Below are 229,341 nucleotides of genomic sequence, written 5' to 3'. Positions count from 1 at the left end.
TATGGCGCTGGTCGCGTCGTCGATCGCGAACAACGGATTGCTCCCGCCGACGGTCGTCTCGGGTAAGCCCGGCGTGGGAAACATGCAGCCGGCAGCGGTGAACCCACAGGTCACCGAGCAGATCAAGGCCATGATGCGCGAGACCATCACCGGTGGTACGGCTACGGCACTGAACGACATTCCTGGGCTGCTCGGCAAGACCGGAACCGCCGAATTCGGGCCGAACAACGAAGGAGCGCACGGCTGGTTCGTCGGAATCTCCGATGATCTCGCGTTCGCGGTCTTCGTGAACAACGCGGGAAGTTCGGCACCCGCCATCGAGGCTGCAGGACGCTTTCTGAGGTAACAGCCCGAGGTAAACGGACCACTCCGTATCTCAATCGTGACCGGCTCGTATGAATCCCGTGCTTGTTACTCGTGTGACTACAGTGAATATTGTGACTCATGAGTTCTATGAGTCGTGTCCGTCGTGGCCCGCGCAAGGTCCGCGGTCGCTACCTCGTCGCAGTTGCAGCATCGGCGACGCTGTCGGTCTCGGCCGTGTTCTGGATGGTCGACCGCCCACCGAGCGAGGCCGAGGTATTGGTCTCCAAATTTGTCGACGCGCTGGACAACCGCGATGTCGCGGCGGCGGCCGCACTGACGACGTACCCGAACGCCGCGACGGCAGCTCTGAATCAGATGTTCGACGGTTTGTCGGCCGACGGCAGATCGACGGGCGACTTCGACCTGACGCAGTACATGGATCTCTCCGACGAGAGCGGATTCTTCACGCTCGCGTCCGCCTGGAATTTCGGCGAGGGCAAGGACTGGAAGTACAGCGCTCAGGGCGCAACCAAGAAGCTCAGTGTCGGCTGGCGTATCGCGTGGGATCCGGCCACGCTCGTTCCGGATCTGACCTCGGGCGGGTCGGTTCGCTACACCCGCACCGACGCCGCTCCGCCGTTGATCTTCGATTCCGCGAACAACGTGCTGATGAGTGAGCGGACCATCAACGCCATCTCTCTCGACCCCGCCCAGATGAGTGATCCGGCGGCGTCGACTCAGCAACTCGCCGATGTCATCGACGTCGTCGCGCCGCTGATCACCTCCGAATCGCTACTGAAGGAACTCGATTCGGCCCACGGAGCTCCGATCACCGCAGTGACACTGCGCGACGACGACTTCGCCGTGCTCGAGGACGATCTGCGAGCGGTGCCGGGAGTGGTGGTCGCCCCGCAGCCGAAGCTCATCGTCGACGACCGTCGAATCACCTCCCCGGTGCTCGACTCCCTGCGCGCCGCATGGCAATCCGGCCGCGACGCCACGGCAGGCTGGGCCGTCGACACCTACACCGTCGACGGAACCGGTGAACGACGCGTGGGATTCCAGGGACCGGGCGGGCCGGACCTGCACGCAACACTCGATCCGCGCGTCCAACTCGCGGCCGAAAACGCTGTGGTGATGGCAGGTACATCCGCGTCGATCGTGGCGGTGTCCACGTCGACCGGTGCGATACTCGGTGCGGCACAGAACAGTTACGCCAACGAGCAGGGCGACGTGGTGTTCGCCGGCTCCTATCCGGCCGGCACCGCGTCGGAATTGATCAAAGCCGTGCAGGCCGACCGAGGCGACGACAGTGCCGAAGACGCGGCGGCACGCCTGGGTCTGGGAATTCACTATGCGATGCCCGGTCTCGACGCCTACACCGGCACCCCCGCCGACAGCCGGAGCGCGATCGACGGTATTCGGAACGTCTCCACCGCATCCGGAGCCGAGGCGACGGTGACACCGTTCGGGCTTGCCCAGATGGCAGCAGCGATCTCCCGCGGAAGCGCGCCCACGCCGGCCATCGTTGCCGGGCAGACTGCAGTGGCAGACCGCGCAGCCGAGCCCATGGGCCCCGACGCTGCAGCCCGCTTGCGTGAGATCGTGGCCGCATCGTCGAACAGCAGTGGTCTCGATACGTTCGACGGCGTCCAGGGATTTGCCGGGGAGAGCGGCGATGATCGCTTCGTGCTCGCCACCAGTGGCGATGTTGCCTTCGCCGTCTACATCGAGGACGCCGACGGTGGAGATCAGGCAGTGCGGATGACGAGCCGCTTGCTGCAGGAGATGGCGAACCCCGTCGAATAGGGGCTCGATCGTTAGGCACGGTAGTTTTGTTCGGTGACTGTGCTCGATTTCGGACTACTGGTGGTGGCCGGGTTCTTCGCCGGCCTCATCGGGTTCGTCACCGGGCTCGCATCCCTCGTGTCCTATCCGGCGCTGTTGGCGGTAGGGCTTCCCGCGGTCTCGGCGAACGTCACCAACACCGTCGCGCTGGTCGCTGCCGGAGTGGGTGCGACTACGAGCTCGTCGGCCGAACTCGCCAAGGACGGCAAACAGCTGATTCGCTACGCCGTCTACTCGGCGCTCGGCGGGACCACCGGAGCCATCCTGTTACTCGTCACTCCGGAGGGATCGTTCGAGGTCATCGTGCCGTTCCTGGTCGCGATGGCTGCGATTGCACTGCTGCTGCAGCCGAAAATCCGAACGTTGTCCGGCGGCAGGCAATTTCCGACGCTGTACCCGCTGGCGCTGTTCGCCGTCGCCATCTACGGGGGCTACTTCGGAGCCGGAGCCGGGGTCATCTTCCTGGCTCTGGCGCTGATCTGTACGTCCGATACGTTTTGGCGCGCAAGCATTCTGAAGAGCTTCTTCCTCGGCATCGCCAATCTCATTGCGGCGATCATCTTCTCGTTCTCCGGCCACGTGAACTGGTGGGCCGCTCTGGCTCTCGCAATCGGCTGCTTCGTCGGCGGTGCCTGCGGGCCACCGACCGTCAAGGTGATCTCACCGATCGTGCTCCGCGTCGGCGTCGGCATTCTGGGACTCGGCCTCGCCTGCTGGTTGGGGTACCAGGCATTCGGCTGACGTCGTAGGTGATCTGAGTGTCCACCATTTCAGCCGGGAGGCGCGATCCCGCTTCCGGAACGAAATAGTGGACACTCAGATCAGTTGTGCCTCAGCTTCTGGGGAGACACCGCAGCATCCACCGGTCGTGGGGGCGTCGGGCTCGTCGAACAGGCCGGCTCCACCGCAGACGCCCGTGTCGGGCAACGTCAGCTCCACCTTTCGCGCGCCCTCGTGGTCGCCTGCCAGTTCGGCGGCGATGCTGCGCACCTGTTCGTATCCGGTCATCGCCAGGAATGTCGGCGCGCGGCCGTAGCTCTTCATGCCAACCAGGTACAGGCCGGGCTCGGGCTGAGTGAGCTCCTCGACTCCGTGTGGTGACACCGAGCCGCAGGAATGGATGTTCGGATCCACCAGCTCGGCGACGAACTTCGGTGCCTGCAGAGTGGGATCGAGATCGAGGCGCACTTCGGACAACCACGAAAGATCCGGACGGAACCCGGTCAGTGCGACGACGCGGTCGACGTTCTCGATACGGGTGCCGCCGTCGCCCACGAGGGTGAGCCGATCACCCTGCACAGCAACGGCTTCGGTGCGAAATCCGGAGACCACGGTGAGGTAACCGTCGTCGACGGCCTTCTTCGCGCGCTGGCCGAGTGCGCCTCGCGCCGCGAGTTCGTCGGCCGCACCGCCGCCGAAGACCTCCGCGGTGACGCCTCGACGCACGGCCCAGGTGAGCGTCGTGCCGGGCTCGTCGGCGGCGAGCTCTGCAAAGGTGATGATGGCGGTCAGCGCGGAGTGGCCGCTACCGGCGATGACGGTGTGCTTGCCCGCGAACTGGGAGCGAATCGCCGGATCGGTCAAATCGGGGACTCGGTAGTCGATGCGGTCGGCGGCGGCCTTCTCGCCGATGGCCGGAAGTCCCTCGCTCCCCAGTGGATTCGGCGATCCCCAGGTGCCCGACGCGTCGACCACGGCGCGAGCGAGAATGCGTTCCTCGCTGCCGTCGGAGTGGCGAACATGCACCGACAGTGGTTCGGTGTCGCGTCCGGCGTCGACGACGCGGTCGCGTCCCCGGCGGGCGACCCCGACCACTTCGCAGTCGACTCGGACGGTATCGCCGAGCACAGCAGCGAGGGGCGCGAGATAGTGCTCCACCCATTCGCGTCCGGTGGCGTAGGTGTCGCCGTCGGGCGGAGTCCAACCGGTGGGTTCGAGCAGTCGGGCGGCAGCCGGGTCGACGACCTCGGACCACGGAGAGAACAGCCGCACGTGATTCCATTCGGACACCGCCGATCCGGCCGACGGTCCACGTTCGAGAACGATGACGGCATAACCGGTTTCGGTCAGGTGCGCCGCGGCAGCGAGACCGATGGGGCCTGCGCCGACCACCACTACGGGGTATTCGTTCATGACTGATCTACCTTTCCTCGTCGAACGAGAGTGTCCACTGCTGCGCGTGCGGTCCGGCCGACGCCGATGAGCGTCGCCGAGGCCGGGCCGGTCCAGTCGCCGTAACCCAGGAACACCAGCGTCGGTTCACCGCGAACGTGATTGCCGTCCAACACTATTCCCGATCCTTCGGTGTGCAGGTGCAGGTGCAGCGGCTGCAGATGCCGCAGTGGGGGTCGGAATCCGGTGCACCAGAGGATTACATCCAGCTTCTCCGTCGTATGTCCGTCGGTGACGCCGTCGGTGGTGATCGCGGTGAACATCGGCCGGGCGTGCAGCACTCCGCGATCCCTGGCCTCCCGCACCGGCGAGACCATGACGATGTCGCCCAGACCGGCGACCCCTCCGGTATCGGGCCCGCCTGCCGCCAGAGTGCGGGACCGATCGCTGGCGACATCGAACAGCACCCGACCGTCGACGTCATCGGGCAGAAACCTCGGCTCGCGGTTGGTGAACCACAGGGTCTGCGCGACCGTGGATATCTCGGCGAGTATCTGCGCCGCCGAGTTTCCGCCGCCGACGATTCCTACTCGCTTGCCCACGAACTGATCCGGCGTTCGGTAGTCAGCGGCATGCAGCTGGGTCCCACCGAACTCACGCATGCCCGGGTAGCTCGGCCAGAACGGCCGAGACCACGTTCCCGTCGCACTGACGACTGCTGCGGCACCGTACGACTCGCCGTCGGTGTCGACTCGATAGCCCTCGGTCGTACGATGCACGGACTTCACGTCGACGGGCCTCTGCACCGGCAAGTCGTACTTCTTCTCGTACGCCCGCAGGTAGTCCACCACATGCGATGCCGGCGGAAAACCACTGTGCCACGCCGGCATCGGCCAACCGGGTAGTCGCAAGTACTCGGCCGGCGAGAACAGATGCAGGGACGGCCAGTAGTCCTGCCAGGACCCGCCGGCGTGCGTCTGGTTGTCGAGGATGACGAAGTCCAGACCGGCTCGTCGCAGGTAGTAGCCGGCGGCCAGTCCTGCCTGACCGCCGCCGATCACCACCACCTCGGTGTTCATTCGAATCAGGTTTCCGCGCTGCGCAATCGGGATGCCAGTTCTCCGACGCGGCCTGCGATGTCGTCACGCACCAGACGCATCCGCTCGATGCCGTCGATACCGCGTTCGGAGGGTTCGTCGGTGTCCCAGTTCTCGAATCCGGGGCCGTCGACCACGTCTACCTTCGCCTCACCGCCGAGGGTGACGACGTAGTCCATCCGGGCGAGCAGAGCGGGGTCGATCGGTTTCGGTACTTCACCCGACAGATCGACGCCGACTTCGAGGAGCGCCTCGGCCGAGAGTGCATTGACCGTTCCGCTCGGCTTCGTTCCGGCAGAGTGGACTTCGACCGAATCGCCGACGGCCTTGCGCATCAGGCCGGCCGCCATCTGTGATTTGCCGCCGTTCTTGACGCAGACGAACAGCACGCTGGGTGTCGTCATGACGCCGAACTCTGCTTCGCTGGAACCAGTTCGGCGATCAGGTCTTCGATTCGACGCTTGATCTCGTCGCGAATCGGGCGGACTGCCTCGACGCCTTTTCCTGCCGGATCGGCCAGCGCCCAGTCGCGGTAGCTCACGCCGGGGAACACCGGGCACGCGTCGCCACAGCCCATGGTGATGACGACGTCGGACGTCTCGACGGCCTCGGTGGTCAGGATCTTCGGCGACTGCGACGAGATGTCGATACCGACCTCGGCCATGGCCTCGACCGCTGCCGAGTTGATGGTGTCCGCGGGAGCGCTACCGGCAGAACGTACCTCGACGGTATCGCCGGCGAGATGAGTCAGAAATCCGGCGGCCATCTGAGAGCGGCCGGCGTTGTGGACGCAGACGAACAGGACGCTGGGTGTCTCGGACATCAGGAATCCTTCGATGACGTGGTCGTGGAAAGGCTGGGGGAGAACCGCTTCCGTAAGGCGAGGGAGACATAGACGAGGCCGACCAGGACCGGCACCTCGATGAGCGGGCCGACGACTCCGGCGAGTGCCTGCCCGGACGTTGCGCCGTAGGTGGCGATGGCGACGGCGATGGCGAGCTCGAAGTTGTTGCCCGCTGCGGTGAATGCGAGGGTGGTAGTGCGTTCGTAGCCCAGGCCCATGGCGGCACCGAGTGCGTAACCGCCGCCCCACATCACCGCGAAGTAGACCAGCAGAGGCAGCGCGATGCGCACCACGTTCCAGGGCTGTGAGGTGATCCGATCACCCTGCAGCGCAAAGAGAACGACGATGGTGAACAACAGCCCGTAGAGAGCCCACGGGGCGATCCTCGGGATGAATTTCTCCTCGTACCATGTGCGGCCCTTGGCGCGTTCACCGAAGAAGCGCGATGCAAATCCGGCTATCAGCGGGATTCCGAGGAAGATCAGCACCGATTTCGCGATCTGCCACGGCGACGCTTCGATCGTGGTCTGCTCGAGGCCGAGCCAGCCGGGCAGTACCGAGAGGTAGAACCATCCGAGGACGGCGAACATGAAGACCTGGAACACGGAGTTGATCGCCACGAGCACGGCCGCGGCCTCACGGTCTCCGCAGGCGAGGTCGTTCCAGATGATGACCATCGCGATGCATCGAGCGAGGCCGACGATGATCAGGCCGGTCCGGTACTCGGGCAGGTCCGGCAGGAAAAGCCATGCGAGAGCGAACATCAGCGCCGGTCCGAGGACCCAGTTGAGAACGAGCGATCCGATCAGCAGTCGCCTGTCGCCGGTGACGGTGTCGAGGCGGTCGTAGCGGACCTTGGCCAGTACCGGATACATCATGACGAGCAGGCCGACGGCGATCGGGAGCGACACCCCGTCGACGGAGATGGAGGACAGCGCGTCGTTCAGCTCGGGGATCATGCGTCCCAGGATCAGGCCGACGACCATGGCGACACCGATCCACACCGGGAGGAACCGATCGAGTGTGGAGAGTTTGCCGACGACGGCGGTGTCCGTGGTGGTGCTCATACCGTGACCACCGTGGGGTCCGCTGCGGTGAGTACCGACGACAGTTGTTGTAAGGCAGCTGGAACCACCCAGTAGTAGACCCAGGTTCCGCGTCGCTCACAGTCGAGCAGCCCGGCTTCGCGGAGCACCTTGAGGTGGTGGGAGATCGTCGGTTGCGACAGGTCGAAAGCAGGGGAGATGTCACACACGCACGCTTCGCCGCCGGCATGGCTGGCGACGAGGCTGAGCAACCGCAGGCGCACAGGATCGCCCAACGCCTTGAACATGCGGGCCAGATCCCCGGCCCAGTCCACTGTCAGCGGTTCGTGGACGAGCGGCGAACAGCATGCGCCGGCCGATGAAGTCCGGTCTTGATTCGACATTGGTCTATATTGACCCCTGTCGAATCAGCCGTCAAGTGAACAGTCGCCGAACCCGGACCAGACGGTAGAGGACGCCGAGCAGTACGACAACGGTGCCGATCGCGATCGACGACAAGGGCAGCGTGGCAATGAGAACCAGGCACCCGAGCGCTCCGAGCGCCTGAAGGGGGCGCGGATAGCGTCGGTGTTCGGTGCCCTGGGTGTACGCGCTGACGTTGGCGACGAGGTAGTACAGCAGCACCCCGAAGGACGAGAAGCCGATGGCGTCACGAAGATCCACGACGAGAATTGCGGCACAGACGATCGCCGCCAGAGTGATCTCGGCCCGGTGCGGCACCGAGTAGCGAGGGTGGACCGCAGTCAGATACGACGGCAGATCATGGTGGCGGGCCATCGCCAACGACGTGCGCCCGATACCGGCGATCAAGGCCAGTAACGCTCCGAGCGCGGCCAGTCCGGCACCGATGCGCATGACGGGTGATGCCCACGAATACCCCGACGTCACAACGAGATCGACCAGCGGAGCCGACGACGAGGCCAGCAGGTCCGGGCCCAATACCGTCAACAATGTCACGGCAACCGCTGCATAGATCAGCAACGCGATGCCGAGTGCAGAGACGATGGCCCGTGGAATGGTGCGCTCGGGCCGCACCACTTCCTCGCCGAGGGTGGCGATGCGCGCGTAGCCGGCGAAGGCGAAGAACAGCAATCCCGCGGACTGCAGAATTCCGTACCAGCCGTCCCCGGTGAGGGATCCCGACGTGCCCATGCCGTTGCCCGGCGAGCCGGCGAAGCCCAGAACCACCCCGACGACGAGGATGGCGAGCACCGCGGTGACGAGGATCTTCGTCAGCAGCGCCGTACGGGTGATGCCGAAGTAGTTCACCACCGTCAACGCGACAATGGCAAGGATCGCAACGGCTTTCGCATAGCCGGAAGGGGCGACGTAGGCCGCGAACACCATCGCCATGGCCGCCGAGCTTGCGGTCTTGCCGATGACGAAGGTCCAGCCGGCGAGGAAGCCGGGCCACTCACCGAGTTGTTCGCGACCGTAGATGTACGTCCCGCCCGACGTCGGATACTGGGCGGCGAGTTGCGCGGACGACGTCGCGTTGCAGAACGCGACGACAGCCGCGATGGCGAGGCCGATCAGCAAGCCGGCACCCGCTGCGGCCGAAGCGGGAGCGAACGATGCGAACACTCCCGCCCCGACCATCGAGCCGACACCAATGACGACTGCATCGACAAGGCCCAGTCGACGGACCAGCGGCTGTGGGTCGGTCATGCCTGGACCCGGATGTCGATCACGGCGACAACTGTAGAGGCCCTACACCAGTGGCAACAGACCAGATGTCGGCCGCGGTCTACTTCTTCTGCTGATAGACGTCCGGAATTCCGTCGTGGTCGTCGTCCCGCGTCTCTTCGATGTAGAAGTCGCGGTACGCCTTGTTGCGGGTACGCAGAATGATCGACGCGATGGTTGCGGCGATGATCGAACCGGTCAGCACACCGACCTTCACGTGATCGTCGCGCTCTGTTCCTTCACCGAATGCCAGATCGCCGATCAGCAGCGACACCGTGAAACCGATACCGGCGAGCATCGCGACGCCGAAGACGTCGAGCCATTTCAAGCCGGCATCGAGGGTGGCCCGGGTGAAGCGCGAGACCAGGTAGGTGGTGCCGAAGATGCCGATGGCCTTGCCGATGACGAGGCCGGCGATGATGCCGATGGCAATCGGGTCGGTCAGGGCGCTGGCCAGGCCGGAGAAGCCGCCGACAGTCACACCGGCTGCGCAGAAGGCGAACAGCGGCACAGCGATACCCGCGGAGATCGGCCGGATCTTGTGCTCGAAATGCTCGGCGAGACCGGGGCCCGCATCGGGGCCGCCGTTCGCCTTGCTCCGGATCACCGGGACGGCGAAGCCGAGCAGAACGCCTGCGACGGTGGCGTGGACACCCGACTCGTGCATGAGCACCCACGTCACCACGGCCAGCGGGATGAGCACCCACCACGAGCGGACGCGCATCTGCACGGCGACCGCGAACAGCGCGAGCGGGATCAGCGTCAGGCCGAGCGCAATGAAGTTGATGTCGTCGGTGTAGAAGATCGCGATGACGCTGACGGCCAAAAGGTCGTCGACCACGGCCAGAGTCAGCAGGAAGGTTCGCAGCGCTGTCGGCAGATGCGTGCTGATCACAGCGAGAACGGCCACGGCGAACGCGATATCGGTCGCGGTGGGAATGGCCCAGCCGAGCAGAGCGCCATCCCCGGTGCCGAGGTTGAACAGCACGAAAATGACTGCGGGAACGACCATTCCGCCGACGGCCGCGGCCACCGGCAATGCGGCGCGTGCCGGATCGCGCAGATCACCGGCAACGAACTCGCGTTTGAGTTCGAGTCCGACGACGAAGAAGAAGATGGCCAACAGCCCGTCGGCGGCCCACGTCGACAGAGTCAGATCGAGATGCAGGGCCGACGGCCCGACGCGAGTGCTCATCAATGTGTCGTAGGCGGCGGACCACGGTGAGTTGGCCCACACGAGCGCGACCACGGTGGCAACGAGAAGCAATGCGCCGCCGACGGTCTCTTTGCGCAAGACCTGTGCAATGCGGTCGGCCTCGGACCAGGAACCGCGAGAGAACAGCGGCAATCTCTCTCTGGGAATCGGTGAATCAGACACGGGGACAACGCCTTTCGGTAGCAACGTCGTGCTGAGCGCGTCCGCCGAGTCGACGGGCATGTGCGCAGCACAGAACAATTGCCGACCAGACTTCCCGGCGCACCGTGGATGATCCTATCGCGAAAAGGTCCCTGTCACCGAACCGAGGGAATGAATCTGGCGATCGCGCGCCAACCGAGCAGCAGAACCGCGGTCGAAATCGTCGCAACGACGATGAACGCGGTTGCGGTTCCCTGATCTGTCGCCGTGCGCAGGATCATGCCTCCGACGACCGTGGTGACCCACACCAGAATGCCCGTCGGAACAACGAGGAACGCGTCGAACTTGTTGCGGTACAGAGCGAACGTAGCGATCCAGCCGACAGCGGCACCGACGACGAACGGCCACGCGGTGTGGAAGAGGCCGGACAGCGCGGTGGCTTCGTCGTGACTACGACGGCCGATCGCGGCGAACAGCACGATCATGACGAGATCGAGGACGGCAGCGACGGCCGGGGAACGAAACTTCACGGGCCCACTGTAGGACACCGACGCGAACGGCCCGCGCCTACGAGTGCAGGTGCGGGCCGTTCGATGCCACTGGATCCCGGCCCCAGGACCGGATCAATGTGGGTTTCAGTCGGTTGGACTGCAACAAAGGCGCATTGATCCGGAAGGCGGGGGGGTGGATCCGGAAGGGGAGGGGTGAATCCGGAAGGCGGGGGCGGGAGGCGGGGGTGAAACTTACGCCTGGAGGCCGGCCTCGATGTCGAGGTTCAGGACAATCTTGTCGCCGACCACTGCGCCGCCGCCTTCGAGGGGCATGTCGATGCTGATGCCGAAGTCCTTGCGGTTGATGGTGGTGCTGGCTTCGAAGCCTGCGACCGGTCCGTTGCCCATGCCGGCGTTGACGCCGTTGAACTCGAGCTTGAGGTCGATGGACTTGGTGACGCCGTGGAGGGTGAAGTCTCCGGTGACGACGAAGTCTCCGCCGTCGGCCTTGACCGAGGTGGACTTGAACGTCGCGGTCGGGAACTTCTCGACCTCGAAGAAGTCGGCGGTCTTGAGGTGGCCGTCGCGCTGCTCGTTGTCGGTGGTGATCGAGGTGACGTCGATCTCGGCGTCGACGGACGGGGTGCCGTCGGCGGCGACGGTGACGGTGCCGCTGAAGTTCTGGAAACGGCCGCGGACCTTGCTGACCACCAGGTGGCGGACGGTGAATCCGACGGTGGAGTGGGTGGGATCGATGGCCCAGGTGCCTGCGGTGAGCTCGGGAAGCGCGATGGCGGTGGTCATGAGGACTCCTTGTTGGGTTGAAGTTTCAAACTCATAGTACACAAGCGGACCGGGGTCCGTATATATTCCGGGTGAACGAACAGTGACGGATGCCATACCGAACGGCACGGGGCTACGCGGTCTCCGGATCGCCTTTGGAGCCGCGATCGTGCTCGGCGGCTCGGCCGAGATCGGAGGTCTCTTGCCGCTCGAGGGCAATGTCGAATTCGAGATCGGCGTGCTGGTGCTTACGGAACAGGACGAGGAACACGATCCACCCGACGATGGCGACCAAGATGAAGCTGACCCCGCGATAGACCAGGGCCGACGCCACTGCCTGCGACGCGGTGATGGACGCGGCGCTGGTCAGGAACGCGATGAGGGTGGCGTCGACGACCACGAGGCCACCGGGTGCGAGCGGAACGGATCCGACGGCCTTGCCCGCCGCGAATGCGATGAACAGCCCGGACAGTCGTGGATCTGCGCCGACGGCGAAGCACGCGAACGCCAGGCACGCGACGTCCGCGAGCCGGTGCACGGCCGACCAGGACAGTGTGAGCGCGCCGTCCCGCTTGCCGAGCTGTACGGATTGGATCTGGCCGATGACCTTGTCGATGGCCTCGGCTCCGGCGTCGAGATCGTGGTTGCGGAACGCGTTGTACTTGCGCAGACCCCAGCGGGCGAACTGTTTGATGGACTCCGGGTGGTTCGAGATGTATCGGACAGCGGCCACGATCGCGATGACGCCGATGATCGGGAGCACCACGGTGAAGGTATTGAACGAACTACCGACAACCAGTCCGCCGGCAACGCCGAGCACCGCCAACCCGGCCGCGGCGATGACGCCGGAGATGGCGAGCTGCCAGGAGGCGACAACCGGACTCGCACCCCAGCGTCGGGTCTCGCGGTAGGTGAAGGCCGTCGAGAACACCTGGCCGGCGGGCAGAGTGAGCGACATTGCGGTGCTGCCGTAGATGACGGCCACGGACTTGCGTTGACGCACCTGTACGCCGCCCGCGTCGAGCAGCTGCTTCTGGACTCGGCCGAACGCGCTGAGCGACACGGATTGGGCAAATACGCACGCAGCCAGCCAGCCCCAATGGATTTCTCGTACTGCTGTCCAGGATTCGTGCAGCCGTGGCCACAGGTAGATTGCCTCGCCCACCAGCAGAGCGACCAGGGCAATGGCGGCGATCCACTTGACCCATCTCAGCCGGTTTCGCGGGCGCCGCGCTGCGGGTCCGCTGGTCGAGCTGGGGTCGGGCATTCTGTCAGACTAACCGTCACTCGAGGAGGAGTCGGGATACTCCACCGGCCAGGCCAGGTGGGTTGCCCGTCGTCGGCCACGCAGTTGCACCTGGTCGCCCAACTCCCACTGTTCCTGCTCCTCGTCGTCGGCGAAGTACAGGGCCGAGGTGGATGCCAGAACGCGTCCGGGCCGCAGTTTCGCCAGTTCGGTGAGCCGCGACGCCTCGTTGACCGGGTCTCCGATGACCGTGTACTCGAATCGCTCGGACGCGCCGATGTTGCCGGCGACGGCCAGTCCCGCCGACACCCCGATGCCGATGTCGAGTCCGGTGATCTCGTCCAGAGCGAAACGCAGTTCACGCGCCGCGGCCAAGGCCGCGGTGGGAGCGTCGGGACGGTCGAGTGGTGCCCCGAAGATCGCCAGCGCCGCGTCGCCCATGAACTTGTTGACGAAGCCGTGGTGGCGTCCGACGACGTCGACGACCACCCGGAAGAACTCGTTGAGCAACACCACGACCTCACTCGGCGGGCGTTCCGACGCGGTGGCGGTGGATCCGACCATGTCGACGAACAGCACGGCGACGAATCGTGTCTCGCCACCCAGCTCGGTACCGAACTGCAGTGCTCGACGCGCCACGTCCTCGCCGACGTGCTGGCCGAACAGCTGACGCAGGACGCGTCGCTCGGCGGATTCCTCCATCATGCGGTTGAAGCCGACCTGGAGGCGACCGATCTCGCTGCCGTCGAACACGTCGACCTCGACGTCGGTCTCGCCGCGCTGCACGCGTTCGATGGCGTTGTGCAGTTGGCTGATCGGGTCGGAGATCTGGCTCGCCGTGAGCATCGACAGGACGAAGGCCTGCACGATGGCCAGCACGCTGAGCAGGATGATGGCCACGGCCAGTGCGTTCGGCGAGAACACCAGGTCGGTCGTCAGCTGGGTGGCACACAGCAAGATGATGCCGATGACGGGCATCAACGTGCCCAGGCCCCACGTCATGGCCATGCGGGTACCGACGCCGGGCGTCATCGTGCGGTCGAAGCGGCCTTCGCTCAGTGCCAGTGCTGCGACCGGGCGCAGAATGCGTTCGCCGAGCATGTAGGTGAAACCGAAGGTGACGGTGGCGGCCATGCCGACGGTGACGATGACGGCGATGGACAGCGACGGCATCTCCGCGATGGTCAGCAGCACGAAGATGATGCCGCCGATGATCCACAGAATCAGGTGCACGATGGCCTGACGCAGCGGCGCGTGCAGCGTCGTCATCTGTTCCTTGCGGGTGGGCGGGCCGCCGCGGAGCTGCCACCTGATGACCGAGCGCAGCAGTGTGTACGCGTAGATCAGGCTGACCACCAGGGCAACACCCAGATACGCACCGAAGATGTACACGTTGCGGACGCGATCGGCGACGATCGATTGCGACTCCGGAATGGGCAGACCGTAGCGAACGAAGGCGAACACGAGCACGGCACCGAACACATTGGCGATGAGCATCGAAAGCATATAGAGCGGCCAGCGACTCTTCAGGGTGAGCGAGACCGCTCGGAAAGATGCCAGCACAGGTTAAATTTAGCGGGTGAGCACCGACGAGTTGCGGGCGCAAGGTACGGGGGCGTCCCCGCGCCTCACTTCGGCCGCAGATTCGGTGCATCCGCTGGTACGGGTTGGGGCGGAATGGACGTGGCGACTGCTTGTCCTGTTTGCCGGATTCATCACTTTTGCCTATGTGATCGCGAAATTGAGCACGGTGGTCATCCCGCTGGGTCTGGCGCTGCTGGCGGCCGCTCTGCTGGTGCCGATCGTCGACTGGATGCAGCGCCGAGGAGTGCCGCGTGTCGCCGCGGTGATCATCGTGATCATCGCCAGCATCGGCGTCGTCGCCGGAATCATGACGTTCATCGTCGAGCAGTTCATCGAGGGGCTGCCGCAGGTGGGCGATCAGTTCACCCAATCGATCAACAGCGTCGAGGAGTGGCTCAGCAACGGGCCGCTGCACATCAGCGAAGACCAGATTCGGCAAGCGACCGACAATCTGGTCAAGGTCATCCAGGACAACCAGGAGGCCGTCACCAGTGGGGCGTTGACCACGGCGACGGTGATCGGCGAAATTCTGACCGGGGCGTTGCTGACGCTGTTCACGCTGATCTTCTTCCTGTACGGCGGTGATCAGATCTGGCAGTTCGTCACCCGGCTCGCACCGACGAAGGCGCGCAGAAAGATTCGCACAGCCGGCATCCAAGGTTTCGGATCGCTCGTGGGATACGTTCGCGCGACGGTGGCCGTCGCCGCAGCCGACGCGGTGGGCATCGGAGCCGGACTAGCCATTCTCGGTGTACCGCTGGCACTTCCGTTGGCCTCGCTGGTGTTCATCGGCGCATTCATTCCGATCATCGGTGCCGTGCTGACCGGATTCGTCGCAGTGTTCATCGCCCTGGTGACGAAGGGGCTCATCACCGCCGTCATCACCCTGGGCATCGTGATAGCGGTCATGCAGCTCGAAGGCCATGTGTTGCAGCCACTTCTGCTCGGCCGCGCCGTTCGGCTGCACCCACTGGCCGTCGTGCTGTCCATCACCGTCGGCATTCTGCTCGCGGGCATCGTGGGCGGCTTGCTGGCGGTCCCGATCGTCGCGGTGCTCAACACCGCCGTCCGGTCGCTGCTCGCCGACGACCCCGACGAGGTGTACGAGGAACTCGATGTCAGCGACACGCTGTACTCGGCCGAACCCAGCGACCCGGACACCCCTCCCGGTTCGTCCGAGCCCGATCGACTTGCCAAGGGGGAGCTGAACACTGCAGACCCGAAGACCGATGCGGACGACTGACCGAGTGCGGCCGACGCTGAATTCGGCCGATCCCGACAGCCCGCTGTGGCGGGCCTCGCAGGCCTTCCGTCTGGTCACTCTCGTGTACGCCGTCAGTTATCAGGCCGCGACCGTCGACAACTACACCAACCCGCGGCTGAGTTGGGCGTTGGTCGCCCTGATGGCCGTATGGTCCGGGGCTTCGGCAATCCTGCTCTCGCGGGCCACCCTGCCGCGCTGGCAGGTGGTGCTCGCAGATCAGATCATCGTGATCGCTCTGATGGCGTCGACGCGGTTGGTGGCCGACTACGACTGGTACAGCACCCGCCAGACCCTGCCCACCACCCTGTGGGCCACCAACGCCGTCATCTCCGCCGCAATTCTGTTGGGGCCCACGGGTGGTATCGCCTCGGGCGTGGTGATGTCGTTGGTCAGTGCCCTGGTACGTGACCGGTTCGACACCGACCTGTGGTCGGACGCCACCGCCCCGGTGCTGCTGTCGGCCGGGCTCGCGTTGGGATTGGCGTCGAACACCGCCCGGCGCGCCCACGAGGAATTGCGCAGTGCGGCACGGTTGGCCGCGATCACGGAGGAGCGTGAGCGGCTGGCCCGACAGGTGCACGACGGGGTTCTGCAGGTGCTGGCCCTCGTCCGCCGTCGAGGTCTCGAAATAGGCGGGCCGGCAGCCGAACTCGCGGAGCTCGCCGGTGAGCAGGAAGTCGCTCTGCGCGTGCTGATCTCCGAACAGTCGGCTCCGCGCGACGATCACACCGGATCGATCGTCGACGTGCGCGCCCTGCTGCGTACTCAGGCCGGCACGTCGATCTCGGTGTCGACTCCCGCCGACCCGGTGCTCGTCGAATCCGACGTCGCCGAGGAACTCGCTGCCGTCGTGGCCACTGCCCTGTCCAACGTCGAGCTTCACGCAGGTGCCGATGCGAAGGCCTACGTACTGCTCGAAGACGTCGACGGAGAGCTGATCCTGAGCATTCGTGACGACGGCCTCGGAATACCCGCCGGACGGCTCGCCGCCGCCGAGGCCGAGGGCCGGATGGGCGTCTCGAAGTCCATCCTCGGCCGGGTCGAATCTCTCGGCGGTACTGCGATACTCGACACCGGAGAGGGCGAGGGCACCGAATGGGAAATTCGGGTTCCGCGAACGAGAGGAGCGAGATGACCGGCGACGAGAATCCGAACGCCGAGATCGCGGTGATGGTCGTCGACGATCACCCCATGTGGCGAGACGGTGTCGCCCGGGATCTCGAGGCCGCCGGATTTCGGGTGGTCGCCACCGCGGACGGAGTAGCCGCGGCCGGACGCCGCGCCCGAGCGACCACTCCCGACGTCGTCCTCATGGACATGCATCTGCCCGACGGGAACGGTGCCGATGCCACCGTCGCAGTGCTGGACGCGTCCCCGAAATCCACGATTCTGGTGCTCTCGGCGTCGGCGGAACGCAGCGACGTGCTCGACGCGATCAAAGCTGGTGCGACGGGTTACCTGGTCAAGAGCGCATCGGCGGAGGAGCTGTTCGACGCCGTCCGCGCCACCGCAGCCGGACAAGCGGTGTTCACCCCGGGTCTGGCTGGTTTGGTTCTCGGCGAATTCCGGCGGATGTCGTCGTCACCGGAGCAGGAGTCCGATACCCGCCCCACGTTGACCGAGCGCGAGACCGAGGTGCTCAGACTGGTCGCAAAGGGGCTCAGCGCCAAGCAGATTGCGACCCGTTTGACGCTCAGCCACCGGACGGTCGAGAACCACGTGCAGGCGACACTGCGAAAACTGCAGCTGGCCAACCGCGTCGAATTGACCCGGTACGCCATCGAAAAGGGTCTGTAGGGGTTTGCGACCCGGCCCGACGGGCACTCTTGACCCCATGACCGACAACGAAGCAGTGGACACGACAGTCGATCCGGCCGAGCACACGAAGGGCGTCGACGCCGACCAGGATCAGACCGGTGACGAGCGCGCCGAGGCCATCGACGAATTCGACGGCCATCTGGACGGGTCGGGCGAGGAGTCCGAGCTTCCGACGCCCGAGCCGACCGAAGTGGCCGACAAGAGCGACGAGAAGACCGTCACCCGGTCCGAGTAGCCCCTACTGGGCACACAGCCTGCCGAGCGCGAACTTGGCGATCGGCAGGTAGGGCAGCACCAGCGGCAGCGGGCCGTCGATGGTGATCCACGCCCTGGTTCCACTGGGTCGTGAGACGACTCCGTGTGTCAGATCCACGCCGATGGCCCTGTTCTGGAACCACGCCGACCACGCCCACGTCCACGAGTGTTCGTCCACCGAGTGCACCTCGAAGTCGATCGGCACCCCCAACGGCCCCAGCACTCGGCCGGAGGTATCGGAGTCGAGGCGTTCACCGCGGTATTCGACGCCCATGATCTGCGGAGCCCAGGTCTTCCAGACCGTCGGGTCCATGTAACGCTCCCAGACCTCGGGTGCCGGGGCGTCGCCGGTGGATTGCAGTGTCACTCGCATAGCCCTCACCTACCCGCTGGTAGCCGTCTCCACACGGATATTCGCCGAACGTTCGGTCACCATCCACCACCGTGGCATCGGGTGGACGTCCGGCTGGAGAGACTGAGCAGGTGCGCATCGTTCAACTGGCGAACTTCTACGGGCCGCGGTCCGGCGGTTTGCGGACGGCCGTCGATCAGCTGGGATCGGGCTACGTGGCCGCTGGTCACGACGTCACGTTGATCGTGCCGGGTGCCCGGTGGAGTGAGACGACGCTGCAGTCGGGAGTGACGCGCGTCGAGGTGCCGGCGCCGAAAGTTCCGTTCACCGGCGGCTACCGTGTGGCCGATCCGCGACGAGTGGCCTCGATCGCGTCGGGTCTACGTCCGGACGTGATCGAAGTGTCGGACCGGCTGACCCTGCGCGGAATGGGCAGGTGGGCGTCGCGGCGCGACATCCGCAGCGTGATGATCTCCCACGAGCGCCTCGACCGGCTGCTGGCTCAGACGATGCCGATGCGATACGCCCGGCCCCTCGCCGACGCGGCCAACCGACGCACTGCCGAGTCGTACGACGCCGTCGTCTGCACCACCGAGTTCGCACAGCAGGAATTCGATCGAATCGGAACGCCCAACGTCCATCGAGTCCCGCTCGGCGTCGATCTCGAGCTGTTCCATCCCCGACGACGCCGAGCCGGCGCGCGCTCGGCATGGCTGGGTAGCGCCGACCGGCTGCTGGTCCACTGCGGCCGACTGTCGGTGGAAAAGCATGTCGAGACCAGCATCGATTCGCTTGCCGCGCTCTGCGATTCGGGTATGCGGGCTCGGTTGGTCATCGCCGGCGACGGCCCCCGACGAGCGGGCCTCGAACGACGCGCCCGCGGACTGCCTGTCGACTTCCTCGGCTTCGTCGACGGCAGGTCGGCCGTCGCCGAGCTGCTCGCCTCGGCAGACATCGCTCTCGCGCCGGGGCCGCACGAGACATTCGGCCTCGCGGCATTGGAATCGCTCGCCGCGGGCACGCCCGTCGTCGTCTCCGAAACCTCGGCACTGGCCCAGATCGTCACCCCGCAATGCGGTGGATCCTCGATCAACACCGCCGACGGCTTCGCAGCGGAAATCCAACGGCTGCTTCGACTTCCGGCCGACGGACGCCGGATCGCGGCGAGAGTACGCGCCGAAGAGTTCGGCTGGCCCGCATCGGTACACGGAATGTTGTCGGTTCTCCGCGGGCACGCCGCCTGAGAACTTCGCTACCCTGGGCCCATGGAGGCAAGGGATCTGCGAGTGTCCGATGCCGAACGCGAGCACGTCGGGCAGCTGCTGCAACGAGCAGTCGGCCAAGGCATGTTGTCGCTCGGTGAGTTCACCGAAAGGATGGACACCGCTCTGGCGTCGAAGACCCGGGGCGAGCTGAACTCGGTGCTCGCCGATCTACCGGGCATGCAGATCGCCGGCGAGCACCTCCCGTCGCCGAAACCCTTCGCCGATCCCACCCCACAACCGACGCCGCGCCGCGTCGTGCAGGAGCACTGGGGACACGGCGGCGGTACCCCGGACACGGTGCGCGGCAGCATGTCCACCATCACCCGCAAAGGCCCGTGGAACGTACCGCGCCGGTTGAACGTGGTGACGCGGCTGTCGTCGGTGACACTCGACTTCACGCAGGCCGTCATGGTCAGCCAGGTCGTCGACATCCACGTCGACGACTACTGCAGCTCGGTCACTTTGATTCTCCCGACCGAAGCCACCGCCGACGTCAACGGTGCCGAGGCCGTCGCAGGTACCGTCACCAACAAGGTGCGCACCGGCCCGCCGTACGGACCGCTGCACGTGGTGCTCACCGGGAAGGTCCGCTTCGGTTCCCTCACCGTCAAGCACCCCTTCGGTAGCTCGTTCCGTAAAATTTTCGGATAGTCGGGCTGGACTACTCGAGGGATCCGGGTAGCACTACTCAGGCTATCGAGCCGCCCGGCCCGCAGGATCTATCCCATGACTTCTTCCCAGAACTCCGGGCTGGACCCGCAACTCGTCGCGCGCCTGTCCAGCCGCTTCGATTCCTTGGGCGACCACATGCGTCAGGTGGCCGTCGACCTGCAGACATTGCAGTCGCAGCTCGGTACTGCACCCACTTCCGTGCCCGTTTCGGCTCCCGCCAGGCAACAGCCGGTGCCGCGGTCGTATGTGCCGACCGTCCCTCCGCAGACGTTCTCGGCGCCCCAGATGCCTGCACCGCAGCAGCCCTATGCCGCGCGCGGCCCGGTGTCGGCACCTCCGGTCACGCCGCCTCCTGCGGTCGGCCGGTCCATGGCAGCCCCGCCGTTGCGAGGGCCGGTGGTCGCGCCGCGGCCCCCCGCTCCGACCCGTGAGCCGTGGTGGCAACGAGACGGCGTCATCAGTCGCCTGCTCGCCGTCGCAGGCGCGGGTGTCACGCTCGTCGGCGTCGTGATGCTGCTGGTTCTGGCCGCACAGGCCGGCTGGTTCGGGCCGCCCCTGCGCGTCGCCGCAGGCGGGGTGTTCTCCCTCGCCCTGATCGGTGCCGGTGTGCGGGTGTTCGGCCGGTCCGGAGGACGCGTCGGCGGAATTTCGCTGGCCGCCACAGGTATTGCGGGTCTGTACCTCGACGTTCTGGCAACGTCCGTCCTGTACGGCTGGCTCGATCCGGTGATCGGCCTGATCGCTGCATTCGGAATCGCCGCTGCGGGAACAGCTCTCGCAGTGCAGTGGAAGTCGCAGCCGATGGCGGTATTGATTCTCGCCGGAGTCGCGGCGTGTGGCCCCATCCTGACCGACGGTCCGACCCTGGCCCTGATCGCGTTCTTCATCGCCACGTACATTGCGAGCTTCCCGGCCCAGATCGGCCGTGATTGGCCGCTGCTGCAGATCGTCCGAACCCTTCCCCTCGTCGGCACGGTCCTGATAGCGCTGGTCGGCACCGACCTGTCCGAACCGACCGACTATCGACTGCTTCTCGTCGTCCTGCTGGTGGCTGCGTCCGGGATGAGCATGTCTCTGGAACTGCTGCGCCGCAACGTCTCCGACGTGGTGGCCACCGTCATGACGGCTCTGGCTGCGCTGCCGCTATTGATCTCGGCGAGCGTGTTCGATCGGTGGACCACCGTGACCGTGCAGTTGGTTCTGGTGGCCGCGGCACTGGCGATCGTGCTGCTGGTGCACTGGCTGCCGGCGCATGCCCGCATCACGGTTTCGATCATCGGTGCTGTGGCAATGCTGCAGGCCGCAGTCGAATCGACGACGGTCGACGTGCGTCCGGTCGTGCTGTTCGCGGTTGCCCTGGCGCTGTTCGCCGCGGCCCACCGCACTCGCTCGTCGTTGGCGTACCTGATCGGAAGCGCGTTCGGTGTGATCGGCGCGTTGACCTTCGTCTCGATCTCCCCGCCGGAGGCTCTCCTGGACTCCGATCACGCTGCCGGGAACGCGGGCATCATCATCGGCGGAATACTGCTCGCTGCAACAGCATTCGCGTTCGCCTATGTCCTGACCGAACTGAAACTCATCGACGACGGATTGCAGACCCTCGCCATCGTCTCCGGAATGCTCGCCCTGTACGGCCTCACCTCGGCCACCGTGAGCCTGGGAACCTCGATCGGCGGTAACACCACCGGATTCACCGCCGGGCACACCGCCGCCACGATCGAGTGGATGATCACAGCATTCGCCCTGCTGGCCTTCGGCTTACGGAGTATTGCCCACGCTCACCTGGCACTGCTGGCCGGACTGTCTCTGACCGCAGCCTCCATCGCCAAACTGTTCCTGTTCGACCTCGTCGCCCTGGACGGCCTCTTCCGCGTCATCGCCTTCATCGCAGTCGGCTTGTTGCTGCTGATCGCGGGGACCCGATACGCCAAGGTATTCGCGGACCGAGAGGGAGCGGTCACCTCCTGACCACCGCTGCCTCCTGACCCCCGCTGCGTGAATGGACCACTGCGCACGTCTCGACGGTGTGCAGTGGTCCATTCACGCGTTGCCGGGGAGGGGTGCCTCCCAGCTGTGACGACTCGCGTCAGCGTGAGCGGTTGCGCTCCCGAGCCAACAGTTCGCTGACACTGAGCACCTGGCCGTTGTCGCCGCCGCGATGGCGGCCACTGTCGCCGCCCTCGGTGGACGGAGCGGCACGACGACCGGACGGCTTCTCCTCGCGGTCCGATTCCGAACTGGCCCCGACACCGTTGCCGTTGCTTTCGGTGTCATGTCGTTCCGAGGTGCGGTGGTCGGTACCACTGCTGTTGGAACCACTGCTGGCGGAACCACTGCTGTTGGAACCACTGCTGTCCGAACCGTTGCGGTCGATGCCGTTTCCGTTCGAGCCACGGCGTTCGGACCCGTTGTCGGCGTTGCCGTTTCGCCCGGAACCGTTGCGTCCGGCAGCTGTGCCGCCGTGGGCACCGGTACTCGAGCCGTTGGTGCCGTGCTTGTCGGCACCGTTCGTAGCAGACCCGTTGGTAGCGGCCCCGTTGGTAGCAGCCCCGTTGGTGGTCGAGCCGTTGGACGACGACCCGTTGGCACCGGTGCCGTGACCGTTCGAGCCGTGACCATTCGAGGTGTGGCTGTCAGAACCGTGGGAGCCGTTGGTGAGCGACTCGCTTCGCGGAGTGCTCGGCCGTGGTGCCTGCGATGCGCTCGGGGCTCGCAGATCGGCCAGCCAACTTTCGATGGATCGCGAATCCGGCTCCTCGGCCCGTCCCGCTCGCGTGCTGCGGGTGCGGCTCGGGGGTGCACTCGGCGGTGGAGGCGACTGTGCTGGTGCCGGTGCGGGTGCGGCACTCGGGGGAGCGGGTCGAACCACGTCCGCTGCCTGAGTCGGTTCGGGTTCGACGTGCGGACGCGGCGGAACCTGCTGCGCCCGAGTCGGCCCGGATACGGGTGGGCGCGGTTCGGCAGGACGCGGCGGAGTGGGACGCGCCGCGGGTGCCTGCGGCGAGTAAGCCTGCGACGGGCGAGCCTGGGGCGAGTAGGCCTGCGACGAGTACGGCTGCACCGAATCGGGCTGGGGCTCAGCCTGCTTCGGGGGAGTGGTCGGTGCCGCGCGGGTCGGCTCGGGTGGCGTCGCCGGCCGGCCGGTCACACTTCGACGCGACTCTTCCTTCGCGGCGTGCGTGGCACGGATCGGTCCGCCTCCGTGCGGTGCCACCACCGGGATGGGTTCGGTGAGGGGCTCACCGCGGCGCGGTGTCGGACGCATCGGGGGTGCCACGGTCGACGAGGGCGCGCCGCCCGCGAGGGCGAGTTCGGGCACGTCTCCGGTGGGCAGCAGCTCGTCTTCGAGGATGGTCTCGCCGAGGCCGAGCTTGCGCTGAATGCGCTTCATCCACTGCGGAGCCCACCAGCAGTCGTCGCCGAGCAGCTTCATCGTGGCGGGCACGAGGAACATGCGAATCAGCGTCGCGTCGATGATGAGAGCGGCGATCATGCCGTAGGCGATGTACTTCATCATCACCAGATCGGAGAACGCGAACGCGCCGGTGACGACGATGAGGATCAGTGCCGCCGCGGTGATGATGCGTCCGGTATGCGAGGTTCCGATGCGGATGGCTTCGCTTGTGCTGGCACCCTTTTCGCGTGCCTCGACCATTCTGGAGAGTAGGAACACCTCGTAGTCCGTGGACAGGCCGAACACAATCGAGATGATCAGCACCAGCACCGGAGCCATGATCGGCCCCGGGGTGAAGTTCATCAGCCCCGCCCCGTGACCTTCGATGAAGATCCACGTCAGGATGCCCATGGTGGCACCGAGGCCGAGGACGGTCATCAGCACCGCCTTGATCGGCAGCACCAGCGATCCGAACGTCAGGAACATCAGCATCGTCACGATGAACACCACCAGCACGGCCATCAGCGGCAGCTTGTCGATGAGTGCGCTGATCGAGTCCTGCTCGATTGCCGGGGTACCTCCGATCATGACCGTCGCGCCGTCCGGCACGTCGATGCTGCGGAGGAAGTCGATGGCCGGTTTCGAGTCGTTGCGATCGGTCAACCCGGCCTTGAAGACGATGACGCCGTCCTTGCTGGCACCGACGGGAGTGAACTTCTCGATCAACCCGGGAGCGTTGTTCGCCTGCGTGGTGATCGCGCCGAGCGTCGGACCCTGCGCGCCTTCGATGACCATCTTGATGGGTTCGGTGCGCTGGCCGGGGAACAGGCTGTCGAACTCTCCCTGCGCGACGCGGGTGACGTTGTCCGGCGGTAGGTAGGTCTCGTTGATGCCACCGAATTTGATGTTGCCGACGGGCAGCGTCAGAAGGACCAATCCGAGCACGATGGGCACGGTGACCTTGACGGGGTTGCGCATCACCCAGCGGGTGAGCTTGCCCCACATGCCGTTCTCGATCTCTTCGCTCGACTTGGTCTTGCGCATGAACTTCAGACCGAGGGCGTCGACGCGTGGGCCGAGGATGGCCAGCATCGCGGGCAGGATCGTGATGGCCGTCAGCGCTGCGAGCGCGACGGTGGCGATGGATCCGTATGCGACGGATTTCAGAAAGCCCTGCGGAAACAGCAGCAGGCCACCGAGGGAAGCGACGATCATCGTCGCGGAGAACACGACAGTGCGACCCGCCGTCATGACGGTACGGCGCACGGCCTGTGGCGTCGTATGTCCGTCACCGAGTTCCTCGCGGAATCTCGAGACGATGAAGAGTCCGTAGTCGATGGCCAACCCGAGTCCGACGAGCGAGACCACGGGCGCGACGAACGAGTTGACCTCGGTGAAGTTGGTGAACACCTTGACGATGCCGTTGGCTCCGACGACCGTCAGACCGCCGATGATCAGCGGGAGTGCCGCGGCGACGACGCCGCCGAAGATGAAGAACAGCAGGACCGCGACGGCGGGAATCGCGAGCAGTTCCATGCGGTGAATGTCGCCGGCCATCGTCGACTGCAGTGCGCCGGCCACGGCCTGAAGACCGGTCACCTGCACGTCGACGCCGTCGATGTAGAAGGCGTCCTTGACGGCCTGGAAATTGTTGGTCAGTTCGGTGTCGTCGGCACCCTTCATTGCGATGCTGGCGATGGCATGTTGCTTGTCGTTGGTACCGAGAGCTGCGAGGTTGGGTGCGCCGGGCACCTTGAAGTAGGTGCCGTTGACCTTCTCGATCTGGTCGGGATGGTCGACGGGGAGCGATTCGAGGCTCGAGACGACCTTCGACTGGAATTCCGGATCGTCGATCGACGACCCTTCGGGCGCGGTGTAGAGGACGATGACGTCACCCTGCTTGTCGCGTCCGAACGTCGTGTCCGCCAGACGGGCAGCCTGGGCCGATTCCGAGGTCGGATCGTCCCAACCGCTCTGACTGAGATGGCTGTTGAGATCGAGACCGTAGGCAGCGAAGCCCAACAGCCCGGCCACCATGACACCGATAACGGTGTACCGCAGGCGGTAGACGATGTCTCCCCATCTGGCGAACACTTAAGAAACTCCTTGGCGCCCGACGAGCAGGGCGGACAGCGGTCGGAAGGGCTGCAGCCACGCGCCCTCGTCGGGGAGCGAATCGAGACTCACCCGAGGCAGTGGCTCACGGAAGACGCCGGGAATGTCCTCGAGGTCGAGGAATTCCAGGATGTCCGACGTGACAGCCCAGCTTGCGTGCTCCCGGAATCCCAGTACCTGAACGGGTACTCCGGTTGCTGCGATGGCCTCCAACGGCCCCTTGAACGCCTGACCGTCGGCGGACGCGACCATGACACCGGCGAGGCCGCCGTCACGGTTGCGGAAGTCGATGTGGTCGAGCATGTCGGCGTCGACATCACTGTCTTCGTCGACCTTGGGCTTGGCGAACACCGCGAAGCCCACGTTACGCAATGCTTCGACCCAGGGGCGGACGACGTCGGCGCTGCCGGGTGCAATGTTGGTGAACACCGTTGCCTCGGGCTCGAGCGTCGCGGTGCCCGAGGTGGACAGTTCAGCGGTGCGACTGAGCAGCCATCGGCCCAGCGCATCGAATCGTGGGCGGTAGGCAGCGGTGGGCCGGCCACCCAGGATCGCGCCGAGACCCATGTCCAGGTTGGGTGCATCCCACACGAGCAGGACTCGCTTGCTGTGGCGGGACTCACTGATCGCCCCGAGCTCGGCGGGATCGATCACGGTGTCGGGCATGTCCGTACTGACGCTCATGCTGTCTTCTTTCCCCAGATCAATTCCGTCACCGAGCTGCCCACCTGCTGGGCCTTGCCCTCGAACTTGGTCACCGGCCGCTCGTGCGTCATGGGCGACTCCCAATCGAGAACGGTCAGGCCGGGCTCGGCGTTCCCGGCCTCGGCAATCCACTCAGCGTATTCGGCGTGATCGGTGGCCACGTGCAGAACGCCGCCCGGCTTCAGGCGATCCGCGATCATCGCAAACGTCGGGCCCTGCAGGAGACGACGCTTGTGGTGGCGCACCTTGGGCCACGGGTCGGGGAAGAAGACGCGAACGCCGGTCAAGGACTCCGAGGTCAGCATGTTCTCGAGGACGTCCATCGCGTCGCCGCGGAACAACCTGACGTTCTCGATGTTCTCGCGCTCGATCTGCTGCAGAGTCTGCGCGAGCCCGGGTCGGTAGACCTCGACGGCCATGAGGTTGACGTGCGGCTCGGCCATCGCCATCGCCGTGGTGGCCGTGCCCGTGCCCGACCCGATCTCGAGAATCGCCGGACCGCTGCGCCCGAACCAGGCGTCGATGTCGATCTGCTCGTCGGCGACATCGCGGCCGATGCGTGGCCACAGGTTGTCCCAGGTGCTCTGCTGAGCGTCGGTCAGCGCTCCGCGGCGGGAGCGGAAACTGGTCACTCTGGGGTACAGCCGCGAGCCCCGTTCCTGGGTCTGCACCGAGTTGTCTCCGGTGTCGGCAGAGGTGTCCTGTGGCTCGTTCACCGGTCCATTGTCGCGCATCGGCGGAGTGTGTGACAGGTGGGTCTCGAGTTGAAGTTGAGACTTGCTGTTCCATCGCTGATCAGCGCTAGGGCCGCGTCCTATAAATACAACGGTGTAATTCTCGACGGCCCGTCCGGAACGGCCGTCGTGTGCCAGAATCGGTGCCGCAGCAGGGGGCTGCGGGCCACGTGGCCGATCGTGCTCGACGAGCCGATCGCACATCTCGATGTGGCCGTTCGGTGGGTCGTTTCCGGGGGGGGATCGATGATGGACGGTGCCGAGGCAGGTCTGGGTCGATTGCGTGTGCGCTCGGAAGAGGTGGACGCGGCCGGGGCCGGCGCAGGCCGGAAGGCTGTCGAGAATGCTGTCGAGCGGCGTCTGCGGCCGCTGGAGGTGCACGTTTCCGGCCGCGTCGGAGTCGGGAAGTCGGTGATTGTCTCGGTGCTCGATGCCGCGCGACTGCATACCGACGGGTTCGAGGTCCGGTTGCACGAGAGCGGATGGGCCGATATCCCGCGTGCAGCGGAGGTGCAGCAGAGCCGCACCGCATCCGATATCGACGTTCTCGTCCACGTGCTGGCCGGTGCCGTGTCCCCGGACGACATCACCTTCCTGTCCGCTCGACCCGGCGGACCGCCGGCACACACCGTGATCCTGCTGAACAAGGCCGACACTCTCGACGAACCCGCGGCGACAGCCGCAGCGGCATCCGAGCAACTGGGGCGAAAAGTGCTGCCGGTGATGGGATCTGTTGCAGCGGGCCTGGGCGGCGCGGACCGAGGCTCCGCTGTGGACATGGCCGATGTGCGGGCCGTCGCGGCCGGTGCGCTGCGTACTGGGGATCTGATGACGGTCGATCGGTTTGGGAGTGCTGATATTCCGCTCTCGACGCCGCGCCGAGAGGCACTGCTGGACCGGGTGGAATTACGCGGTCTCGCCCTACTCGTCGATGCGCTCCGGCGGCGTAGCGAAGTGTCCGACGCGGATGTATTGCGTGAGCTGTGGGAGGCCACCGGGGTCGACGCCGTGACGACGGTCGTGTCCGATGCTGTCTCGGCTGCTGCGACGGCCCGCGACGACGACCTGCACGAACAACTGCTGCAGATATCCGCCCGTCACCGAGACGTTCGAGGTGCCGTCGAATCGTATCTGGCTTCGGACGAGGCGGTGGCTGCCGATATGCGCTGTGCTGCAGCGCGATTGGGGGTACCGATCGAGACGGGCTCGGAGCGGGCCCTGCTGGAGCAGGCATTGGTGTGGAAGCGGTGTGCCGCCACCTCGGAGGACGACGCCGTCCGGCGCTCCGCCCTGGCCCTGTGCCGCGGTTATGTGCGGATGCTCCGACCGTGACCGATCCGAACCGGTTCCCGCTGCCGGACGATCTGAAAGGCGTTCTGCGTCGACGGAACTCGGAATCCCTTGTACGCATCGATCGTGCACGCAGCAGCCGACCTGCAGGCATTCACGTCACCGGCACCGCAGCATCCGGAAAGACCGAGATGTGGCATCTGCTCACCCGGCGCGACGGCGCGGAGATCGGGTTCGCCGACTCGATCGAGGAGGCCGCGGTGGTCGTGATCGTCGTCGACGCGTCGGCTCCGGTCGGCCGTGCCGACGTCGAGCGCTGGCGTCCTGCCTTCGAGTCGACACCGGTTATGTTGGTGGTCAACAAGATCGATGTGCATCGCCGGTGGCGCGAAGTGGTCGACGCCGATATCGAGATCGTCGCCGAGCGTGTTCCGCGTGCGGTGGAACACTCCGTCCATCCGGTCTCGGCACGGTTGGCACGAGCCGGTAGGGAGAGCGGCGATGCTGCCGTGTTCGCGGAGTCGGGTTTCGGGGCGATCGCCGACAGAATCGACGCGTTGCTGATGCAGGCCGCGGCGGTAGGGGCACAGCGCAAGTACGTTGCTGCAGTGCAGGAATCTGCCGCAGAGGCGAAGGTCGCCATCGTCGCCGAAGCTCGCGCAGTGACCGGAGGTGGTGACACCGCCCCTCTGCGTGCCCGGCGGGCGCGGCTGCTCGGTGAACGCGAACATCTCGGTGGTGACCGACGGGCATTGCTGCACAACCGTATTCAACGTGTTCGGGTCGACTGTATTCACGCTGCGGCCGAGGACGTTCGGATGCTCGGCGCGCGGGTACGGCAGACGATAGAGGGATCGCGGCGGGCCGAACTCGGCCATCTGCCCGGGCACCTCGCCGAATCCGTACAGGCAGTTCGAGCACGCGCCGACGCTGCATTGTCCACCGGTCTCCGCGCCGTGGAAGTCGAACTCGGGCTCGTCGACACGGTGCCCGAATCCGGTACTGCAGGCGGTGAGATCGACATCGGCGAACCGACCAGGCGACGCGGGATCGAGGACGTCCTGATGGTCGCACTGGGGGCCTCGGCAGGGGTGGGACTGGGTCGGCTCGTCGTTTCGCCCCTGGCTCTGATTCCTACCTTGGCCGTCGCCAACACGATCGTCTCACTGGCCATCGGTGCCGCGATCGCGTGGTGGTTGACCCGCTCACGCGCACTCGTCGCCGACCGTGCGCACCTTCGCGGCTGGACCCAGGAAAGTCTGGCTCGCGTGAAATCGGAAGTGGAACAGCGGCTGCTCTCTCGCATTCTCGATGCCGAGTCCGCACTCGCGTCGGCGTTGACCTCGGCGGACCGGGAGGCGGCGGCACGTATCGATCTGTCGCTGGCCGAGATCGATGCCGAACTTCGCACGCTCGCCGATCACAGATCGGCGCTGCTCTCGGCCTGCGATCGGGATCTGGCTGCACTCGAGCGCGGGCTGGAGCGATTTCGCGGGTCCGGGCGCGACTCGGTCGTGCCGTCGAAGCCCGTCGAATTCTCTCCCGGCGATCCGGAACCGATCGGCGCGCAGATGCGTCGAAGCGGGTAGGTGCACGTCCGAACAGGTTCGCAGGCGGCGAACAGGGACCCGACAGTGAGGAGCGTCGATGATCGCGGTGGATGGCTTCGCAGTGGGCGGTTTCGAGACGAACGAGCCGGCCGAGGACGCGTCGGACAACGGTGGCGGGTACGTCTCGACGGACTGGTTCGATCTCGACGGCGACGGTCGTCACGAGACTTCCGTTCGGACGACGGAGGCCGGAACGACGGTGGGAACGGATGTCGATGGAGACGGTGTGACAGACAAGTTCACCGCCTTCGACCGTGACGGGCACTACGAATCCTGGGAGATTTTTCGGGAAGCGAACGGTTTCGGGCAGGGCAGATCGTCCGAATCCGGCCGACTGTAGGCCATTCGGTCTGATTTGCATCGGCGCTGGTGGACGGCTTCTTGCGTCGGTCTTTCCCTATCTGAATCGGTCTTGTGACCAATCGGACAACACCCTGTTTCTGGAATCACGTCGCTCGGCGTTAACCTGATGAACAGGACATCCGGCGCTCGGTCCTCGGCTTGCTGTATCCAGTAACATGGTGTACTGCAGCTCGAACGGCCGAGCAGCGCCCCGCCGAGAGGGGAAAACCGAGATCTACTCGTGCGTGCTTGCCCACAGCGATCGTGCGAATTCTTCCCGGTTCCGGCTAACCCCAGGAGAGTTAGATGACCTCAGCGACCATTCCCGGTTTGAGCGGCACCGACAGCGTGCCGACTCGACACAAAGAACTGCTTGCCTGGGTTGCTCAGGTAGCCGAACTGACCGAACCGGACTCCGTGGTGTTCGCTGACGGATCCGACGCCGAATGGGAGCGCCTGACCGACAAGCTGGTCGAGGCAGGAACCTTCACCCGTCTCAACGACGAGAAGAAGCCCAACTCGTTCCTCGGCAACTCCGATCCGTCGGACGTGGCCCGCGTCGAGTCGCGCACGTACATCTGTTCCAAGGACGAGATCGACGCCGGTCCCACCAACAACTGGATGGACCCGTCGGAGATGCGGTCGTTGATGACCGAGCTGTACCGCGGTTGCATGCGCGGACGGACCATGTACGTCGTTCCGTTCTGCATGGGACCGTTGGACGCTGCCGATCCCAAGTTGGGCGTCGAGCTCACCGATTCGGAGTACGTCGTCATCTCCATGCGTGTGATGACCCGCATGGGTCAGGCCGCTCTGGACAAGATCGGCGACGACGGGTTCTACGTGAAGGCGCTGCACTCGCTCGGTGCTCCGCTGGCCGAGGGTCAGGCCGACGTGCCGTGGCCCTGCAACGACACCAAATACATCACCCACTTCCCCGAGGACCGCGAGATCTGGAGCTACGGATCCGGTTACGGCGGCAACGCGCTGCTGGGCAAGAAGTGCTACTCGCTGCGTATCGCGTCGGCCATGGCCCACGACGAGGGCTGGCTCGCCGAGCACATGCTGATCCTCAAGCTGATCTCCCCCGAGGACAAGGCGTACTACATCGCGGCGGCATTCCCGTCCGCGTGTGGTAAGACCAACCTCGCGATGATTCAGCCGACCATTCCGGGCTGGCGTGCCGAGACCATCGGTGACGACATCGCGTGGATGCGCTTCGGTGAGGACGGTCGTCTCTACGCCGTCAACCCGGAGTTCGGTTTCTTCGGTGTCGCTCCGGGCACCAACTGGGATTCCAACCCGAACGCGATGAAGACCATCGATCAGGGCAACTCGGTGTTCACCAACGTCGGCCTGACCGACGACGGCGACGTGTGGTGGGAAGGCCTCGAAGGCAAGCCCGATCACCTGATCGACTGGAAGGGCAACGACTGGACGCCCGAGTCCGGAACCGATGCCGCACATCCGAACTCGCGGTACTGCGTGCCGATGGCTCAGTGCCCGTCGATGGCTCCCGAGTGGGACGACCCGCAGGGTGTGCCGATCTCCGCAATCCTGTTCGGCGGACGACGCAAGACCACCGTTCCGTTGGTGACCGAGGCCCGCGACTGGCAGCACGGAGTGTTCATGGGAGCCACCGTCGGCTCCGAGCAGACCGCTGCCGCCGAGGGCACCGTCGGTACCGTCCGACGCGACCCGATGGCCATGCTGCCGTTCCTCGGTTACAACGTGGGCGATTACTTCCAGCACTGGATCGACCTCGGCAAGAACGCCGACGAGTCCAAGCTACCGAAGGTGTTCTACGTCAACTGGTTCCGTCGCGGCGACGACAAGCGCTTCCTGTGGCCCGGATTCGGTGAGAACTCGCGTGTGCTCAAGTGGATCGTCGAGCGCATCGAGCACAAGGCCGCGGGCGTCGAGACCCCGATCGGTGTCGTCCCCACGGCCGAGGCACTCGACATCGACGGCCTCGACACCACCGTCGACGACGTCGCGGAGGCACTCGCGGTGAACACCGACGAGTGGAAGGCCGAGATCCCGCTGATCCAGGAGTGGTTCGACTTCGTCGGCGAGAAACTGCCCACCGGAATTCAGGACGAATTCGACGCCCTCAAGCAGCGCCTGGGCGCGTAGTATTCACGAGACAGAACGGGGCTCACCGAGGGGTGGGCCCCGTTCTGGCTTTCGAAGTGTGCGAGATCAGGCGGTGAGAGCGGCCGCGCCGTGCAGTGTGCCGAGGCCGCCCAACGCAGCCGGCACCACCTGCAGCCCGTCGAGGAATTTCAGGCGCGCGTGCAAGGCGATCGACTCCCGGATCGGATCCCACAGCGGCGGGCCGGCCTGAGCGAAGCCGCCGCCGATCACCACCATCCGGACGTCCACCAGTGCGACCGCCGATGCGATGGCCTGACCGAGAGCCACTCCGGCGCGTTGCAATGCGGTGACGGCGAGCGGTTCGCCCGCGGCGGCATCCGTAGCCAGTTCGACACCGGTGTTCCCCGGCCAGCCCTGCTCCCGAGCCCACCGCACCGCCGAGGGGCCGCTGGAGACGGTCTCGACGCACCCGATTCCGCCGCACGCGCAGGGCGTCGTCGAACCGGGGACGACGATGTGGCCGATGTGCCCGGCATTGCCACTGGCTCCGGCGACAATCTTCCCGCCCAGCACCAGACCTCCGCCGATGCCGGTGGACACCACGAGGCTGAGCACGTCCGGTATCCCGACAGCGGCACCGAATCGATGCTCACCCAATGCCGCTGCGCTGCCGTCCATGGCCAGAAGTACCTCGGCGTCGGGCAGTGCGGCGGCGATGTGCTCGCGCAGACCGAATCCGTTCTTCCACTCGTCGACGTTGATCGGCGCGACCGACCCGGTGACGAGGTCGACCGGACCGGAGCACGCGACCCCGACCTGTGTCACGTCGACGCTTCCGACGACCCCGTGCAGCAGTGCGGCACAGGCCTCCCACACGCCGGTGGCCGGTGTCGGAACTGTCTCCGGGTGCTGCGGACGTCCGTCGTCGCCGACGAGTGCCGCTGTCATCTTGGTGCCGCCGATGTCGAGCGCGAGTGCCGTCATCGATCCAGGTTATGCGGGAGTGGAGCCTGCGGAATGACCCATTGGGTATGAGTTCGGTTTCAGGACCAGGACGAGGTTGCTCCCGAGGAACTCGCGGAGTATCGGAACGCGCATCATCCACCATGCCCAGCGCGGGTGGTAGCGCGGAAACGCGGCCAGTAGCGTTGCGTTGGGAGTGCTTCGCGCCCAACGCAATCCGTCTGCCGCGCTGATGTCGAACAGAGATTCGCCGAATCGGTTCTTGGGTTCGTGTCCGGTGGTGCGGGCGTAGCGTCGGGCCGCGTATTCGCCGCCGAGATAGTGCCACGGCCGGGTCTCGTGGCCGCCGAACGGGCCGAACCAGATGGTGTACGAGAGCACCGTGAGGCCGCCGGGTTTGGTGACGCGCAACATTTCCTCGGCCATGGTCCACGGCTCGCGGACGTGCTCGGCGACGTTCGACGAGAAGCAGATGTCGACGCTGTCGTCGCGGAAGGGCAACGCCATGCCGGAGCCGCGCACCGAACCGGGGATCTGCAGTCCGGCGGCGTGCATTTCCGAGGCGTCGGGTTCGACGGGCAGATAGCGCGCGCAACTCGCGCCGAAGACGTCGGCGAAGTATCCGGGTCCGCCGCCGACGTCGAGCACCGTCGCCGCGGACATGTCGGTGCCGGTCAGGCCGCGGTAGAGGTCTCCGATCAGTTCGACGGAATCACGGGCCAGGGCGCCGTAGAAGATGTCCGGAGAACTCTGCTCGTGCCCGAAGTCCTTCAGGAGTTTCACCGAGCGACGCAGTGTCGCGCGAGAGGCGAACAGTCGTGTCACGGCGGAAGTCACGAAAACGAACCCTAGCGGTTAGTGTGGCAGCGGTATTCGACGACGGTCGAGAAGCGAGCACGGTGGATGGGGTGAAGCGAGCGGTGCGCGAGGTTCTGTTGCTGTGCTGGCGCGATACCGGGCATCCGCAGGGCGGCGGCAGCGAGCGGTACCTCGAGCAAGTAGGTGCCGGCCTGGCTCGACGCGGTGTCCGCGTCACGCTGCGGACGGCGTCCTATCCCGGTGCTCCGGCCGAGGAGATCGTCGACGGCATCCGGATCAGTCGCGGTGGTGGTCGCCTGTCGGTGTATCCCCGCGCTCTGGCCGCCATCGCCGCCGGTCGGCTCGGTTTCGGGCCGCTCAAGGGGATCTCCCCGGATGCCGTGATCGACACCCAGAACGGCATTCCGTTCTTCTCCCGCGCAGTACTCGGTGTGCCGGTCACGCTGCTGGTGCATCACTGTCACCGCGAGCAGTGGCCGGTGGCGGGCCCGATGATGGCCAAGCTGGGCTGGTGGCTCGAGTCGACGATCTCGCCGAGGGTGCACCGCCGCAATCAGTACCTGACGGTGTCGTTGCCTTCTGCAGACGAGCTGATCGCTCTCGGTGTCGACCGGGAGCGCATCGCCGTGGTCCGCAACGGTGCCGACGACATCCCACTGTCTGTACCGGAAGGCGGCGAGGACACCCGGACGCCGCACCCGTCCTTGTCCGTGCTGTCGAGGCTGGTTCCACACAAGCAGATCGAGGACGCGATCGACGTCGTGGCTGCACTGCGCGGCAGCATTCCCGACATCCATCTCGACGTCATCGGCGGCGGGTGGTGGGAACGGAATCTTCGCGAGTACGTCACGAGCCTGGGCGTCGATCGATACGTCACCTTCCACGGTCACGTCGACGAGGAGCGCAAGCATGCACTGCTCGGTCGGTCGTGGGTGCATGTGATGCCCTCCCGAAAGGAGGGCTGGGGCCTCGCCGTCGTCGAAGCTGCCCAGCACGGTGTTCCCACGGTGGGCTATCGCAGCTCCAAGGGACTCACCGATTCGATCATCGACGGTGTCACCGGTGTTCTCGTGGGTGGTTCGACGTCCGGAGCCGAGGACCGCGATGTGTCCGCGCTGACCGGTGCCGTCGCCGAACTGCTGCAGGACGCGGAGGCCCGCACTCGCCTCGGTGAGAAGGCACGAGTCCGCGCGGGTGAGTTCTCCTGGGGCCAGTGCGCCGACGGCGTGTTCTCGGTGCTCGACGGGACGACGCGCGGCACCTGGTCGTCAGGCCTGGTGGGGGCGGCCGACGCGCACACGCCTGCCGAATCGGCTCAGAAGTCCTACCGCTAGTCCGCCGAGCAACAGCAGTGCCCACGTCAGATGTGCGAGCACAACGGCTGTTGCCGAACGACTTTCGAGCATCGCCGGATCCGGCACCCGATAGAGGGTCAGTTCCTCGTCGGAGTACACGGCGTCGAGTCGGTCCAACGTCTGCTGTGCATTGCCGAGCTCGCCGGGAGTCGTGTTCTCCACCAGTACCCAGCCGACACCCAGGGCCGCGAGAGTGTCCGCGGAGTCGCCTGCGAGCAGAGCGTTCTGCACGTCCGTCGCCCGTTTCCCTTCCCCGCGGACCGTGCCGCCTGCGACGAGGAGTTCACCGGTCTGCAGTACGTCGAGCGGCAGCATGCGGGGTGCGGGATCGAGAACGGGTGCTGAGCCGCTGTAGGGAAAGCGGCGAAACATTCCGGCGGGAAGGACGGCCACGTCGCCGTCCTGGTCGGCGAGTTCCGCCGACACCGCTTGCCACGACTGCGGGTACGTCACCGGCTTCAGTGCGCTGCCGACGCCCCAGCCGAGGTCGGGGAGCGCAACGAGCAACGCCAGCACGGCAACGCCCCCCGGCAGCCATGCATTGCCGAATCGGCTGCGCCGGGACGCCAACCAGCTGACACCGGCCGCAGCGGCGAGAGCGTACATCGGCATGGCCAGCGCGACCCACTTCTGCGAATCGCGGAGCAGACCGGCCCCGGGGACGGTGTCGCCCAGTACGCGAGCCGCCGCCAACCCCGGTCCGGTTGCTGCCAGCGCAGGAAGCACGATGGCAGCGAGTGCAACGACACCCAGGCCAACGATCACCGGATTGTGTCGACGCCGATACAGCGGCCGTATCCCGAGAGCGATGACGGTCAGCAACAGGACCGTCCCCACGACAGCGAAAAGTCCTGTCCGAGAACCGGGTACGGCATCGGAGTTCCAGATGCCGCCGAGACCGGCCAGGCTACCCACCGTGCCCAGACCTGGTTCGGCGCGTGCTGCGAATGCGGCCCAACCCGCCGGATCCGCCGGTTCGACGCCACCGCCCGACACCATCGTCGCCGCCAGCCACGGCGCCGACGCGACGGCTGCGATCGCGAGGATGGCGACCACGCGCATGCCGCGTCGGGCACCCCCGGGGAGGGCGACGACGAGTAGCGCGACGGTTGCCGCCAGCAGCGCGCCGGTGGGGGTGAGCCCGGCCGCGGCCTGGCAGACGGCGAGGGCCCACCAGGAGCGACCGGACCTGACCGCGAGTGCGGCGACCACCGTCCACGGGAGGGCGGCGTAGCCGACGAGCAGACTCCAATGTCCTTGCAGCAGGCGTTCGGCGACGTAGGGGTTCCACACGGCCACCGTCGACGCGACGAGCAGGGCAGGCAGTGGTGCGGTGGGCAGCATCTTCTGCGCCATCACCGCCGCGCCCCAGCCGGCCGTCCACAACGCCAGCAGCAGAACGGCCTTGACCACAAGGCCGCCGTCGAACACCGTGGTCAGGGCCGCGATCGCGGCATCCTGCGGCACTGCCCGCGCGGCCGCGTCGGCGATTCCCCAGGCGGAGTCGGTGAAGTAGGAACGGGGGGTGCTGACGGCGTCGCGAAGCAGGAGATATCCAGGGCCGAGCAGTGGTCCGAGAACGACGAGCGAGAGCAGCAGGCTGTAGAGCGGCGGCGTCCACCTCGACCTCGACCACGCCATGATCGGCACCCTATACCGTGGACGCATGTCGTTTCGCGCCTCGTCCGAGGCAGACCACCCGGCGGGTGCGTCCGTCGCCGGGATGGGGATGGTGACGGCCGGCTCGATGTTCGCCAATGTCGTGGCGTATCTGCTACAGGTGCTCGCGAGTCGCATGCTCGGCGTCGAGGGTTACGGCGAGTTCGCGAGTCTTCTTGCGGTGCAATTGGTTCTGGCGGTCCCGGCGTTGGCGTTGCAGTCCGTCGTCGCGCGCGAGGTGGTGCGCGGCCGCAGTTCGCGCGAGCTGCGTGGCGTCGGCTACCGCTGTGCGGCGGTCGTGGGTGTGCTGGCTCTCGCTGTGTCCCCGGCTTTGTCGGCGGCCATGGACGTCTCGGCAGCGGCGACGGTGTCGGCCGTGATCGCTGCGCCGGTGCTGGTGTTGTTGGCCGCGGAGCAGGGGCTGCTGCAAGGACGCGGCCGGTTCGGCGCACTCAGCGTGGTGTTGGCGGCGGCCGGTTTCGGCAAGGTGGCGCCGGCGGTGGTCGTGTTGCTGCTCGGCGGCGGCCCGGGTTCGGTGCTGCTGGCCACGGCGGCCGGTATCGGCGTGGTGGCCGTCGGCGCGCGGTCGGCCGCCGGAGCGCCGGTGAACGCGGTGTCGGAAACCAGGGTGACCGTTCTGACGGTGCTGCAGGCCTCGCAGGTGCAGTTGGTGCTGATCGCGATGTCCGCATTGGATCTGGTGCTGGCTCGGTCGTTGCTCAGCAGTACCGAGGCCGGGCTGTACGCGGTCGGTGCTGTCGCGTCCAAAGCAGCGTTCTGGCTGCCGCAGGCGGTCGGGGTGGTGTTGTATCCGCGCATGGCGAACCCGTTGCACTCGGCTGCCGCAGTGCGCTCGGCGCTGACCGTCGTCGCCGGACTCGGCACGGTACTGGTACTGGGGGGCGCGCTGGCGTCGCCGTTACTGCCGTTGGTTGTCGGCGACACGTATTCCGGTGTGCAGCAATACGTGTGGCTGTTCGTGCTGCAGGGGGCGTTCCTGGCGGTGCTGCAGAGCGCGCTGCTGTGGGCGATAGCGGGTGAGCGTACCCGCCTGGCCCTCGTCGCCTGGTTCGCCCTCGCGGTCGAGGTGCTGCTGTTGCTGTTCGTGGCGTCCACCCTGGCCCAGTTCGTCACCGTCGCAGCCGTTACCGCCGCAGTCACGATGGCCGTCGTGTGCGGCGTTGTCCTGTTCGGCGACAGAATCACTCGCGCGCGGGCCGGATCTCGCCGATGATCTCGAAGTCGACAGCACCCGCCAACGCCAGATAGATCGGTTGCGAGACGTGGCCGTCGGACAGAAACAGGTGCCCACGGGCACCGGTGAACGACACCGAATCGGATACGGATTCGATGATGCGAACATCTGCTGTGCCTGCCCTGTTCACCAGCGCGCCCAGCAGTTTGATGCCCTCGTAGCACGACTGTCCCAGTGCGCCGACGATCGGCGCATCGACCCCGAAGGAACGAGCGAAACGAGCCGAGAATCCCAAACTTGCTTCGGTGGCGAGGGTTTCGAAATAGCCGGACGCGACGTACAGCCCGTGGGTGTTCTCGCCGCCGGCCGCCAGCAACATGTTCTCGTCCATCAGTGGACTGAGGCGGATGCAGTGCGCGTCCAGCCCCGCACCGGCGAATTGCTGATGGAAATGGACTGCGTCGTCGCCGATGAGGAGGACCACGGTCGCGTCGGCACCCGACCGCTCGATCGCGGTGACTGTCCTTGCGAAGTCGCTCGTGCCGACCGGTGCGAACTCCGCGTGCACCACCGATGCGCCCAGCCCACGGAGCCGAGTTACCGTGATGGAAGCGCTCTTTCGGGGCCAGACGTAGTCGTTTCCGACGATCGCCCAGCGGCGTCGTCCGAATTCGCGAACGAGGAACTCCAGCGCCGGGACCAGTTGGTTGGCAGGGGTCTCACCGGTGATGAACAGTCCCGGGTAGCGGTCGCCGCCCTCGTACATGGAGGTGTACACGTACGGAATCCGTCCGAGCGTCACCGGAATGACGGCTCGCCGTACCGCCGAGGTGTGCATCCCCGCCACCGCATCGAGGGCACCGGCATCGAGCAGCGTCGCGACCTCGTGGGCCACCGTCACCGGATCGCGGCCGCCGTCGATGGACATCAACTCGACGCGGCGGCCCAACACGCCGGCCGAGGCGTTGAGTTCGTCCCTGGCCAGCTGGGCCGACAGCTCGCTCGACGGTCCGATGATGCCGAACGGTCCGGACATCGGAAAGATCAGGCCGACGCGAAACGTGTCGAACCGATCGCTGTTCATCGTGCCGTCCGTCCGCTCGGTGTCTCTTCGCGGTTCGCTTCACCATAGAATCGCTGAGAGAGACTGTAGCGCCGACGCAGTAACCGAGCAGGGGGACGATCACGTGGATCACCAGGATGCTGCGTCGGCAGCGCGTTTGCTCACCGTGGTCGAGCGGGCCGTGTCGGATCGATTGCGCGCCACCCTCGTGCCGTGGGAATTGGACCTCGAAGAATGGCGAGTGCTGTCGCTGTTGTCCGACGGTGAGGGACACACGATGGCCGAGACAGCGGAGTTCGCATTGCTCTCCCCGCCGACGTTGACCAAGGCGGTCAACCGGCTGGTGTCCAACAATCTGGTGCACCGCCGTACCGGCACCGTCGATCGTCGGCAGGTGCTGATCCGCTTGACTGCCCGTGGGAAAGAGAAGCACGACGCGGCCGCCCCGATGATGAACGACGCCGCGGCGATGGTCTTCCCGTCGGAGTCGGATCGTGAGCTGTTGCAGTCTCTGCTCCGGGCCCTCGAGACCAACGCGAAGACGGCCTCGATCACCCACTGACCTTTCTCGGCGTCCGGTCTCGGACGCGGTCTCCGCCGTAACCTGCCAGGTCGGCCGCTTTCGTGATCTCTTTTTAACATGTTTCACATTGCAATAGTGTCCACGGAAAGTATTGTTCCGATGCAGCGCAGCCAGCGCTCTCGCCGCGAACCGAAGTGGACACCCGTTCATGAACATGAAGAAATACTTCGAGGGGCCAGCGACCAGCCTCGACGATCAGATCGAAAGCTACGCAACCTCCCGAGTGCCCGACGACCAACGCTGGCGGCGGCCGGCGATCCTGCTGGTCCTCACCGGCAACGTGACCGCGATGTTCTGGTTCGCCCTCGGCGGCCAGATCGGGTTTCTGGTGGGATGGCCGATGTTCCTGATCCCCGTGGCGTACATGGTGATCGGTGCGACGCTCGTCGGCAGCCTCATCATGCGTATCGCCAGCCAAGAGGGTCTGTCGCTGCCACTGCTCACCCGCGGGCTCGGGTTCGGAACCAAGGGTTCTGCCGTCGCCTCGCTCGTCTACGCGGTCAACTACGTGTTCTACTTCGTCTTCGAGGGCAGCATCGTCTCGCACGGGCTCAGTGAGCTCGCGGGGATCGAGATCGACTCCGCCTGGGCCACAGTGGTATTCGCGCTGGTCGCACTCGTGGCACTGTTCTTCTCCTGGCGCGGTATGCACTCGATGAACATTCTGCAGCGCTTCGGGATGCCGATCTTCCTGATCCTGTTCGCCGTCGGTATGTACATGCTCGCCAGCGGTTACGTACTCGTCGGGCCCGGCGAATGGGAAGCGACCGGTGGATTCACCGCCACCGCACTGTGGCAGGCGTTCAGCCTCGCGAACGGGCAGGTCGTGTTCCAAGCACTCATCGCCACCGACTACGGACGGTTCGTCAAGAAGAGCGTCAGCTATGTCGGAACGGCCGGACTGATGCTGGCAGAACTGCTGATGATCGTCGTCGTGATGATTCTCGGTGTGTTCCTCGGTTTCACGATGCTGCGTCATTTCACCGGAACCACTGCAACACCGGAACTCTCGGCCACCGACCCGGGACTGTACTTCGCCATCGTCATGGGTCTGCTCGGCGTGATCTTCGCGGTGGTCACCCAGGTTCGCATCAACGTCATGAACCTGTATTCAGGATCCCTCGCCCTGTCCAACGCGTGGGATGTGCTCTCGCCCAGGAAGGTCGGGCGTCAATGGTGGATGGTGGCGCTACTGGTGGTGGGCGTGCTGTGCTACCCCGTCAACATTCTGCAGTACACCGACAAGTTCCTGGCCGTCACCGGCATCATGACCAACACCTGGATCTTCATTCTGCTCGCGGACTACTTCGTGTGCAGAAGACTGCTCGGCCTGGCTCCCCGCGACAACATCGAGTTCCGCGAAGGGCGAGTGCGCAATTGGAACCCCTGCGGCATCATCGCCATGGCAGCGGGCGTCGCGGTGGGCGGACTCGGCGTGTTCGGCCTCTACCCGTCGTATTACGCGTCGTTCATCGCCATGCTTCTCGGTCCTCTTCTCTACGTTCCGCTCACGATGGCAACCCGCGGACAGTTCTACGAACCACCGAAATCGAACGACCCCCTCATCACCGAAAGGATTGTGGCGTAATGACATTCACTGCAGCGGCCGTCCAATTCGAGCCCACGCTGTTCGCCAAGGAATCGAACGTCGCCGCTCTGACTGACCTCGTGGAGAAGGCGGCCTCGGACGGAGCGCGCCTGATCACGACACCCGAGATGGCAACCACCGGCTACTGCTTCCACGACACCGAGGAAGCGGCAACCGTCGTCGAACAGATCCCCGGCCCCACCACCGAGACGTTCGCCGAGATCGCGTCCCGTCGTAACTGCTACATCGTCGTGGGCATGCCCGAAGTCGATGCGACGAGCGGATTGTTCTACAACAGTGCAGTTCTCATCGGTCCCGAGGGAATCGTCGGCACACACCGCAAGACGCATCCGTACATCGCCGAGCCCAAATGGGCGGCCCCGGGCGATCTCGGGCACCAGGTGTTCGAGACCCCGCTCGGTCGCATCGCACTGCTCATCTGTATGGATCTGCACTTTCTGGAGACGGCGCGAGTGGTTGCGCTTCAGGGTGCCGACGTGATCTGCCACATCAGCAACTGGCTCGCCGAACGCACTCCTGCCCCCTACTGGATCAGTCGGGCCTTCGAGAACAACTGCTACGTCATCGAGAGCAATCGCTGGGGTCTCGAACGAACCGTTCAGTTCAGCGGCGGCACCTGCATCATCGAACCCGACGGAAACGTGGCCGGTCGCCTCGACGTCGGTGACGGTATTGTCCTCGGCGACATCGACATTCGTCGCACGCGAGAGGCTGGGCCGGTGCGCAGGCCGAATCTGTACCGTGAACTGCAGACCAACACGTACGCGTGGAACCCGCTCGATTTCTTCACCCTCTACGGCCACTCGCCCTTACCGGCCGGGCGGACTTCGTCGGTGAGCGTCGTGCAATGCACTCCGGGGACGTCGATCGACGGCAATCTCGACGACATCGAGCAGTGGGCCGCCGGCCTTGCAGGCGCGAGCGATCTCATCGTGTTTCCCGAACTGTCCGTCACCGGGCCGGTCTCCGCGGATCGCCCGCCGCGCGAGGTCGGGGAGTCGATCGACGGGCCGTCGCTCTCACGCGTCGTTGATATCGCTGCTCGACATGGTGTTTCGATGGTCGTCGGTGTGGCCGAGCGCGACATCGGATCCGATCGGGTGTACAACTCCGCAGTGCTGGTACAGCCGAACGGAACCTGCACGGCGTACCGCCAGATCCATCTGTCCGTCGAACATGCCTCGCTGTTCGATGCGGGCGACCGCTGGACCGTCGTCGACCTTCCCGTCGGGAGAGTGGGAATGCTCGTCGGTCACGATGCACTGTTGCCGGAGGCCGGCCGAATTCTGGCGCTACGTGGCTGTGATCTGATCGTTTGCCCGGCCGCACTCGCAGGCACCTTCGTCGGCTCCCACCCGGGAACCGACATCCCTCATGCAGCAGAGATTCCCACCGGAGCCGATCCCACGCACTGGCATCACATGCGCGTCCGGGCAGGCGAGAACAACGTGTACTTCGCGTTCGCCAACACGATCGACACCGACCGCGGAATTGCCGGACACAGCGGAGTATTCGGGCCGGACACCTTCGCCTTCCCCCGAACCGAAGCCCTCGTGGACGGCGACGCACCGGGCCACGCGACCTGCGTCGTGGACACCTCGAGCCTGGGTGGGGCGTACCCCACCAACGTCGTGCGCCGCAAAGACCTCGTGCTGATGCGCCAACCACACCAGTACGGAATCCTCTCGACAGCCTGAGTGGCCGAAAACGCCAGTGGCGTGGTCATGTCCCCGCTGGGGCACACAACCACGCCACTGGCTATCTGGTCGTTCCGCAGGCTCTACTCCTGCATAGGCACTTACTCCTTGGAGAGGTTCGTCCTCGGAATCTCTTCCGTGCGATCGGTCGTCCAGTCGCGGTTCGGTGCGGTGCCGCCACTGGGGGTCGGGCGAGGACCGGTGTCGGTGCGGGCCGGCTGACGGTGTCCACCGTTGCCGCCGCCGCGCAGCAGCAGAACGACTCCGGCGATCAGCGAGATGACACCGAGGATGCCGGCGACGATCGGAACGGTGCGGCCGAAGAGCGACAGCTTGTCCTGGCCGTCCTTCGCCTGCTGGATCTGGTACTCGACGGTGTTCTCGTCGAACGTGATCGGGGCCTTCAGCACGTCGACCTCGGGACGGCCTGCCTCACGGCCGTAGTACTGGTGGATCTGCTCTTCGCCCTTGACGACGACGCCGGTCTCGGGCTCGACCCACAGGGTGCGGGTGTTCTCGTACCAGCGGGTCATCGTCACCGGTGCGGTTCCACCTTCGACGCCCCAGGTGTCGGCGGGCAGCGTGACCTTGTTGGTCGGCAGGTTCACCACGGTCGACAGGTCGACCGGTCCGACGGTCTGCTGGTACTGGTACACCGGCGTGCCGTTGATCTCGGTTTCCTCGACGAAGTCGATGTCCTTCGAGGCGCGCGCGTTGACGTCGAAGTACGGGTAGCTCTTCTGCTCGGCGTTGAACGGGAACTTGTACTGCAGACCGGTGTGGGCCACTTCCTCGGCCGGCTTGTCGCCTGCCACCTGAATGGTGCCGATCGGGCTTTCGACGGGCATCGAGGTCTTGCGATCGATGGTCACGCGGTCGACCGTGGCGGTCAGCAGTCCGGTGTCGGCCTGCTTGTCGGTGCGGCGCAACGTCTGTCCGGCCTGAAGAGTCATGATGTCGGCGTCGGAGGGATCCTCGACGGTGACGAATCGCTGTGAGGTCAGCGGAACGTTCTGATCGACCACGGCGCGACCGGCTGCCAGCGACCGCGCGTCGAGGACGCTTCCGGTGCCGGTGGAGACGGTGGTGACCTCGAGGTCGAGCGGAGTCTTCTCGAGCGCCGAGACGGTGTAGGTGGGGATGAGGATGGCGGCAACCACCAGAAATGCGCCCAAGCCGATGAGGAAAAGGGCCAATATCCGGCTCGGCCCTGAGCGCTCCGCCATGCTGAATCTCCTTAGTCGACCGCTTCACTGGAAGACACCGCAGGCGGGATCGTACGAATTCCCCGATGCGCTGCCCGATTTCTTACGACACGTCGCAGGTGACAGTAACAGTCGACAGTGGCACCGGTCTCGTCCATGCCGGTTCGACACGGCACACTTGAGCCACCATGAGCACTCGAGTCCACTCGGCGTCCGTCGTACCGTTGCGTGCCTTCGTGCCCGCTCTGGAGGGGATGCGGGCAGTTGCCGCGCTCGGCATCGTCGTCACCCACGTCGCATTCCAGACCGGGGCCGCCAATTCCCCGCTGATGGGCCGAGTCTGGGGCCGGTTCGATCTCACGGTGGCGATCTTCTTCGCGCTGTCGGGATTTCTGCTGTGGCGCCCGCATGCCGCGCAGGCCCGCGGACTCACGCAGGCGCAGCCCACTCGCCGCTACTTCTGGTCACGCGCAGTGCGCATCCTGCCCGCCTACTGGGTGGTCACGGTGCTCGTCCTGCTGTTTCTGCCGCACGCAGGCGGGGACTATCGGGTGTGGCTGGCCAACCTGTCGCTGACCCAGGTGTTCGTACCGTTGACACTGACCGAGGGCATGACGCAGATGTGGTCGTTGTCGGTCGAAGTGGCGTTCTATCTGTTGCTGCCGCTGTTCGCCTGGCTGACGATCCGGCTTCGGGGATCGTCGGCGAGGTACCGAGTGTGGGTTCTGCTCGCTGCGTCCGCGGTGACGCTCTCCTGGGCGTTCATTCCGATCGCGACACCGGAAGCCATCCATCACGACAACTGGTTGCCCGGCTACTTCCCGTGGTTCGCCGCGGGCATGGTGCTCGCCGAAGTATCGGTCGGTCCGCAGATGTGGGTGCATCGTTGGGCGCGTCGCACATGGGTGATGCCCGCGATCGCGGTGACGGCATTCGTTCTGTCGGCGACGCCGCTGGCGGGCCCACAAGGATTGGTGCGGCCCGAGCCGTGGCAGTTCGAGCTCAAGATCGTCCTCGGTGCCGTGCTGGCGTTCGCGATGCTCTCGCCGTTGGTGCTGGCCGATTCCGGCCGCAGGCATCGGGTGTTCGAGCATCCGGTGATGCTGACCCTCGGCCGCTGGTCGTACGGGATCTTCATCTGGCACCTGGCCGTGCTCGCCGTCGTGTTCCCGGTGTTCGGCATCGTCCCCTTCTCCGGCGGCATGTGGTTCGTGCTGACGGTGACCTTGGCGCTGTCGATTCCGGTCGCTGCCGCGAGCTATGCGCTGGTGGAAGAGCCGGCCCGGCGCAGGTTCGCGCCGAAGAAGGCGGTCACGGCTTCCGCATCGCGCTGACGGCCAACGCGACGATGCCGATCAACGAGGCCAGCTGCACCGCGTAGGACCCGCCCACATATCCGTCGGCCGACCGCCACGGCCCGAGTGAGAGCAGCGCTGCTCCCAGCAGGGCGAATCCTCCTGCTGCGCACACCGATACGCGAGACGTGAGCTCCGACCCGTAACGGCGGTTCAGCAGCGCCGAGCCGGCACCGAGAACCAGCACCGAGATCGCTCCGACGACGCCTGCCAGCACGATCGCCGCGCCGAGCAGCGCCGCGAACGCCACCGGGGTGCTACGCCAGGGTCTGGGCGCGGGGCCTGGATCGACGACGCCGCGAGGCCGCCGCAGCGCGAAGATCAGCAGCGGAATCAACAGCAGTAGTCCGCCGAAGATCCCGAGTCGGTACCAGCGGTCGGTGGTGAAATCCAACGACACCGTGCCCGACGCCCCGGCCGGGACGATCCAGGCCTGCTGCCAGCCGTCGACGACCACCGGGGTCAGTTCGGTCCCTCCGGGTGTCGTTGCCCGCCAGCCACTGTTGTTGCTTTCGGGGATGACGAGCAGGCGATCCGAGGTGCTCGAGGTGAGGGTCACTTCGCGGTGATCGGGGCTCCATGCTGTGGTGCGCGCCGCCTGCGGTGCAGACGTGTCCGGCCACAACGCCGGAATGGGCATGGTGCGCAGTCGAAGCCCGTCGACGAAGAACGACGCTCCGGGTTCGACGACGATGTCCTGGCGTCCCTCGGGGAGCGACACGGGATTGACGAACTTTTCGTTGACCGGGATGTCCGCGTCGCAGACCGATGCGGGTAGAGCTGCGCCGGAACGGAATTGGTCTGCGGTCGCCGTCACCGAGGTGCGCACCGTCTGCCCCGCGATGGACACCAGGGGCCCGTCGAAGCAGTCGACCGTGATCTGCCGGTCACCGTCGTACGGCGGCCCGATCGGCTCACCGGCGGACAACGGTGTGACCTCGGCAAATCCGGGCGGTTGAGATTGGATGAAGCCCAACGAGTTTCGGTCGAGTACGCCGTCCCAGTCCACGATGGACAGCACGATCCTGTCGGTCACGTACGGTGCCAACGCGAGTGTCGTCGAACCGTCGGTATCCACATCGCGCACCATCGGACCGTTGCCCAGATTCACTGCTACCCGCGTGGGGTGGGCAGGCAGCGCGCCGAGGCTGGGGCTCAGCTCGAGCCCGTCCACCAGTGTCGGAGCGGGCAATTGGATGGTGAGAGTGGGGTCGGTGCCGGCTCGATCGGTGATCGACTTCTCCGGTGCCGTCCACGACGTACGCGGGTCGCCGTCGGTGGCGGCGAAGGCCGAACCGTCGAGGTCCGCGACGTCGGACGCCCCACTCGCCAACGGCCGGCCGGGCTGGGCCAGCAGGGCCTCGAGCTCGGGGGACTGCCGCGTGCGTACCGTCAGCTCGGGGATCACCGCGGTGCCCATCGGGACGTCGATCGTGCGCGAGAAGCGGCCCAGTTCCTCCGGCGACTTGGACAGTCCACTGCTGCACCGGATTCGATCGTCGGTGTCCAGGCAACCGGAGCGGCCCGGAAATTCTTGGCCCAGCTCCCACGCGTCGACGCTCGCGCCCGCAGGAGTGGGCGGCAACACCGCGCGATGCACGATGGAGACCGGCTTCGGGTTGTCCCGGTCGGAGTAGTCGTCCACCGACACCTCGCTGATGCCGAACTGACTGCCCCGGGTGCCGTCGACCGTCGACTTCGCGGTGATGCGCAGCCACGGAGTTTCCCCACCGGGCAGCGACACCGTCATCGGGTCTCCCGGCTTGTCCACCCGGGCCGCCGTCGAGCCGTTCGGAGTGGTGACCTCGACCCACTTGACCGGGTCTCCGATCGTTCCCGGGCTGGTCCGCATGTGCAGCAGCCCGCCGCGCACCGGAGTATCGAAATCGAGTTGAAGCCATTGCCCCACAGCGCGTTCGATGCCGTTGCTGATCCAACCGGTGGCCAGGTCACCGTCCACTGCGGCCGCGACCCCGCTGCCGGGCACACTGCCCCCGATCTGAGTCGCGTCCGACGCCGAACTCGACGCGGTCAACGTCGCGCCTTCCCACTCCGCGTCCACGGTCTGCGCCCCGTACACCGGATAATCGGGCACCTCGTTGAGCGAACGGCGGGGCTCGTCGGCGGCCCGCAACGCGGAGTTGTGATTGTCCACCTGACCGAAGTCGGTCTCGCGATTCATCGGTGTGTCGGTCACCGTCACCGAATCGACGGGCAGGCCCGCAGCAGCTGCATCCGACGCCAACAGCGTCGGCCCGGCCGGAACGGGCAGGCGAACACCGTTGTTGCGCAACTCGTTCGATCGAAGAATCGACTCGGGCCCGCCCTGCACCACCGGCACCCGATCCACATCGACCGTGTACGGACCGGAGGCAGGTACGTCCGCTGCGGCATCGACCGCGTAGATCTCGACGGCCGGATACGGAGGCCGTAGATCGCCGTCCAGAACCACCCCGTCCACCTGACCGGGTGCCACGTCCTCGCCGAACTCTGCCACCTTCTCGAGCCCCGGCGAACCGTCGAGCACGCGGTGGACGGACGCCGGCCGGGTGGACCGCGAATCCTCCGGATCCAGGTCGTTGCGCACGACGACGTAGCTGATGCCCTGTCCCACAAGGGTGTCGGCCAAGCCGGTCGACGGCCTGCCGTCGGCGAAGAGTCGTTGCACCGAGTCGAGGGCGCGAATGGCACCGGGCGGCGTGAGCGGCACCGCATCTCGGACGGCCCAGGGCGTGGTCGCGAGAGCCTGCAACGGCTCGTCGCGCGTCAGGCCCCAGGTCTGCAGAGCGAACGGTGCGCCGGGCACGATCAGTGCACGCTGCGCGTCGGAACCGTCGGGACTCGAGCCGGAGGCATGGTCGGTGAGCCAATCCGCGGCGTCGTGCCAGTACTGCGGCACGGCCTCGTACGCACCGCGCGGCGCGAGCTTGCCCGTCCATGCCAGCGCCGTCGAGAGCGTCAGCGCCACCAGGACCAGCGCGGTCACCGCCATCATCGGGTGCTTCTCGGGATGCGCGACGGCCGCTCGCCACGTCGGGCGTGGAACCGAACCCGGCAATAGAACCCGGGCCAGCAGATGAGCGAGGCCGAGTACCAATGGGATTCGAATGACCGGCTCTAGTTTGTGAATGTTGCGCAGAGGTGCGCCCGCGGAATCGAGGAACACTCGCACGGTTGCCGCGAACGGACCGTCGAGATCGCCGACGAACCCCGCGCCCAGGCCGACGAGGCCGACGAACAACATGATCGTCAATCGGCCACGGGCCGGCATCGAGCGCATCGCCAGACCCGCAATGCCTGCGGCCGCGATCAAGCCGGTCGCGATCACGGCAGCAGGCTGAGTCACCAGCACGGCGCCCGCCACCCGCTCGGGAGAGACGAACGGGGTCCAGCTGCCGGTACCGCGCAGCACCTCGGTCAGCGACGTCCATTGGGTCGTCGTGCCGGACGACTCGATGTAGTCGAGAAACGGTGGAGAGACCTTGCCCAGCAACAGCAGTGGGACGATCCACCACAGTGTCGCCAGCACCAGAAAGCCGGTCCACCAGGCCGCGAACACCAGCCAGCGGCGGTTCGGCCGGTGGCACAGCAGCCAGATGACGGCCACCAAAACGGCGGCGGCCGTCGCGACGGCATTGACCGCGCCCATCAACGCCACGGCCAGCGCCGATTGTGCCGCCGCACGCCGAACCGTATTTGTTGCGGACCGACTGTTCAGGCAACGAACGATGGGAACGAGCACCCACGGCGCGAGCATCATCGGCATTGTCTCCGAGGAGATCGACGCCAGAGTGGTGATCACCCTGGGGGACAGCACGAATGCTGTCGCTGCGATCAGACGGGAAGTGCGGCTGCCGACACCGAGTGCCTCGGCGAGCCGGACGATTCCCCAGAAGCCGGCGACGAGTAGCAGCGCCCACCAGATGCGCTGCGTGATCCACGGTGGGATCGACAGCAGATCACCGCCGGCGAAGAACGCCCCGTGCGGGAAGAAGTAGCCGTAGGCCTGATTCTGCACCTGGCCCAGCGGAGCGGCGCTGTTCCACTGATGCGAGGCGCGTTCGAGAAATCCGAGAGGGTTCTGCGCCAGGTCGTACTTGGTATCGGCGACGGTGAAGCCCGGGACCTGCAGAAACGTGAGCAGGAATGCGAGAGCGGAGACTCCGAAGAGCCAAATCCGACCGAGCGGCTCGGCCGAGATCAACGATCCACGTGAGCGACCAGCGTCAGCGGCTGCCGTACTCAACCTGGTTCAGCAAGGACGAGTCGGCGTTTCCGGTGCGATCGATGTCCGGCCGAGAGTTGTCTGCTGCACCGGCGGTGACTCCGAATACGACGCCGGCACCCAGTACGGCTCCGACGACGGCGGCAATGACACCCGGGACAGCGAACTTCATCTCGGTTCTCCAGTCAGTCGGCTCAGTGAAGCAGTGGGCGAGGTTGTCCCCCACGCGGGCATCACGGTATCACCTGCACCCTGTGAACCGGCCGGTGGACGCGTTACTTTCCGGGAGGAACGATCAGCACGGGTCGATGGCTGTGCCGCAGCACGTGCTCGGCCACCGAGCTCTGCAGTAGGGCCCGCAGCCCCGTGGTGCCCCTGGTGCCGGTGACGATGATGTCGACGTTCATCTCGTCGGCCTTCTCCACGATCGCGCTCCAGATGGCGGTGGTGCATTCGGTGCACTGGCCTTCCACCTTCAGGCCTGCGGCCTCGGCCAGGGCGACGCCCTCGCTGTTGGTCACCTTCGCATCGGTGAGAGCGACGTCCTCGGCCTCGTCGTCCGGCACCCATTCGGGCTGCATGACACCCGACAGACCCGACATCCGCGCTGCTTGACGCACCATCGGTTCCCAGGCCGTGACGACGATCGCGCGAGAGGTGGTGAGAAACCGTCCCGCATAGTCGATGGCTCGTTTGGCGTTGTCGGAACCGTCGTAGGCAATGAGTATGAGGTCAGCAGTCATGGTGGTGATTCTCCTCATGTCGCTTTCGTCCAGATTACCCCGCCCCCGCCCCGGATCAATGTGGGTTTCGGTCGCTCGGAGTGCAACAAAGTCGCATTGATCCCAACCGGAGGGCGGTCAGCAACACGCAACTTCTCGGCTACCGTCGTATTCCATGCGACTTCGGTTTTCGGTTCGGTCCGCTGCAGCAGTGACGGTCGGGGTGGGGTTGCTCGTCTCGTGTTCCAGTGAATCGTCGCAGGTGGCCTCGACGCAGTCGGCTCCGTCCTCGACGACGACCGCTCCGCAGACGACGGTCCCGCAGTCGACGCCTCCGCCGGCCGACGCGTGTGTCACCTTCGTCGACGGTCTGACCGAGCGGCAACGTCTCGCTCAATTGCTCACCGTGGGCGTCACCGGAACGCAGGACGCGATTCGGATCATGTCCACCGAGCAGGTGGGCGGGATCTTCGTCGGCAGCTGGACCGACGAGTCGATGCTCGGTAACCGTGAGGTTCCGCAGGTGCTCGACGCGTCCGCGGTGGCACCGATGGTGACGATCGACGAAGAAGGCGGACGCGTGTCGCGGGTTGCCGATCTGTTGGGTGCGGCACCGTCGGCGCGGGAACTGGCGCAGACGATGTCGGTGGACGAGGCGTATCAGGAGGCCTTGACGCGAGGCCGGGGACTGAAGGATCTCGGCGTCACCGTCGACTTCGCGCCGGTTGTCGACGTCAGTGCTCAGCCCGATGATTCCGTCATCGGCGACCGCTCGTTCTCCGACGATCCGCAGGTCGTCATCGAGTACGCGGGGGCGTACGCGAAGGGGTTGAAGGATGCGGGTGTCGAGCCGGTCATCAAGCACTTTCCCGGGCACGGCTCGGGTTCGGGTGACTCGCACACCGGGGCCGTCACCACGCCGCCGCTCGACGAGCTGAAAGCCAAGGATCTGCTGCCGTTCGCCGCGCTCGACACCACCGGAGTGGGCGTCATGGTCGGCCACCTCGACGTGCCAGGACTGACCGACCCCGGTGTTCCCGCCAGCATCAGCCCTGCGGCCATGGCGTTGCTTCGTGACGGCGCCGGATACGGAGCGAAGCCCTTCGACGGGCCGATCTTCACCGACGACCTCAGTGGCATGGCAGCGATCACGGCGCGGCTCGGGATCGTCGACGCGGTCGAGTCGGCGTTGGTTGCCGGAGCCGACGTGGCGTTGTGGCTGACCACCGATCAGGTGCCGGCGGTGTTGGACAATCTGGAGGACGCAGTGGCGACGGGGCGCCTTCCCGCAGCCCAGGTGGACGAGGCGGCGGCGACGGTTGCCCGGTTCAAAGGGGCGTGCGGAGCCTGATCGGTCGTCGCTCGACCTTACTGTGGAGTAACGTCTAGTGCTTCGTACGTATTGGAGGATCCATGGCTGGCGGCACCAAGAGACTGCCCCGCGCCGTCCGCGAGCAGCAGATGCTCGATGCGGCAGTGGATGTGTTCTCCGACAACGGGTTTCACGAGACATCGATGGATTCGATCGCCAAGAAGGCGGCCATCTCCAAGCCGATGCTCTATCTGTACTACGGCTCGAAGGACGAGCTGTTCGCTGCGTGCATCCATCGTGAGGGCCTCAAGTTCGTCGAGGCCCTGACGCCCGCTGCAGACCCGACCCTGACGCCGCGCGAACAACTGCGCCGCGCGCTGGTCGGTTTCCTCGGCTTCGTCGGCGAGAACCGGAAGTCGTGGATGGTGCTCTACCGCCAGGCGATCGGTCAGCAGGCTTTTGCCTCGCAGGTGCAGAGCAGCCGAGACCGGTTGATCGAGCTGACCGCAGGTCTGCTGGCGATGAGTACCCGAGACCCGGAACAGTCACAGAACTTCGGCCTGATGGCCGTGGCGCTGGTCGGGGCCGGTGAGGCCGTGGCCGACCGCGTGGCAGGCGGAGAAATCGAGGTCGACGCCGCAGCGGACCTCCTGGAAAACCTGGCGTGGCGCGGACTCGCCGGCAAGAAAACTGCCACTACCTAGCTGGCCGCCCGGGTCGTTCCGCAGGCTCCACTCCTGCCGCCACCTACACAGCCGAACTCGAAGTTATGGACGGAAATCCGGGGAAATCCGTCCATAACTTCGAGTTCGAGCTAACTCAGCGCAGGGTTCCCGTCAGATGCGGGTAGCCCTTCTTCGGGTTCTTCAGTGACAGGTCCCAGCCGGTGCCGACGGCATCGGCGTAAGCGTTGATCGTCGCGGGCAGGAGGATCGGCTTGCCGAATCGGATGCTGTACTTCACGGCCTCCGGGATACGACCTTCGACCGTCTGCAGTACCGCTGCAGCACTCCACATTCCGTGTGCGATGGTCTTCGGGAAGCCGAAAGCCTTTGCACCGAGCGAGGATACGTGGATCGGGTTGCGGTCTCCGGAGATGGCCGCGTACCGGCTGATGATCCGCTGATCGACGCGCAGGGTGCGGGTCGGGGGCGGCGGTACCTCGTCTGCAGGCGGTGTTTCACGGGGTCCACCCGAGAGCGAGGTCTTCTGCAGGCTCAGGAAGCTCGAGGTCTGCTTCCAGACCAGTTCGCGTCCCACCTTGACCTCGCTGATCAGGTCGACCAGCAAGCCCTTGCGGTGCTCGCGCAGATTCTCCGCGTGCACTCGGATGTCCAGCGGCTCCGATGCCGAGATGCCGCGGAACTGCTCGATGACGTTCTCGGCGTGCACCGAACCGATGGCGGCGAACGGAAAGCCCTTGGACACCATCAGTTTCATCACTGTCGGGAACACGAGCGTGAACGGGTAGGTGATCGGGAGTTGATCGCCGAATCGCAGCCCCGTCGCGCGGCAGTAGCCGGCCAGGTTGTCCTGGTCCACTCGCAGGCCCTTGAGCTCGAACACGGTGCTGGGCACCGTCTTCGACTTGGACCCGAGGAAGGGCAAGGCACCCAGTGCAGCCGAGGTGTAGATCTGGGACGTCTTCGGCTGCTCGGTGAGCGTGACGGTGCTCATGCGCCGAGGAGGCTCTGGCCGCACACGCGCACGACCTGCCCGGTGACGGCGTTGGATGCGGGAGAAGCGAAGTAGGAGACCAACTCCGCGACGTCGACGGTCTCGCCGCCCTGCAGCAGCGAGCTCATGCGCCGTCCGGCCTCGCGGGTGGCGAACGGGATGGCCGCCGTCATCGCGGTTTCGATGAAGCCGGGGGCTACGGCGTTGATGGTGATGTTCTTCTTCGCGAGCACCGGTGCGGATGCGTGCACCAGGCCGATGACGCCGGCCTTGGAGGTGCCGTAGTTGGTCTGGCCGCGGTTGCCCGCGATACCGGCGATGGACGAGACGTCGACGACGCGTCCGCCGTCCTTGAGTGCGCCCGAGGCCACCAGTTCGTCGGTGATGCGCTGCGGCGCAGCGAGATTGACGCCGATGACGGAGTTCCAGCGGGCGTCGTCCATGTTCGCGAGGGTCTTGTCGCGGGTGATGCCGGCGTTGTGCACGATGATGTCGGCACCGCCGTGGCGCTCGAGCAGGTGCTTCGAGAGGACCTGGCCGGCGTCGGGCGAGGTGACGTCGAGGGCCAGCGAGGTACCGCCGACCTTGTTGGCCGTCTGCGAGAGTGCTTCTCCCGCTGCGGGAATGTCTGCGGCGATGACGGTGGCTCCGTCACGGGCGAGAACCTCGGCGATGGTGGCACCGATGCCGCGGGCAGCGCCGGTGACGACGGCGACCTTGCCGGCGAGCGGCTTGTCCCACGAGGCCGGTGCCTGCGAGTCGGCGTCGCCGACGGCGATGACCTGGCCGTCGACGAAGGCGGACTTGGCCGACAGCAGGAAGCGCAGGGTGGATTCGAGGCCGGAGAGTCCGGTCGACGCGTTGGGGGAGATGTAGACGAGCTGAGCCGTCGCGCCGCGCTTGACCTCTTTGCCCACGCTGCGGGTGAAGCCTTCGAGGGCGCGCTGCGCGATGTGCTCGTCGACGCTCGACGTTTCTTCGGGGGTGGTGCCGATGACGACGACGCGAGCGGACGGTGCCAGGTTGCGGATGACCGGCTGGAAGAACTTGAAGAGCTGCTCGAGCTCGGCGACGTTACCGATGCCGGTGGCGTCGAACACCAGTCCGCCGTGCTTGTCGTCGTGCGGCTGCGACTGCGGGTAGTCCGAGAGCAGCTCACGCAGCGGCTCGACGAGGCGGCCGTTGCCGCCGATCAGGACCGGTCCGGCCAGTGGCGGCTCGCCTGCCTTGTAGCGGCGCAGCTTCTCGGGCTGCGGCAGGCCGGCCTGCTTGGCGATGAAGGCTCCCGGCGCGGACGCGAGGAACGTTGAGTAGAGATCTGGGGCTCCCTTGGAGGCTGCCACTGTCGTACCTTTCATTCAGCGCTGCTCGCTCTGAGGGCGAGGCGCACGACCGGGTGTCGACAACCAACTTACTCGCCAGTAAGATGAAACTCCACCAGGGCCATTCCCCACATGCTGGGGACGATGTTTGGAGACGTCAGTGACAAGCAAGCAGCTACGACCGGTCGCAATCGTCGGTGGCAACCGCATTCCGTTCGCGCGTTCGGACAAGAAGTACGCGCTGGCGTCCAACCAGGACATGCTCACCGCCACCATCGACGGTCTCGTCGCCCGTTTCGGTCTGCAGGGCGAGCGTCTCGGTCTCGTCGCAGCCGGTGCCGTGCTCAAGCATTCGCGGGACTTCAACCTCACCCGTGAGGTCGTGCTCGGCAGCGCGCTGAGCCCGTACACCCCGGCATTCGATATCCAGCAGGCCTGCGGTACCGGTCTGCAGTCGATCATCGCCGTCGGCGACGCCATCGCCTCGGGCCGGATCGACGCCGGTATCGGCGGCGGCGTGGACACGACGTCCGACGCTCCGATCGGCGTCAACGACGAACTGCGCGAGTTCCTGCTCTCGCTGAACCGGGCGAAGAGCACCACCGCTCGCCTCAAGCTTCTCGGCAACGTTCGTCCCGGCATGCTCGGCATCGAGATCCCCCGCAACGGTGAGCCGCGTACCGGCCTGTCGATGGGTGATCACGCCGCCATCACCGCGAAGGAATTCGGCATCCGCCGCGAGGACCAGGACGAACTGGCCGCAGCGAGCCACCACAACATGGCGGCGGCCTACGACCGTGGATTCTTCGACGACCTGGTGACGCCGTTCCTCGGCCTGACCCGCGACGACAACCTGCGTCCGGGATCGACCGTCGAGAAGCTGGCCACCCTCAAGCCGGTCTTCGGAACCAAGCTGGGCGACGCCACCATGACGGCCGGCAACTCGACTCCGCTGACCGACGGCGCGTCGGCTGCGCTGCTGTCGAGCGACGAATGGGCTGCCGAGCGCAACCTGCCGGTGCTGGCGCACCTCGTAGATTCCGAGACCGCCGCCGTCGATTACATCCACGGCAACGGATCGTTCAAGGACGGCCTGTTGATGGCCCCGACGTACGCGATTCCGCGTCTGCTCGCCCGCAACGGTCTGACGTTGCAGGACTTCGACTACTACGAGATCCACGAGGCGTTCGCTTCGGTGGTGCTCGCGACGCTGCAGGCGTTCGAGAGCGACGCGTACTGCAAGGAGCGTCTGGGACTCGACGGTGCGCTCGGTTCCATCGACCGCAGCAAGCTCAACGTCAACGGATCCTCGCTCGCCGCGGGCCATCCGTTCGCCGCGACCGGTGGACGCATCGTCGCATCGCTGGCGAAGATGCTGGCCGAGAAGGGTTCGGGCCGCGGCCTGATCTCGATCTGCGCGGCCGGTGGCCAGGGCGTCACCGCCATCATCGAGCGCTGATCACCGCAGCTTCGGCTGCTCCCCGATACGGGGACACGATCTGGGGGTCACAGGGTCGGCGGATCCGGCAAACGAGGGGTTTTCGGATCTGCTGATCACAACGTCGAAAAGGCACGCAGAGCTCGCTCTGCGTGCCTTTTCGTATCCGGTCAGCCGGGTATGCCGCTTTCCGGCGGGGTCGATTCGTCCCCGGTGTATTCCTTCACTGCCGAGTCTCCGATGTCGGTCTGCAACACGGGAGTCAGGTACTCGGGTACACCTCCGCGGATCTGGAAGACACTGGCTCCGGAAATTCCGAGGTGACTTTCTTCGGAGTATCGGAACGGGGCCAGCTGCGGGCCCTGGAAGTCCATTCCGCCGTCCTGGATCGCGGAGACGATGCCCTCACGGGTGGGATTTTCGCCGGCCGCCTGAAGTGCCTGCACGAACGCGTACGCCTGGCTGAGTCCGTAGATGCGGTAGTTGGTCAGTGGGTCACCTGTTCCGTTCTGAGCCCAGACCTTCTGCCACAGTTGCGTCCACGGATTCTCGGGGGAGTCGACGCCGGGGATGTATTCGAGCGAAATCATGCCTTCGAGGGACTGGGCACCGTTGGTGACCGCGCCCTGGGAGAAGCGTCCGAGCAGAGAACCGACCAGGTCGACGTCGGAGCCGATCGAACTGTAGAACCACTCGGGATCGTAGTTGAGCCGCATCGCGGTCAGTTGGCTCAGTGCGGTGTACGACGGGACGTTGAAGCCGAGCACGAGGTCGGCTCCGGCACCCTGTAGAGCGGCGATCTGTGGTGCGACATCGGTGTTGCCGGAGGTGTAGCGCACGACCTCGACGATCTGGTCGTCGAGATACTGGCGTACCGCGGCTTCGCTGTCCCTGCCGAGATCGTCGTCCTGGAGGAACAGCCCGACCTTGGCGTCGGGCCGGTTCTTCGTCACCCAGTCGCCGATGATCTTGCCCTCGACCTGGTAGTCGGGCTGCCAGCCGAAGGTATTCGGGTACTTCTCGGGGTCGTTGCCCCACATGATCGCGCCGGAGGAGACGAAGAGATCCGGCACACCCTCCTCGTTCAGGAAGTCGATGACTGCGCTGTGCGTCGCTGTGCCGAGTCCACCGACGACGGCGAACACTTCGTCCTGGAGGACGAGTTCGTTGACGACCTGGGTGGTGGTCGTCGGATCGTAGGAGTCGTCACGAACGACGTACTCGATCTGCCTGCCGTTGACGCCGCCCGCGGCATTGACGTAGTCGAAGTAAGCCTTTGCGCCCGTGGGTATTTCGCTGTAGCCCGGTGCTGCGACCCCGGTCAGGGGGAAGTGGGCTCCGATCTTCACCGAGGTGTCGGTGATGCCGATCGTCGAGCCTTCCGAGGATTCTGTTGCCTCGTCTCTACCGCCTGCACCGCACGCTGCGGCCAACGAGACGACGGCGACGAGTGCGGTCGTTCTGACCGCCACCGATCCGAACTTCTTCATTTCATCTCTTTTCTGGTTGAACGCAACCTTCGAAACGTGCCCACCAGACCCAGTGGGGCGAACAGGATGACCAGGACGGTGAAGATGCCGGTCACCAGTGGTGCGAGTTCGGCGGATTGCAGACTGCTCAGCCCCAGATCGAGCCCGAGGTTGGTGACCACCGGTGGGATGTAGGTGAGCAGCAGCGCCCCGATCAATGCCCCGGACAGAGTGCCGAGCCCGCCGATGACGACGGCGGAGAGCAATGTCAGGGAGAGCGTCAGAGTGAACCCGCTCGGGGCCGCGATCCGCGCCGACATCGCGAGGACGGCACCTCCCGCGCCCGCACAGGCCGCGCTGACGACGAACGCCAGGATGCGTGCCCGCCCGAGATCGATCCCGGACAGCTCGGCGGCTACTTCGTCGTCCCGAACGGCCCGCCAGCGACGGCCGATCCGGCTCGACGAGACGTTCGCCAACAGGAAGAACACGACGACGAGCAGCACCCAGCTGACGTAGGCGACGAATTTGGTTCCGCTGAGCTCGTTTCCGGTGACGAAGAACATCATGTCGTCGATCAGGTCCGGCACTTTCGGGGCCGGGACGACGAGACCCTGTTCACCGCCGAGGTAGTCCGAGAAGTACAGGGCCAGTCCCGGTACGGCGACGGCCAGCGCCAGCGTCGCACCGGCCAGGTACGGGCCGTGCAGTCGGGCGGCGGCCACTCCCACGACCACGCCCACCAGGGCAGAGATCACGGTGGCGGCCAGCAGTACGAGGGGCACCGACCATCCGGAATCGTTGGCCCGCAGCATCAATGCCGCGGTGTACGCACCGACGGCCATGAACGCACCGTGCCCGAGTGAGAGTTGCCCGCTCAGACCGGTCAGCACGGTCAATCCGCCGGCTGCGATCGCCAGGTACGCGACCGACGTCAGCTGACTCTGACGGAAGGTGCTCAGTGATTCGAGCGCCAGCACGATGACGACGAGTCCGATGACAGCGCAAAGGAAGTGGCGTCGTACCGGGGTGGCCGTGATTCGAGTGAGAGTTGCGTTCACGTCATACCCTCCTGGCTGCTGCGCTGGCGAACAACCCGCTCGGGCGGACGAGGAGAACGACGATCAGAATGATCAACGCCGCGCTCGACACGAGGTCCTGGCCGAGGTAGCCGCTGACGAAACTGAGCCCGACGCCCATCAGCAGGCCTCCGACCACTGCGCCTGCCGGGCTGTCGAGACCGCCGAGAACGGCTGCGACGAAACCGAAGACGACGATCGAGTCCATGTACCCGGGGTGCACCAGAGAGCCGCCGGCAATGAGCAGCCCGGCCAGCGATCCGACGACTGCGGCCAAAGCCCAACCGAGCGTGAGCATCCGACTCACCCGGACTCCGAGCAGCTTGGCCACCTCCTGCTCGAATGCGCTGGCGCGCATCTTCAGTCCCAGATCGGTGAACCGGAACAGCAGAATCAGCAAGCCCAGGACCACGAGAACGGCGACGATCTTGAACACGTCGTATCCGGTCAGGGCCACGTTGATGTCCCCGACCTTCTGGCCGGTGAGACCGAACGGTGCTGGGAACGAACGAAATTGGTTCCCGAAGATGATGGCCGCAACCGCATGAATGATGATGAACAACCCGAGCGTCAGAATCACCGGGTTGATGTGCGAGGAGCTGTCGACGAACCGGATGACGAGTCGTTCGATCAACGCTCCCAACAACAGTCCGCTGAGCAGCGCGACTCCGAAGCCCAACCAGTACGAGTAACCGGCGTCGATGACGACCAGTGCGACGTACGTGGTGATCATGGCCATCGGTGCCTGGGCGAAGTTGACGATGCGGGTCGATCGCCAGATGAGGACGAGAGCGAGGGCGAACGCGGCATAGACCATGCCTGTCGTCACGCCGTTGATGAGGATGGTGAGCAGTTGTTGCACTGTGGCTGGCGTCCTTTCGGCTTGCTCTAGAACCCGAGATAGGCGTGTCGGAGGGCGTCGTCCCCGGCCAAGGTGTCGGCCGGTCCTTCCACCGCGACCTTGCCCAGGTCGAGGACGACGGCATGTTCGGCGATGGACAGTGCACTTCGCGCGTTCTGTTCGACGAGCACGACGGTCATCGATTCGGAATCGACGAGTGCGCGCAGCGTTTCGAAAATCTGAGCGGCGACTTTCGGAGCCAACCCGAGCGACGGTTCGTCGAGGAGAAGAACCGACGGTGTTGCCATCAGTGCTCGACCGATCACCAGCATCTGCCGTTCTCCGCCCGACAGCGTGTGCGCCGACGAGGTTCGGCGTCCGGTCAGCGGCGGGAACATGTCGTAGATCCGATCGAGGGTCACGGCGTCGTGACTTCTGTTGCGTCCCAACGCACCGAGGCGAAGATTCTCGTCGACGGTCAATTCGGCTATCACGCCCCGGCCTTCGGGCACGTGTGCAAGCCCTTTGCGGGACATGCGATCCGGAGGTATGCCGACGATGTCGACGCCGGCGAGCTCGATACGTCCTGACGTCGGTTTCAGGAGTCCGGAGACAGTGCGCAGCAGCGTGGTCTTTCCGGCACCGTTCGCTCCGAGTACGGCGGTGATCGTGCCCGCGGTGACGGTCATCGACACCGAATCGAGGGCGGTGACCGGCCCGTAGTGCACGGTGAGGTCGGTGATCTTCAGGTGTGTCGCGTCAGTTGTCATGTGCCACCTCGTTTCCGAGATATGCGGCCAGTACGGCCGGATCCTCGCGAATCCGATCCGGTGTGCCCTGGGCGATGACCTTGCCGAAGTCGAGGACGTAGATCCGGTCGCACACGGTCATGACGAGGTCCATGTGGTGTTCGACGAGCATGACCGATGTTGCCGGTCGGTCCGGCTGGGAATCCTTGTTTGCTGATGTGAGAGAGCGGATTTCGTCACCGAGTTCGCTCATTTCGTCGTTGGACAGGCCCGAGGCGGGTTCGTCGAGCAGGATCAACGACGGTTCGCTCACCAGCGCGCGCGCGAGGGCCACGCGCTTGCGCACCGCGTAGGGCAGGCTCGGTGGCAGCCGGTGCGCGTAGCCGTCGATGCGCAGTCGTTCCAGGGTGTTCATCGCGGTCGAGCGGACCGCCGCGTCGTCGGCCGCGCTCGAGGGAAGGCCCAGGAGGCCGCTGAGGATTCCGGTGCGTGCCGTTCGGTCGGCCCCGACCATGACGTTGTCCAGCACGGTCATTCGATCGAACAGTCCCAGTCCCTGCAGCGTTCGGCTCATGCCGAGCCGGGGCAGGTCGTGTGGGCGCAGGCGGCTCAAGGTTTCGCCGTGTCGGCCGAGGGTTCCCGATTGGGGTCGAACGAGACCGCACGCAACGTTGAACAGTGTGGTTTTGCCTGCCCCATTGGGTCCGATGACGCCGAGGACTTCGCCGGGTCGTACCTCGATGGTCACTCCGGAGAGCGCGACGATGCCGCCGAAGGACACGTCGACGTCCGTCATGGTGAGGACCGGATCCATCGTGTCGAGAGAGTTCAAGTGATGCACCTCACAATCTGTTGGGTCCACTATGGGGCGTCCAGCACAACGCGCGGTATGGGCGCTCCGCACAGAATGTTTGGGTGTCTGGGCACCAGTAACGGTCAAATCACCCTGTGATGTGGGCTCTGTGCGCAAAAATGGGCGGATGGCTTCTCCCGGGGTGCGTCGCGCTACGTCGCGATCCGCTGCGCGCGGCGCTGTGAAGCCCTCCGACCAGGAGAAGATTCGCGGTGCGTGGGCCGCGCTGTTACCGCGGGCGGATGCGATTGCCGACTCGATCACGCTGGCGCTGATAGAGCAGGAACCCGCGTACCTGGCAAGCACCACTCCTGACATCGCCGGCGAAATTCGTCGCAGTACTCGCGCGCACATCAGCCAGGGCCTACGCACGCTGTCCGGTCTTGCGGCCGCGGGCGACAACGCCCGAGAGGTATGGCGTCGCACCGGGAGAGAGCGTGCGCGCCAAGGCATTCCGATGGAGTTGGTGCTGAAGGCGTACACGCTCGGGAGTCGGACGCTGTGGGAAGAGTTGATGCTCGAGCGTGAACAATGCAGGTCCGTGATCGACGAGCATCTCCTGCTCGTCGCCGGCCAGCAGTTGTGGAGAGCGCTGGACAGTCAGTACGAAACTCTCGTCGAGGCGTACCGCCAGGAGAGCGCGCGTATGCAGCAGCGTGATCTCGCCAATGTGCTGGTGATCTTGGACGGTCTCCGGTCGGGCCGAGGCGGCGATCCGGCTTTCGTGATCGAGGCCCGCGCGACCCTCGGCCTGTCGGCCTCACAGCAGATCGCCTGCGTGGTCGGCCCGCTCGACGATCAGGGGTCGCCTCCGCTCCCCGCACCCGAGGACGCGATGGACCAGATCGGCGCAGTGTCCCACTGGAACACTCGGGACGGGCACCAATTCGCGCTCGTGGCACTCGGGACCGGATCGTGGAGATCGGTCATAGACGCCCTAGCCGCGCGGGCGGTCGGCCCGGTCGGTGTCGCGCATTCGCCCGAGGGCGTGGCGTCGTTCGCTGCGGCGTATCGCCTGGCGGCACTGACGGCCGAGACCATCACCGAAGACAGTGGCGTCGCGTTGGCGACGGACCGACTGCCGAGGGTGATCATGGCCGCCGACGATCAGTCGTCGGAACTGTTGGTTCGCCATGCGCTCGGCGCTCTGTTCACGCATCCGGAGCCGCACCGAGAAACGTTGCTCGACACGTTGGCGCACATGCTCGCTTCGGACGGTTCGCCCACCAACGCTGCGAAGGCGCTCTACTGCCATCGCAACACCGTCATCTACAGGGTGCGTCGAATCGAGGAGTTGACCGGGCGTGACTTGACCGATGCCCGCGACCGGCTTCTGCTCACTCTTGCGCTGGTCAGGACGGGACATTGGGCGCGGGCCGTGGAGCAGGACGACGGTTCGACGACCCACGGTTCATTCAATCGAATGAAATGACGATGGCAATTCCGAACTCGCTGTAACGAGTGGTTGAAGTCTGCATATATTCCGTGTGGCTCCGTACTGCTGCCTGACCCCCGACCCGGCAGCAGTGCGGGGCCTTTTGCGTGCGGCGCGTGCGAGGGTCTCAGAACGAGCGGTGCTGTGCGGTTTGCGTAAGCTCGTCCGCGGGGTACGCCGCGCAGCAGGCCGGAATATGAATCGACGGTCCTGGAAGGGTCGAATGTGAGCGAGGGCAACAGTAGGTCGGGTGACGCGCCGAAGGGTGCCGAGCCCCGCCCCGACGTACCGCCGTACGACACGCCGACCGAGGTGTTCGGGGCCATTCGCGACGACGCCGAGGAGCCGAAGCACGCAGAGCAGCCGGTACCCGAGGGCCAGGACGCCACGGAATCCGACGCGAACGAATCCGATGCGAACGAATCCGATGCGAACGAAGCAGACGCGAACGATGCCGAGCTGACGCAGGCCGAGGGAACCGAAGCCGATGGCACCGCCGAGGTCGACCGATCCGAGTCGGTTGCCGACCTCGATACCGCCAGTGATCCGGACGTCGAGCAGTTCGAACAAGGCGAATCTGCTGTACCCGGCGCGGACGCGCAGCCCGCACCGGTGGCAGACGAATCGCCGACGGTGGCGCAGCCCTTTGTTCTACCGTCCTCTTCTGACGCCGGGCAACCTCAGCCACCCGCCGAACCCCCCTTTACTCCCCCTGAGAACGGCTCGGCGGAGCACGACGGAGCCGGGTCCACGCCGCCGTGGAAGAAGATTGCCATTGGTACCGGCGCGGTGGTTGCCGTCCTCGGGTTGCTGTACGCGGCGGACTGGATTGCCTCCAGCGATCGGGTTCCGCGCGGTGTGACCGTTGCCGGTATCGAGGTAGGCGGCAAGAGTCATTCCGACGCCGAGGCCGTACTGCGTGCCGAATTGGGACCTCGGGCGGAGGAGCCGATTCAGGTGGGCATCGACGACCGGCAGGTCGAGGTGTTGCCTGCCGCGGCCGGGCTGGGAGTCGATTGGAACGCGACGCTCGATCGCGCGGGTACGCAGCCCATCAACCCGATCACGCGTCTGACATCGCTGTTCGGAAGCCGGGAGATCGGCGTCGTCTCGACCACCGACGAGCAGGCACTCTCGGTCGCCATCGACGGCCTGCGAGCGGAGACGGACCGTGCGCCCGTCGAAGGCGACGTCGTCTTCGAAGGTGCCACCCCGGTAGCCGTCGAACCGCTGGCCGGGCGAGTTCTGGACGCCGACGGGACGCGTCGAAACCTGCAGACCGAGTGGTCGACGGGTGCGACCGAGGTCGTCTACGAATCCACGCCTGTCACCGTGACGCAGGATGCGGTCGATCAGGCTCTGTCCAACGTCGCGGTCCCCGCAGTGTCGGCACCGGTGGTCATCGAAGGCCGACAGAACGTGGATGCGACGTTGCCGGTGGACCGTGTGGGTGAGGTCCTGCGCTTCGATCCGGACGGGCAGGGCGGCCTCACGCCGATCTACGACACCGGTATCGCCACCGGCATTCTCGCTCCGCAACTGGTCCGCACCGAAGTTCCGCCCAAGGACGCGTCGTTCACGTTCTCCGGCGGAGCTCCCACCGTCGTTCCCGGGGTGATGGGTGAGCTGGTCGAGTGGAACAAGACCCTCGAGCAGCTTCCCGCCCTGCTGGCTGCGGACGGTCCGCGCTCGACCGAGGCCGTCTACGAACCGGCGCCGCCTGCCCTCACCACTGAGGCGGCTGAGAATCTCGGCGTGCGAGAGGTGGTCGCGGAGTACACGACCGGAGGTTTCGAGTACGCGTCGGGCGTGAACATCGGGCTCACCGCGCAGATCGTCAACGGCGCGCTGGTCAAGCCGAAGGAGACGTTCTCGCTCAACGGGTACACCGGTCCGCGCGGGACCGCTCAGGGCTTCGTCGAATCGGGAATCATCGACAACGGTCGACCCGATCGTGCCGTCGGCGGCGGCATCAGCCAATTCGCGACGACTCTGTACAACGCGTCGTACTTCGCGGGCATGGAAGACACCGATCACACCGAGCACAGCTACTACATCAGTCGATACCCCGAGGCCCGGGAGGCGACGGTCTTCGAAGGTGCCATCGACCTGAAGTTCACCAACCCCAACGACACCGGCGTGGTGATCGAGTCGTTCGCGGATTCGTCCAGCGTCACCGTCCGGCTGTGGGGCACCAAAACCGTCGACGTCGAATCGATCACCGGGCCCCGGACGCGGCCCACCTCGCCCAATACCGTGACATTGCCGGCCGGTGCCGGCTGCGTCGCATCCGGCGGGGGACCGGGATTCACCGCCAGCGACACCCGGGTGATCAGCGACGCCGCGTCGGGCAGGGAGATCTCGCGCAACACCAGAACCGTGAAATACGACCCCATCCCGATCGTCAAATGCGTCCAGCCCGATCGTCCGGCTCCGACCCCCGAACCCGACGACCCCCCGCGCCCGAACGACGACGAGTGACGTCCTGTGCTCGACGTGTCACTTCGAATCACGCGGATTCGGACTGTGGCGTCGACGCTCGATCGGGTGTTTGCTGGATGTAGACGTATGCCCGGAACGAATGCCGCCGCGACGAGGTTGCAACAGTAGAGGTGCGCTCGGCACCGCACGATCGAAAGGGAGCATCCTCCATGACGCTCACACGCACCGTCCTCGATCAACAGACACTTCGTGAGGCGTACGCGCAGTTCCCCAGTGGCGTCGTGGCAATCGCTGCGAAAATCGACGGTGTCCTGGTGGGCTTGGCGGCCAGTAGCTTCGTGTCGGTGTCGATCGATCCGCCGTTGGTAGCGGTGTGCATCCAGAACACGTCGACCACGTGGCCGAAGCTGGAAGTTGCGCCGAACATCGGCGTCAGCGTGCTCGGGGAAGCACACAACGATGCCGTCCGCACTCTGGCTGCGAAGACCGGTGACCGCTTCGCCGGTCTCGACCTCACCGTCACCGACGGAGGCGCGGCCTTCATCGTCGGTGCCACCGCCTGGCTCGACACCACCGTCGAGCAACAAATCCCAGCGGGCGATCACGCAATAGTGTTGCTACGCATCCATTCCCTCGAAGTACAGAGTGAAGTGAATCCAATCGTGTTCCACGGCAGCAAGTTCCGCAAACTTCAGCAGTAACCGCTGTTCGACTTGGTTCGGCCCCCTTCAGCCTGTTCGGCCCGCCCACCGGTTCGGCCCTGTCCGCCCACCTTCGGCCTGTTCGGTTCGCCCACCGGTTCGGCCCTGTCCGCCCACCTTCGGCCTGTTCGGCCCGCCCACCGGTTCGGCCCTGTCCGCCCACCTTCGGCCTGTTCGGTTCGCCCTCCGGTTCGGCCCTGTCCGCCCACCTTCGGCCTGTTCGGTTCGCCCTCCGGTTTTCGCAAACGCGCGCGCACTTGCTGAACGCGCGCGAAATAGTGGCCCAATCGTGGGCAATTCTGCGCGCATCTGACAAATGCGCGCGCGTTTGTCGGATCGGTCTCGTGAAGTCGGCCGGCGACGCTTTGCCGAGCCGGTTCTCCTGGTGGTGCAGCTGCGCTTCGCTCGGTGCGGCCTCGTTTGCTCGTCCACCTGTTTCGGCTCCGTCTGCTTCGCAAACGCGCGCGCACGTGCTGAACGCGCGCGAAATAGTGGCCGAATAGTCGACAATTCTGCGCGCACCTGACAAATACGCGCGCGTTTGCGGGACTGACAGTTAGGCGAACTGGTACGCCGGTACCGGTATTCATCCACAAGCCCGGAGTTGTGCACAGTCGTCAACTTTCGAGCTCGACTCCGTCGACGCATGGCCGAGACTCGGAGCATGAAGGACGACCGAATGATTCGACGCTCCGAGGCGCTGGCAGACGGGAGCGCCGATCACGAGTTGCGCGCAATGTATGAGCGGGGTGGCTGGGAGCGTTTTGTGAATGGCGTCTACGTTCCGTCGTCGAGATTGGCCGGGCTGACAGAACAGGAGCGGCACAGACTGTTGATCGATGCGATTTTGCCGATCTTGTCCGGTGGTTACGTCGTCAGTCACCGTTCGGCTGCACTACTGCACGGATTACCCTTACCTACTGGCGGATTGGGCAAGGTTCACATCACCCGACACCGCCGCGGCGGCGGTCGTACGGATACGACTGTGACCGTGCACTGTGCACCGTCCTTATCGAGCGTAACGGTCGACGGTGTCTCGGTGACCTCGCTGGCTCGGACAGTGGTCGACCTTGCTCGAACCGAGACGCTGCTGTCTGCGGTAATCGCAGGTGACGTGGCGTTGAAGTGCTGTGACGAGAGTGAGCTCGACGCGGAGTTGCAGCGGGCTCGGGGCTGGAAAGGTGTGGCGCAGGCGCGACGAGCCGTGAACCTCATGGACGGGCGCAGTGAAAACCCCGGGGAATCGCAGAGTCGAATCATATTGCGCGAGGCTGGATTCGACGTCGAGTCTCAGGTGGAGATCCTGGATCCAAGTGGGCGATCGGTGGCACGGATCGATTGGATGGTCAATGGCCTCGTCGTGTGCGAGTTCGACGGTAAAGCCAAGTACACCAAGTACTTACGACAGGATGAGAACCCCGGCGACGTGGTGTTCAGGGAGAAGATACGGGAGGACGCGGTGCGCGATCTCGGCTATCCGGTGGTGCGCTGGACCTGGGCGGACCTGGCGAATCCAGCAGAGTTGGTGGCGCGCGTTGCCCGAGCTGTAGAACGGGCCGCTGCCCTGCCGGCACCGCGAGGGAGCGTGCGAATTACATCGAGTGGCGAGCAAACGCGCGCGCATTTGCCGAACGCGCGCGAAATCGCCTAACTATTCGGCAGAATCCGCGCGCATCTGACAAACGCGCGCGCGTTTGCGCCGCTACGCAGGCCGTCAACCAACCCACACCCGGCGCACAAACAACAACGGCCGCACCCGTGAACAGGTGCGGCCGTCGAAGGTTTCAGGGAATCAGAATGCTGCTTCGTCCAGTTCCATGATGTCGTTGTCGATGTTGGTGAGGATGGCGCGCGTGGCGGTGAGCTGCGGCAGGATGTTCTTGGCGAAGAACGAGGCCACTGCGATCTTGCCCTCGTAGAACGCCTTGTCCTTGCCCTCTGCGCCGTTGTCCAGTGCGGTGATGGCGATTTCGGACTGACGCAGCAGCAGCCAGCCGATGAGCAGGTCGCCGAAGCCCATGAGGAAGCGCACCGATGCCAGGCCGACCTTGTACAGCTCGGTGGGCTGGTCCTGGGCGCCCATGAGGTGCTGGGTCATCGAGGTGACGATGGCCTGGACGTCCTCGAGGGCGGTGGCGAGCAGTGCGCGCTCGGCCTTGAGGCGTCCGTTGCCTGCTTCGCTGTCGATGAACGACTTGATCTGTCCGGCAACGTGAGCCAGTGCTACGCCGCGGTCGCGGGCGATCTTGCGGAAGAAGAAGTCCTGCGCCTGGATGGCGGTGGTGCCCTCGTACAGCGAGTCGATCTTGGCGTCGCGGATGTACTGCTCGACGGGGTAGTCCTGCAGGAAGCCGGAGCCACCGAAGGTCTGCAGCGATTCGGCGAGCACCTGGTAGGCGATCTCCGAGCCGACGCCCTTGACGATGGGCAGCAGCAGGTCGTTGACGCGGTAGGCGATGTCTTCGTCGGCGTCCGAGACCTGCTTGGCGGTGATCGGGTCCTGGTGTGCGGCGGTGTAGAGGTACACCGCGCGCAGGCCCTCGGAGTACGCCTTCTGCATCATGAGGCTGCGGCGCACGTCGGGGTGGTGCGTGATGGTGACGCGCGGTGCGGTCTTGTCGGTCATCTGCGTCAGGTCGGCGCCCTGGACGCGTTCCTTGGCGTACTCGAGTGCGTTGAGGTAGCCGGTGGAGAGGGTACCGATTGCCTTGGTGCCCACCATCATTCGAGCGTGCTCGATGACGTCGAACATCTGCGCGATGCCCTTGTGGACCTCGCCGACGAGCCAGCCCTTGGCGGGGACGCCGTGGCCACCGAAGGTGAGCTCACAGGTGGCGGAGGCCTTGAGGCCCATCTTGTGCTCGACGCCGGTGACGAAGGCGCCGTTGCGCTCTCCCAGTTCACCCTTCTCGAAGTCGAAGAGGATGGATGGAACGAAGAACAGGCTCAGACCCTTGGTGCCCGGTCCGGCACCTTCGGGGCGTGCGAGCACGAGGTGGAAGATGTTCTCGAAGAGGTCGTCGGAGACGGCCGAGGTGATGAAGCGCTTGACGCCCTCGATGTGCCAGGAGCCGTCGTCCTGCTTGATCGCCTTTGTGCGTCCTGCGCCGACGTCGGATCCGGCGTCGGGCTCGGTGAGGACCATGGTGGCACCCCACTGGCGCTCGACGGCGACCTTGGCCCATTCCTTCTGCTCGTCGGTTCCGTTGTGGTACAGGATGTTTGCGAAGCCGGGGCCTGCGGAGTACATGAAGGCGGCGGGCTGCGAGCCGAGGAGCATCTCGTTGATGCCCCACAGGAGGTTACGAGGCGCTGCCATGCCGCCGACCTCTTCGTCGAGGCCGACGCGCCACCACTCACCGTCGGCGAGGGCCTTGTAGGACTTCTTGAAGGATTCGGGCAGCTTCAGGCTGTGGGTCTCGGGATCGAAGACCGGGGGGTTGCGGTCGGCGTCCGCGAAGGATTCCGCCAGGGGGCCCTCGGCCAGGCGTACTACCTCGCGCAGCATGTCACGGGCTACTTCACCGTCCATGTCGCCGAAGTTGTCGCCCTCGAGGGTCTCGTCGAGTCCGAACAGCTCGAAGAGATTGAATTCGAGGTCCCGGAGGTTGCTCTTGTAATGGCCCATTGCTCGTTCGCTCTCCAGTCGGTGGTGCGGTCTCGTGAGTACCGCCCAAGTTAGCTACTCGTCGGTAACTTAACGGATATTACCCCCGATCGGTTCCGCTGCCAAGGGCGGACCTACTCGCCAGTAATAGAGCGTCGATCGCTGTGCCGCCGGTCACGTCTCGATACCGGTTCTCGGCCGTGGTGACAGTGAGTCGGTCCCCGACGTCCGACGCCAGATCCTCTGGCGTGTACAGGATCTCGGGCTCCTGTGGACCGCCGACACCGTCGGTGATGTTCGACGAGTGATGGCCGAGAATCATGAGGATTCCATCAGGTTTCAACGCGGACATCGCAGCCGACACGGCTCGGCGTCGCTCGTCCGGGGGCAAATGGAGGTAGAACATGAGCACCAGGTCATAGTTGGGCTCGGTTGCCAGCTTCGTCACATCGGCGTGTATCCAGGTCAGGCGCTCGCGCACCGACCGCGGGGCCGACTCGGCCACTCGACTCGCCCGCGTCAATGCCACCGACGAGAAGTCGACGGCGTCCACGGTCCAGCCGCGCGTCGCGAGCCAGATGGCGTTGCGCCCTTGGCCGGCCGCCAGATCGAGGGCTCGACCGCGCGGGATTGTCGTCGCGACTTCGACCAACGTCGCGTTCGGAGCCTCGCCGTAGACGAGTTCTCGGCGTTCGTATTTGCGATCCCATTCGGCAGCGTCCACGCCGGAAGCCTAATGGGAACTGCTACAGCGTGGCCCGCAGCAACAGCACGTTGTAGTTCTGGAACACCGTCGCCAAGAAGTAGAGGTCGCGGCCCGTCGAGAACGGGTGGATGTACGGGGCGTAGATCGAGCTGATCTCGCGAGTGTCGACCAGTACCTCGGGTGGGCTGCACGGTCCGACGGGCGATGAGGAACGCCGCAGCACAATGGAATTGGCGTTGTCGGTGGTCATCATCAGGTACTGGCCCACAGCGGCGTTGTATGCAACCGACAGTTCGCCGACGCCGTCGACGATGGGTGCGGCCGCAGCGGGATCGCCCTTCTTCCACTCCTTACCCGTCCAATATTCGTATTCGCCGAGCCTTCTGATGTCCGCATCTCTGACGCGAGCGACGTGGCCGAGTGTGGAGCGACCCGGCGGTGTGCCGTACTGGTAGACGTATCCGTTGTCCTTCAGGTAGGCGCTTTGCTGGAAGTTTCGATCTCCGCCGGCGCTCGGCCTGTGGGTCTCGGGTAGTGCGGCCCAGTTTTCTCCGTTGTCGGTCGAGGCGGCGAGGCCGGAGAAGTTGGTGTCCCAGGTACCTGCGGGCCCCCAGTTCTTGACCGACATGAGGTTGAGGTACTGGGTGTCGCCCACGGCGACTCCGGCGGTGGGGATTCGGCTGATTTCGACGAAGGGGATCTTGGGGCTGGGGACGACTTCTTTGGTTTGTCCGACGGCGTCCTTGACGACACTGTCGAAGTTCATGCCGTCGGCGAGGTTTCGGTCGTTGCTGCGGACGATGGCGTTGCTGCGCCAGGACCAGAGGCTGCCTTGCAGGAGGTTGGGGACGCCGACGCCTGCGGTGTCGCCGAAGGCGGTCAGGACCTCGCCTCGGCCGTTGTCCCACATGATGCCGAGGTCGGTGCCGATCATGTTGACGTTCTGGGTCATGTTCGGGCTCGACATTCCGGTCACCTGGGCGACGGCCTGTGCGCGGCCGTGCAGTTGCGGTAATCCAAATGTTCCGTTGAGACCGGCGATGGGGTTGATCGCGTTGGGGTCGGCGAGGGCCGTTGGTCCTGTGACCAGCACCGATGCGGTCACCGTCAGTGCTGCGACTGTCAGGACTCTGGATCCCACGCGTGGCAAAATTGCCCCGTTTCATGGTGTTTCCCCGATAACACCTCGGAACCATAGCAGCGGTTTGTTATAGGTGGGGTAAATCGACTCGAGCCTGGTTTCGCGAATCGGGCGAATGCACCTCCGTGTCGTAATCTGGACACCGTGAGTGATCTACCCGATTCCCAACTGGCGCGGGATCTGTCCGTCAGTGCGATGCGGCTGAATCGGAGACTGCGTCTGCGGCATTCGAGCGACCGGTTGCCGGTGGCTCAGTTGTCGATTCTGACGACGTTGCTTCGTGAGGGTCCGATGACGACCGGTGAACTGGCTTCCCGGGAGCGAATCAAGCCGCCGTCGGTGTCGCGGTCGTCGCATCAGTTGGTCGAGGCCGGCCTGATTGTCCGTGAGCCGCACCCGACCGACGGCAGGCAGGTGGTGCTGCAGTTGACCGAGGCGGGCGTTGCGACTGCTCGCGACGAAGTGGCGTCTCGCGAAATCGCTCTCGCCGAACAGTTGGACGAGTTGTCGGCTCGGCAGCGGGAAACGTTGGCCGCAGCGTCGGCAATCCTGATCGAATTGGTCGATCGAGTCGACTGAGACCGTCAGTTCTCGTGTTGAACTTCGCGATCGAGACCGTCGATATTCCACTCGATGGTGGATCCGAGTTCCTCGGAATCTCCTCGGTGCGCGACGCGGCCGAGGACGGTGGCGACTATTGCAGCGCACACCATCCAGACGACTACGCCTATCAGCAACCCGGTCATGGACACTTTGTAGCACTGATGTCTGAGAAATCGCCGTGAAACGGTGGTTATGAAGTGTTGCTGTTCGATATACATCGCGTGCGGTCCGGCAAATGCGACAAAGTGAAGCTTCTTGTTCCCCAACAGATGTAGAGACCCGACGGATTGTTTTCGTGTCCTTCTCGAAAACAAAAATCAATGAGTTTTGCGTAATTGTTCGACGACTCGGCGAAAGCGACTGTTCGGTGTGCACATATTCGACACCACATCGAGATCGGACTCGAAATCCACATCTCGCAATTGCGACACCATGGTGACCTCGGCACCCGCAGCGGTCAGTGCCACCAGAGTGTCGTCGCCCGTCGACGGTGCTGACATCGGTACGTTCAGCAATGCCCGGGCCTGAGCAGGATTCCGTAGACCCAGGATCCACCAACCGCCGTCCTCGGCGGCACCGAGTAGATCGGTGTCGGCCAGCAGCGCGGCTGCGTCGCTGAGCAGTCGCCCGGTGACCTGCGGGGTGTCCATTCCGATCTGAAGTACCGCACCCGCGGGTGCGGCGTCGGCGTGCGCATTCGCCAGCCGTTCGCCCAGTCCGTCGCCGCGCTGCGGGATCACGGTGAACGACGCGAGGGCTCGGGTGAGTTCCTCGGCGCGGGCCGCGTCGTGAAGATGGCCGGTGAGGGCCACGACGCGGTGGTCGACGTCCGCTGCCGCGACGGCGTCGAGGGTGTCCAGCAGTGCGGCAGCTGCCACCTCGGCGGCGGCCGCGTCGCCGATCGTGGCGGCGAGACGAGTCTTGGCAAGTCCTGGAACGGGCGCTTTGGCCACGACGAGGGCGGTGACGGTCACGAGAGCACCTTCCAGAAGTCGCGCACGGCCACGATGGTGCCGCGGACCGAGCCCGAGACCTTGGACGTGCCTGCGGTTCGTGGTCGGTAGTCCACGTCGTGTTCGACGACGGTCCAGCCGGCCTCGGCCGCGAGCACGAGCAGCTGCAGCGGGTAGCCGGAGCGTCGGTCGGTGACATCGAGGTCGAGTAGTGCTTGTCGGCGGACCGCTCGGATGGCACCGAGGTCATGTACGGGCAAGTTGTACTTGGTCCGAAGTCGAAGAGACAGAACGGCATTGCCTATTTTTGCGTGCAGCGGGGAACTTCCCTTGGCGGGCCGGCGACGGCCGACGGCCAGGTCTGCGCTGTCCAGTGCAGCCACCAGGATGGGTAGGTCGCGTGGGTCCATCGAGCCGTCTCCGTCGAGCACGCAGACGATATCGGTGTCGGCGGCGAGGACGCCCGCGTGCACGGCGGCTCCGTATCCAGGCACGGTTTCCGCTACCACTGCCGCGCCGTGGGCGGCTGCCACCGCGGCGGTGGCGTCGGTCGAATTGTTGTCCACGACGATCGTTCGATATCCCGGCGGGATCGAATCCAGCACGGCCGGAAGCGATTCGGCTTCGTTCATGCAGGGAATGACGACGGTGACCGATCCGGGCTCAGACACGGGGTGGGCCCGTTCCCTCGGCGTCGCGCAACGGTGCATCGGCGAACGCGGTGAGACCGTCCTGCGGCAGGATCTGCGCGCGAAATCCCAGAACCTCTTCTGCCAACTGCGGACTGGCGACGATGTGCCGTACGTCCCCGGCTCGGTACTGGCCGGTGACCTCGGGGGCTGGTCCACCCCTGGCGTCGGCGAGAACGGACGCCACCTCCCCGATGGTGATCGGATGACCCGAGCACACGTTGAGCGCGGTGAAGCCGTCCAGTTCGGCGGAGATGGACGCGATGTTCGCTGCTGCCACGTCGTGCACGTGGACGAAATCGCGGGCTTGCTTGCCGTCCTCGTAGACCGTGGGCGGCTTCCCGAGTTCGAGCGAGGACCGGAACATTGCCGCCACACCGGAATACGGGGTGTTGCGCGGCATGTGCGGGCCGTACACGTTGTGGTAGCGCAGCGCGACGACGGAACCACCGGTCGACAGTGCCCACGCCGAGGCGTAGTTCTCCTGCGCCAGTTTGCTCGCTGCGTAGGTGCTGCGCGGTTGCAGCGGTGAATCCTCCTCGACCAGTAGCCAATCGAGTGGCTCGCCGGACGCAGGGTCTCGGTTGTCGAACAGTCCGGCGTCCAGATCGGCTCGGGTACGCGGTCGCGGGACGACGGTCTCGCCGGAGGAATTGAGGTAGCGCCCTTCGCCGTAGACCACCATCGACGATGCCAGTACCAGGCGGGAACACCCTGCCTCGTACATCGCCGCGAGCAGGACTGCGGTTCCGAAGTCGTTGTGGCTGGCGTATGCCGGCGCGTCCGCGGCGTCGACGCCTGCGCCGACGACAGCAGCCTGATGGCACACGACATCCACACCGCGTAGCGCTTCGACGAGTGAATCCTTGTCTCGCACATCCAGATCGGTGATGCCCTCGGCTGTCGCGCCGGGTCCGTGGGCCGAACCCAACATGGCGTCGACGGCGACCATCTCGAAATCGGTGTCGCGCGCTGCGTCGAGGATGTGGCCCCCGATGAATCCGGCTGCGCCGGTGAGCAGTACGCGAGTCATGGCAGCTCGACCGGCAGTGTGACTCCGGCGTGCACCCGACAGTGGGGGCACTCGCCGGTCGGCGCGTCGCGCACTGCGGATCGGACGAGCGCCTTGAGCGGTTCGATGTTCTTCTGGAATTCGGCGAACACGTCCACTGCTTTGACTCCCTGACCGGATTCGATCCCGGCGTCGAGGTCGGTCACCAACGCTATCGGCGCGTAACAGAGTTCGAGTTCGCGGGCCAGGACGGCTTCGGGATGACCGGTCATGTTCACCAGTGTCCAACCTTGGCGCGCGAACCACTTGCTCTCGGCGCGAGTGGAGAACCGGGGACCCTCGACGACCACCATGACACCGCCGTCGACCGCGGACCCCTGGACGGCCGCGCTGCGCAGCTCCCCGCAGTAGGGATCGGCGAATTCGACGTGGATGCCGCCGTTGTCGAAGTAGGTCTGGGTACGGCCGGACGTCCGATCGACGAGTTGATCCGGAATCACGACGGTTCCCGGACCGTATTCGGCCACCAACGATCCCACGGCACACGGGGCGAACACGCGGCTGACACCGAGCATGCGCAGCGCCCACATGTTGGCCCGATACGGCAGGGTGTGCGGCGAGTATTCGTGAGCGCGGCCGTGTCGAGGTAGAAAGGCAACTCGTCGTCCTTCCACCTCGCCGACGGTGATCGGTGCGCTCGGTGATCCGTAGGGCGTGTCCAGCTCGATCTCTTCGGCGTCGTCGGCGAAGAACGAGTAGAAGCCACTGCCGCCGATCACCGCGATCTCGGCCTGTAACCCCGCTTGCGTGTTCATCTACCCATCCTCCATCACCGTCGGTCGATATGCTGGTCCGAAACCGTGTTCGTCTTCAAGTCCGCAGGGAGAAAACACTATCCGTTACTGGAGAGAAGCCGTCGCCGGTGCGCTGGCCGTCGTGCTCGTTGCCGTCGCGTTCGTCGTTCCGTATCTGGGCAACGAGATCGTCACCCCGATCATCAACAGAACACCGCAGCAGGTGCGCGATTTCGCCGACGCCGCACCGCTGTTCGGTTTTCGTGAGGTTCATGTCGGATGGGGAACGCCGTTCGCCGTCCTCATCGCGGTGGCGACCGTGCTGTGGGGACCGACCGTGGCTCGACGCCTGTCCTGGACGCGGCTGTTGTTCGTCGTCTGGGGTGCGTCGGCGGCGTGGACGATGGCGCTGGCGATGGTCGACGGTTGGAAGCGTGGGTTCGTCGACCGGTTGGCCTCGACGGACGAGTACCTGCACGAGGTGCCCGGCATCACCGACATCCCCGCGACACTGCGCGGATTCTCCGAGCGCATTCTGGATTACCAGGCGGATTCGTGGACCACTCACGTCTCGGGCCATCCGCCCGGTGCGCTGCTGACGTTCGTCTGGCTCGACCGTCTCGGTTTGAGCGGCGGGGCCTGGGCGGCAACGCTGTGCGTGTTGGTGGGAACCAGTGCCGCAGTTGCTGTGGTTCTCACGCTGGGTGTTCTGGGCGACGAGGACATGGCCAGGCGCGCAGCACCGTTCGTGGCGATCGCACCGGCAGCGATCTGGATCGCCGTCTCCGCCGACGCGTTCTATGCCGGGGTCGCGGCGTGGGGTATCGCGCTGCTGGCGGTCTCGACGAAGCGCTGGCTGTGGCCCGCATCCATCGGTGCGGGAGTGCTTCTCGGGTTCGGAATCTATTTGAACTACGGCCTGGTGTTGATGGGTCTGCCGGCGGTCGCGGTGCTGATAGCGGGCCGAAAGGTTCTGCCGTTCCTCGGCGCGGTGATCGGTGCCCTGCTCGTTGCTGGGATCTTCACGGCGTACGGATTCTGGTGGTACGACGGGTACGAGCTGGTGCAGGAGCGGTACTACCAGGGCATCGCCAAGGATCGTCCGTTCGAGTACTGGGGCTGGGCGAACTTCGCTGCACTGTTCTGCGCGCTCGGCATCGCTGTGCCCGCGGCGTTCCCACGCATCGCCGCGCGGGTGCAGCCGATCAACCTGTTGGTGCTCGGCGGCCTCGCGGCGGTGGTGATGGCCGATCTGAGTCAGCTGAGCAAAGCGGAGACGGAGCGAATCTGGCTGCCGTTCGCGATGTGGATGTTGATCGCCCCGGCGGTGCTGCCGCGTCGAACACATCGATTCTGGTTGGCGCTGCAGGTGATCGGGGCCTTGGCCGTCAATCATCTGCTGTTCACGAATTGGTGAGCGGAGCCGGAGTCATCTGCGCGAACCAGCGGCCGTCGATCGGAGCCACGTCCACCATCTGCAAGCCGGCGGCGCGGGCGAGGTCGGCGGTGGCGTCGGCGCTGACACTCGACCAGGCGAACCAGTCGCCGACCATGGTGTCGGTTTCCCAGCGGACGGTGCGGTGCCGAATCCCGGAGTCACTCGGTTCGTCCACCTCGGCGATGATGGCTCCGTGTGGTGCCAGCAGATCGGCGGCTCGGCGTAGCAGGCGCACCGGATCCCCGCCGATGCCGATGTTGCCGTCGGCGAGCAGCACACACGACCACGTGCCGGTGCCGGGCAGAGGCTCGAAGAGGTCACGGAGAACGGCGTTTCCGCCGCGGCCGATGGTCAGGTCGACGGCAGCCTTCGACGTGTCGACGCCGAGCGCCGAGAGTCCTCGTCGGGCAAGAGCTTCGGTCAGCCGGCCGGGTCCGCATCCGAGATCGATGGTGGACCCGGTACATCGGCTGATCATGGCGTGGTCGGCTCGGCGATCCTCTTCCGAGGATGCGCTTCCGCCCATCCAGCGGGCCGTGGGCAGACGTTCTCTCGAGCCGTCGGAATCGCCGATCCAGCAAGGCAATCCAGCGGCGGCGCGGTGGAAAAGGGTGTCTGCGGTGACGCTCATGTTCGGCTCCGTACCACGGTGAAGCGAATGAAGTAGACGACGGCGCTGGCGGCGAACAACACCGTTGTCAGAACCAGCCATCGTTCCAAGAAGGGGTCTTGGGTCAAACCTGTTGCCGCACGATAGGTCTCCGCGCCCTGGGACAGTATTCCGGGGAAGAACATCAAGAACGTCAGCGCTGTGCCGAGGGCCGGGACGCGAATGTAGTTGATGGGCGAGACGGTCAGCTGTAGTCGTCCGAGCCCGGTGAGAAGGCGATCGGCCGCCGAGTACAGCGGGAACAGGACCGCGTCGTGCAGCAGTACCGATCCGAAGAACCAGACGGCGATGGAATGCCACCAGATGTCGCTGTTCCACAACGTTTTCGGCCCGGCGATGTGGACGACGTAGCCGACCAGCGCGAAAGAGAGCAGCAGGCCGACGGCATGCAGAGGGTGGCCACCGTATATCCGTCGGAAGGCTCTCATTCCCGGTCCCCTGTCGCGTTTTACGAAACGTCTGTGAAAGCACCAGAGCGCGAGCAGCACCGACGTCGTCGGTGACTGCCCGCGCACGGGTTCAGGAGCTGATTATGCGGCGGTCTTGACCGTGATGGTCGCAACGCCGACGAGCAGTCCCGGGGTGACAGCGTCGGTCTTGAACGTGTCGTTGAGCAGTCCGGCTGCGGTCTCCGAGATCTTCACCTGCGTGCCCTGCAGGATGGCGGTGTTCTCGGGGCCGGTTGCCAACGGCTGCAGGGTGCGGCCGTCGAGGTCGAACAGCACGGCGTCGGCAGCAGCCTCTTCGCCGTTGACCGTGACGTCACCGGTGAGCAGCGACGTGCCCGGGTCGATGTCGAAGTTGGTCAGCTCGACCACGGTCTCGCCTGCGGTCAGCGACAATCCGCTGCCGTCGTGGTTGATCTCGCCCTGCACGTAGGGGTCGACCGTGCCGGGCTCCCAGTACTTGACGTCGCCACCGGTGATCGGGAAGCGAATGGAACCGTCTGCGAGAGTTGCGGTTCCGACTACGCCCGGCGTGAGGCCGAGGGTGGTCAGTGCGCCCAGGAAGCCGGGGTCGAGAGCAACTGCGGTGTCGACGCCGTTGCTGAGGTCGGCGACCTCGGCTGCGGGCTCGGGGGTGCTCTCGGTGGTCTCCATGGCCGACGATTCCGAGGAGGTGGCTGCGTCGGTGGTGCTGGATGCGTCGTCGCTGGAGCACGCGGCGAGCGGGACGATGGTGAGTGCACCGATTGCGGTGGCGGCCAAAGCTTTACGAACAGTGAACATGTCGGTCAACCTTCCGTGCTCGTCTCTCGAGCGTTGTGGGTTATTCGGCGCTGCTTGCCGATCGGATGGGTCTTCATCGCGATGCCTGCATTGAAGCGGTGCCGACCTGTTACCCCACGGTGTGAACGGTCAAACCAGACATGTTCACGTTCGGCTCAGCCCAGGATCAGATCCGCGGCTCGTTCGCCGATGATCACCGACGGTGCATGGGTGTGGCCGCGGATGATGCTGGGCATGATCGATGCGTCGGCGACCCGGAGTCGGTCGACACCCCGAACCCGCAGCGCGGCATCGACGACGCTGCCGGCATCGTTGCCCATCCGCGCGGTGCCCACCGGGTGGTACAGAGTGTGCGCGTTCTGCTCCAGGGCCTCGGTGAGTAGATCCGCCGGGGAGATGTTCGACGCCACCCTGGGGCGTACGACGTCCCCGAGCTGGCCCTTCAGGGACGGGGTCTCCGACAGCGCGACGCATACGCGCAGTCCCTCGATCATGGCCTTGCGGTCCATGCCGTCGGGGTCGCTGAGGTAACGCGGCTCGACGATGGGCTTGGCCAGGGGGTCGGCGGACCGGAGCGTGATCTCGCCTCGGCTCTTGGGTTGCAGCAGGACTGTGCCGATGACCGCGGCGTGCGCGTCGGCGGCGATCAGGCCTTCGTCGAAGAACGGGGCCGGGCCGAAGATGAGTTCGAGGTCCGGCAGCGGCAGATCTTCGCGGCTCCGGATGAAGCCGTATGCCTCCGCGACGTTGGAGGTGAGCATGCCGCGTCGGCGCGCGAGATAGTTGATGAGCTCGGGAATCTTCTCGGCATGGAACAGGGAGTCCTTCTCGGTCTTCCATCCGATGAGGGCAGCCAGGTGGTCGAGAAGGTTCTGCCCGACGTCCGGCGAGTGGTGCCGGACGGCGATGCCGTGGGCTGCGAGCTGCTCCTTGTCTCCGATGCCGGAGAGCATCAGCAGCTGCGGTGTGTTGATGGCTCCGCCGGACAGAACGACTTCCTTGTGTGCGCGCACCGTATGGGTGACGCCGTCGGAGGTGTATTCGACGCCGACGGCGGCGCTGCCCTCGAAGAGAACCCGGGTGGCCTGTGCCTCGGTGAGGACGGTGAGGTTGGTGCGCTTCTTCGCCGGGCGAAGGTAGGCGTCGGCGGTGCTCCAGCGGGCGCCGCGTTTCTGGTTGACCATGGTGCGGCTGAAGCCCGTGGGTTCGGGCAGGTTGGGGGTTTCCACCGAGTAGCCGGCTTCCTCGACGGCGGAGAGGAAGGACGAGGTGAGCGGGCGTGAGCTGCGCTGGTGGGACACGATCAGTGGCCCGCCGGTTCCGGCGTCCAGTTCTGTTGTGCCCTCGATGTTCTCGATCTTGCGGAAGTATCCGACGAGGTTGCGGAATGACCACGAGTCGTCGGAGTTGGCCGCCCACTCGTCGTAGTCGGCGGCGAATCCGCGTACCCACATCATGGCGTTCATCGACGAGGAGCCGCCGAGCATCTTGCCGCGCGGCCAGTAGATGCTGCGGTCGCGTAGCCCCGGCTGCGGTTCGGTGAGGTAGTCCCAATCGACCTCGGTACGAAAGAGTTTGGAGAAGGCCGCGGGGATGTGGGCGAACTTGTTCTTGTCTTCCGGGCCTGCCTCGAGCAGGATCACGCTGTTGCGGGGATCGGCGCTGAGCCGGTTGGCCACCACTGCGCCGGCCGAGCCCGCGCCCACGACGATGTAGTCGGCGGTTGTGTTCCGTGTGCTCATGATTGTCCTCAGGGTTCGTCGGCAGCTGTCGTTGGACGCTGCTCAGCCGCGCAGGGCGGAGGCGAATATTGCCGGGAGTTTGGTCCAGGACGGTGCTCCGGCGAATGCGGTGAGCAGTTTCCCGGTCGATGCTGCGGTTTTGTTGGTGACGAACCACGGCGGCTTGGGGGAGATGGACATCTCTCCGCTGATCAGCGACCTCGACAGTGGGCGGAAGGGTCCGCGTACCACGGTTCGTTCGGCACCGTCGATCAGTAATGCGTTGTGCACGATGCCGATTCCGCTCTGCACATCGTCGACGGTATGGCCGGGGAACGCGCCCCAGGTTGCCGATGCGGTGAGGAATCCGAGGGCGGTCCAGGCATTGACGGCGATGGTGCCGTACCGCAGGTCTGCAAGCATGGAGTCGAACTTCTCACCGAGTTCCTTGATGGTGCTCGGCGTGCCGATGATGTTGATGCCGAGGGTGCCGGTGAACTCCTCGTTGGCCGTCTGGACGGCCTTGGCGGCGAATGCTGCTCCGCTGTAGGGCAACTCGATGACGCCCATCACGGGTGCGAAGTACTCGGTCTGCAGGAGCGGTGCGTACTCGCCCGGATCGAGGTCGGTGATGAGCACACGGCCACCGCCGTCGCCGAGCCGTTCGGCCGACGGGTACGTGGCGGTGGCGTCGGACACGCGTCTGTCGCTGCCCGGGTAGTAGGGGGCGCGGGCCGGTGCCCGGTCGAGTGCGGCGCGCAGGGCTGCGATGAACTCGTCGCGCTGCTTCCATTCCGAGGACAGCACGACGACCTGCGAAGCGACACAGTTGTATCCGCTGTTGTGCAGTCGCTGGGTGGCTACGTGTTCGGCTTGGAACTCGATGTCCGCGCGGCTCCACTCGCCCGGCAACACGATGGTGGGCGAGACGCCACCGAGTTCACTGGAGATCTCCTTGGTCAGGATCGGCCGGTTCGCCGCCTTACGGGCGGCACCGTCGGGTCCCGGGCCGAAGACGATGGCGTCGTGGGTGATTGCGCTGCCCGTCATATGGACGTGGTCGACGCGATCGTGGTTGACCAGGTAGGTGCCGACGTCGGCTCCACCGGTGAGCAGACGCAGCGCGCCGATGTCCACCAGTGGGGCGAGGATCTTCTCGAAGACCGGCAGCAGTGGGTCCATGATGGGGTTGAGCTTGAGCGCGACGACGCGGTTGAAGGCGATCAGTTCGTACAGGGCGTCGAGCGGGGCGATCGAGGTGATGTTGCCCGCGCCCAGGACGACGCCGACGCCCGCGGTGCGCGTCGGGTCGAGTTGGGCGAGGCCTGCGGTGCGCTGTGCGGTGGCACGGTCGATTCCCGGCCGGAGCCATACCTCGGCACTGAAGCCGTTGAGCAGTAGCTTCTCGAAGTTGTTGAGCGGCAACACCGATACGGTCGTTCGTCCGCCCGGGGCTGTTCCGAACTTCGCTCCGGCCAGCGGGCTGCCGCCTGCCTCGAGCGCGGAGAGGGTGTGCGCGAGCGTGCCGAGACCGCCGAGAAGCGAGTACGGGCCGGAGAGCCATTCCTCACCGAGCAGGTTGGACGAGGGGTCGAGGCCCTTGACCGACGCGGCGGCGGTGACCCACTCCTGCGCATGCGTCGTGGTGAGGGCGTGCATGCGCTCGAGCAGCGCCCGGCGGTCGGCCAGGCCGAGCCTGCCCCAGGTCTGTTCGCCTGCGTCGAGGTCGGCAAGAGCGGTATCGACCGCCTGGGAGGCGTCCGGTCCGTTCGTCGGTACAGGCTGCAGATGCGGGGTGACTTCGCTGGTCAACTTTTCGTCTCCACTCGTCGTTCGGATACACGGCTTCGAGTGTGATTCTGGTCGCATTCGGGGCGGCAGGCTATGGGCCGCCGCTGTCAATCGAGCGCAGCGGATTGTGCCGTCGCACAGTTTGGGTGTGGTGTGGCTTACATCGGCCGGGCTATGGTTCAGTCATGACCACCACCGAGTCCGTTCTGCATCCGTCACCGACCGAGCTGGCGGCGGCGATGCTCGACGACGTCGACGAGCTGGCGAGCGAACTGGTCCGGCGCATCCTGGGAGCCGAGCACGCGTATCTGGAGGCGACGCTGCTCACCGCGGATCAACTCCACGAAGCATCTCGCAGCAATCTGGCCTCGATGTTGGGCAAGCTGTCCGGGCGCGCGCCGGTTCGGCTCGAGTCGGCGCAGCAGGCGGGCAGGCTCAAGGCCGAGCAAGGTGTACCGCTGGCGGCATTGCTGCACGCGTTCCGGCTCGGTGGTCGGCTGGTCTGGGACGAGTTGATGGTGCGTTCGCACGGCCGGGCCAGCCACGCGCTGCTGGACATGGCGGCGCAGGTGTGGGCATTGGTCGACGTGTATTCCGACGAGGCGGCCGAGGCGTATCGAGAGAGCGCCGATATGCGAGCCCGCGAGAGCGCCGAAGCCCGCGGCCGGCTGATTCGGGTGCTGTTCGCCGATCACGCCGCGAATCCGGCCGCGGCGGCGGATGCCCTGCGTGCGTTCCGAATTCCGGATCGCGGCTTTTTTGCGGTGGTATCCCAGGAACCCTCGTCGACGGGACTCGGTATCGAAGGCGTCGTCGCTCGGTTGCGGGCCGCGGGAACCGAGTCGGTGTGGGATGCCGAGGTGGACGGCAGCATCGGATTGTTCTGTGCCGCTCGGGAATCCGACATCGATACGGCACTGGCCACTTTCGGAGAACTGTGCCCGGGGCGGATCGGTGTCAGTTCGGTGTTCCGGTCGCCGTCGGGAATCGGTGACGCCGTGGGGCAGGCCCGTCTGGCCCGGTCGTGCAGCTTTCCCGATTCTGTGCCGTCGACGCCGGTGCGCTACGACTCGGTCCCGGTGCCGTTACTGCTCGCGCGCGACCCGAAATCCGGCCGTATCGCGGCTCGTCAGATCCTCGGCGATCTGTTGGCGTTGCCCCGCGCCGAGCGGACGAGTCTGCTCGCCACTCTCGATGCGTGGTTCTCGTGCGGTGGCTCCACCAAGGACGCCGCGGAACAGCTGCACTACCACCGCAATACGGTGTTGTACCGATTGCGACGTATCGCCGAACTCACCGGTCGCGACTTCCGTGATCCCGTGCAGGCCGCCGAACTCTATGTCGGGCTTCGAGCCCATCAGCTACTGACCTGACGGGTCAGTGGCTGGCCAGCACGACGTCGAGGATTCCCGTTCCCAGCGGTACCGGAACGCAGGACGGCTGACGCGCATTCGCGGGGTCGAGTGCGTTGAGCGCCAGACGCAGCGCAGTCGGGTCGTAGGTGAAGGTGAAGTGGGCGACCTCGGTGTCGGGGCACACGTCCTGGATCACGATGTTGTGCGCTCCCGGATCTCGCAGCAGCGCATTGGTATATGGCTGAATGACCTCGTCTACCTTGGTGGCGATCGAGGTGTAGTCGACGCCGGGGACGGTGTCGCCGCCGGCGTTGAGGTTTTCGAGAAAGTCCGATCCGGCCATCAACTGGGCGAGGCCAGGGCCGAATTCGTCGGCTACCAGACCGGTCGCGCCGGGCACGGCTTGTACGACGGGGGCGACTCCGTACATGGTGCCGCCGTAGGTCGGTGACGCGATTCCCACCCATCGGTCGACGACATCGGCCCCGCCGAGCCGGTTGACGAAGTATCGGGCGACGGCAGCACCCTGCGAGTAGCCCACCACGTCCAACGCCGCGGCGCCGGTCGCGTCGAGGATGGTCGCCGTCATCGATTTCAGTTGTGCTGCACTGTCTTCGATGACGCCGTAGCCGTTGGACTTACCGTCCGGTGAAGTGCCGTAATTGATCGCGAAGACACAGAAGCCTGCGGCGCGCAGGATGGGTGAGAAGCCGGCCCAATCGGAGTAGGCGGTGGCGTCGGTGCCGTGGACGAGAACGACAGGATTGGGGTGCTCGGCAGAGGGCACGCAGCTCATGTCGTTGGCCCCGGGCGGGGCGGCGTCGCGGTTGGTCGACGCGTACCGAATGGCATCGGCGTGGTCGGGTTGCGGCGGTGCAGCGGCGATGGGCATGAGTGGGCCGGCATGTGCGAGTGGTGCCGCTTGGGTCGACAAGGCCGACAGTGCAGCGGTGAGTGCGACGACGAGAAGAATCAGACTTCGGCGTGGTCCGCGCATGATCACACGGTATTCCTGCAGTTGTGAAATGTCCCTACGAATTCGGACATGAACGCATAAAAGTCACAACAATAGTTCTGTAGCGATTTTTGTGTCGCATGCCGATTGCCGACCGAGCTACCGGTGACGGCGAGGGTGCAGACGCAGGGATCGATCGAAAGACGGGTTTACCGCCGACAAGGGGAACGTGGAGCCGGTGACGGGAATCGAACCCGCCTCTCAACCTTGGGAAGGTCGCGTTCTACCAATGAACTACACCGGCGTGTGGTGCGGCGTCCAGATTAGCAGGGTGGCCCGACGTCGATGCGTACACCGTGCAGCAGGGCCTGGGCGTCCTCGGCCGGCACCGGTTCGGAGAAGAGGTAGCCCTGAGCGCGGGTGCAGCCCAAGGCCACCAATGTGCTCCTGGCACTCTCGGTTTCGACGCCTTCGGCGATGATGCTCAGGCCGAACGCGTGCGCGAGCCCGATGATCGACTGGACGATCGCGAGGTCGTCGGTCGCTCCCGATCCCAGGTCGGTGACGAACGCGCGGTCGATCTTGAGCGCGTCGACGGGCAGCTCCTTGAGGTGTGACAGCGAGCTGTATCCGGTACCGAAGTCGTCGATGGCCACCTGCACACCGAGGTCCCGCAGTTCTCGGAGCGTCACTCGAGTACGCGAAAGATCCTGTACGACGGCCACTTCGGTGATCTCCAGGCACAGGTTGCAACCCGCGATCGAGAATTCGTCGAGGGCGCTCGCCACGGTGGCCGCAAAGCCGGTGGTGACCAGCTGTACGGGCGAGATGTTCACGCGCATCACGATGTCGAGGCCGGGGATGTCCCGTTGCCACGCCGCCAAGGTCCGGCACGCGTGGTCGAGAACCCACCGACCGAGCTCGCCGGCGAGGTTCGTCTCCTCCGCCACCGGAATGAAGGCCGACGGTGGTAGCAGCCCGCGGGTGGGGTGACGCCACCGAACCAGTGCCTCCACCGCAGTGATGCGCCCGGTGACGAGGTCGACCTCGGGTTGGAAGTGCAACGTCAGCGAGTCGCCTGCAATGGCGTCACGCAGATGGATCTCGACGTCGTTGCGGAGTTCGGATTGCGCGTGCATCTCGTCGGTGAACAGCGAGATGTGATGTCCACCAGCACGCTTGGCCACCAGAGCGGCTTGCCCTGCTTGTCGGAGCAGGGAGTCGGCGGTGTGGGTGCCGGGCACGCCGAAGGCGATTCCGATGCTCGCGCTGCGACCGATTCTCTCGACACCGAGAGTGACCGGTGCCTGTATCGACTCGGCGATCGTGCGGGCACGGTCGGTGGCGACGCGGTGCGAGCACGGGCCCGCCAGGACCACGACGAACTCGTCGCCGCTCAGGCGGGCCGCGAGACTCGCCGATTCGTCGACGAACGCCTGCAGGCGTTCGGCGACAGCCTGGAGATACTGGTCGCCGGCGAGGTGTCCGAGAAAGTCGTTCAGCGCCTTGGTGCGGTCCAGGTCGATGTGCAACACCGCCACCGGACCGGGCATCGACGGATCGAGTCGGTCACGGAGGTGCTGCGTGAGTGCGGTGCGGTTCGGGAGTGAGGTGAGACCGTCGTGCAAGGCCGAGAACCTGATCTGTTCCTCGGCACTGACTCGCGCCTGCAACTGCGACAGCAGAGCAGCAATTGCTTTGAGGGCGTTCAGTTCTGCCTCGGACCAACTTCGGTCTCCCACTTTGATGAAGCCCAGAATCCCGGTGGTGCGTTCGGAGTGCAGCAGCGGCACGACGGCCATCGAGGTGGCGCTCAATCCCGAGGCGGTCTCGACGCGTCGGCGATAGTCCTCCTGCTCCGGGTCGGGCCGAAACACTGCCGGTTCGGACAGTGTTTCGGCCATCGCGAAGACCGAGTCGGCCTCGTCGAAGTAGACGACGGCCAGGGGGTCGGGATCGGGCACGCTCAGGCGCGGTGGCCATTCCGCGGTGAGTCTGGTTGCCCGGGCATCGAAATCGTGGTGCCGGAGAAAGCTGAAATCGATGCCGAGGTAGTCCACGAGCTGACGCAGTACCGACAGGTATGCTTCTCGCACCGTCGCCGCGTCGACGCCCATGAGTTCGGTGGCGACGCCGGTGACGAGGACCTCGAGTGTCCGACTGTTCTCCAGGGCCCTACTCCCGCCTCTCGTCGACGCGGTCTCGTGAACCGCTCCTGTAGACGCAGTGCAGGACTGTTCCCCCTGGTCTATGCCGGACTCTACCCCGGTAAGGACGCCGAAACCGCGACTCTGCGACTGTATATCGCGCCTCGTGGCGCAGTGCCGAGCCGCAACACCAGAGCGATCGACTCGGCCTCGTCCAGTTCCGCCAACGTCCGCAGCTCGAAGTTCAACTGCTGCAACGTCTCTGCGTGGGTCGGAGACAATTCTCGGTGCTCGTCCATCGTGCGCGCGTAGAGGAACGGTGGTGAGACGGGTTGAACTGCCAGTGCGTGCAGATGTGAAGTCACCCAAACGTTCTCCGTTGCAAATCCACCCCGGATGTAATGCGCCGGAGTCGATCCGGGCACCACGATCACCGCGAGCGCGGAGCTCGCCGATACCCGATCGCGCATGTCGGTGGCCAGAGCAGCGCCTGCGTTCCAGGCAGACACGAGCGCCATGACGTCGGGCCGCCCGATGATGTCCAGCGTGGACAGGTCTGCGGCGTCGATGCCGAGGCTGGCGACGTCGATGCCCCGATCCGGGTCCGGATCGCCTGCCCAGCGCAGTTCGGAGAACATCTCGCGGTGCAGATGCGGCGTGAGATACCGAATCCGGTCGGCGGCCGCGAGAATGTCCGCTGCCGCGGTGATGGACTCGCGCGTCGTCAACAGCACGGCACGTCCGCCTTCGGCGGCTGCGGCCGCAACGAGATCGGCGACCACCGCATCGTCCAGCGTCGACGGTGACCCGAGCTCGCGGTCCGTGGATCGGGTGAGCACGGCGTCGAGGAGGCATCGATCGGTGATCGGTCCGGCGGTACCGTCGCGCAACGACAGCTCGACCGCCTCGTCGGTGATCTCGATGCCGGCGAGCATGCCCTGTGCGGTGGCGGCCACGCGCGCGTTGAATCCGGCTGCGCCCACAGCGACGAAGCTGCCGCGGTACGCGATATCGAGGGTGGACGTTCGGGATCGATCGACGTCGACCCGGAAGGTCCGGCCGTTCGAGAAGAAGGTCCACGGCTGACTGTTTCCGCCGGAAGGCGCTCGTCGTGCCGCTTCGAGTATCGAGTCTCGGGAATCCACGCTCTGCGGACCGGCCGCATCACCCGAGACCTGTCTGCGGGTGGGGGCCGGCGTGTTCAGCCCGTCGAGGTGCACCTCGAGATCGATGCGGATACGGCCGGACGGTAGGTGCGCTCCGGTCCCGAAGCGTCGGACCGCCGCGGCGATGGTGGCACCCCCGAGTTGGACGTCGCCGCCCAGCTGGGGCCACGTCTCGATCGTTTCGCCCACCTCCACCATCGAGGCCGCCATCCGAGCCGAGAGCAGGGAGGCGTCGAGCTGATCGAGCACGATGGGAATCTTGTCGCGGGTTCCGAGTCCGTGCAGACCGGCGGACTCGATGTCGCCGAGTACGCCGTGAAACACCGGCCGCTGTGGTTCGAGGTCGAATCGCTCGACGTCCAGCAGACCTCGATCGGAGGTCTCCATCAGTACGGGGATTCGACGCGACCTGGCCGCCTCTCGTGCGCGGACCTTGATGTCGAGGGAGTCGCATTCCTCGACGAGCAGGTCGAGTCCGTCGAAGAACTCGTCGATCGTGGTCTCGTCGATCCCGTTCCGAAAGACCTCCACCGTCAGATACGGATCTATTTCGGCGATTCGCCGGGCGGCGACGATCGCTTTGTTGACACCCAGATCGATGATCGACGCCGGAATCCTGTTGAGGTTCGACAGTTCTATCTCGTCGAAATCCGCGAGGCGAAGAGTTCCGCAGATTCCCTCGAGTGCGAGAGTGTGCGCAATGGCGTGTCCGACGCTCAATCCGATGACGCCGATCGTGAGATCTCCCAATTTCTGCTGTTCCTCGAGGGTTATCTTGTTTCTGTTTCGGTCCAGTCGGAGGTGCCGATACGAATTCGGACCGAGAACGGCGACGACGGTATTGCGCCACGGGAAATAGACCCACCTGTCGCTTTCGTCGAGAAGGCTCTGCTCAGGGCTCGGCAACAATGCATGCAGTCCGGCTCGCTGGGTGGCGCGTTCGTCGAGAACGGTGATCGAGGTGTCACCCCGTAGCTCGTCCAGGGCGGCCCGCTGTGTGGCGACCGTCTCGTCGAATATCACAGGCTGCCAGCTGTATTCGGCAGTGATAGGAATCGTCACGACGCCACCGCCGAGTGCAGGTTCTTCGACGTGCCGTGCTGTGCGAGCAGCGAGACCGTGTTGCGTTTCATGCGCCGCCACGTCTCGAGTTCGGCATCGAACGCGAGAGTCGTTCGGTCCCACCAGAACACCTCGGTTCGGTATCGGTCGTCGGGGTAGGGCACCGGTTCGATGTGCGTTGCGATCGCTGCTCCGGTGCGCAGCCACGCGGCGCGGACGTGGGAGGCGGCAGTGGCCAGCGCGTAACGAGCGCCCAGCAGTGCTGTGCTGTACGCCGGTGACTGCGCGATCATGGTGGTGACGGCGCGGCCTCGGGGTGCTCCCGGGGCAACCCACGCCGACTTGATCTCGACGACCCCGTCCTCGATGCGGCTGTCGAGCATCGCGCGAACGCGGTGTCGGCCCTCGGGATGCGCGGCGAATTCGACGAGTGCGTGTGATTGATCGGCCGAAGAATACGGCCCTTGAACGCGAACTCCGCCGAGGATCGTTCCGGTTCGGTCGAGAGCGGCGAAGAACAATGCGGTGGTCCCGCCGTCGCGAATTGCCGATATCTCGAGCGCTGGTGTCACGTCGTGGCGTCGATAGCTTTCTTCGGCACCGTCGAGAAATTGCGTCCACAAAGCGGGACTTCGGGTGGGAGTCGTGGCCAGAATGTGGCACTGGGAGGGATGATCGAAGTACGAAGGAACGTCGATTCGAATGCGCTTGGGTCGAATGTACATAGGGGCTCTTCCTGAGGGAGTGTCACCGAATGTGAGAGGTGTGACCGATCGATTGTCCGACTGTTCGGTCCGCCCGTACCTGTGGAAGTGGTCACTCGGGTGCTTCGCGTAAGGCCCGTGAGGACCAGTAGCCTGCAGTGGTGCTGCTCTCCGACCGTGACATTCGTGCCGAAGTGACCCTGGGCAACCTGGCGATCGATCCCTTCGATCCGTCGATGGTGCAGCCGTCGAGCGTCGATGTGCGACTCGACAAGCTGTTCCGGGTGTTCAACAACACCCGGTACACCCACATCGATCCGTCCCAGCAGCAGGACGAGCTGACGACGTTGGTGGAGCCACGAGCGGGTGAGCCGTTCGTTCTTCATCCGGGGGAATTCGTCCTCGGTTCCACTCTCGAACTGACGACGTTGCCGGATTATCTGGCGGGTCGACTCGAGGGGAAGAGCTCTCTGGGCCGGCTGGGACTGCTCACCCACTCGACGGCAGGATTCATCGACCCGGGATTCAGCGGTCACATCACGTTGGAGCTGTCCAACGTCGCCAACCTGCCGATCACGCTGTGGCCGGGAATGAAGATCGGGCAGCTGTGCCTGTTCCGGCTGTCGTCACCCTCGGAGAATCCGTACGGCAGCGCCGCGGTCGGCTCCAAGTATCAGGGGCAGCGTGGTCCCACTCCGTCGAAGGCGTATCTGAACTTCATCCAGTCGGACGTGACATAGACCAACGTTCGGTCTGTTTTCTTGGACGAAACCTGGTGAGTTCCCGGTTGTAGCGGTATTCTGGTGCTCGAACGTGGGTTGGGGCCTACCAGAATGAGGTTTCTCGTGTCCGCGGTACCCGATCCGACCGTGCTCGGCGCTTCCCTGGGGTCGAGTGGCGTCCGCAGTGTGATCAGCGACAGCTCGGGTGTCGACACGGTGCTCCACGTCCTCGAACCGGTTGCCACCGGGCCCGCGCCCAACGGTCTCGCCCCGGATCCTTGGGATGCCGTCGTCGCATCGGTGCACAGCACGGCAGACGAATACGCGTCCGCTCGCTACTACCCGGTGCTCGCCCTCCGCGAGAGCGATCCCGACACGGCCTTCCGCGAGGACTTCTCCGACGGCATCGTGCTCGTATCCGAACTGGGTGCGCAGCTGGGCGCGTTACGAGAAACCGGAGTGCTCGCCGGTGAGCGTTGCGTCGCGCTGTTCGACGTCGGCGCATCCGGCACCAGCGTGTCGGTGGTCGACGTCGAGTCCGGTCGCGTCCTGGCCTCGCATCGCACCGAAGAACTCCGCGGCGACGACTGCGACCGTGTGCTCAGCGACCACCTGATCGAGACGTTCGGCGCGGCGGAGGCGTTGACGGTGGCAGCTCGTCGACAGCTCGTGCACGACGTGCAAGACGGCAAACACCAGCTGTCGATCCTGCGCAGCGTCTCTGTCGTCGGGCCGTTCGTCGGCGGTCGCGCGTCGTTGTGGCGACACGACCTCGACGAGCTCATCGGCGACGCCGTTCGTGCGGCAGTCTTCACAGCCGTCGACGTGCTCGAGTCCGTCGCCGCGAGCGGCGTTCACGTGGAGGCGATCGTCGCAGTCGGCGGCGGTGCCAACATGCAGATCGTTCGGCAGACACTGTTCGACGCCGTGTCGGTGCCCGTCTACGTTCCGGAACGACCGGAATTGTTGGCCGCCCGTGGGGCGGCCGGGATCGCGCGGACCGTGGGAGCCAGGCCTGCACCGGCCCCTGCCGTGACCGCCGTGACCGCCGTGACCGCCGTGCCCTCCCGTCGTCCGCGGCACAGCGGCAGCCCGTCGAGGCGAATGGCCAGGGCAGCGAAGTCCCGCCGCGTCGGGGGCGCACTCGCCGCGCTCGTTGCGGTGTGCGTGGCCGGAACCGTGGTCGCGGCAGCGGCCCGGACCACCGACGACACCCCCGAACCGTCGATCGCGACCTCGCAGAACGCGTCGCCCTCCGCCCGATCGCAGGCTGTGATGCCGGCGGTGGACGGCTCACCGTCCGTGTCGACGCCGCCCTCGGTGTCGGCCACGGACGGGGCCGCGTCGTCCTCGACGTCTCCGACATCCGGAGTCTCGACGTCCTCTCCTGCACCCACCTCGCCGAACAGTGGCGAGTCACCGCCTCCAAGCCACACGATTCCTGACGTCACTGTCCTTCGGCCCGCGCGTGAGGGCACTCGAGTTCCGACGACGACCACGGCTCCGACCACCACGACGGCTCCGGCTCACCCCACGACCTCCACTGCGCCGACCACCACTGCGCCGACCACCACTGCGCCGAGCACCACTGCACCGACCACAACGACGGTGCCGCACACCACCACTCGCGCCTCGACCCCGACGAAACCCACGATCACCACGCCTCGGCGACCGTAGACACCGCCGTTCGTTTCGCCGTGGCGGCGATAGATCTACGGTTTCGACCGCCACGGGGCAGCGTCCTCGAGGCAGGATGGTCGGTATGGAGTCACAGACCGAGCGCGAAGACAAGTTCGATGTCGATGCAGACTTCGAGTTCCCCTCCCTCACCTCGCTCGTTCCTGCCGACGGCGCGGCGGTGGAGACCGACACCGAACTGGTCAGCGAGTATTTCGACACCACCGGTCACGATCTGCTGCGTCGGGGAATCACCCTTCGGCGACGCACCGGAGACTCCGACAACGGTTGGCACGCAAAGGTTCCTGCGGAGAAGGCACGAACCGAGATCAGGCTTCCACTCGGTCACGGCGACCCGCAGGTCGTGCCCGACGAGCTGGCCGACGTACTGCGCGGGGCGGTCATGGGCAAGCAGTTGTCGGCTGTCGCCACCCTGACGACGCGTCGGAAGATTCGTACCGTCACCGATGCATCCGGAGCCGTCGTGGCCGAATTCGCCGACGACGCGGTGTCGGTCGTCCTGATCGGCGGCGCGACCGGGCCGCAGTGGCGTGAGGTGGAGGTCGAGCTCGGGCCCGCCGGCTCGGAATCGTTCCTGAAGAAGGCGAGCAAGGTGCTTCGCGCGTCGGGTGCGACGCCGTCGGCACATCCGTCCAAGTTGAATCGTGCGCTGTCGGTGGTTCGGGAGGAGCCGGCGCACGACGGGCTTCGGTTGCTCGTCGATTATCTCGACGAGCAAGCGCAGGCCATCGTGGCCGGCGACGTGTATCTGCGCCGCGGACTGGATCCGATTCACTCCACGCGGGTGGCCATCAGGCGCTATCGGAGTACGCTTCGCGTCTTCGGCAGCGTGTTCGAGGACGAGCCCGCAGCCGCACTCGAAGCCGAATTGTCTTGGTATGCAAGCCTGCTCGGCGAGGTGCGAGATCGGCAGGTGCAGCGGGCGCGGTTTGCAGCGGCGCTGCGAGACCTTCCGTCGGAACTGGTTCTGGGCCCGGTGGCGTCGCGCATCGAGAACGACCTGCTGGCCGAGCAGATCCGCCACCGCGAAGCTGCGATGGCGGAGCTCGACGGCGAACGGTATCGAGAGTTGCTCACGACCGTGGCTGCCTGGTCGAGGGGATTGCCGATCGACGGCGAGGTGAGCGAGCGGTTGCTGATCAAGCTGGCGCGCAAGGCCGGTAAGAAGGCCGTAGACCGCACCGAGAAGGCTGTGCGAGGCACCGACGACGAGCAACTGCACCGCGCGAGGAAGGCCTCGAAGCGGGCTCGGTATGCGGCCGAGTTGGTGGCACCCGTCGTGGACAAGAAGGTGTCCAAGTCGAATATCAAGAGATACAAGCAGATTCAAGAAGTTCTGGGCGAGCATCAGGATGCCGTCATCGCGGCGGAGATTCTGCGCACCCTCGGGGCTCGAGCGGGAACCACCTCCGGCGAGAACGGGTTCACGTTCGGACTCCTCTTCGAGCGTGAGCGCCGTGCAGCCGAACTGGCTCGTGACGAGGCGAGCAAGCTGGAGTTCTGACCCCGCACACAAACCGTCGTTTTCCCCGTTTAGGCCCTCGAAGTGTACTGTGAGGCCGAATCGAGTAGGGGGGTCGACGGGTATGTCCGTTGCGTTGGGCGTTCACGTCGGAACCGACGAGATCTCGGCCGTCTTGGTCGAAACCGATCTCCCCGGTCTGGGCCCGGTCACCTCGCGACCCGTGTCGATCGCCGCTGCCCCCGGCGGAATCGGTGACGCCGTTGCGACGGTTCTCGGAATCATGCGTGTACAGGCAGCTCAACGAGACCTGATCGTCGACGGTGCCGCCGTGGTCTGCGACAACCTTCTGCACGGCGAGATCGTTCGGGCCGCGCTGGCCGACCACCGCGTCGTCGACGTCGAGGTATTGGCGATGGACGATCCGCGGTTGCCCGACGAGTACCCGTTGGACGTGGCCGCCGCCGTCGTCGGTGCCGCGTCCAGGACGGGCCGTCCGCCGGGTGACGAGATCGCTGCGGGGCAACCCGGCTTGGACGATCGGGCCGGAGAATTCGATGCTGCGTCGCGGGGATCTCGATGGACCATGGTCGGATTGGGTGTGGCCGTGCTGGCTGCTCTGAGTGGCGCAACCGTGTGGGCGTTCTCCTCACCCGCGCCGACTCAGGACGCAGTACTCGATACCGCAGATTCCAGCATCGCCCCATCGGCGCCCGGTCGGCCGGCGTCGAGCGCCGGGCCGGTTGTTCCTGTGGCTGGGCCGTCCGCGGTTCCACCGATCGGCGCGGGTGTTCTGGATGTGTCGACCGTCGGCTCCGGGTCGGGCGACATCTGGATCGACGCGGTCTCGGCGGCGGCCCCGAGTGCGACGTCGAACGCACCGAGTTCGTCGTCGACGGGACGGGAGAACTCGGGTGGCGGCTATTCCGCCCCCGGTGGTCGGGATACGAAAACAGAGAACTCGAAGCCCGAGACCGAGACTCCGCCGACCGACGACGAAACCACAGCTCCCACCGATACGGACGTCCCCGATCCCACGGAACCGGGTCCGTCGGAGCCGACGGAGCCCACGGAGCCGACGGAGCCCACGGGGCCGACCGAGCCCGTGGAGCCCACGGAGCCTTCGGGGCCGACGGATCCCGAGCCCGCGCCTCGGACGGAGGAACCACCTGTCACCGAACCGGCCGAGTGACGATTTCATCGATAATCCGTTGTGAGCGAGCGGGTTCGCTACTTCGAAAAGTCCGTGGTGTGACAGGTGTGTGAATTCGACTCGGACACCTGAACTTCTGCTCGAGCCTGGCTACCATCGGGTGATCGACCAGTAGACGGTGAGTTCTCGATGACCGACAAATCCGCAGTAGAACCGGTGACGCGCACGACCATCGACAGGGCGGTGGGTGTCCTCATTGCCTTGCGCGGCTGCAGTCCGGATGAGGCGTTCGCCGAATTGGCAGCGCACAGTTTCCGTTTCGATGTTTCTCTCGTGCAGTCGGCTCGGTCCATCGTCACTGCGGCACGAGGAATGGACTCCGACAACGGCGTGGGCTGTGCCGCGATGTCGTCGGCGCAGGAGGAGTGGGGCTCGTTGCTCGCCGACCGTCGGGACGGGTTCGGGCACGTCGCCTGACCCAATTCGTCGCCCGAGTTGTTGTAACGAATCCCAAAACAAACCGAAAGTTGAATAGAACAGGGCATTTACCGACTCCTCGACGGTTCGAGGCGCTACGATCGCCAGGTCGGAGTAGCTAGGCGAGTCGAGGGAACATGAGATCTGTCCTTGGTGTCTCGGTGGGTTCAGCCATTGCCCGGGGTGTAGCCCTGGATACGTCGGACGAGTCGGTACGTTCTGCGCACGTCGTGCGATCGTTCGATCCCGACGACCATCTGCAGGTCGCGCTCGATCTGTTGGATTCGATGTCGCGGGATCAGATGGTGGATCGACCGGACATCGTTCTCGCCGTCCCGGACGATCCCGGTGCGCGCGGACGCACGTCGGCATATTCGACGTACGAGGCCGATCGTCTGCTGGTGGCGTCGGAGCTCGGGGCACAACTTCGGTATCTACGCGGCACGGGGATGCTCGAGGGTGCGCGCACCGTGGCCGTGTGCGACATCGGAGCGTCGGGAACCACCGTGTCCATCGCCGACCCTGCCACGGGAGCGGTGCACAGTTCGGTCCGCACCACGTTGTTCGGCGGGATCGGGTGTGACGCCCAGATCTCGCGTTACCTCCTGTCCGTCTACGGGGCAGACGAATTGGCCTCGGAACGGGCGCGCGCGGAGTTGCTGGTGTCCGTTCGCACGGCACGCGAACAGCTGTCACGCCTGCGGGTGGCCGAGGTCGCCGGGCCGTTCGTCGGCGGGCCGGTCCGCTTGTGGCGCAACACGTTCGACGATGTCCTCGAGCGCAGTATCCGATCGCTGGAAGATTGGGTGGCCAGCATCATCGTCGACGCACCCTGCGCCGTGAATGCGTTGGTGATGGTGGGCGGATGCGCCAACCTGCCGTCGCTTCGTCGGATGTTTCGCCGCGATCTGATGTTGCCCGTCGTCGCGCCTGCCAATCCCGAGTCCCTCACTGCGCACGGGGCGGCCCTGATGGCGATCGATGCGGTCGCGTCGCGCCAACACCGTCCGCGCGGCGCGATGAGCAGTGCGTCGGTGCTGACTGAGCCGGCCGCGATGGTGGGCATGGTGGGGTACCGGGACGCCCCGCGGCACCGTTCTGCCTGAGCCCCTTCCTGGCCAACGTGCGTCGTCGTTGGGTAGGTTGCTCGGGTAATGATGAACAGTAGGGACGAGACGGTGGGGCAACAGTGGCAGAGCAGGTAGCGGAGTCCGGCGCAGCAGCATCCGATGCGGGAGCATTCGACCCGGCGGAGCACGCGCGCAGCATGGTCGGGTATCACTACCGCACCGAGGACTACTACGAGGTGGGCCGCGAGAAGGTTCGCGAGTACGCCCGTGCCGTTCAGGATTTCCACCCCGCCCACTGGGACGGCGATGCCGCAGCAGCGCTGGGCCACAGCGCTCTGGTGGCCCCGCTGACGTTCATGTCGTTGGTCGGCACTCTGGCGCAGAAGAAGCTGTTGCAGTCCATCGCCGAGGGATACGACCTCAGCCAGATTCTGCAGACCGATCAGGTACTGGTGTTCCAGAAGCCGATTCTGGCCGGTGACCAGTTGACCTGCGATGTTTCCCTCGACGCGTTCAAGACGGTCATGGGTCGAGACATGATGATCACCAAGAACGTCGTGTCCAACCAGAAGAACGAACTGGTGCAGACCACGTACACCACGCTGCTCGTGGGGCGATCCGGCGAGATCGATCCGGCCATCTCCGAGGCGGCTCGCAACATCGTGATGTTCGGTGCGACGACCGACACCAGCAGTGCCGAGGCGAGTGAGCACGACACCCTGTCCACTCCGCAGCAACACGAGCCGCTCATCGTCGAGGAGTACCGGGGTCAGCCCACTCGGAAGTTCGACGAGGTCAATGTCGGAGACGAGTTGCCCACGCGCACTGTGCGTTTGACTCGCGGAGATCTGGTGAACTACGCCGGTGTCGCCGGTGACGCGAACCCGATCCACTGGGACGAGAAGTTCGCCAAGATGATCGATCTCGAGAACGTCCTGGCGCACGGCATGCTCACCATGGGTGTCGGCGGCGGATTCATCAGCGAGTGGCTCGGCGATCCAGGCGCGGTGAAGGACTACACCGTTCGATTCACCACCCCGATCCCGGTGGACACACACAAGCCGGCCGAAATCGTCTTCGGCGGCAAGATCAAGTCGAAGGACGAGGAGTCCCGTACGGCCGTCATCTCGATCGGCGCGACCTTCGAGGGCAAGCGAATCTTCGGCCACCGCGCTACTGCGACAGTGCAATTGGGCTGAGCCTGTTGCCGCGTATCGGCTCCCCAGTTTCGGATTTCTGACTCCGATCGGCGTCGGGTTTCCGAATGTGGGGAGCTGATGTGTCGGTGGGGGCGTGGATGTGTGGGTGGGGGTGGGGGTTGCAATCTACGCCCCCGTTAGGAATTTACGCCCCGTGTGGGGGGTGTGGATTGCTGCTGGGGGCGTAAATGTGTGGGCTGAGCTTGTTGCCGCGTATCGGCTCCACGGTTTCGGATTTCTGACTCCGATCGGCGTCGGGTTTCCGAATGTGGGGAGCTGATGTGTGGGTGGGGGCGTGGATGTGTGGGTGGGGTCGCAATCTACGCCCCTGTTCGGAATTTACGCCCCGTGTGGGGGGTGTGGATTGCTGCTGGGGGCGTAGATGTGTCGGCTGCGCCACCTGGCGTACTGAACTGTTCATGATCCGCGCTTCTCCTTTGCGTGGTGTCGTGCCGCACGTGCTCGATTTCCGCATGCGCTGCAACACCATTGCTGATTGGGTCGATCCTGCAGAAACAGTTGACCGCATCGCGGAGCGTCGCAGAGTGACAATCGTGCGCGATCCGGTCCGTTCAGTAGATCGATGACCGCTGACGCTGCACGGGCGCGTATCACGTCGACCGGATCCGACGTCCCCACAACATGTCCGACGCCACCGCCGCCCCCAAGATCGAGCCGACGGGTCACCGGATGGCGTCGGGCAATGTCGTCGATGTGATCGACGCTGTCTCCCGGAACTTCCATGTCCGACGCCACCGCCCGCAGTAGCGCCAGCATGTGATCTCGCGTCAGCCGGAACGTGTCGATGTCGGCATCGTCGGGGATTGTTTCGGGCACCCGGGCACCCTGTAGCTCGGCCCATTCCCAGAGATCGGCGGCGGAGGCGATCAATTCGACGTAGGTGCCGCGTTGCAACTGCACGGTGTTGACCACGTCGAGCGCGAAGTGGTCGCCGAGCCAGTTCCAGTCCATTCGCTGATTCTAACGGTTTACCTATCGAAAAGCATCAGATACCGTCGAGACGATGACGGACATCCAATGGTTACCGTTCCTCGGTGTTGTGCTGTTGGCCTACGCGATACCCGGTCCGGACTTCGCGGTGGTGGCCCGGGCGGCAGCGAGCAGCCGTAGTGCCGGGTGGCGAGCGGGCCTCGGCGCGCAGACCGGACTGTGCGTGCACATGATCGCTGCGGTGGTGGGGCTGTCACTGCTCATCTCACGATCACCGATGGCGCTGAGCATCATTCAGATTCTCGGGGGTCTGTACCTGGTGTGGCTCGGTACTGCCGCACTGCGACAGTCGTCGTCGGAGAGGGGTGCGACGTCCGACGTGCGCTGGTTTCGCATGGGTCTGGTGACGAACGTGCTCAATCCCAAAGCCATTCTGTTCTTCGTCGCGCTGCTGCCGCAGTTCGTCGATGCCGACGGACCGCTTCCCCTGCAGATCGGGTTACTCGGAATCGTGGATGTGGCAATCGGTTTGGTGGTCTGGGCGGTGGTCACCGCGGCTGTGGGCCGTCTGACCGGTGGTTCGTCGAAGTCGACATCCTGGAACCGAGTGATCGGAGTCCTGTTCATCGGTATCGGAGTCGCACTCGCCGTCGAGGCGCTGTGACCCGAAGAAGGCACTTGCGCAAGTCAGCGAACGATGTCCATGCTCGGGTCGTTCTTGGGTTTGTGGTCCCAAATGGAAGTGTCGGACTCAAGCGTCTGGCCCTCATGGGTGGGTTCCACCGGCTCCGGTAGTTGTCGCCACTGTGCCCGCGGGTCGTCCTCGGTTTCGATGCACGATTCATCGTCCATCGCGGACACGCTACGCGTCGGCCCGGCAATCATCCGGCAACGCGTACTCGCAGCTCGTTCATCGGCACTTCGGAACCGTCGCCATCGGTGACGCGTACGCGCACGGGCTCGCCTCGGGAATCGACGACGTCGAGCGGTCCGTCGTCTTGTTGCAGGTACTGGTCGCCCCACTGCATCAATCCGAGTACGACGGGCAGCAGATCCTCGCCCATTCTCGTCAGAACGTATTCGTAGCGCGTTCTGCCCTTTTCGGGGCGGTAGGGCTTCTTGACGAAGATTCCGACGTCGACCAGTTCTTTGAGTCGGGCCGCACTGCTGGCGTCGGTGATGCCGACGCGTCGGCTGAAGTCATCGAAGCGGGTGGTTCCGTAGAACGCCTCGCGCAGGATCAGCATCGTCGATCGGATGCCGACCACCGACAGCGCGCGTGCGATGGAGCAACGGTCACCTGCTGTCCAGCTGTCGAGATCGGACAGTGGGCCGTCCATGTGGAGGGGCATGCCACGATCCTACTGACTTTACAAAACTATAGCCAGCTCGTACCGTGGTGTCAGCGATCCGATAGGACCGGATCGATCGGACAAGGAGCCGTCATGAGAGACGCAGTCATCGTCGAGGCAGTCAGAACCCCGGTCGGGCGGGGCAAAGCGAACGGCACGTTGCATCCCGAGCATCCAGTCGACCTGATGGCCCACAGCCTGCGGGAAGTAGCGCAGCGCAGTGGGATAGACCCGATCCAGATCGACGACGTCATCGGCGGAGTTGTCACCGCGGTAGGGGATCAGGCGTCGAACATGACTCGGCGCGCGGCGCTGGCGGCGGGCTATCCGGAATCCGTACCCGCAACCACCGTCGATCGGCAATGCGGAAGTAGCCAGCAGGCAATACATTTCGCCGCACAGGGCGTGATCTCCGGTGCTTACGATCTGGCCGTGGCTACCGGTTCGGAGTCGATGAGCCGCATTCCGATGGGGTCGAACCTGGTGGGAACCGAGGATCCGGCAGGTGTCCGTTTCATCGAGAGGTATCCGGAAGGGTTGGTGCCGCAGGGCATCAGTGCCGAATTGATCGCGGCGAGATGGGGTATCAGCCGTACCGAGATGGACGAGTTCGCTCTGTCGAGTCATGCGAAAGCTGCCGCAGCCACCGAAGAGGGGCGTTTCAAGCGGGAGATCACCGCAATCCGCGGGCTCGACCGCGACGAGGGAATCCGCACCGGATCCACACTCGATGCGCTGGCGGGACTGCGACCGGCCTACTACAGCGACGCCATGGCGCAGCGGTTCCCGGAAATCGGTTGGAACATCACCGCAGGCAACGCAAGTCAGGTCAACGACGGTAGTGCGGCCGTCATGATCACGACCAGTGAGAAAGCGAAGGAACTCGGCCTGACTCCGATGGCGAGGCTGCACAGCTTCGCGGTGGTCGGCGACGATCCGTTGATGATGCTCACCGCAGTCATTCCGGCGACGAAGAAGGTGCTCGCCAAAGCCGGGCTGACGATGAACGATATCGACCTGTTCGAGGTGAACGAGGCCTTTGCGTCGGTTGTGCTCGCCTGGGCGAAGGAAACCGGCGCAGACATGAACAAGGTCAACGTCAACGGCGGGGCCATCGCCATCGGCCATCCGCTCGGCGGCAGCGGTGCCCGAATCATGACGACCATGGTCCACGCGCTCGCCGAGCGCGAGCAGCGTTACGGCCTACAGGTGATGTGCGAGGCCGGCGGGCTCTCGAACGCCACCATCATCGAACGCCTGTAATGCCTGCGGCAGTGGCGCGGATATGTGCTCTCGAGGGCACATAATCGCACCACTGCGGCGCAGCCGCACTCATTCCCAGCTGGAGACGACTTTGCGCGTCGGGCGTTCGTTGCTGTTGGAGAACAGGTGTGGGCTCTTGCTCTTGATGTATTCGACGTCGGCGAACACGGCGCGCAGGTGCTCGCGCATCGACTGGGCCGCGGCCTCGAAGTCTCGGGCTTCGAGGCCGTCGACTATTGCGGTGTGCTGTTCGATGAGGTCGGGGATGGGACGGGTGTCGCGCAGACCGAGTCGTCGGGCTCGGTCCAGATGAGCTTTCGCGGATTCGACGGATCGCCATGCGGCGGAATGTCCTCCGGCTGCGAGGAGTAGCTGGTGGAATTGCTCGTCCAACTCGAAGAATTGGTCCATGTCGATTCCAGGCTCGGCCTGCGCTGCCAGATTGGCGCGCAACGCAGAGAGGTCCTGGTCCGAGCGAGACGTGACTGCGTCTTTCAATGACGCGGTTTCGATTGCCTCCCGGACGAATTGGGCATCGGCAACACGGTCGGTGTCGACCCGCGAGACGAAGGTGCCGAGTTGTGGGAAGACCTGAACCAGACCCTCTTCGGCCAGCAGGATCAGGCTTTCGCGGACGGGTGTGCGGCTCACGGACATTTGCTCGGCGAGGTCGTTCTCCGACAGCGGGCTACCCGGGGGGAGCGTCAGCGACACGATGCGCAGGCGCAATTCTCGGTACGCCCGCTCTCGTGCGGTGACTTTCCTGCTGCTCTGTGTGCTCACCGGTCAAGACTAACGTGACCTCGTGGGTGACCCACAGGGCCGAAGCCTTGACGAAGTGCTGCCCGTCACTAGTATGGTAGTACTGATATTCAAGGCACTACGGCGGAGGCTCTACAGCGATGGCAGTGATCAGCGGCAACGACGAGGCAGCCGTCCTGCACGGTCCACGTGACCTGCGGATCGAGAAAATCGACCGTATGCAGGTCGGCGACGGCCAGGTCAGGGTGGAGGTGCACGGCGTGAGCCTGTGTGGCTCGGACCTGCACTACTACGCCGACGGCCGCAACGGCTCCAACTCGCTGACGCAGCCCACCGTCTTGGGCCACGAGGGATTCGGGGTCGTCACCGAGGTCGGCGCGGGCGTGTCCCAGGACCGGATCGGCCAGCGAGTGGCCATCGAACCCGCGATTCCGAACGGCACCTCACCGCTGAGCCTGAGCGGTCACTACAACGTCTGCCCCAGCGTCGTCTGCTTCGGATCCCCACCGAACCACGGACTGCTGCGGCAATCCGTCGTTCTCGCAGCCGAATTCGCGCACCCACTTCCGGATTCGATCGGCGATGACGTCGCTGCGCTGATCGAGCCCCTGGCCGTCGCAGCGTGGGCTGCCGCACGGGTCGGGTCGGTGCTGGGCAAGCGCATCGCGATCACCGGTGCCGGGCCCATCGGTCTGTTGGTTCTGCAGACGGTCATTGCCCTGGGCGCGTCGGAGACAACCATCACCGACGTCGCACCCGCTCGGCTCGAGGTCGCGGCAGCGCTGGGTGCCACCACGACGTTGCGTTCCGGCGAAGACGCACTGCCGGAAGGCGCTTTCGACATCGCCTTCGACTGCTCGGGACATCCCGGAGCCATTGCCGACGCGGCACGCTCACTCGGCCCGGCAGGAATTCTGGCGCTCGTCGGCGTGCCCGGACGCGCGTCTGCCGAATTCCCGATCGGGGCAGTGCAACGCTGGGAGCTCGACATCCGCGGGTGCTTCCGTTACGGCCCTTCGGCATTCGCCGACGCGATCGCACTCGCCGGATCGGCTCGAGTGGACCTCGCGGCGCTCGTCACATCGACGTACCCGTTGGCCGCATCTGCCTCAGCGCTCGAGGCCGCGCTCACCGACCCCACCCAGCTCAAGATCGTCATCGACACCACTTCGCAAGGACCGCAATGAAAATCATCGACGCCACCGTCATCGTGACGGCTCCGGGCCGCAACTACGTCACGCTCAAGATCACCACCGACGAGGGCATCGTCGGGTGGGGTGATGCGACGCTGAACGGACGCGAGCTCGCAGTCGAGTCGTACTTGAAGGACCACATTGCGCCACTCCTGATCGGACGCGATCCCCATCGGATCGAAGACATCTGGCAGTACCTGTACAAGGGTGCCTACTGGCGACGTGGGCCGGTGACCATGACGGCCATCGCAGCCGTCGACGTCGCACTGTGGGACATCAAGGGCAAGGCCGCCGATATGCCGGTCTACCAGCTCCTCGGTGGTGCTGCACGAGACGGGATCATGGTCTACGGGCACGCCAGCGGCGGTAGCATCGAAGAGATGCTCGACGACGTCCAAGCGCATCTCGACAAGGGCTACAAAGCAATTCGTGCCCAGTCGGCCATTCCCGGTCTCAAGAAGACCTACGGAATTCCGGTCGACGGCTTCTACGAACCCGCATCCGGCGCTGCGCCGCAGGAAGATTCGTGGGATACCGCCCCGTACATGCGGTTCGCACCGCAGATGCTCGGTGCCGTGCGCGAACGTCACGGGTTCGACTTCCATCTCCTGCACGACGTGCATCACCGTCTGAGTCCGATCGAGGCCGGACGCCTGGGTCGCGACCTCGAAGAGATGCGGATGTTCTGGATCGAGGATCCCACTCCAGCCGAGGATCAGAGTGCCTTCGCCACCATTCGCCAACACACGACCACCCCCATCGCCGTCGGCGAGATCTTCAACTCGATCTGGGACTGCCAGGATCTGATCACCAACCGGTGGATCGACTACATCCGAGCGTCGGTCTCACACGCCGGCGGCATCACCCATCTGCGCAGAATCTTCTCGTTGGCGGATCTCTACGGCGTTCGGTCCGGATCTCATGGTGCGGGCGATCTTTCGCCCGTCTCCCTCGCAGCCGCATTGCATGTCGATCTGTCGATCCCGAACTTCGGCGTGCAGGAGTACATGGGTCACGTCGACCCGACCGGCGATGTGTTCCAGACCAGCTACACCTTCACCGACGGTTTCATGCACCCGGGAAACAAGCCGGGCATCGGCGTCGAGGTGAACGAAGAGGCCGCCGCGAAGTACCCGTACAACCCCAAGTATCTGCCCGTCAATCGCCGTCTCGACGGCAGCATGCACGATTGGTGAAGCGCCACATGACCACAACGCAATTCGATGTCGTCCTGCTCGGCGAGCCCCTCGTGGAGGTTTCGACCACCGAGGCCTTCCGGCACGGAGTAGGTGCTGCGCTCGGGGTGTCGGGAGACGTCGTCAACGCAGGTGCCGCGGCCGCTGCTGCAGGTGCTTCGGTAGCGCTGATCGCGCGGGTATCCGACGACGAACTCGGTGATGCCGTCTGTCGGCGTATTCGTGAACTCGGTATCGACGACACCTACATTCGGCGAGTTCCCGGACAGCAGGGTGTCTATTTCCTGCACATCGATCCGGAGGGGAATCGCCAGTTCTCCTATGCCCGATCCGGATCGGTGGGCAGTCAGCTCGATGTGGCGGACCTGCCCGAGGGTGTGATCGAGCAGGCGGGTGCCGTGCTGGGCGGCGGAATCGCTGCGGCACTGTCGCCGACGCTCGCCCGCACGATGCTGCACGCGGCGCAGCGCTCGGGCAGATTCGTCTACGACCCCAACTTTCGCCCCAGGTTGACCACGGCCGACGAGGCCCGCGCATTCCTGCAGAGCGTTGCTCCCTGTACCGAGGTGATGGTGCCATCGGCACCGAGCGAGATCGAATTGCTCCTGGGCACAACCGAACCGGAGGCTGCTGCAGCTTTCCTGATGAGCTGGGGTGCACGTTCCGTGGTGGTCACGCGAGGGTCCGAAGGGTCCAGCATCTTCACCGCTGCGGGGACGTCGCACCAGCCGGTGATCCCCGCGCTCGAGGTCATCGATCAGACCGGTGCCGGTGATGTGTTCGCCGGCACCCTGACGGCGCGTCTCGCTCTCGGCGACGATCTTCGCGAGGCGGCGGCCATGGCAGCTGCTGCGGCATCGCTGAGCGTCGGCGGGCGGGGCGGCACTGGTCTCATCGCACCGCTGTCCGAAATCCGACGTCACAGAGAACGAGTGACGACATGACGGTGGCCACGCGATTGTCCGATGCGACCGCCGAGGTCGTTCGTCCCACCGCCAGCGGAATCGTGCATCTCGGCGTCGGGGCATTCCATCGGGCGCATCAGGCCGCGTTCACCTCCGAGGCGGCGCTGCTGACCGGTGAGACCAATTGGGGCATCACCGGTTTCACCCAGCGCAGTAACACCGTGGTGGAACAGCTTGCCCCACAGGACGGGTTGTTCACCCTGGTGCAGAAGGGAACCGAGGAGACGACGGCGACCGTCGTCGGTTCGATGCTCGCCGTACGGAACGCAGCCGCGAACCCCGACGCGGTGGTCGAGGCCATCGCCGATCCCGCAACGCACATCGTCACGCTGACGGTGACCGAGAAGGGCTATCGACTCGACCCCGCGTCGGGTCGATTGCGCCTGGACGATCCGGAGATCGCGGCGGATCTGGCCGGCAGGCCGCCGCGCACCGTTGCCGGACAGTTGGTGGCGGGCCTGGCTCGACGCATGGCGGGCGATGCGCCTCTCACGGTGTTGTGTTGCGACAACCTACCGTCGAACGGGCGGATTCTGTCCGAACTCGTCAGTGCTTTCGTCGAGGCCCGCGGCATGAACGACGGCCTGGCCGAATGGATCTCGCGTCGAGTCACATTCCCCAGCAGCATGGTCGATCGAATCGTGCCGGCTACCACTGATGAGGACAGGGCGGACAACGAACGAAGAACGGGACTGCGCGACGATGCCCTGGTGGTGTGCGAGCCCTTCCGGCAATGGGTGATCGAGGACAATTTCGCTGGTCCGCGTCCGGCCTGGGATCGAGTGGGCGTGCAGTTCGTCGACGACGTGGAGCCGTGGGAGACCATGAAGTTGCGCGTCCTCAATGCCACTCACTCGGTGTTGGCCTACCTCGGAATTCTGCTTGGACACAACACCATCGCGGAGGCGGTCCAGGATCCGGAGCTCGACGAGATCTGCCGGGCCATGGTTCTCCGAGACGTGGCACCGACGACGACCGGCGGAATGGACGCTGTCGGCTACGGCAACGAGGTCCGCGCACGATTCGCCAATCCGGCGCTGAAACACACCACCCGGCAGGTGGCGATGGACGGATCGCAGAAGCTCGGACCGCGCCTACTCGGAACCGTGCGGGACGCCACAGACGCCGGTGGTTCGACGGACATGCTCGCCCTTGCCGTCGCAGCCTGGTGCGCCTTCGTTCTGGCCGAGACGGAAGCCGGACGTGCACTGGACGATCCGTTGTCGGCGCAGTTGACCCGGGCCGGGTCGGCGTCGGACCTGCTCGCTGTCGAGTCCATCTTCGGGTCCGATCTCGGGCCCACGTCACCGTTCGGCACGCAGGTCGTTGCGTGGACCGACTTCCTACGGACCAACTCGCTCGGCGAGTGGAAACGAGTACTCGTATGACCTTCGAACCCACTGTTTCTGGCGAAAGCCTTACCGCTCGCGACGTATTGCGCGTGAGCCCGGTGATTCCTGTGGTGGTCATCGATCGGGTCGAGGACGCAGTGCCGCTGGCGCGTGCACTCTATGCGGGCGGCATCGGCATCATCGAGATGACGTTGCGGTCCGAGGCCGGGCTCGGTGCCATTGCGGCGATCGCTGCGGACGTGCCGGAAGTGGTCATCGGCGCGGGAACGGTGTTGAACCGCGACGATGCCATGAGATCGGTGGATGCCGGCTCGAGGTTCCTGGTCTCACCCGGATCGTCGAAGGGTCTGCTCGACGCGGTTCGCACGCTACCGGTGCCTGTTCTGTCGGGCGTGTCGACTGCAACCGAGGCGATGACCGTTGCCGAGGCCGGATCGACCGAGATGAAGTTCTTCCCGGCCGAGTTCTCGGGTGGCGCAGCGGCACTGGGCGCGCTGGCAGGCCCGTTGCCGCACTTGACGTTCTGCCCCACCGGCGGGATCACTCCGCAGAACGCTGTCGACTACCTGGCATTGCCGAATGTGGTGTGCGTCGGCGGTAGCTGGCTCACGCCGCGCTCATTGGTGCAGGCGGGGGACTGGGCCGCGATAGAGGAACTGGCCCGTTCTGCGAGTGCGCTCGGCACCGCGTAGTTCGGTTCGCGAAGGGTCATTGACGTATTGGTATAACAGTGCTTGTATATCACTGTGGCGAGCGCCACCAACCCTCCTCGATGAGGCACAGGTCTCGCGGAGGCCGCGGCGAACTCGCATCATGAACTCATCGATCATCACCAGCAATGGAGCTTCGGATGTCACAGGACACCAACGAGTCGACGGACGATCGCGGTAACACCGCCGTCCCGACTCGCAGCACTAAAGACCTCACCAAGGCGGCGATGTCCGGTTGGCTGGGTACGGCAATGGAGTTCATGGACTTCCAGCTGTATTCGCTCGCCGCCGCGATCGTTTTCAATCGCATCTTCTTCCCCGACGTGAGCCCGGCGATCGGCTTGATCGCCGCCATGGCCACTTATGGAGTCGGCTACGTGGCCCGCCTGGTCGGTGCCATCTACTTCGGCCGGATGGGCGATCGGATCGGTCGAAAGAAGGTCCTGTTCATCACCATTGCGATGATGGGCGCATCCACCACCCTTATCGGTGCACTGCCGACGTACGACGCGATCGGCATCATGGCACCGATCCTGCTCGTCGCCCTTCGCCTCATCCAGGGATTCGGCGCCGGAGCCGAGATCGCCGGGGCGACGGTCATGTTGGTCGAATACGCACCGGACAAGCGTCGAGGCCTCATCGCATCGCTGGTCTCTCTGGGAACCAACTCCGGAACCCTTGCGGCGTCGGCTATCTGGGCCCTGCTGCTCGCTGTCCTGTCCGAGGATCAGTTGCTGAGCTGGGGCTGGCGAGTGCCGTTCCTCGCGAGCTTCTTCCTGATGATCTTCGCGGTGTGGTTGCGCTCGAACCTGAAGGAAAGCCCGGTCTTCGAGGAGCGTGCCGACGTGGTCGACGGTGTGGCTCTCTCGCGCGACGAGATCGAGAAGACCGACGAGGACGTGAAGGTCAGCGTTCTCGAGTCCGGTCTCAAGCAGAAGAAGGGGCGCGCGTTCTTCATCGCGCTGGGTCTGCGTTTCGGTCAGGCGGGCAACTCCGGACTGATTCAGACGTTCCTGGTCGGTTACATCGCGTCGACGCTGCTGATCGATCGTTCCATCGCCACCAGCGCGATCGTCTACGGCTCGCTCATCGGGTTCGCCACCATTCCGATCATCGGAATCCTGGGCGACAAGTTCGGCCGCCGTCCGATGTACATGGTGCTCAGTGCGCTCACCATGATCCTGGCGTTCCCGCTGATGCTGATGGTCACCAGCGGCAACACCGTAGCCCTCGTCGTCGCAATGGTTCTTGCTCTGAACCTCGGTGTGCTGGGCCTGTTCTCGCTCGAAAGCGTGACGATGGCGGAGCTGTTCGGCGCACGTACCCGATTCACGCAGCTCGCGCTGTCCAAGGAGATCGGCGGCATTCTCGCCACCGCCATCGGACCGCTGCTCGCGGCCAGTCTCACCGCGTGGACCGGTAGCTGGTGGCCCATCGCGGCGATGCTCGTGATCTACTCCGCGATCACGCTGGTGTCGGCCTACCTGGCACCGGAAACCAAGGGGCGCGATCTCGTCAGACTGGCCGACGCAGCCTGAGATGTCCGCAGTGGTGCAGTTGAGCCCACAGCTGCACCACTGCAACACAATTGGACACAAAAAATCGAACTACCCTATTGGCACTCTCCGGTGGAGAGTGCTAATTTGGGTTCTGCACAGTGAAGGGCGGCCCGCCACAGGGGCGGACGCTTCGTCGTACAGGAGGTGGTTGCTGTGCTTCGCTTCGATCCGTTCCGTGACCTCGACTCCATTGCTGCCGGCATGCTCGGCGCGACCAGTGGTTCGGACCGTGCGCCCAGATTCATGCCGATGGATCTGTACAAGCTCGACGACCATTACGTACTCAACGCAGACCTACCCGGCGTCGATCCCGGCTCCATCGACGTCGACATCGACCGCGGCACACTCACTCTGACGGCGCATCGCACCGCTCCGAGTAGTGATGGTGTGCAGTGGCTTTCGTCGGAGCGGTTCGCCGGAACGTACCGTCGGCAACTCTCCCTGGGAGACGGCGTCGACGCGGAGAAGATCTCTGCCTCCTACGACAACGGCGTCCTGACGGTCACCATCCCGCTGGCGGAGCGGGCGAAGCCGCGCAAGATCGAGATCGCTCACGACAACACGCAGAAGACCATCGAGCCGCAGAAGAGCTGAGTGCGCTTCGCGCAGTGGTGCGGCAATGCGCCGCCCAGGGCACATAACCGCACCACTGCCGCAGGCACTCACACTGCGTTGTGAAATTCGTTTTCGGCGGCCAGCATCCCCTCGAACCACCTGTCGAGCGTCTCGTCGTCCACGGCGTCCATGCGGTCGACTTCATGGGCCAGTGCGTCGACCTGAGCGACGAAGGTCGACCGGGTGTGCATGGCAATCCATTCTTGAAGTGCCGGTTCGCGTTCGGTGGAGAACGTCAGCGCAGTTCGGCACCACGACAAGTACAGAGTCTCGGCAGCGAACATCGCTACCAGAGCGGCACTTCTACCTTCTCGCTGCGCGAGTCCGAGGGCATAGTCCGACAACACCGAGGAGCTCGCGATCAACTCTTCGGTATTGCCGTCGAACGGAAACTTCTCGCGGAGACCGGCGAAGTACGCTCGCTGTTCTCCGACGAGGTTGGACATCGACATCACATGATCCGACGCGTCGTCCAATGACGTCGACTCCGCGACGACCAGCCCCAGAATGCGGACTGCAGTGAGTACGAACGCCTCCTCGATCACCAGGTACCTTCGAAAGTCCTCGTCGGAGAGTGATCCGTCCGTCGATTGCACGATGAACCGAACTTGCTGAGCAGCAGCGAGGTTGGGCTGTTGACGCTCGACGAGTTGCTGCGAGCGGGTCACGCGCCGGCAACCCACGTGATCAAGCCGTCGAACAGGTCGGTGTAACCGGGCCATTGTTCGCAGAACTCGGGCGGGGCCCAGTGCGGCGAGCAATCGGAGGTGAAGACCGCGGATCGGCCCGAGCCGTATTCGCCGACCGCGACGAGCGGATCTCCATTGATGGTGGCGGGCACGGTAACGCCCTCCTTCGGCACCACTCGGTTGTAACCGAGCAAGGCGGGCCACTGTGTTCCGCTGGCACCCAGTGCGGCGTGCGTGCTGTCGACGACATCGGGAACCATTCCGCCGGGAGCCTCGACTCGGTCGTCTTCGGCCAGCAGTGTCACCGGCAATACGTCGGCGAGCACAGTCTGCCGATACGCGGCGCGCGCTTGGAAACCGGAGAACGACAGGTACCCGCCGATCATGATCAGTCCTCCTCCGCTGCTCACCCACTCACGCAGTGCGGCAAGCCTGTCGTCGCCGGCCTGGAAGCGGTCGAACACGTTGGGCGCGAGTTGAATCGAATTGGCTCCGATGTCCGAGAGCACAATGACGTCGAACTCGGACAGGGTCTCGGCCGTGCCGGGGAATTGTGTGGGAACGAGGTGCGCGGGCATGTGAACCACTTCGTGCCCGCGCGAGGTGAGTGCGTCACGCAGGGGTCCGACCCCTTCGACGTAGGAATGGACGGTGAATTCGTCGACGCCTTTGACGTGGGTGGACGAGGTCATCCAGCTTTCGCCGGCGATCAGAACTTTCTTACCCATGGTGGTTCTCTATCCTTTTCCGGCGCTCTCGAAGAGCGACCTGGGGTTGTCCTGCATGAGCGTGGAGACGTGGTGTGCGTCCATTCCGCTGCGGACCAGCCGCGCTGCGAAAGAGACTGGAACGTAGGCCAATCCGTTGCCACCGAACTTGCGGAGCATCGACTTGAGAAACAGATCGTGGCTGAGCAGCAACTGGGATCGATAGCCGCCGCCGACGAGGCCGCAGATCGCGAACGCGGTATCGGCGGGCGACGGCGACTGGCCCTCGCCTGCGAACTCGAAGGGCATGCCGATCATGTCGAACTCGAGGAAGACTCCGCGATCGGCGAGGGCGCACTGATAGTCGGGGTCGTCGCCCGAGGGGTCCATGTGGCAGAGCACCACAGCTGCCGGGTCGACACCCATCTCGTCCACGACGATGTCGAGGACTTGATGTCCTCTGCGTTGCCAGCCCGGGAGATGGACGAACAAGGGGACGTAGGTTTCTTTTTGGGCGATGCAGGCGGCTCTCAGTGCTTTGGCCTCGGCGTCGGTGAAGGACGGCGAAACGCCGATCTCACCGATCACCCCCGGCCGCGGCCCGTCGCCGGTGAATTCGGCGATGAGCCGGGCCGCGAGGTTGTCGATACCGAGCGCGGTAACCTCGGGCGGGTGCGTGGGTTCGAGATACCAGCCCGAACCCATGACGACGCGTACTCCGGACTCGCGTGAGTAGTGCTCGAGGATCTCGGGTCGCCGCCCGATGCCCGGCGGCGTGAGGTCGACGACCGTGGTACCGCCGTTGTCCGCGAACACTTTCAGGTCGTCGAGTACGGCCGCCGCGTCGTCCACTCGGCAGTTGTCTGCGCTGTGGTACGGGTTGTCGTGCAGCAGCCAGGCGCGGTCCGCCGATACCGGACCGGACAGCAACTGCGCCAGAGCCGGGTCGGCAGCTTCGGAATACGCGGTCGAGGCGTCGTTGTGCAGATGCTCGTGCGGTAGCACCAGTCCCAGTTCGCTGGAGTCGATCGGCCCGGTGACGGTCTGGACGATCATTGCTTACCCGGTGCGCTCTGCAGGTGCTTGAACAGCGAAGCCAGAGAGTGCCCGCGCATGTTGATCCAGATGGCAACGAGCAGAACGACACCGGTGATGATCGGTGTCAGGAACGGGCTCACACCGAGTAGCGTCAGACCGTTGGCGATGATGCCGGTCAACACTGCACCGATGACGGTGCCGATGACCGTTCCCCGGCCGCCGAACAGGTTGGTGCCTCCCAACACCACTGCGGTGATGACGGTGAGCTCGAAACCATTGGCGGAGTTGGCCGATCCCGAACCGAGTCGTGCAGCGATCAATAGGCCCGCGATGCCCGCGGCGAGCCCGGTGAAGACCAGGGTCATCATCAGCACGCGACGGGTGTTGACGCCGGAGCGTCGGACGGATTCGACGTTCGAGCCGATTCCGGTGACGTAGCGGCCGAATCGTGTGCGATTGAGCGCAACAGCGCCGACGATCACGACGGCCAGAGCGATCCAAGCGCTTGCCGAAAAGCCCAGCCACGACGCCGTACCCAGTTTCGCGAAGGCGGTACCGGGAGTGATCGGCACCGAGAAGCCCTCGGTCCTGTACAACGCGATGCCGCGGATGATGGACAGGGTTGCCAGGGTGACGATGAACGGCGGAATGCCCTGATACGCGGCGAGCCAGCCGTTGACCAGGCCCCATGCTGCGCCCATCAGTGGTGCCGCGACGAACACCACCGAGGAGTCGACGCCGGCTTGGATGAGTTCGGCACTCATCGCGGCGACGAAGGCAACGGTCGCTCCGACCGACAGATCGATCTGACCGGTGGTGATCACGAACGTCATGGCAACGGCGATGATGAGCACCGGAGCAATCTGCGTCGCGAGATTCGAGATGTTGGTGAAGGTCAAGAACGAGGACGTCGTCACCGAGAACACCAGGGCCACTGCGACGGTGACCGCCAGCATGGCCAGGGTGGGTTTGTTGGTCTGCTGCCACAGAGTCGGGCGAGCCGCGAGTTTCTCCACGGTCGGCTGGGCTTTCTTGTCCACGGTGATCATGGGCGGCCTTCCGGCGAGGAGGGTGAACGCTGGGGAACCGGCGTGCGCGTGATCAATCCGACGAGCGACTCGATGTTCAGATCGCCGATCGGAACATCGTCGACGCTCTGCCCCTCGTACATGACGGTGATGCGGTCGCAGACCCGGAACAGGTCCTGTAGGCGGTGCGTCACCAGGATGACTCCGACGCCTTGGGCTGCGACGTCGGTGATGAGCTTCAGAACCGATTCCACCTCTGCCACAGCAAGAGCGGCGGTGGGTTCGTCCAGAATCAACACGTCCGGTCGAAACGAGACCGCGCGTGCGATGGCTACCGTCTGGCGTTGCCCACCGGAGAGTTGCCCGATCTCCTGGTAGGTCGACTTCACCTTCACGTGCAGGTCCGCCAGAATCTTGGCGGAACGTTCGTGCATCCCGTGGCGATCGAGGAACGGCCCCTTGCGTGGCTCGCGGCCGAGGAACAGATTGCTTGCGACGTCCAGGGTGTCGCACAGGGCGAGGTCTTGGTAGACGATGCCGATTTTCTTCTGTTGTGCGTCCAGCGGTGTCGAGAAGCGCACGGGTTCTCCGTTGACGCGCATCTCGCCACCGTCGTGTTGGACGGCACCGGCAAGGATTTTCATGAGCGTCGACTTGCCGGCGCCGTTGTCTCCGACGACGCCGAGTACTTCGCCGCGGGCGAGTCGAAGGTCGACTCCGCGAAGCGATTTCACCGGGCCGTACGATTTGGTGATTCCCGAGAGTTCGATCAGTGGCGCGACCGTCAGGTCTTGTTGTGCCATAGGGCTACTTCTCCAGGTAGTACATGTAGTCGCCGACGTTCTCCGGAGTGACGATCTGGGTCGGTACCGGGATGTCAGCGGGTGCGGTCCGTCCGCAGCCGAGGTCGATGGCGGCATTCATGGCCTCGTAGCCGAACTCGAAGGTGTTCTGCTGCACGACGCCTTTCAGCCACCCTGCGTTGAGAGCGGAGACGGCCTGATCGGACAGATCCCAGCCGACGGCCTGAATTCGGTCCTGGGCGTTCTGGCTGTTCACCGCGGCGACCAATCCGATCAGAGCAGGCTCCCCGGTGGCGTACACGTACTGCATGTCCGGGTTGCCGGTGAGCAGGTTCTCGGCTGCGGTCTGCGCGTTCTCCTGGATGTTGCGGCCGTCGACCACGGTGCCGACGGTCATCCCGGCCGCCGAGACGGTATCGGTGAAGCCCTTCTGACGTTCGAGCTGGATGGTGCTGTTGAGTGCGCCGACGATTCCCACGGTGCCGGTGTTGTCCGCCAACGCAGTGAGAGTGTCGCCGATCTGAACGCCGCCTTCGGCATTGGCGGTGCCGACCTGCGTGTCCACGGCAGGATCGTCGACGGTGGCGTCGACGGCGACGACCGGAATGCCCGCAGCATCGGCCTTGACGATCGAGGGCTTGATGCCGTCCGTGTCGATGGCATCGACGATGATCGCGTCGACGCCCGAGGCGATGAGGTTGTCGAAAGCGTTGGCCTGGCTGACCGAGTCGTCGTTGCCGCTGATGATCTGCAGTTCGACGCCGGTCTGGTCGGCGATCTTCTGGGCTGCGTTGTTGATCTGGTTGAAGAACAGGGCCTGCAGGTTGATGGTGACGAGACCGACCTTGAGGGTGCCGTTCTTGCCGTCGCACGAATTGGCGACGCGGCTCGGATCCGGGATGCTCGACGCGGCTGCGTCGGTTCCGCCCGCGGTGTCGCTGCTGGATGCGGAGTCACACGAGGTGAGGGTGAGCGCGAGTGCGGCACCGAGAACGAGGGGGAGTGCGCGTTTGATCATCGGGTCTCCTGAAGGTCGACAGTGGCGAGCGTGGTCGTGAAGTCGGTGAGTTCGGTCGGCGTGGGGCATCCGCGTGGTCCGGCTGTGGCGCAGGCGAGTGCTGCCGAGATTCCCGCCATTCGGGCTGCGTGGATCGGGGGTTCGCCCGCGTCGATGAAGGCGATGTAGGTGCCGCAGAAGCAGTCTCCGGCTCCGACGGCATCTATGACGTCGACCGGTACTGCCGGTTCGGCGATGGTCTCACCCGAGGGTGTGACCAGGGTCCACCCGCGTTCGCCGTCGGTGACGACGAGGTGGGTGTCGTGCTCGGCGGTCAGTATCGGCCACCGTTCGGCTGGGATGCCGAAGCTGTTCTGCCACAGACTGCGTCCGACGATGACGTGGTCGGCAAGGGCGAATGCGTGCAGTGCGGCGTCGAGGTCGTCACAGCCGTCGAGGTCGATGGCGAGGCCTACGTTGTCGGGGAGCGTGGGTGGGAGCATCGATGCGCGGTAGCCGTCGAGGAACACGCGTCCGCCGTCGACAGAGAGCTTGTCGAGGACCGTGCGTAGTCTGCCTGCGTCGTTGGCGTCGTCCTGGCTGATGATCGATCGGTCCCCGCCGTCGGCGATGAGAACCACTGCGGTGGAGAGGAATGCGTCGCGCGGTGCCCAGCTGGTGTCGACTCCGTCGCGTTCGAGGGCCGCGAGGAATTCGGAGGATCGGATGTCCGGGCCCACCGCTCCGGCGAACGCGACGCGGGCTCCCATGCGGGCTGCCGACACTGCGGCGTTGGCATTCATGCCGCCGTCGATCGACTCGATCGTCGTGGCCTGCACCCTCTCTCCGAGGGTCGGAACATGCGGAACATGAACCGTCACATCGTTGTTGGCGTAGCCGAAAAATACGATCATCGTCTACTTCCCGGCTGCGCGGGACACGTCGCGAACCTTCTCGCCGGAGACCCGGCCCCACCAGCGTGCGTTCTCCTTCACCGAAGAAGCGATGATGGCACCGTCGCATTCGTTCATCAGGTCGGCGACGTTGGCCGCCGTGATTCCCGATCCGATGATGACGGGGAGGACCGTGTTGTTCTTGATGACCGACACCTCGTCGACCGAGGCGGCGTCACCGGTTCTCGAGCCGGTTGCGATGAGCACGTCTGCGTCGAAGAATTCTGCGTCCTCGGTCTGTTCGGCGATCGTGCGATCGGCAACGATGGCGTGGGCACCGTGCTTGACGTGCACGTCGGCGAAGATCTTGACCGGGTCGGCACCGATGCGGTGGCGAAAGCGGGTGGTCTTGGCTGCCTGGCCTTCGATGAATCCCTCGTTGGCGATGTAGGCGTTTGCCCACTGGTTGACCCGCACGAAGCTTGCTCCGGCGGCCCACGCCGCGGCCACGCCGCATTCGCCCGCGTTGGACAGGATTGATACTCCGACTCTGCTGCCGAACTCACCGACGACGGAGGCGGTGACGACGCCCATGCTGGCCGCTGTTTCGTATCCGTGCTCTCCGGGCTTGAGGAAGGGTATGTCCCAATGATTTTCGACGATGACGCCATCGAATCCGTTGTCGATGTACGCGTGCGCCTCCTCCACGGCGAAGCCTGCGATCTCGGAGACGGGCTGGCCCTTGTAGTGCGGGCTGCCCGGCAGTGCGGGTAGGTGGATCGCGCCGATGAGTGCGGGTGCGGAGGTGAACATCTCGGCCAGCGCCGACGGCTTTGTCGGAAATACCCCCAGCGAAGCTGAGGGGTTCGGATCCGACGGGGACGTACTCACGTAAGGAGCTCCTCTGGTGTGGGCGTCGACCAAGGCGATGTAATCGATTGCCTCGTATGTATGCACCGTAGGCGATCGGCACCGGGTCGTGTCAAGGAATTCTTGAGTCGTTTATGTAAACGATTACCTCTACTGTGTAAACAGCATCGCAAGCGACCGTGCGGTTCGCTAGCCTCGGTTCACACGCGAGAGTAGGAGTTGGATGCGCAAAGCAACCATTCGTGACGTCGCGGAGCGCGCGGGCGTCTCGACAGCCACGGTGTCTCGGGCGCTCTCGGGGTCACGTCCGGTGTCGGACGACGTTGCCGCGAGTATTCGGCAGGCGGCGGCCGAACTCGGCTATTCGGGCAACATCATCGCCAGCTCTCTGCGCCGCAACCGCACGGACACGGTCGGGATGGTGGTGCCCAGTATTGCCAACCCGTTCTTTACCTCGCTCGTCGTCAACGTCGAACACGTTCTCTCGCAGCGTGGACTGCAGCTGTTCCTGTGCGATTCGCGATCGGATCCGGAAGTCGAGGCGCAACGGCTACGTAGTCTGGTCTCGCGTCAGGTCGACGGCATCATCATCAGCCCGTGCCATGGAGAACGTTCCGCCGAGGCCGTTCGTGCGTCGGCCCGTGCGATCCCTGTGGTTCAGCTCGACCGCTTCGCTCTCGATACTCATACCGATTGGGTCGGCGTCGACGATGATGCCGCTCAGGGTCTGATCATGGATCACCTTGCTGCACAGGGGGTTCGGAGTGCCGCATTCATCAGTTCCGAGCTGACCAATTCGTCGACGGAGTTGCGGCGGGCGGGCTTCTTCCGCCATGCCGAGCGCGTGGGGATTCGGACGCGGGACGAGTGGACGTTGTTGGGTGATTATTCGATCGACTGGGGGCGTGAGGCGTCGCGCTCGATCCTCGCTGCCTCCACGCGGCCCGATGCGGTGGTGGGCGCGGACGACCTGATCGCCCTCGGGGTGCTGCAGAGTTGTCAGGCTCTCGGGTTGTCGGTTCCGGGCGATGTGATGGTCACTGGGTTCGACGACATTCCGTTCTCTGCATTGAGCAATCCGCCGCTGACCACCATCCGGCAACCGCAGGAACGAATCGCTGCGGAGGCCACTCGCCTGCTGGATCAGGCCATGAACAGCGATCACACCGGCACTGCGCATATCGCGTTGCAGCCGGAGTTGGTGGTCCGTCAGTCGACGGTCGGCCACGCACGCGTCGCGGCGGTGTAGGCCACGATCGCCGCATCGAGTTCGGCGAGCGTGACGGTTTCGTCGGCGGCGTGCATCAGTGCCGGCGTCCCCGGCCCCCACACGACAATAGGGGCACCGGGGGCAGCGGATCCGATGATGGACGCGTCGGTGAAGTACGTGACCGGTTCTGTAGCAACGGTATGCGGAAGGCCATCCACCCATCGGTCGCCTTGGGGTGTGCGAACTCCTGGCAGATCGATGCGAGCGTCGGCGTGATCGACCTCGGGTTGATCGCGCCACCAGGACAGCAGTGCCGAGCCGTCCCCGACGGTGCGATGGTCGACGACGACGTGTGCGGTGTCGGGAACGATGTTGGGTGCCGAGCCGCCGTCGATCAATCCCACGTTGAACGTTTCGGCGCCGAGGAACTGATCCGTAGACAGCGGGAGCTCGGTGCGGGCTCGTGCCAACACGTCGACCAGTTTCATGATTGCACTCTCACCCCGATGCGGAGTACTTCCGTGTGCTGCAATGCCTTTGGTGGTCACATCGACCCACAGTGCTCCTCGATGCCCCAGGTGTACCTGGTTCCCTGTCGCCTCGGGAACCACGACCGCTCCTACGGCGCACTTGGCGACGGCGTGGCGAGCGGCACGCGCACCGAGTGACCCGATCTCTTCGTCGCTGGTGAGCAACAGGGCGGCGGGAACCCCGTTGTCGAAGGCGTCCATCACCGCAGCGGTGGCGGCAACAAGCCCGGCCTTCATGTCCGAGGTGCCGCGGCCACGGAGAACACCGTGTTCGATATCTGCAGCGAAGGGATCGAACTGCCAATTCGACAGATCACCCGCCGGCACGGTGTCCACGTGGCACGCGAACATCAACCGCGTCGACGTCGGCGGGGAGGGATTGGTGATCAACAGCCATGGGTGGGGACCATCCGGATCGCCGTCGATGGCAAGGTCACCGACGCGGGCCCTGAGGACGGACACGATTGCGTCCATCGACGAGCGCTGGGGACGAGGATCACCCGACACAGTGGGCTGGGTGACCAGTTCGGTGAGAAGTCCGACGGAATCCATGACTCCAGTATGCCCGTGGTGCCTGCGGCAGTGGTGCGGCAGAGCGCCGCAGAGGGCACATAACCGCACCACTGCCGCAGGCATCTATGAGGCGTTGGCGATGATTGCCTGCGCGGCTTCGGTCGGTGCCTGAGTCGGGATCCAATGTGTCACTCCGGCAAGCACAGTCAGGGTGTAGCGGGCATCGACGTACTGTTGTGCGCGTTCGATGGCCGAGCGGCCGATGAAGGTGTCGCCGTCACTCCACACCATCGATGTCGGGACTGTGATGCGCAGACGGCCGATACCAGGGTTGGAGAACGGCAGTCCGCGATACCAAGTGACAGCGAAGGGAAGTGCGCCGTAGTCGACGACGTCCGTGCGCGTGCGCTCCAGGTCGTCCGCATTCATACCGCTTTTCTCATACCGCTTTTCGGCCCTCTGGCCAGGCCGTGTCATCCATTTCTCGGGGAGCACCGGCAGTTGGAAGAATGCGAAGTACCAGGAGTGCAGAATTTGTCGTGAGGTGAGCAGAGCCGTCATGAACGACCCGGGATGCGGGACGGAGAATGCCGTCAGCGACGACACCAGATCGGGGCGTCGGCCTGCGGTGACCCACGCGATCATCGCTCCCCAGTCGTGGCCGACCACATGCACCGGGGCACCGATTTCGTCGATGAGGGCCACGACGTCGTTGACGAGCGCACCGACGCGATAGTCGCGTCGGCGTTTGGGTCGGGCACCCGGCGAGTACCCGCGTTGATCGGGCGCGATTGTTCGGAACCCCGCCTCGTTCAGCTCGTTCATCACGGCGGACCACGACGCGGCACGTTCGGGAAAGCCGTGCAGCAGCAACACAATCGGTCCGTCCAGAGGTCCCTGGTCGAGGACGTCGAACTCTAGTCCGTCATGGGTGTAGCGTGCGATCCTCCCGCTCACCGAAGAATCCTTTCGTTGGTCAGCACGTGCTGGGAACCGATGCACCGGCGAATTCGGCGGCGAGGAATTGCATGGCCGAGTCGTCGCTCACGTTGTGTCCCTGCTCTGTTTGTTCCTGAGCGACGACCCGATCGCCGAGCGCACACGCTGCGCGGACGGCGTCGGCCGTCCACTGCGGTAGCACGATGTCGTCGCGCGCACCGTAGGCGACGAACATCGGCACGGTGGTTCGTACCTGAGGGAGGGTGTAGCGGCCGATCAGATCGAACAGCTTCTGTTCTGCGTCGGGGGATCTCGGTGCGAACTCCGTCGGTGCCATCTCGCTGACCGCGCGCTCCTTGGTTGCGGTGTTCGTGCCCTGACACGCGAGTAGTAGTTCTGTGTTGGTCTGGGCCACCGTGCCGCTGTAGTCCCGAGGGTCGAGGGTGGGATCGACCTGTTGCGCCCCGTAGAGCAGGTACGGCAGCAGCCCTTTCTGCGGTGTGGTCAGGGTGCCGTCCCTGGCGGCACGCGCAAGCGGTGCCAGATCCGTGGGCGGGGACAATGAGACCGAGGCGATCAGTTCCAGCCCTTGCCCATAGCTGGAGTTCAATTCGTTTGCGGCCCAGGCGGCTTGCCCGCCCTGTGACAGTCCGACGGCCGCCCACCGAGCAGAGGTCTCGGGCAGGGCGTTGTGGACGGCGCGAGCCGCGTCGATCATGTTGTGCCCCGCAGTGCGCGGCTCCAGGTACGGGTGGGTGCCGTCTCCGCTGCCGAGTCCTTGGTAGTCGGGTAGCACCGTGACGTAGCCGAGTTCGGTGAAAGCCTCGACCGTGGAGTCCAATCCGAGTAGGTCGGGGTAGAGGGAGGGCCCGCAGTCGGCTTGTACGCCGGTGGTGCCGTGGCCGTAGACGACGATCGGCCATCCACCTGCCGGAGGTGTACCGGGCGGAACAGCGGCGACGCCGGAGACCGCCGTCGCAGAATCATCGACACCGGACGTCGACTCGTACACGAAGCGATAGACGGTCGCACCCGTCGCAGTGAGTGTGGCTGACCGGGACCCGAAATCCTCCGATTCGAGCAGGGTCCCCGCAGTACCCGTGAGCTCGTACTGCGACTGTGCTGCGGACGTCGTTGCGGGCGCGGGTGACTCGGGCGCAGCGGGCGACGAACTGCATCCGACGGCCGTCACCAGCGTGAGCCCGCACGCAGCAGCGAAGACTCGACGAGACGGCAGGGCAATGGATGCGGGCATGCCGCGTGTCTACCAGACGTCGGTCGACATCAGGACAATGCCAACATCGAATCACCGGCATCGCAGTTCAGGGTTTGTCGCTTCTGATTTTCGGGGACTAACGCAGCCATGAGGATTGGCGTCGTTGTCAGTGCGGTCGTAGCGGTTGTGGTGTCGTTTCTCGGCTCCGGCGCGTGGATAGGGACGCCCATTGCCGAGGCGGCCGGCGGGGCGCTCAGTGCCACGTCGACGCTGGTGGCTCCCGCTGGTCCCGCGTTCTCGATCTGGTCGGTGATCTACACCGGTCTCGTCGTCTATGCCGTCTGGCAGTTCCTACCCGGTCGAACTGCACGTCACGACGCCTTGCGGGCACCGGTCATCGCGTCGATGTTGCTCAATCCGGCATGGGTTCTCGCGATTCAGTTCGGGCAGGTGTGGCTCAGCGTGGTGGTCATCGTCGCGCTGTTGGCCGCTCTCGTGCGCGTGTTCGTACTCCTGCAACAGCAGCGGCCGGAATCCGTGGTCGACGCGGTGATCACCGACGGCACGATGGGTCTCTATCTCGGGTGGGTGTGCGTGGCCACCATCGCCAACATCTCGGCGTGGCTGGTTGATCTCGGAGTCACCGGTGGCGCGACGGTCTGGGCGGTCGTCGTACTCGCCGTCGCAGCACTGGTCGGGGTGACTCTGGCGCGTTACTCGAACGGAGCGATTGCTCCGATGCTCGCCATCGTGTGGGGACTGGGATGGCTGGCGCAGGGGCGTCTCGGCGGCGAGCTGACGAACGCCACGGTCGGATGGACGGCTGTATTTGCCGCAGCGATCGTCGCCGTCGTGACGGTGGGAATCAGGCTCCGATCACGGCGGTCGACGGTCCATCGCCGCGTCAGGGCTGTGTGACATAGGTCGAGAGTCCGTCGAGGGTTTCTCCGAGCCGCTTCTTGAATGTCCCCTGTAGCGCTTTGCCGATGGGCCCGACCAGCAACGGGCTGGACACGACGAGGTCGATGGTGACGGTCGTATTCTCGCCTGACGCTTGGCATTCCACGCGCATGTGAATTTTCGAGCCGGTCGATCCTTTGCCGTCGAAGATGATTTCGTGCGGCGGGTCGAATGCTTTCACCTCGAAGGTGATGGTGTCGACCAATGCCGCAACCTTGATCTTTTCGACCATCACCGCTCCGACCGCGATGGTCTGCGGTGGTAGTTCCTCCCACCCGACGTGCAAGGCATGCCAGTGCTCGAACGTGGTGACGTCCGAGACGGTGTTCCAGACCTTCTCGGGCGAGGCGGCGATGTCTCGGTTCATGGTGGTCGTCGTAGTCATCACGGTCCTTTCGATGGCGGATGTTCCTGACGATTACGCACCATTGTTGACTTGATGTCAACGTTGACTTCGAGTCAATCGGCTCGTACGGTCGGGTGACTCAGATCTCCTGCCGCCTCGGTGACTCGGGGCCGAATCGAAGGGAACACCATGACTGCCGCCACAAATCCGCCCGTTCTCGAGAACCACCCCATCGACAGCGGCGCAGCCGTGTTGGCCAATGTGGGCGCGTTGCTGCCCGAGCTGAAGAAGGGTGCCTCCGAGAACGAGCGGGCCCGTCGGCTCTCCGACGACACCGTCGACGCGCTCCGGCGAGCGGGCGCCTTTCGGGTCGCGGCACCGACCCGGTTCGGTGGACTCGAATCCGGCCTACGCACGATGCTCGACGTCTCTGCCGCTGTTGCCGAAGGTGATGGTGGCGCGTCTTGGGTCACCACGTTGTCGAATGTCAACCATTGGGCGCTGGGTTTGTTCTCCGAGCGGGCGCAGGCGGAGGTGTATGCCGACGGGCCCGACGTCATCATTTCGGGCGTCGTGTCGCCCACGGCCGTCGCGAAGCCGGTGGAGGGTGGGTATCGGGTCAGTGGTCAGTGGCCGTACGCGTCGGCGAGCCTGCACTCGACGTGGTGCACGGGCGGTGTGGTGATCGAGGACGAAGACGGATCGGTGATGGATCAGGGCATGGCGCTGATCCCTCGTAGCGACTATCGCGTCGACGACACCTGGTACGTGGCGGGCATGCGAGCCTCCGGCAGCAACACCGTCGTGGCCGAAGATGTGTTCGTGCCCGAGCATCGGATGCTGTCGATGATGGGGGCTTTCAGCGGATCGTATGTCGCCGAACGCACGGATTCGGCCTTCGCGCGGTCCGCGTTCGGGCCGATGCTGGTGATGGTTCTGGTGGGTCCACAGCTCGGAATGGGCCGAGCTGCTTTGGAATTGGTACGAACCAAAGCGGCAGAGAAGTCCTTGGCCTACACGGTGTTCGACCGCCAAGCCGATTCGGTCGCCTTCCAGATGATGGTTGCCGAGGCCGCGCTGAAGATAGACACCGCCCATCTGCACGCTTATCGCGCCGCCGACGACGTGATGCGGTGGGCCGACGCAGCCGAATATCCGAATCTGCTCTCCCGCGCACGGGTGCGCGGGGACGCGGCAACAGCACTGCGCAGCATCAACGAGGCGTTGAACATTCTGTTGGACGCCACCGGAGCGGGAGCATTCGCAGATGTCAATGCGCTGCAACGTATCTGGCGTGACTCGAATGTCGGAGCACGACATGCGGTGATGCTGCCGCGAGTGTCGATCGAGACCTACGGCAAGGCGCTGCTGGGGGTCGAACTGCACGACCACATCACCCCGATCATCTGAATCGAGACCGCCCATGATGAAGCCCTATACGTCGACGCGCGTCGTGCCCGGGCCGATGGCCTAAGCTCGTCAGTGTTTCACGGAGGTGCCGTGAGCCGACGCGATGAGATGGGATCTACAGTGCCGGAGGCCTCGTCGAGAAAGCAGGCGCGCTCTGCGCAGGCGGCGGAGACTCGTCGACGGTTGATCGACACCGCGGTTGCCCTCTTCGCCGAGAACCCTTACGACAAGGTCGGTGTCACCGAGATAGTCGAGGCCGCCGATGTCGCGCACGGCCTCTTGTTTCATTACTTCGGTAACAAGCGGGGCATCTATCTCGAGGCCATGCGTGCGACGGCCGACGGGTTGTCCCAGTCGTTCGTCGATCTCCCGGATGCGGAACCCGACGTGCAGTTGCGTGCGGCTTTGAAAGCTCATCTCACGTATCTCCGCACTCATCGGGGCCTGGCGCTACGCATGGTGCTGGGCGGCCGAGGGGCCGATCCGGAGGCGTGGCAGGTATTCGAGGAAGCTCGGGCCGGCGTTCTCACAGCCGGGGCGATGCTGCTCGGTCTCGATCCGCACAATGCTGCGATCGCTATGGCCGGGCGGACCGCCGTCGCTGCCATCGACGAGACCACCGTCAGGTGGCTGGAAGACGAGAGCGCCTTCGAGATCGACACGGTCGTCGAGATGCTGATCCACCTTGTCGCGGGGTGCCTCGAATCGGTGTCGATACTGGACTCCAGTGTCTCGGTGGACGCCGCAGTGGCCACGATCCTCGGTAACGGGAATCGATCCGGCATCGATTCCCGGTCCTGACAACTCCTTCCCTGTCACACGGTCTCGGCGTAGTACTTCCTCCAGTGCGTTTCGAGGAAGTCGGACAGCGAACTCCCCGAAACGTTGGTACGCCAGGCGACATGACCGTCGGGTCTGACGAGTACCGCTCCGGTCTCACCTACCTCGTACAGCGATATCAGTTCGTTCCGATCGACGCCGACGGGTGCGTCCAGTACGACCAGCTCGATTCCGGGCTTGGAAGAACTGAGTCCCTCCACCACCGCTGACCACGCAGAACCGTCGAAGGTGAACAGGGTCAACATGTTCGGGTCCAACACGTCGTGCGGCGAGACCAGTTGCCCGTCGACCGAGACGAGCGCGTGCGGCAATCGCGCACCGGGGTACGTGGTGGGCACGTAATCGACAACGTCTTCCAGGGGCTTCGCCGACGCGTCCTGAGCGATCAGTGGACTGTCGTAGAGGTAGCCGAATTGCAGGCCGGTGGAGACGAAATGCTCCAACTGCAGTGGAATCGCCGCTGCGATTTCGGCGCGCAGTTCCGCCGACCCGGGGACGTCCGGGCGCAGGCTTCGTGATCGGCTCATCTGCTTGCGGGTTGCTGCAGCCGCGATGGGCGCGATCAGTCGGCCCGGAAGTTTGTTCAGTGGTGCCCGCCCCATGGCCTGAGTTGCCTTGGCCAGCATGGCGTTGGTGATCCCGACGCGCTTGCCGATGTCGTCCATGCGGAAGTGGTTGGCCACACTCTGTTCGGCGAATTTCTCCACCACGGGCCGACGCTCGGTGTCGTAGGTGTCCAGCAGCTCCGGGCCTGCCGCACCAGAGAGCACGGCATCGAGCTTCCACGCGAGGTTGTGGGCATCCTGCACTCCCGAATTGAGCCCGAAGCCGCCGGTGTGCGGAAAGCGGTGAGCGGCATCGCCCAGCAACAGCAGCCGATCGTGGCGGAAGGTGTCGGCCGTCTGTGACGTCATCAACCACGTGCCCGTCGATTCGAGCGTGAAGTCGTTCGTACCCAACGCCTTCGGTAGCGTCTTCTCCCAGAATCGGCGGCCATTCCTGGCGATCTCCTGCGCTGGGTGCAGATAGGCCGTCATCAGGATGTAGCGGTGGTCGGCGTGCGAGATGAGCACTCCGCACAGGTCCGGGGTGTAGATCCAACTCAAAAGCGGACGCGCGTCGTCGGGAAACAGCGTTGTCGACGTGAAGAACGCACTGCCCATGTTGGCCAGTACCGGTCCGGTCAGCGATATCCCGGCCGCGTCGCGGGTCGCGCTGTTGGCACCGTCGCAGGCAAGGACGTACGGCGCACCGAGTTCGTCGACGTCACCCGTCAGGGTGCGGAAGGCGATGCGCGCGTCACCGGAGTTCGATTCGACCGATTCGACGGAGACTCCGCGGCGAAATTCGATCAGCGGTTCGGCGTCCACGGCGTCCCACAGCACGGGCATCAGAATGTGCTGGCCGATGTGCGACACCATGTACGGGCTCTGGCTTTCCACGATGGCTTTGCGTTCGGGATCGGACAGCAGATCGATCGACCCGATCGCGTCTCCGGCCAGGTCACCGTACCAGCTGATCAGATTGACCTGTTCGTGCGGAGGCGACATCGCCGCTATGGACTTGGCCAGTTCGGGGCTGTACTCGTTCCATATCTCCAGCGTCCGAGCATTGATGACGTGAGCCGCCGGATGGAACAGGGGACTGGTTCGACGCTCGAGCAATACCGTTCGAATACCCCTGCGCGCCAGCAGAAGCGCTGCAGTGGTACCCGCCGGCCCGGCACCGATGATGACGACAGGAGTGCTCATCGGACGACGGTTTCCTGGGTCCCCAGGTCGATCGACCCGTCCGGAGTGCGGATGGTGGCAGTGATGACGTCGTCGACCGAGAGGTACTTCGGGTTCTTGGCTTGGCGTGCGAAGAAGAACTTCCACTTCAGCGCAGGCGGGATGAGTTCGCCGATCTTCTGGATCGCTTTGGGCGGCGCGGAGATTGCCGTGCCGATCGGAGTTCCGGTCAACAGGACGTCGCCTGCGGTCATGTTCTGAAAACGGGCCAGTCTGGTGAAGGCCTCGGCGGGAGGAGTGATGAGGTCGTCGCCGATGGTCTGGTCCTGACGGATCTCCCCGTTGACCGCCAACGTCATCCGTAGCTCGGGCAGTCGTCGCAGCTCGTCGTTGTCGAGCAGCACCAGTCGAGGGCCGAGTGGGGTGAAGGTGGGATACGACTTGCTCTCGTACACTTGCACTTTCGTCAACTGGATCTCCCGAGCCGACACGTCGTTGGCCACGACGAAGCCCGCCACGTAGGACGCGAGGTTGTCGTCGGTGACGGTTGTCCCGATGGGGATATCGGCACCGACCACCACGCCCAGCTCGATCTCGTAGTCGAGCAGCGCTACCTCCGGCGGTTGCCGAATGGGATCGTTCGGGCCACTGATCGACGCGGACGACTTACGAAAGAACGTCGGCTGCAGGGTCTTCGGGTCCGAGCCGGCGTCGATCGCATGGGATCGGTAATTGAGCAACTGCGCCACCACTCGGCACGGTGCGGTGATGGGTGAGAGGAGTTCGAGCTCGGCGACATTCGTGCCTGTCCCCGATGCGGCGTCGATGGCCGGCCGGTCGGCCAGTAGCTCACGGGTGGTCTGCGCGGTGGTGTCGATCCTGACGGCCTGGTCGCCGTCGAGACGCCACCAGCCGTCCTCGGTTCGAATGATGTTGATGGGCATAGCTTTCGATCCCCCCTAGCAATCGGTCACAAAGTTTTCGGTGTGATGGTCTTCTTGTTGGCGATCACCGGCCGGCCGGGCCTGGTTCCGGCCTCACGCTGCCGCAGTTCCTCGTGGGTCGCTCCGTTGCGGAGTCGGCTGAGGAGGTAGTCGGGGTCGATGTTGACGCCGATGGGATTGCGCGCGAATTCCTCGGTGAAGAAGAAGGCCGCAGTGTGGTCGGAATCGAAGTTCTCCACTTGGAACTCGAGCCGAATACCGTCCGGGTCCTCGTAGTACAGCGAGATCGTCGGCCCGTGGTTGATGGACCACACCGGAAGGATGCCCTGGCGCTTGAGCCGCACGTAGTTCTCCAGCAGTCGTTCCAGCGATCGGAACGTCAGGGCGATGTGATCGATGCCGTAGGCCTTGCGGCGCAGCTTGGCGAAGGGGAACAGGAACTTCACCGGCTTGGGCACGGCGATGATCGCGAGTCGATGCGACTCGTCGTCCCAGGTCAAGAACGTGATCTCGTCGTCCTGGTAGGCGATCTCGGCCCCGAATACCGTGCCGTACCAGCGGACCATCTCCTCGGTTCGCGCAGATTTGACGACCCAATGCGCGATGTAGTCGGGTGCGACCCGTTGCGTCTCGATCGTCGGTGCATCGTGCGTTGCGCTCATGAATCGACCTTTCTTCGCGATCGCGGATTGTGATCCAGGTTAAGTGCACTTTGACTAACAGTCAATAAATTGACTGATGGTCAGTCGAAAATCCGGAATGGGTGCGGTGCCGAGCGTGTCGTTGTAACAGAGCATTGCTCTGTTACGGTCACGTCATGCCCCGCCCACGCGTGCACGATCTCGACCACCTACTGGATGTGGCCGAGGCGTTGGCCATCGAGTCGGGCCCGGCCGCGGTCACCATTCGCGCGTTGTCTGAGCTGACCTCGGTGTCCAACGGGGCGATCTACCACGCGTTCGGGTCGCGGGCCGGACTCCTCGGCCGAGTGTGGTTGCGCGGCGCGCAGCGCATGCTCACCGTGCAGCGAGGGTCCGTGGACGACGCATTGGCGACGGGCACCGCGGTGGACGCAATAGTGGCTGCTGCGGATGCGCCGGCGCGCTTTCTACTCGATCATCCGACGGCCGGGCAGTTTCTCATGATTGTGTCGCGTCGAGAGTTGTTGGGCTCGAACGATATTCCGGACGCGCTTGCCGACGACCTTCGTATGCTCGATTCGACGCTCGTCGAGTTGTTCGTGCGGTTGTCGACCGAGATGTGGAACCGAGCGGATCGCACGGCCGTAGCCGTGATCAAGGATTGCACCGTCGAGCTCCCTGCCGCGTTGCTCCTGCGGGGTCGCCGTGCGCCAGACGCATCGGTGCGCGAACGACTCGCTGCCGCCGTGCGCGGCGTCCTCACTCTTCCTCCGCCCCCTCCACCGCCGAAGTCTTCATAGCCTCGGCACCCTCGAAAGGTAGCTCACGATGACTCCTACGCTAGAAATTCGCAGTGACATAGCGATTTTGACGCTCGGCTCGGACGAGAATCGATTCTCACCGGACTGGCTCGATGCGGTCGACGCCCACTTGGACCAGATAGAGCGGTCGGCGCGCGGGCTGATCACGGTAGGAGCGGGCAAGTTCTACTCCAACGGACTGGACCTCGACTGGCTGATGGCCCATGGTGATCGCGCCGATTGGTACGTCGATCGAGTGCAGACGCTGTTCGCCCGAATACTCACGTTTTCGATACCCACCGCCGCGGCGGTCAACGGGCACAGTTTCGGTGCCGGAGCGATGTTCGCCATTGCCCATGACTACCGCTTCATGCGCGAGGATCGTGGCTACTACTGCTTTCCGGAAGCGGATATCAACATCCCTTTCACTCCCGGCATGTCCGCTCTGATTCAGGCGAAGCTCTCTCCGCAGACGGCCATGGTCGCAATGACCACGGGACATCGGTACGGGAGCGCGGAGGCCCTCACTGCAGGTCTCGTCGACGGCGTAGCGGCCGAGGACTCGGTGATCGATGCTGCGCTGGAGCGGCTCTCGGCAATTGCCGGTAAGGACAAAGCCACCATCGGAGCCATCAAGACGACCATGTTCGCGTCGGTCACCGCTGCGCTGCGTCAGGGCCGACAGTGACGTCGTAGTCGGTCGCGTCGCGCCGCGCAGGCGGGATCAGAAGGTGAACGCGGCCGACGAGGGTCAGAGCCGTGTCGGCGTCGGCACCGTCGAACACCGCTGTGTGGATGCCGCGCATGGCACCCGTGAGCAGTCGGGCTGAGGCAGGGAGGTCTGTGGCACTGTCGATCTGCCCTGCTTCGGCAGCGGCGCGGAGTAGTTCGGTGATGGCATCGACGAAGCTGTCGTGCCAACGCTCGGCTGTGCCTTCGAATTTGGGGACTCCGAGATTGCGGAACAGCACGTGCGTGCGCGGTGTCTCGTAGATGCTCTCGGCAGCTATTCGCAGAAATGTCTGCAGCTGCTCGAGTGGGGTGCTCGGCCAGCCGGCGTCCGCAGACCGTTCACGGATGCGTTCGATCAGAACGGTGGCGGCGTCGTCGACGGCGGCCTGAAAGAGTTGGCGTTTGTTGGGGAAGTGGTGGAAGGCCGTTCGGGGTGCCAGACCGCATTGCGCAGCGACACTTTCGATCGTGATGTCTGCATAGTCGGCGTGCCGAAGCAGCTCCTGGGTGGCCTCGATGAGGCGTATCGGTGCGGGCCCGGGTTCGTCAGTGGTGGACGACCCGGCCCAGCGGTACAGCGTGGTGGTGTGGATGCCCAAGTCCGTGGCTACGGCTGTCGGGCTTTCGGAACCCCCGAATGCCCGTGCCACCGCCTCTCGGCGATCGGCGAGTGTGAATCTCGAGACCCTGGCCATGATCGTGACAGTCTAGTGCAGCATTCGTGCGAGGGCCGGGAGTAGAACTCGTGCGGGGACGATACCCGCCGTCGCCGCCTGCAGAGCATTGCGGCGACCCGAAACAACATGTGGCCGTGACCGTTTGGCGTCGAGTGCCTTCATGGCGGTGGCGACGACGTCGGCCGGTGTCTGGTACGTGCCGGTGGCTGTGGCCGAATCGCCTATGACGTCGAAGAATTCGGTGTGGGTGGGGCCGGGGTTGAGAGCGAATACTCTGACTCCGTGTTGCGCTGATTCGTACCACAGCGACTGGCTGAAGCTCAGCACGAAGGCTTTGGCGGCCGCATACACGGCAAGAGTCGGGACAGGTTGGAATGCCGTCGTGCTGGCCACATTGACGATGGTGCCCGCCGAGCGGGCGATCATGTCCGGCAGGAACGCCGAGCAGATGTCCACGACCGCGCGGATGTCGACGGCGACAAGCCGCTCGAAATCGTCGGCGTCGCCGTCGACGAACGGTCCCTGGACCGCAAATCCTGCGTTGTTGACGATGAGGTCGATGCGCTCGGGAACGATGGCGCGGAGCCGCCGACCACTGGCCTCCTCCGACAAGTCCCAGGGCACTGTTCGGCAGCGCGCACCGTAGGTCGATTCGAGCTCGTCCGCCAGCGCTGTCAGACGATCTTCCCGTCGGGCGACGAGCAGGAGATCGGAGCCGCGGGCGGCCAGCACTCGCGCGAACTCGGCGCCGATTCCGGAACTCGCGCCGGTGACCAGCGAGCGGCCCGGACTGTAGCGAAAAGCCCTGCGGCTCATCGTTCCGTGCGTCCGAGTTCAGCGGCCGAGCGCCGGGCGAACTCCTCGTACGAGGTGGGTTCTCGTCCGAGCAGGGTCGGAAGAACCGTCAGGTCTCCCGCGGGCAGACCATGGCCGTCGTAATGGGTCATCATCGTGCGGTACGCCTGACGTGCGTCTTCCGGCCAATTCTTCATGTCGCGGGGGTTCGAAGCGGCCTGCGCGCCGCGAACGAGGTGCCCGAGCGCATTCAGTTTCGTCGATCGCACAGCGTGACCGATGACAGTGGGGAGTGCGGGTAGTACATCGAGCGAGTTGGTCAGCGACGAGGGCGGGATTCGGATGGCGGTAACCGGATGCCCCAGCACGCGCGACCAGATCTCGGCCATCTGGTGTCGGGTGAGTTCGACCGTGGACAGGTCGTAGGTGCGGCCGGTGTGCGGCGGCGGGTCGATCAGTACGTTCGCCGCGGCCTCGGCGACGTCGGCGAGATCGACGACCCCCATGACGCTGTCCGGCGACACCGGGTACGGCATGACGCCTGCCTGCAGGAACTCCCACACTTCCAGATAGTTCTGCATGTAGTGCGACGGCCTGAGCGCCGTGGTGGGGATTCCGCTGTCGCGGAGCAGACCCTCGGCGATGTCCTTCTGGTGATGGTGTGTCAGCTGATGCAGGTCTGGATGGATGACGGAGTGAAACACGATGTGCTGCAACCCAGTTGCCGGCGTCGTCGCGATCAGGTGCTCGATGATCGGTCTTTCGTCGATGACCTGGGTCGGAGCCGCGTGATAGAGCGCGTCGGCCCCGGCCAGGGCTCTGTCGAGCGTGTCGGGCGACCTCAGATCGCCCACGACGATCTCGGTTGCCCCGTCTCGACGGGTGGTCGCAGCCTGGCTGTCGTTCTTCACGACAGCGCGGACGGGCATCTTCTGCGCAGTTAGCTGCCGGACGAGCAACCGTCCGATCCCGCCTGCGGCACTGGTCACTGTGATCATCGCACCTCCTCGATGGTGAGCGCGGCAACTCCGGCTCGGTTGCATATATTGCAGAGGATCTGCACATAACGCAAGGGGCCGACGCAAAAGCCGCCTCGATCTGCATTAGTCTCGGACGGTGCCTTCGAACGACGTCGACGATGCAGAGCAGTCGCGGCGCGCCCGCCCACGTCGCGATCGCCGTCAGGCGTTGATCGACGCCGCGATCGAGATGATCTCCGAAGGTGCCAGCGCAGACATCAGCGCGGCGGCGATCTCGCGCAGAGCGGGTGTGGCGCACGGGTTGCTCTTTTACTACTTCACCGACAAGCAGGGCCTGGTGCAGGCCGCACTGGCCGACGTTCTGGGCAAATTGTCCGACGCGCAGGGGCCGCAGTCCGAGGAGCGGACCGTCCGAGCTCGGCTGGAAGGATTCGTCCGACGGCACATCGAGTTTCTGCGGGATCACCGCGCGCTCTACCTGCGGGTGGTGCGCGAGGAGGAATTCGGCGAGGCAGGCGTCGAGAGCGCCCTCTGGCAGGCTCGGGCCGAGGGCGAGCGTCAGGTCGCAGCCCTGGCCGAACTCCCGGATCCGTTGCCACCACTGGTCGCTGTCGCGATTTCGGGGTGGACCGGCTTTCTCGATCGAACCGCCGATGCCTTCTTCGAGACGGCGGATCTCGATCTGGACGAGTCGGTCGCGCTGATCGTCGACGCATTCGAGGCCGTGGTCGATTCCGCGACTCGCCGAGGGGCCGGGCCGCGGTGATCAGGTCGACCAGAAACTGCAAAGGCCGATTCCGAAAATTGCGCAGATTGCTCAATACCGAAGGCTACTATTGCGCAGCCCGCCGGGTTCTGGTCGACTGACGCCGGTTGCATCACAGACGCGACTGACTCGGCGCTTCGCAATCCGAACGCTTGCCTCATGGAGTGACGGGACCTATCCGGTCCCGCCACGTCCACTCGATGCAATCTTTCGTCGCCTATTTCAGGAGTGCTCGCCATGACCAGCCTCAGCTCGACCTCCGGCAATTCGACCGACGGTGATTCGGTCACCGGAGGGCGCGAAACCCTGCACGACATTTCCGAGCGGGTGCTGTGGCTGTCGACGTCGATGATCCATCACGCCAACCGAATCCGACCCAATCCGACGGGTCTCAAGGTGGGCGGTCATCAGGCGTCGTGCGCGTCGATGGTCACCATCATGACCTCGCTGTGGTTCGAGCAGCTCGAAGCGGGCGACCGAGTGTCGGTCAAGCCGCACGCGTCGCCGGTGCTGCACGCCATCAACTACCTTCTCGGTGAGTTGGACGAGAAGTATTTGACGACGCTGCGCTCGTACGGTGGGCTGCAGTCCTACCCGTCGCGCGCCAAGGATCCCGATACCGTCGACTACTCCACGGGGTCGGTGGGTATCGGTGCGACGGCACCTATCTGGGGCGCAATGTCGCGCCGCTTCGTCGACTCCGCATTTTCCGCGGACACCCCGAGTGGGTTTCGCGGACGGCAGTATTCGCTCGTCGGAGACGCCGAGCTCGACGAGGGTGCCGTGTGGGAAGCCGTCATCGATCCGGGCATCGGTGAGTTGGGCGAGATCGTTTGGATCGTCGACCTCAACCGGCAGTCCCTCGACCGAGTGGTGCCGAACATCGCCGCGCGTCGCCTCGAGAAGATGTTCGACGCGGCAGGCTGGCAGGTCATCACCGTGCGGTTCGGTCGGCTGCTCGAGAACCTGTTCGCGCGTACCGGGGGCGACGCCCTGCGGCGTCGCATCCTCGACATGCCCAATCCCGAGTATCAGCGGCTGTTGCGGTGCTCGGCGTCCGAATTGCGTGATCGACTGCCCGGCAACGGTTCCGATGCCGCGGCGATCACCGCGCTCATCGGTGACCTCGACGATCTGATTCTCACCGAGTCCATTCGCAATCTCGGCGGCCATGATCTCGACGCGCTGCGCGAGGCCTACGCGCAGATCGACGACACCCGGCCCACAGTCATCATCGCCTACACGGTCAAAGGCTTCGGCCTCCCCACTCAGGGGCATCCGCAGAACCATTCGTCTCTGCTGACTGTCGACGAATATGCAGCTCTGGCAGACACTCTCGGCACCGACGTCGGTTCGCCGTGGGGCCGCTTCGACGACGCCACAGTGGCCGGGCAGTTGTGCGCCGATGTTGCCGAACGGCTGCGCCGCGAACCGGTGCCCGTCTCGGCACCGCCTGCAGTTCCCACCGACATCGGCCGTACTCCCAAGGGCACGGCCACGACGCAGGCCGCGCTCGGCCGCACCCTCATCGACCTGACGCGTGAGGCTCCGGATGCGGCGCGGCGCGTGGTCACGGTCAGTCCCGATGTCAGCTCGACCACCAATCTCGGCGGTTGGGTCAACAAGGTCGGTGTCTGGTCGTCGTCGGAGCGGCACGACTGGTTCGGCGACGATGCCGAAACCATCATGCACTGGCGTGAGGGTCCCACCGGTCAACACATGGAACTCGGTATCGCAGAGACCAATCTGGTCGGATTGATGGGCGAGCTGGGTGCAACGTGGAGTCGGTGGGGAGAGCCGTTGTTCCCCATCGGGGTGATGTACGACCCGTTCGTCGAACGCGCCCTCGAACCGTGGTCGTACGGCATCTACGCGGGTGGTCAGTCGATTCTGGTCGGTACGCCGTCGGGTGTCACGTTGGCCGCGGAAGGTGGTGCGCACCAGTCGATCAAGACTCCGTCGATCGGTCTGGAGCAGCCCGGGTGCATCTCGTACGAGCCGGCTTTCGCCATCGACGTCGAGTGGACGTTGCTCGCCAGTATCGCCAAGTTGGGTCGCCCCGACGGCACCTCGGCGTACCTGCGCCTGTCGACCCGTCCGGTCGATCAGACGTTGGCCGACGTGCCCAGCGATCCGGCGGCCCGCGAACGCAGGCGCAAGCAGGTGGTGGCCGGCGGCTACCCGCTCGTCCGACGAGACGGTGCCACCGTCACGATCGCGGCGATGGGTGCGCTCATGCCCGAAGCTCTCGATGCCGCAGCACGTTTGGAGCGCATCGGCATTCTCGCGGACGTCCTGTGCATCACGAGCCCGGGCCAGCTCTACCGAGCTGTCCAGGCGCGGCAGGGGCACGGCGACGCGGAGTCGTGGATTCTCGATCAGCTGTTGCCGGCCGATCGGGCGACACCGATGGTGACCGTCCTCGACGGCCATCCGCACACGCTGGCGTTCCTGGCCACGGTGAACCGTGTGGCGTCGACGTCGTTGGGTGTCAGCAACTTCGGTCAGGTGGGCTCTCTGGACGAGGTGTACAAGCATCATCACATCGACACCGATTCGATCGTCGGTGCCGCTCTGGATGTCACCGGTCAGTAGTGCCGCGGGTGCTCATTCGTCCACCCATTCCAAGAGGTCTCCGGGTTGGCAGTGCAGCACCCGGCACATGGCGTCGAGGGTGCTCAGGCGCACGGCTTTAGCCCGTCCGTTCTTGAGGACTGCGATGTTGGCGGGCGTCAGCCCCACGCGTTCGGCGAACTCGCCGACGCTCATCTTCTGCTTGGCCAACTGAACATCGATGCGCACCACGATGGCCATCAGATGACCGCATCCATGTCGCTGCGCAGTTCCGTGGCCTGCCTGAGCAGTGTCCTCATGACGACCATCAACAGTGCGGCGACGGCGACGATGACGACGAGCAGGAAGAGCAGTAGCGGCAGGCCTGGGTCGTCGGCCCCGAATCCGACGTAGAGGAACACCGCGACCAGCACCACCCAGGCCGCGACGATCGACCACGTGATCGTGTCGACCCACACCAACGAGGCGCGGGTGAAGATGGCATTGCGGTTCACCATCGTCAGCAGCTTCCACGTCGCGACCACGACCACCTGAATGCACAGCACCCAGAAGATGGACACGATGGTCAGCGGCCATCGCAGGTATGCGGATTCGGGAGATTCCTGCGCCATGTGGGCGAACTGGCCGGGCAACGACATGACTTGCATCAGCACCAGCACCGCGAACAACGCGGCGAGAAACAGGCGAAGCAACAGGACTACCGCTCGATATCCACTCAGCATGTAGCGAGTATCGACAGGAATCTATCGAAAGTCAATCGATTGAAGTAGTGTCCGTTTCATCCAGTTCGAGTTGACAGCGGGCGTACGGTTGTAACATTCGGTGAAGGTCATCACCGCTGACAGGCCTCGTGCACGCCAACAGGTGTAATGACTGCACCATCTGGGACGCGATCTACTTGACCGATTCCACATCCAACGGCCCCAAACGAAGTGCCGCTACCGAAGCCACGGCTGCAGCCGCATTCGACGAAGAAATTTCGGCTGCTCTGCCTGTCCGGCGACGTCGGTATGCAGGCGAAGACTATTTTGCCGAGGACACCTTCGATGCTCTCGACATATTTCGCGGAATACTGCTCGAACACAAACGTTTTGACACCCTCTTGCAGGGCCTGTGTGAACAGGTGGTCGCTGCCATTCCGTGGGCTGACATGGCGGGAGTGACTTTGCTCCGACATGATTCCGACAATCCCGCGACGGCGGCATGTTCGGATGCGCGTGTGATCGATGTCGACACCGATCAGTACGCCGCAGACGAGGGCCCGTGTCTCGAAGCGGCGAGAACCAACCAGATCGTCAGTGTTCGGATCGACGAGGTCGTAACCCGCTGGCCGACTTTCGCGTCTGCAGCCGCCGCGATCGGAGTGAAAAGTTATCTGTCTGCTCCGCTGGCTGTCGACTCGGGTCATGCCGGTTCGCTGAATCTGTACGGATTCGACTGCGAGGGCTTCAGCGATGTCGACGAGGTTCTCGTCAAGATGTTCGTCACGTCGGTCGAAGCTGCGGTGTGGAATTCGCGACATGCAGCAGAAGCGAGAACGGAAGCGGCCGGTCTTCGTGAGGCGATGAAGACCCGTGGAACAATCGAGCAGGCCAAAGGAATCTTGATAGCCTTGCGCGGCATCTCGCCCGAAGCGGCATTCGCGGTTCTGGCGGAGCAGTCGCAGCGTGAGAACGTCCGTGTTGCCGTACTGGCAGCTCGGGTGGTGAACTCGGCGGTCTCGCAGGCCGTAGGGTCGCATTGACGCCGTCAACTCCTCTCCCACTATGGTTCAGCGAAGCCGAACCGACCTGCGTTATCGAAGGTCGAGAAGGTCAAGGCCTATGACGGACACACCGATTCACGACGAACTTCAGCATTTTCTCGACATCGATACCGGCGGCGGGAGCCGGAAGGCTGCGGCCGTCGATCGGGCGGTCCCGGCCCCGGTACCCACGCATGTCCGGCCCCGGCATCACAGGGCCTGACGACGTGGCCACAGCCCGAGAGAAACAAGACGTAGCCCTCGCCGACTATCGACGCGCGAAGGAACACGAGCAAGGGCTCGCGGATGTGCGTGGGCAGACCGACGCCGATGTTCCCCTGGTTGTCGACGTCGACGATGCCGAATTGCAGGTCGCGGTCGATGCCGACGTGTCGGCACAGGAGGCTCTCAGCGTGGCCCTCAGGGCCGTCGACGACTAGAGCTGTACGCGATCAGCTTTCGTTGCCGTCCCGCACGGACGCAGTGGGTGCGACGGCCGCGTGGACGTCGCCGCTGTAGGACGCAGGCAAGGGACTACTGCACAGTGTGCGAGCCTCGTCGGTCGAAATGCCGAGTGCGCGGAGCACTCGCTCGGTCGTGCCGTCGACCGTCGCCGCCTCGTCGCGGTCGGGTTGCGCCAGGAGCAGGCGGCCCATGGAAAGCAGTGAACCGGCGACGATCGCGAGGGCAAGATCCGGGTCGTCGACGTCGAATCTCCCTTGCGCTGCGGCCGATTCGATATCGCGACGTGACCGTGGTGCCAGGCCGCCGGCCGCGGCGAACGCGGCGGCCTCGGAGTTGAGCAGTACGCGGCTCAGTTGCGGTTCGAGGCGGAACAGGCGCCCGGACAGTCTGAACGATTGGGTGAACTTCTCGACCGGGTCCTCGAAACCGACGGTGAGCGAATCGAGGTAGTCGCCGACGGACTCGAGAGCGGCGTCGATGGCGGCCTGCCACAGTTCTTCTTTGCTCTCGAAATAGTTGTAGAACGATCCGTTGCTGACGTCGGCGGCCTGCGTTATTTCGAGCACGGGTGCGTTGGTGTTCCCGTTGGCGAGTAACCCTTGCGCGGCCTGGATCAGCGCGGCTCTGGTGCGTGCCTTGCGGCGCTCGACGCGGTTGCCTTCGGTCACGATCTGCTCCTGCTCTGCGGTGTCGATGCAGCCTATCGCGAATCAATGATGACGAATTCGTCAAAAACCCTTGACGTACGGCCGTGCCGTGAGTGACGATATCGTCAACACCTTGCGAAGGCAGGGGTATCGACTTCCGGCGGCACCGAAGGACCTCATGACGACGAACGCGACGATCCCGCAGTACCGCACCGATCTGTACTCCACCGATGCGATTCTCGATCCGTACCCCCACTACGTTCGGCTACGCGCCCTCGGCCCGGTGGTGTGGCTGCCGCGCCAGCAGGTGTTCGCCGTCTCGCGCTACGCGGACTGCAAGGCGGTGCTGCTCGACGACGAGACCTTCATCTCGGGGGACGGGGTGGCACTCAATTCCGTCGCCAATCGGCTCGGCCGCGGAACGACACTGAACAGTGACGGCGACGAGCATGCAACCAAGCGATCGGTGCTGGCGCATCGACTCACTCCGAAGGCCGTCCGCAAGATGAAAGCGGCGGTGCAGGAGAAGGCCGAGAGCATCGTCGACGCGGCACTGAAGAAACAATTCGTCGACGGCGTGGACGATCTCGCGACAGCGCTGCCGATGTCGATCGTGCCCGATCTCGTCGGGTGGCCGGAGGACGGCCGCGAGGATCTACTCCGCTGGGCCGGTGCGACATTCGATTCCCTCGGCCCCGTGAATCGACACTCGATCACCGCCGTCAAGGGTGCCGCAGAGATGCTTGCCTTCTCGCGGCGCGTGGTGCGAGATCGATCGGTGATTCCGGGAAGCATGGGCGACGACGTTCTGAAGGCCGCCGACGACAACAAGATTCAGAAGTCGGCATGTCCCGCGTTGATGATCGACTACCTCGGTCCCTCGCTCGATACCACCATCGGAGCGATTTCCGGTGCCCTCGACCTGTTCGCGCGGCACCCCGAGCAGTGGCAGGCGATCAGACAGGACCCGGACCTGATCCCCAATGCGATCAACGAGGTCGTTCGATACGAGTCGCCGATCAGAGCGTTCTCGCGTCGAGCGATCCGTGACGTCGAGATCGACGGATCACGAATCCCGAAAGGTGCTCGCGTACTGGTGGTCTACGCGTCGGCGAACCGCGACGAGCGTGAATGGGACAACCCCGACGCCTTCGACATCACCCGTGACGCCGCGCGGCAACTCGGCTTCGGCTCCGGAGTGCACGGGTGTGCCGGCCAGGGGCTTGCCCGTCTGGAAGCCCAGACCATGCTCCGGGTGCTGGCGCAGCGGGTCGAGAAGTTTGTTCCCGCAGGAACACCCGTACGAGCTGTCAACAACGTCATTCATCGATACGAACGGTTGCCGCTGAAATTGGTGGCAGCAGAAGGGACACAGCCATGAGGATCGACGTCGATTGGGATCGCTGCGAGGGCCACGGCATCTGTGCCGAACAGGCACCCAAGGTGTTCAGCCTCGATGACGAGGGCGAACTGCACTACGCCTTCGATGGCAACGACATTCCCGACGACCTCGCGGCCTCGGCCCGGTCTGCGGTCGGCGTGTGTCCGGTGGCGGCACTGCGAGAACAGGTGTGAGCTCTCTCGAGAGCAGGATCGTCGTCGTCGGAGACTCCATAGCCGCGTGCACCGCTGTCCGCGAACTGAGGGCCCGCGGACTCGAAGGTCCACTGACGATGATCGGGGCCGATGCCGACGGTTGCTACGCGCGGCCGCCGTTGTCCAAGCACGTGCTCAAAGGCGAAGCAGCCGAGGCGGAAACGTGGGATCTGTCGGACCTCGGGATCGAGGCGATCGGTGATCGGGCCGTGTCGGTGAATCCCGAGGCCCACACAGTCACGACCGCCGCCGGTACCGATGTTCCGTACGATCGGTTGATCGTCGCCACCGGAGCGGCTGCACGTCGCATTGCGGCTCCCGGGCAAAGGGGCGAGACGGTGCTGCGGACCTTCGACGATGTTCGGGCACTACGCCCGAAACTCGATGCGGCGCAGACGGCGATCGTCGTCGGTGCCGGATTCCTCGGCATGGAGGTCGCCAGTGCGTGCGTTTCTCGCGGAATCGCAGTCACCGTCGTGGACGTCGACCCTCCGTTGACACGGCTACTGGGTACCTATCTGTCCGACGCGATTACCGCGCGTGCCGAGGCCGCGTCGGTCGAGTTTCTCCGCGCGGACAGCCCGGTTACGTTGACGGGCAACCCCGTTACCGGGATCGAGTTCGCGGGCCGCATCCTCGACGCCAATGTGGTGGTCACCTGCGCCGGTGATGTGCCCGAGACGGAGTGGTTGAACGGCACCGGAATTGCCGACGATCGAGGTGTTGCCATCGACGAGCGCTGCGCCACAGCAGTTCCCGACGTGTTCGCCGCAGGCGACGTCGCGTATTCACGTGCTGGTTCCGGTCGAGCCCCGTTCTGGTCCAATGCCGTCGCGCAGGGCAAGGTCGCAGCGGCCTCCGCACTCGGCCTCGAACCCACGTGTGCGCCCACCGACAACTACTTCTGGACCGAGATTCTGGGACTGTCCATCAAGGTCGTCGGTCCTCTTCCGCTACTGGGTAATCCGACCGTGCTAGAGGGTTCCGTCGACGACGGATCGGCGCTGCTGCAGTGGAACCACGAGGACGGCCGCACGACCATCGTTGCCTACGGCATGAAGAAGGCTGTCGGCCTGCTCCGACGGCTTGCTCGCGAATCCGCTGTTCCCACTACGTAAGGAATTTCATGGCTATCGGCTCTGCGTCCGGTCTGGTTCGTCGTCTTCCCGAGGCGGTCGGGCTCGCCCGAGCAGCGATCGGCATCGCCCACATGGTTGCGCCCACTCGCGCCAACGAACTCCTCGCCGGGCCCGACGCGGCGGTGGCGACGACGCGAGCTGCGGCTCGCACCTTCGGAATTCGTGAAATATACATCGGCGGCGGGCTCTACGCGGCAACTCGGTACGCGCCGAAGGCCGTGCGCACTCTGCTGCGAGCAGGTGTGGCCGTCGACGTCTGGGACACCGCGGCGTTCGCGCTCACCGCTCACCTGCCGCAACGAACGAGAACGGCCGGCTGTGCAATCGCCGGAGGTTTCGTGATCGCCGGCGCGCTGGCAGACCTGCAACTGGACCGGTAGTCGGCGGTGGACAACATCGCTCGAGTCGTTCGCGCGGCGAGCATCAGTGCTGTTCGCCTCTACAACCGATTGGAAGTGACCGTAGCGCAACCGGTTCCGGATACCCCCGTGCTGTTCGTCGCCAACCACGGGTTCGGCGGAGTCATCGATCTCAATGTGTTCGCATTCGCGGCCGCATACGACGAGCTCGGTATCGACCGCGAGTTGATCACGCTGACCCACCAGATCGCGTGGACTCTGCATGCCGAGAAACTGATCGAACCGTTCGGTGCCAGGCCCGCCGGGCGACAAACGGCCCTGGACGCTTTTGCGGAGGGCAGCAGTGTCCTGGTCTTCCCGGGCGGTGACGTCGATGCTTTGAAGTCGTGGCGGCATCGCAACGACATAATGTTCTCGGGTCGGACCGGGTTCGCCCGTTTGGCAATCGAGGCGGGGGTGCCGGTCGTCCCCGTCGTCACAGCAGGAGCGGGGGAGTCCCTGCTGGTACTCAGCAGTGGTAAGCGGTTGGCGAAGGTGCTGAGGTTGGACAAGGTGCTGCGGCTCAAAACGTTTCCGTTGTCGGTGTCCATTCCGTGGGGCGTCAATCTCGGTCTGGTTGGGCTTCTTCCGTACCTGCCGCTTCCCACCAAACTCGAGACCTCGGTGCTCGCGCCCATGCACCCCGACGCCGACGAGTCGGCGGAAAAGTTCGCGGGGCGGGTACACGGGGCGATGCAAGCCGAACTCGACAGATTGACGAAAGATCGGCGACCCGTCATCGGATGATGTCGAGTAAGGCGCTCTCCGATGACAGGCCGGCTCACGCGTAGGTCGCGAACTTTGCCCCGCCGACTACCGACGCCACTCGTTGGTAATCGTCCGCGGTGATGTCGCGATCACTGCAGTAGATGAACCTGTCGGGGCGAACCAGAAATCCGCTTGCGCGAGATTCACGCATCTGACGCGCCACGACGCCTTCGCTGTCGACGTAGTGTCCTGGTTCGAGGGTGTGAGTGGCTACGGCAGAGGCGTATTCGAGTTTCACCTCGCGTACGCCGGCCTCGGCGAGCGCGCGGGGGATGGGCGCGGAGGGAAATCCGATCCAGGTCCAGCTGTTGTCCAGGATCGTGTCCAATCTGACCGGGGCCAGATCGGAGCCCACCACCCATGGCTGGCGGATGAAGGTGCCACGAGGGCTGCGTAGTCGGGTGTTCGTGGCGAAGAATCCGCCCTTCGTGCCCAGTTCGTAGCGGGGCTTGAGTCCATTCGTCGTGATGACCCTCCCCAGGCCCGGGGCTTTCATTGCTGCTCGAATCACGCTGTCGCGCAGACGCGCCGCAGTAGGGTTACTGAGCATGACCAGCTTGCCGATGCGCAGCGAGAATGCGGTCAGTTTCGTGACGTTCGGTCGGCGTTCCGGCTCGTAGGTGTCCAACAGGCTCGGGTCGGCCTGCGCGTTGAGCACTGCGTCGAGCTTCCAGCACAGATTGGCAACGTCACGTACCCCGGACGAGACTCCCTGCCCGGCGAAGGGCGGCATGATGTGCGCGGCGTCGCCCGCGAGGAATACCCGTCCCTTGCTCCACTGCTCGGCCTGCCGGATGTGGAAGGTGTATCCCCAGCTCCGGTATATCTCGACCTGGTCGTAGTCGATCCCGCGCTCTGCGAGCAGGCCGCGTAGACCCTCTTCGGTCTGCAACTGCTCGACGGTCTCGCCCTTGTTGACCCTGAACTCGACGCGGTGGTAGCCCATGGGGCACGGGCAGTCGACGCCGGGGCGATGCGGGTTGGAAATGAAGGTGAAGTCCAGTGGGGCGTCTACGGGTAGGTCGTACCAGGCGCGGAGCTGGATGTCGAACCAGGGTTCTTCGATGTGTTTGCCGGGCAACGCAATTCCGAGAAGTTTGCGGATGGAGCTCGAACCGCCGTCGCATGCGATCACGTAACGTCCGGTGATCTGCCGATCCGGTCCGCCCTCGGCAGGGCGAAGGGTGACGGTGACGGATTTCTCGTCCTGCGACAGATCGATCGCGTCGTATCCCGGCATGACGGTGACGGTGGGGAAGCGTTCGATCCCTTGGCGCAGAACACGTTCGAGCTCGGGCTGATGGTAGTAACACATTCCGGGCACGCCCTGCCCATGGCTCTGCGACGACGTCATCGACAGGAACGTTCGATCGCCGTTCTTGAAATGCACCCGGACGTCCGACGACATCGTGGCCAGCATCTCGTCGAACAGGCCGAGCCCCTGCCACACCCGGTGCGCATCCTCGTCCGACGCGATCGCGCGTTGGCGCGGATAGATGGAGATATCGCGCTCCACGATGGCAGTCCGGATGCCTCGTTGCCCCAGAAGGTTGGCGGCGGTGGCACCGGTGGGTCCGAACCCGATGATGACGACATCCACGTCGAGAGCAGGGCTGGTGCCACCGTTGTTGCTGGTCATGTGGTTCCTCGGTGTAGGCGGGAGCGTGAAGCTCGGGGGCGACGACACTTGACTGACGGTACCGCCATGCGTGACGATACCGTCAATCGCAAAGGAGTATGGCATGAATCACTCAGACCGCACCACCTCGTCATGATCGAGTCACGCCGGCGCACGACGACCGTTCCACTCGGTGCCGTGTTCTTCGTTCTGCTGGCCGTGTTCTTCGGTTGGTCCGTCACCAGGTACGACGGAACATTCGACGATGCTGTGGACGTCGAGGTGGTGTTGAACTCCGCAGGCAATTCGTTGCCGCTCCGCGCAGACGTCAAGGTGCGTGGGGTTTTGGTGGGGCATGTCGATTCGACCTCGGTTCGCGATGGAGCTGTCGTCGCGCATCTGGCCATCACACCGTCGTTCGCTCCAATGATCTCCACGAACACCACCGCGCGTCTGCTGCCGAAAACCTTGTTCGGTGAGCGCTACGTCGCCTTGAATGTTCCTGTCGGCCCGGTGGACCCGGTTGTGGACGGATCAGTGCTCGCCCAGGACGTCAGCGGCAACGCCATCGAGGTGGGAGTACTCCTCGACGGACTGCAGCCTTTGCTCGAAGCGATCCCTCCGCAGGACCTGGCCAGCACCCTCGGTGCGCTCGCCCAAGGTCTGTCGGGGAAGGGTGAGCAGATCGGATCCACGATCGACCGCCTCAAGAACATCTTCGATGAGGTGAACGCGAATATGCCTGCCCTGCAGGAGGATATCCGCGGTGTCGCCGAACTGGCCGACACCTACTCCGACGCGCTTCCGTCCTTGGTGAACGCGTTGGACAAGTTCCGCGTCACTGGCAACACGGTCGTCCAACGACGTCCCGCTGTCGACACGCTGATCGCGTCACTGACCTCGAGCAGTGCGACCACAGCAGACTTCGTGGCTGTGAACTCCGACGACGTCATCAGCCTGGCAGCGGATTCGCGGGAAACGCTCGAAATTCTCCAGGAGTACATCCCCACCGTGGAGTGCTTCCTCGATCAGATCGTCGCAGTGGTGCCGCAGATCCCCGAAGTCCTCGAAACGGACGGCGACTTTCCGGGCATCCAGGGAACAGCTGAGTTCGTCAATCCCAAGGGGCGATACCTACCCAACCAGGACGAGCCGCGATTCTTGGACGATCGACCACCCAGGTGCCTGCCGAGCCCTCCGGTAGGAGAGAACATGCCACAGTATTCCGGCGGCTCCTTCAACGACGGTGCGTACCAGGTGCCCTCGCGTAATCCCGGTCTCCAGGGAGACGGCGAACCCGCTGCTCAGAACGCACCGTTTCCCGCCGCGCCCGCGTCGTACGCCGGGTCGGATCTGGAACGGGCGACGCTTGCAGTCGTCTACGCCGATCGGGTTGGAGTTGCTCCAGAGGACATTTCGTCCTGGACCACCATGCTCGGCGCGCCTGCGATAAGGGGGAGCCAGGTAGTCCTTCGTTAAGCTGCGATCATTGGGTGAGGGCTGATCCGTCGACTACCGGCTCTCACGATCTACGGCGCGATCCCGCGGTGCTTTCTGTTCTTGTGAGCGGATGCGTTTTCTCGGCAGGAGCCAGGGACGGCAGACCAGGATGATCAGTGCTACTTCGACCGGCGCACCGCCGTAGTACATGATCTCGGAGCCCACCCGGGCTTGTTCAGCCGTCACATCCGCCGGAGGGTGGGCGTACAGGGTTTTGGCGAGAACGTTGTGCGCTGCGATGGTGGAGATCAGTGCCGTGACACGCCAGGGGGCAGACACGCGATGCGGCGCTGGGTCGGGACCTCCCAACACGGCGAAGGTGAACAGGTATCCGGCAGCCAGGACGTGCACGTGAACGACAACGTGCACAACAGAATTGGTATGCATCATGCCGAACAGGTCGCTTCGGTACAGCACCCAGAGGCCTCCTACGTTCAGAGCCCCGGCGACGAACGGGTTGGTCGGAACGGCGGCCGGCGAGGACGCCAGCAACCTGGCGAGTCGACGGGCGGTCGACACCGGGAGCACGCGCAGAACCAAGGTGACGGGAGCTGCGAGGACGAGCAGGAGGGGGCCGAGCATACCCAGGAGGAGATGGGCGACCATGTGGGCGGCGAAGTCGTGGTGGGCGCGCTCGGCCAAGGGGCCGATCAACGCCAGGGCCACCGACAGGACACCGAATAACCATGCCGTGGTGCGCAGCATCGGCCAGTAGATCCGGCGTGCCTCCAACTTCGTGGTCGCGAAGACGTAGACGGCTACTGCCGCAACGAGCATCGCGATCAACCACGACGTTCCCGGACCGAGCGCGGTGGCGTCGGCACCGCCGTGGTCGTGGTTCATCGGTCAGCTGCCCGTAGTCAGACGATCATGGCTGCGTTTGGCGCGCCGGGCGGTGATGATCCACAGGGCTATGCCACTCGCAAGTAGCACGGCCGCGATGATATTCCACGTGATGTCGTAGGGAGCAAGGTCCACGTCGTACCGAATCTGATGCAGCCCAAGCGCTTTGTGTTGAACCAGGCCGTCGTAGAGCTGAAAGAACCCTGCTCCGGTCAGCCATCCCCCGGCGAACGTCAGTCCTTGGAACGCTGAATCGCGTATCAGGCGAACGACGAGGAGCAGTGAGGCCACGGTGGCGAACCAGCTGAAAGCGTGAAAGAGGCCGTCCGACACGAGCCCGATGTCGGAAGTCGACTTGTCGTAGAAGTGATGCCAATGCAGAAGCTGGTGGAAGATCACTTCGTCGATGAAGGCAACCGTCCCCAGCCCGAGTAGAAGGCCGGCGATGAGATTGCGCCGGTGGGTGACGGATTTCGGTGTAGTCATACGCATTCCTGGGTCGTCGACAGCGACTGTCTCTGACCGCTCGCCTACCCGGATCCAACCTGGACAAACGAATCGGGTGACTCGACCTGTTCGTCGGACCCTGGCTGTTCGGCCCGTCCGACGCGGAGCAGTCATACTCGGACAATGCGCTCGAAGCAGAAAATTCTCGACGCCACGCTCGGGCTCATTGCCGAGGGTGGTTTCGAGGACGTCACCATCGCCGCGGCGGCGCGGGCTGCGGGCGTGACGCGCCAGACGGTGTATTCGATCTTCACCACCCGTGAGGACATGATCTCCGAGGCCATGGTGGGTCTTGTCGTCGACGTGATCGGCGGCATCAGGGCCAAGGCGGATCAGGCCGAAACGCCGGCGGAGTTCGTCGTCGAGACGATCGTGGCTGCGCGCGATCTCATTCGCCGGGAACCGGTGCTGAACTCGCTGCTGCGTTCGGGCAATGCGAATCCGTTGTTCGACCCGGACATGATGGATCGAGCCACGCCCGTCGTGCGTCAATTTCTCGACGGTTACATCGAACGCCATCCCGATTTCGATTCCACTCGATTCGACGGGATCGACGCCACGCTCGCGCGTAACGGGCTATCGGTAGTTCTCTTCGACGACGCGGAGATTCGCGACGACGACGGCTTGCGCGCGTACCTGCGGCGCTGGTTGGTTCCGCTCATCCCTCTGAGCTGACCCGTAAAACTTGACACCGAAAGCCACTTCTGTCTAGTTTTGCTTCGCACGTGCACGTGACACAGGTCTCGGTGCGCGCTGCTGCACACCATTGGGGGGTACGTGTCGAATTTGAATCGCCGGTCGTTTCTCGGCGCGACTGCTGTTGCTGGATTGGCCGCACTGTCGGGCGCGGGGGTGGCGCGAGCAGCGGGCGGGCGACGCGTCCAGATCCCGCTGACCCGCGAGGATCATCGTGTGGTGATCATCGGATCGGGGTTCGGCGGCGGCGTCGCCGCATTGCGCCTGGCCGAAGCCGGGGTTTCGGTTCTGGTGCTCGAGCGCGGAAGGCGTTGGAACACAGGCCCGAATGCGGACACGTTTCCCGATGCCACGTCACCGGACAAGCGGATGTTGTGGCACGGTTCGAGTCCTAACCTGTTCGGAAGGCCAGTTCCTTTCGATCCGTACGTCGGCCTCCTCGAGGCGGTGCCCGGAGACAACATGACTGCGCTGTGCGCGGCCGGTGTCGGAGGCGGATCCCTGATCTACCAGGGAATGACACTGCAGCCATCGCAGCCGGTGTTCGAGGAACACTTTCCGGCCGGACTGGATTGGCCGACTCTGAATCGGGTGCACTACCCACGCGTGGCACGGATGTTGCAGCTCCAGCAGGCCCCCGACGAGTTGATCGGTACGCCCAATTATCAAGCAGCACGGGTGTTTGCGGCCAATGCTCGTCGAGCGGGTCTGCCGGTGTCCAAGATCCCGATGCCGATCGACTGGAACTTCGCCCTCGACGAGACGCGCGGGGTGATGGCACCGTCGTACACCGATGGGTCCGGTGCATTCGGAGTCAACAACGGCGGCAAGCACTCCGTGGACGTCACCTACATCGCCGCCGCCGAGGCGACGGGGCTGGCCACGGTCGCGACGCAGCACGATGTCACGAGTGTCGAGCGGCGTGCCGACGGCCGTTGGACGGTCTATGTCGATCGAATCGATTCCGACGGAACGGTTCTGGAGAACAAGGTTCTCACCGCCGGCACGCTGATCATGGCAGCCGGAAGCCTGAACACCACCAAACTGCTCGTCCGCGCCGGAGCGACCGGAGGCATTCCCGATCTCCCGAACGAGTTGGGGCAGGGCTGGGGCACCAATGCCGATCGCATCTACGTGTGGTCGAGCATCGAGCAGCAATTCGGTGCACCCCAAGGCGGACCGGTGGTGTTCGGCAGCCTCAACTGGGACGACCCGAACACTGCGCACACCGTCATCCAGGCCTCGATACCGCCGTTGTCGTTCGATGCCCACAGCACGATGCTCGTCGGGTACGGAGTCAGCAGCGGCCGCGGCCATTTCGGCTACGACTCCTCCATGGACCAGGTGCGACTACATTGGCCGGCCAACGGCGACAGCCTGATTCAGGACGGTTCGATCGATCCGACGGTGCGTCGTATCGCCGGATCGGGCAGTGTTCTCACCGATACCAATGCACTGTTCCCGTCCACCTGGCATCCGTTGGGTGGGGCCAACATGGGCGCAGTATGTGATCTTGACGGTCGTGTCCACGGCCAGCGAGGACTGTATGTCCTCGACGGGGCACTCATGCCCGGCACCACCGCAGCGTGCAACCCATCCATGACCATCGCCGCACTGGCCGAACGTGCGCTGGACAACATCGTTGCCGACGACATCGGCACCGTTATCTGACCCCCACCAGAAAGAGACCGATGCATCTGTACCGCAACATGATCGGCGTCGCAGTCACCGCCGTGCTCGCGTCTTCCCTGACCGTGCTTGGAGGCTCGGCAGCGAATGCCGACCCCGTCGACGAATTCTACGTCCCTCCGGCTCAGGTCGTCGACGACCCGGGGGCCGTGTTGCGGACGCAGCCGATGTCACTGTTCGCGGCTCTGCCCGGTGCGGACGGTGCCTACCCCGTTCAGGCGCAGCGGGTGCTGTACACGTCACGGACGCAGGACGATACGCCGGTGGGCGTGTCGGGCACGTTCATCGAGACCGAGGTGCCCTGGCGTGGTGCAGGCCCGCGGCCGACCATCGTCGTCGCGCCCGGCACGGTGGGTCAAGCCGATCAGTGCGCTCCTTCTCGTGCGTTTCCGACGACTGTCAACGCTGTGACACAACCATTGTCCATCTCGTTCAATCAGGAGTTGTTGTCTTCCACTCTGTGGGGATCGATGGGTGCCAACGTGTTCGTGACCGACTACATCGGGTTGGGAACGCCCGGTGTGCACACCTATGTCAATCGTGTCGAGCAGGCTCATGCGGTGCTCGACGGTGCTCGTGCCGCGAACGAGCTTCTCGGTGATACCGATGCACCCGTTGGTATCTGGGGGTACTCCCAGGGCGGTGGGGCGGCAGCCGCGGCGGCCGAACTCGCCTCGGAGTACGCACCAGGTCTGAATGTGAAGGGTACGTGGGCCGGAGCTCCCACAGCGGACTTGCTCGAGGTGTTGAAGACCGTCGACGGGACGCTGATCGGAGGGGTGATCGGCTATGCCCTCAACGGGTTCGTAGAGCGGGATCCGAGCTTGCTGCCGCTCGTCGAAGAGCGACTCACCGATCACGGCAAGGCAGTGCTGAACGATCTGTCGACGCAGTGCATCGGCGACACCATTCTGAAGTACCCGTTCCTGCGAACCGAATCGTTGACCGCGGACGGCAAGTCGATGCTCGAGAACTTGGGCACCATTCCGCAGGCGGGTCGCATCCTCGAGGCTCAGCGGATCGGTCGCAGTACTCCGAACGCACCGGTGATGATCACCAGCGGACTCAACGACGACACCGTGCCGTACGGTCAGGCCCGGCAGTTGGCTCAGGATTGGTGTGGGCGAGGTGCCACGGTCGAGTTCCGAACCAACCCGTTGCCGCCGATCCTGCAGGGTGCTGTGTTGCCCAACCACTTCGGGCCACAGCTGATCGACGGGTACGGCGGCGCCGCTGCAGCGTTCCTGATGGATCGGTTCGCCGACGTCCCCATGGCACCATGCTCCATCGACTGATCGGCGGCCGCAGGCGCTGGCGGCTGGTGCGAGAATTCGTACTCCGCCACCGCTGTCCCGCACGCCTGAGCGCCGAGCAACGCGCCGCTGACTATGTCGCGATAGCCGAATCTTTCGGCGCCTTTTGGCCTCGCGACACACGACGAGTTCGGGTGCTGATCAGCAGCTTCGGCGATCGGGATCCTGATGCAGTCGTTGCCGCGATGCGCCCGGTTGCAGCTCCGGTTCAGCTTCACCCGGTGGTGCGGGTGTGGAATCGTGCCGTCGACTAGGGCAGCGTCGACACCGCTACGCTCGACCCTGTTGCGGTCACGGCGTCGGGTGGAGGCTGCGATTGCAGGCGGTGGCCCGGACATCGTCTTTCAGCCGATCGTCCGTGCACGTGATGGGGTGATCGAGGGATACGAGGCCCTGTCGCGTTTCCCGGCGGGCGGCGGTGACACCGAGGCGTGGTTCGCCGATGCAGCGCAGTGCGGCCTCGGTCCTGCTCTGGACAGATCTGCGGCCGTCAAGGCATTGGGAGAATCAGCGCGTCTGCCGGATGGTTGCTTCGTTGCCGTGAACCTGAGTGCTGCAACGCTACTGGTCGATGCTGCCCTCGTGGATGTGCTGCTCGACTTCGGCCGACGACGGTCACTGGTAATCGAGCTCACCGAACATGCCGCCCAGGACGACGAGGATGCGGTGATCGCAGTGTTGGCCGAACTTCGACGCGGCGGCGTCGCTGTCGCAGTGGACGATGTGGGATCCGGATACGCAGGTATGCGGCAGCTCGTCGTGCTCGAGCCGCAGATCATCAAACTCGACGCGTTCGTCGTTCACGGCATGAAAGGCAATCGAGTCAAGTCTGCCTTGGCTGAACTGGTGCTCGAGTTCGCGCGAAAAACGGAGGCGAGGTGCGTGTTCGAGGGCATCGAGACCGACGACGACCTCGAAGCGGCCGCGTCGATCGGGGCAGACCTGCTGCAGGGCTTCCGAGTGGGCCGCCCTGCTGCGCTGTGATCGGATCTGACCAGCAGGTTGAGTACCGCCCAACTGTGGGTATGGCAGGAACAAGACAAGTTCAGAAAGGCCGATGCGGTCGAACGGGAGACACGCGGCACCACCACTGAGGGTGAATCGAAGGAGACGGATCGATGGCCGATGACGACAGTGACATCAAGACGGAGTTCGATGACCTCGTCAACATGACGGCGAAGGAACTCGACGAGTTTCTCGGCACCGACGACTCGAAGGACGTCGGGCAAAAGAAGGACGGCGGCGAGTCGACGGGCCACGAGAGCGGCCGCCGCATCGTCGAAATCCTGAAGACGAAGAAGGCGGACCTGTCCGACGACGACTACGAGCACATGCGAAAGGTCGTCGGCTACTGCAAACGACACCTTGCGCAGCGGCCCGACGGGGACATCACCGACACCAAATGGCGCTACTCACTGATGAACTGGGGCCACGACCCGAAGAAGAAATGATCTCGCTTCGCTGGCGGGAGGTCTGCTCCACTCGGGGCCCCGGCTGCGGGAATCCCGCCACCGGGGCTCAGGAGTGGAGCAGACATTGCTCACGCCGTGGAGGACCCGGCTAGCGCATCTACGACGAGAAGCTCGCTCGCTTCGAGGCCTCGCGCGCCACCACTTCCTCGGCCGCGACGATGACGTCGTCCACATCGGCACTCTTGACGACGACCACTCCGTCGGCGTCGGCGACGATGAGGTCACCGGGTGAGACGACGACTCCTCCGAGCGCGACCGGCTCGTTCAGTCGGCCCGGCCCGTTCTTGTAGGGACCCGCCGGTGTGACACCGCGTGCGAATACGGGCAGACCCAACTCGGCCAAGGCGTCGGCATCGCGCACGGCACCGTCGATGACGAAGCCGGCGATGCCGAGCGATTTGGCGCGAATACCGATGAGATCGCCGATGAGGGCGCGTGTGTCGTCACCTGAGCCGTTGACCACGATGACGTCGCCGGGGCGGGCGTCGTCGAGAGCCTTGTGAATGTAGAGGTTGTCGCCCGATCGAGTCCAGACGGTGTACGCCCGGCCGGTGACTGCTGCTCCGGCCCAGATGGGCCGCAGTCCGGCGATTATGCCGAAGCGCTCCTGGGCATCGCCTACGTTGGCTGCGGGCACTCGAGAGAAGCGTTCGATCATGTCGTCGGATACGGCAGTGGCGGAATAGGTTTCGGTACTCATGAGATCAATGCCTTTCGGGTGACTTATTGCTGGTCGGCGAGCAGTTCGGCGATGATCGGTTCGATCTCGGTTTCACGCTGTTCCCACAAGGTCGCGACGTCTGCACCGGAGACCCAATCGGGCTGCGTCGCTGCGCCGGTCAGCTTCTCGGCGACCGCCGGATCGGCCAGTGCAGTCTCGAGGGCATTCTGCAGCGTGGTCATCGTCGCGTCCGGGGTGCCCGCGGGAGCGCTGATGGCGAAGTTGTTGGTCATGAACGGGGCGTCGTATCCCTCGCTCGCCAGCGTCGGTACCTCGGGGATGAGCTTGTTCTGCTCCTCGGTGAGTACCGAGAGGATGTTCACCTCCCCCGATGCGAACTGGCCGTAGAAGCTCGAGACTCCGCCGAGGGCGAAGTCGGTCTCACCCGAGACCAGGGCCGAGATCTTGTCGGCACCACTGTTGTAGTGGACGATGTTGAAGTCCAGGCCGAGGGTGTCTTCGAGGGTGCGGAGGTTGACGTGGTCGTCGCCGGCCCTGGAATCGGTGCCCACGGTGATGGACCCCGGGTTGGCCTTGACGGCGTCGAAGAGCTCGGCAATGTTTTTGTACGGGCTGGACTTGTTGACCCCGATCACGATGTCGTTGGAAGCGAACGAACCGATGGGCGAGAAGCTTTCGCGATCGAACCCGGCTTTCTTGCTCGGGTCGAGGTATCGCCCGAGGATCGACGGGATGTTGGTGAAGCCGATGGTCTCACCGTCCGGCTTGGCGTTGGCCAGGTAGTTCAGTCCGACGACCTGGCTGCCGCCCTCCTTGTTGACGACCTTGACCGGTACACCCAGTTCGGTCTCCATGGCGGGGGCCATGATTCGGGCCAGGATGTCGTTGCCTGCGCCTGCGGCGGACGGGACGACCCATTCGACGGTGGCACCGTTCCGTGGGAACGGCGCTCCGGAATCGGTTGTGCTCGAGCCGCATCCGGCAATCAGGGCGGCAGCGGAGATGGCCGCGACCAGGGTGGGCAGTGTTCTCATGAGACGGGCTCCTTGATGGGCTGGGTTTGGGTGGCGCGGCGGGAGAGGATGCGAGCGAGGACGGGGCGCAGCATTCCGAACAGAACGGCTGCGATGAAGACGAGCAGGAGAACCTTGTTGATGGGACCTTCGACGAAGACGCCGTAGTCCCCGCGAGAGAGCGAGAGTGAACGCTGAAAGTTCTCCTCGAGCAGAGGCCCGAGGATCAGGGCCAGCACCAGTGGAGTCAGAGGAATCTTGGTGAGGTGGAACAGGTATCCGATGACGCCTGCGCCGAGCATGATGAAGATGTCGAAGACGCTGCCGTTGATGCTGTAGACGCCCAGGAACATGAAGGCCAGGATCATCGCCATCAGGTAGTGGAACGGGATCTTCAGTACGGCAATCCACAGGCGAACCAGTGGCACGTTGAGAATCAGCAGAATGATGTTGCCGACGAGGAAGCTGGCGATGATGGTCCAGGCCACTTCAGGGTTGTCGCGGAACAACAGTGGGCCGGGGATCAGACCGTTGATGGTGAAGGCGCTGGCCATGATGGCTACGGTCGCGGAGGTGGGGATGCCGAGGGTGAAGAGCGGAATCATCGACGACAGTGCGAGTGCGTTGTTGGCCGATTCCGGTCCGGCGACACCCTCGACGGCACCCTTACCGAATTGCCCGGGACGCTTGGTGAGCTTCTTCTCCATCGCATAGGACGCCAATGAGGTTGCAGCACCCGGAGATCCGGGGAGCAGGCCCATCAAGAAGCCGATGACGGAGCCGCGCATCGTGGGGCCTGCAGACCTGGTGATGTCCGTCTTGGTGGGCAGCAGCTTTCCGACGGCGAGTGGTCGTCGGCCGGCACCGCCCGCCGAGCGGGCTTGGATGAGAATTTCGGTGAGACCGAAGCAGCCCATCACAACGGCCACGAGTGCGACGCCGTCGAACAGTTCCGGCATGCCGAACGTGAACCGCTGGATGCCTTGGCCGGAGTCGATGCCCACCGACGCGATGGCCAGGCCGAGCCCCACACTGATCAGCGCTTTCGCGGGGTTGTTGCCCGAGAAGCTGGTGATCAGGGCCATGCCGAGTAGTGCGACGAGAAACAGTTCGGGAGCACCGAATTCAAGTGCGAATCGGCTGAACGGGGCGACGACGACGAATCCGACGACGCCGACCAGTCCGCCGACGAACGACGCGAGTGCGGCAACGACGAGGGCGGGACCGCCGCGTCCGCTCTTGGCCATCTCGTAGCCGTCGAGTGTCGTTGCGATGGACGACGCCTCACCGGGAATGCGCAGTAGGACCGCGGTGACAGTGCCGCCGAATGCTGCGCCGTAGAGGATGGCGGCGAGCATGATCAGCGCCGTGGTGGCGTCGAGGCCGAAGGTGATCGGGATCAGCAGCGACACCGCGGCGGCGGGGCCGAACCCAGGGAGGACGCCGACGAGCATGCCCAGTACGCAGCCGAGGAGTGCGAAGAGCAGATGCGTCGGAGTGAGGACGTTGACGAAGCCTGCCATCAGATCGGGAAATCCCATGACTCACAACCCCCAATCGGCGAGGAACGGAATGGAGGAAGCCGGCAGTGCGGTGCCGAGCCAGACGTCGAACACCAGTCGGGTGGCGAGTGTGGTGGCCACTGCGACGCCGATGGCAACCACTGGGGTGCGCTTCCCGACGAACGTCAACACGACGGCGAGCATCAGCGCCATCGAGAGCGTGTAGCCGAGGGTGGGGAGTACCAGTGCCGCGCCGGCAATCGCGGCGACGACCACTCCGATTCTGGTCCAGCCGGCGCGGTCGGGGAGTTCGGTCTCGTCGGCGTCTTCCTCGTTGTCGCTGGAGAGGAACGCGACGGCCGCAGAGGTGGCGGGTTCGAATTCGAGTTCCGGTTCGGGTGCCGTCACCCGCGGCGCTCGGACGAGCTGTATCGCCCACATCGCGCCGCCGAGGATCATTCCGAGGCCGCCCACCAGGGGCAGGAAGCCCGCGCCGACGCCGGGTTCGGCGGCGATGCCGTACCCGGTTGCCATGGTGACGGTCGCCAAGCCGACGACCAGCGTCGCGCCGAGCACGATCCATTCGATCGTGTGTTGTGTGCCGAGCAGTATCTTCACGGCCGGCTGCCTTTCTGACGATATGTTCGGATGTGGCCTGGAGGGGTCGGCCGGATTGCTGTGCTTCACGTCACTTGCAATCTTGCACAGGTTTACAGGATTGTGGTTGAGTGTGTCAACAGACACAGTGGAAAGTGGAGGGTATGAGCTTCCGAACAGTGGTTGCCAGTAGCGGGAAATCGCTCAGCGCGTCCGAAAAACGTGTCATCGCAGTACTTCTCGGAGAGCCTGAACCGTCGAGTCTGCGGGCGGCCCCGGTCGCAGCCCGTGCACAGACGCATGAGTCGACGGTAGTGCGTCTTGCGCAGAAGCTCGGCTACAGCGGCTTCCCCGACCTTCGTGCCGACCTGGAGCGCGACAGCCTCGAACCGGTTGCGGCATCGGCACTGATGAGGAGCGACACCGGTCACGAGCTTGCCGTGTTCGCTCGCGACGAGGCGCGTGCTCTCGAACGATTGTCGAGTTTCATCCCACAGGAGCAGTTGGTGGAGGTGGCTACAGCCATTCACCGTTCGCGGGTGGTCTACCTGTTTTCCAAGGCCGACGAGCGGCCCGCGTTGGACATGCTGGCACGACGGCTCCGCAGACTCGGCCTGGTGGTCGTCGAGCTCGGGCTCGGAGGGAAGGACCTCGCCGAGCGGTTCGTCAGCTTCACTGAGGGCTCCGTTCTTATCGCATTCGCACTGCGCGAGGCACCGTCTCAGCTGCCCGCGTTGGTCCGTGAAGCGGAACGACGCGGCGGCACGTCGATCCTGATCAGCGACGCGCCGGGATATCACTTCAGGCCCGCGCCGACGCATCTGCTCGTCGCCCAACGTGGTGACGATTCGGAATACAACACCCTCATCATTCCCATCGCCATTGCGTACGCGCTGCAGTTGGCCATCTTCCACCTGGATCCCGATCGATACGGGGCGGTGCGCGACGACATCAACGACGTGTCGAGGTTGGTCGGAGGAACCGACGAAATTCCCTTGCGCTGATGCCTTCTCGTGACTCCATTGCTCTGACCGTTCAGGCGACGACTGCGCAGGCCGGGTGGGTCGGGGTGCGGTTGATGATCGGCTATCGGGCGATCGCCGAGGGTGCCGACACTCGAACGCTTGCGGTGATTGCGGCACTCTTCGCTGCGCCCGCAGTATTGGCGGCCCTGCCGATCGGGCGCATCGCCGACAGGTTCGGCGGGCCGGTGGTGATCGTTTCGGGAATCGTGTTGTGCTCGATCGCAACCGGTGTACTCGTCACGTTTTCGGCAATGTGGGCGTTGCTCGTGTGCACGGCTGCGTTCGGACTGGGCAATCTGCTCATCATGATCGGGCAGCAGGCGTTCGTTGCACACGCCCACGTCGACGGCAAGAACGAAAGTGCCTTCGGCGCACTGACTGCCGCCGCGTCGATGGGTCAGTTGGTGGGGCCGCTCGCCGTGACGGCCGTCGCGTCGAGATTCGGCGGCGCGAGCATCGAGAGCCCGAACACGACGGCAGGCATCCTCACTGCCGGTGCCTTCACCGCGGTCGCGCTCCCCACCGCACTGTTCTTGATGGTCGGCCGCAACCACATTCGTGCCGAGAAGCCTGCCGAAGGGGAAGCGTCGGGGCTGAAATTGCTGAAGCTGCCGGGTATGTGGCAATCGTTGACGGTCAGCGGCGCGGTGCTCGTGACGGTCGATCTGCTCTATGCCTTCGTGCCCGCGTGGGCCGTCGAGCGTGGGGTGTCGGTGACGACGGTGGGGTGGCTGCTGGCGTTGCGTGCCGGGGTGTCGGTGGTCAGCCGAGTGGGGCTGGGCAGACTCGACGCGAAGTTCGGTCGCACTGTGCTGCTGAATGTTTCGCTGGCGGCGGGCGCGACCGCTCTCGCCGTGCTGCCGTTCGTACAGGCCGTCGGAGCCATCGGAGTCATGATTGCACTCGGCATCGCGTTGGGTATTCCGCAGCCACTGACCATGTCGTGGGTGGTGTCGATCGTGCCGAAATCCACGCAGGGGGAGGCGCTGGGATTGCGCATGTCGGCCAACAGATCTGCGCAGATCCTCATCCCACTGACGGTCGGCGCGCTTGCCGGCCCGTTCGGGGTGACGGGCATTCTGCTCGGCAATGCACTCGTGCTCGGGGGATCGATCGTTGCAGCCTCGCATCCGCGGAGCCGACCCTGAGCAATTGACGCTCCACTCGACGCCTCGGTCGCGAGGATTCTCCGACTCGGGGCGCAGAGTGGAGCACAAGTTGCACACGCACCGACACTGGGCTGATTCAGCTGGGATGGGTGGACATCTTCACGTGCGGGATTCCCGCTTCCAGGTATTGCTCTCCCACTCGAGTGAATCCGAATCGGCCGTACCATTTTTCGAGGTGTGCTTGCGCGGACATCTCGACCACCCCGGGGTATGCCTCGAGGGCGGCCTCGACGAGCTGTCCGGCATATCCGCGGCCACGGCCGGCAGTCGCGGTCGCGACGCGGCCGATGTGGACCGTGTCGTCGACGAGCACTCGGAGAGTGGCCAACACCTCGCTGTTCTCGTCCTGGATCCAGAACAGTTCGGTCGTCGGTAGTAGGTCCGCGCCATCGAGTTCGGCCTCGTCGACGATCTTCTGTTCGTGTACGAATACCGCGACTCGAAGGGCCAAGATGCGGTACAGAGTGCTCGGATCGACGCGTGAGAGCGGTGCGTGATGGAGGGTGGTCATCGGGTCCTTTTCGTGGTTTCGGTTTCGCGATTCACACCGCGAGCGGCACAACGGTTCCCGGCGGTACGTCGTTGTATCGGGCCGTGATCTTGTTCAGTTCCAGCTGGTAGTACAGGGACTGCAGGCCGAAGACGAACGTGAGCAGAAGTCCGACGACCGAGCTGCACGTCGGCTGAAGGCCGGCCGCGCGTTGGGCGTCGGCGATGCGGTTTCCTGTGTTGTAGTAGCTGATCAACGGCGCGATGATGGTCCAGCCGAGGAGGAGCAGAACCAGCAGTGGTCCGACGACCGGCGGGTCGACCTTGCGTCGGTCGAAGTCCGCCATCTCACGGTGGATGAGGTAGTACCAGACGAAGTGGTAGATGCCGAGAGTGATGAGCGGCAACAGGATCCACACGACAACGGGGTTTCGCCGCTTCATCGCACTACCTTGAGCAACCGGACCGGTCATGATGCTCCCCCCAACCTTGTCGGACGCGACAGACGCCGCATGTCCGTGGACCACACGATTCTCCCACGTCGTTGGGTCCGTACGCGAGGTCTCGCTCCGTGCACGGCACTCACGCAGTCGCTGGTAGCACGTCGAACCCCATCCCGCACAACACCGTCCGGAGGTGTGAGTCGTAGAGCGCGTCCACACTCGAGACCAGGCGTGGCAAATTGCCGAACTGTTCGGAGACGAGAAAACCCAAGATCGACGCCCAGGCGTTGAGTCCTACCGCCGCTATGCGCAGAAGATGTTGGCGATCGATATCTTTCGCCAGAGCGGTCTCCTGCAAATCGAGTAAGTAGGCCCCGAGATCTCCGGGCGCGAGCAGTTCGGGGATCTGACACCGAGTCAGGTCTGCCGATCCGTTCTCGACCGCAGCGAGATAGACCACCATCGGTGAAAGTAGTGCGCGGCTTGCTGCCGGGCCGGTCACTGCGGCGTCGGCGTGAAAGCCGGCGATGGGGGTGCCGAAGATCAGCGCGAAATCGTGGGGGTGTGCGAGCGTCCACTGTCTGATTGCGTGGCCCATGGCCCACCACTGGGCCTGCAGATCATGTGAGTCTACGTCGGTTCGAGCGGCGTCGATGGCGTCGCCCAGCGCGGTGTATGCGTCGATGCAGAGCGCTCCGATCAAGGCCGATTGGTTGTCGAAGTACCGGTAGATCGCCGCCGAGGACATTCCCATTTCCCGTGCGACAGCACGTAGGGACAACCCGCCTGGCCCGTGTTCGGCCAGATGCGTACGAGCCCGCGTCTTGATCTCGTCGACGGTCTCCCGACGCCGTGCTTCTCGACGCGATGGTGCAGCTGCTCCGCCCACTGTGACCACTCCTCCCGATCCTGTCTTCCCGTGCCCCGTTGACAGTCTAGGCAGGCAGCGCCTACTGTGCGATCACCGATCAAAATGTTATCGGTGATTACATTTCGCTTCACATCGATCGAAGGAAGTGGCGAACATGGAAGCTCAACCCGGTCGGCACACCGATGCAGTGCCCCCTTTCCGTAAACGCACGTTCACTGCGGCCGCCATGACGCGTGATGTCGGCACTCTGCTCAGGCGCGGACGCAGCCTTGTCACCGTCTGGACACCGACCCGCGTCGATCCGCTGCTGCGTGAGCAGGTCATGTTCGCCGTTGCGATGGTCAACGACTGCAAGTTCTGCGCTTTCATGCACGACGACGCCGCGATCACCTCCGGTGCCGACCGCGACGGATTGGCGCGGCTGGTCGGCTTGGATCCGGCCGACGCGACCGACGATGTCTTGATCGCGGTGGTGTGGGCGCAGAGCAGAGCGGCGAACGGTCTCGGTCGTGCCGACGAGGTGCTCGAACGTCGGATGGAAAACCGGTACAGCCCACAGCAAATCCGTGACCTCGATACCGTCGTTCGATTCATGACGCTGCTGAACGTATCCGGCAACACCGCAGAAGCGCTGATTCGCCGGATGCGCGGGCACTCGGTACCGGGAAGTCGCGTGGTCGACGAACTGATTGTCGGGGGAACCTACTTGGTCGGGGCCGTTGTCTCGGCGTTGTCGTTGGCACTGCGACGGCGGGTGTCCCCGAAGAAGGTGTGGCACGAGTTCGATCGATTCGACGGTCGTGCTCTCACCGCGCAGGGCAGCGTGAACGGTCGTGTGGGTTCATGACGAAGCCCACGTGGGACGCCATAGTCGTCGGGTCTGGATTCGGCGGTGCGGTCACTGCAGCACGACTGGCAGAAGGCGGCCACCGGGTTCTGATTCTCGAACGTGGGGCATGGTGGGATGGCGACCGGGTTCCCACATCGGGTCGGACGGGCCCATTGCATATGGTGCGAGGGATCCGATATTCCACTCGGTCACGCAGTATGTCTGTCGGAGTCCGCCGTCACGGACTGTACGAGCTACATCAGTTCGACCGGTTGACCTGTGTGGTGTCCAGCGGGGTCGGCGGCGGATCTCTCGTCTACACCGACATGCAGGTGCCACCACCGGACGCCTACCTCGACGCTTTCCCCGACTGCATCGACGCAGCCGAGATGCGGCCACATATCGACGCGGTCCGAACAATGCTCGCCCCACGTCCGGTTGCGCCGATTCCGCAGAAGGCGCGCGCATTCGACCGCGCCGTGACCGCAGCGGGACTGGGCCCGGTGCATTTTCCCGATCTGGCTCTCACGAGCCATCCCCATGGCAAACCGAGTAGGGCGACGATGGGAACGACCTATCTGCCGATGGCGCTGCGTCACGGAGCCGAGTTGCGGGCCATGAGTGAGGTCGTCGCCATGTCGCAGACACCCGACGGCGGATGGCAGGTGCGGTACCGAGACCACGAACGCGGTCGCAGCTATGTCGAATCTGCACCTCGATTGATCCTGTCGGCGGGAACGCTGGGAACGATGCGGCTCCTGTTCGACGCTCGCGACCGGCTCGGAACGCTGCCCCTTGTCAGCTCCGCCCTGGGACGTGGCTTCACCCCCAACGGGGACATGGTGACCGTGGTTCATCGGACCGCGCAGCGAGTCGATTCCGTTGCAGGACCGCCGATCACTGCGTATCTGACCGCGGAGGGCCGACGTGATTTCCTCACTGCCGAGGTGGGGCTTCGCCTGCACCACATGGCCCCGTCCGCCGCGGTGGCGAGATTGCTGCCACGAACTGCCCTGCTGATCGGTATGGGCGCGGACCGTATCGCGTCGGAGGCCACCTACGACGGGCGCAATCTTCACCTCGGCACCAACCGCGACGACGATTCCGAATTGTTCGAGAGACTCGCCGAGCACGCCACGGCGATCGCGTCGGGCTACCGGGCGAAACGCACGATCGTCAATGCGCCTTTCGGTCGCGGCAGCACGCGTCTGGCTTCGGTCCACCCACTCGGTGGAGTACCGATGGCCGAGTCGCCGACGAACGGCGTGGTCGACACCTCCGGGCAGGTTCACAACTATCCCGGACTTTTCGTCGCCGACGGGTCGATACTGCCGTCCGCGCCGGGCATTCCGCCCGCCATGACCATCGCCGCAATGGCCGAACGCATCAGCCACCAGATCCACCGATGCCCAGAAACCTCTGGGCTCTAGAACACCTGTCAGGAGAATCCGATGAAAGACAACACAATTCGCTTGCACAGCCTCGTCGACGCCACTGCTCCGATACCGACATCTCGTGACGGTCTCGGCTTCGCCGATCTGGCGTCGCTGATGAACGCCTCGCCGTCACCCGTCGTCCTTGCCGGCGACTACACCGGAAGAATAGTGTCTTTGATTGCTCTGCAACGACTTCCGGGCATGCTGCGCACTCCGATCACCTCCATCGTCGCGATGCTCGCGCGCCCGATATGGCGCGGCAAGAGATTCGACGGCAACACTGGAACCAACCTGTGGATCGGTCGCCGACGACCCCGCACATTCGGTGACTTCGCGATCACGACCGCCCAGGACGGGCACCACGCAGCACTGGACTACGACCAGCGTACGAACCCTCGGCCGGTTCGGCTCATCACCGGCGAAGCAGCTGCGATGGGGCCCGGGGTGTTCATTGCCGCGATGTACCTCACTGTCATGCGGCGACGCATCACGCTGATGTACTTCACTTTGGACCGGTGACCACGATGCGTGCCGTTCACCGTCGACTTGGATCGGACGATGCCTCGGTTGAATCTCGTCGCTCGGGGAATCATGTGTTGGTGGACGACGACGATGTTCTGGACGACGATGTTCTGGCTGTGTTTCGGCATGCATTCGACTGCGCGCGCAGCGGTGATGCCTCGTGGTTGCAGTCGTTTTTCGAGGCCGGAGGGTCCGTCGACCTGACCAACGACAAGGGCGACACACTGTTGATTCTGGCGGCGTATCACGTACAACCAGGTGCGGTGAGCATGCTTCTGACGCTGGGGGCTGCGGTGGATCGCGTGAACGACAACGGTCAAACAGCGTTGGCGGCCGCGGTGTTTCGTCGGTCGACGCCCATTGTGAGGATGTTGCTGAAGGCAGGCGCGGACCCCGCAGCCGGGGCTCGATCGGCGCACGCAATCGCCCAGTACTTCGAGTTGGACGACATGGCAGCGATGCTGACCGAGCCCCAGTCGGGGTAGCCCTACTTCCTGGCCTTGGCCTTGGCTGCCCGCTTACGAGCAGGCTTGTCGGGGACTGCAGGCGGGATGTTCGACGCCATCACCGCGGGGGCACGATCCCAGGCTCGGTGCAATCCGACCGCAGCGAGCAACGCGTCGTTGAACGCTTTCACCGCTGTCTCGCCGATGACGACGCCTGCGTCGTCGGCACCGATTCCGGCCTGCTCGAGCAGTGCCGCTCCGTCGCCCCAGGCACCCATCGCTTTGCAATGACGGAATGCTTCCTGCAGCAGCAGGATCAGCTTGATGTCGTTCGTCGGTGTTGTTCCGCCCGCGACGACGAAAGCGTCGAACTCGATCGAACGAACTGTGAGGAATGTTCGCTCGACCACCTGAGTGCGCACGCCTTTACCGAGGATGCCGCCGGCCGCAGCGATGACGTGCACTGTGGCACCGCGGCGCGCGGCTGCCGTCCGTAGCTTGCCGATTCCGGACAGGTCCGATCCGGCGTCGGCGATGACGCCGATCTTGCGTCCGGCAATCGGTCCTGGAGCCTCGACGATCTGAGACAGTGCGGGGGAGAGCAGCACGTCCTCAGCGGGTGTGCCGACTGGTGCAGGCAGGCCGAGGCCGGCGGCGACGCGCTCGCACAGATCGGCGTCGACATTCGAGAGAACCTCGAGCTCGCGTTCCTTGATCGATTGCTCGAACACTTTGCCCAACTCGAACGTGAATGCCTCGACGAGGTGATCCTGCTCGACGGCACTGAGGCTGCGATAGAACATGGTGGGCTGGGTGAAGTGGTCGTCGAAGGATGCGGGGTTCGCTCGTACTGCGCGTCCTTCGATGAGGCGTTCGGTCTGCACGTAACCGTGGTCCTTCTCACCTGCTACCGCTGTTTCTCCGTCGTCGACGGAGTTGCTGAGGTACGGGGCCAGGCCGGTGTGGACGGCGGTCTGGTGCATGCCGTCTCGCAGCATGTCGTTGACAGGTGCATGCGGCCGGTTGATCGGCAGTTGCGAGAAATTGGGGCCGCCGAGACGCGTGATCTGGGTGTCCAGGTAGGAGAACAGACGCGCCTGCATCAGTGGATCGTTGGTGACTTCGATGCCCGGCACCAGGTGGCCCGTGTGGAACGCGACCTGCTCGGTTTCGGCGAAGTAGTTCGTGGGGTTAGCGTCGAGGGTGAGCTTGCCGATGGGTTGCACCGGAACCAGTTCTTCAGGAACGATTTTCGTGGGATCGAGCAGATCGATGCCCTCGTAGGTCTCGGTGCCATCGTCGGGCATGACCTGGATTCCGAACTCGTATTCCAGTGGGGCACCGGCCTTGATGCCGTCGGACATGTCGCGTCGATGGAAGTCAGGATCGACGCCCGCTGCGATCTGGGCTTCCTCCCATACCAGCGAATGCACTCCGGCAAGCGGCTTCCAATGGAATTTGACCAGCCTGGTCTCGCCGTTCTCGGCGACGAGGCGGAACGTGTGGACGCCGAAGCCTTCCATCGTGCGATACGAGCGCGGGATACCTCGATCGCTCATGTTCCACATGACGTGGTGAGTTGCCTCGGTGTGCAGCGAGACGAAGTCCCAGAAGGAGTCGTGTGCCGACTGAGCTTGCGGCAGTTCGATATCGGGCTGCGGTTTGCCGGCATGAATGATGTCGGGGAACTTGATGCCGTCCTGGATGAAGAAGACGGGCATGTTGTTTCCGACCAGGTCGAAGGTTCCTTCGTCGGTGTAGAACTTGACCGCGAAACCGCGGGTGTCGCGGACGGTGTCGGCGGAACCACGCGATCCGAGAACGGTCGAGAAGCGGACGAAAACCGGTGTCCGCTTGCCCTTCTGGGCGAGGAATCCTGCCTTGGTCACGGTCTTCGCCGACCCGTAGGACTCGAACGTTCCATGTGCGGCGGCACCGCGTGCGTGCACGACGCGCTCCGGAATTCGCTCGTGATCGAAGTGGGTGATCTTCTCGCGGAGGTGGAAGTCCTCGAGCAACGTCGGGCCGCGATCGCCCGCCTTGAGCGAATGATCGGTGTCGGGGAGACGTACGCCTTGCGCAGTCGTCAGGAAATCACCGGTCTGGGCTCTCGTATCGCGAGCTCCGGTCGGGCCGTTGGGTGCCGGCGACGATTGATCCGGGCGAGGGATGGGTGGCATGTTCGGCCTTCTTTCGTTGTTGGAGCTGTCAACTCGGACGTTCGTGGTCGATGGACGGTGGGCTTCGATGTCACGCGCTCCCCGGGTCGTCGTAGAACAAGCCGTCCCCGCGGACGATGTCGAACGCGAGGGCGGAGATCGAGCGGGCGTCGGCGTAGGCACGGGCACGCAGCCGCGCGGTTGCCTCGTCGAGCGACACATGCAGACGTTCGGCCAACACACCGACTGCGATGTTGATGTCGGACCGAGCGAAGCGGAATGGGCCGTCGGGTGGGCGAAGTGTCGACTCGTCGAAGAAGTCCGGTCGGGCTGCGACTTCACTGACGACGATGTCACCGAGGGTCGAGGCTGCGGCCTGGGCAGCAGTGATCTGTTGTGCCGTCATAGTTCCGGACTTCTGGGTGTAGAGCTCGAGGACCCCGAGTCGAGCACCGCCACTGAGCAATGGGAACGCATACACCCCGTGCACGCCGAGCTCCTGAAGAACTTCCGACGCGAACGATGGCCATCCCGTGGTATCGGGCCGATTACCGATGTCCGGGTGCAGTTGCGGCACCCCGGTGACGAAGGCATCGATACAGGGGCCCTCGCCGGTGGTGAATTGGAGCTCGTCGATGCGGGCAGCTTCGGAGTTCGTGGCGTACAGCAGATCCCGAGCATCGGCATCGTCGGTGAGGATGGCGACCGCGGCTCCGTCCACGCCGGCGTCGGTGACACACCTCTTGCTGACTCGTGCAACCCCCTCCAGATGGTGTCCGTACATCGATGCGCCGAAGCTATCCGAGTCCGGGGCGTGCACGCGTCGGGACTCTTCCGTATTTTCTTCCTCGGCCACGTTGCCCTGCCTCTCTGCGTCATTCGCACCGCCACACCGGATCAGCGCACCACGCGGATCTGTTTCATCGATCGGTCGGTGGCGTCCGGGATGTTCACGGAGTCCGGTTGTGTTCCTCCCGCAATTTGCGACCCTCTTCGACAGCCTGCGCATCCTTTTCGTCGTTCTTGTCCGATACCCGGGTATCGCGGGGCGGCAGTTGCAGGCGTTCTTCGGCGACGATCCCGGCCTGGAGTTGGCGGCCGCGTTCGAGTTCGGAGTCCAGTTCGGCACCGAACAGCAAGGCCAAGTTGGTGATCCACAGCCACAGCAAGAACACGATGGCTCCGGCAAGGGAGCCGTAGGTCTTGTTGTAGCTGGAGAAGTTGGCGACGTAGAAGCCGAACGCGACGGTGGCGAGAATCCATACGATGATGCCGACCGCGGCACCGGAACTGATCCATTTGAACTTGGGCTGCTGCACATTCGGTGTTGCGTAGTACAGAATCGCGACCGCGAGTACCACCACGATCAGGACCAGCGGCCAGCGTGCGATGTTCCAGATCGTCAGTGCGGTGTCGCCCAGTCCGACGGCGTCGCCCACAGCTTTGGCCACGGGGCCACTGATGGCCAGCATGACGGCGGCGAGCGCAATCAGGGTCAAGGCGATGAGCGTGACCAGAAGCATCACGGGGCGCAGCTTCCAGATGGGCCGTCCCTCGTCCACCTCGTACATGCGGTTCATCGCGCGGCCGAATGCGCCGACGTAGCCGGATGCAGACCACAGTGCGCCTGCGATACCGATGATCAACGCGAATCCGGCAGTGGGCGCTTGGACGAGCTGTTCGATGGTGGGACGCAACGTGTCGACAGCGGATTGCGGGCCGAGATCGCCGACGATCTGCAGCACGCCGTCGACCGTGGCCTGTCCCTGGCCGAACACACCCAGCAACGACACGATGGCCAGGATGGCGGGGAAGAGCGAGAGCACGGCGTAGTAGGTCAAAGCAGCTGCAAGGTCGGTGCACTGATCCCGGGAGAACTCACGGGCGGTTTTCTTCAGTACATAGATCCACGACGGCTTGGTCAGATCGGCGGGTGAATCCGCTTTGCGCGGATCGTCCGGATCTGCCTCGGTGGGTGCGGGTGATGCTGCTGAATCGGCCATGGCGATCGCATACCCGGGGTTTTTCGGTGGAAACCGGGAAATGCGACCGCCATGACGGTCGTTCGATTCGGCCGTCAGTTCACTTCGTTGCGCTCGTGCTCGGTACGCGCGTCGAGGTCGCTGTCGTCGAGATGCTTCGGCGTCTTGGCGTGCTCTTTGTGGTCGGGGTGAGCTTCCTCGGTGGGGATCATGACGTCGTCGAGGGTCGGTTCGTTGTTTTCACTCATGGTGATTCGATGCCCGGGAGGATGGCGGCTCAAACTCCTGAGCCAGTGTGGTTTCGATCGATGTGCAGGGGGCACTTCGACTGTGGTCGATTTTCGGAGGTAGAGATGCGAACTGTAGTGATCGGCGCGACCGGCAATGTCGGCACCGCCCTGCTGCGAAGGCTCACCGACGAGCATCCGGGCAACTCCATTGTCGCCGTAGCGCGGCGTCCGCCGAGCCTCAATCCTTTTGCCGAGCAAGTCGACTGGGTTCCGCTGGATCTCACCGGCGAACACGCAACGTACGAGCTACGCGCGTTGTGCCGCGGCGCAGACGCAGTGGTTCATCTGGCCATCGCCTTCCAGCCGATGCGTGATCGCGATTATCTGCGGGCAGTCAATGTCGACGCAGTGCGCACGGTGGCAACTGCCTGTGCGGACGCCGGAGTTCCTCATCTGGTGCACATGTCTTCCGGCGGGGTGTACGCACCAGGGTCGTACGGCGAGAAGGTCGACGAGTCGTGGCCGAGAACGGGGGTGTCCTCGTCGACCTACAGCATGGACAAGGCTGCCGCCGAGGATGTGCACGACGAGTTCGAGGCAGCACATCCCGACGTCGCGGTCGCTCGAATCAGGCCGGGTCTGATCGGCCAGTACGAGTTCGGGAGTGCGCTGTTGCGTTACGCCCTGCCCGATCTCGTGCCGTCGGCAATCGTCGATCATCTGCCGATCCTGCCCATCGACAGGTCGTTCGCCGTTCCGGCCGCACACAGCGACGATGTCGCCGATGCCATTGTGCGAGTGCTGGATAGGCGTGCAACCGGGCCCTACAACCTCGGCGGCCCGACGCCCGTGCGAGCCCACGACGTGGCCGACGCGTTCGGTGCGCGCATCGTGCCTGTGCCCTCTCGGGTGTTGTCTGCTGCTGCGCGCCTCGGCTTCGAGACCCACGTGTCCGCAGTCCATCACGGTTGGGTCGATCTCGCGTTCGCCACCCCGATGTTGAACACCGACCGCGCTCGACGGGACCTGGACTGGACTCCGCGAATCGATGGTCCGGACGTGGCCCGAGAGGTCATTCAGGGTATGCGCGACAACGCGGGTGCGTCCACCACGTCCCTGCGCTCGCGTACTGCGAAGGACCGCCTGCGAGCCTTCGGACGACGGGGATTCATTTCTCGCGCGAAAAGGCCGTGAACACGGCATGTCCGACGCCGGGGCAGGTGTAAATTCCCGCCCATGGCATGTCGAATCAGCGAATTGGTACTCGAAGGTCGCGATCCCGAGGCCTTGGCATCGTTCTGGTGTGAGGTGTTGGACTTCGTCGTATTGGACAGGGAGGGTGACGGTTCCGTCGAGATCGGTGCGCGCGACGGTTTCGGCGGCTCGCAGCCGACCATCATCTTCATCCCTAGCGAGAATCCCGAGCCGGCGAAACCTCGGCTGCACATCGACGTCAATGCAACCGATCGAGATCAGGACGCCGAGCTCGAACGACTGCTCACCCTCGGTGCCCGACGAGTGGATATCGGCCAGACCGGCCAGGAGTCGTGGCACGTGCTGGCGGATCCGGAAGGCAACGAATTCTGTTTGCTGCGTCCAAGACTCAGTCCCGTGTGACGGTACTGTCCTGGCGGTGATCGGCACCCGTCGACCGTCTGGACCAGTAGCTGGCCAGCAGCGATCCGGATACGTTGTGCCACACCGAGAAGATCGCCGCGGGGAGTGCTGCAGCGGGTGAGAAGTGGACCGAGGCCAGTGCCGCTGCCAAGCCGGAGTTCTGCATACCGACTTCGACGCTGATCGCACGGCGGCTGGCGACATCGAGTCCGCATGCCCTACCGATTCCGTAGCCCACCGCGAGGCCCAGCGAGTTGTGCAGCACGACGGCAAGGACGATGAGGGCACCGATCGACAGCAGGGTCGGCGCGCTGGCGGACACCACGAGGACAACCACGCAACGGTGAAAATCCGGTGCAGCTGACCGCGGTGAGCGCGGTCAGCTGCACCGGATTCTGTACTCGGACGGTGTTAGTAGCTGACAAGGCTTGACCGGCCGGTGCTCACGTCGGAGGGGCGATGGTCGTCGACAACTCCAGTAGATGTGTGCGGGTGAGCGCGTGAGCGCGGTGCTCTTCGCGTGCGGCGATTGCCTCGACGACGTCGGCGTGGGTGTCGTGGTCCGAGTCCTCTCCGAACGCGCCCCTGATCTTCAGCATGTCGATCATCGCGGTCCGTAACCGTGGGGCCATGGAGTCGAAGAGTTCGAGCAGGATGTCGTTGTGCGACGCGACCACGATGGAGCGGTGAAAAGCCATGTCCGCCTCCACCAGATCGACCGCGTCGGCGCGAGCGGTGTTGCGTAGCTCGAGTGAGCGACGGATGGCGTCGAGGTCGGTGGGAGTGCGTCGGACCGCGGCGAGAGCTGCCGCCTCACCTTCGATGGCGAGGCGGGCCTCGAGGACGACGGTGATGTGTGAGCGCTGGAGAACTTTGTCCCAGTCCGTCCGCGCCTCGTCGACCGATTCGACGAAGACTCCGGATCCCTGCCGGGTGACGAGAATTCCGCGCCCCGCCAGTTGTCTGATGGCCTCGCGCATCGTCGATCGGCCGACGTCGAACATGGGGGCAAGGGTGGTTTCACCTGGCAGTTTGGTGCCGACCGGCCACTCACCGGACTGAATTTTGGCATGCAACAGTTCGGCGGCCTGATCGGCCAGCGAGGTTCGGCGTATCGCGGTCACAGTCGAATAATACTCCTCAGCTTGTCTGAGGAGTGGTGCTACATTGCTCGTATGCGCACAGATTTCCCCACTCTGTCCACTCCCGCCGGACCCGTTCCCGCCGGCGCGCCCACCTGGAATCGGCAGCGGCACTCCCAGATGCCGTCGCATCGTTACCGTGACGTCTACGCCAAGGTCGACATTCTGCTGACCAAGCGTCGCTGGCCGGAGCGACGGTTGACCGAGGCACCGCTGTGGGTGCCGGTCGATCTGCGCGACGGCAACCAAGCGTTGCCGGAGCCGATGGATCCTGCCCGCAAGAAGCAGTTCTTCGAGTTGATGGTTGCGATGGGCTACAAGGAAATCGAAGTCGGGTATCCCTCGGCATCGCAGACCGATTTCGATTTCGTGCGGCTGCTGGCACACACCGATCTGGCACCCGACGACGTCACCGTGGTCGTCTTCACCCCGGCTCGACGCGACCTGATCGAGCGAACCGTGGAGTCGATCCGCGGAATCACCAACGACGTCGTGATCCACATGTACACCGCCACGGCTCCTACGTGGCGCGAGGTCGTGCTCGGCCGGGAGGCCAACGAGCTTCGCTCACTCATACTTTCGGGCGCGGCCGACGTTCTCGAACTTGCCGGCGACTTGCCCAACGTGCGATTCGAGTTCTCACCCGAGGTCTTCAATCTCACCGAACCCGACTACGTCCTCGATGTCTGCGATGCAGTGACGACTCTGTGGGACGCGACGCAGCAGCGGCCGGTCATCCTGAATTTGCCTGCCACAGTGGAGGTCGCGACGCCGAATGTCTATGCAGACCAGATCGAGTACATGAACGACAACCTTGCGCGACGAGACAGCGTGATCCTGTCGGTGCATCCACACAACGACCGCGGGACGGGCATTGCCTGCGCCGAGCTGGCCGTCCTGGCCGGAGCGCAGCGGGTGGAGGGCTGCGTATTCGGCAACGGCGAGCGCACCGGAAACGTCGACATCGCCACTCTCGCGTTGAATTTGCACGCTCAGGGTGTCGATCCGATGATCGACTTCTCCGACATCGATCAGATTCGACGCACCGTCGAATACTGCAACCAGCTCGAGATTCACCCGCGGCATCCGTATGTCGGCGACCTCGTGCACACCGCCTTCAGCGGTACGCACCAGGACGCCATCAAGAAGGGTTTCGTCGAGCATCGCGGTCGGGCGCTGAGCGAAGGCCGTTCCGAGCGCGATATCGAATGGCGGGTGCCGTACTTGCCGATCGACCCCGACGACATCGGTCGCTCGTACGACGCGGTCATTCGCGTCAATTCGCAATCGGGTAAGGGAGGAATCGCGTATCTCCTCGAAACCAACTACGGCATCGAACTTCCGCGTCGCCTGCAAATCGACCTCGCCCGGCACGTGCAGGCCCGCACGGATTCGATCGGCACCGAACTGTCGGCAGAGCAACTCTGGGACGTCTTCCAGGAGGTGTACATCGGTGTCGCCGAACCCGGCGTGACCCTGATCGGTTTCGACTCTCACGACGACGACGGGTCCGCCGACACCTGCATCACGTTGAAGATCGACGGCACGTCCTTCGAGACTTCACACACGGGAGTCGGACCCGTCGAGGCACTCGTCGACGCGTTGTCTGCTCATGGCAGGCACGTGGACATCCTCGGTCTGACGCAGACGAGTGTGCGAGCCGGCAACGACAGTGATGCGGTCTCGATGCTCGAATATCGCACTGCCACTGGCCCTCGATGGGCGGCAGGGATCGATCGCTCCGTTCTGTCCGCCACTCTCGACGCGGTCCTTCGTGCGGCCAATGCGTCGACCTAACGGGATGGCCACTCACCGCCGTTGACGGCGAATGTCTGGGCGGTGATCTGACGGGCGCGATCGGATGTCAGGAATTCCACCATCTCGGCTATGTCCCGTGGTGCTCCGGCGCGTCCGGTCATGGCGGATGCGGCCATACCGTCCTTCGCGTCGTCGGTCAGGACGTCGCGGAAGAATTCGGTGTCGGCAATGTAGCCGGGTGCAACAACATTCGCGGTGATGGATCGCGAACCGAGTTGCCGTGCGAGGTCGATGTTCCATGACGCAATGGCGGCCTTGGCCGCGCCGTACGAGCCCGATCCTTTGTCTGCGGCGATCGACCCGATGGTGACAATGGCACCGCCGTCGTTCATTCGCGGAAGCAGGCCGGTGGTCATCAGGACGGCCGTGAGCACGTTGGACTCGAAGTTCGCTCGCCACGAATCGGCAATGTCGCTCAGGCCGTTCGGCGATGTGCGGTCGAAGTCGGTGTTGCCGCCGGCGTTGTTGACCAGTACGTCGACCGGCCCGACTGCTGCTGCGAACTCCGTCACGGCCTCTGCATCGGTTGCATCGACCGAAGCCGCTTCGACGTTTCCGGCAATGTCTCGGGCGGCGTGTTCGAGAGCGGTCAGCCGTCGGCCTGTAATGATCACGCGCGCACCGTCTTCTGCGAAGCGGGTTGCTATCGCGCGTCCGATGCCGGTGCCGCCTCCGGTTACCACGACTGTTCGTGTCACTTCGATCTCCTCGACGTTGTAGACTTCGTTTAGACCTAAACGAAGCTACAGCACATGACAGCGGGGAGCGAACAGTGACCGATCTCGATCCGGATGATCCCATCGACGCGATAGCGATGGCGTGGACGAGGGAGCGCCCGGATACGCCGGTCGACTCGATTGCCATCGTGACTCGTATTGCTCACGTAGCCAAGCTGTTCGGTGACGATCGGTCGCGTCTGCTGAGGCAGTCCGGAGCCGACTCGGCCATCCTCGATCTGTTGTCGACGCTTCGCCGAGCCGGGCCTCCGTACCGTCTCAGCACCAGGGATCTCGCCGGCGCGGCGCTCGTCACGGCTGGGGCGATCACCCAACGCGTCGATCGTGCGGAGCAGCAGGGTCTGGTCGTCCGTCATCCCCGTTCCGATGGAACACGGCAGGTCGACGTCGAATTGACCGAATCCGGCCATCGCACAGTCGAACGCCTCGTGGACGAGGTACTGGGACGGGAGGCGGAGCTGCTCGAGAACCTCACTGCTCGGGAGAAAGAGCAGTTGGAATCGCTACTGCGACGACTGCTCGGGGAAATGCACGACGTGCTCGGCAGTGATCGTCGTCCACCGCATGTCGGTGGCTGATCAGCGCAACATGTCGAGTATGCGGGGCAGGGCGTCGTCGACGGTTGCGGCAATGACGTCGTAATGAGTGGCACCGGGCACGGGCAGGTAGGTCACGTCGCGGATGCCCTGTGCCGCCAGTTCCGCAGCGAGGGCGGTCGTCAGAGCCGGCGGCACGACGGTATCGGCAAGCCCCTGCTCGATGGTCACCGGCCGTGTGTAACCGGTGGTCGGCACGGATAGGTAGTCGCGGATAGCCGAGGTCATGGCGGGGTCGGAGAGCGATCGAGCGAGGAGCTGTTGTGGTGCAACGGCACTGGCCTTCTGTCGTAGGTCGCTGATGCAATTGTCCTCTGCATGCGCCAGGTAGTCGCGCCCAAGTTCGCTGAGATAGCTGTTCACGTCGAGATCCGGCCGAGAGTCCCTGAGCCCGTACAGGACGTAGATCATGGTGGCCGTGATGTTGTCGAGAGGTGCGATTCGGGGAGTGGTGGGTGAGAGCAGTGGAAGGACGGCTTCGAGGTTCGACGACGGTGCGAACGACATCACTCCGCGAAAATCCGACCGTTCTCCGTAGATGTCGGCGCGAACCCCGGTGGTGAGTGCTGCTGCGCCGCCCTGAGAGTGTCCGGCGGCAACCCAGGTGCGCGACAGCTCGGGAAGTTCGTCTGCGGCAGCGCTGACGATGTCGGTGACGGCGTTCGCCTCCGAAATGCTGTTCAGGTAGTGGTGGGCGTCGGCGGTTCCGAGCCCGATGTAGTCCGTCGAGACAACGGCCGTGCCGCTTCGTAGCAGCTGGGTGAGCAGGGGCTTGGACAGCTCGACGGCCAGGGGGTCCTCGGCAGCACCGTCGTCGAGTGCTGTGCTCATGGCGCATGAATCACCCACGCCGACGGTCCCTTTGGCCCACGACACGACCGGCCATCCTCCCGGTGGTGGTGTGCCGGAGGGGAGGTAGACCTGTCCGTGGGCAATCGCGGGACGGCCGTGCTCGTCGGTGGTTGTGTAGGACAGTGCGTAACCCGCTGCGGCACCGTCGATCAGCCGCGGAAGCACATCGATGGACGTTGCCGGTGCCGCGTCGGCGATGGGCGTGAGAATGCTTGTGGCAGCGAGCAATCCGGCAGCCAGCGTCGTAATCGCAGCGGATCGAGTCGTCATGTCTTCCTGAAGGTGCTCGGTGAGTGTTGTGGTGAGTCTGCCGGTCGAGGGGTGCCGAATGGAGTCAGCGCGATTCGGTATTGATCGAGGCGATCAACGTGGCGGCGATGTCGGTGACTTTGATGTTGCGGTTCTGGGATTGTTCGGAGAGGAACGCGAAGGCTTCGTCCGCGCCGATACCGCGCATCGCCATGATGATTCCTTTGGCCTGTTCGATTCGTGCACGGGTCTTCATCGCGGTCAGGAGCCCGTCGACTTCCACTTCTGCATGTCGCGCTCGTCGAGATATCGTCACGGCGGTTTCGATCGAGCTGACGAACAGCCCTACCAGGGCCTCGTCTATTTCGCTGAAGCCGTGCGGGTCGTAACTGTAGATGTTCAGGGCCCCGAGGTGGCGGTCGTCGACAGTCAGAGGGGCCGACAGATAGCTCTCGACGCCGAGACCGGACACGTTGTTCGCAAACCGCGGCCAGCGATCTTCGACATCGCTGACCAACAGCCGGACCATTTGCTGAGTTCGTGCCGACTCCAGGCACGGACCTTCGTTGCTGCGGTACTGATCGGCGTCGACGTCGTTGACGCGGGGATCTGTGGACGCGACTGTCTCCGGATGGCCGCCGTCCTCGTCGACCAGTGTGATTCCGGCGAGGTCCGCCGTGGTCAGGGCCTGAACCACTTCGGTGCACATGGCCTGCAGGATCACGGACAGGTCCATCCGGGCCATCAGCTTCGATCTCAAATTCTCCAGCGCGTGTGCGTAGCCTGCGACCTCGGACGAGACGGCCGCTGCGTCGCGCAAGTGTGCGGGCTCGCTGCTGCTACCTCGATCTACCGATTCGGTTGTCATCACGCACCACTCACTTCCGTAGACCGACGCCACCGATGGTGATCGCACGGCCAAACGCGGCGCGGGCTCGGCCGTTCCCGCAAATTTACTTCGATACAAACCCAGCGGCAATCACGCAGCGATAACCGTGCACAGCGGCATTGCGTCGATCAACGGACCCGGTAGCCGTGGGCTGCAGTTGAAGAACAAGACCGATCGGCCCGATTCTGGCAGAATCAACGGTCATGCGTGCGGGCCCGTCACAACTCGGGTCGACGCTGCTCCCGCGACCGAAGGACGACGAACGATGACGTCACCGTGAACAAGCTCTCGACGGTGGCACTGCTGATCCTGTTGGGTGCAGCCGGAACGTTCAATGGAATGTCGTTGACCTCCGACCCCACCGGGCGGTCACTGGGCTTGGATGTCGACATGCTCCCTGCGTGGCATACCTGGGACTACCGCATCTCCGGGCTGTTCGTGTTGATTTTTCTCGGACTCGGATCGTTGATCTCGGTTGCTGCTGTGCTCGTCGATGCGTACGACGCTCCGACGTGTGTCGTGTTCGTGGGGTTGGTGACCATCGGGTGGGTGGTGTGGCAGATCCTCGTACTCGATATCGACGCGCCCCGCGCCCAAATCCCGCTCACCCTGCTGGGGGTCGCGTTGACCATCCTCGCCATCGGACAATTCCGCGCGCGTGCCCGCGATCGCAGCCGGCAGTAGTCACAAGCCGACTGATCCGAGGAGCGCTTCTCCCGGATCGACGACGGCCACGACGGCCGCGATGAACAGCAGTGCCATCCCGATCGTCATCAGTGCGCCCAGTGACCCGAGGGTGGCGAACATCCGACGGTGGGGGCGATCTTCCGAGTCCGTCTTCACATACCGACGGAACGCGATCACGGTTCCGGTAGCGACAACGGCGATCACCACGGCCGTCGCGACAACGACCGCCCAGTTGTAGTGCTCGACCTGTGTGAGCAGCTCGAGCAGAGGCGGCCGCGTATCTCCGCTCCGCACACCGCTTTCGATCAGTGATTGAGCCGTCTTCCCGTCCGCGTCGTCATCGGAGAGCATCGGAAGCAGGGCGACGACGGGAGCGACCGTCGACTGGATGTTGATCACGGCCACGAACGCCGACAACAGCGACAGCACCGTTGCGCTGGTCGCAGCGATCACGTGACCCAGTCCGGCAGTCAGGGATCGCCTCCACAGCGTCGCTGCCAAAAGACCCAGAACGACGGTCAATAGCATCGAGATGACGATCTTGATGGCGTGCCAGGCGAACCAGTAGTCCACCATCTCCGCCAAGCCGGGAGGGAAGGTGCGAACACCGCTGCCCCAGTACTCGACCAATCCACGGCCGAGCAGTGGGCCCATGGCGGACTGATCCTGGAACTGCGGGTAGCTTCCGCGCAGCAGCGCGGCCGGTCCGAGAACGAACGCGGCCACCAATAGTGCTCCTGCACATGCCAACAGAACGAGCGACCAGCGGTCGCGTGGGACGGACTTACTCATCGGACGGCTCCCTTCCGCACGAGAGTCAATCATCGAAGGCTCGGGCGCACATCACTCTGTAGGACTAGATCGCAGAGCAGCGAGCCACCGATTGTTCCGAATTTCACCGAAACAGCGCGCCATGGTTCATACTCTCGCTATGGTCAAAGTAAGTGTGACGATGAGTAACGTCATTGCTCAGTCGGAAAGCGGAGGCGCGGCGCTGGACCAGGTCTTCGGTATGACGGCAGCCGCGGCCGTCGTCTCGCTGTTTCTGCTGTATCTGGCATTCATGCACCGCACTCGCCGCATCACGTGGTTGGCGAGGCTGGCGGACTTCGCGGGATCGAAGCTGAACCTACCCGGCTGGGCTGCGTTGCCTCTGGTCCTGTTTGTCTCGACGATCCTGACGGCATTCTTCGGGTTCATCTGGGACGTCAGCCTGCACATCGGACGAGGGCGCGACGAGGGGCCACTGGCCAACCCGGCCCACTACTTCATCCTGGTGGGCTTGTTCTTCCTGTTCATCGCAGGCGCGCTGGCGATCATCCTGCCGCTCGACGAGAAGCCCGGTCGTGCGGCCGTCAAGATCACCCGCACCTGGTATGCGCCCACGGGCGGTCTGCTGATCGCGGGCAGTGGACTGTATGCGCTCATCGGTTTTCCGTTGGACGACATCTGGCACCGCATCTTCGGCCAGGACGTCACGCTGTGGGGGCCGACTCACCTCATGCTGATCGGCGGTGCCGGACTGTCTCTCATCGGAGTCCTGCTGCTCGAGCACGAAGGCAGACTGGCGCTGGCCGCGGCGCAGCAGACGTCCCCCGACGAGGTGGACGAAACTGCGCAGGGACCCAGACGCTCGGTGTTGTCCTGGGTTCTCAAAGCCAGCGCATTCGGTGGTCTCCTCATCGGACTGTCGGTGTTCCAGATCGAGTTCGACTTCGGAGTCGAGCAGTTCCGGCTGGTATTCCAACCGATGCTCATCGTCGGTGCCGGAGCGTTCGCGCTCGTCGCAGCACGACTGGTCGTGGGACGGGGCGCGACTCTGTTCGTCGTCGCATTCGCCGCCGTCATTCGTGAGCTGACGGCATTCGTCGTCGGTCCGGTGCTGGGTGAACCACACAACGTCTTCGCACTGTTCCTCGGAATCGCGGTGGTGGTCGAACTCGTCGGTCTCACTCCGCTCGTGGTGCACAGACTTCGATTCGGAATACTCGCTGGATTCGCTGCCGCAACCGTGGGCCTGTGGCTCGAATCGTTGTGGATCGATGCGGTATTCGTGTATCCGTGGCCGACGTCGATGTGGGTCGAGGCACTTGCGATGGCAGTACCCGTCGGCGTCATGTGTGGGCTGACGGCGGGACTGTTCGCGCAACTGCTCAGCGGGGACGGGCTGCCGGCACCTGCCGTCCGGCGCACGATCGTCGTCGCGTTGGTACTCGTCCTCGGCGGCGCAACAGCCAACGGTTTGATGATCGACGTACCGGACAACGCAACGGCGACGGTCACTCTCGCCGATGCTGCGCCGCAGGACGGTGGCCGGATGGTGACGGCGACGGTCCGTCTCGATCCAGCCGATCTGGTGTCCGACGACCCCGAGTGGGTGGCGATCCTGGCGTGGCAGGGTGCCGGTGACACTCTGCGTGGTCTGGTCGTCGATCGTCTCGAACGGACCGGGCCGGGGATGTATCGGTCGACCCGTCCGGTTCCGGCGCACGGAACGTGGAAGACGTTCCTGCGTATCCAGGACGGTCGAATGTTGACCGGAACGCCGATCTTCATGGCGGCCGATCCCGGCATCGGCGCGTCCGAGGTCTCGGCCGACGCCCAGTTCACGCGGCAGTTGCAGAGCGAGACTGCGCTGCTGCAGCGTGAGCGGAGCTTCGATCACCCGGCGTGGCTGTTCGGTGCCGCATCACTGGTTGTGCTCGTCTGCACTCTGGCTCTGATCTGGGCTCTGTCGTGGGGCGCAGTGCGCATCAGTACCGAGACCCCGGGAGCATCGGTGTCACGCAGGACGCTGGATTCGAGCTCCGTATGACGGCAGCATCCGACGTCGTCTATCTCGCCGATCACTCTGTGGTGCTGGCCATTCCGGCGGTCGCGCCTGCGTTGATCATCGTGGCCGCGGTGCTGTACGTCGTCAGGAGGGACCGCCGGGCCGAGCGCGCAGAGAAACTCGAACAAGAAGGAGAGCACTGACATGGGACTGTCGACGCTGCGGGCAGCGGTCATCGGATGTGCAGCGGTGGCGCTGGTGGCCGGCTGCGGATCGTCGTCGGGCGGTACGTCGCCCACCACAGCGGAACCGGTGCCCAGCACCGACTCCACCCCGTCGGTCTCCGCGCAGCCCGATACCCTGCGGATGAATGTCTCGATCGACGGCGGCACGGTCGAACCGACCAATCAACGCCTCGACGCGTCCGTGGGGCAATCGATTTCGATGTCGATCAGCAGTGATATCACCGACGAGCTGCACGTGCATTCGGTTCCCGAGCACACCTTCGAGATCGAGCCGGGCAAAGATCAGCTGTTCACGTTCACCGTCGATGTGCCTGGGCAGGTGGATGTCGAACTGCATCACAGCGATCGCACTGTCGCCACGCTCGTCGTTCGTCCGTGATTCTCGCCCACGGCCTCGGTGGGTCGACCGATCTGCCGATCCCGGTCACCTACGCCCTGATCGGAGGGGCGTGGGCGCTGGCGGCGTCGTTCGTGCTGCTGCTGTTCGCGTGGCGTCGCCCCAGACTCGACCCCACGCGTGTCGTCGTGGCGTTGCCGCGGACGACGGTGTTGGCTGATTCGGCGATCGTCCGGGGTCTCATCTGGACCTTGTCGGTGCTGCTGGCGGGCACTGTCTTCGCAGCATCGGTGTGGGGGCCACAGGATTCCAGCAACGCGTTGCTCGGCACCTTCTACGTTCTGGTGTGGGTGGGCATCGTTCCGGCGTCGCTGGTGTTCGGGCCGTTCTGGCGAATCGTGTCTCCGATGCGGGCAGTACACCGCGTCGTGTGCGGCCTGTTGCGTCGTCCGACGTCGTCGGCGATAGTCGCCTACCGTCGCGAATGGGGCTGCGTACCAGCAGTTGTCGGTCTCTTCGCGTTCGTCTGGCTCGAACTGGCCTCGCCCGACTCGGGCTCGGTGTCGGCCGTTCGTCTGTGGTGCGCGGTGTACGTCCTGGTGATGGCGGTGGGTGCGGCGATCTTCGGCGACGAATGGTTCTCTCGGGCAGATCCTTTCGAGGTGTACAGCGACACGGTATCTCGGTTGTCTCCACTCACCCGAGATGCTGCGTCCGGCGTGCTGGCGCTGCGGTCACCGCTCGACGGTGCGGTGAGCCTGCCGGTGCAGCGGGGGACAGTGGCCGTGCTCGCCGTTCTGCTCGGGTCCACCGCCTTCGACAGCATCGGGCAGATATCGGCATGGCGTTCGCTCGTCGACGAATCCGCTCTCGGATCGGTGCCGACCAGAACCCTCGGGTTGATTGCCGTCATCTGCGTTGTCGGAGCGGCGTTCTGGTCTGCGGCCCGTGCCACCGGGGGAGTGTCGCGTGTTCGCCGTACCGCGCTTCCAGGGCTCCTGGCCCATTCCCTGATTCCGATCGTGGTGGGTTACATGACGGCTCACTACCTCACGTACTTCGTCGAAAAGGGCCAGCAGACAATCATTTCGCTATCGGATCCATTGGGCAACGGAGCGAATGTACTCGGGCTGCAGGATGCATCGGTCTCCTACGTCCTGTCCAACCACCCGTCGGTCGTCGCCGGCATCGCCGTCCTGGCGGTCGTGGTGGGGCACCTGGTGGGCATCACCCTCGCCCACGACGCGTCGCTGCGAACACTGCCGAAAGAGCACGCGGCTACCGGACAGCTCGCCATGATGGTCGTGATGGTGCTCTACACATTCGGTGGATTGTTCCTGCTGTTCGGTGCGTGATCGGGCCGTCCGCGCCGGACCCTGACAATCGTCACTGCGGCCAGCACCAGCCCAGCGAGTGTGAGGAAGTCGGACTCGGTGAGACCTCTCTCTGCGTCGACCACGTACAAAGTTCTGCCTTCGATGGGGGCGTTGAAGAACAGCCACAGCACCGAGACGACGCCCAGTGATATCGCCGCGGGCCAGGACGGCCTGGCCAGAGACCATGCTGCTGAGGCAAATACGGCGTTCATCAGAACGAGGGCATGGAACGGATCGATAGATGGCACCGGTACATCGTGGCAGACTCCCGATGCTCGGTTGGCATCTACGCCGGGCCGACAAACGTCAGTCGGCGGTCACGGCCATCGGGTATGGGTGGTCGGAGTCGGACTCGTAGCAGATTGCGAACGGCTTGTTGGTGACGAACAAGAAGGTGACGTCGTTGTGCTCTGTCGCACCGTGTTCCATCCAACCGCCCTCTGGAAACCACACCCAATTGCCCGGCCCGTATTCGCCTTCGTGGGTCTTCAGGATGCCGTCCAGGACGTACATTCCGTGTGCGCACGGGTGCGTGTGCCAGGTATTGGTGAAACCGGCGGCATAGCGTAGGAGCATCACTTGCATGCCCGTGTCGGGATCCGCAAACAGTGACTTGAAAGGAATTTCCGCACCGATCTGCGAGACCGTCAGTGTCTCCCATGACATTCGATTGGAGTCGGCAACTTCGAGAGATACCTTGTTCGTCGGCTTTGTCATATGTTCCCCATGGTCGATAGTTGAGTCTGGTTCCCGCATTCGGTCGCCACGAAAGACAAGTGGTGCTCACGGTCCAGCTAGCAAGGAATCTACGACCACCTTGTTGCTGGTTGGTTTCAGGCGGAATATAGGAAATCGCGCCGCGTAACCACTTGGTTAACCTCGATTCGGCGGAGGATTCGGCCCGGTCCGAGACGGAGGAGACCGCACCGGCCCTCGCGCCAGTAGTGTCGACGTTCGTGACGATCAACCCTGGAGTCGGTGGTGCGTCGGCGCGAGGTCGGCTACGAGACCTTCCGTCGGTGGTCAAGCTCGTGCTGGCATCGATGGTGCTGTTCAATGTCGGCTTCTATCTGGTGGTTCCGTTTCTGGCGGTGCATCTGTCCGAAGAACTCGGATTCGCAAGTTGGATCGTCGGGCTCGTATTGGGTCTGCGCACGTTCAGTCAGCAGGGCATGTTCTTTCTCGGCGGCAGCATCGCCGATCGCTTCGGTCGTCGACCGGTCATTCTGTGGGGCATAGCAATACGCATCGTCGGGTTCGTTGTGCTGGCGCTTGCGAGCAGCCTCCCCGCTGTGATCGTCGGGATTCTGCTGATCGGTTTCGCCGCAGCATTGTTCGCGCCCGCGGTGGAATCGGCCAACGCCGATATCGGTCGACAGCTCGAAGACTCGGGCGTTATCAAGCGCACCGAACTGTTCGGTTATGAGCAGATGAGCAGTCGGCTCGGCACCGTGCTCGGGCCCGCGTTGGGGGCGGTGCTCCTGGTGTTCCCGTTCTCGGCGTCCGCCGCCGTGGCCGCAATCTTGTTCGCCGGCATGTGGTTCGGGTTCTACTTTCTGTTCCCCAAGACAATCGAAACCGGCAGTGTCGTCGGCACTTCCATCACCCGGGTCTGGCGTGTGGTGTTGGGCAATCGACGCTACGTCGTCCTGGCCACGCTGTGCAGCGCACAGTTCGTCGCACTCGCTCAGCTGTATCTGGTGCTGCCCGAGCAACTCTCACTACGCATCGGCTCGCAGGATCTGCTCGGCTGGTTCTACGTCGGGGCAGCGGTATTGGTGATCGTCGGGCAGCGGCCGATGGTGGCAGTCGCCGCACGGATGGGATCGCGGGCCGCAACAACCATCGGCTTGGCCGTCATGGCGGCGTCGTTCGTGATTCCGGCGGTAGGACCAGGCACCATCACCGACTCGGTGTGGCCGTACGTGCAGATTGCAGCGTGGATTGCGCTACTGCATCTGGGGCAGATGTTGATGGTGCCCTCGATGCGAGACACGCTCGCTCGAATTGCCGGAGAACGTTATCTGGGAGCACATTTTGGACTACTCAACACCATCGGTGGATGTCTGTCGTTGATCGGCACAATCGGCGTCGGGTATCTCTACGATCGACTCGACGACGGCAGCGTTGCAGCGGCGATCCCATGGTTGGTGGTCGCCGGCTGCATCGCTGCGCCTGCCGTCGTGCTCGGTGTGTGGTCCTCGATGTCCGACGCTATCTGGCCGCGTCGACAGCCTTGATGTCGTCGATGAACGCAGACAGCACGAACGGGATGGTCAGCGGATTCGGCATCGACACTGCGTCGGAGACAATCGGATCCAGCGCGATCAATCCACCGTTGCGCACGACGCCCAGGTTGGTGAACGTCTCCTGAGATTCCATGGACTCGCGGTGCAGTTCGTAGTTGTCGAAGAAGAGGTAGTCGCAGTCGAGCAAGCTGTAGCTTTCCGCCGATAGTTCGGTGTTCAGCTTGCCTTCGAATTGGGACGCCAATGCGGCGGGTGCCTTGAAGCCGAGTGTGGTCAACAGCTGGGCCCGCGCCGAGTCGGGACTGAACGCCCGTAGCTTGCCGTCACTCCACCTGATGACCAATGCAGCTGTCTTGCCGACGAACTGCGGATTGTCGGTTCGAGCCTGCGCCACAAGGGTTTCGACACGATCTACCTCGGCCTGAGCGGCACGCGGCAAACCTACGGAGCGTCCGATTCTGGTGGTCACCTCCTGCCAGGGAAGCACCCAATCGGTCTGACCCGCAGCGTGCAGCACCGTCGGCGCGATCGCACTGAGCTGCGCGTAGACGTCCTCGTCGATCGCGTTGTTGACGGCGATGATCAGATCGGGGGCAGCGGCCGCAATGGTCTCCACATCGAACTCGGTCGTCGCATTCGCCAGTGCGACCGGTTCGTCACCTTTGACTGTCGGTTCGGCCCAGATGCCGATGCCGTCGTCGGTCGAGCCCTTCCATACCGGCACCACCACAGGCGTCAAACCCAACGAGAGCAGCACGTCGGAGTCGCCGATGCCCACCGCGGCGATACGGGTGGGAGCGGAGTCGATGGTCGTCGAACCGAGCTTGTGCTCGATCGTCACAGGGAACGCGCCGCTCTCGACGTTCGCCGTCGAGCTCGAACCATCCGAACGTTCCGCCGAGCCGTTAGCGCAGCCGGCAACAACGAGACCGGCGACCGACACGAACGTCATCGATAACGCAGTCCGCCGATTCACCACGGGATTCATCGAGTCTCCTTCGAGCGTAGTTTGGATGCCCTAATCTAAACCACCTTCGCTCGATTGTGCTGTCCTACGTTCTGCGGTCGATACCTTCTCGAATGGCTACGGAACGTAGAACGTCGCGAAGTCTTGCCATGACAACCTCCACTGGTTTCGGAATCCGGCGATGGCCCCATCCTCTCTTCGATTCGAGGCGAGATGGTGGCAGACGAGCTATCGAGACGCCATCGACCCGGGGTGCGGGTGTCGGTTTCGAATGACGACTGCACGTGTTCAGAAGTGACGTGCATTTGTTTCTTGACTTGGCGAGTGAGGCTCATTGGGTTCCTGGTGAGACAATCGATGCTTGTTTGGCGTGAGAGTAGGAGCTGTTGCGATGTCGACGCGGAGGATAGATCCGGGGGCTGTGCGTCGGCGGGTGGTCGAAGCTACCGTCGAGTGCCTGGTCGAGCACGGGTATGCAGGGACGACGACGCAGCGGGTGCAGGTCGAGGCGGGGGTGTCTCGGGGGGCTCTGCTACATCATTTTCCGAGCAAACCTGCGATGTTTCTCGCCGCAGTACAGCATGTTGGGGAACAACAGGAATTGGCGATACGGGCGGCGGCAGAGCGCAGCATCAGCGGACCCGATCGACTGGACTTCGCGTTCGAGGTGTTGCACGAGGCGATGTCGGGGCCGTTGTATCTGGCCGGCTACGAACTGTGGATGGCGGCGCGAACGGACAGCGATCTACGTTCGGTTCTCACTCCTTACGAGCGGTCGGTCGGGCAGAACCTGCGCGAGCTGGGTGTGATGATCTTCGGGCCCGAGTTGTCTGCGCTGCCGGGGTTTCCGACGGCGTTCGAGTCGCTGGTTCAGATGTTCCGGGGCCTTGCACTGACCGGGGTTCTTCGTGAGAATCCCGGTCGGGACAAGGAGTTGATCTCCGCGTGGCGCTCGGTTTTCCCGGCGATGTGCGCCATGGCGCAGCCACAGCCCGCCGGCCGTTGATGGGATCGGTCGGGGTGCGTCATCGGTAGAGCTGGATGACGGCTTCGGCCACGCACGCAGGCTTGGCGGTCTCGGCGATCTCGATCGTCGCGGTCAAGGTGAGCTGCACGGCGTTGTTCGCCGCTGGTTCCACCGCCGCAACTGAGGCCGTGGCGCGTATTCGTGCTCCACTCGGAACCGGCGCGGGGAAGCGAACTTTGTTGAGCCCGTAGTTGACTGCCATCGAGATGCCGTGAACCTCGAATAGTTCCGGGAGCAGTCTGGCCAGGATCGACAGGGTGAGGTAACCGTGTGCGACGGTGGTGCCGAAGGGTCCGCTGCGTGCGCGTTCGGGGTCGGTGTGAATCCACTGATGGTCACCGGTGGCGTCCGCGAATTTGTCGATCGTCCTCTGATGCACCGTGATCCATCCCGTCGTGCCCAGGTCTTGTCCCACTGCGGCATCGAGGGAATCGACCGAATCGAAGGTGCGCATCAGCCGATCAGCCCTCCGCTGCATGCGAGGATCTCGCCGGTGACGTAGTCGGACTCGGGGAGACACAACAGGTAGACGGCACCGGCTGCCTCCTCCGGGGTGCCGAGACGGCCGAGCGGGGCGACGTGTTGCGCTGCTTGCAGGATCATCGGATTGACACCGACTTTGATCTCGCGGCCGTCGATGTCGACGGTGGCGTCACCATCGGCGCTGGCTTCGGTGAGTCTGGTCTTGATCAGGCCGAACGCCACTGCGTTGACGGTGACCCGATAGCGGCCCCATTCTTTGGCCATGGCCTTGGTCATTCCGAGAATGCCTGCTTTCGCCGAGGAGTAGTTGACCTGTCCGGCGTTTCCGTACAGCCCAGCGAGCGAGGAAATGTTGACAACTTTTCGGGTAATGCGTTGTCCTTCTGCACTTTCACGCTTTGCTGCGGCACTGATTATGGGTTGAGCGGCTCGCAGGATCCGGTACGGCGCTTTCAGGTGGACGTCGAGGATCGCATCCCACTGTTCGTCGCTGGTCTTCTGTATCACGCCGTCCCAGGTGTAACCGGCGTTGTTGACGATGATGTCCAGCCCGCCGAACGACGTGAGGGCCGTGTTGACGAATTGCTCGGCGAACCCGTCGTCGGTCACGCTGCCTGCACAGGCGATGGCGGTGCCGCCGGCGCTTTCGATGTCGGCGACCACGGCGTTTGCAGCTTTGGGGTCCAGGTCGTTGACGACCACGTTGGCTCCGTGCGCTGCCAGCTTGTGTGCGATGGCGGCCCCGATGCCGCGTCCGCTCCCGCTGACGAGTGCGGTCTTGCCGGTGAATGTGTTCATCGTGTCGTTGTCCTTGTCTTTGTCGTTGCGTCGAACGATCCATGGCGTCCGGCACCGTCGGCGAACCGGCTGGCACCTGCTATGGCGTCGCTGCCGATCGAGACGAGTCCGTGGTGGTATTCGTTTGCGGCAGCGTCTGTTTCGGACATACCGTCCTGTTCGAGCAGTGACATGCGGTCGTGTCGCATACACGTCTGGGGGAAAGCGCTCAGCTCGTGGGCGAGTACGAGCGCCGCTTCGACCGCCTCTCCGGTGGGCACTACTCGATTGACCAGCCCTATCAGCAAGGCCTCGTCGGCGTCGACGGGACGCCCCGTCAGGATGAGGTCCATCGCGCGACTGGTCCCGATCAGCCGTGGGAGACGGTAGGTGCCGCCGTCGATCAGGGGCACACCCCATCGGCGGCAGAAAACACCGAAGATCGCGTCCTGCCCGGCAATTCGCAGATCGGCCCAGGCCGCAACCTCCAGCCCGCCGGCGACGACGTGGCCTTCGATCGCGGCTATCACCGGTTTCGACAAGCGCATGCGGGTCATACCCATCGGGGCGTCACCATCGGGTGCGAACCGATTTCCTCCTCCGGATGCGACTGCTTTCAAATCGGCTCCTGCACAGAAGGTTCCATCTGATCCGTGTATCACTGCAACAGAGGCAGAGGAATCGGCATCGAATGCGCGGAATGCATCGGCCAAAGCTTCCGCAGTGGCTCGATCGACTGCGTTGCGGACATGCGGGCGGTCGATGCCGATGAGGGTGACGGGTCCGTCTCGCTCGATCAGCACTGTTTTTTCGGTCATGGTTTCACCTGTTCCGGTTACAGCGAGCGAGCGATGAGTTCTTTCATGATTTCGTTTGCCCCGCCGTAGATACGTTGGGCGCGTGCGTTGGCGTACATCTCGGCGATGGGATAGTCGCGCATGTATCCGTTACCTCCGAAAAGCTGGAGACAACGGTCGACGACCTGGCACTGGATGTCGGTTGTCCAGTACTTGGCCATCGATGCGGTCGCTACGTCGAGGCTGCCGTCGAGGTGTCTGGCGACGCAGTCGTCAACGAACACTTTGGCCACTCGGGCGAGTGTGGCGCATTCCGCGAGCTCGAACTTCACATGCTGCTTCGCGAACAGCGGCTTTCCGAAGGCGTTGCGGTTCTTGGTGTAGTCGACCGCGAGGTCGACCGCTCGCTGTGCACTCACCGCCGCGGCAACCGCGAGAAGCAATCGCTCCTGCGGCAGCTGAGTCATGAGCTGAACGAATCCCATTCCTTCGACGCCGCCGAGAAGACTGTCAACGGGTACTCGCGCGCCGTCGAAGAACAGTTCCGCAGTGTCTCCGCTGTGTTGGCCGAGCTTGTTCAGCACCCGGCCGCGCTGAAAGCCGGGACAGTCGTTCGCGTCGACCAAGAACAGAGACACTCCGTGCGCTCCGCCGGCAGGGTCCGTCTTGGCGGCGAGCAGGATCAGATCTGCAGAGCCGCCGTTGGTGATGAAGGTCTTCGCACCGTCGATCAGATAGCCATCGCCCTGCCGGATTGCCCGAGTCGACATACTCGCCAGGTCCGACCCTGCACCAGGCTCGGTCATGGCGATTGCGGCCACGACCTCCCCCGACGCCATGCGGGGAAGCCAGTGGTGGCGCTGCTCCTCGGTTCCGTAGGCGAGCAGATACGGTGCCACGATGCCGCTGTGGACGTGATTGCCGAAACCTGGCTCTTCGATACGACTCTGCTCCTCGAGCACCACCATGTCGTGCGCGAAGGAGCCCCCTCCTCCGCCGTACTCCTCGGGTACCGCCAGACACAGAAGGCCGAGCTTTCCCGCCTCTAGCCAGAACTGCCGATCGATGAACCGTTGCTCAGCCCAGCGCTTCTGGTTCGGAACGGCTACGGTCTCGAAGAACTTCCGGGCGGTCTCCCGCAATGCCAGTGCTTCGTCGTCCGATGCCCACGGGGGCGCGGTGGCTGCGATATCCATCTTTGAATGCTAACAGTCCGTCCAGACGGACTGTTGCGGCCTCGCGCACGAGCTGCTGTCGACGGTTCAGCATCACGTCGAACTCGTCGAGCTCGACGGCAACGTGTGGCGCTGGCAAGCAACGACCGAGAGCGTCGGCACACTTGCGGAGGAGTTGACCGTGTTCACGGGCTACGCCCTGCTGAGTGCTCTGCGAATTCTCGGGTTCGAGCGATTCCGTGCGTACGCGTCACCGACATGCAACGGCGTGTTCGTCGACGTCAGTCGCGGTGGTCGACGCCGCTATTGCATGCCCGATCTGTGCGGTAGCCGGATCAACGTGGCCAACCATCGGCAGCGCAGAAATGCGCGCGGCGGCAAGTGATCACGACCGCACGTGCAAGGCGAAGCTCGACTGCCCGTGTTCTTCGAGGCCCTCTCGGAGACGAAGGGACGGCATCTCGTAATCGCCGAAGTTCTGTTTTCTGAACGCAATTGGTTCGGTTGTCTCGAGTTCGAGTAGTCGCCGTTCCCAGTTCTTCGCTGCAACCGCGTACTCCTCGGCCGTCAATCGATCGGATCCGTGGACGACGAACGGAGGCAGAACGTCGACGCCCGGGTAGTAGAGGATGCCGTGGTGGATGGGGAACAACAGGTCGTCGATGGGGCCGTTGATGCCCCGATCGGAGTAGTGGGCTTCCGGGCCGCCCACGGTGACCGACAGCAGCGCTCTCTTGCCGGCGAGGGTTCCTTCGCCGTAGCGCTCGCCGTACTTGGTGTCGCTGTGTTCGCCGACGCCATAAGCGAAGTGGTAGGTGAACACTCGATCGACCCACCCCTTCAGGATCGCGGGCATCGAGTACCACCACAGCGGGAACTGGAAGATGATGGTGTCGGCCCACAACAGCTTTTCCTGCTCGGTGCGGACATCGGACGTGAGAGTGCCGGTGTCGAAAGCCCGTCCGGAATCTGCAGCCACCCGCAGTGGCGAGGACGCGGCAGGGCCGTAGTCCGAGGCGTCGAGTGCAGCTTTCCACTTCGATCCGTACAGATCGGTCACCTGCACTTCGTGGCCTGCGGCTTCCAACGTGGTGACGGCCAGATCTTTGAGGGAGTGGTTGAGCGACTGTGGTTCTGGGTGGGCATAGACGATGAGCGTCTTCACGGGTGCTCCCTGTTGTCGAGTTGTGTTCGAGTGACGCCTTCACCCTGTCTCGTTCTGCCCGTCTCGTTCAGGGGCGCGATGTCCTGTGGTCGGTGTTCCTGGTATCGGCGGTACCACTCTCGACCGACGAATCCGGGGGATACTTCAGGTGTGGACGATTTGGCGAACTTCTTGAGAATTCGGCGGTCCCGTGTCGATCCGGCGTCGGTCGGAATTCCCGTCGACCGGTATCGCCGCGTCGACGGGCTGCGGCGCGAGGAGGTCGCTCACCTGTCGGGTGTCAGCATCGATTACTACGTTCGTCTCGAACAGGGCCGTGCCACACAGCCGTCCGAGCAGATTCTCGATGCGCTGGCGCGGGTGTTCGCTCTTGACGACACCGAGCGGGCGCACCTGGATCGGCTTGCCCGTCGACGTCGTCGACCTGCGAAGACCCCGAAGGGGCGCGTGCGCCCCGAACTTCTACGCGTGCTCGATCTGGTCGAGGGAGCGCCTGCGTTCATCATGGATCACCGTATGAATGTGCTTGCGGGCAACCGACTTGCGCGGGTGCTGTACGGCCAGCCGATCCCGGGGTTGAACACTGCGCGCCACATCTTTCTCGAGGAAGCCGAGCGGGGGCTGTACGACGACTGGAACACCTGCACCATGGATGTGGTCGGACACCTTCGGCTCGCTGCGGGGCAGTACCCGGACGACGCGCAGTTGGCGTCACTGATCGGTGAATTGTCCATGAGGAGTGACCGATTCCGTCGACTGTGGGCCCGCGCTGATGTGTGCGCTCGAACCCACGGGCGCAAGGCCTACCGTCACCCGCTGGTGGGTTTGTTGGAGCTTCATCAGGAGAACTTCGCTCTGCCGGGTGAGCCGGGAATGGAGATGATCGTCCTGAGCGCCGCGGCCGGCAGTGCCAGCGAGGACGGCCTGCGGCTGCTTGCAGCCCTTGCGCTCGATACGGCGTCGGACAGTGAATCTGTTATTGCGAGAGACGATCACCCGAGCTCACAGGGGTGACGCCGGTGATCAGATCGATCATTCCGAACGGGGAGCGTTCCCCGAGGCAGAGGTCGAGCGTTTCGTGTGACTGGATGGCCACCGCTTCACTTCGGATGAACATGGCCTTCTCGTAGACGGACACGGCTGCATCGATGTTGCCGCGGTGATCGGCGATGGCGCGAGCGAGTTCTGCGCCGTCGAACATCGCCAGATTGGCGCCGTCTCCGGAGGGAGGCATCAGGTGCGCGGCATCGCCCACGAGGGTCACTCCCGGCGTGTGATCCCAGCGGTGGTCGTTGGGTAGCGTGAAGATCTTTCGGGGAACCAGCGCGGTCTCGCCGTCGGTGATCAACGCCGTCAATTCCGGTGCCCATCCATCGAATTCGGCTGCGACCGTCGCTTTGGCCGAGGCGGCGTCGGTGAAGTCGATCGCGTCGATCCAGTCGACGCTGCGATTGAGCTGAACGTACGTGTGCAGGATGTCGCCGGCCTCGCGGTGCACGGAGATTCCCTTACCCGGGGTGAGGGCGAACATCGCACCGCCGCCGACTGCGCGGGCGGTGGCGGGGTGACGTGCGTCGACATCGTGGAGATAGGTCTCGACGAAGACGGTGCCCACGTAGTCGGGTTGGGCAGCCGAGAGCAGGGATCGGACTCGTGACCACGCGCCGTCGGCACCGACGAGCAGATCGCTGACCGCGATGGTTCCGTTCGCGAACTCGAGTGCGTGTTGCCCATTGCCCAAGGGACGGACGGAGGTGAGCTTGTGCCCCCACTGAACGGTGTCGGCCGGCAGTGAGTCGAGCAGAATGCGTCGCAGGTCGCCGCGCAGCACTTCCGGTCGACCGCCGGTGCCGTCGTCGGCTTCGTCGAGCAGAGCCTCGCCGTTCGGACGCAGGACGCGAGTCGCTTCGCCTCCCTCGTGAATGATGGCGCGGAACTGTTCTGTGAGCCCGGCTGCGGCGAGGGCGACCTGCCCGTCCTCCTCGTGGATGTCGAGCTGCCCGCCTTGAGTGCGCACATCGGCCGTGGCGTCGGCCTCGTACACCGTGGCGGCGATTCCGTGAACGTGCAGTACTCGTGCCAGCACCAGGCCGCCGAGTCCTGCACCGATGATCGAGATGGATGTCTTCATGTATGTCTCCGCTCATTGTTGGAACGTTGTTCCAAGTAAGAATGGAACACTGTTCCAACGCTGTCAAGTAGGCGGACGCCCTCGGTCGCCTTTCGCGTTTGACCTGTCCCCTGGGGGCCGGGTTTACGGTACGGAGATGGACGACCTGCTGAGTGTTGGAGATGTGACCCGCGAGACCGGTGCCTCGTCGAAGGCGTTGCGTGGCTACGAGGCACTGAATCTCGTTGTCCCCGAACGGGCAACCAACGGCTACCGCATGTACGACCGCCACCAGATTCGAGTCGTCGCGCAGATCCACCGGCTGAATGCACTCGGAATTCCGCTCGCGGACATGCACCCGTTCGTCGACTGCCTGAACGCCGGAAGTCTGCACGCGGACACCTGCCCCGCCTCGCTGTCGGGGTATCGCCGGGCGATCCAGCGGGTCGAACAGGCCATCGACGACCTCGATCGCCAACGCGTCGCGCTGGTCGCCAACCTCGCCGAGGCAAGCGCACGGATGGCCGACGAGTGGGCCACCGCCGATGCGCACAATCCCAATCTCGCCCCGCTGCCGGCCGACCTCGACGTTCCACACGACGACGGAGCGACCGATCATCTGCGCGGGGTGGCAATGCCGACGACCCGGTTGCCGTCCACCGACGGTGGTCACGTCGACCTCGCCGCTCTCGGAACGGGCCGTGTCCTGGTCTATGTATTTCCGATGACCGGTGCACCAGGGCACGACATGCCCGACGGTTGGGACGCCATCCCCGGTGCCCGCGGATGCAGCCCGCACAACTGCGACATGCGTAATCACTATGCAGAGCTGGTGCAGGCCGGGATCAGCGCGGTCTATGGACTGTCGAGTCAACCCGTCGAATATCAATCGGAACTGGTTGGGGCACTGCGACTTCCCTATCCGCTGCTCACCGACAGCGAACTGATTCTGCACGACGTGATCGGACTACCGACGTTCAGCGCAGACGATCTCACGGTCTACCGACGACTTGCTCTCGTCATCACCGGGGGAAGCATCGAGCACGTGTTCTACCCTGTGTTCCCACCGGACCGCCACGCGCAGACCGTCCTCGACTGGCTCGATCAACACCCCCGGCAGACGGCACCGACGCGGATCGCATCGCGCACTGTCGACGGCGGCGGGCAGTGATCGGCATCGCCGATCTCGCGCTGTTCGCCGGAGTGTTCGCGGCATCGGCTGCCACCCCCGGCCCCGAAGTTGTTGCGGTGATGGCTCGATCCCTCGACTCCGGGTTCCGGGGCGTTCCTGGACTGGCGGCCGGCATCGTCGTCGGAAAGTTGACTCTCCTCGGCATGGCCATGGCAGGACTCGCCGCGGCGACGGCGGCCTACGAGCCGATCCTTCGCGTCCTCACCTGGGCCGGCGCTGGGTATCTCTGTTACCTCGCCGCGAAGAAGTGGAGGACAGCCGGAGCGCCGGCGCTATCAGTGCCCGCACTCGACACGCCCCGCCGAGCTCACAGTGTCGGCCTCGGAATAGTGCTCACCATGTCCAATCCCGTGGCCATCGGCTTCTACGTTGCGCTACTTCCCAGCGTCATCGACCTCACACAAGTGCACCTCGACGACTATCTGTTGCTCGGACTCACCCTCACCACGGTCATGGCGGTGATCATCGGGCTCTACGGTCTCGCTGGATTGCGCCTTCGGCGCTTCTTCGACCGCGGCGGTCAACGCATAGTGGACCGAACCACCGCCGGAGTATTTCTCCTGTGCGCTGTCTTCATCGTCTTGCGCTAGTTCGGTCGATGCCGGCCAGGATGATGTCGACACCGGCCTGAAACTGTTCTCTATCATCATGTTCGGCGAATTGTGACGCGATTCGGGTCAGGAACGGATAGTCGCCGGTATCCGTCACCGCCGAGCGTGTGGAGTCGAGAAATGTCGCGCGGTCCGTCACCGTGGCGGCTAGTTGCCTCCCGGCATTGCGCTGGCTCGCAGCCCCGAGAGCGTGGTACATGAGCACGGACGCGGCGTCGAACTGCTCATTCTCCGGAATTCCGCGGACGTCCAGTTCGGTTCCGATGCGGTCGAACAGATGCATGACGGCCGGCTGCCACGGTGCGCCGGCGAGTTGCGTCGCCACCCATGGCCGCGTGGTGATCATGTCGAACACCCTCATCATCACGCCGCGAACGCCCTGCTCTGTCGACTCGATCTCGGGCGAGGATTCCAACACTGACGCCATGACGGCTTTGGCCGCTGCCGCGAGCAGATCTTCCCTGTTCCCGACGTGGTGATAGAGCGCTCCGGCGCCCGTGGACAGGTGTGCGGCGAGAGTGCGGAACGTCAAAGCATCGGTGCCACCCTCGTCGAGCATCTCGATCGCTGCCTGCACGATGCGCCCTTTGGACAGGGCGTCGGAACGTCGCGCGGGTGTCGGCTTCTTCTCTGGCATGGGCCGATCCTGTCACAACTGGAACGTCGTTCCATGCCTGAATGCGGGCTATCGTCAGCATTTCTATGCTGTTCGGCATGGCTATCGATTTCCGAGTCCGCTTCGACGTGGATGATGTCCAGCTATCGCAGCTCCATCACGATGCGTTCGGGGGGAACTACGAGTTGGTGCCGTGGGGATCTCGGTTGCAGCGCCACAGCAAATCGTGGGTTGGTGCCTTCCATGGCACTGTGCTGTGCGAATTCATGAACGCTGACCACTGCCATGGAAGGCACCGCAGGCAATGCCCGGACGATCGCCTTGGCCGAACTCCTGCATCGAACCGTATACCTGACTATCCATTCGAAATCGACCAGAACAGAACAGATCTCATCCACGACAGGTGATCGTTACCGAAGTAGTCGACGCACGAGCAGAACAGAACCGCCGGCGACGACAATCACCATTGCGACCACACCCAGAAGAATCGTCCCCGCCCCGTCGTCACCCGTGCTGCCGTCGTCGACCATGTCACCTTCGATCGCCAACGGTGTCTCACTACCGGTAGGCGCGGCAGTGGAACTCGTCGACGTCGTCGGCCATTGGTCGGCGAATGCTGGACTCAGCTCGTCGAGAGCTGCTGTCGGGCTGCACGCACCGTCCGCGTAGGAAGCCAAACGAGTGAGATCGCCGCTCCCGGAGTCCTCGCCCGACGCGAACGGAGCGAGGAAGTATCGTTTGCCGATATCGAAAGTGCGTGCATTCGAATTGTCCTGAGGTGCAGCAACCTTCACAATCTCGTTAGCTTCTACACCCTTGATGCCAGTGTCGATGGCGAACGTGTACACGGCCACCGGAAGTCCACCCGACGGAGGGCGAGGGGTCGTCTCCACAGCAGTCGGAGTCGCTATCGCAGCTATCGCAGCTCGATCGCGGGCGAAGGTCACCCGTTCTGTTTCCGATCCGAATCCCACACAGTCCGCAGAGGCTGTGGGTGCAACCAGGACACCGAGCGACACTGTCATCAGCACAGTCAACACCGCTCGGCAAACCCTTCGGTGGGTCGGGAAACACCGCATCGGTTACTCCTTCATGAGGGATCGACCGTCACGCTTTTCTCACCGACGTAAACCCAACGATTTGTTCCAGGATGGCAAGTAAACCCTGGTGCAATCCCTGGCACAAGTAAACGAGCAACACAATTTTCCAAAAGCCGGATCCCCGCTTCCTGCCGAGGATGATGCTCGACGCTACCGCGACACCGAGCCTGGCCGATCTCAGTCTCTCCCGCACAATCACCTTTACGTTGGAGGAGCCTGAGGTAAACCACTTCAGGCGCTCGTCGGCGGTCCGGGGCGTGGCTCGACAATCACCTGCTGCCCCGGTGGCTTCGCGTGGAAGGCCACCCCGGACCGTGACGGGTCGTTTCGGCCGCTGATTGAGATGTGTTCGCGAACTATGTCGCTGTGTAAAGGTGTGCCGGCGAAACAGCCCTGACGAGCCCCACGTGTCCGAAAGGGAGTGCATATGGTCGAAAAGGTCTGGGTTGGAATCGATGTCGGCCGCAAAGCACATCACGCCGCCGCAGTCGACGACAGCGGCGCTGTGCTGTGGTCACGCCGCATTCGCAACGACCAAGCAGAAATCGAGACACTGCTCGACCGAGTCGCAGACGTCGAGTCGGTGGTCTGGGCGATCGACATGACCGCGCCCGAGTCGGCCTTGCTCCGTGGAGTGCTGCACTCGCACCATCAGCAGGTGCGCTACGTCCCCGGCAGGGTCGTCCACAGTATGACCGGCGCTTTTGCCGGTGAAGGCAAGACCGACGCACGCGATGCAGTGGTCATCGCACAGACCGCACGTCTGCGCACCGACCTCGCCCCGGTTTCAATACCCGACGATGTCGCGATCGAGCTCGAGCTCCTGGCCGGCCACCGCACCGAGCTCGTAGCCGAACGCACCCGCGGCATCAATCGACTGCGTGTCCTGTTGACCCGGATTTTCCCTGGTCTGGAGCGGTGTTTCGACTACTCGACCCTCACCGGTTTGGCGTTCGTCACGAAATTCGTCACGCCGTCGTCGATCACCGCGGCCTCCGACAAAGAGATCTACGATCACTTGCGCGGCCACGGGGTCCGGCGACCCACCATTCCTAAGATGATCGGTGCAGCCCGCACTGCAGCGGTGGCGCAGCGCATTGCACTGGCCGGTGAAGCAACCACCGCAGCGTTGGTCCAGCAGGCAGCCAGTTCGCTGATCCTGCTCACCCGGCAGATCACCGATCTGGACAAACAGATCGCTGAGGTCTTCAGTCGACACCGGTACGCACGCATTCTCGAATCCGTACCCGGCATAGGAACCCGAAGCGGTGCCGAACTCATCGCGATCACCGGCGGTGACCTCGCCTCGTTCGGCTCAGCCGCCAAACTCGCCGCCTACGCCGGTCTCGCGCCGGTGCCGCACGACTCAGGGAACCGTCACGGCACATTGCGCAGACCGCAGCGCTACCACCGTGGCCTCCGGAAAGTGTTCTACATGGCTGCGCTGAACAGCTCCCAACGCGACGGCCCATCACGAGAGTTCTACCAACGCAAACGGACTGAGAAACGATCAGCCGTCCATGCCTTGATCGCGCTCGCTCGCCGCCTCGTCGACGTCGTGTGGGCGTTGATCCGCGATGATCGCGAGTGGACCCGTACCGTTCCCAGTCGTGGGGACACCCGCTCTGCACCGGTAGCCGCATGAGCTGGTGTCGTCAGGCATTCAGCCAGCTGGCCACGTTGCTTCGTTACGCCAGCAATGGAGGTCGGGCACGTCAGAGCATCGGACGGCGGGGGGGCTGGTGGGCAATCGGGCCTTCAGACGGACTGGTCGGCGAGGACACCGCTCATGAGCGTCAGCGCGTACCACGACAGTGCCAGCCAGCAGACCATCACTGCCAGCGACGCCAGGGTCGTGCCTCGACGGAAGTGGACGACGGTCGCGGCGAACTCGCGAAGAAACGCGCTGGGTAGGTAGTAGGCAGCAGTGGGAGCGCCGACAGGTACCGAGGGGATCTCGAGCATTCGCGCGAGCGATACAGCCCGGAGCACATGGAAGTTGCTGGTTGCGATCGCCATCGTCGTCCACGGGATGTTGTTTTCGGCGAGAAGGGCAACCGTGTATTCCAGATTTTCTCTGGTGGTGGTCGATGATGATTCTTCGATGATTCGGTCGGAGGGCAGCCCCTTGTCCTCGAGGTACTCCGCCATCGCCGCAGCCTCGGATCTGCTCTCGTCTGAGCCTTTTCCTCCCGAGACCACGATGGTGGCGTCCGATCCAGCTTCACGGCAGCGCTCGAAAGCAGCGATACCAGCATCCAATCGGGACGCCAAGAGTGGCGTCACCTGGTCCCCGGACAAGCCGGAGCCCAGGACCACGATCACGTCGGCGGTACCCCCTCCTCTGACCCGGGAGTAGAACAGCGCGTATCCCGTGTAGGCCACGAGCTCGAAGAGAAGAACCAGTCCCGGAGCCGCCACGATCGGAAGGAGCACGACCACCCACCACCCCTGGGGGGTGTCACTTGCGACCAACGCGACGAACTGAAGAACCCACGAAATGTGCATGGCGACTATGAGGGCACCGATTCCGAAAGGAACCAGGGTTGCGAGATGTAGACGTTCCCGGCGGGTGACCACGATGGTGTTCACCATCAGGAACGCCGCCAGCACGAGGGAGAGTACGACCACTCCGAGCACGGGGTAGAGCACCGCCGCAATCAACCACGTCGGCACATCAGCGGATTCGATGCTCAAGCATGCGATCACCGCCGTCAACCACAGCAGAAGACCCGCTGCCGTGATCCAGATGCCGTTCGACGGACGTCGGGCATCACGCCACACTCTGGCCACTCCGACAACAGCGCACAGAACCGACAACACCAACACCATCGCTGTCGGGTAAACGAGCCAGTTCGTCTGCATGCGTCAGTTCCTCGGTCTCGGGTTTCATCGAACAGCAACGACAGTCGCCAATAGCGTTGTCGCGCATGCTCGCGGAGTACGGGCGGGCGTAGCGAATTATGCGGCGAGACAATGGTCTGCCGAGCTCGGCGTAGTCGTTCTCGACTTGACGTCGGTCGTCCCTGAGGGGTTTTGCCGATTCTCGGAGTCAGAGAAGGTTGGTGCGGTAGACGTAGATCGCGAGTTGGATGCGGTCTCGCAGATCGAGTTTGGCGAGCAGTTTCGATACGTGTGTCTTGACGGTGGCTTCGGAGATGAACAGATCGCGACTGATCTCGGAGTTGGACTTGCCCTGCGCGATCTCGATCAGGACGTCACGCTCACGTTCGGTGAGAGCGTCGTATTCCGGTCCGGGCCGGGTCAAGGCGCGGGTTCGGTGTTGGGCGAACAGGCGGCGAGTCGCCGACGCGGAGACCACCTGTGAGCCGGTATAGACCGCACGAACTGCCGAGAGGAGAAATTCGGTCTCGGCGTCCTTCAGGATGAACCCGTCGGCACCGGCTTCGATCGCCGACAGGGCTGCCTCTTCGATGTCGAAAGTCGTCAGTACCAGTACCGCAGGGCCGTCAGGTCCCAGTTCGCGTCGCAGGGCGGAGGTCGCGGCGATGCCGTCGACGACGGGCATTCGCACATCCATCACCACCACGTCGGGGGAGTGTTCTCGCGCCATGTCGGTCACCGTTGACCCGTCGGAGAGCTCCGCGACGACGGTCATGTCGGGTTGACTGTCGACGACCATGGCGATGCCGTTGCGAAAGAGAGTTTGATCGTCGACGAGCGCTACCCGGATCATCGTTCACCCTCGGAGTCGTCGTGAAAGCTGCGGTCGATCGGGAAGCGGGCATCGAGTTCCCAACCACCCGGTACGGCACCGACGGTGACCGTGCCGCGCACCAGGGCGATGCGTTCGGTGATGTTGGCCAGACCCATGCCCGTTCCGTCGCTGACCGCTGCGGCGCTCGATGCGGTGGGAGGTGAGGCGGCGACGGCGTTGTGTACCGTCAACCGCGCTGTGGCGCTCCAGGTTTCGGTGACGTGCACCGGGCGCGTCAGGTCGCCGTATTTGAGAGCGTTGGTCAGTGCCTCGGCCAGCACCCGGTACATGGTGATCGACACGAGGGCGGACATGTCGCCGGGTTCCCCGGTGCATGTGTGCTCCACGTTCATTCCGGCTGCTCGAATCTGGGTGATGAGGAAGTCACGGCTCTCGCGGTAGCTGCGTCCGTCGGTGGGAATGTTGCGGTGTCGCAGCCGCTCGAGAAAGGTGCGTACGTCGGTCAGAGACGCGCGGCCGGTCTGGGCGATGACCTCCAGTGCGCGGCGGGCGGCGTCCGGTGAGCTGTCGAATGAGTACTTCGCGCCTTCTGCCTGGGCGATGACGACGGTCAGGGAATGGGCGACGACGTCGTGGATGTCGCGGGCGATGCTGTTGCGTTCCTCCTCCACACCCAGGCGTTCGACGGCTCGTTTGCGGTCCGCGTCGAGTTGGCGTGCACGAAACTCCGACGCCACTGCGGCGCGACGCTGGAACCCGACATACCCGAACGCCCACACCACCAGCGCCGGTGCCGCAAGCAACACCACGCACGCAACGAGGATCTCGCCCTCGGAGCTTTGTCCCAGCGCTGTTCCTGGGGCCACCGCGTCGGTCAGCCGCCATCCGGCGGCGAAGCACAATGCCACGACGACGACGCCGGACCCCCACCTGAGCGCACCGCGGGGATCAGAGGCGCAGTAATAGATCGACGCAGCAAAGGCGATCCAGGTCAACAGCAGCACCTCACCGGAGACGATCTGGGTGAGAGCCGATGCCACGATCAGAGGCAGCGCAACAGTTGGGAGGTGAGTGCGCAGGGCTGCCGCGCCCGCCGCGATGGACCCGGCGACCAGAGCCGCGACCGTGGTGGCCTCGAGCAGTAAGGCGATCACACATACGGCGGCGACCGCACAGTCGGCGTAGGCGGTTCGCCGCGAAGCACTCGGAAGGCGGAGCGGGTCGCGGATCATGTCTTCACTGTTACACCACAGCAGGTGCATCAGTCGATGCTGCGCCGGGCAATATCGGTCGTACGGACGAGCCGATCGGCCTGACATACATCCCGGGGATGGGGTGTGTCGCGTCTGCGACGCCGTGAGGAGGAGGCGAATCTCGCGCGACGGGTTGATTTCAACTCTGTTGTTGCGCAATAAAATCGAGATTCGACAGTTGATATTTGCCTACTTCGAGGATCGAGCCCATGCTTCGTTCGTACCTGCACAACACCGTTGTCGCCGCCACCGAGAGCGTCGACACCGACAGGGCGGCCACCGTCGGTGTGGTGATCGTTCTGCTCGTTCTCGCTGCCGCTGCCGCGATTCTCTGGATCGCCGCTGCGGTGAGCATTCTGCGTTCGCAGCGCTACACCACAGCCGGGAAGGCTCTGTGGATTCTCGTCATCATCGCTCTACCGCTCCTCGGAGCTCTGGGCTGGTTCTTCTGGGGCCGTAACTCAGCGTTGACGGTCCTCGACAGCGATGCCGCGCACCGGGACGGCCAGCGATGAGGAAGCGAGGAGCCATGGTGTCCGCTGCCCTCGCCGTCACTGTGATGACAGCGTCGTCCTGCAGCGTCACCGACTCCGACACTGCGACCGCTATCGAGACCTTTACCTCGGAAGCGGTGACATGGGGCAACTGTGAGTCCGCATTCGCGACGACGTATCCCGACGCCATCGCAGTCGATCGCCTCGAGTGCGCCTCGGTGAGTGTGCCTGCCGATTACAGCGATCTCGGTGGCCCCTCGATCGAGCTCGCGATCAGCCGTCTGCCTGCCGCGTCGGAACACAGCCGCGGAACGCTGTTCGTGAACCCCGGAGGTCCGGGGATAGAAGGTCGATCCATGCCCGCCCTCATCGGCGACACCGCCGGAATGAGCGAGTGGGACATCATCGGTGTCGATGTTCGCGGCACCGGGGCAAGTCCCCGGCCCTCATGCACCGCCCTCGATGCCCTCACTCCACCGGACAGTGCACCCGAACAGGCTTCGGAGAAGGTCCTCGCGGACCGAGCCCGGGCGTACATCGACGTGATCGCCGCCGCCAACCGGGCATGCGCCGATATCGACGGGCCTATGCTGTCCACCTTCACCGTTGCCACCGCTGCCGCCGATCTCGAGCAGGTCAGATCAGCGCTCGGCGTTCCGAGGATCAGTTACTTCGGCGTGTCCTGGGGCACCGCACTCGGACTGGCCTACCGGACACTGTTCCCCGAACACCTCGCCACCATGGTCCTCGACAGCACCGTCTACCTCGGCGCATCTGCAGCAGAGCAGGACCGCGACCTCGCGGCAGCCCTCGCGGTCGAGCGTGATGCAGAACCCGTCGGCGGCGACCCATCCGAACAGGTCGATAGCGACGATGGTGATGCGGCACCAGACACCGAACCCTCGGCGCTGCCGGTGCCGACGGATCCGTTGAACCAGCTCACGCTCTCGACGCGCACCGCGTACATCTGCAACGCGCTCGATGCACTCCCACCCGCAGACGTGCAGTGGTCCGACCACGTCTCCGCTACGCGCGCCGTCGGACTCTCGATCGACGGCAGGCTTCCCACTCCGGCCAATTCCGAGCTACCCGGTGCCAGTCTGTGCTCGGGATGGCCGACACCCGGATCTCCGTTCGCGGTCTCCGATACCGGCACCCCGCTCCTGCTGGTCGGCCACCGAGACGAAACCGTCACCCCCTACCGCTGGACCACAGTCGCCGCCGAGCGCGCCGGCGCGACCGTCATGACCGCCGACGACGGAAATCACGGATCAGCACTGTTCGGTCCGTGCTCCGCCGCCATCGTCGCCTTCCTCGACAGTGCCCGCACCCCCGCTGCCACCTGCCCGACTCAGTAACGACTCGCCCCTCCAAGCCCCGCCACAACGGTGGAGCTCTGATCCGCCACGTTCGGTGACCGAGCGTGGCGGATCATCACCGCACCGGCATTACCGGCCGATCCCGATAGGAGATCCAACCTATGACCGACACAGAACCGTCGAAGATCGGCATCACATCATCTGTCGGACAGTCAGATTCGGCGCGCACCCGCCGGGCTCTGCTCACTGCAGCGGCAGATCTGATCAACATCGACGGCACGGTGACCATCACCGGCCTCACCACGGGAACGAGCCTCACCCGCGGAGCCGTCTACGTTCACTTCGACTCCAAAACCGAACTGATACTCGGCGTTATCGACGCTGCCGATGAACAACTGCGCGCCGCCTACGCCCCCGAAGCGGCGGTCGAACGCCACCGGGACGCTGCAGCGATCATGAAGGACTTTCTCGACCGGCTCGCAGCGGACCGGATCCTGCGCGCAACATGCACGCTGTGGACAGACCGCGACTTCGCGCGCGCCGCACGCGCTGCCACACGAGAACCGTTGCGGCACCAGCTGATCGATGCTCTTGCTCGAACACACCGGTCGCCGTATCGCGACCCCACCACCATCGCTGATCTGCTCATCGCGGTGATCACAGCCCGCATCGCCACCGCAGGCGATGACATCAGCGAACCACGCGCCCGAGCTGTCACCGCCGCCCTCATCGACGAAGTCCTGCGCTGACCTACCGACCGCCATACTCATGCGCCGCCGAAAGGGCAGATCCCGTGTACACCGTGCTCGTACCCGCGTTCGTCGTCTCCGTCGCAGTGCTCGCCCTCGCCATCCCCGCCCTCATTGTCGTGGAGACCGTCCACGCCATCGCGACTGGCCGATCCGCCGTGGAGAATCCTCCGCCGTGAGCCGGCCGACTCCGGGCGCGCATAAGCATCCGAACACAGGCCGCGCAACAATCCCGACCACCGCCAGTTACCTCCAAGTCTTGCAGGAACTTCCATGGCGAACTCAGTGGATTCGGTACCGAGCTCAACGACGTCCAACGCTACGAGGGGTGAACGGGTGTTGATCACGGCCGCGGTAGCGGGCACGACAATGTTTCTGCTGAGTTCGGTGGCGCTGTCCGTCTTGATCGGAAAGTCGATTGCACGAGCCGATCGGATCGACGGTATCCAAGGCAGTGACCCGGTCCCCTGTCTCTGGTGCACAGGGTGCGGCCACGTTTCATTGACGTCGATAACACCCCAGCCCGGCTGGACTCACGGCGATGACGAGCGCTACTGCCCCGACTGCTCGGACACCAGATCTCGCACATGGGGCTACTCCTAGCTCCACGCGATGAGCCGCACGTCAGTGTCGACGGAATCGCGTCTAGCGATCCACCGCTGCTTGCATTCCCGCATTGAGATCCTCTCTAAAATCGTCCCCACCTGGAGGTGATCACTTCAGGTGCCCGACGACGTTCGAGGCGAGGCTGACAATCACCCGCCGTTGGTGTGGCTTTGGTGGGATGGCCACCTCGTCCGTCGCGGACACTCCGGCCGCTGATTGAGACACGTATCTGCGAAAGAGTCGCTACTTAGAGGAATGCCGGCGGAGCCGTCCACCCAGTCGGGGCACTTCGACGGAAGGGACTCTGTGACAGCACAACCGCAAGCGGTGTGGATCGGTATCGACATCGGTAAGACTCACCATCAGGCCGCGGCGATCGACAACACCGGCCGGCAACTGTGGTCGGTCCGCGTCCACAACGACCAACACAGCATCGAACGTCTCCTCGACAAGGCGCGCACGACTGACGGCTCACCCGTGATCCGGCGGGCGGTGGATCTGACATCACCCGAATCAGCTCTGCTTCTCGCTGTCCTCGTCGCAGCCGACCAGACGGTCACCTACGTGCCTGGGCGAGTCGTCAACCGCATGACCGGTGCCTTCCCCGGTGAAGGCAAAACCGACGCCAAAGACGCCGTGGTCATCGCCGAAACGGCTCGCCTACGCCGCGACCTGACCACGATCACGACCCCGGACGACGTTGTCGCGGGACTCGGACTATTGACCGCCTACCGGGCGGATCTGATGGGGGAGTGGGTTTCCCGCATCAACCGACTCCGTGCACTTCTACTGCGGATCTTCCCTGAACTCGAGCGTGCCTTCGACTACACCACCCGCACCGGACTGGCCCTGCTCACTCGCTACTGCACTCCAGCCGCGATCCGCACCGCTGGCACCGACGAGATCGGTACCCATCTCCGCGAACTCGGTGTCCGACGGCCGACAATCCCCGGTATGGTCACCAAAGCGCTCGCCGCCGCCGAGGCGCAAACCGTTGCAGTACAAGCAGAATCGACCACCGAACAACTCGTCATTCGTCTCGCCGAGCAGCTGCTCGACCTAGACCACGAGATCAAAGCTCTCGACAAACAGATCGTCGAACGCTTCCGCAGTCACCACCAGGCCCACATCATCGAGAGCGTCCCCGGTATCGGCGCGCGCCTGGGAGCCGAGTTCCTTGCCATCACCGCGGGTGACCTCGCCGCATTCGGCACCGCCGCCAAGCTGGCCGCCTACGCAGGGCTTGCTCCCGTTCCCAACGATTCCGGAACCCGCACCGGAATCCTGCACCGTCCCAAGCGCTACCACCGACGACTACGACACGTCCTCTTCATGGCGGCCTTCAGCAGTGCGCAAAGAGAAGGACCGTCACGAGAGTTCTACCAACGTAAACGCGCCGAACACCAACGACACGTCCAGGCCACCATCGCACTCGCTCGCAGACTGGTCGACGTTCTCTGGGCATTACTGCGTGACCAACGTGAATGGCGGCCAAGTGGCCCGCTCGGGGTTGCATCTGTGGCTGCATAGATGCAACCGCGAGCGAGTGGGCACATTCGCAGGAGTGAGGACGAGTCGTCGCTAACCGAAAGGGACGATGGATCGGACTCCACCCGAATAGGTTTGCTGCTCGTATTCTGCGCCGCAGCCCGCCCATGCGGACTTTTAAGTGAGCGTCAGGAGGCCGCGAGTTGGTTGATGTGGGCCGTGGCCAACACATGACGGGGCATGCCGCCGCCTGCGGTTCGAATCATCGCGTGACCCAGTTGCAGGCTCGTGGTGACGTAGCGTGGGGCGATTCGCCGCAGCACGGGGTAGAGCGGGCCGAGCACCTTGTACAGCACGACGTACAACGCAGTCTTCGATGTTGTACCGGGCAGAGGGAGGACGAACGCGGGGCGGAACATGTATGCGCGTGGTGACAGTGCCAGCAGAGCGTTCTCCGTCTCGCCCTTGACGCGCGCCCACATCATGCGGGTCGTGCCGGTGCTGTCGGTGCCGACGCCGGAGACGTAGGTGAAGACGAGATCGGGATCGGTGGTCAGCAGTGCCCGGGCGGCGGCCAGGGGGAAGTCGTAGGAGACCCGGCGGTACTGCGTCTCACTCATCTTGAAGGCAGAGGTGCCCAGACAGTAGAAGCAGGCGTCGAACCCGACCAGATCGTTCTGAACGGTGGTGAAGTCGGCGAAGTCATCGTGGGGAAGTTCGCGGAGCTTGAGGTGGGCCCGACCGGTGGGTGTACGGCCTACGGCGAGAACATCGGTGACCTGCTCGTCACGCAGGCAGGCTTCCAGTACTCCTTGCCCGATCATGCCGGTGGCTCCGAAGATGACAATGCGCACAATGGATCCTTTTCCTACGGTCAGCGGTGGTGTCGGCTCGGTTGCTGTGGATGGTTTCGGGCATGGGAACCCGATGCCGGTGAGCCGGCGGATTCGAGCTCAGGCGTTGATCTCTTCGTAGAACTCGATCCTGAGAGGTGCGGCGAGTAGTTCGCCGAATTGCGCCATGACCTCGCCGCCGGTCTCGGCTCGCCATGCGGCATAGGCCTCTTGGTCGCGTTTGTCGTCCCATTGCTCGATCAGTGCGAATGCGGTGTCGTCGTCGGCGCTGCGCACCACCCGTACGCCGATGCAGCCGGGCCGTGAGCGGGTGGCGGCCAAGGTCTCGCGGTAGAAGTCGACGACATCGTGACTGCGGCCGGGTTTGGCTTGGGCGTGCAGGATGACAGTGAAGGCCATGGGGAACTCCGATTGTTCGGTGAGCTGGATGGATGACCGTCAGGCGCGCTGTGTGCCTGCCCGCCGCAGCTCGAATCGGCGAGAAGTGGGTCCTGTCCAGTCTGACGTCAAGACTTTGGATTGTGAATCATCGAGACGCCGCAATACCTTCGCCAGAGTCCTAGATTGTGTGTATGGATCTCATGTCCGATCTTCTCCGGATCTCCCACGCGCGATGCGTGCTGTCCGGCGGTATCTCCGGATCAGGTGCGTGGGCAGTACGGTCCCCGGCCCCGGGACGGATCAAAATTCTGGGGGTCATCCGCGGGTCCCTGTGGTTTCGGCTCGACTCCGAACCAGCAGACCTGAGGGTCGACGCGGGCGAGGTTCTGGTGGTGGACGGCCGCACGTCTTTCGACATGGGAAGCGATCTGCATGAATCGCCGGTACAGCTGCGGGAGAACGACCCGGTTCATCCGATCGATCGCGACGCCGACCACGTTTGCGTCACCGCGCACATCGAGTTGTTCGACGCCGCCGACGACTTCCTTCGAGACGCAATCCCACCCGTCCTGCATCTACACGGTCGAGCGCGCGAGGCGACGACTGCGGCCTGGGTCCTCGAGGAGCTCTTCGACGAATTCGCCCACGAACGCGCTGGTCGCACGGCTGCCTCGTCTCAGCTGACGCAGTTGCTGTTGGTGCAGGTTCTTCGGGCATGGGTGGCAGCGGCGGATGAGCTGCCATCAGGGTGGGTCCGTGCCGCCGCCGATGACCGGTTGCGTCCGGCATTGCAGCTCATGCACGCCGATGTGGGCAGAGATTGGCATATCTCCGAACTTGCTGCGGCGTGCGCGATGTCGCGGAGCAGCTTCGCCCACCGGTTCACCACGACCGCCGGCGTTCCTCCTCTCACCTATCTGTTCAGGTGGCGAATGCGCTTGGCCGAACGGTCGCTGGACGATGGATCGTCATCGGTAACCGAACTCGCAACGCAGCTCGGTTACCGGTCCGAGAGTGCTTTCAGTGTCGCGTTCAAACGTTGGTCCGGGCTCGCGCCGAGTCGATTCCGGCAACGCGACCCGCGATCGGACCTGTCCTGAGCCGGTCTCGATCCAAATGTCGTTGGCTGACAGGCGAAGCCACGACCTGCGACAGCGAAGGTCGTCGTCATGGCCGCGATCAGTGCCGCCCGGGGCGATGCTCACTCAGGCGAGTTCAACCGGCGCAGGACACCGGAATATGCATGGCACGCCTACACCGTCATCGCACTCGGCTGCAGACATGCGATGTCTAGGCGCGCCACGCGGCTCCTCACAGTTCGTCGGCGCCGCGTTCTGTGCGGATACGGCTCGATGCAGAGCCAATGAGTGCGCCGAGATCTGCCCAAATCATCGCGGCTGCTTTGACACTCGCGCCAAAACTCCGAGATTTGCTGCGACGCTAGTAGCTATCCATCGGCATTGGAGTTTCCCGGTGGCTGCAAGTTCCAGCGTGCCATCATCCATTTGCTTCCCGCATTGAGATCCGACCATCTTGACGGCCGGGAGGTGGCCACCCCACCGGCGTCGGCCAACGGTCTTACATCCCGCCTGCGGGCAGTGCCGGCCTCCCTACGGACGTACCCCGAATGGAACGCCGCGGCGCTCCACGCCGTCGACGCTGTGATCGATCTACTTCGGTCGAGCTTGCTAGCCTGTCGGGGTGATCGACACTCATCAGGCTTGGTGGTGGCTGCGCTAGCAGCCCGGTCGACCATGTCCTGCGGGCTGTATCTCAGCCCGCTGATCTTTCGTACGGACCAGACGCGCGGCTGATGCAGCCCGCTCCGTTCGTGCAGAGAGGTCTTCGAATGAGCACCCACACCTACATCTCCAGTGTCGAGCGCAGCAACGTGCTCGCCACGAATGTCGCGGCCGATCCGGGCCGGTATCGCACGTTGACCGGGGAAAGGCCCACCGGGCCACTGCATCTCGGGCACCTGTTCGGGACGATCCGAGAACGCGTGCGACTGCAAGATCTCCGTGTCGAGACGATGATCGTCTTGGCCGACTACCAGGTGATTACGGACCGCGATGCAATCGGGCACGTGCGACGGCACGTGCACGACGCGGCCTTGGACAACATGGCGGCGGGGATCGATCCCGACAGGTCGACGATCTTCACACATTCGGCGGTACCCGCCCTCAATCAACTCGTGTTGCCGTTCCTGAGCTTGGTGACCGAGGCCGAACTTCACCGAAACCCGACGGTGAAAGCCGAATTGGCCGCCAGTGGCCGCGCCCTGGGCGGTCTGTTGCTGACGTATCCGGTGCACCAGGCGGCGGATATCTTGTTCTGCAAGGCCAACGTAGTCCCCGTCGGTAAGGACCAACTCCCTCACATCGAGATGGCGAGGGTCATCGCACGGCGCTTCAACGACCGATACGCCGCGGTGTTCGACGAACCACAAGCACTGCTGACCTCGAGTCCCGACGTTCCAGGCCTCGATGGGCGCAAGATGTCGAAAAGTTTCGGCAACGCGATCACGCTGTCGATGACACCGGACCAGACAGCTCAGGTGGTACGTCGAACGGCCACGGACTCTGAGCGACACATCTCCTATGATCCGCAGACGCGACCGGGAGTGTCAGCACTGCTCAACGTCGCGGGCCTGTGCACGGGCAGGGAACCGGACGCGATAGCTGCTGAAATCGGCTCCGCAGGGGCTGGCGCATTGAAAACCCTTGTGACCGAGGCGGTGAACTCGTACCTTGCAGAACATCGCCGTCGACGGGCAAAGCTCGCCGCCGACCCCGGCTACGTGCAGTCGGTAGTGCGCCAGGGAAACCAGCGCGCCAATGCGATTGCAGAGCAGACCCTGGACGAAGTCCGCACCGTCAAGGGTACCTACTACTGAGCGAGGCGCGCCGCTTTCCCCGCACAATCATCTCTGACATCGTCGCCCACCTAGAGGTGATCACTTTCAGCTTCCCGTCGGCGGGCCGAAGCGGCAATCACGCGATCCGCCGCTACTGGAGAGGCTGCCCGACGTCAATTCGATTCCCGTCCGGGTCGCAGAAAACGAAGCCACGAAGTCCGTAGTCGGCGTCGCGCAGACGTTTGACGATGCGCACCTGGTGTTCGACCAGGTGCTCGTAGAGGCCCACTGCGTCTTCGACCATCAGGTGCGCAACGTTGTAGGTTCCAGCTCGGTGTCCGCTCACCAAGGTCAGGTGCAGTTCGGCGGCATCTCGCCGGATGATGACGAATCCGGGCGGGCTGCCGTTGGTGAAGGTCACGGTCATGCCGAGCACGTCGCGATAGAACTCGATCGAGTGCTGTATGTCGGTGACGGGAATCGTGGCTGCGATGCGGCCGAAGCCCACGGTGGTTGCGCTCATTATCGATCTCCTTGCACAGAGTTCGGGCGGCGAGGCGGTGCTCGCATCAACCCTGTCTCTGGGCGCGGTGGCCCCTGCTCGAAGTGTATTCAACGGGAGCACTATTCGCGTCACCGACATCCACGTATTCGATTATCGGGCGTCTCCGCCCACCTTGTGCTCTCGCATTGAGACCCTTCACGTTGTAGGGGTCTGAGGTGCCCGCTTCAGGCGCTCGTCGGCGGTGGTTGAGTGACGGTACGGCAATCGAAGGCGAACGCGGGCGGTAAGTCCGTGGTCAGCCGAGCCGAGGCGAGCGGTCCGTGAAGATGGCATGTTCGGTTGCTGCTGACCCGATCGCCTGCTAATTTGACTGCACCGGAAGTAAAAGCGCTGGCTGTCAGCCGCGTTCGCACGCCGCTCCATCGAGCCGCCACTTCTCCCTTGACCGGAGAGGTGCCATGAGCCCGAAAAAAGAGCGAGCCACAAACAATACTGACGAGGCGCACATCCCCTCGCCGCGGCACCGTCCGCACACTTTGAAAGCCGCGGCGACAGCTCTAGCCGGCCTTTCGGCTGTGTTCCTGTTCGAGATGCTCGACAACTCCATCCTCAACGTTGCTCTTCCCACCATCGGGCGTGAACTCGACGCGTCGACCACCGCGCTCCAGTGGGTCACCGGTGCCTACGCGGTTGTATTCGGCGGACTGATGCTGCTGTTCAGCGCCATCGCAGACCAATTCGGCCGACGCCGTGTGATGCTGCTCGGACTGACGCTGCTGGCCGTCGCCAGCGCTGCCACCGTCCTCGTCACAACACCCGAGCAACTCGTCGCAGTCCGTGCCGTCATGGGTGTCGCTGCGGCGATGACCACCCCCGGTTCCATGGCGCTGGCCTTCCGACTCTTCGATGAGGAGTCGCTACGCGTGAGGGCGCTCACCCTCATCTCGACGGTTGGCCTGGTGGGGCTGGCGGTCGGGCCGACCGTTGGCGGATTCGTTCTGGCCTTCGCACCCTGGCAGGTTTTACTCTTGATGAACGTACCCATCGCGATCCTTGCATTCATCGGAATCCGCATGGGCGTAGCCGAAGACCTCCCCGAGGAGTTGCACCGCGACCCTCTCGACGTTGTGGGGGCACTCCTCGGCACGGCCACCATCGTCCTGGCGCTCGTAGCGCCGACCCTGTTCGTCGAACAGAGCGCAGGTTCGTGGATGCCATGGGCGTCAACTGCCGGTGCCGCGGCAGCGACAGTCCTCTTCGTCGTCCGCGCACGCACCGCTACGTTCCCGCTCCTGGACCTCAAGATCGTGGCCCTCCCCCTCGTGTCCAGCGGCCTCGCCTACAAAGCCGCTTCCGGTCTGGCAATCGCAGGCCTCGGCTACATGGTCACCCTTCAGCTGCAGTTCGCATGGGGCTGGTCGCCGGCTCTCGCATCGATAGGGATGCTCCCTCAGGTCATCGTGTTGCTCTTCAGCGGCCGACTCGTCGCACCATTCCTGCGCAGGGTGGGGATGAACCACGCAGCCTGGATCAGCGCGGCGGCGGTCGTTCTGGGCCTCGCCGTCTTCGCCGGGGGTAGCCGTTTCGGCTATATCTGGATCGCGCTCGCCCTCGTTCTCGTCGCCGTCGGGATGCGCATCGTGGGTGTCGTCGCAGGTACCAATGTCATGACCGGCCTTCCGGAGAATCGCACGACAATCGGTGCCGCCATGGTCGATACGTCGAGCCAGGTCGCCACCGGCATCGGGATCGCTGTCACCGGCACCATCCTTGCGGCGCTCTTCACGGGCAATATCTCGTCCACAACGTGGAGTGCCGACGAAGCGGCCTCGTTCCAAACCGGAGTCACCGTAGCGGGGTTCGCCATCGCCGCGGTAGCCGCTGCGCTCGTGTTGCTCGGCATGATCCGGGCGCGGTCAGATCGCGCCGCCGCCGTCGAAGCTCGAGTGCGACACCCGCTGCACCGATCCCGCCGGCCGATCGAGCAATTCACGAAGTAGGGATGATCCGACGCGACGCATGCAGAAAGGGTCGTCGCACAGAACGCTCCACTCGACGGTTCTGCAGCCGGGATTCCGCGACATAGGGCCCAGAGTGGAGCGAGAGTTGCAGCGCTACGATCCCCGCACCACGTCGAATGCCGGTTTGTGGGTGAAGTCTGCCCGCAGCAGTCCGAAGTTCTGTTCGGAGTCGGCGGGGTCGGTTCCGGAGTCACGCAGCGAGTGGACGAAGACCGGTCCGATGTAGGGCAGGGTCGACGCCTTGTTCAGGCTCGATCCGATAATGGCTGCTTGCGCGTCCTCGGACACGGCCATGGGGCCGTTGCCGGTGGGTGCGCCCAGCTCGGTGATCCAGATCTTCTTGCCCCCGTCACCGTTGGCGGCCATGGTGGCGTAGGCCTGATCCACCTGCGCCCATTGACCGTTGGGGTCGTTCTCGACGGTGAAGGGGAACGTGTAGGGATGCAGCGCAACAGCATCCATGAATCCGGCTGCCCCGGCGGCGTACATCTGCCGCAGGAACGTCACTGGGGCGACGGTCCACGACCCGAAGTCCATGGTGGTGGCAAGCCCGGCGCTGAGCACCGTCGCGTCGGAGTCGGCGTTGTGAATTGCAGGGTAGGCAGCACGCAGCAGGCCGGTGTAACGAGCGGCGTCGACAGGTGCGAAGAACGTGGGAATGTTCGGCTCGTTCCACACCTCGTAGCTGTCGACGCGATCGCCCAGATGGGCGGCTGCGGCACCGGCGAAGGCACCGAAGGTGTTGGGGTCGAGCGGAACTGCACCGGGCAGCGGCGACGCCACGCCGCCCTGAGCCCAACCGGGCGTACCGCCGAGGACGGCGAGCACCGAATAGCCCTGCGCTGTTGCAGCATTGATCACGCGATCGGTGTTGCCCCAATCGAACACCCCGGGTGCGGCTTCGATTGCCGCCCAGTTGACGACCACTCGCACCCACGAGGCACCGATCTCACGGCCGGCTCCGAACTCGTTGTTCAAGGTGGCGTCGTCGAGGCCGAGAAAGGGTGCACCGCTGGTGAACCCGAGACCCGCAGGCGGGGCGGCATGGGCGGCGGGAGCCGAGAGCCCTACGGCGACAACAGCGGCCGCGGCAACGGTCAGCACGCGGGAGCGAAAAGTCATGCGGTCATCCTCTGGTCGTTGTCAGCGGCGCGCTGATCAGGGCTTCGACTGTCGTATGGGGGACGCGGTCGTGCCAGCGAGCGGTATTGAGTTCGTAGATGCGTTCGCCCGCCTTGACCGCAGCGGTGCGGTCGAGCAAGTAGTGGCGACACTCGGCGATGAACTGCTCTGTGTCGTCGAACGTGGGGAGCTCGAAGATGGAATCGAGAGACCCGACGGCCGCCGACGTACCGACGACCGGCAGGCCCTTGCTGGCCGCATCGAGAATCTTGACGCGCACCCCGCCGCCGGTGGCGACCGGCGCGATCAGAGCACGGCACGTGCCGAGGAATTCCTGTAGGTCGTCGACGAAGCCGAGGTCTCGCACACCCGCCGGGTAGACGGGATCCTTGGCACCCGGGGCCTTCGCACCGATGATGCACAGTTCGGCACCCTCGATGCCTTCAGAAATCGCCGGCCAGTAGTCGAGCGCGATCTTGAACGCCTCCTGGTTCGGTGGCCAGTCACGGGTTCCCATGAACACCAGTCGCTTCGCGGTCTCGGACAGGTCGAGCTGCGGCGCGGGTTCGAGGGTGAGATCGATCCACCGAGCATCCCGTACCCCGTGGTCCCGGTACATCTGTGCCTCGTCGGCATCGTAGGTTCCGACGGCATCCGCGGCGCGGGCGACGCGAATCTCGTCACGCAGGATGCGGGGTGCCTCGATGCGGCCGATCGACCCGCGCGTCACCTTCCACACCTGGGATTCGGTGTTGACGGTGTTGATCGCGAACGGTGATCCGAACTTGGCCGACCGCAGAAACGACTCGGCCATGTAACTGTGTTCGGCCACATACACATCGGACGCGGAGGCGTCGATGGCGTCGCGGAGGGCGTCGACGTCGTAGCGGCCGTGGACGACTGATCGGGTCGGCCGCAGGGACTTCAGCAGCAACCGGGCGTCGACCTTCGGCTTGGGTACGCGAACCACGTCGGGGACGAGATCGGTTTCCTTCGACAGGCAGATCGAGCGAACCTCGAACGCCTCCCGGGCGAGTTGCATCATCAGCCGCGACAGTGCGATGTCGCCGCCGTGCTCGGTGACGGGGTCCTTGGACAGCAAGAATGTTGCGCGTCTCATTGCCGCACCTCTTCTTTCACCGGATCGAGATACAGGGCGCGCATGAACCAGACGAGCAGAACGGCGTCGGTGATCACCGACGCGATGGCCGCACCGACGGCACCGAAGGGGAACAGGCACAGCACGAGCACCATCTTCAGCGGTGCCAACGTCGCGGCAGCCAACACTCGGGTGCGGTCTCGATGCTGGAGGTAGAGCACGGTGGTGAAGACGTGGTTGAGCACGCGCATCACGACGAACAACGACATGACCATCAGCGCACCCGCCACCTGAGGGGAGGCCGGGGTGAAGAGCAGTACGACGCCCGCCGCCAGCAGCAGCGATCCCGCGGCGCACCCGAGCATCGTCGTGTGCTTCAACGCCGGACCGGCAGTGACCGATCCGTCTGCTGCACGCAGCTTCTCGTGGAAGGTATGACCGAAGGCCTGACCGACGAACGCCACTGCCCAGGCCGTCACCGAGGCGACGGAGTAGTAGCCCGCGATGGTGGAGTCGGTGAGGAAACCGAGCAGCAACACGTCACCCTGGATGTAGACGGCATTGGCGAGGTTCTCCGAGAACAACATCGACATCTCGCGCCACGAGCCGGGCAGCCGCGGTGCCGCCCCACGGGACCGCAGTGCGGACAGTACGGCGATGACAAAATACGGTGCCGCGTACAGCAGGCTGGCCACGACCAATGTCGGCTCGGGGATCACGAACAGATACGCCGTGGCGAGCGCGATGGACGTGGCTTGACGCGTGGTGTCCATGCGCTGGGTGAGATCGGGGCGGCCGTCGCGCAGGGCTTGGCTCTTGTAGGCGTTGAAGACCAGTTCGCCGCCGCCGATGACGAGCGCGAACCAGGCGATGTAGCTCACCGGAATCAGGCACAACCCGGCCACGATCAGAGCGGTACCGGTGAGAACGCGAGTGGTGCGCTCGCCCAGAAACTCTCGCTCTGCGACGCGAATGGATCGCACGGTGAACGGATGATCCAGCGGCGCTGCGAGTATCGCGGCGAGCGCGAACGCCATCGCGTACTGGCCGTAATCGGAGATGCCAAGCTTGGCGATCAGTGCGATGGTCCACAGCAGACCGATGCCGCGGCCCCCGTACGTCCACAGTGCCGCGACCCCGGCCTTGAGCAGATTGCCATTCACTTCGACCACACCGATACGAAGTTCTCGGCCACGAGATGAGGAGCATTGGCGCTGCGTAGGGTCTCCACTTCGCGGCGCAGCCGGGTCAGAGCCGCGCGGTCGGTGACGAGGCGGGCGGTGGCGTCGGCGATCTCGTCGGTCGCGCCGGCGACAACCAGGGCGCCACCGTCGGTTTCGGACAGTGCGCCTTCCTCGAGACACACCACCGGGGTTCCGTAGGCGACGGCGCGGCTCACCGATCCCGAGGCGGGGAAGGCATCGCCGTAGACGGACCGCTTGCCGTAGGGGACCACCAGGGCACGGATGGAGTCGAAGAACGCATCCTCGTCCGGTCCGTTCACCTCGCCGAGAATCTCGACACCGTCGACCGGGTCGAGTAGTTCGGTACCTCGTCCGGCGATCCGGATGGCGATCTCCTTCGGCAGGCGATCCCGAAGCTGTTGCAGCTGATCGAATCCCTTACCCCGGTAGACGAACCCGAACAGCCCGACGGCCAGTGGTCGGTCCTCGGCGGGAGTCAGGTCGGGGCGTTCGGGAACGAAGTGCATGACGGCCTCGGCCGTGACGTCCGGGTAGGCGCGCTCGAGCGAATCGGCTCCGGAGCGGGTGAGTGCGAACAGGGTTCGGCTGCCCACGATGCTGCGTTCGAGGCGACGCCACGCCTTCCGAAGTGGATAGTGCAGGCCGTGGTTGAGCACCTTCTTTCTCGCCAGGAACTTGGTGCGCGCCGGCCACCAGACGATGCCGGGCGGATCGTGCACGGTGGCCGTCACCATGGGATTTCCCGTGAGCCGTGCCGTGGCCCAGAACGGCATCACCGAGCCGCCGCTGAACTCACAGTGCACGATCGTCCGCTCAGGTTCGGAGTCGACGAGCTCTCGAATTGCTCTGCGGTGCCGCAGAATATCGCGCACCGAGTGCGATCCGGGTCCGTCGTGGCGGTACTCGACCACTTCGCCGAAGTGCGGTCGTACGGCCGCGGCGAAGTCGTCGGCATAGTCGCCCACACCGCCGACCCCGGAGCGGGGAGCGATGTAGACGAGTCGGCAGTCGCGCAGGATCATCAGTAGAACAGGGGCCGATACTTCGGGCGGTAAGCGAGGGCCTTCGGGTCTCGCATGGCCCGCACCTTGGCCGGAACGCCGGCAACGACTTCGAGTTCGCCGACGTCGCCGCGGACCATCGAGCAGCCGCCGACGACGGCACCGCGGCCCAGCGTGACTCCGCTCAACAGCGTGCTGCGACTGGCGATCCACACGTAGTCGCCGATGACGCAGGGTTCGAGGATCGGGGTGAACTCCGGGGAGTTGTGGTCGTGGTAGCCGCCGATGATGTGCGTGTCACTGGCGATGACGACGTTGCTGCCGATTGTGATTCCGCCTCGGGCGTCGAGCATGCACCGGAACCCGATGGAGCAGGCGTCGCCGATGGTGAGGCCCTCGGGATCGAGGATGGTGGTACCGCGGAAGATCGACACGTCCTTGCCGATGGTCGCACCGAACGCGCGCAGGAAGTTCTGCCGAATCCAGTGCGACGGAATGTAGGTGACGATCATGTTGAAGCCGAGGGTGCCGACGCGATTGCGTAGCTTCCGCTTGAACGTGATGTCCTGCATCTTGTAGTTCGACACCTCGAAGATCTCGGGCTCGGTGTCCGTCGGACGTTCCACCGCTGTCATGCTGCCATCTCCTCGGTCATGTCGAATTCGACCATCGCACGGACGATTTGGTCGAAGTCCTTGGTCGGTGCCCAGCCCAGCAGAGTTCGGGCCTTGGTGGCGTCGCCCACCATCCTGGCCGAATCGGCGGGTCTGAGCATCTCGGAATCGCTCCGGACGTAGTCGCGCCAGTTGTCGATGTTCACGGCCGCGAAGGCCGCGGCCACGAAATCGGCGACGCTGTGCGCCCGGCCTGTGGCCACGACGAAGTCGTCGCCCTTGCCGTACTCGGCCATCGCCGCCATCGCGTCCACGTAGTCCGGTGCCCAACCCCAGTCGCGGACCGAGGTGAGATTGCCGAGCTCGAGAAAGTCGACACTGCCGCGGGCGATGGACGCGGCTGCCTTGGTGATCTTGCGGGTCACGAAACTGTCGGGTCGACGAGGTGATTCGTGATTGAACAGAATCGCGTTGGTCGCCTCCAGTCCCCGAGAGCGATACACCTCGACCATGTTGTGGCTCAGCGCTTTCGACGCACCGTACGGTGACGTCGGTGCCACCCGGGTGGATTCGTTCTGCAGGCTCACGCCCGATCCGGCGAAGATCTCGGCACTGGAGGCGTTGATCATCACCACGCGTCTGCCCGACGCCTCCTGCTGGGTGAAGCACGCATCCAGCAGGGCGGCCGCGGAGACTCCGTTGACTCGGGTGGTGAGCACCGGGTCGTTCCAGGATCGCCACACCGACGAGATGCCCGCGAGGTGGAAGACGTAGTCGGGAGCGACGTCGCGAATCAGTGCGCGGGTGATCCCGTGATCGCTCAGTTCGACGTCGTGTCGCGTCACGCCTGTACCGACCGTGTCGGGTGTCGCGCCGGGCTTGGCGACGCCGTGTACCGACCAGCCGCGTTCGAGGAGCAACTCCGACAGGTAGCTGCCGTCCTGGCCGCCCACCCCTGTGATCAGTGCGGTGGGGCACTGCCCGGGTTTCACGCGATTGCAGCCGTGTCGGGCGATTGCTCGGCGAGGTCGTTCTGCACCATCATCGCAATCAGTTCGGGGAAGGCAACTTTCGGCTTCCAGCCCAGTGCCGCGTGCGCCTTGGCGGAGTCGCCGACCAACAGGTCCACCTCGGCCGGCCGGAAGTAGCGCGGGTCGATCCTGACGTAGGGCTCCCAGTCGACGATGTTCACGGCCGCGAAGGCGTGATCGAGCAGCTCCCGAATCGAGTGGGTCTCGCCGGTGGAGATGACGTAGTCGTCGGCCTCGTCCTGCTGCAGCATCAGATACATGGCTTCGACGTAATCGCCGGCGAAGCCCCAGTCGCGCTTGGCGTCCAGATTGCCCAGCGAGATCTCGCTCTGCAACCCCAGGGCGATGCGGGCGACGGCCTGAGAGATCTTGCGGGTGACGAATTCCGGTCCACGGCGGGGTGATTCGTGATTGAACAGGATGCCCGAGCTGGCGTGCATGCCGTAGGACTCGCGGTAGTTGATGGTCATGTAGTGGCCGTAGACCTTGGCGACGCCGTACGGCGAGCGCGGCCACAGCAACGTCTCCTCGCGCTGCGGTACCTGCTGCACCTTGCCGAACATCTCACTGCTCGACGCCTGATAGAACCGCACCTGCTTGCCGGCGACCTGCTCGTACAGCCGCGTCGACTCGAGCATGTTGAGCACTCCGCCGCCGGTGACGTCGGTGGTCAGGCGGGCGTTCTCCCAGGAGTACGCCACGAACGACACCGCTCCCAGGTTGTAGACCTCGTCGGGGTCGGCCACGGCGAAGGCCCGCATCAGCGCGGAGAGATCGAGCAGGTCGCCGTGCAGGATCTCGACCTGCGGCAGCACCTGCTCGAGCATCGTCGCTTTCGGATTGTTCTGTCCGCGTAGCAGACCGAACACTTTGTATCCCTTGCTCAGTAGCAGCTCGGCAAGGTAGAGGCCGTCTTGTCCAGTGATTCCGGTGATCAATGCGCGCTTGGTCACGACGCCGCCCTCTCGATGGTTCCCGTGTGGAGCTCGGTTACTGCAGCGTTCAGTTCGGCAGCGAAGGTGTCCTCGCCGAACTGTTCGACGTGTTCCTTGATTTTCGACGGCTCCCAGGTGGTCGCTTCGAGTTCGGTGACGGCCCGTCGGATCGAATCGGGCTGCGGCTCATCGAAGTACACACCGGACACGCCTTCTTCGACGGTGTCGAGAAAGCCGCCCCAGCGAAGCACTGCACTGGGCTTGCCGTGGTAACCCGCTTCGATGGGGGTCAGTCCGTAATCTTCATAGCTGGCGGCGATCAATCCGTTACAGCCCTGGTAGAGCCACGTCATCTGACCGGACGTCAGATCGCTGAGCATGAGGACGTTGTCGGACTTGAGTTTTCGCAGTCTGTCCGCCTCGGGGCCGCGGCCGACGACGATCAGTGTGCGGTCGGTTCCGTCGAACGCGGCCATCACCTTGTCGACGTTCTTGTACGGCAGCAGGCGCGAGATGCACAGGTAGTAGCCGGAACCGTCGAGCCAGGCGGCGGCGTCGGGTATCGGCTCCGCAGGTGCTGTCTCGACGGTGAACGGGGCGGGCACCACGGTGGACGTGATGCCGTAGGCATCGGCGATCCGCTGCTGCACCACGGTGGAGATCGCGAGATAACGGTCGGCCGTGAACGCGGCCTTGCGGTCCCATCTGCGCAGTGGCCACGAGAGCGTCTTGAGTGCAACACGTTTCGTGGGGCTACGGGATTCGCCCAGATACATCTCGGACTCGTAGAGCCACCGGGCGGGCGAGTAGCAGTAGATCAACTTGCGGCCCGAGGTGTGGAATCCGTGCGCCCAGCCGCTGGTGCTGGTGAGCACCACGTCGGCGTCGATCTCGATGGAGCTCGATGCGAAGGGGAGCAGGGGAAGCGCGGCGCGGTGGTTCTTGCGGAGAAACCCGACCCGGTTCAACGTCGAGGGCCGAACGTCCAGCCCGGAAAACTCCGGGAAGGTGGTCGACGGCTCGAACAACGTTGTGTAGATGGGGGCCTCGGGAAACGCCCGAGCCATGGCCAGAACGACCTTCTCCGCCCCGCCGCGTTGTGTCAGGTAATCGTGGGCGATCGCGACACGGACGCCATCGGTGTCGGTCATGCCGAGTCCGCGTGTTCACGTGGCCGAAAAGGTTGCGAATCAGCATTATTGATCTTCATCTACAAACCCATCGTTGCAAACCGATCTCGAATGGAGCTAGGGCGCGTCAGACGCCGAATGGACACCCGTCGTGCGCCGATGCACGGTGGGCGTCGAATTCAGAGTGTCCCCCGACGAGACTGCGAACGAATGGACACGATCCTGCCACGAAGGGTCATTCGTTCGTGGTCTATGAATATCCGGTTTACGGACAAATAGAAAGCGTTAAGTGAGGTGGTTCACAACGCAAAATAACTCGGCGGCGTAGCGGAAACCGCACCTTCGCCCAGAGTTAACGCGGACGCAATAGAGGCGTCGAGAAATGACCGGTGAGAACGTATTTCACCATTCATCGGATAGATGAATTGTTGATCGAACGGGCGAGAAATTCACCGAGTGACGGTGGTGCCGACCCATGGTGTCCACGTGATGGCCCCGTACTGGAACGTCACCCGCACTCCTCCGCCGTACTGCGGAATCTCGTCGCTGGTCGCCGGGCCCAGCGTGGGGTCCCAGGCCGCGAAGATGCCGCCGCCGATGTTGTGGGTACCGCCGACGGCGGTGGAGAACACCCGCAGGCCGTAGGGGCTGTCGAAATCCTGGTACGTGCCGTTGAACGGAGTGGTGGGCAGGAACCCGGTCGGGCGCACCGCTTCTGCGACAGCGCGCGGTACGGCGACGAAGCCGTTGGGCCGCTCGTACAGCACCGCGTCCTGGCGGTACTGCGCCCAGGTGTCGCGGACGGGGAACACCGGGCCGAGAACGGCACCGGAGTTGTTCGGTGCGGCCGCGAAGCGGGTGTATTCGGCCGTACGGGGAATGTTGTTCTGCAGCAGGTTCATCAGCCCCCACAGTGCCGGCTTGGCCGACCAGTCGGTGTGCAGCAGGCCGAAGGTCATCTCCGGGTCGTTGCTACCGGTCTGCTTGTCGCGCAGCTGGTACAGGAAGATCGGCCCGGCATAGGGCAGCTCCCGCCATTTGGTGACGAAGTCCGTGATCATCGCGTTCTGTTGGTCCTCGGTCGCCACCGAGGTGGGCACCCCGTATTCGGTGGCCCAGATCTTCTTGTTGCCGTCGCCGTTGGCGACCATGGCCGCGCGCATGTCCAGCACCTGGCGGGCCGGGGCGTGGTCGACGTACGGGCCCTCGGAGAACTTCAGCGAATACTGATACGGGTGGTAGGAGAGGGCGTCGAACGAGCCTGCGGCACCGGCGGAATACATCTGGTTGGTGAACGTGACGGGGTTGACGTTGCCGTACCCGTCCTCGGTGGCACCGAGCACGCCGCCGACGACGGTGGCTGCGGAGTCGGCCGCTTTGATCTTCGGATACGCCGCTTTGAGCAGCGCGGTGTAGCCGGCCGGGTCGGGCTGCGGTGCGTAGAACATCGAGCCGTTGGGCTCGTTCCAGATCTCGTAGTCGGCCACCTTGCCCTTGTACCGGGCAGCGACTTTGCCGGCGAAATCACCGAAGGCGGCCGGGGACGCGGGACGGGTACCGATGGTCTGGTTCACCGGGGAGGTCGCCCACGGCGGGGTGTACGCGATGATGCCCAGCATCGAGATGTTGGCGGCGCGCAGCTTGTTCACGACGCGGTCCACAGCCGTCCAGTCGAGCTGGTTCTTGGTGAATTCGACGGTCGACCACGGGATGGCCACGCGCATCGACTTGATGCCCGCGGCGGTCACGAATTGCACGGTGGTGTCGAGTTCGGCGTCCGTCGCCCACAGCAGTCCGCCGCCGTCGGAGATGCCGACACCGGGCGGCGTCGGGGCAGCCTCCGCGCGTGACTGTCCGCCGACGAGGTGGTCGGGTGGCGTCAGTACCGAGGTCGCTCCGGACGCAAGGCCGGCAGCGACGATCAGAACGGCTGCTGCCGTGATCGCTGTGCGAATGCGGCCGCGAATATGAACCATCTCGAATTCTTTCCACCAGGGGTCCGTACCAACAATTCGACGGGCCGGTGTGCTGAATCATTGCACTACGAACACGCTTTCGTGCAAATTGGAACGAGATCCCGAATTCTTAAGAAACCGCTGGTCGAGTGCTGTGCCGTGAAAGCAAGCTTTTCGAATTCGACGGCACGTTGGGTTCGGCGTCGACCTTGTTTTCCGACGACTTTTCCCATGCGTGGACGAGGAATGCGTACATCACCGAAAACGCCATTGTGGTGGCCGGGATGGTGACCACGGGGAAGTCGAGCTGCAACGCGACGACTGCGAATCCGATCATTCCGCCGCCGTAGAACCCGTCTTCCCAGCGTCGTGACCGCAGTAGTCGGTAGCCCACGATCGCGATGACGACGAGGATGGCGACGAAGGCAATTCCGGCTACGAGGCCGCCGCGGTAGATGGTCAGCAGCGGGGTGTTGGCGACGTAGTTCACCTCGAAAGCGACCGTGGGGTCTTTGAATTCTGCACGGCCCCAGCCGAGTCCGAACATCCAGTGACCCTGCATGTGGCCGGGGAACTCGACCAACGCGTCACCGCGTGCACTCGATCCGGCGTCTTCGTTGCCGAACGAGGAGAAGACGCGACTCCGGACACTGGGAACCGCGAGAGCGCCGACGAAGGCCGCGGCGAAGGCTCCGACGATGGCCAGCCGCTCACGGGTGCGCAGCTGCTGGAACAGCAGCATCAGCACCACCCCGAACACCACCGAGAACAGCGCGGCCCTCGAGAGCGTCAACACGATCGACAGAAACAGCAGTGCCGCAAGCACAGTGCGTAGCTGTCCCCGCAGGAGCAGGATGCACAGCATCAACGCGAGCACGAAACCGATACCGGCTGCGTTGGGGTCGATGTACGTCCCGGCCAGGCGAACGGTGGCGGCACCCGAGCTGCTGTAGACGAACCGAGTGCTTTCCTCCTCGACCCCGTAGCCGAATATCGACAGATAGCGAATGAGTTTTCCGGCGGGATCGGCGACGAAGACGATGAGAGCGAATGCCGCAGCGGCCGAGGCCGCGTAGACGTAAATTCTGCCGAACAGCGCCAATTCCTCACGCGGCAAGCGCAAGAGGCAGATCACGACGAGGGTCGAGACGAGCCATTGGCCGAATTCGACGTAATCGACCAGCGCACCACTCGTCGCGAACAACGACAACGCCGAGAGAATTATCAGCGCGATCATCGGTATTTCGGGCCATGTGATGCGGCTCACCGCTGTGCGGTGAATCACTGTCGCGAGAACGACGGCGATACCCAACGCGAACACCAACGGTACGTGAACGCCGGGCACGTAGCCGAAGGGCAGGGCTCCGAGCGAGAAGGCAAGCGCACGAGACAAATACAGCGGATGACGTAGGCCTATGTACACGCCGACGGCCAGTACGACGAGGGCGAACACACCCACGGTGGCCGCGGTTCCGCCCACGATCATGGCGGCAGTGACGACCACGGGAACGGCCACGATGGCTGCCGCGTGAAGTCGTGGCGTGATGCTCATGGGCTCTGATGTTGTCACGGTTTCATTCGCTCGCAACACGTACGCCGTGCCGAATCCTTCGCTGCGCTTTATTCTTTGCCACTACCGAAGGTTTTCGATGGGAGATCGCGTGGAGATTCGAGAATACGGCCGCATTCTTCGCGCGGGTTGGTGGATCGTGGCACTGGCGACGGTCCTCGGCATCGCCGCGGGATGGGCCTACACACTCTTCACGACGCCGCAGTATCAAGCTTGCGCCCGATTGTTCGTCACCACCGAAGGCGGCAGCTCGGTCGGTGAGGCCTACCAGAACAACCTGTTCTCGCAGGAACGGGTGACGTCCTACGCCGGATTGGCCACCAGCGCACAGGTTGCCCAGCGAGCGGTGGATCAATTGCAGTTGCAGATGTCCGCCGACGACCTCCGCTCGCGCGTCACCGCAACACCCATCGAGAAGACCGTGCTGCTCGATCTGTGCGCCACCGACCCCGACCCCGCGGTCGCCCAGGTGTTGACCAACGCAGTCGCCGGGCAGCTCACCCAGGTGATTCAAGAACTCGAAACGTCGCAACGAGGGGGCAGCGCCGCGGCCGGCGCGACCATCGTCGACCAGGGCGACGTGCCGTCCACGCCCATCGGCATGGGGCTACCCACCGCACTCGGACTCGGCGGTGCCATCGGGTTCGTCCTCGGGGTGGCGCTCGCGCTGCTGCGCGGGCTGCTCGATCGCTCGATTCGCGATCGGACTCGGGCAGAAGAGATCTCGGGCAAGGCCGTGCTGGGCGGACTTCCGGTCGACACGACGCGACCCGGTTCTGCAGTGGCCTCGATGACCGAGCTGGGGGAGCCGCTTCGCGCTCTGCGCACCAACATTCGATTCCTGGGCGGTGGGTCCCCGCCCCGGGTCATCGCCGTCACCAGTGCCTCCTCCGGGGAGGGCCGCACCAGTACGGCCATCGATCTCTCGGCGATTCTCGCCGAGGCGGGACACACCGTGTTGCTCGTCGGTGGCGATCTGCGCGACGCTGCCCTGGGCTCCCGGTTGGGTCTGAACCAGGACAGGGGCCTGTCGACGGTGCTCTCCGGTGAACACCACGTCGAGGACGCCATCGTTCCCGGCGCGTTCGGTGGCGTGTCGGTGTTGCCGTCGGGCCCGGTGCCGCCGAACCCCAGCGAACTCCTCGGATCGGATCGAGCGCAGCTGCTGCTGGAGTCGCTGCGCGGCGACTACCGCTACGTCGTCGTCGACACCCCACCCCTGCTCGACGCCACCGACGGCGCGATTCTCACCGCATTGGCCGACGGCGCAGTGGTTCTGGCGCGGACGGGCCGCACCACCCGAGACAAGCTTCGACGTGCGATCAAGGTGCTCGACGGCGTCGGCGGCACCGTGCTGGGTGTGGTGACCACGTTCGAGCCCTCGACGCGACGGTCGTCGAAGACCGCACCCCCCGCGGCCACCGACGACAGTGGTTCGACTGCAACGTCATCCGCGAAGCCCTACTCCACCGCACGTCGGCACGCCGCGGCAACGAGCGATTCTGCGAGCCCGTCGGCGAGCAGAGGCTAGCTCGATGTCACCGAGGTTCGCGGTGCGGGTCGGTGTCGTCCTGATTGCCGCTGCAGTGTCGATCTCCTGCTCTCAGCAGCCGTCGGTGGTGCTCCCTCCCGATGCCCCCACGGCTCCCGTCACCGCGCAGGCGCGCGCGTCGGAACCACCGCCACCGTCGAACTTCGGTGGTACAGAGCCAGGGTCGTTGATCTCGGCCGAGCCGATTCGAGACATCGCCGTCGACATCAGCGAACTGGGTGCGACGGCAACCCGGGTGGTCTATCGGTCGACGTCGGGCGTCACAGGCCAGCCGACGGAGGTCTCGGGGACCGTCGTCGTTCCGGCCGGCACTGCTCCCGAGGGCGGGTGGCCTGTGGTGTCGTTCGGGCACGGCACCACGGGAGTGCTCAATGCGTGCGGCCCTTCCCTGTATGCGAACCTGCTCGGCAACGCACCCATCGTGGCCGCGCTCGTCCTCAACGGCTTCGCCGTGACGATGAGCGACTATCAGGGTCTGGGGCTCGAGGGCTCGTACCATCCCTACCTCGACGCGAAGACGTTCGGCTACAACATGATCGACGCGGTGCGGGCCGCCAGGAACTTCCTGCCCACGCTGAGTTCACGGTGGTCGGCGTACGGCGTCTCGCTCGGCGGGATGGCCGCATGGGCAGCGAGCGATCGCAATGCCGAGTACGGCGGTGGGCTGGAGTTGGTCGGCACCGCGGCCATGGTGCCGGTCTCGGACATGACGGGTCTGGCCGACGCCGCCGCCAACGAAACCCTCACCCGGGCCCAGTATCCATTGCTGATGTACGCCCTGCATTCGTTGGCGATCTCGCATCCCGAGATGAACCTGGACGACTATCGATCCGGCTTCGCCCGGGAGCGATGGGATGACCTGATGGAGTGCGTCCCGCCCGGGTCGTTGGACGTTCCGGACCTGCAGACGCGGGTGCAGGCCGCGGATCTGAAGCCGGTGAGCGTCGAGGCGACCGATCGTCTGCGCGGATACCTCTCGGATATGGCACTGCCGCAGCAGGGTTCGAGTACTCCGCTGCTGGTCATGTACGGCAGCGAGGACGATCTGATTCTTCAGCCGTGGACGGAGAAGGCGCTCCAGCGAGCGTGCGCGTCGGGCGACGTCGTCGAATACGAGCTGCATCAGGGAGAGGGCCACGGTGATCTGGACAGCAGTAGGTCGCTGCCGTGGGTCAAGAGCATGTTCGCTGGACAGCGCCCCGTCGATACGTGCGAGTTGAATCGATGATCGCTCCTGTCGGTGTGCCGAGACTCAAGGACTACGGCCGAATGCTGTTGTCCGGCTGGACACTGATCCTCGCGGCCGCTGTGTTGTCGGCCGGTGCCGCGTGGCTGGCGACGTATCTGGTGGAGCCGTCGTACACCGCCACCTCGCGCGTGTTCGTCACTGCGCCGGGTCCGGTGTCACCGAAGAACTCGCTCGACGGCAACCGAAGCTCGCTGGTCCGGGTGGAATCGTATGTGCAGCTGGCCACCGGTGAGCAGGTGTTGCGCCGGGTCATCGCCTCGCAGGGCTTACCGGTGGAACCGGCGGACCTGAAGAACGACATCACCGTGGTGCCGAGCCCCGGTTCGGCGCTCATCGACATCTCGGTGGTGAACGCCGATGCGGAGCGTGCGCGCGACATCGCCAATTCGGTTGCAGTACAACTCATCAAACTCGTCGGGGAGATCGATCTGGGGAACAACGGGCCGGTATCGGCGGTGACGTTGGTCGACGCGGCCACCACACCGAGCTCGGTGTCGTCCCCGATCGTGGGCAACAACGTGATGCTGGGGGCCGTCGCGGGGATCATGGTGTCCGGCGTGCTCGTGCTGGCGCGCGGCATCGCAGGGGATTCGATAGTCCACCGCGATCAGGTGGAGGACATCGTGAAGCAGAGCATGGGGGAGAGACTGTGACGAAGGATCGAATACCGCTGTTGCGCAGGGCCACCGGGGCGGGTGTGTTGGTACTGGTGCTGGCGGCAGCGGGCTGCTCGTCGGACGCACCCGCGGTGGACCCGCAATCGGCGGCATTCGGTGCGTCGCTGACGGCCGATTTCAGCGACGACGGCCCAGGATCTCTCGACAGCGCGGAAGAGCTGCTCACCATCGACCGACGGTTGAGCGGTATCTCCTCCATCGCCGCGCGGGTGGTGTACGAGTCCACGTCGGGTGTCGACGGTTCGACGCAGCGGGTATCGGGCACCATCTTCGCCCCGGAAGGCACTGCACCCGAGGGCGGTTGGCCGATCATCGCCTACGGTCACGGCACCACGGGAGTGTTGCCCGATTGCGGTCCGTCGACGGATCCGGAACTGCTCGGGAGTTCGCAGATCGTCGCCGCGCTGGTGCGTACCGGGCACGTGGTGGCGGTATCGGACTATCAGGGTCTCGGTCTGGACGGCTCGTATCATCCTTACCTTGACGCGCGGACCGTCGGAAACAACCTGATCGACTCGGTACGTGCCGCTCGCAAGCTGGTACCGAACACCTCGACGCGGTGGGCGTCGTTCGGCGGCTCGCAGGGTGGCCAAGCAGCATGGGCGGCAAACGAACTCGCGTCCACCTACGGAGCCGGCCTGGACATGGTCGGGTCGGTCAGCCTGGTACCGGCAGCAGACATCACGGGGCTGGCGGCGGCCGCAGCGAACGGCACACTCACTGCAGACCAGAAGCCCCTGCTGCAGTGGGTGTTGGTGGGCCTGTCGAAGTCCTATCCGGAGCTCGATCTGGACGACTACCGCAGGGGCATCGTCGCCGAGAAGTGGGAGGAGTTCTCCGCGTGCGGCGGAGCGCTCGCGGCAGATCGGACCTCGCTCGCCGCGCAGATCGACGACGGCGATCTGCGCCCGGCAACGCCGGAAGCCACCGCGGTGCTCGAGGGCTACCTGCGACAGATGAGCCTGCCGAAGTCTCCTGCTGCGGCTCCGATGCTGGTGATCTACGGTGGCCAGGACACGTTGATCTCGCAGCCGTGGACCGATGCCGCCATCGCTGCCGGGTGTGGCAGCGGCGACACCATTCAATCTGTACTACAACCCAATTCCGGTCACGCAGACATCGACGGTGCTGCTGCGTTCGGATGGCTGAACGACCGGTTCGCCGGTACTCCGGCCGTCAACTTCTGCCCGGCTTCACCGCCGGCACCGTGACCTCGAAGTAGGTACCCATGACCGCGACACCAGACAGCACCGCAGCCGCAGCCGTCGATCCAGTAGCGACAACGCCGGCCACCCCACAGGTTGTTGCGCCGAAGCGTCCGGCACGCATTCTCGGTCTCGACGGACCACGCGGGTTCGCATGCCTGTGCGTGCTCGCCGTGCACGTCGGCGGCCATTACTCACCGCAGACCGTGGCGACGTACAAGCTCGGGCTGCTGGGGCAGGGGCTCATCTTCTTCTTCGCCCTGTCGGGATTCCTGATCTTCCTGCCGATGGTGCGAAAGTTGTTCGCTGGCAAGCCGATGCCGAACAACGTCAGCTACGCGCTGCATCGCCTGCTCCGAGTGTTTCCGGCATATCTGTTCATCTTCCTGTTCGCGAACTTCGTGATGCGGGCGGTGTTCGTGGAGAACGCGGCCGTGGCCGAGCGTCACTTCACCGACAACGGCCTGGGTGTGCTCACCGATCCGTTGACGCTGCTGGCCAACCTGACGTTGGTGCACTCCTACATTCCGAGCATGCTGCAGACCGGCATCAACCCGTCGTGGTCGCTGTCGCTCGAGTTCGCGTTCTACATTGCACTGCCGCTGTTGACCGGTATCGCATTCTTCCTCCGCAAGCGCACGTCGATACCGGCACCGGTACTCGCGATGATCCCGGTGGTGGTGATGTTCGTCGTCGGCATCACCGGCAAGCTCTACACCGCCTCACGCGTGGGGCCGTCGGGCATCACCGATCCGAAGCTTCTCGACTGGGGCCCCAACGAGATTGCGGTACTGAGCCGGAGCTTCTGGTCGCTGGCAGACAACTTCACGTACGGAATGCTCGCGGCCGTCGTGTTCGTCGCGATCGACAACGGCATGCTGAAGGGCGCGATCGCCACCAGAATGCGGTGGTGGACCGGTATCGCGATGATTCCGACGGCGGTGATCTCGTTGAAGCTGATCGACGACAACTCACGCTGGCAGAGTTCCACCGTTGCCTTCGGTTCCGCGCTGCTCATCCTGTTCATCATCGTGCCGCTCGCACGTGGGGAGAAGTCCGCACTGGCCGAGCGGGCGGACTGGGCACCGCTGAGCTATGTCGGCATGATCTCGCTGAGCGTGTACCTGTGGCACTTCCCGGTGTTGATCGTGATCGGACGCTTCGGGTGGTTGGCCGGCGACAGCGTTCCCGGCATGGCCTGGAATTTCCTCGTCATAGCCGTCGTGAGCATTGCGTTCGGCTCGCTGACGTACCGGTTCATCGAGAAGCCGGCGTTGACGTATGCACGTAGATTCAAGGCCAGCAAGTAGATACATGCGCATCCCACGTCGCGCGGTAGCAGCGCTGCTGGTGCTGCCGCTGCTCGGTGGATGCGCCGCCGCGGTGCCGATCGGCGCTCAGGTACAGGGAGCAGTGGCCGCTGCAGTACGAGGATCGGCCCCGGAGCCGCTGGTGATCGCCGATCCCGGTACGGGTAGCGGCTCCGTCGTCAGTGCCGAGACCATGCCCAATCTGCCGGTACAGGTGCGTCTTTCGGGTGTACACGCAGCACGCGTGGTGTACCGGTCTTCGCAGACCGATGCAGGGGAGCGGGAAGTTTCGGGCACGGTCTTCACCCCAGACGGCGATGCCCCCGACGGCGGATGGCCGATCATCTCCTACGCCCACGGCACGACGGGCATCGAGCAGGAGTGCGCTCCGTCGAGGTCGGGTTCTCTGCTTGGTGCCTCGGCCCTCGTACAGGGTTTCACCGCAGCGGGATTCGCGGTGGCCATCACCGACTACGAGGGCCTGGGCCACGCCGGACATCATGCGTACCTGGACAACATCACCGCCGGATACGACGTCATCGACGCGGTGCGTGCCCTGCGCACTGTGTTCCCTGACGTCGGAACGCGATGGGCCGCATTCGGTGGATCGCAGGGCGGCGGCGCGGCGTGGGCGGCGAACGAACTCGCCGCGACGTATGCACCGGAACTGGACCTGGTGGGTGCTGCGGTTCTGGCCCCGGCAGCGAACATGGTGGGTCTGGTGGACAAGGCCGCCGCGGGTACGTTGACGACGGACCAGGGGCCGTTGCTGCAGTGGGTTCTCGAATCGTGGGCTCGACGTGACCCGCGCGTGAATCTCGACGACTATCGCAGCGGCACTGCGGCTCAGGACTGGACCGCGCTCTCGGGATGCACGCCGGACCGGGCCGGTGCCCGAGACGATGCAGTGAAACAACTGGGCAACAACGACTTTGCGCCGACGTCTCCGGCG

222 protein-coding genes, 1 tRNA gene and 1 pseudogene (2 of these 224 cut by a window edge) are annotated in these 229,341 nt (G+C 64.5%); 104 read left to right on the top strand and 120 right to left on the bottom strand.

Features of this window, described 5'->3' with window-relative positions; genetic code table 11:
* The 3 genes from J2X62_RS07175 to J2X62_RS07165 form a co-directional block, all read left to right on the top strand.
* Positions 1–346, top strand: the final stretch of a protein-coding gene (locus tag J2X62_RS07175) for a penicillin-binding transpeptidase domain-containing protein (RefSeq protein ID WP_310179098.1). It extends 1,484 nt beyond the left edge of the window; 346 of the gene's 1,830 nt are visible here — the last part of the coding sequence; its start codon lies off the left edge, out of view; the stop codon is at positions 344–346.
* A 107-nt stretch (positions 347–453) separates the two neighbouring features.
* On the top strand, positions 454–2,115 hold the full coding sequence (locus J2X62_RS07170) for an NTF2-like N-terminal transpeptidase domain-containing protein (protein ID WP_027495345.1): 1,662 nt from the start codon (positions 454–456) through the stop codon (positions 2,113–2,115).
* A gap of 33 nt (positions 2,116–2,148) precedes the next feature.
* Positions 2,149–2,895, top strand: a complete 747-nt coding sequence (locus J2X62_RS07165; protein ID WP_310179095.1) for a sulfite exporter TauE/SafE family protein — start codon at positions 2,149–2,151, stop codon at positions 2,893–2,895.
* Between the two features lie 75 nt (positions 2,896–2,970).
* On the opposite strand, the gene J2X62_RS07160 is transcribed toward J2X62_RS07165, so the two are convergent.
* From J2X62_RS07160 to J2X62_RS07105, 12 genes are all read right to left on the bottom strand, one after another.
* Positions 2,971–4,287: an FAD-dependent oxidoreductase gene (locus J2X62_RS07160; RefSeq protein ID WP_032367115.1), complete on the bottom strand. Its 1,317-nt coding sequence runs from the start codon at positions 4,285–4,287 to the stop codon at positions 2,971–2,973.
* Positions 4,284–5,345: an ArsO family NAD(P)H-dependent flavin-containing monooxygenase gene (locus J2X62_RS07155; RefSeq protein WP_310179089.1), complete on the bottom strand. Its 1,062-nt coding sequence runs from the start codon at positions 5,343–5,345 to the stop codon at positions 4,284–4,286. Before J2X62_RS07155 ends, J2X62_RS07160 begins: the two co-directional genes overlap by 4 nt.
* A 5-nt stretch (positions 5,346–5,350) precedes the next feature.
* The gene (locus J2X62_RS07150; RefSeq protein ID WP_032390262.1) at positions 5,351–5,767 is read right to left on the bottom strand and encodes a low molecular weight phosphatase family protein; all 417 of its coding nucleotides are present in this window, start codon (positions 5,765–5,767) and stop codon (positions 5,351–5,353) included.
* On the bottom strand, positions 5,764–6,186 hold the full coding sequence (locus J2X62_RS07145; RefSeq protein ID WP_032383195.1) for an arsenate reductase ArsC: 423 nt from the start codon (positions 6,184–6,186) through the stop codon (positions 5,764–5,766). Before J2X62_RS07145 ends, J2X62_RS07150 begins: the two co-directional genes overlap by 4 nt.
* Complete coding sequence (gene arsB, locus J2X62_RS07140) at positions 6,186–7,274, bottom strand: ACR3 family arsenite efflux transporter (protein WP_310179082.1); 1,089 nt, start codon at positions 7,272–7,274, stop codon at positions 6,186–6,188. Before arsB ends, J2X62_RS07145 begins: the two co-directional genes overlap by 1 nt.
* Positions 7,271–7,636, bottom strand: a complete 366-nt coding sequence (locus J2X62_RS07135) for a helix-turn-helix transcriptional regulator (RefSeq protein ID WP_032374799.1) — start codon at positions 7,634–7,636, stop codon at positions 7,271–7,273. The genes arsB and J2X62_RS07135 overlap by 4 nt, the downstream gene beginning before the upstream one ends.
* A 31-nt stretch (positions 7,637–7,667) precedes the next feature.
* Positions 7,668–8,921, bottom strand: a complete 1,254-nt coding sequence (locus J2X62_RS07130) for an APC family permease (protein ID WP_310179078.1) — start codon at positions 8,919–8,921, stop codon at positions 7,668–7,670.
* Positions 8,922–9,000: 79 nt separating this feature from the next.
* Complete coding sequence (gene nhaA / locus J2X62_RS07125) at positions 9,001–10,377, bottom strand: Na+/H+ antiporter NhaA (protein ID WP_310179076.1); 1,377 nt, start codon at positions 10,375–10,377, stop codon at positions 9,001–9,003.
* Positions 10,378–10,451: 74 nt separating this feature from the next.
* Complete coding sequence (locus J2X62_RS07120) at positions 10,452–10,826, bottom strand: DUF3054 domain-containing protein (RefSeq protein WP_310179075.1); 375 nt, start codon at positions 10,824–10,826, stop codon at positions 10,452–10,454.
* Between the two features lie 213 nt (positions 10,827–11,039).
* Positions 11,040–11,591 carry a YceI family protein gene (locus J2X62_RS07115; protein WP_032367108.1) on the bottom strand — a complete coding sequence of 184 codons (552 nt, stop codon included), beginning with the start codon at positions 11,589–11,591 and terminating at the stop codon, positions 11,040–11,042.
* A gap of 112 nt (positions 11,592–11,703) precedes the next feature.
* Positions 11,704–12,837 carry a YbhN family protein gene (locus J2X62_RS07110; protein WP_310179073.1) on the bottom strand — a complete coding sequence of 378 codons (1,134 nt, stop codon included), beginning with the start codon at positions 12,835–12,837 and terminating at the stop codon, positions 11,704–11,706.
* A gap of 9 nt (positions 12,838–12,846) precedes the next feature.
* A complete protein-coding gene (locus J2X62_RS07105) occupies positions 12,847–14,322 on the bottom strand; it encodes an adenylate/guanylate cyclase domain-containing protein (protein ID WP_032367437.1) in 1,476 nt (491 codons plus the stop codon).
* A gap of 73 nt (positions 14,323–14,395) precedes the next feature.
* On the opposite strand from J2X62_RS07105, the gene J2X62_RS07100 reads away from it, so the two are divergent.
* Genes J2X62_RS07100 through J2X62_RS07085 form a run of 4 tightly spaced genes read left to right on the top strand, consistent with a single transcriptional unit; the run spans position 14,396 to position 17,717 of the window.
* Positions 14,396–15,643 carry an AI-2E family transporter gene (locus J2X62_RS07100; RefSeq protein ID WP_371828769.1) on the top strand — a complete coding sequence of 416 codons (1,248 nt, stop codon included), beginning with the start codon at positions 14,396–14,398 and terminating at the stop codon, positions 15,641–15,643.
* Positions 15,630–16,799, top strand: coding sequence for a MacS family sensor histidine kinase (gene macS / locus J2X62_RS07095; protein WP_310179071.1), 1,170 nt, complete (start codon positions 15,630–15,632; stop codon positions 16,797–16,799). The genes J2X62_RS07100 and macS overlap by 14 nt, the downstream gene beginning before the upstream one ends.
* Before the next feature lie 35 nt (positions 16,800–16,834).
* Entirely contained in the window at positions 16,835–17,461 is a 627-nt protein-coding gene (locus J2X62_RS07090) for a response regulator transcription factor (RefSeq protein ID WP_310179371.1), read from the top strand.
* A 37-nt stretch (positions 17,462–17,498) separates the two neighbouring features.
* Entirely contained in the window at positions 17,499–17,717 is a 219-nt protein-coding gene (locus J2X62_RS07085) for a hypothetical protein (protein WP_032367104.1), read from the top strand.
* A gap of 3 nt (positions 17,718–17,720) precedes the next feature.
* On the opposite strand, the gene J2X62_RS07080 is transcribed toward J2X62_RS07085, so the two are convergent.
* On the bottom strand, positions 17,721–18,110 hold the full coding sequence (locus tag J2X62_RS07080; protein ID WP_027495362.1) for a hypothetical protein: 390 nt from the start codon (positions 18,108–18,110) through the stop codon (positions 17,721–17,723).
* Positions 18,111–18,220: 110 nt separating this feature from the next.
* On the opposite strand from J2X62_RS07080, the gene J2X62_RS07075 reads away from it, so the two are divergent.
* The 3 genes from J2X62_RS07075 to J2X62_RS07065 all read left to right on the top strand — a co-directional run bounded on the left by J2X62_RS07075 (position 18,221) and on the right by J2X62_RS07065 (position 21,994).
* Positions 18,221–19,333 carry a glycosyltransferase gene (locus J2X62_RS07075; RefSeq protein WP_027495363.1) on the top strand — a complete coding sequence of 371 codons (1,113 nt, stop codon included), beginning with the start codon at positions 18,221–18,223 and terminating at the stop codon, positions 19,331–19,333.
* Between the two features lie 21 nt (positions 19,334–19,354).
* On the top strand, positions 19,355–20,005 hold the full coding sequence (locus J2X62_RS07070; RefSeq protein WP_032369502.1) for a DUF1707 domain-containing protein: 651 nt from the start codon (positions 19,355–19,357) through the stop codon (positions 20,003–20,005).
* A gap of 75 nt (positions 20,006–20,080) precedes the next feature.
* Positions 20,081–21,994 (top strand): DUF2339 domain-containing protein, encoded by a 1,914-nt coding sequence (locus J2X62_RS07065; RefSeq protein ID WP_310179056.1) that lies wholly within the window; start codon positions 20,081–20,083, stop codon positions 21,992–21,994.
* Between the two features lie 118 nt (positions 21,995–22,112).
* Here J2X62_RS07065 and J2X62_RS07060 read toward each other — a convergent pair whose 3' ends face one another.
* The 3 genes from J2X62_RS07060 to trmB are packed head-to-tail and all read right to left on the bottom strand — an operon-like array spanning position 22,113 to position 26,992.
* Positions 22,113–25,514, bottom strand: coding sequence for an MMPL family transporter (locus J2X62_RS07060; protein ID WP_310179053.1), 3,402 nt, complete (start codon positions 25,512–25,514; stop codon positions 22,113–22,115).
* The gene (locus tag J2X62_RS07055; protein WP_283548662.1) at positions 25,515–26,201 is read right to left on the bottom strand and encodes an NYN domain-containing protein; all 687 of its coding nucleotides are present in this window, start codon (positions 26,199–26,201) and stop codon (positions 25,515–25,517) included. It abuts the gene before it with no gap.
* Between the two features lie 14 nt (positions 26,202–26,215).
* Positions 26,216–26,992 carry a tRNA (guanosine(46)-N7)-methyltransferase TrmB gene (gene trmB, locus J2X62_RS07050; RefSeq protein ID WP_370878763.1) on the bottom strand — a complete coding sequence of 259 codons (777 nt, stop codon included), beginning with the start codon at positions 26,990–26,992 and terminating at the stop codon, positions 26,216–26,218.
* Positions 26,993–27,154: 162 nt separating this feature from the next.
* Here trmB and J2X62_RS07045 point away from each other — a divergent pair, with 162 nt between their 5' ends.
* The 4 genes from J2X62_RS07045 (at position 27,155) to J2X62_RS07030 (ending at position 32,352) form a co-directional block, all read left to right on the top strand.
* On the top strand, positions 27,155–28,306 hold the full coding sequence (locus J2X62_RS07045; RefSeq protein WP_310179049.1) for a hypothetical protein: 1,152 nt from the start codon (positions 27,155–27,157) through the stop codon (positions 28,304–28,306).
* Entirely contained in the window at positions 28,303–29,853 is a 1,551-nt protein-coding gene (locus J2X62_RS07040) for a hypothetical protein (protein WP_204847335.1), read from the top strand. Before J2X62_RS07045 ends, J2X62_RS07040 begins: the two co-directional genes overlap by 4 nt.
* A gap of 58 nt (positions 29,854–29,911) precedes the next feature.
* Entirely contained in the window at positions 29,912–30,214 is a 303-nt protein-coding gene (locus J2X62_RS07035) for a DUF6802 family protein (RefSeq protein WP_051364982.1), read from the top strand.
* Positions 30,215–30,522: 308 nt separating this feature from the next.
* A complete protein-coding gene (locus J2X62_RS07030; RefSeq protein WP_027495371.1) occupies positions 30,523–32,352 on the top strand; it encodes a phosphoenolpyruvate carboxykinase (GTP) in 1,830 nt (609 codons plus the stop codon).
* A 66-nt stretch (positions 32,353–32,418) separates the two neighbouring features.
* Here the strand turns inward: J2X62_RS07030 and J2X62_RS07025 are convergent, their stop codons facing one another.
* Both J2X62_RS07025 and J2X62_RS07020 read right to left on the bottom strand, forming a co-directional pair.
* Positions 32,419–33,297 (bottom strand): ROK family protein, encoded by an 879-nt coding sequence (locus tag J2X62_RS07025; protein WP_204847336.1) that lies wholly within the window; start codon positions 33,295–33,297, stop codon positions 32,419–32,421.
* Positions 33,298–33,306: 9 nt separating this feature from the next.
* Positions 33,307–34,113, bottom strand: a complete 807-nt coding sequence (locus J2X62_RS07020; RefSeq protein WP_310179040.1) for a class I SAM-dependent methyltransferase — start codon at positions 34,111–34,113, stop codon at positions 33,307–33,309.
* Positions 34,114–34,196: 83 nt separating this feature from the next.
* Between J2X62_RS07020 and J2X62_RS07015 the strand changes: the two genes are divergently transcribed.
* On the top strand, positions 34,197–35,429 hold the full coding sequence (locus tag J2X62_RS07015) for a glycosyltransferase family 4 protein (protein ID WP_045841191.1): 1,233 nt from the start codon (positions 34,197–34,199) through the stop codon (positions 35,427–35,429).
* Here J2X62_RS07015 and J2X62_RS07010 read toward each other — a convergent pair.
* Complete coding sequence (locus J2X62_RS07010; RefSeq protein WP_204847337.1) at positions 35,364–37,091, bottom strand: hypothetical protein; 1,728 nt, start codon at positions 37,089–37,091, stop codon at positions 35,364–35,366. The genes J2X62_RS07015 and J2X62_RS07010 overlap by 66 nt on opposite strands.
* Before the next feature lie 25 nt (positions 37,092–37,116).
* Here J2X62_RS07010 and J2X62_RS07005 point away from each other — a divergent pair, with 25 nt between their 5' ends.
* Positions 37,117–38,343 (top strand): polysaccharide biosynthesis protein, encoded by a 1,227-nt coding sequence (locus J2X62_RS07005; protein ID WP_310179038.1) that lies wholly within the window; start codon positions 37,117–37,119, stop codon positions 38,341–38,343.
* Here the strand turns inward: J2X62_RS07005 and J2X62_RS07000 are convergent.
* Positions 38,312–39,388, bottom strand: coding sequence for a substrate-binding domain-containing protein (locus J2X62_RS07000; RefSeq protein WP_204847339.1), 1,077 nt, complete (start codon positions 39,386–39,388; stop codon positions 38,312–38,314). The genes J2X62_RS07005 and J2X62_RS07000 overlap by 32 nt on opposite strands.
* A 103-nt stretch (positions 39,389–39,491) precedes the next feature.
* On the opposite strand from J2X62_RS07000, the gene J2X62_RS06995 reads away from it, so the two are divergent.
* The 3 genes from J2X62_RS06995 (at position 39,492) to J2X62_RS06985 (ending at position 43,256) form a co-directional block, all read left to right on the top strand.
* Positions 39,492–39,929, top strand: a complete 438-nt coding sequence (locus J2X62_RS06995; RefSeq protein WP_032392105.1) for a MarR family winged helix-turn-helix transcriptional regulator — start codon at positions 39,492–39,494, stop codon at positions 39,927–39,929.
* A gap of 169 nt (positions 39,930–40,098) precedes the next feature.
* A complete protein-coding gene (locus J2X62_RS06990) occupies positions 40,099–41,538 on the top strand; it encodes a cytosine permease (RefSeq protein ID WP_204847340.1) in 1,440 nt (479 codons plus the stop codon).
* Positions 41,538–43,256: a nitrilase-related carbon-nitrogen hydrolase gene (locus J2X62_RS06985; RefSeq protein WP_032392106.1), complete on the top strand. Its 1,719-nt coding sequence runs from the start codon at positions 41,538–41,540 to the stop codon at positions 43,254–43,256. Before J2X62_RS06990 ends, J2X62_RS06985 begins: the two co-directional genes overlap by 1 nt.
* A gap of 101 nt (positions 43,257–43,357) precedes the next feature.
* Here J2X62_RS06985 and J2X62_RS06980 read toward each other — a convergent pair whose 3' ends face one another.
* A complete protein-coding gene (locus J2X62_RS06980) occupies positions 43,358–44,482 on the bottom strand; it encodes a DUF3068 domain-containing protein (protein ID WP_032387607.1) in 1,125 nt (374 codons plus the stop codon).
* A 167-nt stretch (positions 44,483–44,649) separates the two neighbouring features.
* Here J2X62_RS06980 and J2X62_RS06975 point away from each other — a divergent pair, with 167 nt between their 5' ends.
* Positions 44,650–45,795 carry an acyltransferase gene (locus tag J2X62_RS06975; protein ID WP_027495379.1) on the top strand — a complete coding sequence of 382 codons (1,146 nt, stop codon included), beginning with the start codon at positions 44,650–44,652 and terminating at the stop codon, positions 45,793–45,795.
* Here the strand turns inward: J2X62_RS06975 and J2X62_RS06970 are convergent.
* The 3 genes from J2X62_RS06970 to J2X62_RS06960 all read right to left on the bottom strand — a co-directional run bounded on the left by J2X62_RS06970 (position 45,773) and on the right by J2X62_RS06960 (position 50,784).
* Positions 45,773–50,020, bottom strand: a complete 4,248-nt coding sequence (locus J2X62_RS06970) for an alpha-(1->3)-arabinofuranosyltransferase (protein WP_310179031.1) — start codon at positions 50,018–50,020, stop codon at positions 45,773–45,775. The genes J2X62_RS06975 and J2X62_RS06970 overlap by 23 nt on opposite strands.
* 22 nt (positions 50,021–50,042) lie before the next feature.
* On the bottom strand, positions 50,043–50,213 hold the full coding sequence (locus J2X62_RS06965) for a DUF2613 domain-containing protein (RefSeq protein ID WP_072692026.1): 171 nt from the start codon (positions 50,211–50,213) through the stop codon (positions 50,043–50,045).
* A gap of 103 nt (positions 50,214–50,316) precedes the next feature.
* Positions 50,317–50,784: a universal stress protein gene (locus tag J2X62_RS06960; protein WP_027495380.1), complete on the bottom strand. Its 468-nt coding sequence runs from the start codon at positions 50,782–50,784 to the stop codon at positions 50,317–50,319.
* Positions 50,785–50,938: 154 nt separating this feature from the next.
* Between J2X62_RS06960 and J2X62_RS06955 the strand changes: the two genes are divergently transcribed.
* Both J2X62_RS06955 and J2X62_RS06950 read left to right on the top strand, forming a co-directional pair.
* Positions 50,939–52,114, top strand: coding sequence for a glycoside hydrolase family 3 N-terminal domain-containing protein (locus J2X62_RS06955; RefSeq protein WP_057474403.1), 1,176 nt, complete (start codon positions 50,939–50,941; stop codon positions 52,112–52,114).
* Positions 52,115–52,176: 62 nt separating this feature from the next.
* Positions 52,177–52,779 (top strand): TetR/AcrR family transcriptional regulator, encoded by a 603-nt coding sequence (locus tag J2X62_RS06950; protein WP_027495382.1) that lies wholly within the window; start codon positions 52,177–52,179, stop codon positions 52,777–52,779.
* A 115-nt stretch (positions 52,780–52,894) separates the two neighbouring features.
* On the opposite strand, the gene J2X62_RS06945 is transcribed toward J2X62_RS06950, so the two are convergent.
* Positions 52,895–53,752 carry a MaoC/PaaZ C-terminal domain-containing protein gene (locus tag J2X62_RS06945; protein WP_032367093.1) on the bottom strand — a complete coding sequence of 286 codons (858 nt, stop codon included), beginning with the start codon at positions 53,750–53,752 and terminating at the stop codon, positions 52,895–52,897.
* Positions 53,749–55,095 (bottom strand): 3-oxoacyl-ACP reductase, encoded by a 1,347-nt coding sequence (locus J2X62_RS06940; RefSeq protein ID WP_032392109.1) that lies wholly within the window; start codon positions 55,093–55,095, stop codon positions 53,749–53,751. The genes J2X62_RS06945 and J2X62_RS06940 overlap by 4 nt, the downstream gene beginning before the upstream one ends.
* A 139-nt stretch (positions 55,096–55,234) precedes the next feature.
* Between J2X62_RS06940 and J2X62_RS06935 the strand changes: the two genes are divergently transcribed.
* A complete protein-coding gene (locus J2X62_RS06935; RefSeq protein WP_032374814.1) occupies positions 55,235–56,533 on the top strand; it encodes an acetyl-CoA C-acetyltransferase in 1,299 nt (432 codons plus the stop codon).
* A gap of 149 nt (positions 56,534–56,682) precedes the next feature.
* Here the strand turns inward: J2X62_RS06935 and J2X62_RS06930 are convergent, their stop codons facing one another.
* Genes J2X62_RS06930 through J2X62_RS06910 form a run of 5 tightly spaced genes read right to left on the bottom strand, consistent with a single transcriptional unit; the run spans position 56,683 to position 61,446 of the window.
* A complete protein-coding gene (locus J2X62_RS06930; RefSeq protein WP_032392110.1) occupies positions 56,683–58,002 on the bottom strand; it encodes an ABC transporter substrate-binding protein in 1,320 nt (439 codons plus the stop codon).
* Complete coding sequence (locus J2X62_RS06925) at positions 57,999–59,042, bottom strand: branched-chain amino acid ABC transporter permease (protein ID WP_032369486.1); 1,044 nt, start codon at positions 59,040–59,042, stop codon at positions 57,999–58,001. Before J2X62_RS06925 ends, J2X62_RS06930 begins: the two co-directional genes overlap by 4 nt.
* Before the next feature lies 1 nt (position 59,043).
* Positions 59,044–59,922 (bottom strand): branched-chain amino acid ABC transporter permease, encoded by an 879-nt coding sequence (locus J2X62_RS06920; protein ID WP_027495388.1) that lies wholly within the window; start codon positions 59,920–59,922, stop codon positions 59,044–59,046.
* A 26-nt stretch (positions 59,923–59,948) separates the two neighbouring features.
* Positions 59,949–60,671, bottom strand: coding sequence for an ABC transporter ATP-binding protein (locus J2X62_RS06915; protein WP_027495389.1), 723 nt, complete (start codon positions 60,669–60,671; stop codon positions 59,949–59,951).
* Entirely contained in the window at positions 60,661–61,446 is a 786-nt protein-coding gene (locus J2X62_RS06910) for an ABC transporter ATP-binding protein (RefSeq protein ID WP_052073988.1), read from the bottom strand. Before J2X62_RS06910 ends, J2X62_RS06915 begins: the two co-directional genes overlap by 11 nt.
* 184 nt (positions 61,447–61,630) lie before the next feature.
* Between J2X62_RS06910 and J2X62_RS06905 the strand changes: the two genes are divergently transcribed.
* The 4 genes from J2X62_RS06905 to J2X62_RS06890 all read left to right on the top strand — a co-directional run bounded on the left by J2X62_RS06905 (position 61,631) and on the right by J2X62_RS06890 (position 67,732).
* The gene (locus tag J2X62_RS06905) at positions 61,631–62,935 is read left to right on the top strand and encodes a CdaR family transcriptional regulator (RefSeq protein WP_052053499.1); all 1,305 of its coding nucleotides are present in this window, start codon (positions 61,631–61,633) and stop codon (positions 62,933–62,935) included.
* 228 nt (positions 62,936–63,163) lie between these two features.
* A complete protein-coding gene (locus J2X62_RS06900; RefSeq protein WP_310178988.1) occupies positions 63,164–65,419 on the top strand; it encodes a VanW family protein in 2,256 nt (751 codons plus the stop codon).
* Positions 65,420–65,589: 170 nt separating this feature from the next.
* Complete coding sequence (locus J2X62_RS06895; protein ID WP_027495391.1) at positions 65,590–66,081, top strand: flavin reductase family protein; 492 nt, start codon at positions 65,590–65,592, stop codon at positions 66,079–66,081.
* Between the two features lie 664 nt (positions 66,082–66,745).
* Positions 66,746–67,732 (top strand): hypothetical protein, encoded by a 987-nt coding sequence (locus J2X62_RS06890; protein ID WP_201010115.1) that lies wholly within the window; start codon positions 66,746–66,748, stop codon positions 67,730–67,732.
* Between the two features lie 141 nt (positions 67,733–67,873).
* Here the strand turns inward: J2X62_RS06890 and J2X62_RS06885 are convergent, their stop codons facing one another.
* The 3 genes from J2X62_RS06885 to J2X62_RS06875 form a co-directional block, all read right to left on the bottom strand.
* Complete coding sequence (locus J2X62_RS06885) at positions 67,874–69,709, bottom strand: acyl-CoA dehydrogenase (RefSeq protein WP_032367086.1); 1,836 nt, start codon at positions 69,707–69,709, stop codon at positions 67,874–67,876.
* 79 nt (positions 69,710–69,788) lie between these two features.
* The gene (locus J2X62_RS06880) at positions 69,789–70,412 is read right to left on the bottom strand and encodes a bifunctional 2-polyprenyl-6-hydroxyphenol methylase/3-demethylubiquinol 3-O-methyltransferase UbiG (RefSeq protein WP_201010114.1); all 624 of its coding nucleotides are present in this window, start codon (positions 70,410–70,412) and stop codon (positions 69,789–69,791) included.
* A gap of 22 nt (positions 70,413–70,434) precedes the next feature.
* On the bottom strand, positions 70,435–71,535 hold the full coding sequence (locus J2X62_RS06875; RefSeq protein WP_310178979.1) for a DUF4185 domain-containing protein: 1,101 nt from the start codon (positions 71,533–71,535) through the stop codon (positions 70,435–70,437).
* 144 nt (positions 71,536–71,679) lie between these two features.
* On the opposite strand from J2X62_RS06875, the gene J2X62_RS06870 reads away from it, so the two are divergent.
* Positions 71,680–72,114: a MarR family winged helix-turn-helix transcriptional regulator gene (locus J2X62_RS06870; protein WP_032367083.1), complete on the top strand. Its 435-nt coding sequence runs from the start codon at positions 71,680–71,682 to the stop codon at positions 72,112–72,114.
* A 5-nt stretch (positions 72,115–72,119) separates the two neighbouring features.
* On the opposite strand, the gene J2X62_RS06865 is transcribed toward J2X62_RS06870, so the two are convergent.
* The 5 genes from J2X62_RS06865 to J2X62_RS06845 form a co-directional block, all read right to left on the bottom strand.
* Entirely contained in the window at positions 72,120–72,281 is a 162-nt protein-coding gene (locus tag J2X62_RS06865) for a hypothetical protein (protein WP_167328661.1), read from the bottom strand.
* Between the two features lie 174 nt (positions 72,282–72,455).
* Positions 72,456–73,112: a DUF2064 domain-containing protein gene (locus tag J2X62_RS06860; RefSeq protein WP_310178977.1), complete on the bottom strand. Its 657-nt coding sequence runs from the start codon at positions 73,110–73,112 to the stop codon at positions 72,456–72,458.
* Positions 73,109–73,801 (bottom strand): glycosyltransferase family 2 protein, encoded by a 693-nt coding sequence (locus tag J2X62_RS06855; protein ID WP_310178975.1) that lies wholly within the window; start codon positions 73,799–73,801, stop codon positions 73,109–73,111. The genes J2X62_RS06860 and J2X62_RS06855 overlap by 4 nt, the downstream gene beginning before the upstream one ends.
* Positions 73,755–74,813, bottom strand: coding sequence for an NAD-dependent epimerase/dehydratase family protein (locus tag J2X62_RS06850; RefSeq protein ID WP_310178971.1), 1,059 nt, complete (start codon positions 74,811–74,813; stop codon positions 73,755–73,757). The genes J2X62_RS06855 and J2X62_RS06850 overlap by 47 nt, the downstream gene beginning before the upstream one ends.
* Positions 74,810–75,607 (bottom strand): S-methyl-5'-thioadenosine phosphorylase, encoded by a 798-nt coding sequence (locus J2X62_RS06845; protein WP_310178969.1) that lies wholly within the window; start codon positions 75,605–75,607, stop codon positions 74,810–74,812. The genes J2X62_RS06850 and J2X62_RS06845 overlap by 4 nt, the downstream gene beginning before the upstream one ends.
* A 112-nt stretch (positions 75,608–75,719) precedes the next feature.
* Here J2X62_RS06845 and J2X62_RS06840 point away from each other — a divergent pair, with 112 nt between their 5' ends.
* Positions 75,720–77,003 (top strand): hypothetical protein, encoded by a 1,284-nt coding sequence (locus tag J2X62_RS06840; RefSeq protein ID WP_205912728.1) that lies wholly within the window; start codon positions 75,720–75,722, stop codon positions 77,001–77,003.
* On the opposite strand, the gene J2X62_RS06835 is transcribed toward J2X62_RS06840, so the two are convergent.
* From J2X62_RS06835 to J2X62_RS06815, 5 genes are all read right to left on the bottom strand, one after another.
* Positions 76,990–77,655: a methyltransferase domain-containing protein gene (locus J2X62_RS06835; protein ID WP_032367078.1), complete on the bottom strand. Its 666-nt coding sequence runs from the start codon at positions 77,653–77,655 to the stop codon at positions 76,990–76,992. The genes J2X62_RS06840 and J2X62_RS06835 overlap by 14 nt on opposite strands.
* A complete protein-coding gene (locus J2X62_RS06830; protein ID WP_027495403.1) occupies positions 77,652–78,122 on the bottom strand; it encodes a hypothetical protein in 471 nt (156 codons plus the stop codon). Before J2X62_RS06830 ends, J2X62_RS06835 begins: the two co-directional genes overlap by 4 nt.
* A 102-nt stretch (positions 78,123–78,224) precedes the next feature.
* Complete coding sequence (locus J2X62_RS06825) at positions 78,225–78,923, bottom strand: hypothetical protein (protein ID WP_032367076.1); 699 nt, start codon at positions 78,921–78,923, stop codon at positions 78,225–78,227.
* Between the two features lie 155 nt (positions 78,924–79,078).
* Entirely contained in the window at positions 79,079–80,665 is a 1,587-nt protein-coding gene (locus J2X62_RS06820) for a GMC family oxidoreductase N-terminal domain-containing protein (RefSeq protein ID WP_310178960.1), read from the bottom strand.
* Positions 80,666–80,707: 42 nt separating this feature from the next.
* A complete protein-coding gene (locus tag J2X62_RS06815) occupies positions 80,708–82,432 on the bottom strand; it encodes an aldehyde dehydrogenase family protein (protein ID WP_052057490.1) in 1,725 nt (574 codons plus the stop codon).
* Positions 82,433–82,620: 188 nt separating this feature from the next.
* Between J2X62_RS06815 and J2X62_RS06810 the strand changes: the two genes are divergently transcribed.
* Positions 82,621–83,808, top strand: coding sequence for a CdaR family transcriptional regulator (locus J2X62_RS06810; protein ID WP_032374827.1), 1,188 nt, complete (start codon positions 82,621–82,623; stop codon positions 83,806–83,808).
* Positions 83,809–83,812: 4 nt separating this feature from the next.
* Here the strand turns inward: J2X62_RS06810 and J2X62_RS06805 are convergent, their stop codons facing one another.
* The 5 genes from J2X62_RS06805 to J2X62_RS06785 form a co-directional block, all read right to left on the bottom strand.
* On the bottom strand, positions 83,813–84,787 hold the full coding sequence (locus J2X62_RS06805; RefSeq protein ID WP_310178956.1) for an alpha/beta fold hydrolase: 975 nt from the start codon (positions 84,785–84,787) through the stop codon (positions 83,813–83,815).
* A 188-nt stretch (positions 84,788–84,975) separates the two neighbouring features.
* Positions 84,976–85,049 (bottom strand) — tRNA-Gly (locus tag J2X62_RS06800).
* Between the two features lie 19 nt (positions 85,050–85,068).
* A complete protein-coding gene (locus J2X62_RS06795; protein WP_310178953.1) occupies positions 85,069–86,862 on the bottom strand; it encodes an EAL domain-containing protein in 1,794 nt (597 codons plus the stop codon).
* 143 nt (positions 86,863–87,005) lie between these two features.
* The gene (locus J2X62_RS06790) at positions 87,006–89,120 is read right to left on the bottom strand and encodes an Rv1355c family protein (protein ID WP_176458492.1); all 2,115 of its coding nucleotides are present in this window, start codon (positions 89,118–89,120) and stop codon (positions 87,006–87,008) included.
* The gene (locus J2X62_RS06785; protein WP_051364987.1) at positions 89,117–89,845 is read right to left on the bottom strand and encodes a hypothetical protein; all 729 of its coding nucleotides are present in this window, start codon (positions 89,843–89,845) and stop codon (positions 89,117–89,119) included. Before J2X62_RS06785 ends, J2X62_RS06790 begins: the two co-directional genes overlap by 4 nt.
* A 140-nt stretch (positions 89,846–89,985) precedes the next feature.
* On the opposite strand from J2X62_RS06785, the gene dcd reads away from it, so the two are divergent.
* From dcd to J2X62_RS06750, 7 genes are all read left to right on the top strand, one after another.
* Positions 89,986–90,564, top strand: a complete 579-nt coding sequence (dcd, locus tag J2X62_RS06780; RefSeq protein ID WP_027495411.1) for a dCTP deaminase — start codon at positions 89,986–89,988, stop codon at positions 90,562–90,564.
* Between the two features lie 105 nt (positions 90,565–90,669).
* On the top strand, positions 90,670–92,223 hold the full coding sequence (locus J2X62_RS06775) for an Hsp70 family protein (protein WP_310178942.1): 1,554 nt from the start codon (positions 90,670–90,672) through the stop codon (positions 92,221–92,223).
* A gap of 85 nt (positions 92,224–92,308) precedes the next feature.
* Positions 92,309–93,748, top strand: a complete 1,440-nt coding sequence (locus tag J2X62_RS06770) for a CYTH and CHAD domain-containing protein (RefSeq protein ID WP_032369581.1) — start codon at positions 92,309–92,311, stop codon at positions 93,746–93,748.
* Positions 93,749–93,830: 82 nt separating this feature from the next.
* Positions 93,831–94,898: a hypothetical protein gene (locus tag J2X62_RS06765; protein ID WP_310178937.1), complete on the top strand. Its 1,068-nt coding sequence runs from the start codon at positions 93,831–93,833 to the stop codon at positions 94,896–94,898.
* Between the two features lie 150 nt (positions 94,899–95,048).
* A complete protein-coding gene (locus tag J2X62_RS06760; RefSeq protein WP_027495414.1) occupies positions 95,049–95,336 on the top strand; it encodes an ANTAR domain-containing protein in 288 nt (95 codons plus the stop codon).
* Between the two features lie 161 nt (positions 95,337–95,497).
* Positions 95,498–96,442 carry an Hsp70 family protein gene (locus J2X62_RS06755; protein WP_052067101.1) on the top strand — a complete coding sequence of 315 codons (945 nt, stop codon included), beginning with the start codon at positions 95,498–95,500 and terminating at the stop codon, positions 96,440–96,442.
* Between the two features lie 83 nt (positions 96,443–96,525).
* Positions 96,526–97,605, top strand: a complete 1,080-nt coding sequence (locus J2X62_RS06750; RefSeq protein ID WP_032367071.1) for a fused (3R)-hydroxyacyl-ACP dehydratase subunits HadA/HadB — start codon at positions 96,526–96,528, stop codon at positions 97,603–97,605.
* Between the two features lie 417 nt (positions 97,606–98,022).
* Here J2X62_RS06750 and J2X62_RS06745 read toward each other — a convergent pair whose 3' ends face one another.
* Entirely contained in the window at positions 98,023–98,577 is a 555-nt protein-coding gene (locus tag J2X62_RS06745) for an ABATE domain-containing protein (RefSeq protein ID WP_057474386.1), read from the bottom strand.
* A gap of 52 nt (positions 98,578–98,629) precedes the next feature.
* On the opposite strand from J2X62_RS06745, the gene J2X62_RS06740 reads away from it, so the two are divergent.
* Positions 98,630–99,220 (top strand): LysE family translocator, encoded by a 591-nt coding sequence (locus tag J2X62_RS06740; RefSeq protein WP_063216447.1) that lies wholly within the window; start codon positions 98,630–98,632, stop codon positions 99,218–99,220.
* A gap of 217 nt (positions 99,221–99,437) precedes the next feature.
* Here J2X62_RS06740 and J2X62_RS06735 read toward each other — a convergent pair whose 3' ends face one another.
* On the bottom strand, positions 99,438–99,908 hold the full coding sequence (locus J2X62_RS06735) for a helix-turn-helix domain-containing protein (protein WP_310178924.1): 471 nt from the start codon (positions 99,906–99,908) through the stop codon (positions 99,438–99,440).
* Positions 99,909–100,001: 93 nt separating this feature from the next.
* On the opposite strand from J2X62_RS06735, the gene J2X62_RS06730 reads away from it, so the two are divergent.
* Positions 100,002–101,171, top strand: a complete 1,170-nt coding sequence (locus J2X62_RS06730; protein ID WP_310178921.1) for a thiolase family protein — start codon at positions 100,002–100,004, stop codon at positions 101,169–101,171.
* Between the two features lie 69 nt (positions 101,172–101,240).
* Here J2X62_RS06730 and J2X62_RS06725 read toward each other — a convergent pair whose 3' ends face one another.
* Entirely contained in the window at positions 101,241–101,954 is a 714-nt protein-coding gene (locus tag J2X62_RS06725) for a GntR family transcriptional regulator (protein WP_032400455.1), read from the bottom strand.
* A gap of 119 nt (positions 101,955–102,073) precedes the next feature.
* Here J2X62_RS06725 and J2X62_RS06720 point away from each other — a divergent pair, with 119 nt between their 5' ends.
* The 7 genes from J2X62_RS06720 (at position 102,074) to J2X62_RS06690 (ending at position 109,502) form a co-directional block, all read left to right on the top strand.
* On the top strand, positions 102,074–103,120 hold the full coding sequence (locus tag J2X62_RS06720) for an alcohol dehydrogenase catalytic domain-containing protein (RefSeq protein ID WP_310178917.1): 1,047 nt from the start codon (positions 102,074–102,076) through the stop codon (positions 103,118–103,120).
* Entirely contained in the window at positions 103,117–104,322 is a 1,206-nt protein-coding gene (gene manD / locus J2X62_RS06715; RefSeq protein ID WP_032374833.1) for a D-mannonate dehydratase ManD, read from the top strand. Before J2X62_RS06720 ends, manD begins: the two co-directional genes overlap by 4 nt.
* Before the next feature lie 8 nt (positions 104,323–104,330).
* A complete protein-coding gene (locus J2X62_RS06710) occupies positions 104,331–105,266 on the top strand; it encodes a sugar kinase (protein WP_032400513.1) in 936 nt (311 codons plus the stop codon).
* On the top strand, positions 105,263–106,675 hold the full coding sequence (locus tag J2X62_RS06705) for a mannitol dehydrogenase family protein (protein WP_310178910.1): 1,413 nt from the start codon (positions 105,263–105,265) through the stop codon (positions 106,673–106,675). The genes J2X62_RS06710 and J2X62_RS06705 overlap by 4 nt, the downstream gene beginning before the upstream one ends.
* Positions 106,672–107,331 carry a bifunctional 4-hydroxy-2-oxoglutarate aldolase/2-dehydro-3-deoxy-phosphogluconate aldolase gene (gene eda, locus J2X62_RS06700; protein ID WP_310178907.1) on the top strand — a complete coding sequence of 220 codons (660 nt, stop codon included), beginning with the start codon at positions 106,672–106,674 and terminating at the stop codon, positions 107,329–107,331. Before J2X62_RS06705 ends, eda begins: the two co-directional genes overlap by 4 nt.
* 158 nt (positions 107,332–107,489) lie before the next feature.
* Positions 107,490–108,887, top strand: a complete 1,398-nt coding sequence (locus tag J2X62_RS06695; RefSeq protein ID WP_027495424.1) for an MFS transporter — start codon at positions 107,490–107,492, stop codon at positions 108,885–108,887.
* Between the two features lie 174 nt (positions 108,888–109,061).
* A complete protein-coding gene (locus J2X62_RS06690) occupies positions 109,062–109,502 on the top strand; it encodes an Hsp20/alpha crystallin family protein (protein ID WP_027495425.1) in 441 nt (146 codons plus the stop codon).
* A 68-nt stretch (positions 109,503–109,570) separates the two neighbouring features.
* Here the strand turns inward: J2X62_RS06690 and J2X62_RS06685 are convergent, their stop codons facing one another.
* Genes J2X62_RS06685 through J2X62_RS06650 form a run of 8 tightly spaced genes read right to left on the bottom strand, consistent with a single transcriptional unit; the run spans position 109,571 to position 116,569 of the window.
* Positions 109,571–110,191: a TenA family protein gene (locus J2X62_RS06685; protein ID WP_204878336.1), complete on the bottom strand. Its 621-nt coding sequence runs from the start codon at positions 110,189–110,191 to the stop codon at positions 109,571–109,573.
* Positions 110,188–110,940 carry a glutamine amidotransferase gene (locus J2X62_RS06680; protein WP_167326420.1) on the bottom strand — a complete coding sequence of 251 codons (753 nt, stop codon included), beginning with the start codon at positions 110,938–110,940 and terminating at the stop codon, positions 110,188–110,190. Before J2X62_RS06680 ends, J2X62_RS06685 begins: the two co-directional genes overlap by 4 nt.
* 9 nt (positions 110,941–110,949) lie before the next feature.
* Positions 110,950–111,975 carry a phosphotriesterase gene (locus tag J2X62_RS06675; protein ID WP_310178896.1) on the bottom strand — a complete coding sequence of 342 codons (1,026 nt, stop codon included), beginning with the start codon at positions 111,973–111,975 and terminating at the stop codon, positions 110,950–110,952.
* Entirely contained in the window at positions 111,972–113,006 is a 1,035-nt protein-coding gene (locus J2X62_RS06670) for an ABC transporter permease (RefSeq protein ID WP_032374888.1), read from the bottom strand. Before J2X62_RS06670 ends, J2X62_RS06675 begins: the two co-directional genes overlap by 4 nt.
* Positions 113,003–113,788 (bottom strand): ATP-binding cassette domain-containing protein, encoded by a 786-nt coding sequence (locus tag J2X62_RS06665; protein WP_032392130.1) that lies wholly within the window; start codon positions 113,786–113,788, stop codon positions 113,003–113,005. The genes J2X62_RS06670 and J2X62_RS06665 overlap by 4 nt, the downstream gene beginning before the upstream one ends.
* Before the next feature lie 4 nt (positions 113,789–113,792).
* Entirely contained in the window at positions 113,793–114,806 is a 1,014-nt protein-coding gene (locus J2X62_RS06660) for a substrate-binding domain-containing protein (protein WP_027495431.1), read from the bottom strand.
* Positions 114,803–115,699, bottom strand: a complete 897-nt coding sequence (locus J2X62_RS06655; protein WP_204857764.1) for a carbohydrate kinase family protein — start codon at positions 115,697–115,699, stop codon at positions 114,803–114,805. The genes J2X62_RS06660 and J2X62_RS06655 overlap by 4 nt, the downstream gene beginning before the upstream one ends.
* Before the next feature lie 3 nt (positions 115,700–115,702).
* Entirely contained in the window at positions 115,703–116,569 is an 867-nt protein-coding gene (locus J2X62_RS06650; protein WP_230592013.1) for a BtpA/SgcQ family protein, read from the bottom strand.
* A 202-nt stretch (positions 116,570–116,771) separates the two neighbouring features.
* Between J2X62_RS06650 and J2X62_RS06645 the strand changes: the two genes are divergently transcribed.
* Positions 116,772–117,797, top strand: a complete 1,026-nt coding sequence (locus J2X62_RS06645) for a LacI family DNA-binding transcriptional regulator (protein ID WP_219519538.1) — start codon at positions 116,772–116,774, stop codon at positions 117,795–117,797.
* Here the strand turns inward: J2X62_RS06645 and J2X62_RS06640 are convergent.
* The 3 genes from J2X62_RS06640 to J2X62_RS06630 all read right to left on the bottom strand — a co-directional run bounded on the left by J2X62_RS06640 (position 117,758) and on the right by J2X62_RS06630 (position 120,995).
* Positions 117,758–118,840 (bottom strand): M20/M25/M40 family metallo-hydrolase, encoded by a 1,083-nt coding sequence (locus J2X62_RS06640; protein ID WP_310178880.1) that lies wholly within the window; start codon positions 118,838–118,840, stop codon positions 117,758–117,760. The genes J2X62_RS06645 and J2X62_RS06640 overlap by 40 nt on opposite strands.
* Positions 118,841–118,924: 84 nt before the next feature.
* A complete protein-coding gene (locus tag J2X62_RS06635; protein WP_310178878.1) occupies positions 118,925–119,758 on the bottom strand; it encodes an alpha/beta fold hydrolase in 834 nt (277 codons plus the stop codon).
* A 19-nt stretch (positions 119,759–119,777) separates the two neighbouring features.
* A complete protein-coding gene (locus J2X62_RS06630; RefSeq protein WP_310178874.1) occupies positions 119,778–120,995 on the bottom strand; it encodes a lipase family protein in 1,218 nt (405 codons plus the stop codon).
* 108 nt (positions 120,996–121,103) lie between these two features.
* On the opposite strand from J2X62_RS06630, the gene J2X62_RS06625 reads away from it, so the two are divergent.
* A complete protein-coding gene (locus J2X62_RS06625; RefSeq protein ID WP_310178872.1) occupies positions 121,104–121,874 on the top strand; it encodes a TspO/MBR family protein in 771 nt (256 codons plus the stop codon).
* Here J2X62_RS06625 and J2X62_RS06620 read toward each other — a convergent pair.
* A complete protein-coding gene (locus J2X62_RS06620; protein ID WP_167328642.1) occupies positions 121,861–122,301 on the bottom strand; it encodes an SRPBCC family protein in 441 nt (146 codons plus the stop codon). The two genes, J2X62_RS06625 and J2X62_RS06620, sit on opposite strands and share 14 nt — an antisense overlap.
* Before the next feature lie 150 nt (positions 122,302–122,451).
* Here J2X62_RS06620 and J2X62_RS06615 point away from each other — a divergent pair, with 150 nt between their 5' ends.
* On the top strand, positions 122,452–123,672 hold the full coding sequence (locus J2X62_RS06615) for an oxidoreductase (protein WP_167328641.1): 1,221 nt from the start codon (positions 122,452–122,454) through the stop codon (positions 123,670–123,672).
* A 90-nt stretch (positions 123,673–123,762) separates the two neighbouring features.
* Positions 123,763–124,473, top strand: a complete 711-nt coding sequence (locus J2X62_RS06610) for a TetR/AcrR family transcriptional regulator (RefSeq protein ID WP_167328640.1) — start codon at positions 123,763–123,765, stop codon at positions 124,471–124,473.
* A 14-nt stretch (positions 124,474–124,487) separates the two neighbouring features.
* Here the strand turns inward: J2X62_RS06610 and J2X62_RS06605 are convergent, their stop codons facing one another.
* Genes J2X62_RS06605 through J2X62_RS06595 form a run of 3 tightly spaced genes read right to left on the bottom strand, consistent with a single transcriptional unit; the run spans position 124,488 to position 127,848 of the window.
* Entirely contained in the window at positions 124,488–126,263 is a 1,776-nt protein-coding gene (locus J2X62_RS06605; RefSeq protein ID WP_310178862.1) for an FAD-dependent monooxygenase, read from the bottom strand.
* Positions 126,260–127,186, bottom strand: coding sequence for a fumarylacetoacetate hydrolase family protein (locus J2X62_RS06600; protein ID WP_032389694.1), 927 nt, complete (start codon positions 127,184–127,186; stop codon positions 126,260–126,262). Before J2X62_RS06600 ends, J2X62_RS06605 begins: the two co-directional genes overlap by 4 nt.
* A gap of 26 nt (positions 127,187–127,212) precedes the next feature.
* The gene (locus J2X62_RS06595; RefSeq protein WP_032406084.1) at positions 127,213–127,848 is read right to left on the bottom strand and encodes a VOC family protein; all 636 of its coding nucleotides are present in this window, start codon (positions 127,846–127,848) and stop codon (positions 127,213–127,215) included.
* 155 nt (positions 127,849–128,003) lie between these two features.
* Between J2X62_RS06595 and J2X62_RS06590 the strand changes: the two genes are divergently transcribed.
* Together J2X62_RS06590 and J2X62_RS06585 are read left to right on the top strand one after the other, a co-directional pair.
* On the top strand, positions 128,004–128,627 hold the full coding sequence (locus J2X62_RS06590; RefSeq protein ID WP_204857755.1) for a TetR/AcrR family transcriptional regulator: 624 nt from the start codon (positions 128,004–128,006) through the stop codon (positions 128,625–128,627).
* 28 nt (positions 128,628–128,655) lie between these two features.
* Positions 128,656–129,315 carry an enoyl-CoA hydratase/isomerase family protein gene (locus tag J2X62_RS06585; RefSeq protein WP_027495442.1) on the top strand — a complete coding sequence of 220 codons (660 nt, stop codon included), beginning with the start codon at positions 128,656–128,658 and terminating at the stop codon, positions 129,313–129,315.
* On the opposite strand, the gene J2X62_RS06580 is transcribed toward J2X62_RS06585, so the two are convergent.
* Genes J2X62_RS06580 through J2X62_RS06570 form a run of 3 tightly spaced genes read right to left on the bottom strand, consistent with a single transcriptional unit; the run spans position 129,284 to position 131,829 of the window.
* Positions 129,284–130,054: a TetR family transcriptional regulator gene (locus J2X62_RS06580; protein ID WP_310178849.1), complete on the bottom strand. Its 771-nt coding sequence runs from the start codon at positions 130,052–130,054 to the stop codon at positions 129,284–129,286. The two genes, J2X62_RS06585 and J2X62_RS06580, sit on opposite strands and share 32 nt — an antisense overlap.
* Positions 130,055–130,066: 12 nt before the next feature.
* The gene (locus J2X62_RS06575; RefSeq protein WP_310178847.1) at positions 130,067–130,852 is read right to left on the bottom strand and encodes an SDR family oxidoreductase; all 786 of its coding nucleotides are present in this window, start codon (positions 130,850–130,852) and stop codon (positions 130,067–130,069) included.
* On the bottom strand, positions 130,849–131,829 hold the full coding sequence (locus J2X62_RS06570) for an NmrA family NAD(P)-binding protein (protein WP_310178844.1): 981 nt from the start codon (positions 131,827–131,829) through the stop codon (positions 130,849–130,851). The genes J2X62_RS06575 and J2X62_RS06570 overlap by 4 nt, the downstream gene beginning before the upstream one ends.
* 118 nt (positions 131,830–131,947) lie before the next feature.
* On the opposite strand from J2X62_RS06570, the gene J2X62_RS06565 reads away from it, so the two are divergent.
* Positions 131,948–132,577, top strand: a complete 630-nt coding sequence (locus J2X62_RS06565) for a TetR/AcrR family transcriptional regulator (RefSeq protein ID WP_094663603.1) — start codon at positions 131,948–131,950, stop codon at positions 132,575–132,577.
* A 237-nt stretch (positions 132,578–132,814) separates the two neighbouring features.
* Positions 132,815–135,172: a transketolase-like TK C-terminal-containing protein gene (locus J2X62_RS06560; protein ID WP_167326434.1), complete on the top strand. Its 2,358-nt coding sequence runs from the start codon at positions 132,815–132,817 to the stop codon at positions 135,170–135,172.
* 12 nt (positions 135,173–135,184) lie between these two features.
* On the opposite strand, the gene J2X62_RS06555 is transcribed toward J2X62_RS06560, so the two are convergent.
* The gene (locus J2X62_RS06555) at positions 135,185–135,391 is read right to left on the bottom strand and encodes a helix-turn-helix transcriptional regulator (RefSeq protein WP_027495448.1); all 207 of its coding nucleotides are present in this window, start codon (positions 135,389–135,391) and stop codon (positions 135,185–135,187) included.
* Positions 135,391–135,873 carry a DUF2975 domain-containing protein gene (locus tag J2X62_RS06550; RefSeq protein WP_045841071.1) on the bottom strand — a complete coding sequence of 161 codons (483 nt, stop codon included), beginning with the start codon at positions 135,871–135,873 and terminating at the stop codon, positions 135,391–135,393. Before J2X62_RS06550 ends, J2X62_RS06555 begins: the two co-directional genes overlap by 1 nt.
* Positions 135,874–136,049: 176 nt before the next feature.
* Here J2X62_RS06550 and J2X62_RS06545 point away from each other — a divergent pair, with 176 nt between their 5' ends.
* On the top strand, positions 136,050–136,895 hold the full coding sequence (locus J2X62_RS06545; RefSeq protein WP_139278399.1) for a GAF and ANTAR domain-containing protein: 846 nt from the start codon (positions 136,050–136,052) through the stop codon (positions 136,893–136,895).
* A 227-nt stretch (positions 136,896–137,122) separates the two neighbouring features.
* Positions 137,123–137,335, top strand: a complete 213-nt coding sequence (locus tag J2X62_RS06540; RefSeq protein ID WP_139278400.1) for a hypothetical protein — start codon at positions 137,123–137,125, stop codon at positions 137,333–137,335.
* A gap of 12 nt (positions 137,336–137,347) precedes the next feature.
* Here the strand turns inward: J2X62_RS06540 and J2X62_RS06535 are convergent, their stop codons facing one another.
* Positions 137,348–138,028 (bottom strand): TetR/AcrR family transcriptional regulator, encoded by a 681-nt coding sequence (locus J2X62_RS06535; protein WP_027495451.1) that lies wholly within the window; start codon positions 138,026–138,028, stop codon positions 137,348–137,350.
* A 157-nt stretch (positions 138,029–138,185) separates the two neighbouring features.
* On the opposite strand from J2X62_RS06535, the gene J2X62_RS06530 reads away from it, so the two are divergent.
* The 5 genes from J2X62_RS06530 to J2X62_RS06510 are packed head-to-tail and all read left to right on the top strand — an operon-like array spanning position 138,186 to position 141,887.
* Positions 138,186–139,388 carry a cytochrome P450 gene (locus tag J2X62_RS06530; protein ID WP_032367041.1) on the top strand — a complete coding sequence of 401 codons (1,203 nt, stop codon included), beginning with the start codon at positions 138,186–138,188 and terminating at the stop codon, positions 139,386–139,388.
* On the top strand, positions 139,385–139,582 hold the full coding sequence (locus J2X62_RS06525) for a ferredoxin (RefSeq protein WP_032367040.1): 198 nt from the start codon (positions 139,385–139,387) through the stop codon (positions 139,580–139,582). The genes J2X62_RS06530 and J2X62_RS06525 overlap by 4 nt, the downstream gene beginning before the upstream one ends.
* Positions 139,579–140,721: an NAD(P)/FAD-dependent oxidoreductase gene (locus tag J2X62_RS06520; protein WP_032367039.1), complete on the top strand. Its 1,143-nt coding sequence runs from the start codon at positions 139,579–139,581 to the stop codon at positions 140,719–140,721. Before J2X62_RS06525 ends, J2X62_RS06520 begins: the two co-directional genes overlap by 4 nt.
* Positions 140,722–140,729: 8 nt before the next feature.
* Positions 140,730–141,122 (top strand): hypothetical protein, encoded by a 393-nt coding sequence (locus J2X62_RS06515; protein WP_032367038.1) that lies wholly within the window; start codon positions 140,730–140,732, stop codon positions 141,120–141,122.
* Positions 141,123–141,128: 6 nt separating this feature from the next.
* Positions 141,129–141,887 (top strand): 1-acyl-sn-glycerol-3-phosphate acyltransferase, encoded by a 759-nt coding sequence (locus J2X62_RS06510; protein ID WP_032367037.1) that lies wholly within the window; start codon positions 141,129–141,131, stop codon positions 141,885–141,887.
* A 34-nt stretch (positions 141,888–141,921) separates the two neighbouring features.
* Here the strand turns inward: J2X62_RS06510 and J2X62_RS06505 are convergent, their stop codons facing one another.
* On the bottom strand, positions 141,922–143,547 hold the full coding sequence (locus J2X62_RS06505; RefSeq protein WP_052073926.1) for an FAD-dependent monooxygenase: 1,626 nt from the start codon (positions 143,545–143,547) through the stop codon (positions 141,922–141,924).
* A 132-nt stretch (positions 143,548–143,679) separates the two neighbouring features.
* Between J2X62_RS06505 and J2X62_RS06500 the strand changes: the two genes are divergently transcribed.
* Positions 143,680–145,005, top strand: coding sequence for an MCE family protein (locus J2X62_RS06500; RefSeq protein WP_310178820.1), 1,326 nt, complete (start codon positions 143,680–143,682; stop codon positions 145,003–145,005).
* A 33-nt stretch (positions 145,006–145,038) separates the two neighbouring features.
* Here the strand turns inward: J2X62_RS06500 and J2X62_RS06495 are convergent, their stop codons facing one another.
* On the bottom strand, positions 145,039–145,869 hold the full coding sequence (locus tag J2X62_RS06495) for a cytochrome c oxidase assembly protein (RefSeq protein ID WP_310178818.1): 831 nt from the start codon (positions 145,867–145,869) through the stop codon (positions 145,039–145,041).
* A gap of 3 nt (positions 145,870–145,872) precedes the next feature.
* Positions 145,873–146,355 (bottom strand): DUF2243 domain-containing protein, encoded by a 483-nt coding sequence (locus J2X62_RS06490; RefSeq protein ID WP_080736198.1) that lies wholly within the window; start codon positions 146,353–146,355, stop codon positions 145,873–145,875.
* Between the two features lie 144 nt (positions 146,356–146,499).
* Between J2X62_RS06490 and J2X62_RS06485 the strand changes: the two genes are divergently transcribed.
* The 5 genes from J2X62_RS06485 (at position 146,500) to J2X62_RS06465 (ending at position 151,525) form a co-directional block, all read left to right on the top strand.
* Positions 146,500–147,051 carry a TetR/AcrR family transcriptional regulator gene (locus J2X62_RS06485; protein WP_032367035.1) on the top strand — a complete coding sequence of 184 codons (552 nt, stop codon included), beginning with the start codon at positions 146,500–146,502 and terminating at the stop codon, positions 147,049–147,051.
* A 102-nt stretch (positions 147,052–147,153) separates the two neighbouring features.
* Positions 147,154–148,743, top strand: a complete 1,590-nt coding sequence (locus J2X62_RS06480) for a GMC oxidoreductase (protein WP_094695686.1) — start codon at positions 147,154–147,156, stop codon at positions 148,741–148,743.
* Between the two features lie 20 nt (positions 148,744–148,763).
* Positions 148,764–150,056, top strand: a complete 1,293-nt coding sequence (locus J2X62_RS06475; RefSeq protein WP_236253894.1) for a lipase family protein — start codon at positions 148,764–148,766, stop codon at positions 150,054–150,056.
* 258 nt (positions 150,057–150,314) lie between these two features.
* The gene (locus J2X62_RS06470) at positions 150,315–151,058 is read left to right on the top strand and encodes an EAL domain-containing protein (protein ID WP_179274279.1); all 744 of its coding nucleotides are present in this window, start codon (positions 150,315–150,317) and stop codon (positions 151,056–151,058) included.
* A 134-nt stretch (positions 151,059–151,192) separates the two neighbouring features.
* Entirely contained in the window at positions 151,193–151,525 is a 333-nt protein-coding gene (locus J2X62_RS06465) for a DUF3140 domain-containing protein (RefSeq protein ID WP_027495461.1), read from the top strand.
* Between the two features lie 118 nt (positions 151,526–151,643).
* Here the strand turns inward: J2X62_RS06465 and J2X62_RS06460 are convergent, their stop codons facing one another.
* Genes J2X62_RS06460 through J2X62_RS06445 form a run of 4 tightly spaced genes read right to left on the bottom strand, consistent with a single transcriptional unit; the run spans position 151,644 to position 155,361 of the window.
* Positions 151,644–152,246, bottom strand: a complete 603-nt coding sequence (locus tag J2X62_RS06460; RefSeq protein WP_032371760.1) for a methyltransferase — start codon at positions 152,244–152,246, stop codon at positions 151,644–151,646.
* A gap of 23 nt (positions 152,247–152,269) precedes the next feature.
* Positions 152,270–153,262 (bottom strand): tripartite tricarboxylate transporter substrate binding protein, encoded by a 993-nt coding sequence (locus J2X62_RS06455; RefSeq protein WP_032367030.1) that lies wholly within the window; start codon positions 153,260–153,262, stop codon positions 152,270–152,272.
* Positions 153,259–154,782, bottom strand: a complete 1,524-nt coding sequence (locus J2X62_RS06450; protein ID WP_306902011.1) for a tripartite tricarboxylate transporter permease — start codon at positions 154,780–154,782, stop codon at positions 153,259–153,261. Before J2X62_RS06450 ends, J2X62_RS06455 begins: the two co-directional genes overlap by 4 nt.
* 3 nt (positions 154,783–154,785) lie before the next feature.
* Entirely contained in the window at positions 154,786–155,361 is a 576-nt protein-coding gene (locus J2X62_RS06445; protein ID WP_204857743.1) for a tripartite tricarboxylate transporter TctB family protein, read from the bottom strand.
* A 143-nt stretch (positions 155,362–155,504) separates the two neighbouring features.
* On the opposite strand from J2X62_RS06445, the gene J2X62_RS06440 reads away from it, so the two are divergent.
* Both J2X62_RS06440 and J2X62_RS06435 read left to right on the top strand, forming a co-directional pair.
* Positions 155,505–156,344 (top strand): MurR/RpiR family transcriptional regulator, encoded by an 840-nt coding sequence (locus J2X62_RS06440; RefSeq protein ID WP_080729394.1) that lies wholly within the window; start codon positions 155,505–155,507, stop codon positions 156,342–156,344.
* On the top strand, positions 156,344–157,513 hold the full coding sequence (locus J2X62_RS06435; protein ID WP_094621372.1) for an MFS transporter: 1,170 nt from the start codon (positions 156,344–156,346) through the stop codon (positions 157,511–157,513). Before J2X62_RS06440 ends, J2X62_RS06435 begins: the two co-directional genes overlap by 1 nt.
* Positions 157,514–157,610: 97 nt before the next feature.
* Here J2X62_RS06435 and J2X62_RS06430 read toward each other — a convergent pair whose 3' ends face one another.
* The 3 genes from J2X62_RS06430 to J2X62_RS06420 all read right to left on the bottom strand — a co-directional run bounded on the left by J2X62_RS06430 (position 157,611) and on the right by J2X62_RS06420 (position 159,355).
* A complete protein-coding gene (locus J2X62_RS06430) occupies positions 157,611–158,045 on the bottom strand; it encodes a GNAT family N-acetyltransferase (RefSeq protein WP_032406096.1) in 435 nt (144 codons plus the stop codon).
* A gap of 31 nt (positions 158,046–158,076) precedes the next feature.
* On the bottom strand, positions 158,077–158,466 hold the full coding sequence (locus J2X62_RS06425; protein ID WP_230073142.1) for a DUF4234 domain-containing protein: 390 nt from the start codon (positions 158,464–158,466) through the stop codon (positions 158,077–158,079).
* Positions 158,467–158,605: 139 nt separating this feature from the next.
* Positions 158,606–159,355, bottom strand: coding sequence for a TetR/AcrR family transcriptional regulator (locus tag J2X62_RS06420; RefSeq protein WP_052060406.1), 750 nt, complete (start codon positions 159,353–159,355; stop codon positions 158,606–158,608).
* Positions 159,356–159,491: 136 nt separating this feature from the next.
* Here J2X62_RS06420 and J2X62_RS06415 point away from each other — a divergent pair, with 136 nt between their 5' ends.
* The 5 genes and pseudogenes from J2X62_RS06415 (at position 159,492) to J2X62_RS06400 (ending at position 162,609) form a co-directional block, all read left to right on the top strand.
* The gene (locus J2X62_RS06415) at positions 159,492–160,184 is read left to right on the top strand and encodes a carboxymuconolactone decarboxylase family protein (RefSeq protein WP_032367024.1); all 693 of its coding nucleotides are present in this window, start codon (positions 159,492–159,494) and stop codon (positions 160,182–160,184) included.
* Positions 160,181–160,279 (top strand): annotated as a pseudogene (locus tag J2X62_RS25430) (NAD(P)-binding protein); the annotation flags it as partial. The gene J2X62_RS06415 and the pseudogene J2X62_RS25430, both read left to right, overlap by 4 nt.
* 105 nt (positions 160,280–160,384) lie before the next feature.
* Positions 160,385–161,596: a GMC family oxidoreductase gene (locus J2X62_RS06410; protein ID WP_032406097.1), complete on the top strand. Its 1,212-nt coding sequence runs from the start codon at positions 160,385–160,387 to the stop codon at positions 161,594–161,596.
* Positions 161,597–161,617: 21 nt separating this feature from the next.
* Complete coding sequence (locus J2X62_RS06405; protein ID WP_032392152.1) at positions 161,618–162,121, top strand: hypothetical protein; 504 nt, start codon at positions 161,618–161,620, stop codon at positions 162,119–162,121.
* Positions 162,122–162,201: 80 nt separating this feature from the next.
* A complete protein-coding gene (locus J2X62_RS06400) occupies positions 162,202–162,609 on the top strand; it encodes an ankyrin repeat domain-containing protein (protein ID WP_230592012.1) in 408 nt (135 codons plus the stop codon).
* Between the two features lie 2 nt (positions 162,610–162,611).
* Here J2X62_RS06400 and J2X62_RS06395 read toward each other — a convergent pair whose 3' ends face one another.
* The 4 genes from J2X62_RS06395 to J2X62_RS06380 form a co-directional block, all read right to left on the bottom strand.
* A complete protein-coding gene (locus tag J2X62_RS06395) occupies positions 162,612–164,750 on the bottom strand; it encodes a catalase (protein WP_310178789.1) in 2,139 nt (712 codons plus the stop codon).
* A 70-nt stretch (positions 164,751–164,820) separates the two neighbouring features.
* Complete coding sequence (locus tag J2X62_RS06390) at positions 164,821–165,585, bottom strand: GAF and ANTAR domain-containing protein (protein WP_310178786.1); 765 nt, start codon at positions 165,583–165,585, stop codon at positions 164,821–164,823.
* A 94-nt stretch (positions 165,586–165,679) separates the two neighbouring features.
* Positions 165,680–166,732: a YihY/virulence factor BrkB family protein gene (locus tag J2X62_RS06385; protein WP_032367019.1), complete on the bottom strand. Its 1,053-nt coding sequence runs from the start codon at positions 166,730–166,732 to the stop codon at positions 165,680–165,682.
* Positions 166,733–166,806: 74 nt separating this feature from the next.
* On the bottom strand, positions 166,807–166,959 hold the full coding sequence (locus tag J2X62_RS06380) for a hypothetical protein (RefSeq protein WP_167326464.1): 153 nt from the start codon (positions 166,957–166,959) through the stop codon (positions 166,807–166,809).
* A gap of 105 nt (positions 166,960–167,064) precedes the next feature.
* Here J2X62_RS06380 and J2X62_RS06375 point away from each other — a divergent pair, with 105 nt between their 5' ends.
* Positions 167,065–168,135 carry an NAD-dependent epimerase/dehydratase family protein gene (locus J2X62_RS06375; RefSeq protein WP_310178774.1) on the top strand — a complete coding sequence of 357 codons (1,071 nt, stop codon included), beginning with the start codon at positions 167,065–167,067 and terminating at the stop codon, positions 168,133–168,135.
* A 42-nt stretch (positions 168,136–168,177) separates the two neighbouring features.
* Entirely contained in the window at positions 168,178–168,558 is a 381-nt protein-coding gene (locus J2X62_RS06370) for a VOC family protein (RefSeq protein WP_032367016.1), read from the top strand.
* Here J2X62_RS06370 and J2X62_RS06365 read toward each other — a convergent pair.
* Positions 168,545–168,883, bottom strand: coding sequence for a bile acid:sodium symporter family protein (locus J2X62_RS06365; RefSeq protein WP_201245346.1), 339 nt, complete (start codon positions 168,881–168,883; stop codon positions 168,545–168,547). The genes J2X62_RS06370 and J2X62_RS06365 overlap by 14 nt on opposite strands.
* 118 nt (positions 168,884–169,001) lie before the next feature.
* Positions 169,002–169,682: a FadR/GntR family transcriptional regulator gene (locus tag J2X62_RS06360; protein WP_310178768.1), complete on the bottom strand. Its 681-nt coding sequence runs from the start codon at positions 169,680–169,682 to the stop codon at positions 169,002–169,004.
* Positions 169,683–169,733: 51 nt separating this feature from the next.
* Here J2X62_RS06360 and J2X62_RS06355 point away from each other — a divergent pair, with 51 nt between their 5' ends.
* A complete protein-coding gene (locus J2X62_RS06355) occupies positions 169,734–171,497 on the top strand; it encodes a 2-isopropylmalate synthase (RefSeq protein ID WP_310178765.1) in 1,764 nt (587 codons plus the stop codon).
* On the opposite strand, the gene J2X62_RS06350 is transcribed toward J2X62_RS06355, so the two are convergent.
* The gene (locus J2X62_RS06350) at positions 171,494–172,216 is read right to left on the bottom strand and encodes an SDR family oxidoreductase (RefSeq protein WP_310178762.1); all 723 of its coding nucleotides are present in this window, start codon (positions 172,214–172,216) and stop codon (positions 171,494–171,496) included. The two genes, J2X62_RS06355 and J2X62_RS06350, sit on opposite strands and share 4 nt — an antisense overlap.
* A 74-nt stretch (positions 172,217–172,290) precedes the next feature.
* Between J2X62_RS06350 and J2X62_RS06345 the strand changes: the two genes are divergently transcribed.
* Positions 172,291–172,833 carry a MarR family winged helix-turn-helix transcriptional regulator gene (locus tag J2X62_RS06345; protein WP_032367011.1) on the top strand — a complete coding sequence of 181 codons (543 nt, stop codon included), beginning with the start codon at positions 172,291–172,293 and terminating at the stop codon, positions 172,831–172,833.
* Here J2X62_RS06345 and J2X62_RS06340 read toward each other — a convergent pair whose 3' ends face one another.
* Both J2X62_RS06340 and J2X62_RS06335 read right to left on the bottom strand, forming a co-directional pair.
* Positions 172,834–173,973 (bottom strand): alpha/beta fold hydrolase, encoded by a 1,140-nt coding sequence (locus J2X62_RS06340; RefSeq protein ID WP_310178756.1) that lies wholly within the window; start codon positions 173,971–173,973, stop codon positions 172,834–172,836.
* Between the two features lie 64 nt (positions 173,974–174,037).
* Positions 174,038–174,820 carry a GAF and ANTAR domain-containing protein gene (locus J2X62_RS06335; RefSeq protein WP_310178753.1) on the bottom strand — a complete coding sequence of 261 codons (783 nt, stop codon included), beginning with the start codon at positions 174,818–174,820 and terminating at the stop codon, positions 174,038–174,040.
* Positions 174,821–175,117: 297 nt separating this feature from the next.
* Here J2X62_RS06335 and J2X62_RS06330 point away from each other — a divergent pair, with 297 nt between their 5' ends.
* Positions 175,118–175,525: a hypothetical protein gene (locus J2X62_RS06330; RefSeq protein WP_045841083.1), complete on the top strand. Its 408-nt coding sequence runs from the start codon at positions 175,118–175,120 to the stop codon at positions 175,523–175,525.
* On the opposite strand, the gene J2X62_RS06325 is transcribed toward J2X62_RS06330, so the two are convergent.
* On the bottom strand, positions 175,526–176,320 hold the full coding sequence (locus J2X62_RS06325; RefSeq protein ID WP_310178746.1) for a hypothetical protein: 795 nt from the start codon (positions 176,318–176,320) through the stop codon (positions 175,526–175,528).
* Positions 176,321–176,459: 139 nt separating this feature from the next.
* Here J2X62_RS06325 and J2X62_RS06320 point away from each other — a divergent pair, with 139 nt between their 5' ends.
* Genes J2X62_RS06320 through J2X62_RS06305 form a run of 4 tightly spaced genes read left to right on the top strand, consistent with a single transcriptional unit; the run spans position 176,460 to position 180,238 of the window.
* Positions 176,460–178,343: a hypothetical protein gene (locus tag J2X62_RS06320; protein ID WP_310178743.1), complete on the top strand. Its 1,884-nt coding sequence runs from the start codon at positions 176,460–176,462 to the stop codon at positions 178,341–178,343.
* The gene (locus tag J2X62_RS06315) at positions 178,340–178,504 is read left to right on the top strand and encodes a hypothetical protein (RefSeq protein WP_310178740.1); all 165 of its coding nucleotides are present in this window, start codon (positions 178,340–178,342) and stop codon (positions 178,502–178,504) included. Before J2X62_RS06320 ends, J2X62_RS06315 begins: the two co-directional genes overlap by 4 nt.
* A 1-nt stretch (position 178,505) precedes the next feature.
* Positions 178,506–178,925 (top strand): hypothetical protein, encoded by a 420-nt coding sequence (locus tag J2X62_RS06310; protein ID WP_310178738.1) that lies wholly within the window; start codon positions 178,506–178,508, stop codon positions 178,923–178,925.
* Positions 178,922–180,238, top strand: coding sequence for a hypothetical protein (locus J2X62_RS06305; RefSeq protein WP_310178735.1), 1,317 nt, complete (start codon positions 178,922–178,924; stop codon positions 180,236–180,238). Before J2X62_RS06310 ends, J2X62_RS06305 begins: the two co-directional genes overlap by 4 nt.
* Here the strand turns inward: J2X62_RS06305 and J2X62_RS06300 are convergent.
* A complete protein-coding gene (locus J2X62_RS06300; protein ID WP_027495481.1) occupies positions 180,199–180,507 on the bottom strand; it encodes a hypothetical protein in 309 nt (102 codons plus the stop codon). The two genes, J2X62_RS06305 and J2X62_RS06300, sit on opposite strands and share 40 nt — an antisense overlap.
* Positions 180,508–180,565: 58 nt before the next feature.
* Positions 180,566–180,976, bottom strand: coding sequence for a cupin domain-containing protein (locus J2X62_RS06295; RefSeq protein WP_310178729.1), 411 nt, complete (start codon positions 180,974–180,976; stop codon positions 180,566–180,568).
* Between the two features lie 239 nt (positions 180,977–181,215).
* On the opposite strand from J2X62_RS06295, the gene J2X62_RS06290 reads away from it, so the two are divergent.
* The gene (locus J2X62_RS06290; RefSeq protein ID WP_310178725.1) at positions 181,216–182,499 is read left to right on the top strand and encodes an MFS transporter; all 1,284 of its coding nucleotides are present in this window, start codon (positions 181,216–181,218) and stop codon (positions 182,497–182,499) included.
* Here J2X62_RS06290 and J2X62_RS06285 read toward each other — a convergent pair.
* On the bottom strand, positions 182,474–183,496 hold the full coding sequence (locus J2X62_RS06285; protein ID WP_310178723.1) for an ABC transporter substrate-binding protein: 1,023 nt from the start codon (positions 183,494–183,496) through the stop codon (positions 182,474–182,476). The genes J2X62_RS06290 and J2X62_RS06285 overlap by 26 nt on opposite strands.
* 370 nt (positions 183,497–183,866) lie before the next feature.
* Between J2X62_RS06285 and J2X62_RS06280 the strand changes: the two genes are divergently transcribed.
* The gene (locus J2X62_RS06280; RefSeq protein WP_306902025.1) at positions 183,867–184,481 is read left to right on the top strand and encodes a TetR/AcrR family transcriptional regulator; all 615 of its coding nucleotides are present in this window, start codon (positions 183,867–183,869) and stop codon (positions 184,479–184,481) included.
* 19 nt (positions 184,482–184,500) lie between these two features.
* Here the strand turns inward: J2X62_RS06280 and J2X62_RS06275 are convergent, their stop codons facing one another.
* Genes J2X62_RS06275 through J2X62_RS06260 form a run of 4 tightly spaced genes read right to left on the bottom strand, consistent with a single transcriptional unit; the run spans position 184,501 to position 187,755 of the window.
* Positions 184,501–184,956: a MaoC family dehydratase gene (locus J2X62_RS06275; RefSeq protein ID WP_310178719.1), complete on the bottom strand. Its 456-nt coding sequence runs from the start codon at positions 184,954–184,956 to the stop codon at positions 184,501–184,503.
* The gene (locus tag J2X62_RS06270) at positions 184,956–185,783 is read right to left on the bottom strand and encodes an SDR family oxidoreductase (protein WP_310178716.1); all 828 of its coding nucleotides are present in this window, start codon (positions 185,781–185,783) and stop codon (positions 184,956–184,958) included. The genes J2X62_RS06275 and J2X62_RS06270 overlap by 1 nt, the downstream gene beginning before the upstream one ends.
* Complete coding sequence (locus J2X62_RS06265) at positions 185,780–186,580, bottom strand: crotonase/enoyl-CoA hydratase family protein (protein ID WP_306902028.1); 801 nt, start codon at positions 186,578–186,580, stop codon at positions 185,780–185,782. The genes J2X62_RS06270 and J2X62_RS06265 overlap by 4 nt, the downstream gene beginning before the upstream one ends.
* A 17-nt stretch (positions 186,581–186,597) precedes the next feature.
* On the bottom strand, positions 186,598–187,755 hold the full coding sequence (locus J2X62_RS06260) for an acyl-CoA dehydrogenase family protein (RefSeq protein WP_310178710.1): 1,158 nt from the start codon (positions 187,753–187,755) through the stop codon (positions 186,598–186,600).
* A 160-nt stretch (positions 187,756–187,915) separates the two neighbouring features.
* Here J2X62_RS06260 and J2X62_RS06255 point away from each other — a divergent pair, with 160 nt between their 5' ends.
* Positions 187,916–188,119 carry a CGNR zinc finger domain-containing protein gene (locus tag J2X62_RS06255; protein ID WP_310178708.1) on the top strand — a complete coding sequence of 68 codons (204 nt, stop codon included), beginning with the start codon at positions 187,916–187,918 and terminating at the stop codon, positions 188,117–188,119.
* On the opposite strand, the gene J2X62_RS06250 is transcribed toward J2X62_RS06255, so the two are convergent.
* The gene (locus tag J2X62_RS06250) at positions 188,120–188,899 is read right to left on the bottom strand and encodes an NAD(P)H-dependent oxidoreductase (protein ID WP_310178705.1); all 780 of its coding nucleotides are present in this window, start codon (positions 188,897–188,899) and stop codon (positions 188,120–188,122) included.
* A 150-nt stretch (positions 188,900–189,049) separates the two neighbouring features.
* Between J2X62_RS06250 and J2X62_RS06245 the strand changes: the two genes are divergently transcribed.
* Positions 189,050–189,913: a helix-turn-helix transcriptional regulator gene (locus J2X62_RS06245; protein ID WP_094621395.1), complete on the top strand. Its 864-nt coding sequence runs from the start codon at positions 189,050–189,052 to the stop codon at positions 189,911–189,913.
* On the opposite strand, the gene J2X62_RS06240 is transcribed toward J2X62_RS06245, so the two are convergent.
* Positions 189,876–191,030, bottom strand: coding sequence for an NAD(P)/FAD-dependent oxidoreductase (locus tag J2X62_RS06240; protein WP_204847382.1), 1,155 nt, complete (start codon positions 191,028–191,030; stop codon positions 189,876–189,878). The two genes, J2X62_RS06245 and J2X62_RS06240, sit on opposite strands and share 38 nt — an antisense overlap.
* 136 nt (positions 191,031–191,166) lie before the next feature.
* On the opposite strand from J2X62_RS06240, the gene J2X62_RS06235 reads away from it, so the two are divergent.
* Entirely contained in the window at positions 191,167–192,180 is a 1,014-nt protein-coding gene (locus J2X62_RS06235; protein WP_200937346.1) for a redoxin family protein, read from the top strand.
* A complete protein-coding gene (locus J2X62_RS06230; protein WP_310178701.1) occupies positions 192,177–192,791 on the top strand; it encodes a LysE family translocator in 615 nt (204 codons plus the stop codon). Before J2X62_RS06235 ends, J2X62_RS06230 begins: the two co-directional genes overlap by 4 nt.
* Here the strand turns inward: J2X62_RS06230 and J2X62_RS06225 are convergent.
* Entirely contained in the window at positions 192,775–193,449 is a 675-nt protein-coding gene (locus J2X62_RS06225) for a TetR/AcrR family transcriptional regulator (protein WP_032392168.1), read from the bottom strand. The genes J2X62_RS06230 and J2X62_RS06225 overlap by 17 nt on opposite strands.
* Before the next feature lie 389 nt (positions 193,450–193,838).
* Positions 193,839–194,453 carry a hypothetical protein gene (locus J2X62_RS06220; protein WP_139278401.1) on the bottom strand — a complete coding sequence of 205 codons (615 nt, stop codon included), beginning with the start codon at positions 194,451–194,453 and terminating at the stop codon, positions 193,839–193,841.
* A 502-nt stretch (positions 194,454–194,955) separates the two neighbouring features.
* Here J2X62_RS06220 and J2X62_RS06215 point away from each other — a divergent pair.
* Positions 194,956–196,173, top strand: coding sequence for an IS110 family transposase (locus J2X62_RS06215; RefSeq protein WP_057474334.1), 1,218 nt, complete (start codon positions 194,956–194,958; stop codon positions 196,171–196,173).
* Between the two features lie 113 nt (positions 196,174–196,286).
* On the opposite strand, the gene J2X62_RS06210 is transcribed toward J2X62_RS06215, so the two are convergent.
* The 3 genes from J2X62_RS06210 to J2X62_RS06200 all read right to left on the bottom strand — a co-directional run bounded on the left by J2X62_RS06210 (position 196,287) and on the right by J2X62_RS06200 (position 199,439).
* Positions 196,287–197,393 (bottom strand): YdcF family protein, encoded by a 1,107-nt coding sequence (locus tag J2X62_RS06210; RefSeq protein ID WP_310178690.1) that lies wholly within the window; start codon positions 197,391–197,393, stop codon positions 196,287–196,289.
* A 187-nt stretch (positions 197,394–197,580) separates the two neighbouring features.
* Positions 197,581–198,225: a response regulator transcription factor gene (locus J2X62_RS06205; protein ID WP_204847390.1), complete on the bottom strand. Its 645-nt coding sequence runs from the start codon at positions 198,223–198,225 to the stop codon at positions 197,581–197,583.
* The gene (locus J2X62_RS06200; RefSeq protein WP_052053516.1) at positions 198,222–199,439 is read right to left on the bottom strand and encodes a sensor histidine kinase; all 1,218 of its coding nucleotides are present in this window, start codon (positions 199,437–199,439) and stop codon (positions 198,222–198,224) included. Before J2X62_RS06200 ends, J2X62_RS06205 begins: the two co-directional genes overlap by 4 nt.
* 230 nt (positions 199,440–199,669) lie before the next feature.
* On the opposite strand from J2X62_RS06200, the gene J2X62_RS06195 reads away from it, so the two are divergent.
* The 5 genes from J2X62_RS06195 to J2X62_RS06175 all read left to right on the top strand — a co-directional run bounded on the left by J2X62_RS06195 (position 199,670) and on the right by J2X62_RS06175 (position 204,158).
* Complete coding sequence (locus J2X62_RS06195) at positions 199,670–199,975, top strand: PLD nuclease N-terminal domain-containing protein (RefSeq protein WP_080735694.1); 306 nt, start codon at positions 199,670–199,672, stop codon at positions 199,973–199,975.
* The gene (locus tag J2X62_RS06190) at positions 199,972–201,312 is read left to right on the top strand and encodes an alpha/beta fold hydrolase (protein WP_310178681.1); all 1,341 of its coding nucleotides are present in this window, start codon (positions 199,972–199,974) and stop codon (positions 201,310–201,312) included. The genes J2X62_RS06195 and J2X62_RS06190 overlap by 4 nt, the downstream gene beginning before the upstream one ends.
* A gap of 122 nt (positions 201,313–201,434) precedes the next feature.
* Positions 201,435–202,022 carry a hypothetical protein gene (locus tag J2X62_RS06185; RefSeq protein ID WP_310178679.1) on the top strand — a complete coding sequence of 196 codons (588 nt, stop codon included), beginning with the start codon at positions 201,435–201,437 and terminating at the stop codon, positions 202,020–202,022.
* A 44-nt stretch (positions 202,023–202,066) separates the two neighbouring features.
* Positions 202,067–202,201, top strand: a complete 135-nt coding sequence (locus J2X62_RS06180; RefSeq protein WP_310178676.1) for a hypothetical protein — start codon at positions 202,067–202,069, stop codon at positions 202,199–202,201.
* A gap of 733 nt (positions 202,202–202,934) precedes the next feature.
* On the top strand, positions 202,935–204,158 hold the full coding sequence (locus tag J2X62_RS06175) for an IS110 family transposase (RefSeq protein ID WP_310178673.1): 1,224 nt from the start codon (positions 202,935–202,937) through the stop codon (positions 204,156–204,158).
* 146 nt (positions 204,159–204,304) lie between these two features.
* On the opposite strand, the gene J2X62_RS06170 is transcribed toward J2X62_RS06175, so the two are convergent.
* Together J2X62_RS06170 and J2X62_RS06165 are read right to left on the bottom strand one after the other, a co-directional pair.
* Positions 204,305–204,970, bottom strand: a complete 666-nt coding sequence (locus J2X62_RS06170; RefSeq protein ID WP_032392175.1) for an epimerase — start codon at positions 204,968–204,970, stop codon at positions 204,305–204,307.
* A 99-nt stretch (positions 204,971–205,069) separates the two neighbouring features.
* Positions 205,070–205,369, bottom strand: a complete 300-nt coding sequence (locus tag J2X62_RS06165) for a putative quinol monooxygenase (protein ID WP_032406119.1) — start codon at positions 205,367–205,369, stop codon at positions 205,070–205,072.
* 173 nt (positions 205,370–205,542) lie between these two features.
* Here J2X62_RS06165 and J2X62_RS06160 point away from each other — a divergent pair, with 173 nt between their 5' ends.
* The gene (locus J2X62_RS06160) at positions 205,543–206,451 is read left to right on the top strand and encodes an AraC family transcriptional regulator (protein WP_306902056.1); all 909 of its coding nucleotides are present in this window, start codon (positions 205,543–205,545) and stop codon (positions 206,449–206,451) included.
* A gap of 749 nt (positions 206,452–207,200) precedes the next feature.
* Entirely contained in the window at positions 207,201–208,247 is a 1,047-nt protein-coding gene (gene trpS / locus J2X62_RS06155) for a tryptophan--tRNA ligase (protein WP_310178658.1), read from the top strand.
* A 112-nt stretch (positions 208,248–208,359) separates the two neighbouring features.
* On the opposite strand, the gene J2X62_RS06150 is transcribed toward trpS, so the two are convergent.
* Positions 208,360–208,731, bottom strand: a complete 372-nt coding sequence (locus tag J2X62_RS06150; protein ID WP_032374932.1) for a VOC family protein — start codon at positions 208,729–208,731, stop codon at positions 208,360–208,362.
* Between the two features lie 557 nt (positions 208,732–209,288).
* Here J2X62_RS06150 and J2X62_RS06145 point away from each other — a divergent pair.
* Positions 209,289–210,713, top strand: a complete 1,425-nt coding sequence (locus J2X62_RS06145) for an MFS transporter (RefSeq protein ID WP_310178653.1) — start codon at positions 209,289–209,291, stop codon at positions 210,711–210,713.
* A gap of 114 nt (positions 210,714–210,827) precedes the next feature.
* On the opposite strand, the gene J2X62_RS06140 is transcribed toward J2X62_RS06145, so the two are convergent.
* From J2X62_RS06140 to J2X62_RS06095, 10 genes are all read right to left on the bottom strand, one after another.
* On the bottom strand, positions 210,828–211,856 hold the full coding sequence (locus J2X62_RS06140) for a hypothetical protein (RefSeq protein ID WP_310178651.1): 1,029 nt from the start codon (positions 211,854–211,856) through the stop codon (positions 210,828–210,830).
* 4 nt (positions 211,857–211,860) lie between these two features.
* A complete protein-coding gene (locus J2X62_RS06135; protein WP_204857706.1) occupies positions 211,861–212,976 on the bottom strand; it encodes a glycosyltransferase in 1,116 nt (371 codons plus the stop codon).
* On the bottom strand, positions 212,973–214,127 hold the full coding sequence (locus J2X62_RS06130) for a polysaccharide biosynthesis C-terminal domain-containing protein (protein ID WP_310178647.1): 1,155 nt from the start codon (positions 214,125–214,127) through the stop codon (positions 212,973–212,975). The genes J2X62_RS06135 and J2X62_RS06130 overlap by 4 nt, the downstream gene beginning before the upstream one ends.
* A complete protein-coding gene (locus tag J2X62_RS06125; protein ID WP_310178644.1) occupies positions 214,115–215,182 on the bottom strand; it encodes a glycosyltransferase in 1,068 nt (355 codons plus the stop codon). The genes J2X62_RS06130 and J2X62_RS06125 overlap by 13 nt, the downstream gene beginning before the upstream one ends.
* Positions 215,182–215,796 (bottom strand): acyltransferase, encoded by a 615-nt coding sequence (locus J2X62_RS06120; RefSeq protein WP_032366996.1) that lies wholly within the window; start codon positions 215,794–215,796, stop codon positions 215,182–215,184. Before J2X62_RS06120 ends, J2X62_RS06125 begins: the two co-directional genes overlap by 1 nt.
* The gene (locus J2X62_RS06115; protein WP_310178640.1) at positions 215,793–216,767 is read right to left on the bottom strand and encodes a GDP-mannose 4,6-dehydratase; all 975 of its coding nucleotides are present in this window, start codon (positions 216,765–216,767) and stop codon (positions 215,793–215,795) included. The genes J2X62_RS06120 and J2X62_RS06115 overlap by 4 nt, the downstream gene beginning before the upstream one ends.
* On the bottom strand, positions 216,764–217,759 hold the full coding sequence (locus J2X62_RS06110) for a GDP-mannose 4,6-dehydratase (protein ID WP_204857705.1): 996 nt from the start codon (positions 217,757–217,759) through the stop codon (positions 216,764–216,766). Before J2X62_RS06110 ends, J2X62_RS06115 begins: the two co-directional genes overlap by 4 nt.
* The gene (locus J2X62_RS06105) at positions 217,756–218,892 is read right to left on the bottom strand and encodes a glycosyltransferase (RefSeq protein ID WP_310178636.1); all 1,137 of its coding nucleotides are present in this window, start codon (positions 218,890–218,892) and stop codon (positions 217,756–217,758) included. The genes J2X62_RS06110 and J2X62_RS06105 overlap by 4 nt, the downstream gene beginning before the upstream one ends.
* 428 nt (positions 218,893–219,320) lie before the next feature.
* Complete coding sequence (locus tag J2X62_RS06100) at positions 219,321–220,847, bottom strand: cellulase family glycosylhydrolase (protein ID WP_204857703.1); 1,527 nt, start codon at positions 220,845–220,847, stop codon at positions 219,321–219,323.
* A gap of 109 nt (positions 220,848–220,956) precedes the next feature.
* Positions 220,957–222,378 carry an O-antigen ligase domain-containing protein gene (locus tag J2X62_RS06095; protein WP_310178631.1) on the bottom strand — a complete coding sequence of 474 codons (1,422 nt, stop codon included), beginning with the start codon at positions 222,376–222,378 and terminating at the stop codon, positions 220,957–220,959.
* A gap of 109 nt (positions 222,379–222,487) precedes the next feature.
* On the opposite strand from J2X62_RS06095, the gene J2X62_RS06090 reads away from it, so the two are divergent.
* The 6 genes in view from J2X62_RS06090 to J2X62_RS06065 are tightly spaced (at most 17 nt apart) and all read left to right on the top strand, a layout consistent with a single transcriptional unit that may run on beyond the window.
* Complete coding sequence (locus tag J2X62_RS06090) at positions 222,488–223,927, top strand: polysaccharide biosynthesis tyrosine autokinase (RefSeq protein WP_310178629.1); 1,440 nt, start codon at positions 222,488–222,490, stop codon at positions 223,925–223,927.
* 4 nt (positions 223,928–223,931) lie between these two features.
* Entirely contained in the window at positions 223,932–225,176 is a 1,245-nt protein-coding gene (locus J2X62_RS06085; protein ID WP_310178627.1) for a lipase family protein, read from the top strand.
* Positions 225,173–225,850: a hypothetical protein gene (locus tag J2X62_RS06080; RefSeq protein WP_310178625.1), complete on the top strand. Its 678-nt coding sequence runs from the start codon at positions 225,173–225,175 to the stop codon at positions 225,848–225,850. Before J2X62_RS06085 ends, J2X62_RS06080 begins: the two co-directional genes overlap by 4 nt.
* Positions 225,847–227,085, top strand: coding sequence for a lipase family protein (locus J2X62_RS06075; RefSeq protein WP_310178623.1), 1,239 nt, complete (start codon positions 225,847–225,849; stop codon positions 227,083–227,085). The genes J2X62_RS06080 and J2X62_RS06075 overlap by 4 nt, the downstream gene beginning before the upstream one ends.
* A 17-nt stretch (positions 227,086–227,102) precedes the next feature.
* Complete coding sequence (locus J2X62_RS06070) at positions 227,103–228,389, top strand: acyltransferase (RefSeq protein ID WP_310178622.1); 1,287 nt, start codon at positions 227,103–227,105, stop codon at positions 228,387–228,389.
* 4 nt (positions 228,390–228,393) lie between these two features.
* On the top strand, positions 228,394–229,341 hold the 5' portion of the coding sequence (locus tag J2X62_RS06065) for a lipase family protein (protein ID WP_310178620.1). 270 nt of this gene lie beyond the right edge of the window; 948 of the gene's 1,218 nt are visible here — the first part of the coding sequence; the start codon lies at positions 228,394–228,396; the stop codon falls past the right edge of the window.

It is taken from the genome of Rhodococcus sp. 3258, from assembly GCF_031456475.1.
Classification (GTDB): Bacteria; Actinomycetota; Actinomycetes; order Mycobacteriales; family Mycobacteriaceae; genus Rhodococcoides; species Rhodococcoides fascians.
The sequence above is the reverse complement of the archived record's forward strand: the minus strand, read 5'-3'. Positions and strand labels throughout refer to the sequence as shown.

Bases quoted from the DNA above. Each gene is read 5' to 3' on its own strand.
- J2X62_RS06915 (WP_027495389.1), bottom strand. From the start codon at position 60,671: ATGACAACTGACGCGACACACCTGAAGATCACCGACCTCACCGTGCAC.
- J2X62_RS06495 (WP_310178818.1), bottom strand. From the start codon at position 145,869: ATGAACCACGACCACGGCGGTGCCGACGCCACCGCGCTCGGTCCGGGA.
- J2X62_RS06805 (WP_310178956.1), bottom strand. From the start codon at position 84,787: ATGCGCGGACCACGCCGAAGTCTGATTCTTCTCGTCGTCGCACTCACC.
- J2X62_RS06490 (WP_080736198.1), bottom strand. From the start codon at position 146,355: ATGACTACACCGAAATCCGTCACCCACCGGCGCAATCTCATCGCCGGC.
- J2X62_RS06190 (WP_310178681.1), top strand. From the start codon at position 199,972: ATGAGGAAGCGAGGAGCCATGGTGTCCGCTGCCCTCGCCGTCACTGTG.
- J2X62_RS06760 (WP_027495414.1), top strand. From the start codon at position 95,049: ATGACCGACAAATCCGCAGTAGAACCGGTGACGCGCACGACCATCGAC.
- J2X62_RS06285 (WP_310178723.1), bottom strand. From the start codon at position 183,496: ATGAATCCCGTGGTGAATCGGCGGACTGCGTTATCGATGACGTTCGTG.
- J2X62_RS06600 (WP_032389694.1), bottom strand. From the start codon at position 127,186: ATGCCCATCAACATCATTCGAACCGAGGACGGCTGGTGGCGTCTCGAC.
- J2X62_RS07010 (WP_204847337.1), bottom strand. From the start codon at position 37,091: ATGGCGTGGTCGAGGTCGAGGTGGACGCCGCCGCTCTACAGCCTGCTG.
- J2X62_RS06125 (WP_310178644.1), bottom strand. From the start codon at position 215,182: ATGATCCTGCGCGACTGCCGACTCGTCTACATCGCTCCCCGCTCCGGG.
- J2X62_RS07105 (WP_032367437.1), bottom strand. From the start codon at position 14,322: ATGCTTTCGATGCTCATCGCCAATGTGTTCGGTGCCGTGCTCGTGTTC.
- J2X62_RS07030 (WP_027495371.1), top strand. From the start codon at position 30,523: ATGACCTCAGCGACCATTCCCGGTTTGAGCGGCACCGACAGCGTGCCG.
- J2X62_RS06485 (WP_032367035.1), top strand. From the start codon at position 146,500: ATGCGCTCGAAGCAGAAAATTCTCGACGCCACGCTCGGGCTCATTGCC.
- J2X62_RS06785 (WP_051364987.1), bottom strand. From the start codon at position 89,845: ATGTACATTCGACCCAAGCGCATTCGAATCGACGTTCCTTCGTACTTC.
- J2X62_RS07025 (WP_204847336.1), bottom strand. From the start codon at position 33,297: ATGACGGCACTCGCGCTCGACATCGGCGGCACCAAGATGACAGCGGCA.
- J2X62_RS06135 (WP_204857706.1), bottom strand. From the start codon at position 212,976: ATGAGACGCGCAACATTCTTGCTGTCCAAGGACCCCGTCACCGAGCAC.
- J2X62_RS07110 (WP_310179073.1), bottom strand. From the start codon at position 12,837: ATGCCCGACCCCAGCTCGACCAGCGGACCCGCAGCGCGGCGCCCGCGA.
- J2X62_RS06425 (WP_230073142.1), bottom strand. From the start codon at position 158,466: ATGAAGCGGCGAAACCCCGTTGTCGTGTGGATCCTGTTGCCGCTCATC.
- J2X62_RS06395 (WP_310178789.1), bottom strand. From the start codon at position 164,750: ATGCCACCCATCCCTCGCCCGGATCAATCGTCGCCGGCACCCAACGGC.
- J2X62_RS06095 (WP_310178631.1), bottom strand. From the start codon at position 222,378: ATGAGCATCACGCCACGACTTCACGCGGCAGCCATCGTGGCCGTTCCC.
- J2X62_RS06930 (WP_032392110.1), bottom strand. From the start codon at position 58,002: ATGAAGAAGTTCGGATCGGTGGCGGTCAGAACGACCGCACTCGTCGCC.
- J2X62_RS06465 (WP_027495461.1), top strand. From the start codon at position 151,193: ATGGCCGATGACGACAGTGACATCAAGACGGAGTTCGATGACCTCGTC.
- J2X62_RS07000 (WP_204847339.1), bottom strand. From the start codon at position 39,388: ATGAACAGCGATCGGTTCGACACGTTTCGCGTCGGCCTGATCTTTCCG.
- J2X62_RS06205 (WP_204847390.1), bottom strand. From the start codon at position 198,225: ATGATCCGGGTAGCGCTCGTCGACGATCAAACTCTCTTTCGCAACGGC.
- J2X62_RS07170 (WP_027495345.1), top strand. From the start codon at position 454: ATGAGTCGTGTCCGTCGTGGCCCGCGCAAGGTCCGCGGTCGCTACCTC.
- J2X62_RS06375 (WP_310178774.1), top strand. From the start codon at position 167,065: ATGCGAACTGTAGTGATCGGCGCGACCGGCAATGTCGGCACCGCCCTG.
- J2X62_RS06590 (WP_204857755.1), top strand. From the start codon at position 128,004: ATGCCCCGCCCACGCGTGCACGATCTCGACCACCTACTGGATGTGGCC.
- J2X62_RS06625 (WP_310178872.1), top strand. From the start codon at position 121,104: ATGAGGATTGGCGTCGTTGTCAGTGCGGTCGTAGCGGTTGTGGTGTCG.
- J2X62_RS06335 (WP_310178753.1), bottom strand. From the start codon at position 174,820: ATGACAACCGAATCGGTAGATCGAGGTAGCAGCAGCGAGCCCGCACAC.
- J2X62_RS06950 (WP_027495382.1), top strand. From the start codon at position 52,177: ATGGCTGGCGGCACCAAGAGACTGCCCCGCGCCGTCCGCGAGCAGCAG.
- J2X62_RS06965 (WP_072692026.1), bottom strand. From the start codon at position 50,213: ATGAAGTTCGCTGTCCCGGGTGTCATTGCCGCCGTCGTCGGAGCCGTA.
- J2X62_RS06530 (WP_032367041.1), top strand. From the start codon at position 138,186: ATGACGACGAACGCGACGATCCCGCAGTACCGCACCGATCTGTACTCC.
- J2X62_RS06745 (WP_057474386.1), bottom strand. From the start codon at position 98,577: ATGGACTGGAACTGGCTCGGCGACCACTTCGCGCTCGACGTGGTCAAC.
- J2X62_RS07070 (WP_032369502.1), top strand. From the start codon at position 19,355: ATGGAGGCAAGGGATCTGCGAGTGTCCGATGCCGAACGCGAGCACGTC.
- J2X62_RS06215 (WP_057474334.1), top strand. From the start codon at position 194,956: ATGGTCGAAAAGGTCTGGGTTGGAATCGATGTCGGCCGCAAAGCACAT.
- J2X62_RS06440 (WP_080729394.1), top strand. From the start codon at position 155,505: ATGAGCTTCCGAACAGTGGTTGCCAGTAGCGGGAAATCGCTCAGCGCG.
- J2X62_RS06680 (WP_167326420.1), bottom strand. From the start codon at position 110,940: ATGGGTAAGAAAGTTCTGATCGCCGGCGAAAGCTGGATGACCTCGTCC.
- J2X62_RS06570 (WP_310178844.1), bottom strand. From the start codon at position 131,829: ATGATCACAGTGACCAGTGCCGCAGGCGGGATCGGACGGTTGCTCGTC.
- J2X62_RS07085 (WP_032367104.1), top strand. From the start codon at position 17,499: ATGACCGACAACGAAGCAGTGGACACGACAGTCGATCCGGCCGAGCAC.
- J2X62_RS06730 (WP_310178921.1), top strand. From the start codon at position 100,002: ATGAGAGACGCAGTCATCGTCGAGGCAGTCAGAACCCCGGTCGGGCGG.
- J2X62_RS06320 (WP_310178743.1), top strand. From the start codon at position 176,460: ATGGTCAAAGTAAGTGTGACGATGAGTAACGTCATTGCTCAGTCGGAA.
- J2X62_RS06105 (WP_310178636.1), bottom strand. From the start codon at position 218,892: ATGACCGACACCGATGGCGTCCGTGTCGCGATCGCCCACGATTACCTG.
- J2X62_RS06120 (WP_032366996.1), bottom strand. From the start codon at position 215,796: ATGACAGCGGTGGAACGTCCGACGGACACCGAGCCCGAGATCTTCGAG.
- J2X62_RS06630 (WP_310178874.1), bottom strand. From the start codon at position 120,995: ATGCCCGCATCCATTGCCCTGCCGTCTCGTCGAGTCTTCGCTGCTGCG.
- J2X62_RS06165 (WP_032406119.1), bottom strand. From the start codon at position 205,369: ATGGCCTTCACTGTCATCCTGCACGCCCAAGCCAAACCCGGCCGCAGT.
- J2X62_RS06415 (WP_032367024.1), top strand. From the start codon at position 159,492: ATGGAAGCTCAACCCGGTCGGCACACCGATGCAGTGCCCCCTTTCCGT.
- J2X62_RS07055 (WP_283548662.1), bottom strand. From the start codon at position 26,201: ATGCCCGACACCGTGATCGATCCCGCCGAGCTCGGGGCGATCAGTGAG.
- J2X62_RS06555 (WP_027495448.1), bottom strand. From the start codon at position 135,391: ATGGCCATCGTGGTGCGCATCGATGTTCAGTTGGCCAAGCAGAAGATG.
- J2X62_RS07155 (WP_310179089.1), bottom strand. From the start codon at position 5,345: ATGAACACCGAGGTGGTGGTGATCGGCGGCGGTCAGGCAGGACTGGCC.
- J2X62_RS06450 (WP_306902011.1), bottom strand. From the start codon at position 154,782: ATGGGATTTCCCGATCTGATGGCAGGCTTCGTCAACGTCCTCACTCCG.
- J2X62_RS06280 (WP_306902025.1), top strand. From the start codon at position 183,867: ATGTCGACGCGGAGGATAGATCCGGGGGCTGTGCGTCGGCGGGTGGTC.
- nhaA (WP_310179076.1), bottom strand. From the start codon at position 10,377: ATGCCCGTCGACTCGGCGGACGCGCTCAGCACGACGTTGCTACCGAAA.
- J2X62_RS06980 (WP_032387607.1), bottom strand. From the start codon at position 44,482: ATGGCGGAGCGCTCAGGGCCGAGCCGGATATTGGCCCTTTTCCTCATC.
- J2X62_RS07065 (WP_310179056.1), top strand. From the start codon at position 20,081: ATGACTTCTTCCCAGAACTCCGGGCTGGACCCGCAACTCGTCGCGCGC.
- J2X62_RS07080 (WP_027495362.1), bottom strand. From the start codon at position 18,110: ATGCGAGTGACACTGCAATCCACCGGCGACGCCCCGGCACCCGAGGTC.
- J2X62_RS06100 (WP_204857703.1), bottom strand. From the start codon at position 220,847: ATGGTTCATATTCGCGGCCGCATTCGCACAGCGATCACGGCAGCAGCC.
- J2X62_RS06810 (WP_032374827.1), top strand. From the start codon at position 82,621: ATGACCACCACCGAGTCCGTTCTGCATCCGTCACCGACCGAGCTGGCG.
- J2X62_RS06580 (WP_310178849.1), bottom strand. From the start codon at position 130,054: ATGGCCAGGGTCTCGAGATTCACACTCGCCGATCGCCGAGAGGCGGTG.
- J2X62_RS06150 (WP_032374932.1), bottom strand. From the start codon at position 208,731: ATGAGCGCAACCACCGTGGGCTTCGGCCGCATCGCAGCCACGATTCCC.
- J2X62_RS06270 (WP_310178716.1), bottom strand. From the start codon at position 185,783: ATGAACACATTCACCGGCAAGACCGCACTCGTCAGCGGGAGCGGACGC.
- J2X62_RS06430 (WP_032406096.1), bottom strand. From the start codon at position 158,045: ATGACCACCCTCCATCACGCACCGCTCTCACGCGTCGATCCGAGCACT.
- J2X62_RS06620 (WP_167328642.1), bottom strand. From the start codon at position 122,301: ATGACTACGACGACCACCATGAACCGAGACATCGCCGCCTCGCCCGAG.
- J2X62_RS06985 (WP_032392106.1), top strand. From the start codon at position 41,538: ATGACATTCACTGCAGCGGCCGTCCAATTCGAGCCCACGCTGTTCGCC.
- J2X62_RS06220 (WP_139278401.1), bottom strand. From the start codon at position 194,453: ATGACAGTGTCGCTCGGTGTCCTGGTTGCACCCACAGCCTCTGCGGAC.
- J2X62_RS07005 (WP_310179038.1), top strand. From the start codon at position 37,117: ATGTCGTTTCGCGCCTCGTCCGAGGCAGACCACCCGGCGGGTGCGTCC.
- J2X62_RS06825 (WP_032367076.1), bottom strand. From the start codon at position 78,923: ATGTTCACTGTTCGTAAAGCTTTGGCCGCCACCGCAATCGGTGCACTC.
- J2X62_RS06855 (WP_310178975.1), bottom strand. From the start codon at position 73,801: ATGCACCGTTGCGCGACGCCGAGGGAACGGGCCCACCCCGTGTCTGAG.
- J2X62_RS06885 (WP_032367086.1), bottom strand. From the start codon at position 69,709: ATGGGCCATTACAAGAGCAACCTCCGGGACCTCGAATTCAATCTCTTC.
- J2X62_RS06740 (WP_063216447.1), top strand. From the start codon at position 98,630: ATGACGGACATCCAATGGTTACCGTTCCTCGGTGTTGTGCTGTTGGCC.
- J2X62_RS06525 (WP_032367040.1), top strand. From the start codon at position 139,385: ATGAGGATCGACGTCGATTGGGATCGCTGCGAGGGCCACGGCATCTGT.
- J2X62_RS06460 (WP_032371760.1), bottom strand. From the start codon at position 152,246: ATGAGTACCGAAACCTATTCCGCCACTGCCGTATCCGACGACATGATC.
- J2X62_RS06435 (WP_094621372.1), top strand. From the start codon at position 156,344: ATGCCTTCTCGTGACTCCATTGCTCTGACCGTTCAGGCGACGACTGCG.
- J2X62_RS06085 (WP_310178627.1), top strand. From the start codon at position 223,932: ATGTCACCGAGGTTCGCGGTGCGGGTCGGTGTCGTCCTGATTGCCGCT.
- J2X62_RS06160 (WP_306902056.1), top strand. From the start codon at position 205,543: ATGGATCTCATGTCCGATCTTCTCCGGATCTCCCACGCGCGATGCGTG.
- J2X62_RS06575 (WP_310178847.1), bottom strand. From the start codon at position 130,852: ATGAGCCGCAGGGCTTTTCGCTACAGTCCGGGCCGCTCGCTGGTCACC.
- arsB (WP_310179082.1), bottom strand. From the start codon at position 7,274: ATGAGCACCACCACGGACACCGCCGTCGTCGGCAAACTCTCCACACTC.
- J2X62_RS06315 (WP_310178740.1), top strand. From the start codon at position 178,340: ATGACGGCAGCATCCGACGTCGTCTATCTCGCCGATCACTCTGTGGTG.
- J2X62_RS06765 (WP_310178937.1), top strand. From the start codon at position 93,831: ATGTCCGTTGCGTTGGGCGTTCACGTCGGAACCGACGAGATCTCGGCC.
- J2X62_RS06720 (WP_310178917.1), top strand. From the start codon at position 102,074: ATGGCAGTGATCAGCGGCAACGACGAGGCAGCCGTCCTGCACGGTCCA.
- J2X62_RS06585 (WP_027495442.1), top strand. From the start codon at position 128,656: ATGACTCCTACGCTAGAAATTCGCAGTGACATAGCGATTTTGACGCTC.
- J2X62_RS06835 (WP_032367078.1), bottom strand. From the start codon at position 77,655: ATGAGCGTCACCGCAGACACCCTTTTCCACCGCGCCGCCGCTGGATTG.
- J2X62_RS07090 (WP_310179371.1), top strand. From the start codon at position 16,835: ATGGTCGTCGACGATCACCCCATGTGGCGAGACGGTGTCGCCCGGGAT.
- J2X62_RS06640 (WP_310178880.1), bottom strand. From the start codon at position 118,840: ATGGATTCCGTCGGACTTCTCACCGAACTGGTCACCCAGCCCACTGTG.
- J2X62_RS06845 (WP_310178969.1), bottom strand. From the start codon at position 75,607: ATGAACACGCAAGCGGGGTTACAGGCCGAGATCGCGGTGATCGGCGGC.
- J2X62_RS06910 (WP_052073988.1), bottom strand. From the start codon at position 61,446: ATGACGGACGTCGACGTGTCCTTCGGCGGCATCGTCGCGCTCTCCGGA.
- J2X62_RS06895 (WP_027495391.1), top strand. From the start codon at position 65,590: ATGACGCTCACACGCACCGTCCTCGATCAACAGACACTTCGTGAGGCG.
- J2X62_RS06710 (WP_032400513.1), top strand. From the start codon at position 104,331: ATGACCACAACGCAATTCGATGTCGTCCTGCTCGGCGAGCCCCTCGTG.
- J2X62_RS06240 (WP_204847382.1), bottom strand. From the start codon at position 191,030: ATGAAGACATCCATCTCGATCATCGGTGCAGGACTCGGCGGCCTGGTG.
- J2X62_RS06370 (WP_032367016.1), top strand. From the start codon at position 168,178: ATGGCATGTCGAATCAGCGAATTGGTACTCGAAGGTCGCGATCCCGAG.
- J2X62_RS06695 (WP_027495424.1), top strand. From the start codon at position 107,490: ATGTCACAGGACACCAACGAGTCGACGGACGATCGCGGTAACACCGCC.
- J2X62_RS06195 (WP_080735694.1), top strand. From the start codon at position 199,670: ATGCTTCGTTCGTACCTGCACAACACCGTTGTCGCCGCCACCGAGAGC.
- J2X62_RS07160 (WP_032367115.1), bottom strand. From the start codon at position 4,287: ATGAACGAATACCCCGTAGTGGTGGTCGGCGCAGGCCCCATCGGTCTC.
- J2X62_RS06990 (WP_204847340.1), top strand. From the start codon at position 40,099: ATGAACATGAAGAAATACTTCGAGGGGCCAGCGACCAGCCTCGACGAT.
- J2X62_RS07130 (WP_310179078.1), bottom strand. From the start codon at position 8,921: ATGACCGACCCACAGCCGCTGGTCCGTCGACTGGGCCTTGTCGATGCA.
- J2X62_RS06615 (WP_167328641.1), top strand. From the start codon at position 122,452: ATGACTGCCGCCACAAATCCGCCCGTTCTCGAGAACCACCCCATCGAC.
- J2X62_RS06735 (WP_310178924.1), bottom strand. From the start codon at position 99,908: ATGCCCCTCCACATGGACGGCCCACTGTCCGATCTCGACAGCTGGACA.
- J2X62_RS06905 (WP_052053499.1), top strand. From the start codon at position 61,631: ATGGCTTCTCCCGGGGTGCGTCGCGCTACGTCGCGATCCGCTGCGCGC.
- J2X62_RS06070 (WP_310178622.1), top strand. From the start codon at position 227,103: ATGACCGCGACACCAGACAGCACCGCAGCCGCAGCCGTCGATCCAGTA.
- J2X62_RS06210 (WP_310178690.1), bottom strand. From the start codon at position 197,393: ATGCAGACGAACTGGCTCGTTTACCCGACAGCGATGGTGTTGGTGTTG.
- J2X62_RS06550 (WP_045841071.1), bottom strand. From the start codon at position 135,873: ATGCTGAGTGGATATCGAGCGGTAGTCCTGTTGCTTCGCCTGTTTCTC.
- J2X62_RS06475 (WP_236253894.1), top strand. From the start codon at position 148,764: ATGCATCTGTACCGCAACATGATCGGCGTCGCAGTCACCGCCGTGCTC.
- J2X62_RS06405 (WP_032392152.1), top strand. From the start codon at position 161,618: ATGAAAGACAACACAATTCGCTTGCACAGCCTCGTCGACGCCACTGCT.
- J2X62_RS07035 (WP_051364982.1), top strand. From the start codon at position 29,912: ATGATCGCGGTGGATGGCTTCGCAGTGGGCGGTTTCGAGACGAACGAG.
- J2X62_RS06890 (WP_201010115.1), top strand. From the start codon at position 66,746: ATGAAGGACGACCGAATGATTCGACGCTCCGAGGCGCTGGCAGACGGG.
- J2X62_RS07145 (WP_032383195.1), bottom strand. From the start codon at position 6,186: ATGTCCGAGACACCCAGCGTCCTGTTCGTCTGCGTCCACAACGCCGGC.
- J2X62_RS06560 (WP_167326434.1), top strand. From the start codon at position 132,815: ATGACCAGCCTCAGCTCGACCTCCGGCAATTCGACCGACGGTGATTCG.
- J2X62_RS06705 (WP_310178910.1), top strand. From the start codon at position 105,263: ATGACGGTGGCCACGCGATTGTCCGATGCGACCGCCGAGGTCGTTCGT.
- J2X62_RS06325 (WP_310178746.1), bottom strand. From the start codon at position 176,320: ATGAGTAAGTCCGTCCCACGCGACCGCTGGTCGCTCGTTCTGTTGGCA.
- J2X62_RS06945 (WP_032367093.1), bottom strand. From the start codon at position 53,752: ATGAGCACCGTCACGCTCACCGAGCAGCCGAAGACGTCCCAGATCTAC.
- J2X62_RS06260 (WP_310178710.1), bottom strand. From the start codon at position 187,755: ATGGATATCGCAGCCACCGCGCCCCCGTGGGCATCGGACGACGAAGCA.
- J2X62_RS06295 (WP_310178729.1), bottom strand. From the start codon at position 180,976: ATGACAAAGCCGACGAACAAGGTATCTCTCGAAGTTGCCGACTCCAAT.
- J2X62_RS06655 (WP_204857764.1), bottom strand. From the start codon at position 115,699: ATGATCGTATTTTTCGGCTACGCCAACAACGATGTGACGGTTCATGTT.
- J2X62_RS06795 (WP_310178953.1), bottom strand. From the start codon at position 86,862: ATGGGCGTCGACGCGGCGACGGTGCGAGAAGCATACCTGTCGGTACTG.
- J2X62_RS06355 (WP_310178765.1), top strand. From the start codon at position 169,734: ATGCGCACAGATTTCCCCACTCTGTCCACTCCCGCCGGACCCGTTCCC.
- eda (WP_310178907.1), top strand. From the start codon at position 106,672: ATGACCTTCGAACCCACTGTTTCTGGCGAAAGCCTTACCGCTCGCGAC.
- J2X62_RS06140 (WP_310178651.1), bottom strand. From the start codon at position 211,856: ATGACTTTTCGCTCCCGCGTGCTGACCGTTGCCGCGGCCGCTGTTGTC.
- J2X62_RS06975 (WP_027495379.1), top strand. From the start codon at position 44,650: ATGAGCACTCGAGTCCACTCGGCGTCCGTCGTACCGTTGCGTGCCTTC.
- J2X62_RS06645 (WP_219519538.1), top strand. From the start codon at position 116,772: ATGCGCAAAGCAACCATTCGTGACGTCGCGGAGCGCGCGGGCGTCTCG.
- J2X62_RS06770 (WP_032369581.1), top strand. From the start codon at position 92,309: ATGGAGTCACAGACCGAGCGCGAAGACAAGTTCGATGTCGATGCAGAC.
- J2X62_RS06515 (WP_032367038.1), top strand. From the start codon at position 140,730: ATGGCTATCGGCTCTGCGTCCGGTCTGGTTCGTCGTCTTCCCGAGGCG.
- J2X62_RS06455 (WP_032367030.1), bottom strand. From the start codon at position 153,262: ATGAGAACACTGCCCACCCTGGTCGCGGCCATCTCCGCTGCCGCCCTG.
- J2X62_RS06380 (WP_167326464.1), bottom strand. From the start codon at position 166,959: ATGAGTGAAAACAACGAACCGACCCTCGACGACGTCATGATCCCCACC.
- J2X62_RS06605 (WP_310178862.1), bottom strand. From the start codon at position 126,263: ATGAGCACTCCTGTCGTCATCATCGGTGCCGGGCCGGCGGGTACCACT.
- J2X62_RS07135 (WP_032374799.1), bottom strand. From the start codon at position 7,636: ATGTCGAATCAAGACCGGACTTCATCGGCCGGCGCATGCTGTTCGCCG.
- J2X62_RS06500 (WP_310178820.1), top strand. From the start codon at position 143,680: ATGATCGAGTCACGCCGGCGCACGACGACCGTTCCACTCGGTGCCGTG.
- macS (WP_310179071.1), top strand. From the start codon at position 15,630: ATGCGGACGACTGACCGAGTGCGGCCGACGCTGAATTCGGCCGATCCC.
- J2X62_RS06670 (WP_032374888.1), bottom strand. From the start codon at position 113,006: ATGATCACCGTGGACAAGAAAGCCCAGCCGACCGTGGAGAAACTCGCG.
- J2X62_RS06660 (WP_027495431.1), bottom strand. From the start codon at position 114,806: ATGATCAAACGCGCACTCCCCCTCGTTCTCGGTGCCGCACTCGCGCTC.
- J2X62_RS06830 (WP_027495403.1), bottom strand. From the start codon at position 78,122: ATGAGAGCCTTCCGACGGATATACGGTGGCCACCCTCTGCATGCCGTC.
- J2X62_RS06185 (WP_310178679.1), top strand. From the start codon at position 201,435: ATGACCGACACAGAACCGTCGAAGATCGGCATCACATCATCTGTCGGA.
- J2X62_RS06820 (WP_310178960.1), bottom strand. From the start codon at position 80,665: ATGAGCACACGGAACACAACCGCCGACTACATCGTCGTGGGCGCGGGC.
- J2X62_RS06080 (WP_310178625.1), top strand. From the start codon at position 225,173: ATGATCGCTCCTGTCGGTGTGCCGAGACTCAAGGACTACGGCCGAATG.
- J2X62_RS06505 (WP_052073926.1), bottom strand. From the start codon at position 143,547: ATGACCAGCAACAACGGTGGCACCAGCCCTGCTCTCGACGTGGATGTC.
- J2X62_RS06850 (WP_310178971.1), bottom strand. From the start codon at position 74,813: ATGACTCGCGTACTGCTCACCGGCGCAGCCGGATTCATCGGGGGCCAC.
- J2X62_RS06310 (WP_310178738.1), top strand. From the start codon at position 178,506: ATGGGACTGTCGACGCTGCGGGCAGCGGTCATCGGATGTGCAGCGGTG.
- J2X62_RS06960 (WP_027495380.1), bottom strand. From the start codon at position 50,784: ATGACTGCTGACCTCATACTCATTGCCTACGACGGTTCCGACAACGCC.
- trpS (WP_310178658.1), top strand. From the start codon at position 207,201: ATGAGCACCCACACCTACATCTCCAGTGTCGAGCGCAGCAACGTGCTC.
- manD (WP_032374833.1), top strand. From the start codon at position 103,117: ATGAAAATCATCGACGCCACCGTCATCGTGACGGCTCCGGGCCGCAAC.
- J2X62_RS06410 (WP_032406097.1), top strand. From the start codon at position 160,385: ATGTCTGTCGGAGTCCGCCGTCACGGACTGTACGAGCTACATCAGTTC.
- J2X62_RS06865 (WP_167328661.1), bottom strand. From the start codon at position 72,281: ATGACCGGGTTGCTGATAGGCGTAGTCGTCTGGATGGTGTGCGCTGCA.
- J2X62_RS06595 (WP_032406084.1), bottom strand. From the start codon at position 127,848: ATGAGCGCAACGCACGATGCACCGACGATCGAGACGCAACGGGTCGCA.
- J2X62_RS06265 (WP_306902028.1), bottom strand. From the start codon at position 186,580: ATGACCGAAAAAACAGTGCTGATCGAGCGAGACGGACCCGTCACCCTC.
- J2X62_RS06955 (WP_057474403.1), top strand. From the start codon at position 50,939: ATGCGACTTCGGTTTTCGGTTCGGTCCGCTGCAGCAGTGACGGTCGGG.
- J2X62_RS06340 (WP_310178756.1), bottom strand. From the start codon at position 173,973: ATGACGACTCGATCCGCTGCGATTACGACGCTGGCTGCCGGATTGCTC.
- J2X62_RS06275 (WP_310178719.1), bottom strand. From the start codon at position 184,956: ATGCGCACCTTCGATTCGGTCGATTCCCTCGATGCCGCAGTGGGACAA.
- J2X62_RS06225 (WP_032392168.1), bottom strand. From the start codon at position 193,449: ATGCCAGAGAAGAAGCCGACACCCGCGCGACGTTCCGACGCCCTGTCC.
- J2X62_RS07115 (WP_032367108.1), bottom strand. From the start codon at position 11,591: ATGACCACCGCCATCGCGCTTCCCGAGCTCACCGCAGGCACCTGGGCC.
- J2X62_RS07150 (WP_032390262.1), bottom strand. From the start codon at position 5,767: ATGACGACACCCAGCGTGCTGTTCGTCTGCGTCAAGAACGGCGGCAAA.
- J2X62_RS06235 (WP_200937346.1), top strand. From the start codon at position 191,167: ATGGACGACCTGCTGAGTGTTGGAGATGTGACCCGCGAGACCGGTGCC.
- J2X62_RS06385 (WP_032367019.1), bottom strand. From the start codon at position 166,732: ATGGCCGATTCAGCAGCATCACCCGCACCCACCGAGGCAGATCCGGAC.
- J2X62_RS06665 (WP_032392130.1), bottom strand. From the start codon at position 113,788: ATGGCACAACAAGACCTGACGGTCGCGCCACTGATCGAACTCTCGGGA.
- J2X62_RS06675 (WP_310178896.1), bottom strand. From the start codon at position 111,975: ATGATCGTCCAGACCGTCACCGGGCCGATCGACTCCAGCGAACTGGGA.
- J2X62_RS06200 (WP_052053516.1), bottom strand. From the start codon at position 199,439: ATGATCCGCGACCCGCTCCGCCTTCCGAGTGCTTCGCGGCGAACCGCC.